The organism is Bradyrhizobium sp. SZCCHNS3016, from assembly GCF_032484535.1.
GTDB lineage: Bacteria > Pseudomonadota > Alphaproteobacteria > Rhizobiales > Xanthobacteraceae > Bradyrhizobium.
Genome location: NZ_JAUETE010000010.1, coordinates 56,766 through 286,631 on the forward strand (window position 1 = coordinate 56,766; position 229,866 = coordinate 286,631).

211 protein-coding genes and 2 pseudogenes (2 of these 213 running past the window's edge) are annotated in these 229,866 nt (G+C 65.6%); 93 read left to right on the forward strand and 120 right to left on the reverse strand.

Translation table 11 applies throughout. The features are described from left to right. The 7 genes from QW881_RS19560 to QW881_RS19590 all read left to right on the forward strand — a co-directional run. On the forward strand, window positions 1-15 hold the 3' end of the coding sequence (locus QW881_RS19560) for a phosphoglycerate kinase (protein WP_315753284.1). It extends 1,176 nt beyond the left edge of the window; only the last 15 of its 1,191 coding nucleotides appear in the window; the start codon falls outside the window, past its left edge; its stop codon occupies window positions 13-15. Between the two features lie 46 nt (window positions 16-61). Then, complete coding sequence (locus tag QW881_RS19565; protein ID WP_315753286.1) at window positions 62-319, forward strand: hypothetical protein; 258 nt, start codon at window positions 62-64, stop codon at window positions 317-319. 196 nt (window positions 320-515) lie between these two features. Then, entirely contained in the window at window positions 516-1,583 is a 1,068-nt protein-coding gene (fba, locus tag QW881_RS19570; protein WP_315753288.1) for a class II fructose-bisphosphate aldolase, read from the forward strand. A gap of 448 nt (window positions 1,584-2,031) precedes the next feature. Next, on the forward strand, window positions 2,032-3,054 hold the full coding sequence (locus QW881_RS19575; protein WP_315753290.1) for a class I fructose-bisphosphate aldolase: 1,023 nt from the start codon (window positions 2,032-2,034) through the stop codon (window positions 3,052-3,054). Continuing rightward, window positions 3,054-3,731, forward strand: a complete 678-nt coding sequence (locus tag QW881_RS19580) for a thiamine phosphate synthase (protein WP_315753292.1) — start codon at window positions 3,054-3,056, stop codon at window positions 3,729-3,731. The genes QW881_RS19575 and QW881_RS19580 overlap by 1 nt, the downstream gene beginning before the upstream one ends. A 9-nt stretch (window positions 3,732-3,740) precedes the next feature. Then, a complete protein-coding gene (locus tag QW881_RS19585) occupies window positions 3,741-4,838 on the forward strand; it encodes a tetratricopeptide repeat protein (protein WP_315753294.1) in 1,098 nt (365 codons plus the stop codon). Between the two features lie 129 nt (window positions 4,839-4,967). Beyond that, complete coding sequence (locus QW881_RS19590) at window positions 4,968-5,759, forward strand: inositol monophosphatase family protein (RefSeq protein WP_315734428.1); 792 nt, start codon at window positions 4,968-4,970, stop codon at window positions 5,757-5,759. Window positions 5,760-5,932: 173 nt separating this feature from the next. Here QW881_RS19590 and QW881_RS19595 read toward each other — a convergent pair whose 3' ends face one another. The 5 genes from QW881_RS19595 to QW881_RS19615 all read right to left on the reverse strand — a co-directional run bounded on the left by QW881_RS19595 (window position 5,933) and on the right by QW881_RS19615 (window position 13,392). Beyond that, entirely contained in the window at window positions 5,933-6,529 is a 597-nt protein-coding gene (locus QW881_RS19595; protein WP_315753296.1) for a hypothetical protein, read from the reverse strand. A gap of 369 nt (window positions 6,530-6,898) precedes the next feature. Further along, window positions 6,899-10,054 carry a multidrug efflux RND transporter permease subunit gene (locus QW881_RS19600; RefSeq protein WP_315753297.1) on the reverse strand — a complete coding sequence of 1,052 codons (3,156 nt, stop codon included), beginning with the start codon at window positions 10,052-10,054 and terminating at the stop codon, window positions 6,899-6,901. Between the two features lie 5 nt (window positions 10,055-10,059). Next, window positions 10,060-11,256 (reverse strand): efflux RND transporter periplasmic adaptor subunit, encoded by a 1,197-nt coding sequence (locus QW881_RS19605; RefSeq protein ID WP_315753299.1) that lies wholly within the window; start codon window positions 11,254-11,256, stop codon window positions 10,060-10,062. Window positions 11,257-11,538: 282 nt separating this feature from the next. Next, complete coding sequence (locus tag QW881_RS19610) at window positions 11,539-12,567, reverse strand: cyclopropane-fatty-acyl-phospholipid synthase family protein (protein ID WP_315753300.1); 1,029 nt, start codon at window positions 12,565-12,567, stop codon at window positions 11,539-11,541. A gap of 12 nt (window positions 12,568-12,579) precedes the next feature. Beyond that, entirely contained in the window at window positions 12,580-13,392 is an 813-nt protein-coding gene (locus QW881_RS19615) for a DUF1295 domain-containing protein (protein WP_315753302.1), read from the reverse strand. A 181-nt stretch (window positions 13,393-13,573) separates the two neighbouring features. Between QW881_RS19615 and QW881_RS19620 the strand changes: the two genes are divergently transcribed. Genes QW881_RS19620 through QW881_RS19630 form a run of 3 tightly spaced genes read left to right on the forward strand, consistent with a single transcriptional unit; the run spans window position 13,574 to window position 16,080 of the window. Further along, window positions 13,574-14,563, forward strand: a complete 990-nt coding sequence (locus QW881_RS19620; RefSeq protein ID WP_315734443.1) for a flagellar motor protein MotA — start codon at window positions 13,574-13,576, stop codon at window positions 14,561-14,563. Window positions 14,564-14,605: 42 nt separating this feature from the next. Further along, window positions 14,606-15,634 carry a peptidoglycan -binding protein gene (locus QW881_RS19625; RefSeq protein ID WP_315753304.1) on the forward strand — a complete coding sequence of 343 codons (1,029 nt, stop codon included), beginning with the start codon at window positions 14,606-14,608 and terminating at the stop codon, window positions 15,632-15,634. Continuing rightward, on the forward strand, window positions 15,631-16,080 hold the full coding sequence (locus tag QW881_RS19630) for a GNAT family N-acetyltransferase (RefSeq protein WP_315753306.1): 450 nt from the start codon (window positions 15,631-15,633) through the stop codon (window positions 16,078-16,080). Before QW881_RS19625 ends, QW881_RS19630 begins: the two co-directional genes overlap by 4 nt. Before the next feature lie 202 nt (window positions 16,081-16,282). On the opposite strand, the gene QW881_RS19635 is transcribed toward QW881_RS19630, so the two are convergent. After that, a complete protein-coding gene (locus QW881_RS19635; RefSeq protein WP_006614616.1) occupies window positions 16,283-16,483 on the reverse strand; it encodes a hypothetical protein in 201 nt (66 codons plus the stop codon). 146 nt (window positions 16,484-16,629) lie between these two features. Further along, entirely contained in the window at window positions 16,630-18,486 is a 1,857-nt protein-coding gene (locus QW881_RS19640; RefSeq protein WP_316158893.1) for an ABC transporter ATP-binding protein/permease, read from the reverse strand. Between the two features lie 223 nt (window positions 18,487-18,709). Between QW881_RS19640 and rpmE the strand changes: the two genes are divergently transcribed. After that, complete coding sequence (rpmE, locus tag QW881_RS19645; RefSeq protein WP_015664357.1) at window positions 18,710-18,937, forward strand: 50S ribosomal protein L31; 228 nt, start codon at window positions 18,710-18,712, stop codon at window positions 18,935-18,937. A gap of 155 nt (window positions 18,938-19,092) precedes the next feature. Here the strand turns inward: rpmE and QW881_RS19650 are convergent, their stop codons facing one another. Further along, window positions 19,093-19,605, reverse strand: coding sequence for a DUF1465 family protein (locus QW881_RS19650; RefSeq protein ID WP_315713893.1), 513 nt, complete (start codon window positions 19,603-19,605; stop codon window positions 19,093-19,095). Between the two features lie 611 nt (window positions 19,606-20,216). Beyond that, window positions 20,217-20,408 (reverse strand): DUF1192 domain-containing protein, encoded by a 192-nt coding sequence (locus QW881_RS19655; protein WP_315713892.1) that lies wholly within the window; start codon window positions 20,406-20,408, stop codon window positions 20,217-20,219. An 87-nt stretch (window positions 20,409-20,495) separates the two neighbouring features. Between QW881_RS19655 and QW881_RS19660 the strand changes: the two genes are divergently transcribed. Together QW881_RS19660 and QW881_RS19665 are read left to right on the forward strand one after the other, a co-directional pair. Then, on the forward strand, window positions 20,496-21,494 hold the full coding sequence (locus QW881_RS19660) for an NAD(P)H-quinone oxidoreductase (RefSeq protein ID WP_315753311.1): 999 nt from the start codon (window positions 20,496-20,498) through the stop codon (window positions 21,492-21,494). 169 nt (window positions 21,495-21,663) lie between these two features. Further along, window positions 21,664-24,543 carry an EAL domain-containing protein gene (locus QW881_RS19665; protein WP_315734456.1) on the forward strand — a complete coding sequence of 960 codons (2,880 nt, stop codon included), beginning with the start codon at window positions 21,664-21,666 and terminating at the stop codon, window positions 24,541-24,543. A 191-nt stretch (window positions 24,544-24,734) separates the two neighbouring features. Here the strand turns inward: QW881_RS19665 and QW881_RS19670 are convergent, their stop codons facing one another. Continuing rightward, the gene (locus QW881_RS19670; protein WP_316158894.1) at window positions 24,735-25,214 is read right to left on the reverse strand and encodes a MarR family winged helix-turn-helix transcriptional regulator; all 480 of its coding nucleotides are present in this window, start codon (window positions 25,212-25,214) and stop codon (window positions 24,735-24,737) included. Between the two features lie 288 nt (window positions 25,215-25,502). Between QW881_RS19670 and QW881_RS19675 the strand changes: the two genes are divergently transcribed. Continuing rightward, on the forward strand, window positions 25,503-27,359 hold the full coding sequence (locus QW881_RS19675) for a feruloyl-CoA synthase (protein ID WP_316158896.1): 1,857 nt from the start codon (window positions 25,503-25,505) through the stop codon (window positions 27,357-27,359). Between the two features lie 148 nt (window positions 27,360-27,507). After that, window positions 27,508-28,080: a PilZ domain-containing protein gene (locus QW881_RS19680; protein ID WP_316158897.1), complete on the forward strand. Its 573-nt coding sequence runs from the start codon at window positions 27,508-27,510 to the stop codon at window positions 28,078-28,080. Here the strand turns inward: QW881_RS19680 and QW881_RS19685 are convergent. The 7 genes and pseudogenes from QW881_RS19685 to QW881_RS19715 all read right to left on the reverse strand — a co-directional run bounded on the left by QW881_RS19685 (window position 27,981) and on the right by QW881_RS19715 (window position 34,576). Continuing rightward, window positions 27,981-28,979: a dipeptide ABC transporter ATP-binding protein gene (locus QW881_RS19685; protein ID WP_315753319.1), complete on the reverse strand. Its 999-nt coding sequence runs from the start codon at window positions 28,977-28,979 to the stop codon at window positions 27,981-27,983. The two genes, QW881_RS19680 and QW881_RS19685, sit on opposite strands and share 100 nt — an antisense overlap. Next, a complete protein-coding gene (locus QW881_RS19690; RefSeq protein WP_315753321.1) occupies window positions 28,979-29,977 on the reverse strand; it encodes an ABC transporter ATP-binding protein in 999 nt (332 codons plus the stop codon). Before QW881_RS19690 ends, QW881_RS19685 begins: the two co-directional genes overlap by 1 nt. Beyond that, the gene (locus QW881_RS19695) at window positions 29,977-30,918 is read right to left on the reverse strand and encodes an ABC transporter permease (RefSeq protein WP_315734470.1); all 942 of its coding nucleotides are present in this window, start codon (window positions 30,916-30,918) and stop codon (window positions 29,977-29,979) included. The genes QW881_RS19690 and QW881_RS19695 overlap by 1 nt, the downstream gene beginning before the upstream one ends. Further along, window positions 30,884-31,843, reverse strand: a complete 960-nt coding sequence (locus tag QW881_RS19700; RefSeq protein WP_315713883.1) for an ABC transporter permease — start codon at window positions 31,841-31,843, stop codon at window positions 30,884-30,886. Before QW881_RS19700 ends, QW881_RS19695 begins: the two co-directional genes overlap by 35 nt. A gap of 43 nt (window positions 31,844-31,886) precedes the next feature. After that, entirely contained in the window at window positions 31,887-33,680 is a 1,794-nt protein-coding gene (locus QW881_RS19705; RefSeq protein ID WP_316158898.1) for a peptide ABC transporter substrate-binding protein, read from the reverse strand. A 269-nt stretch (window positions 33,681-33,949) separates the two neighbouring features. Next, window positions 33,950-34,305 (reverse strand): annotated as a pseudogene (locus QW881_RS19710) (peptide ABC transporter substrate-binding protein); the annotation flags it as partial. A 13-nt stretch (window positions 34,306-34,318) separates the two neighbouring features. Beyond that, on the reverse strand, window positions 34,319-34,576 hold the full coding sequence (locus QW881_RS19715) for a hypothetical protein (protein WP_315734477.1): 258 nt from the start codon (window positions 34,574-34,576) through the stop codon (window positions 34,319-34,321). A gap of 142 nt (window positions 34,577-34,718) precedes the next feature. Between QW881_RS19715 and QW881_RS19720 the strand changes: the two genes are divergently transcribed. Beyond that, window positions 34,719-36,227, forward strand: coding sequence for a diguanylate cyclase (locus QW881_RS19720; protein ID WP_316158900.1), 1,509 nt, complete (start codon window positions 34,719-34,721; stop codon window positions 36,225-36,227). A 46-nt stretch (window positions 36,228-36,273) separates the two neighbouring features. On the opposite strand, the gene QW881_RS19725 is transcribed toward QW881_RS19720, so the two are convergent. Continuing rightward, window positions 36,274-37,155, reverse strand: a complete 882-nt coding sequence (locus QW881_RS19725) for a UTP--glucose-1-phosphate uridylyltransferase (RefSeq protein ID WP_315734482.1) — start codon at window positions 37,153-37,155, stop codon at window positions 36,274-36,276. Between the two features lie 219 nt (window positions 37,156-37,374). On the opposite strand from QW881_RS19725, the gene QW881_RS19730 reads away from it, so the two are divergent. Both QW881_RS19730 and QW881_RS19735 read left to right on the forward strand, forming a co-directional pair. Continuing rightward, complete coding sequence (locus tag QW881_RS19730) at window positions 37,375-38,769, forward strand: lytic murein transglycosylase (RefSeq protein ID WP_316158901.1); 1,395 nt, start codon at window positions 37,375-37,377, stop codon at window positions 38,767-38,769. 139 nt (window positions 38,770-38,908) lie between these two features. Further along, a complete protein-coding gene (locus tag QW881_RS19735) occupies window positions 38,909-40,657 on the forward strand; it encodes a DUF459 domain-containing protein (RefSeq protein ID WP_316158903.1) in 1,749 nt (582 codons plus the stop codon). A 133-nt stretch (window positions 40,658-40,790) separates the two neighbouring features. On the opposite strand, the gene QW881_RS19740 is transcribed toward QW881_RS19735, so the two are convergent. The 3 genes from QW881_RS19740 to QW881_RS19750 all read right to left on the reverse strand — a co-directional run bounded on the left by QW881_RS19740 (window position 40,791) and on the right by QW881_RS19750 (window position 43,240). Then, window positions 40,791-41,162, reverse strand: a complete 372-nt coding sequence (locus QW881_RS19740) for a CsbD family protein (protein WP_315753333.1) — start codon at window positions 41,160-41,162, stop codon at window positions 40,791-40,793. 74 nt (window positions 41,163-41,236) lie between these two features. Beyond that, on the reverse strand, window positions 41,237-41,971 hold the full coding sequence (locus tag QW881_RS19745) for an SDR family oxidoreductase (RefSeq protein ID WP_315753335.1): 735 nt from the start codon (window positions 41,969-41,971) through the stop codon (window positions 41,237-41,239). Between the two features lie 126 nt (window positions 41,972-42,097). Further along, complete coding sequence (locus tag QW881_RS19750) at window positions 42,098-43,240, reverse strand: PQQ-dependent sugar dehydrogenase (RefSeq protein WP_315753337.1); 1,143 nt, start codon at window positions 43,238-43,240, stop codon at window positions 42,098-42,100. Between the two features lie 136 nt (window positions 43,241-43,376). Between QW881_RS19750 and QW881_RS19755 the strand changes: the two genes are divergently transcribed. Further along, complete coding sequence (locus QW881_RS19755; protein ID WP_315753339.1) at window positions 43,377-44,156, forward strand: SDR family NAD(P)-dependent oxidoreductase; 780 nt, start codon at window positions 43,377-43,379, stop codon at window positions 44,154-44,156. A 136-nt stretch (window positions 44,157-44,292) separates the two neighbouring features. Beyond that, window positions 44,293-45,180, forward strand: coding sequence for a TauD/TfdA family dioxygenase (locus QW881_RS19760; protein WP_315753341.1), 888 nt, complete (start codon window positions 44,293-44,295; stop codon window positions 45,178-45,180). Window positions 45,181-45,386: 206 nt separating this feature from the next. On the opposite strand, the gene QW881_RS19765 is transcribed toward QW881_RS19760, so the two are convergent. Then, window positions 45,387-46,037 (reverse strand): YqgE/AlgH family protein, encoded by a 651-nt coding sequence (locus QW881_RS19765; protein ID WP_315713870.1) that lies wholly within the window; start codon window positions 46,035-46,037, stop codon window positions 45,387-45,389. A gap of 136 nt (window positions 46,038-46,173) precedes the next feature. Here QW881_RS19765 and QW881_RS19770 point away from each other — a divergent pair, with 136 nt between their 5' ends. The 3 genes from QW881_RS19770 (at window position 46,174) to QW881_RS19780 (ending at window position 49,336) form a co-directional block, all read left to right on the forward strand. Beyond that, window positions 46,174-47,013 (forward strand): protein-disulfide reductase DsbD domain-containing protein, encoded by an 840-nt coding sequence (locus QW881_RS19770; protein ID WP_315753343.1) that lies wholly within the window; start codon window positions 46,174-46,176, stop codon window positions 47,011-47,013. 111 nt (window positions 47,014-47,124) lie between these two features. Continuing rightward, entirely contained in the window at window positions 47,125-48,501 is a 1,377-nt protein-coding gene (locus tag QW881_RS19775; RefSeq protein ID WP_315753345.1) for a lipopolysaccharide biosynthesis protein, read from the forward strand. 175 nt (window positions 48,502-48,676) lie between these two features. Further along, entirely contained in the window at window positions 48,677-49,336 is a 660-nt protein-coding gene (locus QW881_RS19780; protein WP_315753347.1) for a L,D-transpeptidase, read from the forward strand. A gap of 13 nt (window positions 49,337-49,349) precedes the next feature. Here the strand turns inward: QW881_RS19780 and QW881_RS19785 are convergent, their stop codons facing one another. The 13 genes from QW881_RS19785 to cysG all read right to left on the reverse strand — a co-directional run bounded on the left by QW881_RS19785 (window position 49,350) and on the right by cysG (window position 61,896). After that, window positions 49,350-49,601 (reverse strand): SemiSWEET transporter, encoded by a 252-nt coding sequence (locus tag QW881_RS19785; protein ID WP_315753349.1) that lies wholly within the window; start codon window positions 49,599-49,601, stop codon window positions 49,350-49,352. 110 nt (window positions 49,602-49,711) lie between these two features. Continuing rightward, entirely contained in the window at window positions 49,712-50,503 is a 792-nt protein-coding gene (locus QW881_RS19790) for a 3-hydroxybutyrate dehydrogenase (protein ID WP_315753351.1), read from the reverse strand. Window positions 50,504-50,507: 4 nt separating this feature from the next. Then, window positions 50,508-51,683 (reverse strand): patatin-like phospholipase family protein, encoded by a 1,176-nt coding sequence (locus QW881_RS19795; protein ID WP_315753353.1) that lies wholly within the window; start codon window positions 51,681-51,683, stop codon window positions 50,508-50,510. Between the two features lie 140 nt (window positions 51,684-51,823). After that, entirely contained in the window at window positions 51,824-52,339 is a 516-nt protein-coding gene (locus tag QW881_RS19800; protein WP_315753355.1) for a CAP domain-containing protein, read from the reverse strand. 461 nt (window positions 52,340-52,800) lie between these two features. After that, on the reverse strand, window positions 52,801-53,841 hold the full coding sequence (locus QW881_RS19805; protein ID WP_315753357.1) for a sulfate ABC transporter ATP-binding protein: 1,041 nt from the start codon (window positions 53,839-53,841) through the stop codon (window positions 52,801-52,803). Continuing rightward, window positions 53,831-54,739 (reverse strand): sulfate ABC transporter permease subunit CysW, encoded by a 909-nt coding sequence (cysW, locus tag QW881_RS19810; RefSeq protein ID WP_315753359.1) that lies wholly within the window; start codon window positions 54,737-54,739, stop codon window positions 53,831-53,833. Before cysW ends, QW881_RS19805 begins: the two co-directional genes overlap by 11 nt. Window positions 54,740-54,747: 8 nt before the next feature. Next, a complete protein-coding gene (gene cysT, locus QW881_RS19815; protein ID WP_315753361.1) occupies window positions 54,748-55,584 on the reverse strand; it encodes a sulfate ABC transporter permease subunit CysT in 837 nt (278 codons plus the stop codon). A gap of 208 nt (window positions 55,585-55,792) precedes the next feature. After that, window positions 55,793-56,782 (reverse strand): sulfate ABC transporter substrate-binding protein, encoded by a 990-nt coding sequence (locus QW881_RS19820; RefSeq protein WP_315753363.1) that lies wholly within the window; start codon window positions 56,780-56,782, stop codon window positions 55,793-55,795. A 475-nt stretch (window positions 56,783-57,257) separates the two neighbouring features. Then, window positions 57,258-57,983, reverse strand: a complete 726-nt coding sequence (locus tag QW881_RS19825; protein ID WP_315753365.1) for a phosphoadenylyl-sulfate reductase — start codon at window positions 57,981-57,983, stop codon at window positions 57,258-57,260. After that, window positions 57,980-58,498 (reverse strand): DUF934 domain-containing protein, encoded by a 519-nt coding sequence (locus tag QW881_RS19830; RefSeq protein ID WP_315753367.1) that lies wholly within the window; start codon window positions 58,496-58,498, stop codon window positions 57,980-57,982. Before QW881_RS19830 ends, QW881_RS19825 begins: the two co-directional genes overlap by 4 nt. Then, the gene (locus QW881_RS19835) at window positions 58,485-60,140 is read right to left on the reverse strand and encodes a nitrite/sulfite reductase (RefSeq protein WP_315753369.1); all 1,656 of its coding nucleotides are present in this window, start codon (window positions 60,138-60,140) and stop codon (window positions 58,485-58,487) included. Before QW881_RS19835 ends, QW881_RS19830 begins: the two co-directional genes overlap by 14 nt. Window positions 60,141-60,150: 10 nt before the next feature. Next, on the reverse strand, window positions 60,151-60,465 hold the full coding sequence (locus QW881_RS19840) for a DUF2849 domain-containing protein (RefSeq protein ID WP_315753371.1): 315 nt from the start codon (window positions 60,463-60,465) through the stop codon (window positions 60,151-60,153). Beyond that, a complete protein-coding gene (cysG, locus tag QW881_RS19845) occupies window positions 60,466-61,896 on the reverse strand; it encodes a siroheme synthase CysG (protein WP_315753373.1) in 1,431 nt (476 codons plus the stop codon). A gap of 234 nt (window positions 61,897-62,130) precedes the next feature. On the opposite strand from cysG, the gene cysD reads away from it, so the two are divergent. Both cysD and cysC read left to right on the forward strand, forming a co-directional pair. After that, a complete protein-coding gene (gene cysD / locus QW881_RS19850) occupies window positions 62,131-62,925 on the forward strand; it encodes a sulfate adenylyltransferase subunit CysD (RefSeq protein ID WP_315753951.1) in 795 nt (264 codons plus the stop codon). A gap of 14 nt (window positions 62,926-62,939) precedes the next feature. Then, complete coding sequence (cysC, locus tag QW881_RS19855) at window positions 62,940-64,856, forward strand: adenylyl-sulfate kinase (RefSeq protein WP_315753375.1); 1,917 nt, start codon at window positions 62,940-62,942, stop codon at window positions 64,854-64,856. A 286-nt stretch (window positions 64,857-65,142) separates the two neighbouring features. On the opposite strand, the gene QW881_RS19860 is transcribed toward cysC, so the two are convergent. Then, window positions 65,143-66,129, reverse strand: a complete 987-nt coding sequence (locus QW881_RS19860) for a cytochrome-c peroxidase (RefSeq protein ID WP_315753376.1) — start codon at window positions 66,127-66,129, stop codon at window positions 65,143-65,145. Between the two features lie 456 nt (window positions 66,130-66,585). On the opposite strand from QW881_RS19860, the gene QW881_RS19865 reads away from it, so the two are divergent. Beyond that, window positions 66,586-67,311 carry an MgtC/SapB family protein gene (locus tag QW881_RS19865; protein WP_315753378.1) on the forward strand — a complete coding sequence of 242 codons (726 nt, stop codon included), beginning with the start codon at window positions 66,586-66,588 and terminating at the stop codon, window positions 67,309-67,311. A gap of 100 nt (window positions 67,312-67,411) precedes the next feature. Here the strand turns inward: QW881_RS19865 and QW881_RS32615 are convergent, their stop codons facing one another. The 3 genes from QW881_RS32615 to QW881_RS19875 form a co-directional block, all read right to left on the reverse strand. Further along, window positions 67,412-67,666, reverse strand: a complete 255-nt coding sequence (locus QW881_RS32615; protein WP_409998939.1) for a DUF4926 domain-containing protein — start codon at window positions 67,664-67,666, stop codon at window positions 67,412-67,414. Between the two features lie 67 nt (window positions 67,667-67,733). Further along, window positions 67,734-68,342, reverse strand: coding sequence for a Uma2 family endonuclease (locus QW881_RS19870; RefSeq protein ID WP_315753380.1), 609 nt, complete (start codon window positions 68,340-68,342; stop codon window positions 67,734-67,736). A 416-nt stretch (window positions 68,343-68,758) separates the two neighbouring features. Continuing rightward, the gene (locus QW881_RS19875) at window positions 68,759-69,724 is read right to left on the reverse strand and encodes an IS110 family transposase (RefSeq protein ID WP_316172339.1); all 966 of its coding nucleotides are present in this window, start codon (window positions 69,722-69,724) and stop codon (window positions 68,759-68,761) included. A gap of 969 nt (window positions 69,725-70,693) precedes the next feature. Here QW881_RS19875 and QW881_RS19880 point away from each other — a divergent pair. Beyond that, entirely contained in the window at window positions 70,694-72,856 is a 2,163-nt protein-coding gene (locus QW881_RS19880) for a malate synthase G (protein WP_315753384.1), read from the forward strand. Between the two features lie 65 nt (window positions 72,857-72,921). On the opposite strand, the gene QW881_RS19885 is transcribed toward QW881_RS19880, so the two are convergent. Continuing rightward, entirely contained in the window at window positions 72,922-73,077 is a 156-nt protein-coding gene (locus QW881_RS19885; RefSeq protein ID WP_315753386.1) for a Thivi_2564 family membrane protein, read from the reverse strand. Between the two features lie 174 nt (window positions 73,078-73,251). Here QW881_RS19885 and QW881_RS19890 point away from each other — a divergent pair, with 174 nt between their 5' ends. Continuing rightward, window positions 73,252-75,345, forward strand: a complete 2,094-nt coding sequence (locus QW881_RS19890; protein WP_315753388.1) for a HAMP domain-containing methyl-accepting chemotaxis protein — start codon at window positions 73,252-73,254, stop codon at window positions 75,343-75,345. Window positions 75,346-75,358: 13 nt separating this feature from the next. Here QW881_RS19890 and QW881_RS19895 read toward each other — a convergent pair whose 3' ends face one another. Together QW881_RS19895 and QW881_RS19900 are read right to left on the reverse strand one after the other, a co-directional pair. Continuing rightward, entirely contained in the window at window positions 75,359-76,009 is a 651-nt protein-coding gene (locus QW881_RS19895) for a DUF2865 domain-containing protein (RefSeq protein WP_315753390.1), read from the reverse strand. 15 nt (window positions 76,010-76,024) lie between these two features. Continuing rightward, on the reverse strand, window positions 76,025-76,771 hold the full coding sequence (locus QW881_RS19900) for a L,D-transpeptidase (protein WP_315753392.1): 747 nt from the start codon (window positions 76,769-76,771) through the stop codon (window positions 76,025-76,027). Window positions 76,772-76,983: 212 nt separating this feature from the next. Here QW881_RS19900 and QW881_RS19905 point away from each other — a divergent pair, with 212 nt between their 5' ends. The 3 genes from QW881_RS19905 to QW881_RS19915 all read left to right on the forward strand — a co-directional run bounded on the left by QW881_RS19905 (window position 76,984) and on the right by QW881_RS19915 (window position 79,100). Beyond that, a complete protein-coding gene (locus QW881_RS19905; protein WP_315753394.1) occupies window positions 76,984-78,102 on the forward strand; it encodes an AI-2E family transporter in 1,119 nt (372 codons plus the stop codon). 80 nt (window positions 78,103-78,182) lie between these two features. After that, window positions 78,183-78,554, forward strand: a complete 372-nt coding sequence (locus QW881_RS19910; RefSeq protein ID WP_315753396.1) for a YqjD family protein — start codon at window positions 78,183-78,185, stop codon at window positions 78,552-78,554. A 102-nt stretch (window positions 78,555-78,656) separates the two neighbouring features. Further along, entirely contained in the window at window positions 78,657-79,100 is a 444-nt protein-coding gene (locus QW881_RS19915) for a hypothetical protein (RefSeq protein WP_315753398.1), read from the forward strand. A gap of 73 nt (window positions 79,101-79,173) precedes the next feature. Here the strand turns inward: QW881_RS19915 and QW881_RS19920 are convergent, their stop codons facing one another. Further along, window positions 79,174-79,611: a hypothetical protein gene (locus QW881_RS19920; RefSeq protein WP_315753401.1), complete on the reverse strand. Its 438-nt coding sequence runs from the start codon at window positions 79,609-79,611 to the stop codon at window positions 79,174-79,176. A 375-nt stretch (window positions 79,612-79,986) separates the two neighbouring features. Here QW881_RS19920 and QW881_RS19925 point away from each other — a divergent pair, with 375 nt between their 5' ends. Continuing rightward, window positions 79,987-80,472 (forward strand): energy transducer TonB, encoded by a 486-nt coding sequence (locus QW881_RS19925; RefSeq protein ID WP_315753403.1) that lies wholly within the window; start codon window positions 79,987-79,989, stop codon window positions 80,470-80,472. A gap of 86 nt (window positions 80,473-80,558) precedes the next feature. On the opposite strand, the gene QW881_RS19930 is transcribed toward QW881_RS19925, so the two are convergent. Then, on the reverse strand, window positions 80,559-81,362 hold the full coding sequence (locus QW881_RS19930; protein ID WP_315713838.1) for a response regulator: 804 nt from the start codon (window positions 81,360-81,362) through the stop codon (window positions 80,559-80,561). Window positions 81,363-81,558: 196 nt separating this feature from the next. Between QW881_RS19930 and QW881_RS19935 the strand changes: the two genes are divergently transcribed. Beyond that, on the forward strand, window positions 81,559-81,795 hold the full coding sequence (locus QW881_RS19935) for a NepR family anti-sigma factor (protein ID WP_315734569.1): 237 nt from the start codon (window positions 81,559-81,561) through the stop codon (window positions 81,793-81,795). Beyond that, window positions 81,796-82,344, forward strand: coding sequence for a sigma-70 family RNA polymerase sigma factor (locus QW881_RS19940; protein ID WP_006612137.1), 549 nt, complete (start codon window positions 81,796-81,798; stop codon window positions 82,342-82,344). Between the two features lie 143 nt (window positions 82,345-82,487). Here the strand turns inward: QW881_RS19940 and QW881_RS19945 are convergent, their stop codons facing one another. The 15 genes from QW881_RS19945 to urtA all read right to left on the reverse strand — a co-directional run bounded on the left by QW881_RS19945 (window position 82,488) and on the right by urtA (window position 96,577). After that, window positions 82,488-84,143 carry an HWE histidine kinase domain-containing protein gene (locus QW881_RS19945; protein WP_315753405.1) on the reverse strand — a complete coding sequence of 552 codons (1,656 nt, stop codon included), beginning with the start codon at window positions 84,141-84,143 and terminating at the stop codon, window positions 82,488-82,490. A gap of 297 nt (window positions 84,144-84,440) precedes the next feature. Then, on the reverse strand, window positions 84,441-85,064 hold the full coding sequence (gene ureG / locus QW881_RS19950) for an urease accessory protein UreG (protein ID WP_315753407.1): 624 nt from the start codon (window positions 85,062-85,064) through the stop codon (window positions 84,441-84,443). Window positions 85,065-85,133: 69 nt separating this feature from the next. Next, window positions 85,134-85,862, reverse strand: a complete 729-nt coding sequence (locus QW881_RS19955; protein ID WP_409998945.1) for an urease accessory protein UreF — start codon at window positions 85,860-85,862, stop codon at window positions 85,134-85,136. Beyond that, window positions 85,843-86,448, reverse strand: a complete 606-nt coding sequence (locus QW881_RS19960; RefSeq protein ID WP_315753411.1) for an urease accessory protein UreE — start codon at window positions 86,446-86,448, stop codon at window positions 85,843-85,845. The genes QW881_RS19955 and QW881_RS19960 overlap by 20 nt, the downstream gene beginning before the upstream one ends. 27 nt (window positions 86,449-86,475) lie before the next feature. Then, window positions 86,476-86,775, reverse strand: coding sequence for a putative quinol monooxygenase (locus QW881_RS19965; protein ID WP_315734580.1), 300 nt, complete (start codon window positions 86,773-86,775; stop codon window positions 86,476-86,478). A gap of 47 nt (window positions 86,776-86,822) precedes the next feature. Next, window positions 86,823-88,538, reverse strand: a complete 1,716-nt coding sequence (ureC, locus tag QW881_RS19970; RefSeq protein ID WP_315753413.1) for an urease subunit alpha — start codon at window positions 88,536-88,538, stop codon at window positions 86,823-86,825. A 54-nt stretch (window positions 88,539-88,592) separates the two neighbouring features. After that, window positions 88,593-89,132: an HD domain-containing protein gene (locus tag QW881_RS19975; protein ID WP_315753415.1), complete on the reverse strand. Its 540-nt coding sequence runs from the start codon at window positions 89,130-89,132 to the stop codon at window positions 88,593-88,595. A 3-nt stretch (window positions 89,133-89,135) separates the two neighbouring features. Then, window positions 89,136-89,441: an urease subunit beta gene (locus tag QW881_RS19980; RefSeq protein WP_315753417.1), complete on the reverse strand. Its 306-nt coding sequence runs from the start codon at window positions 89,439-89,441 to the stop codon at window positions 89,136-89,138. A 131-nt stretch (window positions 89,442-89,572) separates the two neighbouring features. Beyond that, window positions 89,573-89,875 carry an urease subunit gamma gene (locus tag QW881_RS19985; protein ID WP_015669637.1) on the reverse strand — a complete coding sequence of 101 codons (303 nt, stop codon included), beginning with the start codon at window positions 89,873-89,875 and terminating at the stop codon, window positions 89,573-89,575. A gap of 48 nt (window positions 89,876-89,923) precedes the next feature. Beyond that, complete coding sequence (locus QW881_RS19990) at window positions 89,924-90,760, reverse strand: urease accessory protein UreD (RefSeq protein WP_315753419.1); 837 nt, start codon at window positions 90,758-90,760, stop codon at window positions 89,924-89,926. Window positions 90,761-90,819: 59 nt separating this feature from the next. Beyond that, window positions 90,820-91,515 (reverse strand): urea ABC transporter ATP-binding subunit UrtE, encoded by a 696-nt coding sequence (gene urtE / locus QW881_RS19995; RefSeq protein WP_315753421.1) that lies wholly within the window; start codon window positions 91,513-91,515, stop codon window positions 90,820-90,822. 118 nt (window positions 91,516-91,633) lie between these two features. Then, window positions 91,634-92,395 carry an urea ABC transporter ATP-binding protein UrtD gene (gene urtD, locus QW881_RS20000; RefSeq protein ID WP_315753423.1) on the reverse strand — a complete coding sequence of 254 codons (762 nt, stop codon included), beginning with the start codon at window positions 92,393-92,395 and terminating at the stop codon, window positions 91,634-91,636. A gap of 4 nt (window positions 92,396-92,399) precedes the next feature. Continuing rightward, window positions 92,400-93,563, reverse strand: a complete 1,164-nt coding sequence (gene urtC / locus QW881_RS20005) for an urea ABC transporter permease subunit UrtC (protein ID WP_315753425.1) — start codon at window positions 93,561-93,563, stop codon at window positions 92,400-92,402. After that, window positions 93,560-95,122, reverse strand: coding sequence for an urea ABC transporter permease subunit UrtB (gene urtB, locus QW881_RS20010; protein ID WP_409998946.1), 1,563 nt, complete (start codon window positions 95,120-95,122; stop codon window positions 93,560-93,562). Before urtB ends, urtC begins: the two co-directional genes overlap by 4 nt. A 132-nt stretch (window positions 95,123-95,254) precedes the next feature. Next, window positions 95,255-96,577 carry an urea ABC transporter substrate-binding protein gene (urtA, locus tag QW881_RS20015; RefSeq protein ID WP_315753429.1) on the reverse strand — a complete coding sequence of 441 codons (1,323 nt, stop codon included), beginning with the start codon at window positions 96,575-96,577 and terminating at the stop codon, window positions 95,255-95,257. A gap of 509 nt (window positions 96,578-97,086) precedes the next feature. Between urtA and QW881_RS20020 the strand changes: the two genes are divergently transcribed. The 3 genes from QW881_RS20020 to QW881_RS20030 all read left to right on the forward strand — a co-directional run bounded on the left by QW881_RS20020 (window position 97,087) and on the right by QW881_RS20030 (window position 99,325). Then, entirely contained in the window at window positions 97,087-98,496 is a 1,410-nt protein-coding gene (locus tag QW881_RS20020) for a DEAD/DEAH box helicase (protein WP_315734604.1), read from the forward strand. Between the two features lie 24 nt (window positions 98,497-98,520). Further along, complete coding sequence (gene infA, locus QW881_RS20025; RefSeq protein WP_315734606.1) at window positions 98,521-98,811, forward strand: translation initiation factor IF-1; 291 nt, start codon at window positions 98,521-98,523, stop codon at window positions 98,809-98,811. 301 nt (window positions 98,812-99,112) lie between these two features. Further along, the gene (locus QW881_RS20030; RefSeq protein ID WP_006612155.1) at window positions 99,113-99,325 is read left to right on the forward strand and encodes a cold-shock protein; all 213 of its coding nucleotides are present in this window, start codon (window positions 99,113-99,115) and stop codon (window positions 99,323-99,325) included. 205 nt (window positions 99,326-99,530) lie between these two features. On the opposite strand, the gene QW881_RS20035 is transcribed toward QW881_RS20030, so the two are convergent. The 4 genes from QW881_RS20035 to QW881_RS20050 all read right to left on the reverse strand — a co-directional run bounded on the left by QW881_RS20035 (window position 99,531) and on the right by QW881_RS20050 (window position 102,507). Then, on the reverse strand, window positions 99,531-100,091 hold the full coding sequence (locus QW881_RS20035) for a TadE/TadG family type IV pilus assembly protein (protein ID WP_315753431.1): 561 nt from the start codon (window positions 100,089-100,091) through the stop codon (window positions 99,531-99,533). An 82-nt stretch (window positions 100,092-100,173) separates the two neighbouring features. After that, window positions 100,174-100,719, reverse strand: a complete 546-nt coding sequence (locus tag QW881_RS20040) for a TadE/TadG family type IV pilus assembly protein (protein WP_315753433.1) — start codon at window positions 100,717-100,719, stop codon at window positions 100,174-100,176. Between the two features lie 324 nt (window positions 100,720-101,043). Next, complete coding sequence (locus tag QW881_RS20045; RefSeq protein WP_315734613.1) at window positions 101,044-101,544, reverse strand: pilus assembly protein N-terminal domain-containing protein; 501 nt, start codon at window positions 101,542-101,544, stop codon at window positions 101,044-101,046. Window positions 101,545-101,679: 135 nt separating this feature from the next. Continuing rightward, on the reverse strand, window positions 101,680-102,507 hold the full coding sequence (locus tag QW881_RS20050) for a sterol desaturase family protein (RefSeq protein WP_315753435.1): 828 nt from the start codon (window positions 102,505-102,507) through the stop codon (window positions 101,680-101,682). 452 nt (window positions 102,508-102,959) lie between these two features. Here QW881_RS20050 and QW881_RS20055 point away from each other — a divergent pair, with 452 nt between their 5' ends. The 10 genes from QW881_RS20055 (at window position 102,960) to QW881_RS20100 (ending at window position 113,203) form a co-directional block, all read left to right on the forward strand. Further along, window positions 102,960-103,124, forward strand: a complete 165-nt coding sequence (locus tag QW881_RS20055) for a Flp family type IVb pilin (RefSeq protein ID WP_231317342.1) — start codon at window positions 102,960-102,962, stop codon at window positions 103,122-103,124. Window positions 103,125-103,450: 326 nt separating this feature from the next. Continuing rightward, entirely contained in the window at window positions 103,451-103,975 is a 525-nt protein-coding gene (locus QW881_RS20060) for a prepilin peptidase (RefSeq protein WP_315753437.1), read from the forward strand. A 126-nt stretch (window positions 103,976-104,101) separates the two neighbouring features. After that, on the forward strand, window positions 104,102-104,902 hold the full coding sequence (gene cpaB, locus QW881_RS20065) for a Flp pilus assembly protein CpaB (RefSeq protein ID WP_315753439.1): 801 nt from the start codon (window positions 104,102-104,104) through the stop codon (window positions 104,900-104,902). A 17-nt stretch (window positions 104,903-104,919) separates the two neighbouring features. Then, entirely contained in the window at window positions 104,920-106,395 is a 1,476-nt protein-coding gene (locus QW881_RS20070) for a type II and III secretion system protein family protein (RefSeq protein ID WP_315753954.1), read from the forward strand. Between the two features lie 22 nt (window positions 106,396-106,417). Then, window positions 106,418-107,158 carry a CpaD family pilus assembly protein gene (locus tag QW881_RS20075; protein WP_315753441.1) on the forward strand — a complete coding sequence of 247 codons (741 nt, stop codon included), beginning with the start codon at window positions 106,418-106,420 and terminating at the stop codon, window positions 107,156-107,158. Next, window positions 107,155-108,423 (forward strand): CpaE family protein, encoded by a 1,269-nt coding sequence (locus QW881_RS20080; protein ID WP_315734624.1) that lies wholly within the window; start codon window positions 107,155-107,157, stop codon window positions 108,421-108,423. The genes QW881_RS20075 and QW881_RS20080 overlap by 4 nt, the downstream gene beginning before the upstream one ends. Before the next feature lie 21 nt (window positions 108,424-108,444). Next, window positions 108,445-109,908 carry a CpaF family protein gene (locus QW881_RS20085; protein WP_315734626.1) on the forward strand — a complete coding sequence of 488 codons (1,464 nt, stop codon included), beginning with the start codon at window positions 108,445-108,447 and terminating at the stop codon, window positions 109,906-109,908. A gap of 11 nt (window positions 109,909-109,919) precedes the next feature. Then, a complete protein-coding gene (locus tag QW881_RS20090) occupies window positions 109,920-110,894 on the forward strand; it encodes a type II secretion system F family protein (protein ID WP_315753443.1) in 975 nt (324 codons plus the stop codon). Window positions 110,895-110,902: 8 nt separating this feature from the next. Beyond that, entirely contained in the window at window positions 110,903-111,877 is a 975-nt protein-coding gene (locus QW881_RS20095; protein WP_315753445.1) for a type II secretion system F family protein, read from the forward strand. An 84-nt stretch (window positions 111,878-111,961) separates the two neighbouring features. Next, the gene (locus QW881_RS20100) at window positions 111,962-113,203 is read left to right on the forward strand and encodes a Zn-dependent hydrolase (protein ID WP_315753447.1); all 1,242 of its coding nucleotides are present in this window, start codon (window positions 111,962-111,964) and stop codon (window positions 113,201-113,203) included. Window positions 113,204-113,212: 9 nt separating this feature from the next. Here the strand turns inward: QW881_RS20100 and QW881_RS20105 are convergent, their stop codons facing one another. Beyond that, entirely contained in the window at window positions 113,213-114,022 is an 810-nt protein-coding gene (locus QW881_RS20105) for a tetratricopeptide repeat protein (protein WP_315753449.1), read from the reverse strand. Window positions 114,023-114,215: 193 nt separating this feature from the next. Here QW881_RS20105 and QW881_RS20110 point away from each other — a divergent pair, with 193 nt between their 5' ends. From QW881_RS20110 to QW881_RS20130, 5 genes are all read left to right on the forward strand, one after another. Beyond that, on the forward strand, window positions 114,216-115,598 hold the full coding sequence (locus QW881_RS20110; RefSeq protein ID WP_315753451.1) for a leucyl aminopeptidase family protein: 1,383 nt from the start codon (window positions 114,216-114,218) through the stop codon (window positions 115,596-115,598). Beyond that, on the forward strand, window positions 115,591-116,436 hold the full coding sequence (locus QW881_RS20115; RefSeq protein ID WP_315753453.1) for a C40 family peptidase: 846 nt from the start codon (window positions 115,591-115,593) through the stop codon (window positions 116,434-116,436). Before QW881_RS20110 ends, QW881_RS20115 begins: the two co-directional genes overlap by 8 nt. Before the next feature lie 1,396 nt (window positions 116,437-117,832). Beyond that, the gene (locus QW881_RS20120; protein WP_315734640.1) at window positions 117,833-119,017 is read left to right on the forward strand and encodes a hypothetical protein; all 1,185 of its coding nucleotides are present in this window, start codon (window positions 117,833-117,835) and stop codon (window positions 119,015-119,017) included. Window positions 119,018-119,055: 38 nt separating this feature from the next. Next, the gene (locus QW881_RS20125; protein ID WP_315753455.1) at window positions 119,056-121,545 is read left to right on the forward strand and encodes a hypothetical protein; all 2,490 of its coding nucleotides are present in this window, start codon (window positions 119,056-119,058) and stop codon (window positions 121,543-121,545) included. Window positions 121,546-121,632: 87 nt separating this feature from the next. Then, complete coding sequence (locus tag QW881_RS20130; RefSeq protein ID WP_315753457.1) at window positions 121,633-122,439, forward strand: DsbA family protein; 807 nt, start codon at window positions 121,633-121,635, stop codon at window positions 122,437-122,439. 460 nt (window positions 122,440-122,899) lie between these two features. On the opposite strand, the gene QW881_RS20135 is transcribed toward QW881_RS20130, so the two are convergent. The 6 genes from QW881_RS20135 to QW881_RS20160 form a co-directional block, all read right to left on the reverse strand. Next, window positions 122,900-124,537, reverse strand: coding sequence for an ABC transporter ATP-binding protein (locus QW881_RS20135; protein ID WP_315753956.1), 1,638 nt, complete (start codon window positions 124,535-124,537; stop codon window positions 122,900-122,902). A 5-nt stretch (window positions 124,538-124,542) separates the two neighbouring features. Then, entirely contained in the window at window positions 124,543-125,721 is a 1,179-nt protein-coding gene (locus tag QW881_RS20140) for an ABC transporter permease (protein WP_315753459.1), read from the reverse strand. After that, window positions 125,721-126,833: a microcin C ABC transporter permease YejB gene (locus tag QW881_RS20145; protein ID WP_315753461.1), complete on the reverse strand. Its 1,113-nt coding sequence runs from the start codon at window positions 126,831-126,833 to the stop codon at window positions 125,721-125,723. The genes QW881_RS20140 and QW881_RS20145 overlap by 1 nt, the downstream gene beginning before the upstream one ends. A gap of 3 nt (window positions 126,834-126,836) precedes the next feature. Next, window positions 126,837-128,714 carry an extracellular solute-binding protein gene (locus QW881_RS20150; protein ID WP_315753463.1) on the reverse strand — a complete coding sequence of 626 codons (1,878 nt, stop codon included), beginning with the start codon at window positions 128,712-128,714 and terminating at the stop codon, window positions 126,837-126,839. Beyond that, window positions 128,711-130,555, reverse strand: a complete 1,845-nt coding sequence (locus QW881_RS20155) for an extracellular solute-binding protein (RefSeq protein ID WP_315753958.1) — start codon at window positions 130,553-130,555, stop codon at window positions 128,711-128,713. The genes QW881_RS20150 and QW881_RS20155 overlap by 4 nt, the downstream gene beginning before the upstream one ends. 372 nt (window positions 130,556-130,927) lie before the next feature. Continuing rightward, window positions 130,928-131,476, reverse strand: a complete 549-nt coding sequence (locus QW881_RS20160; protein ID WP_315753465.1) for a c-type cytochrome — start codon at window positions 131,474-131,476, stop codon at window positions 130,928-130,930. Window positions 131,477-131,731: 255 nt separating this feature from the next. On the opposite strand from QW881_RS20160, the gene QW881_RS20165 reads away from it, so the two are divergent. Both QW881_RS20165 and QW881_RS20170 read left to right on the forward strand, forming a co-directional pair. After that, window positions 131,732-132,472, forward strand: coding sequence for a 3-deoxy-manno-octulosonate cytidylyltransferase (locus QW881_RS20165; RefSeq protein ID WP_315772617.1), 741 nt, complete (start codon window positions 131,732-131,734; stop codon window positions 132,470-132,472). A 21-nt stretch (window positions 132,473-132,493) separates the two neighbouring features. Next, window positions 132,494-133,354, forward strand: a complete 861-nt coding sequence (locus QW881_RS20170; RefSeq protein ID WP_315734654.1) for a prephenate dehydratase — start codon at window positions 132,494-132,496, stop codon at window positions 133,352-133,354. On the opposite strand, the pseudogene QW881_RS20175 reads toward QW881_RS20170, so the two are convergent. Then, window positions 133,335-133,601 (reverse strand): annotated as a pseudogene (locus tag QW881_RS20175) (LysR substrate-binding domain-containing protein); the annotation flags it as partial. The gene QW881_RS20170 and the pseudogene QW881_RS20175 sit on opposite strands and share 20 nt — an antisense overlap. 62 nt (window positions 133,602-133,663) lie before the next feature. Continuing rightward, window positions 133,664-134,683 (reverse strand): LLM class flavin-dependent oxidoreductase, encoded by a 1,020-nt coding sequence (locus QW881_RS20180; RefSeq protein WP_316159132.1) that lies wholly within the window; start codon window positions 134,681-134,683, stop codon window positions 133,664-133,666. A gap of 371 nt (window positions 134,684-135,054) precedes the next feature. On the opposite strand from QW881_RS20180, the gene metF reads away from it, so the two are divergent. The 5 genes from metF to QW881_RS20205 all read left to right on the forward strand — a co-directional run bounded on the left by metF (window position 135,055) and on the right by QW881_RS20205 (window position 143,049). Continuing rightward, window positions 135,055-135,972 (forward strand): methylenetetrahydrofolate reductase [NAD(P)H], encoded by a 918-nt coding sequence (metF, locus tag QW881_RS20185; protein ID WP_315797077.1) that lies wholly within the window; start codon window positions 135,055-135,057, stop codon window positions 135,970-135,972. After that, window positions 135,972-139,838, forward strand: coding sequence for a methionine synthase (metH, locus tag QW881_RS20190; protein ID WP_316159133.1), 3,867 nt, complete (start codon window positions 135,972-135,974; stop codon window positions 139,836-139,838). Before metF ends, metH begins: the two co-directional genes overlap by 1 nt. A gap of 342 nt (window positions 139,839-140,180) precedes the next feature. Next, entirely contained in the window at window positions 140,181-141,314 is a 1,134-nt protein-coding gene (locus QW881_RS20195) for an ABC transporter permease (protein WP_315753475.1), read from the forward strand. Next, entirely contained in the window at window positions 141,311-142,030 is a 720-nt protein-coding gene (locus tag QW881_RS20200) for an ABC transporter ATP-binding protein (RefSeq protein ID WP_316159134.1), read from the forward strand. The genes QW881_RS20195 and QW881_RS20200 overlap by 4 nt, the downstream gene beginning before the upstream one ends. A 53-nt stretch (window positions 142,031-142,083) precedes the next feature. Next, a complete protein-coding gene (locus tag QW881_RS20205; RefSeq protein WP_315753480.1) occupies window positions 142,084-143,049 on the forward strand; it encodes an HlyD family secretion protein in 966 nt (321 codons plus the stop codon). Window positions 143,050-143,285: 236 nt separating this feature from the next. Here the strand turns inward: QW881_RS20205 and QW881_RS20210 are convergent, their stop codons facing one another. The 9 genes from QW881_RS20210 to QW881_RS20250 all read right to left on the reverse strand — a co-directional run bounded on the left by QW881_RS20210 (window position 143,286) and on the right by QW881_RS20250 (window position 155,161). After that, entirely contained in the window at window positions 143,286-143,918 is a 633-nt protein-coding gene (locus tag QW881_RS20210) for a glutathione S-transferase family protein (RefSeq protein ID WP_315753482.1), read from the reverse strand. 60 nt (window positions 143,919-143,978) lie between these two features. Beyond that, on the reverse strand, window positions 143,979-144,572 hold the full coding sequence (locus QW881_RS20215) for a GNAT family N-acetyltransferase (RefSeq protein ID WP_315753484.1): 594 nt from the start codon (window positions 144,570-144,572) through the stop codon (window positions 143,979-143,981). Between the two features lie 12 nt (window positions 144,573-144,584). Beyond that, window positions 144,585-146,087: a glycerol kinase GlpK gene (glpK, locus tag QW881_RS20220; protein ID WP_315753486.1), complete on the reverse strand. Its 1,503-nt coding sequence runs from the start codon at window positions 146,085-146,087 to the stop codon at window positions 144,585-144,587. A gap of 154 nt (window positions 146,088-146,241) precedes the next feature. Then, the gene (locus QW881_RS20225; RefSeq protein ID WP_315753488.1) at window positions 146,242-147,015 is read right to left on the reverse strand and encodes an SDR family oxidoreductase; all 774 of its coding nucleotides are present in this window, start codon (window positions 147,013-147,015) and stop codon (window positions 146,242-146,244) included. A 273-nt stretch (window positions 147,016-147,288) separates the two neighbouring features. Continuing rightward, the gene (gene pimD / locus QW881_RS20230; RefSeq protein WP_315753490.1) at window positions 147,289-148,431 is read right to left on the reverse strand and encodes a pimeloyl-CoA dehydrogenase small subunit; all 1,143 of its coding nucleotides are present in this window, start codon (window positions 148,429-148,431) and stop codon (window positions 147,289-147,291) included. Between the two features lie 144 nt (window positions 148,432-148,575). Continuing rightward, complete coding sequence (pimC, locus tag QW881_RS20235; RefSeq protein WP_315753492.1) at window positions 148,576-149,766, reverse strand: pimeloyl-CoA dehydrogenase large subunit; 1,191 nt, start codon at window positions 149,764-149,766, stop codon at window positions 148,576-148,578. Window positions 149,767-150,016: 250 nt separating this feature from the next. Next, the gene (locus QW881_RS20240; protein ID WP_315753494.1) at window positions 150,017-151,204 is read right to left on the reverse strand and encodes an acetyl-CoA C-acyltransferase; all 1,188 of its coding nucleotides are present in this window, start codon (window positions 151,202-151,204) and stop codon (window positions 150,017-150,019) included. A 20-nt stretch (window positions 151,205-151,224) separates the two neighbouring features. After that, entirely contained in the window at window positions 151,225-152,889 is a 1,665-nt protein-coding gene (gene pimA / locus QW881_RS20245; RefSeq protein WP_315753496.1) for a dicarboxylate--CoA ligase PimA, read from the reverse strand. A 178-nt stretch (window positions 152,890-153,067) separates the two neighbouring features. Continuing rightward, entirely contained in the window at window positions 153,068-155,161 is a 2,094-nt protein-coding gene (locus tag QW881_RS20250) for a 3-hydroxyacyl-CoA dehydrogenase NAD-binding domain-containing protein (RefSeq protein WP_315753498.1), read from the reverse strand. A 213-nt stretch (window positions 155,162-155,374) separates the two neighbouring features. On the opposite strand from QW881_RS20250, the gene QW881_RS20255 reads away from it, so the two are divergent. The 9 genes from QW881_RS20255 to QW881_RS20295 all read left to right on the forward strand — a co-directional run bounded on the left by QW881_RS20255 (window position 155,375) and on the right by QW881_RS20295 (window position 165,300). Continuing rightward, the gene (locus tag QW881_RS20255; protein ID WP_315734694.1) at window positions 155,375-156,259 is read left to right on the forward strand and encodes an IclR family transcriptional regulator; all 885 of its coding nucleotides are present in this window, start codon (window positions 155,375-155,377) and stop codon (window positions 156,257-156,259) included. 66 nt (window positions 156,260-156,325) lie between these two features. Further along, window positions 156,326-157,123, forward strand: a complete 798-nt coding sequence (locus tag QW881_RS20260) for an ABC transporter ATP-binding protein (protein ID WP_315753500.1) — start codon at window positions 156,326-156,328, stop codon at window positions 157,121-157,123. Continuing rightward, on the forward strand, window positions 157,120-157,833 hold the full coding sequence (locus QW881_RS20265) for an ABC transporter ATP-binding protein (RefSeq protein ID WP_315753502.1): 714 nt from the start codon (window positions 157,120-157,122) through the stop codon (window positions 157,831-157,833). Before QW881_RS20260 ends, QW881_RS20265 begins: the two co-directional genes overlap by 4 nt. A gap of 13 nt (window positions 157,834-157,846) precedes the next feature. After that, window positions 157,847-158,725, forward strand: coding sequence for a branched-chain amino acid ABC transporter permease (locus tag QW881_RS20270; protein WP_315753504.1), 879 nt, complete (start codon window positions 157,847-157,849; stop codon window positions 158,723-158,725). Window positions 158,726-158,727: 2 nt separating this feature from the next. Beyond that, window positions 158,728-159,744: a branched-chain amino acid ABC transporter permease gene (locus QW881_RS20275; protein ID WP_315753507.1), complete on the forward strand. Its 1,017-nt coding sequence runs from the start codon at window positions 158,728-158,730 to the stop codon at window positions 159,742-159,744. Between the two features lie 10 nt (window positions 159,745-159,754). Beyond that, the gene (locus tag QW881_RS20280; protein WP_315753510.1) at window positions 159,755-160,978 is read left to right on the forward strand and encodes an ABC transporter substrate-binding protein; all 1,224 of its coding nucleotides are present in this window, start codon (window positions 159,755-159,757) and stop codon (window positions 160,976-160,978) included. 313 nt (window positions 160,979-161,291) lie between these two features. Continuing rightward, a complete protein-coding gene (locus tag QW881_RS20285; protein ID WP_315753512.1) occupies window positions 161,292-162,515 on the forward strand; it encodes an ABC transporter substrate-binding protein in 1,224 nt (407 codons plus the stop codon). Window positions 162,516-162,767: 252 nt separating this feature from the next. Then, on the forward strand, window positions 162,768-163,991 hold the full coding sequence (locus tag QW881_RS20290; protein WP_315753514.1) for an ABC transporter substrate-binding protein: 1,224 nt from the start codon (window positions 162,768-162,770) through the stop codon (window positions 163,989-163,991). A 28-nt stretch (window positions 163,992-164,019) separates the two neighbouring features. Continuing rightward, window positions 164,020-165,300, forward strand: a complete 1,281-nt coding sequence (locus QW881_RS20295) for a glycerate kinase (protein ID WP_315753518.1) — start codon at window positions 164,020-164,022, stop codon at window positions 165,298-165,300. Window positions 165,301-165,318: 18 nt separating this feature from the next. Here QW881_RS20295 and QW881_RS20300 read toward each other — a convergent pair whose 3' ends face one another. After that, window positions 165,319-165,825 (reverse strand): MarR family winged helix-turn-helix transcriptional regulator, encoded by a 507-nt coding sequence (locus QW881_RS20300; protein WP_315753520.1) that lies wholly within the window; start codon window positions 165,823-165,825, stop codon window positions 165,319-165,321. Window positions 165,826-166,022: 197 nt separating this feature from the next. Between QW881_RS20300 and QW881_RS20305 the strand changes: the two genes are divergently transcribed. From QW881_RS20305 to QW881_RS20315, 3 genes are read left to right on the forward strand one after another with little or no spacing between them, the layout of a single operon-like run. Continuing rightward, window positions 166,023-167,063 (forward strand): branched-chain amino acid ABC transporter permease, encoded by a 1,041-nt coding sequence (locus QW881_RS20305; protein ID WP_315753522.1) that lies wholly within the window; start codon window positions 166,023-166,025, stop codon window positions 167,061-167,063. 3 nt (window positions 167,064-167,066) lie between these two features. Further along, window positions 167,067-168,836 carry a branched-chain amino acid ABC transporter ATP-binding protein/permease gene (locus QW881_RS20310; protein ID WP_315753525.1) on the forward strand — a complete coding sequence of 590 codons (1,770 nt, stop codon included), beginning with the start codon at window positions 167,067-167,069 and terminating at the stop codon, window positions 168,834-168,836. After that, window positions 168,833-169,558: an ABC transporter ATP-binding protein gene (locus tag QW881_RS20315; RefSeq protein WP_315753527.1), complete on the forward strand. Its 726-nt coding sequence runs from the start codon at window positions 168,833-168,835 to the stop codon at window positions 169,556-169,558. The genes QW881_RS20310 and QW881_RS20315 overlap by 4 nt, the downstream gene beginning before the upstream one ends. Before the next feature lie 29 nt (window positions 169,559-169,587). Here the strand turns inward: QW881_RS20315 and QW881_RS20320 are convergent, their stop codons facing one another. The 6 genes from QW881_RS20320 to QW881_RS20345 form a co-directional block, all read right to left on the reverse strand. After that, window positions 169,588-170,394, reverse strand: coding sequence for a shikimate dehydrogenase (locus tag QW881_RS20320; protein WP_315753530.1), 807 nt, complete (start codon window positions 170,392-170,394; stop codon window positions 169,588-169,590). 102 nt (window positions 170,395-170,496) lie between these two features. Next, window positions 170,497-171,642: an ABC transporter substrate-binding protein gene (locus QW881_RS20325; protein WP_315734724.1), complete on the reverse strand. Its 1,146-nt coding sequence runs from the start codon at window positions 171,640-171,642 to the stop codon at window positions 170,497-170,499. A 213-nt stretch (window positions 171,643-171,855) separates the two neighbouring features. Then, complete coding sequence (locus QW881_RS20330; RefSeq protein WP_315753531.1) at window positions 171,856-172,275, reverse strand: thioesterase family protein; 420 nt, start codon at window positions 172,273-172,275, stop codon at window positions 171,856-171,858. Between the two features lie 240 nt (window positions 172,276-172,515). Continuing rightward, window positions 172,516-173,280 carry an SDR family NAD(P)-dependent oxidoreductase gene (locus QW881_RS20335; RefSeq protein ID WP_315753533.1) on the reverse strand — a complete coding sequence of 255 codons (765 nt, stop codon included), beginning with the start codon at window positions 173,278-173,280 and terminating at the stop codon, window positions 172,516-172,518. Between the two features lie 25 nt (window positions 173,281-173,305). Then, complete coding sequence (locus QW881_RS20340; protein WP_316159135.1) at window positions 173,306-175,207, reverse strand: feruloyl-CoA synthase; 1,902 nt, start codon at window positions 175,205-175,207, stop codon at window positions 173,306-173,308. Window position 175,208: 1 nt separating this feature from the next. Further along, complete coding sequence (locus QW881_RS20345) at window positions 175,209-176,012, reverse strand: crotonase/enoyl-CoA hydratase family protein (protein ID WP_315753537.1); 804 nt, start codon at window positions 176,010-176,012, stop codon at window positions 175,209-175,211. A 780-nt stretch (window positions 176,013-176,792) separates the two neighbouring features. Between QW881_RS20345 and QW881_RS20350 the strand changes: the two genes are divergently transcribed. Further along, entirely contained in the window at window positions 176,793-177,119 is a 327-nt protein-coding gene (locus QW881_RS20350; RefSeq protein WP_315753539.1) for a hypothetical protein, read from the forward strand. Between the two features lie 438 nt (window positions 177,120-177,557). Here the strand turns inward: QW881_RS20350 and QW881_RS20355 are convergent, their stop codons facing one another. The 4 genes from QW881_RS20355 to QW881_RS20370 all read right to left on the reverse strand — a co-directional run bounded on the left by QW881_RS20355 (window position 177,558) and on the right by QW881_RS20370 (window position 181,131). Continuing rightward, window positions 177,558-178,037 carry a DUF3237 domain-containing protein gene (locus QW881_RS20355; protein WP_315753541.1) on the reverse strand — a complete coding sequence of 160 codons (480 nt, stop codon included), beginning with the start codon at window positions 178,035-178,037 and terminating at the stop codon, window positions 177,558-177,560. After that, window positions 178,037-179,356: a TRAP transporter permease gene (locus tag QW881_RS20360; RefSeq protein ID WP_315734739.1), complete on the reverse strand. Its 1,320-nt coding sequence runs from the start codon at window positions 179,354-179,356 to the stop codon at window positions 178,037-178,039. Before QW881_RS20360 ends, QW881_RS20355 begins: the two co-directional genes overlap by 1 nt. Before the next feature lie 6 nt (window positions 179,357-179,362). Beyond that, a complete protein-coding gene (locus QW881_RS20365) occupies window positions 179,363-179,872 on the reverse strand; it encodes a TRAP transporter small permease (RefSeq protein ID WP_315753543.1) in 510 nt (169 codons plus the stop codon). A gap of 242 nt (window positions 179,873-180,114) precedes the next feature. Then, entirely contained in the window at window positions 180,115-181,131 is a 1,017-nt protein-coding gene (locus QW881_RS20370) for a TRAP transporter substrate-binding protein (RefSeq protein ID WP_315753545.1), read from the reverse strand. A 411-nt stretch (window positions 181,132-181,542) separates the two neighbouring features. On the opposite strand from QW881_RS20370, the gene QW881_RS20375 reads away from it, so the two are divergent. Continuing rightward, a complete protein-coding gene (locus QW881_RS20375; protein WP_315753547.1) occupies window positions 181,543-181,956 on the forward strand; it encodes a PaaI family thioesterase in 414 nt (137 codons plus the stop codon). 148 nt (window positions 181,957-182,104) lie between these two features. Here QW881_RS20375 and QW881_RS20380 read toward each other — a convergent pair whose 3' ends face one another. Beyond that, entirely contained in the window at window positions 182,105-182,989 is an 885-nt protein-coding gene (locus tag QW881_RS20380) for a LysR family transcriptional regulator (protein WP_316159136.1), read from the reverse strand. A gap of 119 nt (window positions 182,990-183,108) precedes the next feature. On the opposite strand from QW881_RS20380, the gene QW881_RS20385 reads away from it, so the two are divergent. Then, window positions 183,109-183,747: a pyridoxamine 5'-phosphate oxidase family protein gene (locus QW881_RS20385; RefSeq protein WP_315753551.1), complete on the forward strand. Its 639-nt coding sequence runs from the start codon at window positions 183,109-183,111 to the stop codon at window positions 183,745-183,747. Between the two features lie 80 nt (window positions 183,748-183,827). Here the strand turns inward: QW881_RS20385 and QW881_RS20390 are convergent, their stop codons facing one another. Beyond that, window positions 183,828-184,556, reverse strand: a complete 729-nt coding sequence (locus QW881_RS20390; RefSeq protein ID WP_315753553.1) for a glutathione S-transferase family protein — start codon at window positions 184,554-184,556, stop codon at window positions 183,828-183,830. A gap of 218 nt (window positions 184,557-184,774) precedes the next feature. Here QW881_RS20390 and QW881_RS20395 point away from each other — a divergent pair, with 218 nt between their 5' ends. Beyond that, complete coding sequence (locus QW881_RS20395; protein WP_315753555.1) at window positions 184,775-185,473, forward strand: YafY family protein; 699 nt, start codon at window positions 184,775-184,777, stop codon at window positions 185,471-185,473. A gap of 4 nt (window positions 185,474-185,477) precedes the next feature. After that, a complete protein-coding gene (locus QW881_RS20400; RefSeq protein WP_409998940.1) occupies window positions 185,478-185,786 on the forward strand; it encodes a YkgJ family cysteine cluster protein in 309 nt (102 codons plus the stop codon). A gap of 24 nt (window positions 185,787-185,810) precedes the next feature. Here QW881_RS20400 and QW881_RS20405 read toward each other — a convergent pair whose 3' ends face one another. From QW881_RS20405 to QW881_RS20420, 4 genes are all read right to left on the reverse strand, one after another. Continuing rightward, window positions 185,811-186,203 carry a hypothetical protein gene (locus QW881_RS20405; protein WP_315753559.1) on the reverse strand — a complete coding sequence of 131 codons (393 nt, stop codon included), beginning with the start codon at window positions 186,201-186,203 and terminating at the stop codon, window positions 185,811-185,813. Between the two features lie 135 nt (window positions 186,204-186,338). Further along, on the reverse strand, window positions 186,339-186,689 hold the full coding sequence (locus QW881_RS20410; protein ID WP_315735691.1) for a DUF3307 domain-containing protein: 351 nt from the start codon (window positions 186,687-186,689) through the stop codon (window positions 186,339-186,341). 306 nt (window positions 186,690-186,995) lie between these two features. After that, window positions 186,996-187,877 carry a DUF6537 domain-containing protein gene (locus QW881_RS20415; protein WP_315753561.1) on the reverse strand — a complete coding sequence of 294 codons (882 nt, stop codon included), beginning with the start codon at window positions 187,875-187,877 and terminating at the stop codon, window positions 186,996-186,998. A 19-nt stretch (window positions 187,878-187,896) separates the two neighbouring features. Next, window positions 187,897-188,565: a cyclic nucleotide-binding domain-containing protein gene (locus QW881_RS20420; RefSeq protein WP_315713745.1), complete on the reverse strand. Its 669-nt coding sequence runs from the start codon at window positions 188,563-188,565 to the stop codon at window positions 187,897-187,899. Window positions 188,566-188,858: 293 nt separating this feature from the next. On the opposite strand from QW881_RS20420, the gene QW881_RS20425 reads away from it, so the two are divergent. The 4 genes from QW881_RS20425 to QW881_RS20440 all read left to right on the forward strand — a co-directional run bounded on the left by QW881_RS20425 (window position 188,859) and on the right by QW881_RS20440 (window position 192,420). After that, on the forward strand, window positions 188,859-189,971 hold the full coding sequence (locus QW881_RS20425; protein ID WP_315753563.1) for a cyclic nucleotide-gated ion channel: 1,113 nt from the start codon (window positions 188,859-188,861) through the stop codon (window positions 189,969-189,971). Further along, window positions 189,968-190,762 (forward strand): enoyl-CoA hydratase/isomerase family protein, encoded by a 795-nt coding sequence (locus QW881_RS20430; RefSeq protein WP_315753565.1) that lies wholly within the window; start codon window positions 189,968-189,970, stop codon window positions 190,760-190,762. Before QW881_RS20425 ends, QW881_RS20430 begins: the two co-directional genes overlap by 4 nt. 157 nt (window positions 190,763-190,919) lie before the next feature. Beyond that, on the forward strand, window positions 190,920-191,654 hold the full coding sequence (locus tag QW881_RS20435; protein ID WP_315753567.1) for a LuxR family transcriptional regulator: 735 nt from the start codon (window positions 190,920-190,922) through the stop codon (window positions 191,652-191,654). A gap of 82 nt (window positions 191,655-191,736) precedes the next feature. Further along, entirely contained in the window at window positions 191,737-192,420 is a 684-nt protein-coding gene (locus QW881_RS20440) for an acyl-homoserine-lactone synthase (RefSeq protein WP_315753569.1), read from the forward strand. A 632-nt stretch (window positions 192,421-193,052) separates the two neighbouring features. On the opposite strand, the gene QW881_RS20445 is transcribed toward QW881_RS20440, so the two are convergent. From QW881_RS20445 to QW881_RS20480, 8 genes are all read right to left on the reverse strand, one after another. Beyond that, on the reverse strand, window positions 193,053-193,700 hold the full coding sequence (locus QW881_RS20445; RefSeq protein ID WP_315753960.1) for a nitroreductase: 648 nt from the start codon (window positions 193,698-193,700) through the stop codon (window positions 193,053-193,055). A 253-nt stretch (window positions 193,701-193,953) separates the two neighbouring features. Further along, the gene (locus tag QW881_RS20450; protein ID WP_315753571.1) at window positions 193,954-195,201 is read right to left on the reverse strand and encodes an acyl-CoA dehydrogenase; all 1,248 of its coding nucleotides are present in this window, start codon (window positions 195,199-195,201) and stop codon (window positions 193,954-193,956) included. Between the two features lie 119 nt (window positions 195,202-195,320). Then, on the reverse strand, window positions 195,321-196,565 hold the full coding sequence (locus QW881_RS20455) for an acyl-CoA dehydrogenase (RefSeq protein ID WP_315753573.1): 1,245 nt from the start codon (window positions 196,563-196,565) through the stop codon (window positions 195,321-195,323). 157 nt (window positions 196,566-196,722) lie between these two features. Next, the gene (locus QW881_RS20460) at window positions 196,723-197,850 is read right to left on the reverse strand and encodes an acyl-CoA dehydrogenase family protein (protein WP_315753575.1); all 1,128 of its coding nucleotides are present in this window, start codon (window positions 197,848-197,850) and stop codon (window positions 196,723-196,725) included. A 135-nt stretch (window positions 197,851-197,985) separates the two neighbouring features. Continuing rightward, window positions 197,986-199,854: an AMP-binding protein gene (locus QW881_RS20465; protein WP_315753577.1), complete on the reverse strand. Its 1,869-nt coding sequence runs from the start codon at window positions 199,852-199,854 to the stop codon at window positions 197,986-197,988. A 41-nt stretch (window positions 199,855-199,895) separates the two neighbouring features. Beyond that, complete coding sequence (locus QW881_RS20470) at window positions 199,896-200,702, reverse strand: enoyl-CoA hydratase/isomerase family protein (RefSeq protein ID WP_315753579.1); 807 nt, start codon at window positions 200,700-200,702, stop codon at window positions 199,896-199,898. Window positions 200,703-200,853: 151 nt separating this feature from the next. Then, a complete protein-coding gene (locus QW881_RS20475; RefSeq protein WP_315753581.1) occupies window positions 200,854-201,612 on the reverse strand; it encodes an SDR family NAD(P)-dependent oxidoreductase in 759 nt (252 codons plus the stop codon). A gap of 84 nt (window positions 201,613-201,696) precedes the next feature. After that, on the reverse strand, window positions 201,697-202,356 hold the full coding sequence (locus tag QW881_RS20480; protein ID WP_315753583.1) for a TetR family transcriptional regulator: 660 nt from the start codon (window positions 202,354-202,356) through the stop codon (window positions 201,697-201,699). 138 nt (window positions 202,357-202,494) lie between these two features. Between QW881_RS20480 and QW881_RS20485 the strand changes: the two genes are divergently transcribed. The 4 genes from QW881_RS20485 to QW881_RS20500 all read left to right on the forward strand — a co-directional run bounded on the left by QW881_RS20485 (window position 202,495) and on the right by QW881_RS20500 (window position 207,171). Continuing rightward, the gene (locus QW881_RS20485) at window positions 202,495-203,667 is read left to right on the forward strand and encodes an acetyl-CoA C-acetyltransferase (protein ID WP_315753585.1); all 1,173 of its coding nucleotides are present in this window, start codon (window positions 202,495-202,497) and stop codon (window positions 203,665-203,667) included. A gap of 169 nt (window positions 203,668-203,836) precedes the next feature. Beyond that, window positions 203,837-205,375, forward strand: a complete 1,539-nt coding sequence (locus tag QW881_RS20490; RefSeq protein ID WP_315753587.1) for an acyl-CoA synthetase — start codon at window positions 203,837-203,839, stop codon at window positions 205,373-205,375. 252 nt (window positions 205,376-205,627) lie between these two features. After that, window positions 205,628-206,698, forward strand: coding sequence for an alpha/beta hydrolase (locus QW881_RS20495; RefSeq protein ID WP_315753962.1), 1,071 nt, complete (start codon window positions 205,628-205,630; stop codon window positions 206,696-206,698). 95 nt (window positions 206,699-206,793) lie between these two features. After that, entirely contained in the window at window positions 206,794-207,171 is a 378-nt protein-coding gene (locus tag QW881_RS20500; RefSeq protein WP_315753589.1) for a hypothetical protein, read from the forward strand. Between the two features lie 72 nt (window positions 207,172-207,243). On the opposite strand, the gene QW881_RS20505 is transcribed toward QW881_RS20500, so the two are convergent. Continuing rightward, on the reverse strand, window positions 207,244-207,966 hold the full coding sequence (locus tag QW881_RS20505; RefSeq protein WP_315753591.1) for a hypothetical protein: 723 nt from the start codon (window positions 207,964-207,966) through the stop codon (window positions 207,244-207,246). A gap of 201 nt (window positions 207,967-208,167) precedes the next feature. Here QW881_RS20505 and mbfA point away from each other — a divergent pair, with 201 nt between their 5' ends. From mbfA to QW881_RS20520, 3 genes are all read left to right on the forward strand, one after another. Next, complete coding sequence (gene mbfA / locus QW881_RS20510; protein WP_315713729.1) at window positions 208,168-209,139, forward strand: iron exporter MbfA; 972 nt, start codon at window positions 208,168-208,170, stop codon at window positions 209,137-209,139. Between the two features lie 78 nt (window positions 209,140-209,217). Next, window positions 209,218-209,748: a cytochrome b gene (locus QW881_RS20515; protein WP_315753593.1), complete on the forward strand. Its 531-nt coding sequence runs from the start codon at window positions 209,218-209,220 to the stop codon at window positions 209,746-209,748. A gap of 83 nt (window positions 209,749-209,831) precedes the next feature. Next, window positions 209,832-211,301: an amidase gene (locus QW881_RS20520; protein WP_315753595.1), complete on the forward strand. Its 1,470-nt coding sequence runs from the start codon at window positions 209,832-209,834 to the stop codon at window positions 211,299-211,301. A 188-nt stretch (window positions 211,302-211,489) separates the two neighbouring features. On the opposite strand, the gene QW881_RS20525 is transcribed toward QW881_RS20520, so the two are convergent. After that, a complete protein-coding gene (locus tag QW881_RS20525; RefSeq protein WP_315753597.1) occupies window positions 211,490-212,578 on the reverse strand; it encodes a Zn-dependent alcohol dehydrogenase in 1,089 nt (362 codons plus the stop codon). Window positions 212,579-212,619: 41 nt separating this feature from the next. Continuing rightward, window positions 212,620-214,404 (reverse strand): acyl-CoA dehydrogenase family protein, encoded by a 1,785-nt coding sequence (locus QW881_RS20530; protein ID WP_315753599.1) that lies wholly within the window; start codon window positions 214,402-214,404, stop codon window positions 212,620-212,622. Window positions 214,405-214,514: 110 nt separating this feature from the next. On the opposite strand from QW881_RS20530, the gene QW881_RS20535 reads away from it, so the two are divergent. Together QW881_RS20535 and QW881_RS20540 are read left to right on the forward strand one after the other, a co-directional pair. Beyond that, entirely contained in the window at window positions 214,515-215,534 is a 1,020-nt protein-coding gene (locus QW881_RS20535) for a glutathione S-transferase family protein (protein WP_315753601.1), read from the forward strand. Window positions 215,535-215,629: 95 nt separating this feature from the next. Continuing rightward, window positions 215,630-216,331: an SDR family NAD(P)-dependent oxidoreductase gene (locus tag QW881_RS20540; RefSeq protein WP_315753603.1), complete on the forward strand. Its 702-nt coding sequence runs from the start codon at window positions 215,630-215,632 to the stop codon at window positions 216,329-216,331. 158 nt (window positions 216,332-216,489) lie between these two features. On the opposite strand, the gene QW881_RS20545 is transcribed toward QW881_RS20540, so the two are convergent. Next, window positions 216,490-217,104: a GNAT family N-acetyltransferase gene (locus QW881_RS20545; RefSeq protein WP_315753605.1), complete on the reverse strand. Its 615-nt coding sequence runs from the start codon at window positions 217,102-217,104 to the stop codon at window positions 216,490-216,492. A 78-nt stretch (window positions 217,105-217,182) separates the two neighbouring features. After that, window positions 217,183-217,386: a DUF1127 domain-containing protein gene (locus QW881_RS20550; protein ID WP_315753607.1), complete on the reverse strand. Its 204-nt coding sequence runs from the start codon at window positions 217,384-217,386 to the stop codon at window positions 217,183-217,185. A 113-nt stretch (window positions 217,387-217,499) separates the two neighbouring features. On the opposite strand from QW881_RS20550, the gene QW881_RS20555 reads away from it, so the two are divergent. From QW881_RS20555 to QW881_RS20565, 3 genes are all read left to right on the forward strand, one after another. Continuing rightward, window positions 217,500-218,420, forward strand: coding sequence for a transcriptional regulator GcvA (locus QW881_RS20555; RefSeq protein WP_315753609.1), 921 nt, complete (start codon window positions 217,500-217,502; stop codon window positions 218,418-218,420). 120 nt (window positions 218,421-218,540) lie between these two features. Continuing rightward, window positions 218,541-219,851, forward strand: a complete 1,311-nt coding sequence (locus QW881_RS20560; protein ID WP_315753611.1) for an MFS transporter — start codon at window positions 218,541-218,543, stop codon at window positions 219,849-219,851. 109 nt (window positions 219,852-219,960) lie between these two features. Next, window positions 219,961-220,443, forward strand: a complete 483-nt coding sequence (locus tag QW881_RS20565) for a CinA family protein (RefSeq protein ID WP_315753613.1) — start codon at window positions 219,961-219,963, stop codon at window positions 220,441-220,443. A gap of 195 nt (window positions 220,444-220,638) precedes the next feature. Here QW881_RS20565 and QW881_RS20570 read toward each other — a convergent pair whose 3' ends face one another. Both QW881_RS20570 and QW881_RS20575 read right to left on the reverse strand, forming a co-directional pair. After that, a complete protein-coding gene (locus QW881_RS20570; RefSeq protein ID WP_315753615.1) occupies window positions 220,639-221,979 on the reverse strand; it encodes an HlyD family type I secretion periplasmic adaptor subunit in 1,341 nt (446 codons plus the stop codon). Next, the gene (locus QW881_RS20575; RefSeq protein WP_315753617.1) at window positions 221,976-223,718 is read right to left on the reverse strand and encodes a type I secretion system permease/ATPase; all 1,743 of its coding nucleotides are present in this window, start codon (window positions 223,716-223,718) and stop codon (window positions 221,976-221,978) included. Before QW881_RS20575 ends, QW881_RS20570 begins: the two co-directional genes overlap by 4 nt. Between QW881_RS20575 and QW881_RS20580 the strand changes: the two genes are divergently transcribed. After that, window positions 223,621-223,845 (forward strand): hypothetical protein, encoded by a 225-nt coding sequence (locus tag QW881_RS20580; RefSeq protein WP_315753995.1) that lies wholly within the window; start codon window positions 223,621-223,623, stop codon window positions 223,843-223,845. The two genes, QW881_RS20575 and QW881_RS20580, sit on opposite strands and share 98 nt — an antisense overlap. 67 nt (window positions 223,846-223,912) lie before the next feature. On the opposite strand, the gene QW881_RS20585 is transcribed toward QW881_RS20580, so the two are convergent. The 7 genes from QW881_RS20585 to QW881_RS20615 all read right to left on the reverse strand — a co-directional run. After that, entirely contained in the window at window positions 223,913-224,182 is a 270-nt protein-coding gene (locus QW881_RS20585; RefSeq protein WP_315713716.1) for a GlsB/YeaQ/YmgE family stress response membrane protein, read from the reverse strand. 123 nt (window positions 224,183-224,305) lie between these two features. After that, window positions 224,306-225,289, reverse strand: coding sequence for an ABC transporter ATP-binding protein (locus QW881_RS20590; RefSeq protein WP_315753619.1), 984 nt, complete (start codon window positions 225,287-225,289; stop codon window positions 224,306-224,308). Between the two features lie 253 nt (window positions 225,290-225,542). Next, window positions 225,543-226,955 (reverse strand): amidase, encoded by a 1,413-nt coding sequence (locus QW881_RS20595; protein ID WP_315753621.1) that lies wholly within the window; start codon window positions 226,953-226,955, stop codon window positions 225,543-225,545. After that, window positions 226,952-227,149, reverse strand: coding sequence for a hypothetical protein (locus tag QW881_RS20600; protein WP_006611297.1), 198 nt, complete (start codon window positions 227,147-227,149; stop codon window positions 226,952-226,954). The genes QW881_RS20595 and QW881_RS20600 overlap by 4 nt, the downstream gene beginning before the upstream one ends. A gap of 28 nt (window positions 227,150-227,177) precedes the next feature. Beyond that, window positions 227,178-228,227: an oligopeptide/dipeptide ABC transporter ATP-binding protein gene (locus QW881_RS20605; RefSeq protein WP_315753623.1), complete on the reverse strand. Its 1,050-nt coding sequence runs from the start codon at window positions 228,225-228,227 to the stop codon at window positions 227,178-227,180. Window positions 228,228-228,232: 5 nt separating this feature from the next. Then, window positions 228,233-229,135: an ABC transporter permease gene (locus QW881_RS20610; RefSeq protein ID WP_315753625.1), complete on the reverse strand. Its 903-nt coding sequence runs from the start codon at window positions 229,133-229,135 to the stop codon at window positions 228,233-228,235. 4 nt (window positions 229,136-229,139) lie between these two features. Beyond that, window positions 229,140-229,866, reverse strand: the 3' portion of a protein-coding gene (locus QW881_RS20615) for an ABC transporter permease (protein ID WP_315753627.1). Its footprint extends 227 nt past the window's final position; 727 of the gene's 954 nt are visible here — the last part of the coding sequence; its start codon lies off the right edge, out of view; it ends in the stop codon at window positions 229,140-229,142.

Consider the following 229,866-nt stretch of genomic DNA (forward strand, 5'->3'; position numbering starts at 1 on the left):
GTGCTGAAGGCCTGATTTCTCGGACCTTGTCGGCCATGGATGTTTCTGTTATGTTCCATCCATGGTCGAGACTCCGACAGACGCTGTCCATTCGATCCTGATCAAGATCCAGGAGAGCATTACTGCGCTCCGGACAGAGGTCGGACAGTTCAGGCTGGATAATCGAGCCGAGCACGAGCGCATGGAAGCCTTGATCCGCAAGCAGCGTCGGGACTCTGCCGGCATGCTGGTGATGATGCGCGCGGCCGCCAGTGACTTCGACGAGCGTGTCACCGAGGTCGAGGAGCGCATCGCTGCTCTTGAAGCCAGGAAGACCTGATCTCCCATCGTTGAGCTACCGGCAACGCGCCAGCCCTACGCGCTAACCCTAGACATATCCTGACCGCCTCCTCCTCCGGGCTGCGTCGCCACTGCCCTTGGAATCCGCCCACCACCGCGTTATGCACGGTGCAGCAGTTTCGGCGCGTGCGCATCCTGCCGCACGGTCCAATCCTTAATCTCAGGGAGTTCCAGCCATGGCTCGTATTACGTTGCGTCAATTGCTCGATCACGCGGCGGAGCACGATTACGGCGTCCCGGCCTTCAACATCAACAACATGGAGCAGGCGCTGGCGATCATGGAGGCGGCCAATGCGGTCGACGCGCCCGTCATCATCCAGGCCTCGCGCGGCGCCCGCTCCTACGCCAACGACGTGATGCTCAAGCACATGATGGACGCGGTCACCGAGATCTATCCGCACATTCCGGTCTGCGTGCATCTCGACCATGGCAACGAGCCCGCGACCTGTATGACCGCGATCCAGGCCGGCTTCACCTCCGTCATGATGGACGGCTCGCTGAAGGCCGACGGCAAGACCCCCGGCGACTGGGACTACAATGTCGGGGTGACCAAGGCGGTCACCAACATGGCGCATCTCGGCGGCATCTCGGTCGAGGGCGAGCTCGGCGTGCTCGGCTCGCTCGAGACCGGCATGGGCGACAAGGAGGATGGCCACGGCGCCGAGGGCAAGCTGTCGCACGATCAGCTGCTGACCAATCCCGACGAGGCGGTGAAGTTCGTGCGTGAGACCAAGGTCGACGCGCTCGCGATCGCGATGGGCACCTCGCATGGCGCCTACAAGTTCACGCGCAAGCCGGACGGCGACATCCTCGCCATGAACGTGATCGAGGAGATCCACCGCAAGCTGCCGAACACGCATCTGGTGATGCACGGCTCATCGTCGGTGCCGCAGGACCTTCAGGAGATCATCAATTCCTTCGGCGGTAAGATGAAGCCGACCTGGGGCGTGCCGGTCAGCGAAATCCAGCGCGGCATCAAGAACGGCGTGCGCAAGATCAACATCGACACCGACAACCGCATGGCGATGACCGGCCAGATCCGCAAGGTGCTCTCGGAGCACCCGGAAGAGTTCGATCCGCGCAAGTACCTGAAGCCGGCGATGGAGGCGATGGCCAAGCTGTGCAAGCAGCGCCTGCAGGAGTTCAACACCGCCGGCCAGGCTTCCAAGATCAAGCGCGTGCTGACGACCGCCGAGATGGCCAAGCGCTACGCCAAGGGCGAGCTCGATCCGAAGGTGGCGTGAGCCGGCGTTTACAGCCCACTCAGCCCGCTGAGCTTGCTAGACCTCGGTGGTCACCGCGACGGCAGTGAGCTCCCCTCCCCCTTGCGGGGAGGGGTCGGGGGTGGGGGTCTCCGAGTGATCCTATCAGTGATGGGCTCGATAGCACGTGTCGGCGATCTTGCAGTTATGAGTTATGAGCGACACAGGGAAGGCCTGACCGCGCGCACCCCCATAGCGATTGACGAGGGACGATTGTAGACGCAACTCACTGAATTCAGCGCGCGTGGACCCCCACCCCCAACCCCTCTCCGCAAGGGGAGTCGGCTGCCTTTGACGCGACAGGTCGTCTGATCAGCAATCTCTCCTTCACCTCTGCGAGAGCCTGCCTTGGCTGCGGCCAATGTTTGCTCGGCATCCGCCCGAGAACCGTCTATTTTGATGGGCAGGGCAGGTGCGTCTGGAGCCAAGCATGAATCTCTCCGCACTGAACAGCACGGCCCTTGCCATGGTCACGCCGGGCAAGGGCATCCTCGCCGCCGATGAATCGACCGGGACGATCAAGAAGCGCTTCGATGCCATCAAGGTGGAATCGACCGAACAGAACCGCCGCGACTATCGCGAGATGCTGTTTCGCAGCGCAGGCATGTCGTTCATCTCCGGCGTCATCCTCTATGACGAAACCATCCGCCAGAACGCCGCCGACGGCACCCCGCTGGTGAAGCTGATCGAGGCGGCCGGCGGCATTCCGGGCATCAAGGTCGATGAGGGAACGCAGCCGCTACCCGGCTGCCCCGGCGAGCGGGTCACGGTCGGCCTCGACAGGCTTGCGGATCGGCTGGCGACGTACTACGCGCTGGGTGCGCGCTTCGCCAAATGGCGGGCCGTGATCGATATCGACAAGGACAATATCCCTTCGATGACAGCGATCCATGTCAACGCGCATGCGCTCGGCCGCTATGCCGCCCTGTGCCAGGCCGCGAACATCGTGCCGATCGTCGAACCGGAGGTGCTGATGGACGGCGATCATGACATCGGTCGCTGCTTCGGCATCACGCGCCGCGTCCTGAACGAGGTGTTTCGTGAATTGCGCATCCAGCGCGTCGCGTTGGAGGGCATGATCCTGAAGCCCAACATGGCGGTGCCCGGCAAGCAGTCGCCGGACCAGGCCGGGGTGCAGGAGGTCGCCGAAAGGACCGTCCAACTGCTGAAGGAATGCGTGCCTGCGGCGGTGCCCGGCATCGCCTTCCTGTCCGGCGGACAATCGGACGAGAGTGCCACCGCGCATCTCGACGCGATGAACCGGCTCGGGCCGCTGCCCTGGAGGCTGACCTTCTCCTATGGCCGCGCGCTGCAGGCGGCGCCGCAACAGGCATGGGCCGGCAAGGCGGCGAACGTCCCCGCCGGCCAGCGGGCCTTCACCCACCGCGCCCGCATGAACGCGCTTGCAAGCCGCGGCCAGTGGACCGCAGCGCTTGAGAAAGAGGCCGCATAGTGTCCGGCAAGACGACTTCCGCGCGGCCCGCACCGCGCCTGTATCTGGCAACGCCGGTCGTGACCGATGCGGCGGCCCTTGCCGCCGGCCTGCCGGCGATCCTCGCCAACGCCGATGTCGCGGCGGTGCTGGTGCGGCTGAAGGAGAGCGATCCGCGCAGCATGATCACGGCGGTCAAGACGCTGGCGCCAGCGATCCAGGGCGCCGGTGCGGCGCTGCTGATCGACGGCCATCCCGACATCGTCGCCCGCGCCGGCGCCGATGGCGCGCATCTGACCGGCCTCGCCGCGCTGGAGGAGGCGCTGCCGGGGCTGAAGCCGGACCGCATCGCCGGCGGCGGCGGCCTGTCGACACGCCATGATTCGATGCGTGCGGGCGAACTCGGCGCCGACTATGTGCTGTTCGGCGAGCGCGATGCGCAGGGACGGCGGCCGTCGCCGGATGCCGTCAACGAGCGCCTCGCCTGGTGGGCGGAGCTGTTCGAGCCGCCCTGCGTCGGCTATGCGATCTCGCTCAAGGAAGCCACCGACTTCGTCGCGGCCGGAGCCGATTTCGTGCTGGTCGACGACCTCGTCTGGAACGACGCCCGCGGTCCCGCCGCGGCGCTTGCAGAGGTCAGCACCGCGATCCGGAGCGCATATGCGGCCGCGCCGGCCCACGCGCCGGGACAGAGCTGAACGGGGCCGATGACGATCCTGCGCCTGACATGTGTTGTTGCTGCGTTCGCCATGGCGATGACGGGCGCGGCCGCGCAGATCTCGCTGACGCCGCCGGCTCTGCAGCCGGCGCCAGCCGAAAAGCCCAAGCCGATCGAACGGCCGGCGGAGAAGGCGGCTGAGAAGCCCAAGCCGCCGGCACCGCCCGCGGCAAAGAAGCCGGCCCCTTCCCCCTCCGGCAAGCCGGCCGCTCCGGCACCGGCCACGACGCCGCAGCCCGCCGCCAATGATCCCAATGTCGACCTGGTCTACGGCGCCTATCAGCGCGGCCAGTACAAGACCGCCTTCGACCTGGCGTCGCCGCGCGCCCAGGCCGGCGATCCCAAGGCCATGGCGATGCTCGGCCAGCTCTACGAAAACGCCATGGGCATCCGCCGCGACTACGACAAGGCGGCGACCTGGTACAAGCGCGCCGCCGAGGCCGGCGACCGCGAGGCGATGTTCGCGCTGGCGATGATGCGGCTGGCCGGGCGCGGCGGCCCGATCGACAAGCCAGAGGCGGTGAAGCTGCTCGCTTCCGCCGCCAAGCTCGGCGAGCCAAAGGCTGCCTACAATCTCGCTTTGCTCTATCTCGACGGCCAGACCCTGCCGCAGGACCTCAAGCGCTCGGCCGAGCTGCTGCGCATGGCGGCCGACGCCGGCAGTCCCGAGGCGCAATATGCGCTGGCGACGTTCTACAAATCGGGCACCGGCGTCCCGCAGGACCCGGAGAAGGCCGCCCGCCTGCTGCAGGCCGCCGCGATTGCCGACAATGTCGACGCCGAGGTCGAATACGCCATCGCGCTGTTCAACGGCACCGGCGTGCCGAAGGACCAGCCCGCGGCCATCGCGCTGCTGCGCCGGGCCGCGCGGCAGAACAGCCCGGTCGCCCAGAACCGGTTGGCATGGGTGCTGCTGTATGGAATCGCCACCCAGATGGACAAGGTCGAGGCCTACAAATGGCACCTGGTGGCCAAGACGGCCGGCAAGGGCGATCCCAAGCTCGACGAGAAATTCGCCGACATGCCCCCTGAGGACCGTGCCAAGGGCGAGCAGGCCGCCAAGCGCTGGCTCGGCACCGTCAAGTGATCGGCCGCTGATCCGGCCTTGACGCGGCGGCCCCGGCAGGGCACCCACAGCCAGCCATTTCACCCGCCTTCGTCCGCTTCCGGGGAAGGCGCGCACCGCAAGGTGCGGTCAGCCCAGCGCATCGAGCTCATGATCCATTCCGCCCTCATCAACGTCATGGTCAAGGCCGCGCGCCGCGCCGGCCGCAACCTCAAGCGCGATCTCGGCGAGATCGAGCACCTGCAGGTGTCGCTGAAGGGGCCAGCGAACTTCGTCTCGCGCGCCGACAAGAAGGCCGAGGAGATGCTGTACGAGGATCTCTCCAAGGCCCGTCCCGGCTACGGCTTCATCGGCGAGGAAGGCGGCAAGCGGGAAGGCAGTGACAAGTCGCACACCTGGATCGTCGACCCGCTCGACGGCACCACCAATTTCCTGCACGGCATCCCGCAATTCGCGATCTCGATCGCGCTCCAGCGCGAGGACACCGTGATCGCCGGTGTGATCTACAATCCCGCCAATGACGAGCTCTACATCGCCGAGCGTGGCAAGGGCGCGTTCCTCAACGACCAGCGGCTGCGCGTCGCCGCACGGCGCCAGCTCCACGAATGCGTCATCGCCTGCGGCCTGCCGCATATCGGCCGCGGCGACCACCAGCTGTTCCTGCGCGAGATGACCTCGCTGCAGGTCAAGGTCGCCGGTCTCCGCCGCTTCGGCGCCGCCTCGCTCGACCTCGCCTTCGTCGCCGCCGGTCGCTTCGACGCCTATTGGGAGCGCGACCTGCAACCCTGGGACATCGCCGCCGGCTTGATCATGGTGCGTGAGGCCGGTGGCACTGTTTCCGGCATCGACGGCAAGGAGGACGCGCTGGCCACCGGGCACGTCGTGTGCGGCAACGAGGTCATTCACCGCGAGCTGGTGAAGGTGCTGAAGGCGGCGGCGTAACGGCCTCGAGCGGCTGCTGCGCGCTTGGGACCAGGCTTTCGCCCCTCGCTCGCTGTCATCATCCGCGACGCGGATGATCCAGGACGCCGGGACCGCTGTGATGAACTCTACGGTCGGTGTCTACAGGATGCCCGCCTTCGCGGGCATGACCATCGTGAACGTCACGGCCAGCCTCAGCGCCGGCCGCTGGTGAACACCTGTGGCGTTGCGCCCGGCAGCGCCGGCGAATTGATGTCGCTGTCGATGCGGTCGGACGACTGGCCGGCGTAGCTGAAGCCGAGCGACAGGCTGACATTGGACGTCGGCTTGAACTCGACGCCGCCATTGATGGCGTAGGCCGGAGTCGAGGTCGAGCGCGAATCGAACGTGGCGAACGGGCCGCCGAGGCCGGGATTGTATTTCAGCGTGTCGAAGCCGCCGTAGACACTGACGCCGCTCTTGAAGGTGTAGCCGTATTGCGCGCCTTCGGTCGTGTACGAGCCGAGCGAGCCGTAGCGATTGACGATGTTCGAGCTCAGGCCGACTCCCGAAAGCGCCGCCCAATTGTTCGTCACGCTGTAGCGCCGCGAGAAGAAGCCGCTGTCGCTGCCGTTCGTCGTGAAGCTCGGAAAGTTGCCGTAGGAGTCGAGGCTGCCGGCATCGCTAAAGCCGACCGGCCAGCCCGGCAGCCAGTATTTCACGGGGCCAGACTGGGCGTGAGCCCCGGGAGCGCCGAGGCAGAGGCCAGCCAGCAGAAACGCGAAAGCCAATTTGCGTGGGAACATCGACATGCCGTTACCGCTTCACGTCGGCGGATCATACACGCGGAGAGTGGCGAACTCCAGACAGAGAGGGGATTTCGAGCGCGGCCGCGAAGCCGGTGCGCTCCCCTCCCCCTTGCGGGGAGGGGTCGGGGGTGGGTGTCCACGAGTCCCGCGAGATGTAATGACCCACCGCCCAATTCATGTGTGCGCAGTCGGTCCGCTACAGATCGTGCGCTTCGCACCGATGTCCGCTGACTGACTTGTGAACGGAGCATGCCACGACGTTCGGCGTTCGGCGCCCCCCACCCCCAACCCCTCCCCGCAAGGGGGAGGGGAGCAGACCGGCCGCGCGGCAGGATGTCGGCACAATCCTCCGGACAGACCATTCATGATCGTCTACGACTTCGCCGGCGCCGGTGGCCCATAGGCCTCACGCTCCGCCACCGGCTCCGTCTTCTCCCGATCGCCTGCGAGCACGCGCTGCACCGAGACGAAGAACACCGGCACCATCAGCAGCGCCAGGATCACCACCGCGATCATGCCGCCCATCACGTTGGTGCCGAGCGCCTGCTGGCTGGCGCCGCCGGCGCCCGTCGCCATCGACATCGGCAGCACGCCGCAGACGAAGGCGAGGCCGGTCATGATGATCGGGCGGAAGCGCAAGGAGCAGGCCTCGATCGTCGCCGCGACCAGCGGCTTGCCGTGGGCGCGCAGGTCCTTGGCGAACTCGATGATCAGGATCGCGTCCTTGGCGGCGAGTCCGATGATGGTGATCAGCGCCACCGTGAAGTACACGTCGTTGGACAGGCCGCGCAGATTGGCGGCGACGACGGCGCCGAGGATGCCGAGCGGCACGGTCAAGAGCACCGCGAGCGGGATCGTCCAGCTTTCGTAGAGCGCGGCCAGGCACAGGAACACCACCAGTGCCGACAGGCCCAGCAGCAGCGGCGCCTGCGAGCCCGACAGCTTCTCCTGCAGCGACTGTCCGGTCCATTCATAGCCGAAGCCGCGCGGCAGCTTGCCGGCGAGCCGCTCCATCTCCTTGAGCGCATCGCCCGAGGTGTAGCCCGGCTTGGCCTCGCCGGAGATGCGGATCGCCGGATAGTAGTTGAAGCCGGCGATCTGGCTCGGTCCCCTGGCCCATTGGATCGTCGCGAACGACGAGAACGGCACCAGCTGTCCCTTGGCGTTCTTGACGCTGTAGTTGAGGATATCGTCTGCGTTCATGCGGCTGATGCGATCGGCCTGCACCACGACGCGCTGCATGCGGCCACGGTTGGGGAAGTCGTTCACGTAAGTAGAGCCGAGATTGGTCGAGATCGTGTTGTTGATGTCCTCGAAGGTGACGCCGAAGGCGCCGGCCTTCTCGCGGTCGATCATCAGATTGACCTGGGGTCCCGGCGGCAGGCCTTCGACATAGACCTTCTGCAGCACGGGGCTGGCATTGGCTTCCGCGATCAGCTGGTCGGCAGCGGCGGTCAGCGCGGCATAGCCCTTCTGGCCGCGGTCCTGCAGGCGGAAGCTGAAGCCCGAGGAGTTGCCGAGATTGTCGATCGGCGGCGGCTGCAGCGCCGTGATCTTGGCGTCGCGCAAGCCGGCGAGATCGCGGTTGATGTCGGCGACCAGCGCCGCGGCGCCGTCACGCTTGCTGCGCTCCGACCAGTCCTTCAGCGAGATGAAGGCCTGGGCGGTGTTGACGCCCTGGCCGGCATAGCTGAAGCCGGTCAGGAAGGTGACGTTCTCGATCCCTTCGCGCTTGGCGAGATACTTCTCGACCGCCTCGACGGCCGCCTGCGTCCGCGCATAGGAGGAGTCCGCCGGTGTCTGCACGTCGGTGGTGATGAAGCCCTGGTCGTCGACCGGCAGGAAGCCGCCCGGCAGCCGGATGAAAGCGAAGGTCAACCCGACCAGGAAGATCGCATAGATCAGCATCAACCGTCCGGTGCGCTTCAGCGCACCGCCGACCACGCCGGCGTAGCGGTTGCGGCTGTTGTCCATGAAGCGGTTGAACCAGCCGAACACGCCCTTCTTCGCATGGCCGTGGCCGGCCGCGACGGGCTTCAGCAGGGTCGCGCACAGCGCCGGGGTCAGCGACAGCGCCAGCAGCGCCGAGAAGCCGATCGCCGCCACCATGGTGACCGAGAACTGCCGGTAGATGATGCCGACCGAGCCGGGGAAGAATGCCATCGGCACGAACACCGCCATCAGCACCAGGGTGATGCCGATGATGGCGCCGGTGATCTGGCCCATCGCCTTGCGCGTCGCCTCCTTCGGCGACAGCCCCTCCTCGGTCATGATGCGTTCGACGTTCTCGACCACGACGATGGCGTCGTCGACGAGGATGCCGACCGCGAGCACCATGCCGAACATCGTCAGCATGTTGATGGAGTAGCCGACCAGCATCAGCGTCGCGCAGGTGCCGAGCAGCGCCACGGGGACGACGATGGTCGGGATGATGGTGTAGCGGATGTTCTGCAGGAACAGGAACATCACCACGAACACCAGCACGACGGCTTCGACCAGGGTCATCAGCACCCGCTTGATCGAGGCTTTGACGACCGGCGTGATGTCGTAGGGGATTTCATAGCTGATGTTGGACGGGAAGAAGCGCGACAGCTCCTTCATCTTGGCCTCGACCGCGCTCGCGGTCGCCAGCGCATTGCCGGTCGGCGACAGCAGCACCGAGAGACCCGCGGTCGGCTTGCCGTTGAGGCGGGTGTTGAACTGATAGCTCAGGCCCCCGATCTCGATGCGGGCGACGTCGCGCAGCCGCACCGTCGAGCCGTCGGCATTGGCGCGCAGGATGATCGATCCGAACTCGTCGGGCGAATCGAGCTGGCCCTTGACCAGCACCAGCGCCGAGGTGCGCTGCGAGGTCGTCGCGGGCTCGGCGCCGATGCTGCCCGAGGCGACCTGCGCGTTCTGCGCGCCGATCGCCTTGGTGACGTCGTCGGCGGTGAGGCCGTAGCCGACCAGCTTGGCCGGATCGAGCCAGACGCGCAGCGAGCGCTCGGTCGAATACAGCGTGGCGCGGCCGACGCCGGGAATGCGCCGGATTTCGCCGAGCACGTTGCGGATCATGAAGTCGCCGAGGCCGACCTCGTCGAGGCTGCCGTCGGTGGACTGCAGGGTGATGATCTGCAGCACCGCGGCGGAGGCTTCCTCGACCAGGATGCCCTGCTGGATGACGGCGCGCGGCAGCCGCGCCTCGACACGCTTGAGGCGGTTCTGTACCTCGACCGAGGCGTCGTTGGTCGACGTGCCCGGCACGAAGTTCGCGGTGATCTCGACCTGGCCTAGCGAATCGCTGGTGGATTCGAAATTGAGAATGCCGGAAGCGCCGTTGAGCTCCTCCTCGATGAGCCGCGTCACGCTGTTGTAGAGGTTCTCCGGCGATGCGCCGGGATAGCTCGTCGAGATCGAGATCGAGGGCGGCGCGATGATCGGATATTGCGCCACCGCCAGCAGCGGAATCGCGATCGCGCCTATCAGGCAGATGAACAGCGCGACGACCCAGGCGAAGATAGGCCGGTCGATGAAGAAGCTCGGCATGCGACTTACCGCGTCGCCGACTTCGATTCGAGCTGCGTCGCGGCGCTGACCTCGGTCCAGACCTGCGGCGCGACCCTGTCGCCGGCGGCGAACTTCTGGAAGCCGTCGACCACGACCTTGTCGCCGGCGCGCAGACCGTCGGTGATCAGCACCAGGCCATCCTGGGTCGGACCGATGCGGACCGGCCTGGCGATCGCGCGGTTGTCGTCGCGGATGACGTAGACCTCGGACCCGCCGGCCGCGTTGCGCTGCACCGCCTGCTGCGGCACGCCGACGGAGTCGCTGTCGATGCCCTGCTCGATGCGGACGCGGACATACATGCCCGGCAGGAGCTCGCGCTTCGGATTGGCGAACTCGCCGCGCAGGGTGACCTGACCGGTGGCGGCATCGACCTTGGCGTCGGAGAACAAGAGCTTGCCCGGGATCGAGTACGGCGTGCCGTCGTCGAGCACGAGACGGACCTTGATCGCGTCGGGCGAGATCTGGTCGAGGTCGCCGGACTCGAACGCCCGGCGCAGGCGGTTGAGCTCGCTCACCGACTGGGTGAAGTCGGCATAGATCGGATCGAGCTGCTGGATCGTGACCAGCGAGGTCTCGTTCTGAACCGCGATGGCGCCCTCGCTGACCTGGGCCGCGCCGACGATGCCGTCGATCGGCGCGCGCACGGTCGCGTAGTCGAGGTTGAGCTGGGCGCGCGCGAGATCGGCCTTGCGGGCCTCGATGTCGGCCGCGGCTTCGCGCTCGCTCGCGACCGCCTTCTCCTGCTCGACCTCGGGCGCAGCGCGCTCCTTGAACAGCAGGGCGATGCGGCGTGCCTGCTGCACCGCGCGCTCATGCACCGCCTCGGCCTTGGCCAGCGCCGCCCGGCTCGACAGGATCTCCACCTCGAACGGTTTCGGATCGATGCGATAGAGCGGATCGCCCGCCTTGACCTCGCTGCCCTGGCGGAACAGCCGCTCGACGATGATGCCCGAGACGCGCGGACGGACGTCGGAGACGCGGGTCGGCGCGATGCGGCCGGGCAGCTCGCGCACGATCGCTCGCGCCTTCTGCTCGACGGTCACGATGCCGACGTCGGGGATGACGATCTGTTCATTGGCGGAGGCCTGAGCCTGGATGGGGTCGTTACAGCCGGCCAGCAGCGGCGCGGCGGCCGCGAGCATCAATGCACTGCTGACCAGCGACGCGCGAAAACGAGACATGGGTGGAGGAGCCCCTCGATGATGATGAAAACCGGTCGACCGGATGGCCCAGTCATGGCGCCATTCTGGCGCTCGCCTTGCCTGCAACATAGAAAAGAGCTGCTGCGACGCAACGCGGAACCCGGGCGGCTTGATGTCACACGAACTACGTGACTGATAGATCAAGATTTTTTTGGACTCACCTAATTGTGAGTGCTTTGTGGCAGCAGGTTCCCAGCAGGTTCCGCACAGTGAAACGCGAATCCCCCTTCGGCGCTGCGGCATCCCGCCGCAGCGAACAAATTAGTTCGCCGGCCGCAGGCGGTAGTGACTGACGCCCCATTCACGGCCTTCGTCGTGCCCGAACAGACCCGCGGTGGCGAGGAAGAACCAGCGCCAGCGGCGCATCCACAGCGCCGTGTCGTCGCCATAGACGGGCTGCAGCACCTGCAGGATGCGGTTGTAGTCGGCATCGAAATTGGCGAGCCAGTCCCGTGCCGTGCGCTGATAATGCGTGCCGCTCCAGCACCATTCCTTCTCGACCGCGAACAGATCCGCGTACTGCCGGATCAAGGTGTGGCTCGGCATGATGCCGCCGGTGAAGAAATGCTGCGCGATCCAGTCCTCGCGATCGTTGCGGTCGAACAGGTAGGATCCGGTGCGGTGGGTGAAGATGTGCATGAACAGGCGGCCGTCCGGCAACAGCCATGACCGGACCCGCGACAGCAGCTCGCGCCAGTTCGTCATGTGCTCGAACATCTCAACCGAGACGATGCGATCGAACCGCGCGTCGGGAGCGAACCCGTTCATGTCGGCGGTGATGACCCGCAAATTGAGCAGGCCGCGCGCGGCCGCCATCTCCTCGATCGCGCGGCGCTGCGAATGGGAGTTCGACACCGCCGTGATCTTCGCATGCGGGAACTGCCGGGCCATGAACAGCGACAGCGAGCCCCAGCCGCAGCCGAGCTCGAGAATGCTCTGGCCGTCCTGCAGATCGGCATTGGCGACGGTCTGGCGCAGCGCCTCCTCCTCCGCCTCCTGCAGGGTGGAGACCGGCTCCTTGTAGAAGCAGCAGGAATATTTGCGGTTCGGCCCGAGCACGCGGGCGAAGAACGCCGCCGGCACCTCGTAGTGCTGGCTGTTCGCCGCGTCGGTGTGCTCGGCGATCGGGCGCGTCGTCAGCACGCGGGCAAACTCTGCATCACCCATTGCATCGGCCCCGCCCAGCCGCGCCGCCGTGCGCGCGCACAATTCGGAGATCGCGGAGCGGATGACGGCATCGGGCAGCGGCACACGCTCGGCGGCGCCGATGATGGTCGAGATGAAGCTCATGCGGTGGCTCCGTTACTTCGTAAAAGGATTTGGCGGCAGGGGAAAGAACGCGCTGGTGCGCGCCTGATAGGCCCGGTAGCGATCGCCGCGCGAGCGCAGCATCTGCTGCTCCAGCGGCGGGATGCCGGTGACGTGGACCAGGATCCAGTACATGAACAACGGCGCGAGCAGGCTGGCGAAGCCCCACGGATGGTCGAACGACAGCGCGACGACCGGATAGGACAGCCAGCACACCCACTCGAAGAAATAGTTGGGATGGCGCGACCAGCGCCACAGGCCGACGTCGCACACCTTGCCCTTGTTGGCGGGATCGGCGCGGAACGCCTTGAGCTGGGCGTCGGCGACGCCCTCGCCGGCGATGCCCGCGAACAGCACGAGGATGCCGAGATAGTCTTGCAGGCGCAACTCGGCGGCCGGCGCGTGGGCCGCGACGAACATCGCGAACACCAGCGGGATCGAGCCCCAGGCCTGCTGCTGCAGGAACAGGAACATGCGCCGCGGTGCGGCCGCGCCCCATTGCCGGGCGAACTCCGCATAGCGCGGGTCGTCGGACATGCCGCGGCTGCGTGCTGCGACATGGCCGCCGAGCCGCAGCGACCAGACCGCCACCAGCACCGCGACCAGCCACTGCCGCGCGTTGGGGGCGGCGCCGCCGGCGGGCCAGATCGCGCCGCCGGCGCCGACCAGCCCGACGGAAAATGTCCAGATCGTGTCGACCCAGCCGGAGTTGCCGCTGCGCTGCTGCACGACCCAGGCGAGCCCCATCAGCACCGACATCGCCGCGGCCATCGCCAGGAGCGCTTGCAGATATTCAACGACGGTCATGACAAAGCCAGGGCGTTCCCGCTAGATATGAGCCACGGGACTAACTACGCCGCGGATGCCCGCCGGTTTCAGCCATAGTTCCGCGCAGGGGACGGGATTGCGCCGATCGCGGCTTTTTTCCCGCTGCTGCTGTGCCATAGTGGATTTCAGGGACCGGTCCCCGCAACGGATGTCATCGACAATGCCTCAAGGCTCCCCTTCCCGCTCCGCGATGGACGTCGAAATGACCAAATTGTCCTCGCCCCGGATCTTCCTGGTGCGGATGCTGGTCTTCCTGGTGCTGTGCGCGCTGGTCGGCGTCGTGCTCTACAAACAGATCATCATGGCGTTCTTCGCCAATCCCGGCCTCAACGCCCTGATCGGGGCGGTGCTGCTGATCGGCGTCATCCTGTCGTTCCGACAGGTGGTCCGGCTCTATCCGGAAGTGTCCTGGGTCAACAATTTCCGCATCGCCGATCCCGGCCTGGCGGTGCCTCGTCACCCGGTCCTGCTGGCGCCGATGGCCGCCATCCTCGGCCGCGAGCGCTCGGGGCGGATGTCGATCTCACAGCAGACCATGCGCCATCTGCTCGACTCGATCGCCACCCGGCTTGACGAGGCCCGCGACATCTCGCGCTACATGACCGGCCTGCTGGTGTTCCTCGGCCTGCTCGGCACGTTCTGGGGCCTGATCGAGACGGTCGGCTCGGTCGGCAAGGTGATCGAGGGCCTCAAGGTCGGTGGCGACGCCGGCGCGCTGTTCGATACGCTGAAGGGCGGCCTTGCCGCGCCGCTGGGCGGCATGGGCATCTCGTTCTCGTCCTCGCTGTTCGGCCTTGCCGGCTCGCTGATCCTCGGCTTCCTCGACCTGCAGTCGAGCCAGGCGCAGAACCGCTTCTATACCGACCTGGAAGACTGGCTGGCGGGCACCGTGCGCGAATATGGCGGGACGGGCGATACCGGGGCCGATCTCTCGGTCGCCATCGAGCGGCTGCGCACCGCCATGGAGGACGGCTCGAACCGCGGCGCCACCGCGGCGATGGCCAACCTCGCCGAGGCGATCCAGGGACTGGTCGGACACATGCGCACCGAGCAGCAGATGATCCGCGAATGGGCCGACGGCCAGGGCGAGCAGAACCGCGAGATCAAGCGGCTGCTGGAGCGGCTCGCGCGGCAGACCGAGAAGAGTTGAGCCGCTCCGCCGGCCGGCCCGAGATGAGCTAGGAGACGCTGAATGGCGCTTGCCCGTACCCGCCGTGGAGATTCCGGCCTCAACTACTGGCCGGGCTTCGTCGATGCGCTGTCGACCCTGGTGCTGTCGATCGTGTTCCTGCTGACCGTGTTCCTGGTGGTGCAGTTCTTCCTGTCGCAGGAGGTCACCGGCAAGGACAAGGCGCTGGAGCAGCTCAACGCCAAGATCGCGCAGCTCAACGAGATGCTGTCCCTGGAGAAGCTCGGCAAGCTCTCGCTGGATGACCAGGTCGCGCAACTGCGCGCCGGGCTCGCAAGCGCCGAAGCAGAGCGCGACCGCGTCAAGGGCCTCTATGACGGGCTCGCCAATGCCGGCAGCAATGCCGCCGGCCGCGCCAACGAGCTCAACCGGGCGCTCGACTCCGAGAAGCAGGTCACGGCGCGGGCGCTGGCCCAGATCGAGGTGCTCAACCAGCAGATCAGCGCACTGCGCCGCCAGCTCGCCGCGCTCGAGGATGCGCTCGATGCCTCGGAGAAGCGCGACAAGGAATCGCAGAGCCGCATCGCCGATCTCGGCTCGCGCCTCAACGTCGCGCTGGCACAGCGGGTGCAGGAACTGACCCGGTACCGCTCGGAGTTCTTCGGCCGGCTGCGCGCCATCCTCGGCAACCGTCCCGACATTCGCGTCGTCGGCGACCGCTTCGTGTTCCAGTCCGAGGTATTCTTCGACACGGGGCAAGCCACCCTGCTGCCCGAGGGCCAGCAGGAGCTGAACTCGGTGGCAACGGCGCTGGTCGATCTCGACAAGCAGATCCCCGCTGAGATCTCCTGGGTGCTGCGGGTCGATGGCCACACCGACGTTCGTCCGATCAACAGCCCGGTGTTCAAGTCGAACTGGGAATTGTCCTCGGCGCGCGCCATCTCGGTGGTGCAGTATCTGATCTCGCTCGGCGTGCCAGCGCAGCGCCTGGTCGCGGCCGGCTTCGCCGAATTCCAGCCGCTCGACCCCGCGAATACCGAGGAGGCCTTCCGCCGCAACCGGCGCATCGAGCTGAAGCTGACGGAGCGGTGACGTCGAGCTCCACCCTGCGCCCCTATCGCGCCGACGACGAGGACGCGGCAATCGCGCTGTGGCAGGAGACGTGGCAGCTCGCCTATCCCGCCATCGATTTTGCCGCGCGCGTTCCATGGTGGCGCGAGCGCTGGCGAAATGAGCTGGTGCCGAAGGCGGACGTGATCGTCGCCGAGACGGAAGGGGCGCTTGCCGGCTTTGTCACGATCGATGCGTCGGGCTATCTCGATCAGCTCGTGGTCTCGCCCCGGCACTGGGGCTCGCCGCTCGCCACGCAGCTGGTCGACGCCGCCAAGCGGCGCTCTCCGGGTGGCATCACGCTACTGGTGAACAAGGACAACGCCCGCGCGATCAGCTTCTACAAGCGCAACGGCTTCCTGGAGGCCGGCGAGGACGTCAATCCGACTTCAGGGCGTCCGGTGCTGCGGATGGCGTGGACGCCTTAGGCACTGCCACCCCGGATCGCGGCCATATCCACCGCTGTCGTCCCGGACAACCAAGCGCAGCGAGGGCAGATCCGGGATCCATACTCCGCAGCAGAGGTTTTGCGACGAGTGGGTGTCCCTGGCATTCGGGCGCCAAACATCGGTCTGTGGTTATGGGCCCCTGCGTTCGCAGGGGCGACACCGAGGGTGCAGCGATCAGCAACTACACGCCGCGAAACAGCACACCGATCGTCAACACCACGAACGCAATCGCCAGCGCATCGAAGGCGTGCGCGGCCGACAGCAGCGGCACCGAAGCGTGCATGTAGTGCGCGAGCATCGCGACGAGGGCGAGCACCAGCGCGATTGCGAAGATCACGAAGGAGGGCGGCGTGAGGGCAAAACTGCCACGACGATAAGGCATGTCCGTTGCTCCTGTTAGGACCAGGCGCGCCTGCTACGAGCGGCGCGCCATCTGTTCCGGCAGGGAACGTACAAGGCGGGAGAAAGGTTGCAGGGTCGGGAACGAGAATTCGAAGGTGTTGCCGGCCGTCCACGGCGTTGCAGGAACTACACGCCCTCGAACTGCAGCCGGGCCAGCCGCGCATAGAGACCGTTGGCCGCAACCAGCGACGTGTGGGTGCCCTGCTCGACGATGCGGCCGCGGTCCATGACCAGGATGCGGTCGCAGGACAGCACCGTGGCGAGGCGATGCGCGATCACCAGGGTGGTGCGGTCCTTCATCAGCCCCTCGAGCGCAGTCTGTACCAGCGTCTCGCTCTCGGCGTCGAGCGCCGAGGTCGCCTCGTCGAGCAGCAGCAGCGGCGCATCGCGCAGGATGGCGCGCGCGATGGCGATGCGCTGGCGCTGGCCGCCCGAGAGCGTGACGCCGCGCTCGCCGAGCGAGGTGTCGAAGCCGTTCGGCAAGCGGCGGATGAATTCGCTGGCATGAGCGAGATCGGCGGCGCGCTCGACCTCGGCGTCGGTCGCCTCGGGCCGGCCGAAGCGGATGTTCTCACGCGCACTGGCGGCGAACACCACGGATTCCTGCGGCACCAGCGCGATGCGCTCGCGCATCTTGCGCGGGTCAGCCGCGCGCACCGGCACACCGTCGAATGAGATCGAGCCGGAGGCGGGATCGTAGAAGCGCAGAAGCAGATGGAACAGCGTGCTCTTGCCGGCGCCGGAGGGGCCGACGATTGCGACCTTCTCACCGGCGCGGATCACAAACGAGACATCGTCGAGAACGCGGACGTCTGGGCGACCCGGATAGGCGAAGCTGACTCGCTCGAAGCCGAGGTCGCCACGCGCCGGCTCCGGCATCGGGCGCGGCTGCGCGGGCGCCGTGATTTCCGGCTGCACGTGCAACAGCTCGAACAGCCGCTCGGCGGCGCCGGACGCCGCCGACACTTCGCCCCAGACCTCCGAGAGCTGGCCGAGCCCGGCGGCGGCGAAGGCCGCGTAGAGCACGAACTGACCGAGCCGGCCGGCGCTGATCGCACCGGTCAGCACGTCGTGCGAGCCGACCCAGAGGATCGCGACCACGCTGGAGAATACGATGAAGATGATGATCGCGGTGAGCACGCCGCGCGCCTGGGTCGAGACCCGCGCCGCCTCATAGGCCTGCTCGACCTCGCCGCCGAAGCGCGCCGCCGCGAGCCTCTCGCTGGTATAGGCCTGCACGGTCCTGATCGAGCCGATCAGCTCGGACGCATAGGCCGAGGCGTCGGCGAGCGTGTCCTGGGCGTTGCGCGACAGCCGCCGGACCCAGCGCCCGAACGCCACCAGCGGCAGCACGATCAGCGGGATCGCCAGCAGCACGAAGCCGGACAGCTTCGGACTCGTGATCACCATCATTGCGGTGGCGCCGATGAACAGCAGCAGATTGCGCAGCGCGATGGACACGGAGGCGCCCGCCGCCGATTTGATCTGGGTGGTGTCGGCGGTGAGCCGCGACACCAGCTCGCCGGAGCGGGCGGAATCGAAGAACGACGGCGACAGCGACATCAGATGCGCGAACACGTCGCGCCGGAGATCGGCGACGATGCGCTCGCCGATCGTCATGACGAGGTAGTAGCGGGCCGCGCTTGCCAGCGCGAGCACCGCCACGACGGCGATCATGACGCTGAAATAGCTGTTGATCAGTTCGATGCCTTTCGGCGTGAAGCCGAAATCGATCATGCGGCGGACCGCGATCGGCACCAGCAGCGTGGTCAGCGCCGCGACCGTGAGCGCGATCAGCGCCAGGAGGGCGCGGCCGCGATAGCGCAGGACATAGGGAGACAGCGCCAGCAGCGGGCGCAGCTTCGAGCGCCGCACAGGGCTTGCCGGCTCGGCCAATGCCTCGACGGCCGCAACGGCATCTCCGACCGGATCCTGCCCTGGGGCAGCGCCCTGCCGCTCGTCAAGCCGTTCCACTACGCTCATGGGCCACCTGAGAATTCTTCCAAATACCGATCTGCCGTCCTGATAGGCCTGCCGGGCCGGGCTTGGCAAATCCGGAAACGTACCAAGGTGTTCATCCGCGACCTTGGCTTGTTTTGGGCAGAACCTTGGGCTATAGAGCCCGCCAATTGTCCCCCTTCAGTGACGACAGGATCAGGCGCGGCCGCGCCGCATCATGTCTTCGCATCGTGCCGTAGGATCAGCCATGAAAGCCGACATTCACCCGAATTATCATACGATTACGGTCGTGATGACCGATGGCACCGAGTACCAGACCCGTTCGACCTGGGGCAAAGAGGGCGACAAGCTCAACCTCGACATCGACCCCAAGTCGCACCCGGCCTGGACCGGCGGCACCCAGCAGCTGATGGATCGCGGCGGCCGCGTCTCCCGCTTCCAGAAAAAGTTCCAGGGCTTCCTCAAGAAGGATTGATGCCTTCTTGCCCCGGTACCGGCCTTCCTGGCCTGCGCCTGACGGACAGCTCACAGCAAAACGCCCCCGGAGACGGGGGCGTTTTGTTTCTGGGCTGGTCGCAACGAGACCTTCGGCTGGGGGAGCGGCCCGGCGGGGCCGCCCGATGCCGGGGCCTACTGCTCGAACGCGGCCTTCAGCCGGTTGAGATGCGGCACCAACGGATTGCCGATCGCGCTCTGGTCCGGCGGCGGGGAATGAATGGTCGAGTCGAGCCGGCGGACTCGCACCTGCAAGCTCATCGAGCGCGAGATCAGGCTCTGCAGCTGCTGTGGCAGCTTCTCCAGCAGATCATCCGGCCCGGGATCTGCGGCGGTCAGCTTGACCTTGGTCTTCTCGCGGTTGGCCTGGCTCAGGGTCATCTCGCCCTCCTTCACCGCGCGGTGCAGGAGCAGCCAGGACGCCAGTTGCATCAGGCGGGTGGTGAGACGCATGCTCTCGGTCGCGTAGGTCAGGCTGACGGCGCGGTCGAGCGCCTTGGCCTCGTTGCGGCCGTCGCCATCGAGATAGGCGGCGGTCTCCTCGACCAGATCCATGCCTTCCCGGAACAGCGCGCCGAATGCAGCAGAATTGGTGAGCCGCTCGTTGAACTGAACCAGAGCGCCATCGCCCAGCAAACGGTCCGACATGGTTAACGCCTCTTAAACGCGACTGTTTACGCAACCCGGCAACGACGCCGGTATGATGAACAAATCATTGCGCGGCCGGTTTCGAGAGTCCAGCAGCAACGCCTTTTATGGTTTCCACGGCGTGGGCCATGCCGTGCCCTCGTACCACTTGCGACTGCAACACGGCCGATCGCGGCCGAGTCGCACGATCAGCTCAACTAGCAACCATGATCACGGCAATAGTTTGCAGTCGTCGAACGAGGATCGTCACGCCTGCCGCGGCGCACAGGATTTTCGCGCGACCTGCTGGCGACCGAAGACCGGCACGGGCGCAATGAGCAGACACGACGTTCGTTCCACGATCGCCGCCTGCGCATGGGGGAGCGCGCCACGGGCGACCGCCCGGTTCGCCCGGCTCGGCGCGGGCGCAAAAAAAGAGCCGCCGTTTCCGGCGGCTTTGAAGTTGATAACAGGGAGGCGTCAAACAGAGTGGACAGGAGCCACTCGGTGTCCAAACGAGGACAGTTCCGGTTGTAAACGCGAAAGCTTAATCAACCGTAAATGGCGAAAATTTTTCAATCTTCGTTAGCCATGTCGGCCACTGGCCGACCGTGTTTCTACGGCCGCGAGGTTCACGACTTGAAGATGCTGGCGGCGGCATCACGCGAGGCGCGCTTTTTCGCCACCGCCTGCTCGATGCGCTCGATCTCGGCGCGGAGCAGCGCCACCCGGCTGGTCAGCTCCTCGACCGACAGCATCGACAGATCCTGCCCGATCTCGTGCGAAACGGCCTTGCGCGGCCGGTCGTCGTCCTCGTTCGCCATCTCACCCTCCTCCCGGTTGCCAGCCATGCCCCGGCTGGCTTAAGCACGCGGCAGCACCCGCTTTCAGCCCTCGCCGAAGGATTTCTCATGGAACAGCTGCCCGCGCAAATGACCGTGGTCGCCATCAGCCAGCCGGGCGGACCCGAGGTGCTCAAGCCGGAAACCCGGCCCGTGCCCAAGCCCGGCCCCGGCGAGATCCTGATCAAGGTGAAGGCCGCCGGCGTTAACCGTCCCGACGTCGCCCAGCGCTCCGGCAGCTATCCGCCGCCGCCCGGCGCCAGCGACCTGCCGGGGCTGGAAGTGGCCGGGGAGGTCGTGGCGCTCGGCGAGGGCGCCGTCCGGCACAAGCTCGGCGACACCGTGATGTCCCTGGTGGCCGGCGGCGGCTATGCGCAATACTGCATCGCACAAGATGCGCAGGCGATGGCGGTCCCCTCCGCGCTCTCAATTCTGGAAGCCGGCGCTCTGCCCGAGACCCTGATGACGGTCTGGCACAACGTGTTCGAGCGCGGCGGCCTCAAGCAGGGCGAGACCCTGCTGGTCCATGGCGGCTCTTCCGGCATCGGCACCATGGCGATCCAGCTCGGCAAGGCGTTCGGCGCCAAGGTGCTGGTCACCGTCGGCTCGCAGGACAAGGCCGACGCCTGCGTGAAGCTCGGCGCCGACCGCGCCATCAACTACAAGACCGAGGATTTCGTCGCCGTGGTCAAGGAGGCGACCGGCGGCAAGGGCGCCAACGTCATTCTCGACATGGTCGGCGGCGACTACATCGAGCGCAACTACGACGCCGCGGCCACCGATGGCCGCATCGTCCAGATCGCCTTCCTGGGTAGCCCGAAGGCGACCGTCAATTTCGTCAAGCTGATGGTCAAGCGCCTGACCCATACCGGATCCACGCTGCGCCCGCGCAGCAACGCCGACAAGGCGGCGATGGTGGCGGCGATCGAGGCCAAGGTGACGCCGTTCCTGCGCGAGGGCCGCATCAAGCCATTGATGGACTCGACCTTTCCCCTCGTGGATGCAGCGAAAGCGCATGCACGCATGGAGACGAGCCAACATATTGGCAAAATTGTGTTGGAAATCTAGGTGCAGTCTAAACAGAGCGTGTTTGGAAACTCTTTGATTCTCCTCGCTTTCGTGCCAATGATCGCGCACATCTGAACCGTGCCTGGAACGGCTCCAATTAGCCCGGCGACGACCTCTTTCGATTTGGCTTGTTTCGCTTTGGATTGGTGTCGAACGCGGAGATTTGACATTGCGTCTGATCAGGTGCCTCGCGTCGTTGGCGGCGCTGGGCCTCGTGATGTGTGGTGCCGCTGCCCCCGCTCAGGCCGTTGACGCCGTCAGCGTTCGCAGCGACGCGCCTGCGATCGACCTCACGGGCATCCTCGATCATCAGCGCAGCGAGAACGACCGCATCCAGGTCTCGACGGCGCCCGGCACCGACGGCATCGTCCGCCGCATCGAGGTGCGGGCCCGCGAGGGCGGCCAGAACTGGATCGTGTTCGCGCTGGCCAACAATACCGACGACCAGCTCGACCGACTGATCGTCGCGCCGCACTACCGCGTGGTCGGCTCCGGCGTGCTCTGGCCCGATCTCGGCCTGTCGCGCATCGCCACCATCACGCCCTCGGTCGGCGACCTGCCGGAGCGGCAGGAGAGCCCGACCGCCGACGTCTTCCGCGTCACCCTCGATCCCGGCTCGGTCGTCACCTTCGTGGCCGAGCTGCGCACGGACAAGCTGCCGCAGCTCTATTTGTGGGAGCCCGAGGCCTACAAGGACAAGGTCAACTCGTTCACGCTGTACCAGGGCATCGTGATCGGCATCTCCGGACTTCTCGCGCTCGTGCTCACGATCCTGTTCGTGGTCAAGGGCAGCATCATGTTTCCGGCGGCCGCGGCGCTGGCCTGGGCGGTGCTGGTCTATATCGGCGTCGACTTCGGCTTCTGGGGTAAGGTCCTGGACATGTCGAACAATGCCGAGCGCGTCTGGCGCGCGGCGGGCGAGGCGATCCTGGCGGCGACCCTGCTGGTGTTCCTGTTCGCCTATCTCAATCTGTCGCGCTGGCACGTCCGCTATTCGCACATCACGCTGGGCTGGCTGTTCTTCCTCGGCTCACTGGTCGCGGTGGCGCTGTTCGATCCCGCGGTCGCCTCGGGCATCGCACGCATGTCGCTGCTGCTGATCGCGGTCCTTGGCTTCGCACTGATCGTCTATCTCTCCAGCCACGGCTTCGACCGCGCGGTGCTGCTGATCCCGACCTGGTTCCTGCTCACGGTGTGGGTCGCCGCCGCCGGCATGACGGTCGCAGGCCAAGTCACCAACGACATCGTCGGCCCGGCCCTGCTCGGTGGCCTCGTGCTGATCGTGATGCTGATCGGCTTCACCGTGATGCAGCACGCCTTCGCCGGCGGCGGCGCCACCACCGGCATCGTCTCCGACGTCGAGCGCCGCGCGCTGGCCCTGGCCGGCTCCGGCGACCTGATCTGGGACTGGGACGTCTCCGCCGACAAGGTGTTCACCAGCCCAGAGACCGAAAGCCTGCTCGGCCTCAAGCGCGGCACGCTCGAAGGCCCGGCCGCGAAATGGCTCGAGGTGCTGCATCCGCTCGATCAGGACCGCTTCCGCGCCGCGCTAGACAGTGTCCTCGACCAGCGCCGCGGTCGCCTGGTGCAGGACTTCCGGCTGCGCACGCCCGACGGCCATTTCATGTGGTTCGCGCTCAAGGCGCGTCCCGTGGTCGGCTCCGACGGCGAGGTCTCGCGCGTGGTCGGCACGCTCACCGACGTGACCGAGTTCAAGAATGCCGAGGAGCGCCTGCTCCACGATTCCGTGCACGACAATCTGACCGGGCTGCCCAACCGCAAGCTGTTCATCGACCGTCTCGCCGCCGTCGCCAATTTCGCCAAGTCGATGCCGGCCATGCGGCCCACCCTGATGGTGATCGATCTCGACCGCTTCAAGCAGGTCAACGATTCCGTCGGCATCGCGGTCGGCGATTCCATCCTGCTGACCCTGGCGCGGCGGCTGTCGCGCATCCTCAAGCCCCAGGATACGTTGGCCCGGCTCGCCGGCGATCAGTTTGGCTTGATCCTGCTGTCCGAGCAGGACCCCGCCCGCATCACCGCGTTCGCCGAGACCATCCGCAAGACCATCCGCGCGCCGATCGCCTTCAACGAGCGCGAGATCTTCCTGACCGCCTCGATCGGCCTTGCTCTGTCCGACCCGCAGACGCAGCTGTCGGAGGACATCATCAAGGATGCCGAGCTTGCGATGTATCACTCCAAGCGCATCGGCGGCGACCGCATCGACGTCTACAAGCCGGCGATGCGGGCGCGCAAGAACGACCGCCTGACGTTGGAGAGCGAGCTGCGCCGCTCGATCGAGCGCCAGGAGATCACGATCCTGTACCAGCCGATCGTGCGGCTGGAGGATCGCTCGATCGCCGGCTTCGAGGCCTTGGCGCGCTGGGATCATCCGAAGCTCGGGCGGATGTCACCGATCGAGTTCATCACCATCGCCGAGGAGATCGGCCTGATCGTCGATCTCGGCACCTTCGTACTCGACCAGACAGCGCGCCAGCTCTCGGTGTGGCAGCGCGCGACTCGGCTGCGCGAGCCGATCTTCGCCAGCGTCAACGTCTCGTCGCGTCAGCTCCTGCGCCACGACCTGATCCACGACATCCGCTCGGTGCTGGCCCGCTCCTCGGTCGCGCGCGGCTCGCTCAAGATCGAGCTGACGGAATCGCTGGTGATGGAGAACCCGGAGCACGCCGCGCAGATGCTGACGCGCATCCGCGAACTCGGCGTCGGCCTGTCGATCGACGATTTCGGCACCGGCCATTCCTCGCTCGCCTATCTGCAGCGCTTCCCGTTCGACACCTTGAAGATCGACCAGTCGTTCGTGCGCACCACCGCGCGCGGCACGCGGCCGGTGATCCTCAAATCGATCATCGCGCTGGCGCACGATCTCGGCATGGACGTGGTGGCGGAAGGCGCGGAGACCGACTCCGATGCCGTCGAGCTCTATCAGCTCGGCTGCGAATACGCCCAGGGCTACGCCTTCGGCGAGCCGATGGACGCCGACGCCGCGATGCGGCTTCTGACGGAAGAGCGGCTGGAAGCGGCGAGCTGAGAGCCCCGTTCTGCGGCTCCTTGACCAAGGCCGGCCATCCCGTTCGCGCCAACGACACCCCAAGGATGCATCTTTTCTTTTTCATGTCTTGAGGTAGACTTACCTCAGTACCGTGTTTCGCGTGCTGGCTGCGTGTTGCCGCTGCGCATTGGTGCGGCAGGAGGCTCGCGACAGTGCGGTCCGCGACAAATCTAATCGCTCTCGAACTGCGACAACGCCGCCAGCGCGCGGCGATAGTTCTCGGCACCGAGCCGGCGCGCCACCCTCTTCTCGTGCGCGGCGATCAGTGCATTGGCCTTCTTCAGGATCAGGCGGCCACGCGGCGTCAGGCCGAGCGCATGGGCCCTGCGGTCGTGCTCGGAGCGTTCGCGCACGATCAGCCCGGCCTGCTGCAGGTCGTCGAGCAGCGCGACCATGCGCGCGCGCTCGACGCCCAGCGCGCCCGCGATCGCGATCTGCGTGGCGCCGGGATTGGCCGCGATCGTCTCCAGGATCGAATAGAGGATGACGTCGAGGTCGACGGCCGCGAGCCCGGCGTTGACGTCGCGGAAGATCCAGTGCTGCAGGCGGCGGACGAAATAGCCGAGATGGCTCTCGAGCTCACCGAGACCGATCCCGGAAACCTGGCTGGCTGCGTCTCGCTGCGCTCCGGCGCTCGCGCTCTTGGGCATGCTGGCTCGCTGACATGAAGCATCCCTGCCTAGACCGAGGCCGTCGCAAGGGCAAGCCGCCGCGATTGGTCACATCCACAATAATTGCAAAATACAACCATTCTGTTAGTCTCGCGGCCAACGACTACAACATGGGAGGGAGACGCATGCCGTCATTCATGGCGACGGCTGCCTGCATTGCGACCGCAATGCGGCGGCACATTGCACCCGATCGCAGCGCCTGTTGCGCAGCGTGTTCCTCCCGCACTGCAGCTTCAGCGATCACCTCCCGCCGCCCGGAGACACGCCATGGCTGATGCAGAACGCCGCGCCTCCGAGCCTGCGATGTTCGCCGAGCCGTCGATCGAGGCCGTCAGGCGTGACGACGGCGCGATCATCCTGCGCTCGCGCATGCCGTTGCAGCCGGCCGCGCGCTGCACCGGCGAATGGCTGGAGCATTGGGGCCGCCATTTCCCGGATCGCACGTTCCTCGCCGAACGCCGTGGCGACAACTGGACCTGGCTGACCTACGGCGAAACATTGATGCAGGTCCGCGCCGCCGCGGCCTGGATGCTCGCGCAGGGCCTCGGTCCGGAGCGTCCGCTCGCGATCCTCTCCGACAACAGCATCGCCCATGCCGTGCTGGCGCTCGCAGCGCAGCATGTCGGCATCCCCGTCTGCGCGATCTCGCCGGCCTATTCGCTGATGTCGACGGATCACGAGAAGCTGCGCGCGATGATCCGTCTGCTCGATCCGGGCGCCATCTTCGTCGCGCAGCGCGAGCCGTTCGCGCGCGCTCTCGCGGCCGTCGACGGCCTGCATCGGGCAACGATCATTGCCGGCGACGGCGATGGAACGAGCGCGGTGCCGCTGCAGACCCTCCTCGCGACGAAGCCCGGCGCCGAGGTCGACCGCGCCTTCGCCGCGGTCACGCCGGACACGGTGGCCAAGCTGCTGTTCACCTCCGGCTCGACCGGGCAGCCGAAAGCGGTGATCAACACGCACCGGATGCTGACCATGAGCCAGCAGGCCAAGGCGCAGTTGTGGACCTTCCTGCGCGAGGTCGAGGGCGGCCCCGTCATCGTCGACTGGCTGCCATGGAGTCACACCTTCGGCGCCAACCACAATTTCAACCTGGTGCTGAGCCACGGCGGGTCGATCTACATCGACGGCGGCAAGCCGGCGCCCGGCCTGTTCGAGACCTCGCTCGCCAATCTACGCAGCCTGGTGCCGACGATCTATTTCAACGTGCCGCGCGGCTTCGACATGCTGGTCGCGGCACTCAGGGCCGATGACGATCTGCGCCGCAGATTTTTCTCCGGCGTCAGGTGCATCCTCTATGCGGCCGCGGCCCTGCCGCAAAATCTGTGGGATGCGCTCAACGAGATGAGCCGGGCCACGATCGGCCGTCCTGCACCGCTGGTGTCGGCGTGGGGCGCCACCGAGACATCGCCGCTCGCGACCGACTGCCACTTCTTCGCCGAGCGCGCCGGCAACATCGGCGTGCCGATCCCCGGCACCGAACTCAAGCTGGTGCCGACCGGCGAGAAGCTCGAGGTCCGCGTGCGCGGGCCGAACGTGATGCCGGGCTATTGGAAGGCGCCCGAGCTCACGGCCGCGGCTTTCGACGAGGAGGGCTTTTACAAGATCGGCGACGCCGTGAAGCTCGCAGATCCCGAGCATCCGGAGCGCGGCCTGTTCTTCGACGGCCGCATCACCGAGGATTTCAAGCTCAGCTCCGGGACATGGGTGAACGTCGGCGCGCTGCGCATTGCCGGCATCGCGGCGTTGGCGCCGTTGGCGCAGGATATCGTGATCGCAGGCCACGGCACCGACGAGGTGCACTTTCTCATCGTGCCCAACATCGCAGCGTGCCGCGGCGCCGCTGGGCTGACCGAGACGGCCGCGGCCAGCGACGTTCTGGCGCATCCATCGGTGCGCACTGCCATCGCGCGAGGATTGGCCAAGCTTCGCACTGAGGCGGTCGGCTCGTCGCGCTATGCGACCCGTGCGCTATTGATGGCGGAGCCGCCCTTGCTCGATGCCGGCGAGATCACTGACAAGGGCTATGTCAACCAGCGCGCGGTGCTCACCCGCCGCGCTGATCTGGTCGCACGACTGAAGGATGAAACCGCGACCGAGCTGATCAGGCCTGACATGTCCTGACCCAGAACTACGCAACTACTCAACACTCACAAAATGGCGTCCGTACAACTACGGAAACGCCCCCGCGCGTACGGCAACTAGTTGCCATCCGCACTTAACCGGGCATCAACTGCGAATCCTTAAAATGGCTCGCATCTAGATTCCTCACATGTCCGGACCGCCCCATGGCTCAGTTGAGGTCTCTCGCGAGGCCAGCGAGGCCGGCCGGCGCTCGACCGACATCCGCGACGGCTCGACTGTTGTCGCCGACAAGGTGCAGCGACTGCGCACCGAACTGGTGCGGGTGATCCGGACCTCGACTGCCGACGTCGATCGCCGGCTGTCGACGCGGCTCAACATCAACCGCCAGGGCACGCTGCAGGTGAATGGCGAAGCGATCCCTGTCACCGTGCGCAACCTCTCGCTCGGCGGGGCGCTGCTCGAAGCCGTTCCGGTTCGTCTGACGATGAACACGTCGGTGACGCTTGCCATCACCGGCATGGTGTCCGATCTGCCGGGGACCGTGACCCGCGTCGGCGACCGCACCGTGTTGGTCCAGTTCGCACTGAACCCGGAGCAATCGGTGCGGCTGACGGCGCTGGTCTCGGACCGTCAGGCGGCGCAACGCGCCGACCCCCGCCCTCAACGGAAATGGCAGGCGACGAGATGCCCCTCGGCGCTTGCCTTCAATGGCGGCACTTCCTTGCTGCAGACGTCCTTGGCGATCGGGCAGCGGGTGTGAAAGTGACAGCCCGATGGTGGATTGATCGGGCTCGGCACCTCGCCCTTGAGCCGGACGCGCTTGCGCTTGACGCTCGGATCCGGGATCGGCACAGCCGACAGCAGCGCCTCGGTGTAGGGATGCTTCGGCGTCGAATAGAGCTGGCGCGACGGCGCGGTCTCGACGATGCGGCCAAGATACATCACCGCGACGCGGCGGCTGATGTGCTCGACGACCGAGAGGTCGTGGGCGACGAACAGATAGGCGATGCCGAACTTCTGCTGCAGATCCTCGAGCAGGTTGATGACCTGGGCCTGGATCGACACGTCGAGCGCCGATACCGGCTCGTCGCAGATGATCAGCTTGGGCTCGACCGCGATGGCCCGCGCAATGCCGATGCGCTGGCGCTGGCCGCCGGAGAATTCATGCGGATAGCGGGTCATGTGGTCGGCTTGCAGGCCGACGGTCTCCAGGAGATGAACGATGCGCGCCTCATATTGCTGGCGTGAGGTCGCCAGCCCATGGATCGTCAGCGCCTCGCCGATGATGGCGCCGATGGTCATGCGCGGGTTGAGCGAGGCATAGGGATCCTGGAAGATGATCTGGATGTCGCGGCGCAACGCGCGCAGCCTGTCGCCGGACAGCGCGATGACGTCCTTGCCCTCGAAGCTCAGCTCGCCCGAGCTCGGCTCGATCAGCCTGAGGACGCAGCGCCCGGTGGTCGACTTGCCGCAGCCGGACTCGCCGACGAGGCCGAAGGTCTCGCTCGGCTCGATGTGGAAGTTGACGCCGTCGACAGCCCGCACGCTGCCGATCTGGCGCTTCAGAAGCCCGCCCCGGATCGGAAACGCCTTGGTCAGGTTGCGCACGCTGAGCAGCGGCGCGGGGGCGGCGGGCGTGGCAATCGCAGCTTCGGTCATCACAGCAACGTCTCTTCGGCGCGGATGCACGCCACCTTGTGGCCGGGCTCGATCTCGCGCAGCTCCGGCTGCGCGCGCTTGCAATCGGGAATGGCGAAGCGGCAGCGGGAAGCGAAGCGGCAGCCCTCCGGCGGATTGACCAGCTTCGGCACGCTGCCGGGGATGCTCTCCAGCCGGCTCTTCCTGACCGCCGCGAGATCGATACGCGGGATCGAGCGGATCAGGCCCTGGGTATAGGGATGGCGCGGATTGGCGAACAGGCGATCGACCGGCGCCTCCTCGGCCACCCTGCCTGCATACATCACCACGACGCGCTGGGCGACCTCGGCCACCACGCCCATCGCGTGGGTGATCAGCATGATCGACATGCCGAGCCGCTCCTTCATATCGAGCAGCAGATCGAGGATCTGCGCCTGGATCGTGACGTCGAGCGCGGTGGTCGGCTCGTCGGCGATCAGGAGCTTGGGATTGCACGACAGCGCCATCGCAATCATCACGCGCTGGCGCATGCCGCCAGAGAAATGATGCGGATAGTCGTTCACGCGGGCTTTCGGATTGGGGATCTGCACCAGCGCCAGCATCTCGGCCGCCCGATCCATCGCCGCCTTCTTCGACAGGCCCTGGTGCAGCCGGATCACCTCGGCGATCTGGTCGCCGACTGTGTAGACCGGGTTGAGCGAGGTCATCGGCTCCTGGAACACGATCGCGATCTCGCTGGCGCGGATCTTGTTCATCTCGGACGAGCCGAGCGGCACCAGGTCACGGCCCCGCCACAGGATCTGGCCGCCAGCGATGCGGCCGGGCGGCATCGCGATCAGCTTCAGCACCGACATGGCCGTCACGGTCTTGCCGGAGCCGGACTCGCCGACCACGCACAGGGTCTCGCCGCTGCCGATCGAGATGTCGACGCCGTCGACGGCCTGGACCTCGCCCTCGTCGCTGTTGAAATAGGTCTTCAGCCCCTTGATCTCGAGGAGCGGAGCTACGCGGGCATCCATCACATCACCTTCCGCGGATCGAGCGCATCGCGCAGGCCATCGCCGATGAAGTTGATCGCGATCACGGTAAGGAAGATCGCGCCGCCGGCGAACAGCGCCCAATGCGGCGCGATGTCGAGATAGTCCTTGGCGTCGAACAGCAGCCGGCCCCAGGTCGGAATGTCCGGCGGGAAGCCGAGACCGAGGAACGACAGCGTCGATTCCGCGATGATCGCGGCCGCGACGTCGATGGTGCCGGCGACGATCACCGGCCCCAGCGCGTTCGGCAGGATGTGGCGGACGACGAGACGGGCGTTGGAGGCTCCGAGCGCGCGCGCGGCCTCGACGAATTCCTTCTCGCGCAGCGACAGGAACTGGGCGCGGACCAGACGCGCCACATGCATCCAGCGAAAGCCGCCGATCACGAGCACGATGAGCACGAAGACGCCGCCTTCCGGGCCGAGCCAACCCTTCAGGAAGTCGCGGAACAAATAGATGATCAGGAGCAGCAGCGGCAGTTGCGGCAGCGACAGAAACAGATCGGTCAGCCACATCAGCGCGGCATCCACCGGTCCCTTGGCCGAGCCGGCGATCGCACCGACGAGAATGCCGACGAACAGCGCCACGCCCATCGCGGCAAAGCCGACCGCGAGCGAGATGCGGCCGCCATAGATCATGCGCGCCAGCAGATCCTGGCCGAGATCGTCCGTGCCGAACGGATGCTCCCAGGACGGCGGCGCGAGGCGTGCCGTGAAGTCGATCTCGTTGATCGGAATCCGCCACAGCCACGGGCCGAGCAGGATCGAGAGCGCGAGCAGCAGCAGCACGACGATGCTCGCGGCCGCGAGGCGGTGACGGAGGAAGCGGCGGAGCGCGTCGCGGCCCGGCGAGAAACGCCGTTTGGGCGATGCGGCGACCGGCGCCGTCTCAACGGAAGGAGATGCGTGGGTCAAGCCAGCCATACAGAATGTCTGCGATGAGGTTGAAGAGGACGACGAGGCAGGCGAACACGAAGGTCACCGCCATGATGACCGGCGTATCGTTGGCGAGGATCGCGCTGATCAGGAGCGAGCCGATGCCGGGAATGCGGAAGATCTGCTCAGTCACGATGGCGCCGCCGAACACGGTCGGCATCTGCAGCGCCACCAGAGTCACCACCGGGATCAGCGCGTTGCGCACGACGTGCTTGACGATCACCTTGCGCTCGTCGAGGCCCTTGGAACGCGCGGTCGTGACGTAGTCGAGCTTGATGACGTCGAGCACGGCCGAACGAACATAGCGGGTGTAGGACGCCGCCTGATAGAGGCCGAGCACCATGACCGGCATGATCGCCTGCTTGATGCTCTCCCACCACCATTGCCAGCCGGTCGCCTGCAGGTCGGCGCGATAGACGAACGGCAGCCAGCCGAGATTGACGCTGAAGATCAGGATCAGCAGCAGGCCGGTGAAGAAGGTGGGCAGCGAGAAGCCGATGAAGGCGAAGGTGTTGGCGATCTGGTCGAAGATCGAATAGGGCCGCCGCGCCGCGAGCACGCCCACCGGCAGCGCCACCGCCAGCGCCAGGATCTGCGCGGTGCCGACCACGTAGAGCGTGGTCGGTATCCGCTGCAGGATCAGCGTGTCGACATTGACGCGGCTGGCGAAGGAGAAGCCCCAGTCGCCCTGGAACATGGCGACCAGCCAGTGGACATAGCGCAACAGCACGGGATCGTTCATCCCGAACTTGATGCGCAGCGCCTCGCGCACCTCGGGCGGCACGTTCGGATTGCTCGCGAGCTCGCCGAACGGATCGCCCGGTGCCAGCGCGAGCAGCACGAACAGAATGAGACTGATGCCGAGCAGGCTCGGCACAGCGACGATGAGGCGCCTGAGAAGATAGTTTCCCATCGCTCCACCCCTACGATGTCTGGCTGGTCATGCTGGCCGCGCGTCAGCTCGCCCGATACCAAGTGGCGATGAACGCCAGATCGTTGTCCCAGCCGCTCTTGTACAGCACCATGCCGTTCTTCACGCCGATCGCATTGAGCCGGTTGATCTCCGGCAGGACGTAGTTGTCGCGCACGACGAGGTCGTTGAGCTTGATGAAGTGCGCGGCGCGCTTGACCGGATCGAGCTCGCTCTGGGCCAGCTTGTAGGTCTCGTCATACTCCTTGTTCTGCCAGCGGCAGATGTTGCGGCCCTGCCACTTGTTCTCCTTGGTCGCGGCCTCGGTGGACACGAACTGGTTCATGAAGAACTGCGGATCCGCCTGCGGCATCGTGGTCTGATACATCTGCATGTCGCAGTAGAAATGCGAGTAGGTGTCGGGGTTCGCGACGTCCGAGGAGAAGAACACCGACGCGACCACCGACTTCAGCTCAACCTCGATGCCGGCCTTCTGGAACGCCTGCTTGATGATCGCCTGGTTCTTCTGGCGCGGGCCGTTGATCGAGGTCTGGAACACGAATTTGAGCGGCTTGCCGTCCTTCTCGCGGATGCCGGAGGCGCCCTTCTTCCAGCCGGCCGCATCGAGGATCTGGCTGGCCTTTTCGATCGAGAACTCGAAAGTATTGTTCTTGGAGCGGAAGCGCTCGGGGTTGTTGAGGAAGTTCGGCGTCGCGACGCCGGCGCGTCCATAGATGAACTTCTGCACCGACGCACGGTCGATCAGCAGATTGATCGCCTTGCGCACCTCGGGATCGGAGAACAGCGGGTGCTTGGTCTTCAGGCTGGCGCGCTCGCCGTCGACCTCGACATTGGGATCGGTGACGTTGAGGCCGATATATTCGATGTTGCCGGTCAGCGTCAGCTCGGTCTTGCCCTGGCCGCCCGCCTCGAGCTTGGTCAGGATCTCGTCCTCGACCTGCAGATTGTAGGCGTAGTCGTATTCACCGGTCTGCAGCACCGCGCGCGCAGCAGAGACGGCATCGCCGCCGCCCTTGATCTCGACCGTGTCGAAATAGGGCTGCGTCGGCACGTGATAGTCCGGGAAGCGCTTGCCGGCGACGGTGTCGCCCGGCTTGAAGTCCACGAACATGTAGGGACCGGTACCGACCGGCTTCAGGTTCGCCGGCGCCTCGCGCGACTTCGCGCCGATATAATCCGCAAAGTGATGCTTGGGGATGATGCAGCCGAACGAGGCGACGAAGGCATCGGCCCAGAATGGCGTCGGCTGCGGAAAGATCAGCTTCACGGTCAGATCGTCGATCTTCTCGATCGACTTGACGTTCTTGTAGCTGCCGATCGAGACCGCCGAGGTCTCGGGGTTGTTGGCGTATTCCCAGTTGAAGACGACGTCGTCGGCCGTGAACGGCTTGCCGTCGTGCCATTTCACGCCGGGCTTCAGCTTCCACGTGACAGAGAGGCCGTCGGCGGCAAGACCGCCATTCTCCTTGCTCGGAATTTCGGCTGCGAGGATCGGAACAAGGTTGCCCTCCTTGTCCCATCCGGCCAGCGGTTCGTAGAACAGGCGGCTGGCCTCCTGGTCCTTGGTGCCGATGGCGAAATGCGGATTGAGCAGCGTCGGCGCCTGCCAGAGCAGCAGCTTGAGCGGTCCGCCACCACCGGCCTTGGTCGGCTTGTAGGCGATGGCTTGGGCGGCCACGGCGACGCCGGAATGGGCGAGCATCGCGCCGGCCATCGGCGCGGTCAGCCCCACGGCAATCATCCGCTGCACAAATTCGCGCCGTGACAGGCGCCCTGCTTTGACATCAGCGATCTGGCTACGGAGGTCACGCTCGTTCATTCAATCGACTCCAAGGTGGTGCTGAATGCCAAAAAACGCGTCCCCGTCTTGCATCGATCGGGAACTGCATAAAATTGGATCAGCCTTCGAAGCGACTGTCAAAGCAGAATCCGGGCCAATTCCGCAATAAAGAACGGATCGATTGTCGCACTTCGCAGATGCGGAAAGATTGACTGCGAGTCACATCCCGGAAAATGGAACTACGTCGCTAGCGACGGTCGCCACACACCGGAATGTTCTGCTTCGGCATGAACGCTCTCGATGTGCGCTCAGCTCTCGCGACACCAGTTCGGCAACTGCCAGAGGTCGTTGTCCCATTCCGAGGAATGGCTCTACAAACCTTTGCGGATGCCGCTGCCGCCCGTACCCGGCGACGCCATCGTGATCATCAGCATTTCCATGTCGCAGTAGACGTGCGTGTAGGTGTCGGAATTGGCGACGTCGCTGGAGAAGAACACCGAGCCCGTCACCGACTTCGGCTCAAGCTCGATGCCCGCCTTCTGGCGGGCCTGCTTGACGATAGCCTGGTTCTTCTGCCGCGGGCGTTGGTGGAGGTCTGGACTACGAGCTTGAACGGCTTGCCGCCCTTCTCGCGAATGCCGCTCGCGCCCTCCTTCCAGCCGGCGCACGGATGCAGCTCAGCGCTCCGGCTTCAGCTTGCGGAAGCGGACGCCCTTGCCATCCGGCAGCCGGGTCGCGACATAGCCTGCCGCCAGGCAGGCCTCGCGCTGCGGCATTTTCTCCTGCGGGCTCCGCAGGCTGTCCCACCACGAGGCGCGCTGCGCGGCGCGCGGCAGGCTGTCGCCGATCAACTCCTCGATCTCGTCGAGGCTGAGCACCAGCTCGGGGCGGGTCTGCCGCTTGAGATAGTCTCGAAGCGCATCATAGTCCGGCAAGTCTCGACTCCATCGTACCAGCGCGTGTGCGGCCGCCTTGACGACAGGCGCGGCGAACGCAACGACTCGTTAACCTAACATGCGTTACTTCGGCTTTATCCGTCAGTCTACGGACGGGACTCCACGGGGACGGGACGATCCGATGCGCTGGAAACGCCGAACGGGCCGGGCGTCGCAGCCTTGGCGGGTCTCGGCGCGCACGCTGATCACCTGCTCCATCTCGACCATCATCGGCTTCTCCGCCATCTGCGCCAGCGTCATGATCGACCTGCGCCGGAGCGAGGAGGTCCGCGCCCGGCAGGCGCTGGAGAACATGGCCGCCAGCATCGGCGCCGACATCAGCCGCAACGTCGAGCTCTACGATCTCTCGCTGCGGGCGGTGGCCAGCAACATGTTGCTGCCCGAAATCAACGAGGTCAGCAAGCCGGTCCGCCAACTGATCCTGTTCGACCGTTCGTCCACCGCGAAGAATTTCGGCACCATCCAGGTGTTCGATGCCCGCGGACGGCTGTCGCTCGAGTCGTCGACGCTCGACCCGCTGCCGGAGGACCGCAGCGACGCCGATTTCTTCCAGGTACATCGCGACCGGCCCGACACCGGACTCTATGTCGGGCGGCCCGCCCAGCATCATGGCCAATATTCCATCGTTCTCAGCCGCCGCATCTCGACGCCGGACGGACGCTTCGCCGGCGTCGTCGCCGGCTCGATCCGCCTCGGCTATTTCCGCGACCTGTTCGCACGGCTCACGCTTGGGGCGGGCGACAACATCACGGTGCTCCGGCGCGACGGCACCGTCGTCGTCGGCGCGCCGTTCGATCCCGCCGCGATCGGCCGCAATCTGGCGCGGGCGCCGGCCGTGACCCGCGCGCTCACCGAGCCGTCCGGCTGGTCGAGCAGCTATGGCGCACCGGACGATCTGCCGCGGCTCCTGGTCTGGCGCAACGGCAATGAGCCGCTGGTCGTGATCGCCAGCAAGTCGTGGGACAGCGTCTACGCATACTGGCGCAATGAGGCTGGAGAGATCGGGGCGATGATGCTGGCGCTGATCGTGTTCGTCCTGGCCGCGACGCAGGTCGCCGCGCGCGAGATCCAGCTCCGGGTGAAGATCGAATCCAGGCTGGAGCAGCTCGCGACCACGGATCCGCTGACGGGCCTGAAGAATCGGCGCAAGTTCGACGAGACGATCGAGCTCGAATGGTGGCGGGCGCAGCGCACCGGCGCGCCGCTGGGGTTGCTGATGATCGATGCCGATCACTTCAAGAGCTACAACGACACCCATGGGCACCAAGCCGGCGATCAGGTGCTGGTCGGCATTGCCGTGTGCATCTCCGATTCGGTGCGGCGCGCCGGCGACTGCGCCGCGCGTTATGGCGGCGAGGAGTTCGCGGTGCTGCTGCCGGGGACCTCGGAAGCGGATGCGCTGCGCGTCGCGGAGACGATCCGCAGCAAGGTCAAGCTGTGGGCGGGAGAAGCGTGCACCACCTCGATCAGCATCGGCGCCGCCAGCGTCACGCCGTCGCGCGACACCGATTGGACCGGCCTGCTGAACGCCGCCGACCGCGCCCTCTACATGGCCAAGGCCGCCGGCCGTAACCGCTGCGCCAGCGCAGCGGTGCGTCACCCGTCACCCGCGGCCTCGCTGGCGGCGTGATGCCGCCAACCGCCTCGAAGGCGCGGCATTTCTCGCCGGCTTGGCCTCAGCCCTTGCCTTCGAGATAGCGCTTCATGTCCTCGCGCAGGCCATCGCGCAGATCGGCCCGCGCCATGCCGAAGGCGATGTTGGCGCGCAGGAAGCCGGACTTCGAGCCGCAATCATGCCGCTCGCCGTCGAAATCCACGCCATAGAATTTCTGTGTCTTCGACAATCCGATCATCGCATCGGTAAGCTGGATCTCGCCGCCGGCGCCGCGCTCCTGCGTCGCCAGGATCTGGAAGATCTCCGGCTGCAGGATGTAGCGCCCGGTGATCGAGAAGTTCGACGGCGCGGTGCCCTTGGCCGGCTTCTCGACCATGCCGTCGACCTCGAAGATCTTGCCGTCGCGCTTGCCGACGCCGCAGATGCCGTATTGATGGGTCTGGTCGGCGGGCACTTCCTGCACCGCCAGCACGTTGCTCTTCTCCGGCAGCTTGCTCGCCGCCGCGATCATCTGCGCCAGGCACCCCGGCGAGTTCAGCACCAGCTCGTCCGGCAGCACCACCGCGAACGGCTCGTCACCGACGATGTCGCGCGCGCACCACACGGCATGGCCGAGGCCGAGCGGCGCCTGCTGACGGGTGAAGCTGACCGCGCCGGCCTCCGGCTGGTCGCGCGCCAGGATCTCGATCTCGGTCTTCTTGCCGCGCGCCGCGAGCGTCGCGTCGAGCTCGTACATGCGGTCGAAATGATCCTCGATCGCGGTCTTGTTGCGCCCGGTCACGAATACGAAATGCTCGATGCCCGCCTCCTTGGCTTCGTCGAAAACGTATTGGATGAGCGGCCTGTCGACGATCGTCAGCATTTCCTTCGGCATCGCTTTGGTGGCGGGAAGGACGCGGGTGCCGAGACCGGCGACCGGAAAAACGGCTTTGCGGATCTTCATGGGGATGACTAGACCTTGTGGCGATATGAATGCGAAATCGATCGCATTTTAGGTAGCTCGTTTGCAGCCGAGAACAAAGGCGGATGTTGGGTCCAGTGTTCCGCTCGACACGGACCGAACGGCTAAATTTCGCTGCGGAAATCGTTAACCTTGTTAATCTCCCGTTAAGCAGGACCGGGCCTCGTGGAGGCCGATCTTCCATGCGATCTGGATCGAGACATGATGCGACGGAACGTGATGCTGACAGCTCTGAAGGCCGGTGCTGGCGCGGCGATTCTGGTCACGGCGTTGACGGTGGTGTCTGGTTCCGCTGTCGCGCAATCCGGCGGCGGGCCGCTGAACTTTCTCGATGGCCTGTTCACGGGCCCCCTGACCAATGGCAACCCCGCCCCCAACCAGCCCCCCGCCACCGGCGGGCCGCAGCCGTGGAGCGGCGAGGACGGCGCCTCCGGCCATCCGCTGATGACGGCGGCCGCGATCCGCGAAGCCGCCGGCAATTTCGACAATTGCGTCGCCGGCATGTGGCCAGATGCCGCACGGCGCAACATCACGCAGGACAATTTCCAACGCTTCACCGCCGGCCTGTCGCCGGACCTGCGCATCATGGACCTGCTCGACGCGCAGCCCGAATTCACCAAGTCGATCTGGGACTATCTCGACATCCTGGTGAACGACAGCCGGCTGGCGAAGGGCCGCGAGGTGCTGGCGACGTACAAGCCGCAGTTCGATGCGGCCGAGCGCGCCTATGGCGTCGACCGTTACATTATCGCTTCGATCTGGGGCATCGAGTCCAACTACTCGACCCAGATCGGCGACCGCAGCGTGCTTCAGTCGACCGCGACGCTCGCCTGCATCGGCCGCCGCCAAGCCTATTTCAAGGATGAGTTCCTCTCCGCCCTGGAGATCCTCAATCGCGGCGATTTGCGCCCCGAGCAGATGCGCGGCTCGTGGGCAGGCGCCTTCGGCCCGACCCAGTTCATGCCGACCGCGTTCAAGCGCTTCGCCGTCGATGCCGACGGCGATGGCCGCCGCGACGTCGTCGACAATCCGGCCGACCTGATCGCCTCGACCGCCAACAATCTGAAGAAGGACGGCTGGCAGAGCGGCCAGAGCTGGGGCTACGAGGTCGTGGTGCCCCAGGGCTTCAACTACATGCTCGCTGACCGCGCCAAGAGCATGAGCTTCGGCCAGTGGGAACAGCTCGGCCTGCGGCGAGCCAACGGTCAGCCGTTCCCGGCCAGCGCCGAAAAGGCCTATCTGCTGGCGCCGGCCGGCGCCCAGGGCCCCGGCTTCCTGATGCTGCAGAACTTCCGCGTCATCATGAAATACAACCCGGCGGAAGCCTATGCGCTGGCGATCGGCCACTTCGCCGACCGTCTGCGGGGCGGACCGCCGTTCGTTCAGGCCTGGCCGCGCGAGGAGCGGACGCTGTCGCGCGGCGAGCGGCTCGAGCTGCAGCAATTGCTCGCCGAGCGCGGATTTTACCGCGGAACGCCGGACGGCCAGTTCGGTGGCCAGACGCGCGAGGCGCTGCGGAACTTCCAGGCCTCGATCGGGGCACCGGCGGACGGATTTGCCACCTCGGACGTGCTCGAACGGCTGCGGGCGCGCTGATCACAGCCCAATCTGCCCTGCCGGTAACCGTGTGGGGCGATTACCGGTGCCATCAACACCATCCGGTGAATGCCCGTTTGCGGCCTGATTCGCGTCCTATTATATGAATCGTCACGATCTCGCCGCGCGACGGGTGCGAATGTCAAAGCTGAAGTCCATCCTCAAGCTGTTGAACGAGCCCGGCCCGCTGGTCGTGCTGGCGGTCGTCATCGCCATGCTCGTCGGCATCGCTGGCCCCGCCTCGGCCCAGTTCTTCAACTTCAACCCGTTCGCCTCGCCCCGCCCGGCGCCGCGCGGCGGTGGAGGTGGCGGAGGTTGGTTCGGCGGCGACTTCTTTGCTCCGTTCCCGCAGCAACAGCCGAAGAGGGTGATCCAGGACTATTCCAAGGCGCCGCCGCCGGAGAAGCGTGACGGCGCGCCGGACCGCTATGTGCTGGTGCTCGGCGACGCCATGGCCGACTGGCTCGCCTATGGCCTGGAAGAGGCCTATTCCGAGCAGCCCGACATGGGCGTGACCCGCAAGATCAGGACCACTTCGGGCCTCATCAAGTACCAGCCCAAGGGCGAGCCGGCCGACTGGGCCGCCGCCGCCAAGGGCATCCTGGCGACCGAGCGCGCCGACGCCATCGTCATCATGCTCGGCCTCAACGACCGCATCTCGCTGCGCGAGCCCGCGATGGAGAAGACCGAGAAGCCCGACGACAAGAAGGGCGACAAGGCCAAGAAGGATGCCAAGGCCAAGCCTGGTGAGACAAAGCCCGGTGAGGCCAAGCCGGGCGAAGCCAAGCCGGATGGCAAGGCCGACACGGCGGCCAAGCCCGACGACAAGGCTGCCGATACCGATCTGCCGCAGGACGAGGCCGACAACGACACGCCTGCGGTCGCGGCACCGGAGAAGGCCGCCCGCTCGCCGGGCGGCCTCTATGAGTTCCGGGACGAGCGCTGGGTCGAGCTCTACACGAAGAAGATCGAGGAGATGATCGCGATCGCCAAGAGCAAGGGCGTGCCCGTGCTCTGGGTCGGCCTGCCCGCGGTTCGCGGTCCCAAGGGCACGGCGGACACGTTGTTCCTCGACTCGCTGTATCGCGATGCGGCCGGCAAGGCCGGCATCACCTATGTCGACGTCTGGGACGGCTTTGTCGACGAGGCCGGCCGCTTCCTGCAGAAGGGGCCGGACTTCGAAGGCCAGATCCGGCAGCTGCGCTCCTATGACGGCGTCTATTTCACCAAGCCGGGCGCACGCAAGCTCGCCCACTATGCCGAGCGTGAGATCAACCGGCTGCTCGCGGCCCGTTCCGCGCCGCTCGAATTGCCGAACGAGCCGGCGACGCCGGACGCCAATGCCGTGCCCGGCCAGCCGGCGCCGCGGCCGGTCGCCGGCCCGATCCTGCCGCTGGTGGCGTCATCCGTCGGCACCGACCAGTTGCTGGGCGGCCCCGGCTCCCGACCTGCGGCGGTCGATGCGCTGGCGGCCAGGACCCTGGTCAAGGGCGAGGCGTTGAGCCCGCCCGCCGGCCGCGCCGACGATTTCGCCTGGCCCCGCCGCGAGGTTGGGCGCGAGCAGGCCAAGGAGCCGCCGAAGGAGCTCACCCGGCCCGAGGCACCGATGGCCGCGACCTCGCCGGCGGAAGCAACTCCGGCCGCGCAGGGACCGGTGCCGCCGCAGCCGAGGCAGAAGCGGCTGACGACGCCGGCGGCGCCCGCCCAGCAGCCGCCAGCCCAAACGCAGCAGCCGAATCAGGGCGTCCGCGACTTCTTTGGCTTCGGCGCGCCTCAGCAGCAACAGCAACCGGCGCGGCCGCCCGCCGCGCGCAATCCGAACGCGCCGCCGCGGCCGCCAGGATTGGTCGGCCGCTCGGCAGCAGCGCTGGAGACCCAGGGCCGCTGATCGTGACCGCATTTCGGTGCTGAGGGCGATCGACGCGGATCATTCCGGAAGAAGATGACCATGACAAATCGGCCCGCATTCGAGAACGAATGCAGGCCGATGTTCATCTGATCGTCAGCGTGTCTTTGCGGGCTCAGTAGCGCCAGCGCTGCGGCCGCTGCGACCGGCTCGGCGAGCGCATCAGCATCGCCAGCAGGAAGCCGATGCCGCCGGCAACCAAGAGTGCACCTATCGGATTGTCCTGAACCCGCTTGGTCAGGGCCTGCGTGCCGTCACGGAGCGTCTCGGAGCCGCTGCCGAACGTATCCTTGGCGAAATCCATTGCCGCATCGCCGGCCTCGCGCGCCGCGTCCTTGGCCTGGCCATACATGTTCTGCACGACGCCCGAGGCCTCGCGTGCACGCCCCGACGCCTGCGTGCTCTTGTCGCCCAACATCTCGCCGACGCCGCCTTCGATCTTGCCTGCGACATCCTTGGCCGTACCGGTCAGCCGATCCTGATCCATTGCCGCTCTCCTTCTCTGCATTGTGCGGGATTGCTGGCCTGCTAACCGGCCAGCACGGCGCAGGTTCCGGACGACTACAAAATCAGGCCGCCGTCGACGACGACGGTCTGGCCGATGATGTAGGACGACAGCGGCGACGCCAGGAACAGCGCGGCTCCGGCCATGTCCTGCGGCGTGCCCAACCGCCGCAGCGGGATGCGCTGCAGCGCGCTCTCGAGGCGCTTCGGATTGGCGGTCGTCACCTTGGTCATCTTGGTGTCGACGAGACCGGGCGCGATCCCGTTGACGCGGATGCCGTCCTCCGCCCACGCCTCCGCCAGGGTTCGCGTCAATCCCATCGCACCGGTCTTCGAGGCGTTGTAGGCCGGGTTGCCCATGGTGGAATGATAGGCCGCGGTCGACGAGACGATGATGAGCGCGCCCTTGGCATCGCGCAGCCGGCCGTGAAATTTCGTCGCACGGGCCATCAGGCTGATGAGGTTGACCTCGACCACCTTGCGGAAGCCGTCCATGACAAACTCGCCGCGCCGGTAGAGCACCGCGCCTTGCGCCAGCACGAGCACGTCGAGACGATCGAGTTGCGGTGCGAAGCTCTCGATCGCGCCGGGATCGCTCACATCGAGCTGATGGTAGTTCAACCCCACGAGATCGGAGCCCTCGTCTGAGGCATAATCGGCAGCACCCGGCCGCGTGCCGCTGATATCGACGCGCGCGCCCTGCGCGCGAAACGCCTGCGCAATGCCGTTGCCGATGCCGCTCGAGCCGCCGATCACCAGCACCGAGCGTCCCGTGAAATCGAGCGCATTCATCTCCCCTCCTCCCTCTGTTGTTGTTTGTCGGAGTGTGTGGGGATCGGCGCGGACGCTGTCAACGGCCTCGCGGCTGATGCGACACCTGCATCAGCACTGTTCGCATCATCGGATGCCGCTGCGCAGCTACTTCATCGGCGTCAGCCGCAGGAGACGGCCGGGCGAGCTGTCCTCGATCACCCAGACGGCGCCGTCCGGCGCCACGGCGACATCGCGGATGCGCTCGCCCATGTCCCAGCGCTCGGCCTCGTCCGGCTGACCATCGGGCCGGAAGGCGACGCGGACCAGCGCGTGAACCCGCAAGCCCCCGATCAGCGCCGATCCCTTCCATTGCGGAAACAACGGACCGTCATAGAAGACCAGGCCGGCCGGCGCGATCACGGGATCCCAATAGAGCGGCGGCGACGTGAGGTCCGGCCGCGTCGCATGACGCGGGATCGGCGTGCCGTCGTAATTGTCGCCGTTCGACACCAGCGGCCAGCCGTAGTTCTTGCCGGGCTCGATCAGGTTCAGCTCGTCGCCGCCGCGCGGTCCCATCTCGTGCAGCCAGAGCCTGCCATTGGGCGCGAAGGCGAGCCCGTAGGGATTGCGGTGGCCGGTGGTCCATGTCTGCGCCGGCACGCCCTTGTCCTCCGCCATGGGATTGTCCGACGGCGTCGCGCCGTCGAGATTGAGCCTGAGCACCTTGCCGCGCGCCTGCCGCGGATCCTGGGCGTTGTTCGGCTGCATGCGGTCGCCGACGGTCAGGAACAGATGCGCTCCCGAGGGATCGAACACGACGATGCCGCCGGGCTGCCCGCCGCCGCCGGCCGGCGTCTGGCGCCAGATCACAGTGCGGTCGGTCAGCGTGGCGCTATCGTTCGCAAACGACAGCACGGCGCGGGTCAGTACGAGCCGGCTGCCCTCTGCGCTCGGCTCGGTGTAGGTGAGATAGATCTGCGACGTCGTCGCGAAGCTCGGCGACACCGCGATGTCCAAGAGACCGTTCTGTCCGCGCGCAGCGACCGCGGGCACGTTGCCGATCTGGATCTTCTTCCCACCTTGCGTGACCAGAAAGATCCGACCCGGCTTCTCCGTGACCAGCATCCGCCCATCGGGCAGGAAGGCGATGGCCCAGGGCGTATCGAACTCGGCAACGCTCCGCGCGTCGAACGGCCGCAACGCGCTGGCCTTGCGGCCGCCGGCATTGATGCCGTCGGCATGCGCTGCCGTGGTTGCGATCAGTCCCACCACCAACGCCAAGCGCATGAAGATCTTGGAGAGCGCCATGATCACTCCGGTTTGTTGATCGCTGTCGTAGGCAACGCAAATTCGGCCACGCCGGATGAGTGCCTACCGAATGCGTCCGATCAGTGATAATCCCGACGGCGCGCATGCGATGCGCATTTTTCCGTGAGCCGCAAATATGCACCAGCACAGGCAACTCAGCCGCTCGGTCAAGGGATTGACCGTCCTGATCACCGGCGCGGCGTCGGGGATGGGGCGCGCGACCGCGCGCGTGTTCGCCGATGAAGGCGCCAGCGTCGCAGTCACCGATATCGATGAGGACGGGGCCGGCGCCGTGGCGGCGGATATCCTGGCCTGCGGCGGAACAGCGCGTGCATGGCGGCTCGACCTCGCCGACCGCGACGTCATCAGCGCCGTCGTCGGCGAAGCCGCGGCGCATTTCGGCGGGCTCGACATCCTCGTCAACAATGCCGGCATCTCGGTCCGTGTCGCGATCGACGACGAGGCTTACGACGAGGCCTGGGCGAGAGGGCTTGCGATCATGCTGACGGCGCAGCAGCGCGTCATCCGCGCCGCGCTGCCGCATCTGCGCCGCTCATCCAGCCCGCGCATCGTCAACATCGCCTCGACCGAGGCGCTCGGCGCAACGGCGCTGCACAGCGCCTATTCGGCTGCAAAGGCCGGGGTGACCGGATTGACGCGCTCGCTCGCGGTTGAGCTCGGCCGCGATCGCATCACCGTCAACTGCATCTGTCCGGGCCCGATCACCACGGCGATGACCGCGCGCATTCCCGACGAGCAGAAGGCGGTCTATGCGCGGCGCCGCACCGCGCTTGGCCGCTATGGCGATCCCGAAGAAGTCGCGCACATGACCTTGAGCCTGTGCCTGCCGGCCGCCTCGTTCGTCACCGGAGCGGTGATCCCGGTGGACGGCGGGCTGATGGCCCGCAATGCATGACGTCTGACGCGCCGGCATGACAGCCGTGCGGGCGGCGCTCCGTGCCTTGCGTTGACTTCGCGCATCGCCGGCGTAGCCTCGTCGCTCAGAAGAAGCGGACAGGAGTCCGCCGTCATGAGGACGCGAGGAGGACACCATGGCGATCGCCATCCGGCAGCTGCATCCGCATTTCGTCGGCGAAGTGTCCGGTGTCGATCTGCGCAAGCCTCTCGCTCGGGACGAGGTCGCGCAATTGCAGGCCGCGATCGACCACTACGCCGTTCTCGTATTTCACGATCAGGACGTCACCGACGAGCAGCAGCTCGCCTTTGCGCTCAGTTTCGGCGACCGCGAGCAGGCGCGCGGCGGCACGGTCACCAAGAAGGAGGATTACCGCCTCACCACCGGCCTCAACGACGTCTCCAATCTCGGCAAGGATGGCAAGCCGCTGCCATCAGACCATCGCACGCATCTGTTCAATCTCGGCAACTGCCTGTGGCACTCCGACAGCTCGTTCCGGCCGATCCCGGCGAAGTACTCGATCCTGTCGGCGCGAATCGTGAACCCGAAGGGCGGCAACACCGAATTCGCCGACATGCGCGCCGCCTATGACGCGCTCGACCAGGACACCAAGGACGAGATCGAGGATCTCGTCTGCGAACATTCGCTGATGTATTCGCGCGGCTCGCTCGGCTTCCTCGACTACACCGACGAGGAGAAGGAGATGTTCAAGCCGGTCAGGCAGCGGCTGGTCCGCACCCATCCCGCGCACGGCCGCAAGTCGCTGTATCTGTCGTCGCATGCCGGCGCCGTGCTCGGCATGAGCATGCCGGAAGGGCGACTGCTGTTGCGCGACCTCACCGAGCATGCCACACAGCCCGAGTTCGTCTACGTCCACAAATGGACGCTGCACGATCTGATCATGTGGGACAACAGGCAGACCATGCACCGCGTGCGCCGCTACGATCAGTCGCAACCGCGCGACATGCGCCGCGCCACCGTGGCCGGCACCGAGCCGACGGTGGCGCAGCAGGCGGCGGAGTAGTTCTGACTTCAGCAGAGATGCGCGGCATCATCCCTCCCCATGTCGTCATTGCGAGCAGCGAAGCGCAGAGGCAATCCAGACTGCATCCGCGGTGGACATTCCGGATTGCTACGCTGCGCTCGCAATGACGGTGTAGAGGCAGAGCGCCCCATCGAGAGTCTTCTCTGATCCCAGCGAGCGCGGGGGCTCCAACCGGACGATAAGGCCTATGCGTGCCCGGCGGCGTTGGACAGCATGCCGGGATCGATGCCGATCTTGCGCAGCGCAAGATCGTATTTGGCGTCGACATTGTCGCCGAAGATCAACTCCGGATCGGCGTCGCAATGCAGCCAGCCATTGTCCTGGATCTCTTCCTCCAGCTGGCCGGCGCGCCAGCCGGCATAGCCGAGGGCGAGGATGGCGTGCTTCGGACCGTCGCCCTTGGCGATCGCCTTGAGGATGTCGATCGTCGTCGTCAGGCAGACGCCGTCGTTGATCTTCAAGGTCGCGTTGGCGATGAAGTAGTCGCTCGAATGCAGCACGAAGCCGCGTCCGGTATCGACCGGGCCGCCGCTCAGCACCTTCATCGTCTCGGCGCTGTCGGGCAGGCTGATCTGATCGCTCTTCTCGATGATATTCAGTTGCATCAACAGCTGAGGGAAGTCGATGCTGCCCGCCGGCCGGTTCACCATGATACCCATGGCGCCCTCGGCCGAGTGCGCGCAGAGATAGATCACCGAGCGCTCGAAACGGGAATCGCCCATCACGGGCATGGCAACCAGCAGCTGGCCGTCGAGGTAACCACCGTGAGAGGTGTGATCCCCGATCCCTGTCACTTTGCGGCGAATGTCGCCCAGCCTTTTTGCCTCAGGATTCATCCGCAAGGACTCTCATGATCATTGATATCCTGATATTGGGATGCGCATCTGTCAATCAAGGTTCAGGTCCTCGCGAGGAAATCTGCTCACAAGCATTTCAATGGTTTGCGCCCGAACCGCACTCTAAAGACGTCTCATGTCCGCCTTGGTTCCTCACCACTCTGCCACACTGCTCGTCGCGACCGTCGTATCATCCTGCCTTGCGTTCGGTGCGCAGGCGCAGGATTCCTCGCCCTGGCAGCGCGACAGCCACTCCGCGGTGCGCCTGCTCGCGGGCTCGCGCAGCGGTCCGGTCATGCTGGGCGGCATCGCCCTTGCGCTGCAGCCGGGATGGAAGACCTATTGGCGAACGCCCGGCGATTCAGGCGTGCCGCCGCGGTTCGACTTTTCCAAGTCGGAGAACGTCGAAGCGGTGACGGTTCTGTGGCCCGCGCCGACAAAGTTCGACGACGGCGCCGGCGGACACTCGCTCGGCTATCATGATCAGGTCGTGCTGCCGCTGCGCATCGTCGCCAAGAACGCCGACAAGCCGATGACCCTGCGCGCCGACATCAGCTACGCGGTCTGCGAGAAGATCTGCATTCCCGTCGAAGCGAAGGCCGAGCTCGCCTTCACCAGCGTCGCCAGCACCGAGGATACGGCGCTCTCGGCGGCCCTCGACACTGTGCCGAAGCCGGCCACAGTCGGCGATGCCAATCCCTTGACGATCCGCGACGTCAAGCGCGACGGTCAGAAGGACGTCATCGTCGACGTGGCCGTCGCCGATCCGCGCAGTGTCCAGCTCTATGTCGAGGGGCCGACGCCGGACTGGGCGCTGCCGATTCCGACCGTGCGCGACAGCGGCATGCCGGGTATCAAGCGCTTCGCTTTCGAGCTCGACGGCGTCCCGCCCGGCGTGAAGCCGGACGGCGCGGCCCTGAAATTCACGCTGGTCGGCCCCGACAGGGCCTACGAGTTCAACTTCAATCTGCCCTGACGGCGGCTGCGCCGGGCGAGCGAGGCGGGGCCGGTCCAACTCAATCTTAACGTTGCGTTGATAGGGAGGACCATCGCCGCCATCCGCGCGGCCGTGGAGCCGGACCCCGCCGTGGCCGTGATGGATGCCCGCAACGCCCCCGCATCGACCGGCCTCGCAGGCCGGCTGAAGGCGCGCCTGACCGCGCTCGGCGGCAGCGGCGAGGCGTCGCTGACGCGCCGCCTGGCCGGCACCATCTTCCTGATCCGCGTGCTCAGCGCGGGCCTCGCCTATCTCAGCCAGATCCTGCTCGCGCGCTGGATGGGCGGCTCGGACTACGGCACCTACGTCTATGTCTGGACCTGGGTGCTGCTGCTCGGCAGCATGCTGGATGTCGGCATCGCCTCCTCAGCGCAGAAGATCATTCCGGACTACCGCACCGCGGGCCAGCAGGCGCTGCTGCGCGGCTTCCTCTCCGGCGGACGCTGGCTGACGCTGGCGACGTCCACTGCAGCGGCGCTGCTGCTTGCAGGCCTGATCGCGCTGCTGTCGCCGTGGATCGACGCCGGCGAGCGCATGCCGCTCTATCTCGGCTGCCTGACCCTTCCCGCCTTCGTCGTCGCCAACACCCAGGACGGCATCGCCCGCTCGCACGACTGGATGACGCTCGGGCTGATGCCGCAATTCATCATCCGCCAGACGCTGATCATCGGCTTCACGGCGGGCGCCTTCGTGCTCGGCCTCGATCTCGGCGCGACCGCGGCGATGGCCGCGAGCGCGGCCGCAGTGTGGCTCGCGATGCTCGGCCAGATGCTGGTGCTGAACCATAGGCTCGGCCGCCACATCGAGCCGGGCCCCAGACAATATGATCTCCGCGGCTGGCTCGCGATCTCGCTGCCGATCCTCTTGGTCGAGAGCTTCTATCTGCTGTTGTCCTACACCGACGTGCTGGTGCTGCAGCAATTCCGCTCCTCGGAGGAGGTCGGGATCTATTTCGCTGTGGTGAAGACGCTCGCGCTGGTGTCGTTCATCCACTACGCGATGTCGGCGACGACGGCGCATCGCTTCGCCGAGTACCACGCGCTCGGCGACAAAGCGCGGCTGTCGGCCTATGTCGCGCATGCGATCAAGTGGACATTCTGGCCGTCGCTCGCGGCGACCCTGGTGCTGCTCGCGCTCGGCAAGCCGCTGCTGTTTCTGTTCGGCGCGCAGTTCACCGCCGGCTACGACATCATGTTCATCGCCGCGATCGGCCTCGTCGTGCGGTCGGCGATCGGTCCGGTGGAGCGACTGTTGAACATGCTGGGCCAACAGCGCGCCTGCGCCATGGCCTATGCGGCGGCCTTCGTCATGAACCTCGTGCTGTGCATCCTGCTGGTTCCGCAGTTCGGCGGCTACGGCGCCGCGGCCGCGACCTCGCTGTCGCTGGCCTTCGAGACCGTGCTGCTGTTCCGCATCGTCAAGCAGCGGCTCGGGCTGCACGTCCTCGCCTTCGGCAAGGCATCTTGAGGGAACCAAGTTGACGCATCTGTTGCGTCATCTTGGCCTCGCCTTGGCGGAACTGCGGGCGCGGTGCCGCCACACCTCGTCTCGCGCGGCGATCACGCAAGTGTTGGGTGCAACGCCTTGATATTGGCGCGATCCTCCGGGCACATGATTTGAATGCGCGCTGGGGGAGAATGAGATGTCGAGACTGGGGGTCGCACTCTCGCTGGCCGGAACCCTGATGCTGGCCGGCTGCATGGAAGCGACGCTGTCGCCATCGACCGATGCGGCGTTGACGCCGCGCGACCGCCAGTTGCTTGCGCACGCCCCCTATGCCGAGGCGCAGATCCCGCAACAGTTCCAGCGCCACATCGTCGAATACACCCGGCAGGAACAGCCGGGCACGATCGTCGTCGATACCGATGCGCGGTTCCTGTACTACGTGCTGCCCGACCGCAAGGCGATCCGCTACGGCGTCGCCGTTGGCGAGGAGGCGATGGCCTTCTCCGGCGTCGCCACGGTCGGCAAGCTCGCCGAATGGCCGGACTGGATTCCAACCGCCGACATCCAGGCGCGCCTCGGGCCGTATCCGAAGCGCGTCGCCGGCGGCCCGGCCAATCCGCTCGGCGCCCGCGCGATCTATCTCTACGAGGGCAACAAGGACACCCTGTACCGCATCCACGGCACCAACCAGCCCGAATATATCGGCCAGGCGATCTCATCCGGCTGCATCCGCATGACCAACACCGACGTCGCCGACCTCTACAATCACGTCCAGCTCGGATCGACCGTGGTCGTGCTGCCGCCGGGCCAGAGCGTCGCGTCCACCACCGCGAGCGTGTTCGCGCGCCGCAGCTGATCGGCTGAGTCCCCTAGCCGTAGCGCAGCTTCAGGCCGAGGATCGCGGCCACCAAGCCCAGCGTGATCGCGTTGGCGACGACCAGCGGCAGGTCGCTGATCAGCGCGCCGTAGAGCAGCCACATCGAGTTGCCGGTGGTCTGCAGCACGAACATGCCCATCGAGATGTCGTGGGTCGAGCGCGACCGCCAGGCCTTGATGACCTGCGGCAGGAACGAGCTCGTGGTGCAGACGGCGGCGCCGAGGCCGATGATGGTGGTCAGCAAGATGAAAGTCCGTGCGCTGGTCGTGGAACGCACGCTTGTAGAATGGACCGCGCCGAAGCGAAACCCGCCTCGGCGCGAAACTGGTGCCTTGTTCAGCGCTCCTGCGATCGTTACGCCGCCGTCCAGCCGCCGTCGATCGAGAGGTTGGAGCCGGTGATCTGCGCCGCATCGTCGCCACAGAGGAACAGCGCCAGCGCCGCGACCTGCTCGGAGGTCACGAACTCCTTGGTCGGCTGCGCCGCCAGCAGCACATCGTTGATGACCTGCTCCTTGGTGAGGTTGCGCGCCTTCATGGTATCCGGAATCTGCTTCTCCACCAGCGGCGTCCAGACATAGCCCGGCGAGATGCAGTTGCAGGTGATCTTGAAGGTCGCGAGCTCGAGCGCCACGGTCTTGGTGAGGCCGGCGATGCCGTGCTTGGCCGAGACATAGGCCGACTTGAACGGAGATGCGACCAGCGAGTGTGCCGAGGCGGTGTTGATGATGCGGCCCCAGCCGCGCTTCTTCATGCCGGGCACCGCGGCGCGGATGCCGTAGAACGCGGACGACAGATTGATCGCGATGATCTGCTCCCACTTCTCCGGCGGAAAATCCTCGACCGGCGAGACGAACTGGATGCCGGCATTGTTGACGAGGATGTCGACCGAGCCGAACGTGGTCTCGCCGAGCGCGATCATGCCGGCGATCTCGGCCGGCTTGCTCATGTCGGCCGGCGAGTGCACGGCCTTGATCTTGAAGTCGCTCTCGATCGCCGCACGCTCCTTCTCGATGTCATCTGGCGCGCCGAAGCCGTTGAGAACGACGTTGGCGCCGGCGGACGCGAAGGCGCGGGCATAAGCGAGCCCGATGCCACTGGTCGAGCCGGTCACGACTGCGGTCTTGCCCTTCAGATTCGTCGTCATTGCTTCACTCCTTCTTGGCGGCAGCGAGACTGCCGTCCTGCGTGAGATCGTAGGTGACCATGGTCTCGCCGGACTGCGGCCGCTCCAGCCAGTCCTTGTGGCGCATCGACTGGTGGACGTCGCGCACGCCCGCCTCCCAATGCTCGACCATCGCAACATGGGAGAAGTCGTAGTCCTTCGACGAGGTCTCGTAGCTCTTGCTGCGGTAGATCAGGTGCACCACCGTGACGGTGTTCTCCTGTGCTGCCTTGCACAGGATCTCGAGCGACGGATCGTTGCGCAGCTCGTCCGGTAGCCTGGCATAGAGCTCGCGCAGCGCTTTGCGCGTGTTGTGGATCATGCGGTTCTTGTCGGTGTTCATCCGCGTCCGGCTGGAATAGCGGATGTCCTTCTCGCGCTCGGCAGCCTCCAGCAGCGTCCTCGGCAGATCGCCACGTGCAGAGAACAGATCGACCTGGAAGATCAGGAGATCACGATCGGTCTCGGTGTCGAGAACGTAGTCCAGCGGCGTATTGGAGGCGATGCCGCCGTCCCAATAATGCTCGCCGTCGATCTCGACCGGCGGGAAGCCGGGCGGCAGCGCGCCCGAGGCCATGATGTGCTCGGGTCCGATCCGCTTGCCCTGCTTCTTGAATTCGACATTGTCGAAATAGGTGAAATTGCCGGTGGTGACGCCGACGGCGCCGACGGAGAGGCGTGTCTTCAGATCGTTGATGCGGTCGAAATCGACGAGTCGCTCCAGGGTCCGCTTGAGCGGCGCGGTGTCGTAATAGCTGACCGATTGCGGGGTGCCGGACGGCCACAGCGGCGCCGGCGGAAAGCGCGGCGTGAAGAAGCCGGGCACGCCGAAGGCAGCGATCAGCCCGGCACTGACCTCATTGAAGGCCGAGCGGTGACGATCGCCATTGAGCAGCGGCTTCCACGGCACCGGCGACGACACCATCTCCCAGAATTCCTTGAGACGGCCGATGCGTTTGTCCCGGTCGTTGCCGGCGATGATCGCGGCGTTGATGGCGCCGATCGAGATACCGGCGACCCATTCCGGCTCGAAATCGAAATGACACAGCGCCTGATAGGCGCCGGCCTGATAGGAGCCGAGCGCGCCGCCGCCCTGCAGGACGAGGACACGTTGCGATTCGCTGGGGGTTGCAGGCAGCGGGGGAAATGGATGTTGCGTCATTACTGCGGTCATTAGCAAAGCAAGGCGCCACCGTGGCGTCACTTCGCGGTGACGTCAATCCACGCCAAGGGCTAGGTCGGTCCTGACTCGCGCGCGACGGCGCGCACGCGGCCTGCGCAAGGCGGCGGCAGCCCTGCCTGTCAGGAGGGCTTCTTGCCGTCCGGCGCGGCCAGGATCATGGTCCAGAACACTTTGTACTTGGTATTCGGAGCATAGCTCGCTGCGATGCCTATTTTTGTGACACCATTTTTCAGCATGTTGGCGCGATGCGGCGGCGAGTCGCGCCAGCCCGAGAAGGCCTCCGCCAGCGTGTGGTAGCCCGCCGAGACGTTCTCGACCGCGACCGCCGCATCATATCCCGCGCCGGTCAAGCGCTTCGCCAGCGGCGCGCGCACGTCATGATCGAGCTTGTTCTTGTCGGCCATCGCCTGCGACTGCGACTCCGCGAGCCGCATCAGCTCGGGATCGACCTCGACCATGCCGAGCCCGTTGTTCTGGCGGTATTGCGAGATCATCGTCGCGGCAGCGACAGCATCGAGCTTCGCGCCCGCGACCGCCATGTCGGCATACATGGTCGGCGCCTGCACCACCGGCGTCTCAGCCGCGCAGCCGGCGAGCAGGAATGCAACGGAGAGAGCGAGTGCCAGATGCTTCAATGAACCAGTCCCTATGCCGACGAGAGAGGCGGGTTGTTGCACATCAACCGTGGCTGAAAGGTGAATCGGAGGTAAGTTCCATCGGTACAATTGCGGCCAATCCGGTCGGCAACGGTTCGTCAACCATAACGTCCACGCGGTCAAGCGCCGTGGCGGCGCGGACCGTCCGTGCGATCACGCCAAGAACGGCGCTGAAAATTCGGTGTCGTCCCCGCCCCCGCGCCGGGACCCATACTCCGCGGCAGTCATGGCGAAACGCGATGCCGCTTCCAGCGTGCCTCAAACAGGTTCACGGCGGCTGGATCCCGGATCGGCGCCCAGCAGCGCTGACGCGTTGCCGGGCTTGTCCGGGACACCGGTCTTGTGATCGGCAGTCTGGGACTTCGACTACAGGTGATCGGAGCTCGAGTTGGACATACATCGTCCGACGCCCCGGCCGCGCCTGCGCGCGACACGCGCCCCTACCCGCCCGCAAAGATCCGATAATGCCGCGGCTTCAGTCCGACCCGCTCGCCGATCCTGAGCTCGCGGTCACGCGGGGCGTCGATCTCGATCGTCGCGACGCCCTCCGCCAGCGCGATTTCGGCGCGCTGCACCGGGCCGAAGCTGCGGACATGAGTGATGTCGCCGTCCAGCGTTCCGCTGCCGGCCGGACCGATCACCATGTCGTGGCGGCGCACGAACAAGGTGGAGGCCCCGGCCGCCGCGCCCTCGGCCGCGAGATCGAGCGGGCGTCCCTTGAGGTGCACCGCGCCGCCGGTGATCTCGACCGGCAGCATGATCGACTCGCCGATGAAGCCGTGGACGAACGCCGTCGCCGGCGCGTCGTAGACGTCGCTCGGCGAGCCGACCTGCTCGATCCGGCCCTTGTCCATCACCACCACGCGGTGCGCCACCTCGAGCGCCTCCTCCTGGTCGTGGGTGACGAAGATCGAGGTGACGTTGATGGAGTGATGCAAGGTGCGCAGCCATTGCCGCAGCTCCTTGCGCACCTTGGCGTCGAGCGCGCCGAACGGCTCGTCGAGCAAGAGGATGCGCGGCTCGATGGCGAGCGCACGCGCCAGCGCGATGCGCTGGCGCTGGCCGCCGGAGAGCTGGCTCGGATAGCGATCGGCGAGCCAGTCGAGCTGCACGAGATCCAGCAGCTCCTTCACGCGCGCGCGGATCTCCGCCTCGCTCTTGCGGACGCGGCGCGGCTGCACGCGCAGGCCAAAGGCGACGTTCTCGAACACGTTCATGTGCCGGAACAGCGCGTAGTGCTGGAACACGAAGCCGACATGGCGCTCGCGCGCGCCGCGATCGAGCGCGCTCTCGCCGTCGAACAGGATCTCGCCGGCATCAGGCCAATCCAGCCCGGCGATGATCCGCAGCAAGGTCGTCTTGCCCGACCCGGACGGGCCCAGCAGCGCCAGCAATTCGCCGTCGGCGACCTTGAGATCGACGCCGTCGAGCGCCTTGAACGTGCCGAACGTCTTGACGACACCCCTGACTTCAATGGTCATGCTGACCTCCCTCATCGAGTTGCCGTTCGAGGACGGTTTTAACGACCAGCGTGATCAGCGCGAGCATCGCCAATAGCGAGGCGATCGCGAACGAGGCGACCATCTGGTATTCGTTGTAGAGGATCTCGACCAGCAGCGGCATCGTATTGGTCTCGCCGCGGATATGGCCGGACACCACCGAGACGGCGCCGAACTCGCCCATCGCGCGCGCGTTGCAGAGCAGCACGCCATACAGCACGCCCCATTTGATGTTCGGCAAGGTGACGCGGAAGAACGTCTGCAGGCCGGACGCGCCGAGCGAAATCGCCGCCTCCTCCTCTTGCGTGCCCTGCTCCTGCATCAGCGGGATCAGCGCGCGCGCGACGAACGGAAAGGTCACGAACACGGTGGCCAGCGCGATGCCGGGAAATGCGAACAGGATCTGCAGGCCATGGCTCTGCATCCACGGACCGAAGAACCCCTGCGCGCCGAACAGCAGCACGAACACGAGGCCCGATATCACCGGGCTCACCGAAAACGGCAGATCGATCAGGGTGATCAGGAACGTCTTGCCCGGAAAATCGAACTTGGCGATCGCCCAGGCGGCGCACAGGCCGAACACGAGATTGGTCCCGACCGAGACCAGCGCCACCAGCAGCGTCAGGCGGATCGCATCCCACGCCTCACCGTCGGCAAGCGCGGCGAAATAGGCCGCGATGCCCTTGCCGAACGCTTCCACGAACACGACGATCAGCGGCAGCACCACGAACACCGACAGGAACGCCAATGCCAACGTCGTGATGACGATGCGGACCAGGCGCGGCTCGGTGCGCGGATCGGGGCGGCCGGCCTGCGCCAGGCGCGGGCTGGTCGCGGACGATGCCACGGACGGCGCCTGCAGGGTCATCTCCACGCTCATGTCGGGTCCTAGTTCAAGGGCGCCCGGCTCTGCGCCCAGCGCTGCAACCGGTTCACGGCAAAGATGATCAGGAACGCCACGACGAGCATGACCACCGCGATCGCGGTGGCATCGGCGTAGCGGAATTCGGACAGCCGGATCACGATCAGCAGCGGCGCGATCTCGGAGACGTTCGGCAGATTGCCGGCAATGAAGATCACCGATCCGTACTCGCCGACCGCGCGCGCAAAGGCGAGTGCGAAGCCTGTGAGCAGCGCCGGCGTCAGGCTCGGCAGGATCACACGGGTCACGATCTGCCAGCGCCCGGCGCCGAGGCTCGCCGCCGCCTCCTCGATCTCCGGATCGAGATCGATCAGCACCGGCTGCACCGTGCGGACGACGAAGGGGATGCCGATGAAGATCATCGCGACGAAGATGCCGAGCGGCGTGAACGCCACCTTGATCCCCATCGCGGCGAGCGGCGCGCCGAGCCAGCCCTTCTGGGTGAACAGCGCAGTCAGTGCGACGCCGGCCACTGCCGTCGGCAGCGCGAACGGAACGTCGACGATCGCGTCGAACAGTCGGCGCCCCGGAAAGCGGTAGCGCACCAGCGCCCACACGACGACGGTGCCCATCACGAGATTCACGCAGGCTGCGGCGAAGGCGAGGCCGAACGAGATCTTGAGTGCGCTCAACGTGCGCCGGCTGGTGACGATGTCCCAGAACTGGTCGAGGCTGAGATCGGTTGAGCGGACGAACAGCCCCGCAAGCGGAATCAGGACGATCAGAGACAGCCAGGTCAGCGTCAGTCCCATGGTGAGACCAAAGCCCGGCAAGGTGCTGCGACGTGGTGCAAGTACGTTCAAAAAAAGGCCTGGTCCGTTGATGATCGGTGTCGATGGGCTTGAATCGATTGTGGTGTCCGCCCGCCGCCCCCAGCCTCGTCTCGGCAAATCGAGACCGGGGACAGCGTCTCATGCGCAATGTCGCAGATCGCCGCAACGCCAGCTTGTTGCCTTACTGTCTCGAAGCCGTATCAGACCGGCTGCCACCAACTCGTTCCTTCCGATTCGATCAATTCTTGTAGATTTGATCGAAGATACCGCCTTCCGCAAAATGCTCCTTTTGGGCCTTGGTCCAGCCGCCGAACACCTCGTCGATGGTGAACAGCTCGACCTTGGCGAAGGCCGCCTCGTACTTCTTGGCGACCTCGGGATCCCGCGGACGGTAGGAGTTGCGTGCGGCAATTTCCTGACCTTCCTTTGTATACCAGTATTTCAGGTAGGATTCAGCCACACTCCGCGTGCCCTTCCTGTCGACCACCGAATCGACCACCGCAACTGGTGGTTCGGCCAGGATCGACAGCTGCGGGGCGACGATCTCGAACTTGTCCTTGCCAAACTCGCGCAGCGCCAGATAGGCCTCGTTCTCCCAGGCGAGCAGAACGTCGCCGACACCGCGCTCCACGAAGGTCACGGTGGCGCCGCGGGCGCCGGTATCGAGCACAGGGACGTGCTGGTAGAGGTCGCCGACGAACTGCTTGGCCTTGTCGACCGAGCCGAACTTCTTCAGCGCATAGCCCCAGGCGGCGAGATAGTTCCAGCGCGCGCCGCCGGACGTCTTCGGATTGGGCGTGATCACCTCGACGCCCTTCTTGAGCAGATCGTCCCAATCCTTGATGCCCTTGGGATTGCCCTTCCGGACCAGGAAGACAATGGTCGACGTATAGGGCGAGGCATTCTGCGGCAGCCGCTTCTGCCACTCCTTGTCGAGCAGACCCTTGCCCGCGATCGCGTCGATGTCATAGGCGAGCGCCAGCGTCACGACATCGGCCTGCAGCCCATCGATCACGCTGCGGGCCTGCGCACCGGAGCCGCCATGCGACTGCTTGACCTCGACGCTCTTGCCGGTCTCCTTCTGGTAGGCGGCTGAAAACGCCTTGTTGAACTCGACATAGAGTTCGCGGGTCGGGTCGTAGGACACGTTGAGCAGGTTTACGTCGGCAGCAACGGCCGACCCCGTCCATGCCAGGCCCGCGACTACAGCCAGAACACGCCACATCATCCAAGCTCTCCATTCCCAGGCCCGCAATGCTGCAGGCGCGCATTGCAGATCGCCGGATGTACGGCGCAGAGTCAACGAAACCGGATTCTTTTGTTTCCGGCGGGACATCGGCATTTTGCTACGGAGCGGGGCGCTACGGAATAGCTGTTCTTCTCGGCGACACATTGTCGTCGTGAGGGCGCGAAGCACAGCGAATGGGCGTGATCCAACTCGCATGACACCCGATCGCGCTTGACTTTGTTCATCGCTTGTTCTCGCCACGGAATGCACCCCCTGAGTGGGAGCGTGTGTCGGTGTTGAAGACGCACGGCTGGAGTGCCGTCGGCAGAGGTGGTCCGAGCCTCATCCTTCGAGACACCCGTCTCGGGGCGGGCTCCTCAGGATGAGGGGTGGAAGCAGTCCGCGAGGCCAAGGACGTCGTTCGATATCCGCGCTGTCCTTCTCCACGAACACGATGTTCATGGCCGCATGCAGCCTACACCGACGACGTCGCCACCGTGTGGATGCCGCACTCTGTCTTGCCGCGGCCGCGCCAGCGGCCGGCGCGCTCGTCCTCGGCTGAATCCGAGCGGCTGGTGCAGGGCATGCAGCCGATCGAGCGGAAGCCGGAGGCGACCAGCGGATGCTGCGGCAGGTTGGCCGAGCGGTAGATCTCGGCGATGTCCTCTCGCGTCACGTTCGCAAACGGATTGAACTTCACGCGCGCGCCGTCCTGCTCGACGACCGGGATGGCCGCACGTAGTCCGCCCTGGAAACGCTTGCGGCCATTGATCCAGGCCGCGAACGGCGCCAGCGCGCGTGCCAGCGGCTCGACCTTGCGGATGCGGCAGCAGGCGTCGGGATCAGAGAACCACAACTCGTTGTCGGCATCCTCGCGCGCCAGCGCCGCGGCGTCGGGCTTGATCGAGCGTACGTCCCGCAGGCCGAGAATCTCGATGAGCTGGTCGCGATAGGCCAGCGTCTCCGCGAACATGTGCCCGGTGTCGAGGAAGATCACCGGGATCGCCGGATCAACGTCGGCCGTCACCTTCAGCAGCGCCGCCGACTCCGTTCCGAACGACGACACCACCGTCAGCCGCTCGCGACCGATCGCCTCGAGAGCAGCGGCAATGACCTCATGCGGCGCGGCCGTGCGCAGCGCGGCGTCGAGCGCCGCGACAGGGATCTCCGCAACCGAAGGCGATGCGGCCAGCGTGCTCACAGCCCGGCACTCTCCGAATGACGCAGTTGCAGGCGCTGATGCAGCGCCGAGATACGGCCGTCGCCGGTCGGCTGGTAGAACACCGAATAGCGTTTCACGGTCTCGGTGAAGGCCTCGGCATCCGCCTGCTTCTTGACCTCGAAGGCGTCGAAGCCGGCGCGCAGCATGAACACGAACTGGTCACGCAGCACCTGCCCGGTCGCGCGCAGCTCGCCGCGATAGCCGTAGCGCTCACGCAACAGACGCGCCTGGGTGTAGGCGCGACCGTCGCGGAAGCTCGGAAAAACCAGCGCGATCAGCGCGAGCCGATCGAGATAGGGCACGAGATCGTCGACGTCGCGATTGTTCGGCCAGATCACGCCGAGCTTGCCGCCGCTGCGGCTGACCAGCGCGTCCGGGCCGGCGAGAAAGCGCGTCTCCGAGACGAGGATCGCGCCCTGCGCCGGCAGCTCGGCATCGTCGGTGAGGCGGACGAACGCGTCCGCGATGATGTGTCCGCCCTTAACGAGTGGCATAAACCCGCTCCCTGAATGGTTCGACCCCGAGCCGCTTCACCGTATCGACGAACAGCTCCTCAGGGCTCGCGCGCAGCGCAAGATAGGCTTCGACGATGTCCTCGACGACGTCGGCGACCTCGGCATAGGGCACCGCCGGTCCGATCAGGGTGCCGAGCACGGCGCCCTCATCGGCGCGGCCGCCGATCGTGATCTGGTAGAATTCCTCGTTGTTCTTCTCGACGCCGAGGATGCCGATGTGACCGACATGGTGATGGCCGCAGGCATTGATGCAGCCGGAGATGTTGATGTGCAGCCGGCCGATCAGGTTCGCCGTGTCGTGATTGGCGAAGCGGCGCGTGATCTCCTGCGCGATCGGGATCGAGCGCGCGTTCGCCAGCGAGCAGTAGTCCAGTCCCGGGCACGCAATGATGTCGGAAACGAGATTGACGTTGGGGATGGCGAGGCCGATCGCCTCGAGCGCCTTCCACACCGCGGGCAGATCACGCTTGCGCACATGCGGCAGCGCCAGATTCTGCTCATGCCCGACACGGATTTCGCCGAACGAGTATTTGTCGGCGATGTCGGCCAGCGCATCCATCTGGTCGGCGGTCGCATCGCCCGGCGGCTTGCCGACCGGCTTCAGCGACACGGTCACGATGGCATAGCCCTGCACCTTGTGCGGGAAGACCGCGTTCTTGCGCCAGGCCTCGAACTTCGGATCGTGCGCGGCCTGCTTCAGCTCCTCCGGCATGTGCGGCAGCGTCTCGTAGGCCGGATAGAAGAAGCGCGAGCGGATGTCCTCGATGATCCCCTGATCGAGCTTGAGCACGCCGTCGCGGATCTGCTGCCACTCCTCCTCGACCTCGGACGCGAACTTCTCGATACCGAGCTCGTGCACCAGGATCTTGATGCGCGCCTTGTAGATGTTGTCGCGGCGGCCGTACTGGTTGTAGACGCGCAGGATGGCCTCGACATAGCTGAGGATGTCGTGGCCATGGACGAACGGCTTGATGGTCTTGGCGATGAACGGCGAGCGTCCCAGGCCGCCGCCGACCAGCACCTCGAACCCGGTCTCGCCCTGCGCGTTCTTGAGCAGACGCAGGCCGATGTCGTGGATCTTGATCGCGGCGCGGTCATGCTCGGACGCCGTGATCGCGATCTTGAACTTGCGCGGCAGGAACGAGAATTCCGGATGCAGGGTCGTGAACTGGCGCAAGAGCTCGGCCCAGATGCGCGGGTCCTCGATCTCGCCCGGCGCCACGCCGGCCCACTGGTCCGAGGTGACGTTGCGCATGTTGTTGCCGGAGGTCTGCATCGACTGGATGCCGACCTCGGCGAGGTCGGCCATCGCATCGGGCAGCTCGGCGAGCTTGATCCAGTTGAACTGGATGTTCTGCCGGGTCGTGAAGTGGCCGTAGCCGCGGTCGTAGCGGCGCGCCACATGCGCCAGCCGGCGCAACTGGTTCGACGCCAGCGTGCCGTAGGGAATGGCGATGCGGTACATGTAGGCGTGGAGCTGCAGATAGACGCCGTTCTGCAGCCGCAGCATCTTGAACTCGTCCTCGGAGAGCTCGCCCGACAGGCGCCGCTTCACCTGGTCGCGGAATTCGGCGACGCGCTCGTTGACCAGGGTCCGATCGATTTCGTCATAAGCGTACATGAGAGAGCCTTCAGGCTTGAGCCGGGAGCGCGATGGTGGCGCCCGTGAGCCGGATGTGTTCGCGCATATTGCCGGGCTTGACCGCGCCGTCGGCAGCGACCTCGACCGGCGCGATATAGGGGCCGATGGCGCCGAGATCATCGGCCACCGCTTCCGACAGCAGCGCGCGCGCCTCATCGGCGGTGCGCACGATCGCAGCATCGCTCAGCTCATCTGACCAGCTCTTGGTGCCGGTGCGGTAGATCACCGCGCCGTCCCAGGTCCGGTTCGCGGTGATGATCGAGGGACCGGTGATCTTGATCTTCTGTTGCAGCGGAGAGGTCATTCAGACGGGTTCCAGGAGTTTTGCGATCACGCCACTGAGGTTCTGCTGACGCCACGGCGCCGAATGCGCCACGACATCACCGATGATGAGGATGGCCGGGCCGCCATCGATTTGGCCGACGAGATCCGGCAACTGATCGAGCGTGCCGACCGCAGCCTGCGCATCGGAGCGCGTCACCTTCGCGAACACGCCGACCGGCGTCTGCGGCGAGCGGCCGGCGGCGAGGAGCCCGGTGCGCACGGCGGGTGCGGCCGTCATGCCCATGTAGACGACGACGGTCATCTTGGTGTCCGTCAGCGCCGACCAGTCCACCGCCTCGGCATCGCGCTCCTTGTGCGCGGTGAGGAAGGTGATGCGCAGCGCCTTGCTGCGGAAGGTCAGCGGCACCTCGAACTGCGCGGCAGCACCGATACCGGCGGTGATGCCGGGCACGATCGTGTAGGACACGCCGGCCTTGCGCAGCGCGTCGACCTCCTCGCCGCCGCGGCCGAACACGAAGGCATCGCCGCCCTTCAGACGCACCGCGCGCTTGCCGTCGCGCGCCGCCTCGATCAAGAGCTTGTTGACGGCGTCCTGGCCGATGCCGGGCTTGCCGACGCGGCGGCCGACCGGCACGCGCGCGGCATCGCGGCGAATGCGGTCGAGAATTTCGGGCGTGACCAGCTCGTCGTAGTAGACGACGTCGGCATCCTGCAGCGCGCGCAGCGCCTTGATCGTCAGCAGGTCCGGATCACCGGGGCCGGCACCGACCAGGGTCACATGGCCTTCGCTGCGGCCCGCATGATCCGCGCCCGCGAACGCGGTCGGATCGGCGATGCCATTCAGCGCCGCCGCGGCCTCGTGCTTGCGCCCCGCGAGCACCAGCGCGCCGATCGGGCCGTCGACGATGCGCTCCCAGAAGCGGCGGCGCAGCGGCATCTCGGTGATCAGCGGATTGATGGTCCTGCGGAAGTCGCCGATGAAGCTCGCGAGCTCGCCGATCCGCGCCGGCAGCAGCGCCTCGATGCGCTCGCGCACACGGCGTGCCACCACCGGCGATGAGCCGCCGGTCCCGATCGCCACCACGACGTCGCCGCGATCGACGATCGCCGGAAAGATGAAGCTGGAATGCGCGAGGTCATCCATCACGTTGACGGGCAGGCCGACGCTGCGCGCCCGCACCGACATCGCAACGCCGATGTCGCCGGCGCCCGCGCATAGCACGGCGATGACGCCAGTGAGATCGGCGCTCAGCGGGTCGCCTTCGGCGCGCTCGATCTGGCCGTGCTCATCGCGCAGACCCGCGAGATCGAAGTCGCCGTCGGTGGCGAACCAGCGGATGCGCGCGCCCGCGGACAGCAACACGCGAAGCTTGGCGCGCACGAGCTCGCCCGCGCCGATCAGCAGCACGGGGCCGGTCTTCAGATCGAGAAACACCGGCAGATATTGCATTGCGTTCTTCGGTTTCGGCACTTCGGGGTTGACTGGAATTATTTTCTATATAAGTGTCACGCCGCACACGTAAAGAGAAAATTATTCCTTGGCCTCGCCATAGAATTTTCTCCCAAGCAGGCGATGACTGATAGCATGCACATTCTCACCAACGACGTTTCCAGAGATCGGGTGCCCTCTTCCGAGATCGAGCAAGCATCTTCCATGCCGCGTGTCCTCAGTGCCGCGCCGACCATGGATCATCTCGACCAGCTCGAGGCGCAGAGCATTTACATTCTCCGCGAGGCCTTTGCACGGCTGAAGAAGCTCGCCTTGCTGTGGTCGCTGGGAAAAGATTCCAACGTCATGATCTGGCTCGCGCGCAAGGCCTTCTTCGGCCGTGTGCCGTTTCCGGCCATGCATGTCGACACGGCCAAGAAGTTTCCGGAGATGTACGTCTTCCGCGACACCTACGCGAAGGAATGGGGCCTCGATCTCAAGGTCGAGCCGTGCCCGCCGATCGACGCGGTGGATCCGACCCTGCCCCCCGCGGCGCGCTCGGCTGCGCGCAAGACCGAAGGCCTGAAGATGGCGCTCGCCAAGCACGGCTTCGACGGCCTGATCGCCGGCATCCGCCGCGACGAGGAAGCGACGCGCGCCAAGGAGCGCGTGTTCTCGCCGCGCGGCGCCGAAGGCCATTGGGACGTCCGCGACCAGCCGCCGGAGTTCTGGGATCACTTCAACGCCTCGCCGCCACAGGGCGCTCACTTGCGCATCCATCCGATCCTGCATTGGACCGAGGCCGACATCTGGGCCTACACGGCGCGCGAGAACATCCCGATCATCCCGCTCTATCTGTCCAGGAACGGCCAGCGCTACCGCTCGCTCGGCGATCAGGACATCACCTTCCCAGTGGCATCCAACGCCTCCAACATCCCCGAGATTCTCGCCGAGCTCGAAAGCACCAAGGTGCCGGAGCGCGCCGGCCGCGCGCTCGACCACGAGACCGAGGACGCCTTCGAGCGGCTTCGCGTCGCCGGCTATCTGTGAGCGGGGACGAGGCCATGAACATGCGAGTCCCGTCAGCCGCCCCCGCCACGCCGAACGGCACCACCCGTCCGCAGGTCCGCATCGTGATCGTCGGCCATGTCGATCACGGCAAGTCGACGCTGGTCGGCCGCCTGCTGCATGAGACCGGCAGCCTGCCCGAGGGCAAGCTCGAAATGCTGCAGGCGGTCTCGGCCCGGCGCGGCATGCCGTTCGAATGGTCGTTCCTGCTCGATGCGCTGCAGACCGAGCGCGACCAGGGCATCACCATCGACACCACGCAGATCCGCTTCCGCACCAATGCGCGCGAGGTCGTGCTGATCGACGCGCCCGGCCACGCCGAATTCCTGCGCAACATGATCACCGGCGCCTCGCAGGCCGACGGGGCGGTGCTGATCATCGACGCGCTGGAAGGCGTGCGCGACCAGACCCGGCGCCACGGCTATCTGCTGCATCTGCTCGGCGTGAAGCAGGTGGCGGTCGTCGTCAACAAGATGGACCGCGTCGATTTCAGCGAGGAGCGCTTCGACACGATCAAGGCCGAGATCTCCGCGCATCTCGAGGGCCTCGGTGTCGAGCCGGTCGCGATCATTCCGATCTCGGCGCGCGACGGCGACGGCGTCGCCCAGCTGACCTCGCGGATCGGCTGGTATGGCGGCCCGACCGTGGTCGAGGCGCTCGATGGCCTGGAGCCGGCAAAGCCGCTGTCGAGCCTGCCGCTGCGTCTGCCGGTGCAGGCGATCTACAAATTCGACGACCGTCGCATCGTCGCCGGCCGCATCGAGGCCGGCGAGCTCAAGACCGGCGACGAGATCGTGATCATGCCGGCCGGCAAGATCGCCAAGATCAAGACCGTCGAGGGCTGGCCGCAGACGCCGGTGACGGCGCCGCAGGGCGCCGGCCGCTCGGTCGGCATCACGCTCGACCGCGAGCTGTTCATCGAGCGCGGCGACGTCATCGCCCATGTCGGCCGCGAGCCGCAGGCGGCTCGACGCCTGCACGCGCGCATCTTCTGGCTGCACGACCAGCCGCTCGCCAAGGGGGACAGCATCCTGGTGCGGCTCGGCACCCGCGAGGCGCGCGGCAGCGTGGTCGCGATCGAGAAGGCGGTCGATCCGGGCTCGCTGTCCAACGAGCAGAATGCCGCGATCGCGCGCAACCATGTCGGCGAGATCGAGATCGCGCTGACACAGCCGGTCGCCATCGATCCCTACGCCGAGAACGCCCGCACCGGCCGCCTCGTCATCGAGGTCCAGGGCCGCATCGCCGGCGGCGGTCTGGTGCTCACGGTCGATGCCGGCAAGCGCGCCGCGCCGGTCGACATCATGCCGGTGGAATCGGCGCTGCAGCCGCAGGAGCGCGCCGATCGCTATCGCCACAAGGGCGCCGTCGTGTGGATGACCGGCCTGCCCGGCGCCGGCAAGTCGACGCTCGCCCGCGCCCTGGAGCGGCGGCTGTTCAGCCGCGGCGGCGCCCCGGTGCTGCTCGACGGCGACACCGTCCGCGCCGGCCTCAACAAGGATCTCGGCTTCACGCCGGAGGATCGCGCCGAGAACATCCGCCGCCTCGCCGAGGTCGCGACCCATCTCGCCCGCAACGGCCACATCGCGATCGTCGCGGCGGTGTCGCCCGCGCGCGAGGACCGCGCGGCCGCCCGTCGCGTCGCCGGCGACCTGTTCCGTGAGGTCTACGTCGCGACGGCCGCCGAGATCTGCGAGAGCCGCGACCCGAAGGGCCACTACGCCAAGGCCCGCGCCGGCAATCTGCAGAACTTCACCGGCATCGGCACCGACTACGAGCCGCCGCTCGATGCGGAGCTGGTGATCGACACCGCGACGCGCGGGATTGCGGACGCCACCGACGAGCTCGAGGCGCTGCTGTCGCGGACGGGTGTGCTGTTCGACGATATCGCCGATCTCGGTGCCAACATCTGATTGCGTCGTCACTGCATGATCATGGACCGCGCACGTGCGGTCCATGACAGGGTTGGCAGATAGTCAAGCCTCTCACGTTTGCCTGTCAGGCTCGTGATACGCACTGTCATTCCGGGGCAAGGCCGCAGGCCTTGAACCCGGAATCTCGACATTGTCTTGCGTCTATTCTTAACAAGCTCGAGATTCCGGGTTCGATCGTCAATGCGAAGCCGCTTCGCGCCTTCGCATTGCCAATCGCCCGGAATGACGGTGAAGACGCGACCGCCAGCTTTTTGTCAGTGCCACGCTACAGCGCGCCGACATAGGCGGTGAGATCGTCGAGCTCGGCCTCGGTCGGCAGCCGCGTCTCCATCTTCTTGGCATAGAACTCCCACATCCGCTTGACGGCGTCGCGCAGCGACGCGGTGCGGCCGTCGTGGAAATATGGCGCGGTCGACGCGGCCGCGTGCAGGGTCGGCACCTTGAACTTGCCGCCGGTGCCGATGTCGTCTTTGCTCTTCTTGTCGAAGCTCGGCAATTGGTGGCACGTGCCGCAGCCGCCATCGCCGATATAGAGCTCATAGCCGCGCTTCACGGCCACGCTCGCATCCTCCCTCGGCGTGCCGTCCTCCTTGACCTGCCAGTTGGCGGGATAGTTGAGCGTGCGCACATAGGCGACCAGCGCCGCCAGCGTCTCCTTCGCTGGCTCCGGGCCCTTCATGCGGTTGACGATGATGCCGCGGATGCTGTCTTCCAAGGTCGGCGCCTGGCCGGCCCAGCCGAACACCGCGCGCTCGCCGACGCCCCACAGGGTCGGCGTATTCCGGCCATTGGGGTCCCCGTCGGCGACCACGTCGAGGCCGACATAGGTCTTGTTGTTGGTATGCCCGGTCGAGAAGTGGCAGGTGGCGCAGGAGGCCTTGCCGCCGCCAGAGAGGCTGGCGTCGTTGAACAGCTCCAGCCCTTTGGCGGCGAGCTCCGCTTCGGAGAGCTGCGCAGGTGCCGCCGCTGCCGCACCGACCGTGGTGGGCAGGGCCGCCGGCTCCTCGGTCGCAGCAGGTGTTGAGGAAGCCTTCGGCTTCCTGGTCGCCGCAGCCTGGCGGATTCTCGGCCTGTGCTCAGGCGCAGCCGGGTGCGCGGATTTCGGCTTCAGCGCCGAAGCGAGCATTTGCAGCAAGGTCGGCTTTTCCGGAGCCGCCGCAAGGTACGGTGCCGTCGACTTGTCGGCTGCGAGGGCGGGCAGAGCGAGCAGGCCGAGGCACAGGACGATCGACCGCAGCCCAGTGAACGACATAATGCGCCTCCCCCACCCCACTAGATGCAAGTAGTTATCGATAGCTTTTACGTCCGAAGTGGGACTGTGCGGGGGCAATGAATCGGCGCGGGCGGGATTGAGCGACAGCATCGTGCCGGCCTGACCACGTCTCATGGTAAGCAGGTCGCGCTATCTTGCGCGAGAGGGACATCGACCCCGGCTTGATCGACATCGTCGACCGCACACGCCTCACGCGAGGTGCCGCCCGCAGCCTGGCTCAAATTCGGCCTCGTGACGTCACGCGCGACATCGGCGAGCAGAGCGACAGCCGCAGCCAAGCGTGGTCACCTTCTACCCGAAGAACTACGGAGGAGTGCGCCGGTTCGCTCTTGGACGCCAAGCCTGCCCATGGGGCCGCCGTACGATCTGCAAGCAGAAATTAGCACTTGATCCGCACAGTTCACGACACGCGCAGCAACGCTGTCGAGGCGCAGGATGGAGCATCTGGCGGCCTATTGGTCGAGGGCAGAACTGGAGACGAACGGGATTCTGCTGCTGCACCTGATGGGTGCGGCGGCCGTCGGCCTGCTGCTGGGCTACGAGCGCACCTATCACGGACGCGCGGCCGGCATGCGGACCTACGCGCTGGTTTGCGTCGCATCGACCTTGTTGACGGCAATCAACGGCTTTCCCGGCAGCTGGTATGGCGGCATGGCGGTGTCACCGACCGTGTCCGATCCGACGCGCGTGATCCAGGGCCTGATGACCGGCATCGGCTTCCTCGGCGCCGGCGTCATCATCAAGGATGGCTTCACCATCCGCGGCGTGTCGACGGCCGCCTCGATCTGGATGACGTCGGCGATCGGCATCATCATCGGCATCGGCTTCTACGGCACCGCGCTTTGCGCGACGGCACTGTCCCTGGCCGCGATGACCCTGCTCGGCAAGGTCGAACAATGGCTGCCGCATCAGACCACGCTGTCGCTGTCGGTCGTCTATCGCCATGGCCTGCAACCGAGCGAGGCCGAACTGCGCGAATGCATGCGGGCCTATGGCTTCGACGTGCTGGACTGGTGCTACGAATACAGCGAAGCCAAGCGGCAATTCCATTTCGAGCTGGTGCTGCAGGCCGCCGGCCGGTTCGAGACCGCCCAGATGGCCCGCGACCTCTCGGGCGCCGAAGACGTTGTCGAATTCCGCTTGGCGCCGTCAAGAGCGTGAGAGCGGCGTAGGACAGGATCAGGCGTAGCCCGGATGAGCGCAGCGACATCCGGGCCAGGACCGGTGTATCGCAAGAGCTCACGCGGGCACCTTTCACGGATCATCCCTCATATGGGATCACCAACTCAATGTCGTTGGGCACGACGTCATAAAGGCCGACATGCTCTCCGTCAGCAAAGAACTCGACCAGATATGCCGGCGGCTCGGAGCGATGATCGATCACGATGGTTCCCCGCGCACCGATTGGGAGTGATATGGTCGGCACCGACCTGCGAAGACAGACGACGTCGTACTCCCTGAACGACCGTTTCCTCCGCCCGAGGAAGGCAAGGCAAGCACGGAAAGCGTGCAGCACGTGTAGCTCCGGATCAGCAACAACGACGTCAGAGATAGGGCCCGCCTATCGCAGGAGCTCACACGAGCTAGATCCGCGGCACCGGCGTTCGTTCGTAGAGATCGGCCACGCGGCATGACAGCCCGAATTCATGCAGCAACAGCTCTGCCTCGCCGCCCTGAAGCAGGATCGACGTCCACGCGCCGTCGACCTTGAGATCGAGCGCGACCTCCATTCGGTCCTGCGCAATGACGAGCACGGCCAGACAATCGGGATGCCCGCGATACAGCTCGCGCTTGACCTCGATCCAACGCCGGTCGGTGCCGGGGACGATCACCTCGTCGGTGTCGGAAACGATCTCGGCCAGCAGATAGGCCTTGTCGACGAAACGCTGTCCGGCGTCGTAATCGGCATCGATCACGCCCACATCCGGCTCCGGCCTGAAATCGCCGGTGCCGAGATCGAGACCCGGCCGCTGTGCAGCCAACCACGCAGGCGCATGCCGCGCCAGCGCGTCGTTCAGCAAGCGTTCGAGGTTGCTGGCGATCTGGTTGTGCGCAATGGTCGGCGGCGTCATCATCATGGCGACACCTCCGACCAGTTCCCAGCGCTCGTGATCCGGCCGCCGCGCCTGGAAGCTGCGGAATTCCGAGGTCGACATCCGGCCCGAACCGCGATCATGAACCGCTATCTGCATCAAGGAGATCCTATGGTTCTATGGATGGTAACATACTCGCCCTGCTGAGAGGAGTCGGGAGCCGTCAAGCCAGAATGCGAGAAGCAGCATCTGCCCCCTATCCCCCCAAGCTTCTCCGGTCGCCTCAAACCCGCCGCTCCGAAAACCCGAATTCTCTCGCCCCATCAACCTGATTTGGACTGTCCAGTCCTCAGCCAAAAATATTCTTATTTCTTTTTTTCGGAAATCATGCTAGGCCTATGTTCGTCCCGTCCCACACGAGCAACTGTGCTGTGTAGGCCGGCGAACGGCCGGCCTCAAGGCTGGCGCGAGACGCGCCCCCGCCTTCGGCGGCTGAAGGCCTTGACCCCGTCCGCTCGCCCTCCTGTTGGCTTGGCATGCACTCGGTCGTGGACCGAGCGCAGTGTGGCGCTCGATCAGTTCATCGCAACGCGCAGCTGCTTGGGATTCCATTTTTCGCCGCGGGCGATCATCGTGTTGAGGATGATGATCAGCTTGCGCATACAGGCGATGAGGGCAACTTTCGGCTCTTTGCCCTTGGCGATGAGGCGTTCATAGTAGGTCGTGAGCACCGGATTATGCTGCGTCGCTGCCCCGAGGCAGGGAAGGAACAGGCCGTTTCTCACCCAGCGCCGACCTCCCTTGATGTGGCGCTCGCCTCGGCGCTTGCCGCTGTCGTCGTCGTAAGGGGCAACACCGATCAGGGCAGCGGCGATCCTGTCACTCACCTTGCCGAGTTCCGGCGCTCCTGCGATGAGGAGCGCGGAGGTCGTGACGGCAAGCCCCGGCACACTTTCAATGATCTCGGCGCGCTCGGCAAATTCCGGCGTCGCCTTGACCCTGGCGAAGATCGCAGCCTCGAGCTTCACAATCTGAGCCGCGAGCGTCTTCAACACCTGGGAATGGGCCTTCTGCGCCAATCCCGGCACAACATGCTCGGTCTGGTTCTGCAAACGGGTTTTCAGATCCATCAGATTCTTGCGCGCTTTCACCAGCCCCGCCAGTTCCTCGCGTGCAGCATCGTAGGTCTGGCTCGGTGCCTCGTCGAACGTCTCGGCGAACCAGGCGATCATCTCTGCGTCGATCGTGTCGTTCTTCGCCAGTCGACCCGCCGACAAGGCGAAGCTGCGAACCCGTTTGGGATCAACGATCCGCACCTCTATCCCGGCCTCGCGCAGCGCCTTGGCCCATTCGCGCTCATAGCCGCCGCTGGCCTCCATGACGGCCTTGGTCACCTTGTGCTTGCGAAGCAAGGCCACCAGCTGGCGATGCCCAAGCGAACTGCTCGGGAATGCCTGCCGTACTCCGAGTTTCCGAATGCAGCCGTCCACCTTGTCCTTGGCCACATCGATACCAGCGACATCATTTGCGATCTGTGTCATCATCCACTCCCTTCCTTGCCTTGTATGGGCTCGAAGCCCTTGCAACTGTTCGGGTTGAGGAAGATCACCGGAGCTGTCCCTCGCTCTGATACAGGCTCTGCCGCGTTTGGGGCGTTACGGGCTCAGATCCAGCGACGGGCGGTTTTGCGAGAACCGCCCGTTCGCGCATTCTGGCAGATCTGGCGTACACAAGGGGCGTTTCGCGACCGTCACGGACGTCGGGTGCGGGATGCGGTGGGCGTCTTGGGCTGCGGCGTGAGCGATCATGTCGACGGACAGTCCGAGGCGCACGGCCAAGTCGTGGGGTCCTGGCATCCCGATGCTGATGCCACGCGCGTGACAGCGCCAACGCGCTGCGCGGGCAACGGTGACCAGAAAGCCCGGCGCACCGGGGAGACCACGGAGCAACCGTAGAGCCATCGCGCAGGGAAGGCCGGATGTCCGGCTCGTACCTGTGGTTCCTGCCGCCTGCATTTTTTTCTGCAGGCGGGCCATGGGTGCAGCCTGCACCCGGCCTTCCCTGCGCCTCTCGTTTTTGAGAGGCGATCAATTGGCAAAGCTCGGACGCTATCAGGCGCCGCGAGAACGTTGGGGATTGTCCGCAAATGCACGATCTGAGATGGGCAACGAGATGCAACCTCGGGCGTCATTGCGAGCGAAGCGGCGATGCGAAGCAATCCAGACTACCTCCGCGGAGGCCGCCTGGATTGCTTCGCTCCTCGCAATGACGGCGGAGTTTGGGGCACGCGCCGTGGGTCCGAAGGCGATGGGCGGGGTGCGGGAAACGGCTCGGCCCCGACCGGCTTCGGAACCACCTCCACCCCACCCACGACCAACTGCGATACCCCTCCCCCCTTTCGTGGCCCCCGCTTTGGCGCTAAATGCACTGCACACGCCGCCTTCGAGGCGGCCATTTCAGCACGCCAAGACACGCGCAACGTCGCCCTTATTCGAGAGAAACGTCTCATCATGACCCGTATCGACGCCCATGGACTGAAGATCGCCCCCGTTTTGTTCGACTTCATCGCCAAGGAGGCCACGCCGAAGACCGGGATCGATCCGGACGCGTTCTGGGCCGGCCTCAGCGCGATCCTGCGCGATCTCGCCCCGAAGAACCGCGAGCTGCTCGCCTTCCGCAATGCCCTGCAGGACAAGATCGACGCCTGGCACCTCGCTAACAAGGGCAAGGCTTTCGACCTCGGCGCCTACACCGCATTCCTGAAGGAGATCGGCTACCTGCTGCCCGAGCCGGCCACGCACAAAGTCGAGACCGCCAATATCGACGAAGAGATCGGCAAGATCTGCGGGCCGCAGCTGGTGGTGCCGCTCACCAACGCCCGCTACGCGCTGAACGCGGCGAACGCGCGCTGGGGCTCGCTCTATGACGCGTTCTACGGTACCGACGCCATCCCGCACGATCCGAGCGAAGCGGGCAAGGGCTACAACAAGGCCCGCGGCGACAAGGTGATCGCCAAGGCCAAGGCGTTCCTCGACGCCGCCGTACCGCTCGCCACCGGCAGCCACACCGACGTGACCGCCTACAGCGTGATCGCCGGCCAGCTCTCCGCCAAGCTGAAGAGCGGCAACGCCACCGCGCTCAAGAACGCCGACCAGTTCGCCGGCTACCAGGGCTCGGCCGACGCCCCCTCCGTGATCCTGCTCGCCAACAACGGCCTCCACGTCGAGGTCGTGATCGACCGCAGCCATGTCATCGGCAAGGACGATCCGGCAGGCGTCTCCGACATGATCCTGGAGGCCGCGGTCTCGACCATCCTCGACATGGAGGACTCGGTCGCCGCAGTCGACGCCGAGGACAAGGTGCTCGTCTATCGCAACACGCTGGGCCTGATGAACGGCACGCTGTCGGCCGATTTCGAGAAGGGCGGCAAGACGCTCACCCGCGCGCTGAACAGCGACCGCAGCTACACCACGCCGTCCGGCGGGACGCTCACCTTGCACGGCCGCAGCCTGCTGCTGATCCGCAATTGCGGGCACCACATGTTCACCGACGCCGTGCTCGACGCCAAGGGTGAGGAGGTTCCGGAGGGCATTCTCGATGCCGCCGTCACCGGCCTCCTGGCGATCCACGACCTCAAGAGCAACTCCAAGGTCAAGAACAGCCGCACCGGCTCGATCTACATCGTCAAGCCCAAGATGCACGGCCCGGACGAGGTGGCGCTCACGGTCGAGCTGTTTTCGCGCGTCGAGAAGCTGCTCGGCCTGCCGGAAAACAGCATGAAGGTCGGCATCATGGACGAGGAGCGCCGCACCACGGTCAACCTCAAGGCCTGCATCCAGCAGGCATCGAAGCGCATCGTCTTCATCAACACCGGCTTCCTCGACCGCACCGGCGACGAGATCCACACCTCGATGGAAGCGGGTCCGATGATCCGCAAGAACGAGATGAAGGCACAGCCCTGGATCAAGGCCTATGAGGACTGGAACGTCGATATGGGCCTGATCGACGGTCTTCCCGGCCATGCCCAGATCGGCAAGGGGATGTGGGCGGCGCCGGACAAGATGGCCGACATGTTGGCGCAGAAGATCGGCCACCCGCAGGCGGGTGCCACCACCGCCTGGGTGCCGTCGCCGACGGCTGCGACGCTGCATGCCCTGCACTATCACCAGGTCAATGTGCACGCCCGCCAGGCCGAACTCGCCAAAGGCGGCCCCCGCGCCAAGCTCGGCGACATCCTCACCATCCCGGTGTCGAACTCGAACTGGGCTCCGGACGACGTACGCCAGGAGATCGACAACAACTGCCAGGGCATTCTCGGCTATGTCGTGCGCTGGATCGACCAGGGCGTCGGCTGCTCCAAGGTGCCTGACATCCACGATGTCGGCCTGATGGAGGACCGCGCCACCTTGCGCATCTCCAGCCAGCATCTCGCCAACTGGCTGCACCATGGCGTCGTCACCAGGGAGCAGGTGATGGACTCGCTGAAGCGCATGGCCGTCGTGGTCGACAAGCAGAATGCCGGCGATGCGCTCTATCAGCCGATGGCGCCGTCGTTCGATGGCGTGGCATTCAAGGCAGCCTGCGACCTCGTCTTCGAGGGTCGCACGCAGCCGAACGGGTACACCGAATACATTCTCACCGCGCGGCGGCGCGAGGCGAAGGCAAAGGCCTGATGACGAAAAGCCCCGGCCATCCGCCGGGGCTTTTTTTGATTAGCATGAGGTAACATGATGCCGGATCATATCACCGCGATGAATCGGAGCAGCGAGATCACACCGAGCACGATGACGATCACGCGGCAGATCTGCTTGGCCCGGCCGTCGATCGGCAGGAGGTTGATCAAATAGAGGATGAGGATGACGACGAGGAAGGTGACGAGAATACTGATGAGCATGGGAGTCCCCTGGGAGATGAAGGATGCGCTGGCGCTGTCAATCTAACCCGCTCCGCGACTTGAAGTTCCCGAGTCGGAACTTTGGCCACTCCGTTTTCTCCGTAGTTCCACGGACCCACCTCGCATTCAGTTCTTTACCGGTTTGCGGTCGAATGCCGGGAACCGGAGATCAAAATGCTGAATCGCTTGACCATTTCTTCACTGCTGAAGACGGTCATCGCCACCGCCGCCCTCGCCGTCATCGCCCTCTTTTCGCTGAACGCCTGGAATTCCTGGAGCAGGCTGCAATCTGCCCAGCGGATCGCACGCGTTGCCGAAGTCTCGGGCGTCTTGTTCAAGGCCATGAACAGCATGCGCAGCGATCGTTCGACCACGATCCGCGTCCTGAATGCCGATCGGGCCATGGACGGCGACACCGAGAAATTCCTGCGCTCCGCCCGTGGCATCTACGTCCCTGCGCTGGACCGCAGTCTCGATCTGCTGCAAGGCATCGACTTCCAACAGAACCAGAGCCTGGTTGCCGACCTCGACCGGCTCAACAAGACGCTGACCGCGGAGCACAGCGAGTTCTGGACCGAGATCGTCAAGCCGAAGGCGGCCCGCCGCGCCGGCCTGCCCAAGGAGTATGGCGAGACGTTCGACGCGCTACTGGTCCTGCTCGACAAGATCACGGTCAATATCGCCGCCAGCGTCAATCATCAGAGTGCGACCGTCGATCAGCTATTGATGATCAAGCAGATGGCCTGGCTGATGCGCAACACGGCTGGTGAAGCATCGCTCGTCGTCAGCAATGCGCTGACGGCCGGCAAGGTGTCGCCCGAAGCGGTGCTGGCCTACACCAAGCAGGTCGGCGGCGTCGATGCCGCATGGAAGGCGGTCCAGCTCGCCACCTCCGGCATGAGCTTGCCGCCGGCGCTCTCCGCAGCGATGTCGGGCACGGAGCAGGCCTATTTCACGCCGGAGTATGCCGGCCTGCGCGAACGTCTGCTGGCAGCGGTGCAAAAGGGCGAGAAGCCCGAGCTGACGCCATATCAGTGGAGTCCATTCTCCGTGAACAAGATGACGAGCGCGGTCGCCCTGGCCGAGGCGGCGCTCGACGCAGCCAAGGACCATTCCAGCGCGCAGCAGAGCGCTGCGACGGAGTCGCTGATGCTCCAACTGACGCTGCTGCTCCTGGCCGTCGCACTGGGCGGCGCGGCGATCGCCGCCGTGAGCGGCCGAGTGATCCGGCCGCTGCACCGGATGCGCGATGCCATGCTCGCGGTGGCGGGCGGCGATCTCGGCGTCGACACCGGCTACACCCAGCGGCAGGACGAGATCGGCGCGCTTGCCAACGCGCTCGAGACCTTCAAGCAGCAGGCCAAGGACAAGCTCGCGATCGAGGCCCAGGAGCGTGAGCGCAACGCCGCGACAGTTGCGCGCCAGCGCGCGATCGAGTCCTACGTCGCGGAGTTCGAAAGTCTGGTGCGCGGGTCGCTGGAGCAGCTCGGCCAGGCCTCCACCGACATGCAGGCCACGTCGGCCGGTCTCACCAACGTGTCGCGGCAAACCAACACCCGCGCCGAGGTCGCCGCGAGGGCTTCGAACGACGCCTCGATCAGCGTGCAGACGGTCGCCTCTGCGGCGGAGGAGCTGAATGCGTCGATCGCGGACATCTCCAAGCAGGCTTCCCATGCCGCCGGGATCGCCAGCCGGGCGGTGGAGCAGGCCCGCATGACCGACGGCACGGTACAGGGGCTGGCGCAATCGGCGAACCGGATCGGCGAGGTTGTCGGGCTCATCAACAGCATCGCCTCGCAGACCAATCTGCTGGCGCTGAACGCGACCATCGAGGCGGCGCGCGCCGGCGAGGCCGGCAAGGGCTTCGCCGTCGTCGCCTCCGAGGTGAAGACGCTCGCGAGCCAGACTGCGAAGGCGACCGACGAGATTTCCGAGCAGATCGCCGACATTCAGCGCGTCGCCAATGACGCGATCGACGCCATCAAGCGGATCGGCGGCATCATCGGCGAGGTCAACGAGGTGGCGACCGCGATCGCCGCTGCCGTGCAGGAGCAAGGCGCGGCGACGCAGGAGATCTCGCGCAGCACTCAGTTCGCTGCAGACGGCACCAAGAACGTCTCCGAGAACATCACCGGCGTGAAGTCGGACGCGGACGCAGCTGCGGCCGCAGCCGACAACGTGCGCAATGCCTCAGAGACGCTGGAGAGCCAGAGCAGAAATCTTGGTCATCAGGTCACGGACTTCCTCGGCAAGATCCGCGCGGCCTGACGGTCTCGCAGGATCAGTCGAACGCCATCACCGGCGCGCGCTCATACTTCGCGCGCAGCGCCGCGGGCGCCGGCGAGAAGTTCAGCTCGGCGCGCTTGCCGCTGCCGGTCCGGTTGGCGACCTTGAGGCCGTCGTCGCTGGCAACGACGTCACCCTTGCGCAGGGTCGGATCGTTGTCGATCGACACCTTGGCGAGGCCGAAATGGTCCTTGCCGTTGCAGGTGCAGCCGTCGACGATTTCGGTGCGATACTTGAATGCGTTGGGCAGCGCCGAATACGGCTTGCCGCCATCCGTCTCGGCGCCGTCGATCGAGCTGCCATAGGCGATCTCGGTCTTGGCCGCCGGGCAGAAGCTGTTGCAGGCGGCCTCCTTGCTCTGGTCACCGGTGGCGCCGAGCGGGAAATAGCGGCCATCACAGGTGCGCACGCACCACGCGGTGCTGCCGCCACCGGAATAGACCGGCTGGCTGCGCGGCGCTGGACGCTGCACCGGCGGCGCCTCGTCGGCGAACGGCATCCGGGGCGCTTGGCGCTGCGGCGCGTTGAAGCCGCCGAACAGCGCGGAGATAAAATCCTGCGCGCCCGCCGTGGTCGGCGCTGCCAACGCGCCCGCGGTTGCCATGGTTGCCACTGCGATGGCAGCGAGGGCACGTCGGCCGTTCATGACCCAACTCCCCGCTTAATTGACGGCCGCAACCGGCAGCGACCTCGCCTGCCGCCCCGACGGCAGCGACGTCACGCGCGGCGCACGGCCGGCATTGGTGCGCGCCTGCAGCGAGGCGGCTTTCGGCAGCACGACGACCTTCGTCCCCACCTGCACGCGGCTGAACAGGTCGGAGACGTCCTCATTGGTCAGGCGGATGCAGCCCGACGACACGAATTTGCCGATTGTCGTGGGATCGTTGGTGCCGTGGATGCGATACTCACTGGAACCGAGATACATGGCCCGCGCGCCAAGCGGATTGCCCGGGCCGCCGGCCATGAAACGCGGCAGATAGGGCTGGCGCGCGACCATCTGCGCCGGCGGATGCCAGTCCGGCCACTCCGCCTTGCGTGTCACGGTCTGCACGCCGGCCCAGGTGAAGCCTTCGCGCCCGACGCCGACGCCGTAGCGCAATGCACGGCCGCCGCCGAGCACGTAGTACAGATAGGTGTTGCTCGTATCGATGATGATCGTCCCCGGCGCTTCCCGCGTATCGAGGTTGACGATCGTGCGGCGCAGACGGTCCGGCAGCCGGCTGTCCTCATCCTGCACCGCAGATGCCGTCGCCTCGTCCGGCGGAAATGCCTGCTGCTCGACCGGCGCATATCCGAGAATCTGGGCGTGAGATGCAGTCGCACCTGCGAGCAAGAGGACCGCGACGCCGGCGATCAGCGAAGCCGTCCGCCGCAAATTGCGGCGATGGCCGGAAGCGAGCTGTGTCATGGAATGCCCCTGTCATGCGAGCATCGCGGTGCGATGCGTGATTACCTTCCAAACGCCGAACGTCTCGTCGTAGTTCCGGCTTCGGTGTGGTCGCCCTGCGTCAGTCAAGCATGTGAGCTCTCACGTTTGCGCGACGGAACCGGATGGGCCCCCGGCTGTTGGATGGCAAGCCACGCGAGCTGTGCGCGAACGACTCGATCGGGAGATTCATGGTGCGTGTACTTCCCACCGAGCGGCTGCTCGCCAGCGGGAACGACGATTCAGCCCTGAATGAAAGTCGCCAAGAATTACCTCCCGTGATCAGACGGGTTGACCTCGTCGCCATCGCTCTCATCATCCTCACGGCCGTCTGCGTGACGGGTGTCCTCTATGTCGCCCGAGGATTTTTTCTCCCGATCGTGATGGCCTTCGTGGTCGGCACCATGCTGTCGCCGGCCGCCAACTTTCTCGAACGCTTCCACGTGCCGCGCGGTGTGGGCGCCGTGCTGATCGTGCTCGCGGTTGCGGCGGGGCTCGCCTTCATCATCGGCCTGATCTCGGCGCCGGTGCTGGACTGGACCAATCGCCTTCCCGAGCTTGCCGCCACGCTCAAGTCGAAGCTGCACGTCTTCGATCGGCCGCTGGCGCTGTGGCACGAAATGCAGGCGGCCGTCGGCGGCGGAAGCGCACCGGCCTCGGCTAGCCTCGAGCTGCCCAAATTCGATTGGGTTCAGCCGACGATCGAATTCCTGTCGCCGACCTTCACCGAATTCCTACTGTTCTTCGCCACGCTCGTGCTGTTCATCGCAAGCTGGCGCGATCTACGGCGGGCGCTGATCATGACCTTTGGTGATCACGAGGTCCGGCTGCGGACGCTCCGCATCCTCAACGAGCTCGAGCTGCACCTCGGCAACTACCTCCTGACGGTGACGCTCATCAACACCGGTGTCGGCATTGCAGCCGGCCTCGCCTGCGCCATCGCCGGCATGCCCAATCCCGCCGGCCTTGGGGCGCTTGCGGCGACGCTGAACTTCATCCCCATCATCGGGCCCCTCGCGATGTTCGCGGTGCTCGTCCTGGTCGGCGCAATCGCATTCCCGACCTTGAGCGCCGGCATGGTCGCGCCCGCCATCTTCGCCGTGATCACCTTCCTGGAAGGCCACTTCGTCACGCCGACCATCATCGGCAGGCGCCTTGCGCTCAACGCACTCGCGGTGTTCATCGCGCTGGCATTCTGGACCTGGCTGTGGGGCCCGATGGGAGCCTTCCTCGCCTCGCCGCTCCTGATCGTCGCCCTCATCGTGAAGGAGCACCTGCTGCCGGACGATTCGCCGCAACTGCCGGCAGACTAATTCGGTTTCCACCGTCGGAACTTCGGCCGAGACCCCGCGTTTGTCGAGCAGACGCAATCACCTTGCTCCGGGAGCTTGCCATGCCACCGACTGACGGTGAGACCGCCCTGAAGGATCTCGTCGACAAAGCGAACTACGAACGCCTGCAGAAGGATGTCCACGCCGTGAAAAACGATATCGCAGCCCTCACCGAACAGATCACCGATGCGCTCAATGCCTTCGCGGGGCAGGCCAGCAAGCAGGCCCGCAGCGGCTATCGCCAGGCACGCGACAACGTGGACCAGACGTTCGACGACATGTCCGAGCGGGGCACCGCGATGTTTGGTGCAGCCCAGAATGCCGCAAACTCACTCGAGGAGCGCCTCGAGGACGTGATCTCCCATCGCCCACTTGCCACCGTGGGTCTTGCGCTCGGACTTGGATTCCTCATCGGCGCCGCTTGGAGACGCTAAGCGGCGGCCCTGAAATCCAGAGGCTTGTCTTGTTTCGGCGCCGCGTCTTCGGCGCCGATTTGAGTTTGTTGCGCAGATGAATGAGACGCCGAGGGTAATGACATGCTGCAGCGCCTGATTGCGGACTTCCAGGAATCGACCGGGCATGCCGTTCGGCTCACGTCGCTCGCGATCGCTGCAGCGGTCGGACTGTTCGTCACCACGAGCTTTCTATGCGCGGCTGCTTTCGTCGCCGTGCTGAATCGATACGGGCTCGTGGCCGCGTGCCTCACCGGTGCCGCCATCTTCTTCGTAGTGACGTTGATCGCCGCAGTCAGCTACATGGCGCGCAAGCGCGCGATCGCGAGCCGTGCTGCGCGGACCGCGGAAACGGCGCGGTCGGCAGTCCAATCTGCTTTTGCAGATCCGATTTTGCTGGCCAGCGGCCTGCAGATCGTCCGCATGATTGGCATCAAACGGCTGATTCCCATTCTGGCTGTCGGCGGTCTGGCGCTCGGATTCATGGTCAGCCGCCAAGCGGCGGAGGAGCAAACGCCTGCGGAGTGAGGGCTGCCCTGACCGTCATTGCCCGGCGTTGATCGACTGCTTACGCCTCGGACCGGGTGCGGCGCTGCTGTAGCTAAGTCACGCACCGTCCCGGTTGCAGGCGCTTGGCGATCTCCGTCAGCACCGACACCGACGGCTCGCACGCCACCGGGTGCTTGGCGGCCTTCTCGTTGCCGGTGGTGATGAGCTGCGATTTCTGCGGCGACGGCGAGGAGCTCACGCTTACACCCGTGGGGTTGACGGGGAGCCGCACCAGGAAGGAGGTCTCCGCGAAGGCAGCCAGCTTGATCGACACAGTCTGTGACGGCGCCGCAGTACCGCTTTGGTTGGCGCGGTCAGATTTGGCGGCCCGGTTCACGTCATTCGCTGTTGCGACGATCGTCTCGCGAGTGGGGTTCTGAACCGCCAGGCTGGCGCCAAGATCATGGCCGGAAGCCAGTTGCATTGCGCCTACGAGCATGGCGGACGCCGCAAGCGAACCCAAAACGACAACTTTCTTGGTCTGCGACATGTCTCTGCTCCCCTCGCCGCAAGGCGATCGGCATACCAACGTAAGTCGCAGGAACCGGGTTCTCGGTCGGGCAAATCACTTAACCGTGTGTAAACTGCGGCGACATTCTTCAGTTCTATCGCGTCAAAAAATTCGGTCTCACACGGAACGACTTTTCGGGTCACGCGTCATCTCGGCAGCCGGTTATTCCCCCTGCCCCATTGACCGGCGACGCGGGGCACTGCCGTGGTGATGCCGGCGGTGCCCCGCATTCTTTTCTGATCCAGCACTACCGGTCAGATCTCCGCCCACCCGTCGCGGCGCTCTATCCCCATTTCGTCTGAGGTATATGTTGGAGCGGCGCGGCTGACTTCATGGTCCGCGCGTGGGGACGAAATGCTGGGCACGTTGGATAGCGTCGGCGTATGGCGGGGGATTGGATTGGCTCTGGCTCTCGTAGGCCTCTTTCCTGCGATTGGAGCTGCCGAAAGCGCCAGAGATAATTGGATCAAGAGCCTGGTCGCGCAATTGAAGATTCAGCGCCGCTACCCGTTGCAGGCCTCGGGCGAGGGCGGAACAGCCAAGGTCCTGTTTCACATCGACCGCGAGGGTCATCTCATCTCGGCCGTGCTGGCGGAAACGACCGGCGATCCGGCGCTCGACCGGGAAGCGCTCGCCATGGTCGAGCGAGCCCAGCCATTTGCTCCACCGCCGCCGGAGCTGGCGGACGGTGATCTGACCTTTCTCGTGCCAATCGTCTTCGCGCCGCGGCGGACGTCTGAAATCTTCCAGCTCGACGAGAACAGGTTGAAGTCCCGAGAGACCAAGCCGAACGACGCGGTGCTAAAAGCACGGCTCGACGGCGTCTGCCGCGGCTGCTGATCTCGCCCTTTGTTGCTGGGGCTACATACGAAGCCGGCGCGCTCCATAAGGAACGCGCCGGGACGACATCGTGCACCGTGACCTGATCAGGCCGCCGGCTTCGGCATCCGGTTGCGCGAGTTGCGCTGGAAGAAAAGAGCCTGGCTGGCGACTGCCGACACCATGGCCGGCTGGAACGGCTTGGAGATCAGGAACGCCGGCTCGGGCCGCTCACCGGTGAGGAAGCGCTCCGGATAGGCGGTGATGAAGACCACCGGAACCTCGAAGGTGCGCAGCAGCTCGTTCACGGCATCCAGGCCGGACGAACCATCGGCGAGCTGAATATCAGCCAGGATCAGACCGGGCTTCTTGTTCTTGGCGAGAGCCACCGCGTCGGCATGGGTTCGCGCCACGCCGATGACGTTGTGGCCGAGATTCTTGACCAGGCTCTCGAGGTCCATCGCGATGAAAGTCTCGTCCTCGATGATCAGCACATCGGTAGCGATTTCGGCGGCGAGCTCCCGTCCGGCGGCATCCGCCAGCCGGCGGGTTTCGGCAACGTCGATATCGAGGATGAAGGCCACTTCTTCCTCGGGGAAGCCTTCGAGCGAGAGCAGCAGGAACGCCTGGCGTGGCAAGGGCGTGATGTTGGAGAGCCGCCGCTCCGGCGGCATCGGCAGGGTCGCCACTTCGGCGTCGTCGTTGAGGGCCACCGAGTTCCAGATCTGCGTGAACAGCCGGAACAGCGCAGCCCGCGGTCCATAACGCTCGTCCAGCAGAGCCGGATCCTGAATCAGGGCCTCAAGCATCGCTCCGACATAGGCATCTCCGGAACCCTGGCTGCCGGTGAGGGCCCTCGCATACCGGCGCAACAGCGGCAAATGTTCAGCAACAAGCTGTGATCGGCTCATCCCCACTCCATTCGGTCATCTGGGCTTCCCGCCCGGGTTCCATCATGGGCTGATTACGCCCGAACCGACGAAAAGTTCCCCAAACCCGTGGAACTTTTGTCGCCCCGTCGCATTAGTTCCCGACAGACCCTCTCGGTGGCGAGAATAATTCTTGAAGCTTCAGGGACTTAACTCTCGGGGAAACGTGGAAAAGGTCATGAAAGATGTAAAGTCTCAAGCCAGCAAGAATGCGGCACCGCGCAAGCCCGGCGGACTGAACGCGGAAATTCAATCCAGGATCGGTCATCAACTCCGCGCGATGTACGACGACGTCGTCCGTCAGGGAGTACCGGACCGCTTCGCGGAGTTGGTGCGGAAGCTTGATGCGCCGGCAGCACAGTCCCACGTGGAAAACGGCGGGGGATCCAACGACCAAACCGACGGGAGGGAGTGAATGCCTCTCACTGATTCCTTGCGGGACGATATCCTCGCGGCCGTCCCCAGCCTTCGCGCATTTGCGATTTCCTTAAGTGGTAACAGCGATCGCGCCGACGACCTGGTGCAGGAAACCCTGCTCCGGGCGCTGGCCAACATCGACTCGTTCCAACCGGGATCGAATCTGCCTGCCTGGCTGTTCACGATCCTGCGCAACCTGTTCCGCTCCGACTACCGCAAACGCCGGCGCGAAGTGGAAGATGCCGAAGGCAACTACGCCAAGACGCTCAAGACGCATCCCTCGCAGGGCGCGCATCTTGAGTTCGAGGAGTTCCGTGCGGCACTCGAGAAGCTGCCTCAGGACCAGCGCGAGGCACTGATCCTGGTCGGTGCATCGGGCTTCTCCTACGAGGATGCGGCAGCGATCTGCGGCTGCGCGGTGGGCACCATCAAGAGCCGCGTGAACCGCGCGCGCTCGAAGTTGGCAGCGCTGCTCTACGTCGAAGGCGCCGAGGATTTCGGCCCGGACGAGACCGTGCGGGCGGTGATCGGCGGCAGCGGCGGCTGATCAGCCAAGCCGTCGCAAACAAGCCAGCAAAGAGGCGGCTCCCAAAAGAGCCGCCTCTTCTTGTTGTTGAACTTGTTATTGTTGAACACTTGCGCCGGGGTATCGTGCGCCTTGCTATCCTGTTCACTGACGAGCCCGGCGAGCTATCGCGGCGGATGCACCGGCGCGGAGAACTGCTCGGTGCGATCGCGCTCGGTCATGTCGATGACGGTCTCCATCGGAGCGGTCAGCTCATAGACATAGCTCGCCTCGGTGAAGAAGCGTTTTGACGTGCCACCGAGTGCTTCCGGCGCAACGCGATCGAGTAGGATCAGTCCGAAATCGCTGTCCGGCCGCCGCGTCGCTTCACTGGTATTCAATTCCTCCCAACGGAAGTGGAAGACGGCATTCGGCTCTTCGCCCGTCACCTCCCATCTGGCGGTGATGTGCGGGTGCTTTCCCACCAGCGAGAGGCCCTCGTCCGAGTGCGAGGCGAGTTCGAAGAACAGCAGCGACAGGCTCTGCGCGGCACGCGCGCTCACGGTGATGTCGGGTCCGTTGACCGCAATCCTCTCGGCATGCGGGATGGCGCGAGCTTCGAACAGCCCGCGCAGCTGCACGCCTTGCCACTGGCTCTCGCTGAGCAGCGTGACCACGTTCGACATCGCATGGATCCGCCCGATCAGCAGCTCGCGCGCGACGTCCATGTCGCTGCCATGACGCAGCGTTCGCGTCACGATGGACTGGATCACCGCCAGGATGTTCTTGACCCGGTGGTTCAGCTCGTCGATGACCGCCGTCAGTCGGCGCTCGAAGCCGATCCGCACCTGGATTTCGCGGCTCAGGCGCAGATTGTTGTAGGCGACGTAGCCGAACAGGCCGCAGATGATGCCGGTGAGCGCCATCCCGATGACGCCGACGATCGCCGCGGTCTGTTGCGCACGCCGGACCGCATTGCTCTTGGCGTAATAGACCAAGGACCAGTCGTGATTGCCGAAGGCCACGGTGCGGGTCGACGACGGAGCAGGATCGTCCGGCCGGCGGGTCCGGCTCGTCACCGCCCCCTGATCATTGGCAACCAGCTCGTCCGAGGCGTTGCGCGGGTCCTTCAACGCCACCGAGAACAACGACAGATCGTCATTGGTAAGCAGCAGCGGCCCGATCTCGTACGAAAACGTCACGAAGCCCGCCGGTGCAGTGGCGCCTTGCGGGACGACCGGGGCTGCCAGCACGATCCCGATCGGACCATCGCTCCGCACCAGCGGGGTGGGATCGGACGCAACCGGCTTGCCCTCAGCCATGGCCCGCGCGAGCATCGGTCCGACGATCGGCTGCCGGTCGAGGGCAATACCGGGAAGCTTGGAGGTCTCGGCATTGCGGGGCTCGAGATCCATCAGAACGTCCAACGGACGATCGACGTTCGGCCCGAGCGGCATGTCGTCGAAATTGCGAATGGTCGGATTCGGGAAGCCGGCCTGGCGCAGCTCGGCTTGCGCGATGGGGAGCTCATCCGGCCGCAGCCGTGCGATCCACGACGCCACCACGAAGTCGGTCTTGAACGCGTAGATCGACGATCGCAGCGGCTCCAGCATATTGGCCTTGATCACGGAGGGAGCGCGGAAAAGCCCGGAGGCCACCCGGGCCAGCAGCTCACGTTCGGTCAGCCGGTCCTGCACCAGGCTGGCATGGACGTCGATGGCGCGGGCCAGCGCAATGCGATCGAGCGCCAGCTCCTGGTCATGTACGCGGTAGGCAGCCAAGCCGGATAGCGCCGTCCCGAGCAGCGCGATCAAACCGATGATGACACCCAGCCGGAGCACTCGTTTACTCTGAGGTAAAGGGTTGGTGGCGAAGGAGACGAGTCATCCAATAACCGGGCCTGCAACTCAAGGACGCACCTCGGGGCGACGGGAGCGATCGGAGCGATCAGCGGAAAGCGATCCCAGGATACCGGCCGTTCATCGGCCGCCGAGACGCCTTGGAGCAAGGCGCACCCCGGGCCGAGGCAACACCCAGGGGCTCAAGTTGTTCCGGCCGGTTGAGGCTTTTTTGCGTCTGCCATTGCAGCAGATACCTCGCGCAACGAAGAACGGTGCGACGCAGATCAGTCCCCGCGCTCACGCCGACGGCTTGAGACCACCCTTGGCTTCGATGAAGCCGATGATCCGGTCAAGCCCCTGGCTCTTCTTCAGGTTGGTCATGACGAAGGGCCGTGCGCCGCGCATGCGCTTGGCATCCGTCTCCATCTTCTCCAGAGAAGCGCCCACATGGGGTGCCAAGTCAATCTTGTTGATCACCAGCAGGTCGGAGCGGGTGATACCCGGTCCGCCCTTCGACGGGATCTTGTCGCCCGCCGCGACGTCGATGACATAGATCGTGATGTCGGCCAGTTCCGGCGAGAACGTTGCCGCGAGGTTGTCGCCGCCGGACTCGATCAACACCAAGTCGAGCCCAGGAAACTTCGCGCGCATGTCGGCCACGGCGGCGAGGTTCATGGACGCGTCCTCGCGGATCGCGGTGTGCGGACAGCCGCCGGTCTCCACGCCGGCAATACGATCCGGGGTCAGCGATCCCGAGCGAACGAGAAACTCCGCGTCCCACTTGGTGTAGATGTCGTTGGTGATCGCGGCGATGTCGTAGTTCTCCCGCATCGATTTACACAGGAGATCCATCAGCGCAGTCTTGCCGGACCCGACCGGGCCACCGACGCCGACGCGGAGCGGACCGTGAGACGATGCCATGTCATCTACCCTTCTATCGTTCGCGCGACCGCGCGGGGCCGTGATCGGAGCAACCCTTGCCCCGCTTCATCACGACCGAAACAGCCTTGTATATTGCGTCTCGTGATGAAGACTTGCGAGATCGGCGCGGAATGTTGCGCCGCCGATGTCGTCGAGCGAGGCGAGCAGAGCTCGGTCCGCGGTCGCGGCGACGACAGGTTCCAATGCGGCGAGCACGCGCTGGCTGTCGGTCTGCCCCAACGGTACGAGACGGCTGCCGGCGGAAATCCAGTTCGACGTCAGGGCGTGCAGAAAGCCGTGCAGCAGGGGTCCCAGAGGAACGCCGTGAAGCGCGCCGACCAGCCCCACGGCGACCGGATAGACGATGGTCTCACATCGCGCCACCGCCTCGTCGAGGCCTGCGCAGTTCCAGGCGGACCGCGCGATCTCGATGAAGGCCCGGCCCTGCGCCGTGGTTTCGAGCTGACGCTCGCGCGACGGTACGAACGCGGCCGCAAGCTCGACCACCTCGCGGAGGCTGGCCATATCGTCGAGCTCGACCGCGCGATACGCGTGCGCGAGGAAAGCCGCGTCGCAGAAGCCGGAGCCGTTGGTCAGCATCGTCGCGAGCCAGCCGCGCAGCTCCGCCGCATCGCCGATGTCGCCCGCCTCCACGGCCCATTCGATGCCGCTCGAATAGGAGAAGCCGCCGATCGGAAACGCCGGCGACAGCCACGTCAGCAGCCGATACAGCGCGGCCGAATCCGCGGCGCTGATCGAGGCCGGCCGAAGCTCCGGCTCATTTGTGCTCGTGAGCATGGGAATGACCGTGATCGTGATGGTCATGGCCGCAGTGCTCGTCATGCACGTGATGATCATGCGCGTGGCCGTGATGCGCATGATCGTGCCCGGCATGATCGTGATGATGATCGTGGCCGTGGTGATCATGATCATCGTGGCCGTGCGCATGGCTGGGCTCGGCGTAGGCGCCGCCTTCCGGATCGAACGGCGCCTCGATCTCGATGACACGCGCGCCGAGACCCTTGACCATGGCCTCGATCACGTGGTCGCGGCGGATGCGCAGGCTCTTGGCCAGGATCTGCGTCGGCAGGTGCCGGTTGCCGAGGTGCCAGGCGAGCCGCACCAGATGGTGCGGATCGCTGGCGCGGATCTCCAGCAGCGGCTCGGCCGCCGCCACGACCTCGATCAGCCGGCCGTCCTCCAGCATCAGGGCATCGCCACCGCGCAATGCGGTGGCGTGCTCGAGGTCGAGCAGGAACTCCAGCCCGCGCGTTCCGGTCATCACCAGCCGCCGCCGGTGCCGGTCGTCGAAATCGAGCAGGACGGAATCGGCGGCAGCCTCTTTCCAACGATGCTGGCCGAGCACGCGTGTCGCGCGGATCATGCTGAAACTCTCATTCTCTTATTCCGCTCAGCGGACATCGACTTTCTCGGGCGTGATGATCTCGATCTTCGGCGGGGCCGACATGCATTTGACCGCGACGCGCCCGAACGTCTTCATGTGCTCGGTCGCGCGGTGCGGCACCAAGGCCTCAGCGTTCTCCCACTGCTCGACGAAGACCATTTTGCTGGGGTCAGTGACGCTCTCATGCAAATCATAGGCGATATTGCCGGGTTCTTTGCGGGTCCCTGCGATGCAGGCGGTGGCGGCGGCGATGAATTCCGCACGGGTTTCGGGCTTGATGGTCAAGGTGGCAACGACATAGATCACGAACTCGTCCTCCCGGTACTTTTCTGGTTCTGGTACCGGGCGGAAGCTTAGTACATGAAGTAGCGCTGCGCCATGGGCAGCACCTCGGCCGGCTCGCAGGTCAGGAGCTCGCCGTCGGCGCGCACCTCATAGGTCTCCGGATCGACCTCGATGTCAGGCGTCGCATCATTGTGGATCATGCTCTTCTTGGAGATGCGGCCGCGAGTGTTCTGCACCGCGTAGAGCTTCTTCGATAGGCCAAGCTTGCGGGCGAGCCCGCCGGTGATGGCCGCCTTCGAGGTGAAGATCACGGACGATGCCGTCAGCGACTTGCCGAAGGCGCCGAACATCGGCTGGTAGTGCACCGGCTGCGGCGTCGGGATCGAGGCGTTGGGATCGCCCATCGGCGCCGCGACGATGGCGCCGCCCTTGATGACACAGTCCGGCTTGACACCGAAGAAGGCGGGCGACCACAGCACGAGGTCGGCGAGCTTGCCCTTTTCGACCGAGCCGATCAGCTTCGACACACCATGCGCGATCGCCGGGTTGATCGTGTATTTGGCGATGTAGCGCTTGACGCGGAAATTGTCGTTGTCCTTGCCCTTGTCCTGTGGCAGCGCGCCGCGCTGCTTCTTCATCTTGTCGGCGGTCTGCCAGGTCCGGATGATGACCTCGCCGAGCCGGCCCATCGCCTGCGAATCCGACGACATCATCGAGAGCGCACCGAGATCGTGCAGGATGTCCTCAGCCGCAATGGTCTCTTTCCGAATGCGGCTTTCGGCAAAGGCGAGATCCTCGGCAATCGACGGATCGAGATGATGGCACACCATCAGCATGTCCAGATGCTCGTCGATGGTGTTGCGCGTGAACGGACGCGTCGGATTGGTCGAGGACGGCAGCACGTTCTTCAGCCCGGCGACCTTGATGATATCAGGCGCATGCCCGCCGCCGGCGCCTTCGGTGTGGAAGGCGTGGATGGTGCGGCCCTTGAAGGCCTTGATGGTGTCCTCGACGAAGCCGGATTCGTTGAGCGTGTCCGAGTGCAGCATCACCTGCACGTCGTAATCGTCGGCGACCGAGAGACAATTGTCGATCGCCGCCGGCGTCGTGCCCCAGTCCTCGTGCAGCTTCAGCGCGCAGGCGCCGGCCTTGATCATTTCGACCAGCGCGGCCGGGCGCGAGGCGTTGCCCTTGCCGGAGATGCCGAGGTTCACCGGGAAGGCGTCGAACGACTGCATCATCCGCCCGATGTGCCACGGGCCGGGCGTGCAGGTGGTCGCGAAGGTGCCGTGCGACGGGCCGGTGCCGCCGCCGAGCAGCGAGGTGACGCCACTCATCAGCGCGTGCTCGATCTGCTGCGGGCAGATGAAATGGATGTGGCTATCGAAGCCGCCGGCGGTGAGGATCTTGCCCTCGCCTGCGATCACGTCGGTGCCCGGGCCGACCACGATGGTCACGCCGGGCTGGATGTCCGGATTGCCGGCCTTGCCGATCGCTGAGATCATGCCTTCCTTGATCGCGACGTCGGCCTTCACGACTCCCCAGTGATCCACGATCAGCGCATTGGTGATGACGGTGTCGGCGGCGCCCTGCTTGTTGGTCGCCTGCGACTGGCCCATGCCGTCACGGATGACCTTGCCGCCGCCGAACTTCACCTCCTCGCCATAGACAGTGAAGTCCTTCTCGACCTCGATGATCAGGTCGGTGTCGGCGAGCCGGACCTTGTCGCCGGTGGTCGGGCCGAACATGTCGGCGTAGACGGAACGCTTGATCTTGACGGACATCGATGGCCCCCACTCAGCTCTGCTTGTCTTGATTTCGAGATGCTGGCGAACCGCTCACAGCGTCCCCCGCGCGTTGGCAACCGTCTCGTCGAACAGCGCATCGAGCCGCGCGTTCACGCCGCGGCAGCCGGCGACGACCTGCTCGGCCCAGCCGAGATACTCCAGCAGCTCCAGCTGCTGCTCGAGGTCCGGCTCGAAGAAGATGCGCGCGCGGATATTGCTGATCTTGTCGGCGATCTTGATCTGCTTGGCACCAGCCGATTTGCCGGGAGCCGCGATGACCTGGACCGCGCGCCGCTCGCTCTTCGGCAGGGTCATGTCGTCGGTGACCTCCTCCACCAGCCCGGCGACGCGCGGGCCGAAGCGCTGCGTCAGCTCGTCGTGGGTGGTGTCGGTGTCCTCGATGGTGTCGTGCAGCCAGCCGGCCGCGACGAGCTCGGCGTCCTCGCCGTCGCAGGTTGCCGACAGGATGTTTGCGACCTCGGCGAGATGATTGATGTAAGGCTCCTCGTCGCGGCCCTTGCGCTGCTGGCCGGCATGACGGCGCGCCGCCAGTTCGGCGGCTTCGGAGACGAGGCGTAATCCGGTCAGCATCGTCTACAGCTTGCCCATGACGTCGCCGCGGAAGCCGTAGACGGTGCGCTTGCCGGCGAGCGCGACCAGGTGCACGTCGCGGGTCTGGCCTGGCTCGAAACGCACCGCCGTGCCGGCCGCGATGTCGAGGCGCATGCCGCGCGCTTTTTTCCGGTCGAACTTCAGCGCCGGATTGGTCTCGAAGAAGTGGTAGTGCGAGCCGACCTGGATCGGGCGGTCGCCGGTGTTGGCGACCGAGAGCGTCACCGTCTTGCGGCCGGCATTCAGCTCGATCTCGCCGTCCTGGATGAAGAGTTCGCCGGGGATCATGAGTTACCTCGCAGGTTTCCACTGCGTCATGGCCGGGCTTGACCCGGCCTTCCACGTTTTTCCATTCAGATCGAACAGCGTGGATGCCCGGGTCAAGCCCGGGCATGACGACCGAAAGAGTTGGGCTCGCTTCACCGGATCGGCTCGTGCACCGTGACGAGCTTGGTACCGTCCGGAAACGTCGCCTCGACCTGGATGTCATGGATCATCTCGGGGATGCCGGGCATCACCTGGTCGCGGGTCAGGACCTGGGCGCCGGCCTGCATCAGCTCGGCCACGGTGCGGCCGTCACGCGCGCCTTCCAGGATGAAATCGGAGATGATCGCGACCGCCTCGGGATGGTTCAGCTTGACGCCGCGCTCGAGTCTGCGGCGGGCCACGATGGCCGCCATCGAGATCAAGAGCTTGTCCTTTTCGCGGGGAGACAGGTTCATGCGGACTCTCTGGTGATCGTCTTCTAATGATCGTCAGTTGGTAAACGTCTAGTTGAGCCACAGCCGCGGCAGCGGTTTATTCGAAGCACAGCCGAGCACCGCCATCATGTCGGCGCGCAGGCTCGCGGCATCTTGGGCACAGAAGCGCGCCATTGCAAATCCATTCCAGGCCGACAGCCCAGCCTCTCCACGGAAGGCCGGCAGGCTCTCCCTGATACGCTCGACCAGCGCGGCGTCCCCGGGCACGATCAGCGCGGTCCCGATCGCCGCGCCGCCCTTGGCGATGGCGGGCTGCGCAAGCTTTGCGCCGATGTCGCCGTCGAGGCGGATCGTTTCGGCGAACACGAGCTTGCCGCCGCGCCGCACCCGCCAGCGATCGACGAACTCGCCCTCCCGCATCGTCTCCCCCATGGCTGTGCGCCCGAACACGACGATCTCGCAGAGCAGGAGGGAGGCGGTATCGGCAAGGTCGATGTCGATGCGGCGATGGATACGGGCGCGGTCGAACAGGATGGTCTCCTGCGGCAGCCAGGAGATGTGCGCGTTCGCCGCGGCCGTCAGCGCAATGTCGAGCTCGGCCGGCTTTCCGGCCGCGCGGTAGACCTTTTCCGCTGCGGCGCTCGAGAGCGTGACGCGGCTGCCCTCGCCGGCCGCGACCTCGATCGCAAAGCGGTCGCCGCCGGCGATTCCGCCCGCGGTGTTGACGAACATCGCCGAGAGGCCGTCGTCCTCGGGCGAGGGAAAGCGCACCCGCAGCGAGCCGGATTCATGCAGATGATGTCGCCGCGTCATGCCGTCCTGCAGCCGCACGTCGAAGCGCACCGCGCCGCGGGCGCGGTTGGCCTCGAAGATGTCGGCAGCGGCGTTGGCGGGATCGGCCCGCATCGATCCCCTCCCCCTGGGACCAGACGCGGGCGAGTCCGCGTCGAGAAGCTGCGTGGTGATCAGAGCGCCATCTGGCGGCTGATCTCGGCCGGATCGAGGTTGGCGCGGGTGCAGGTATATTTTACCGCGCCGCGATCCATGACCGCGAAGTTGTCGCCGAGTTCGCAGGCAAAGTCGAGATACTGCTCGACCAGCACGATCGCGATGTTGCCGAGATTGCGCAGATACGAAATCGCCCGGCCGATGTCCTTGATGATCGAGGGCTGGATGCCCTCGGTCGGCTCGTCCAGCAGCAGGACCTTTGGCCGCATCACCATGGCGCGGCCGATCGCGAGCTGCTGCTGCTGGCCGCCGGAGAGATCGCCGCCGCGACGACCGAGCATCGATTCGAGCACCGGAAACAGCGAGAACACGTCATCGGGGATGCTGCGGTCGGCGCGCTTCAGGGGGCCGAAGCCGGTCTTGAGGTTCTCCTCGACCGTCAGCAGCGGGAAGATCTCGCGGCCCTGCGGCACGAATCCGATGCCCTTGCGCGCCCGCTCATAGGGCTTGAGATGGGTGATGTCGGCGCCGTCGAAGGTGATGGTGCCGGAGGCCAGCGGATACTGCCCGACCAGCGCCCGCAGCAGCGAGGTCTTGCCGACGCCGTTGCGGCCGAGCACGCAGGTGACCTTGCCGGGCTCCGCCGCGATCGAGACGCCGCGCAGCGCCTGGGCGGCGCCGTAATAGAGGTTGATGTTGTCGACGGTGAGCATCAGCGACCTCCGGTCGCTGATGGGCGAATGGCGAATGGCGAATAGCGAATAGATTGAATTCTCTGCGTCATCGTCCCTTGCCCTATTCGCTACTCGCCATTCGCTATTCGCCGGCCGACTAACGGCCCAGATAGACCTCGATCACACGGTCGTTCGACGACACCTGATCGATGGTGCCCTCGGCCAGCACCGTGCCCTCGTGCAGGCAGGTGACCTTGACGCCGAGCTCGCGCACGAAGGTCATGTCGTGCTCGACGACCATGACTGTGTGATCCTTGTTGATTTCCTTCAGCAGCTCGGCGGTCTGATGCGTCTCGACATCGGTCATGCCGGCGACCGGCTCGTCGACCAGCAGGAGCTTCGGGTCCTGCGCCAGCAGCATGCCGATCTCCAGCCACTGCTTCTGGCCATGCGACAAGCTGCCGGCGAGCTTGCGCCTGAGGTCCTTGAGCCGCACGGTTTCGAGCACCTTGTCGATCTGCTCGGCTTCGCTTCTCGATCCGCGCCAGAACAGCGTGCCCTTGACGCTGTGGTCGACGTTGAGGGCGAGCAGCAAATTGTCCTCGACCGACTGGCTCTCGAACACGGTCGGCTTCTGGAACTTGCGGCCGATCCCGAGCTCGGCGATGCGGGTCTCGTCGAGGCGGGTGAGATCCGTCTTGCCGTCGAACAGCACCGTACCCTCGTCGGGCTTGGTCTTGCCGGTGATGATGTCCATCATCGTGGTCTTGCCGGCGCCGTTCGGGCCGATGATGGCGCGCATCTCGCCGGGCTCGAGCGTCAGCGAGAGATTGTTGATGGCGTGGAAGCCGTCGAAGGAGACGTGCACGCCGTCGAGATAGAGCAGCGACGACGTCGCGCGGGTATCCATCACGTTCATGCGCTCACTCTGCCATCTTGGGTTCGGTGACGCCGTCCTCGCGGGCGGCGCTCTCGGCGTTGGGCGTCTTGGTGCTGAGTTGATCCCACCACGTATTGAACGTGCCGATGATGCCCTTGGGCAGCAGCAGGGTGACGAGCACGAACAATGCGCCGAGCATGAACAGCCAGTACGGCGCCAGCACGCCCGAGGTGAAGAACGTCTTGGCGTAGTTCACGACGACGGCGCCGAGCGCAGCGCCGACGAGCGTGCCTCGGCCGCCGACCGCGACCCAGATCACGGCCTCGATCGAATTGCCGGGCGCGAACTCGGATGGATTGATGATGCCGACCTGAGGAACGTAGAGCGCCCCTGCGACGCCGGCCATGCACGCCGACAGCGTGAACACGAACAGCTTGTAGGACTCGACGCGATAACCGAGGAAACGCGTCCGCGACTCGGCGTCGCGGATCGCGATCAGCACCTTGCCGAGCTTCGACGACGCCACGGCCCGGCAGATCAGGAACGCCAGAATGAGCGCGAGACAGCTCAGTGCGAACAAGGCGGCGCGGGTGCCTTCCGCCTGGACGTTGAAGCCGAGGATGTCCTTGAAGTCGGTCAGGCCGTTGTTGCCGCCGAAGCCGAAATCATTGCGGAAGAAGGCGAGCAGCAGCGCGTAGGTCATCGCCTGGGTGATGATCGACAGATACACGCCGGTGACGCGCGAGCGGAAGGCGAGCCAGCCGAAGCAGAAGGCGAGCAGGCCGGGCACGACGAGTACCATCAGCGCGGCGAACCAGAACATGTCGAAGCCGTGCCAGTACCAGGGCAGCTTGGAATAGTTCAGGAACACCATGAAGTCCGGCAGGATCGGATTGCCATAGACGCCCCGGGTGCCGATCTGGCGCATCAGATACATGCCCATCGCGTAGCCACCGAGCGCGAAGAACGCGCCGTGACCGAGCGAGAGGATGCCGCAATAGCCCCAGATCAGGTCGATGGAGAGCGCCAGGATCGCGTAGCAGACATATTTGCCCCACAGCGCGACCAGATAGGTCGGCACCTGCAGCGCCGAGCCCGCCGGCAGCAGCAGGTTGGACAGCGGGATCAGCATGCCGCAGGCCGCAACGACCACCACGAAGATGGTCGCGGCGCGGTCCAGCGACCTCGTCAGCATATGCGGCATCATGCTTCCACCGCCCGGCCCTTGAGCGCGAACAGGCCGCGCGGGCGCTTCTGAATGAAGAGGATGATCAGGACCAGGATCGCGATTTTGCCGAGCACCGCGCCCGCCACCGGCTCCAGGAACTTGTTGGCGATGCCGAGCGTGAAGGCGCCAACGAGGGTGCCCCAGAGATTACCGACGCCGCCGAATACGACGACCATGAAGGAGTCGATGATGTAGCTCTGGCCGAGGTTGGGGCTGACATTGTCGATCTGCGACAGCGCCACGCCGGCGATGCCGGCGATGCCCGACCCCAGCCCGAAGGTCAGCGCATCGACGCGCGAGGTGGCAATGCCCATCGACGCCGCCATGCGCCGGTTCTGCGTCACCGCGCGCATTTCCAGACCGAGCGCGGTGTAGCGCAGCATCGCGAGCAGGATCGCGAACACGGCCATCGTGAAGCAGAGGATCCAGAGCCGGTTATAGGTGATGGTGATCTGGCCGAGCTCGAACGCACCGCTCATCCAGGAGGGATTGCCGACCTCGCGGTTGGTCGGGCCAAACGCGGAGCGCACCGCCTGCTGCAGGATGAGCGAGAGGCCCCAGGTCGCGAGCAGCGTCTCGAGCGGCCGCCCGTAGAGGAAGCGGATGATGGTGCGCTCGATCAGCACGCCGATGGCTCCGGCCACCAGGAAGGCGAGCGGGACCGCGATCAGCAGCGAATAGTCGAACAGCGCCGGATAGCGCGTGCGGATGACCTCCTGCACCACGAAGGTGGTGTAGGCGCCGAGCATCACCATCTCGCCATGGGCCATGTTGATCACGCCCATGACGCCGAAGGTGATGGCAAGCCCGATGGCGGCCAGCAGCAGCACCGAGCCGAGCGACAGGCCGTACCAGGCATTCTGCACGCCGGACCAGATCGCGAGCGAGCTCTGGATCGAAGCGATGGCACCTGCCGCGGCCTTGGCGACGCTTGCGGGCTGATCGCCACTGCTGATCTCGGTGAGCAGCGCCAGCGCTTCCTGGTCGCCGCGCGCCTTCACGGTGACGACCGCTTCGAGCTTCTCGACCTCGCTGGCGTCGGACTTGAACAGGAGGATGGCGGCGCGGGCGTCGGTGAGGGCCTGCTTGACCGAACGATTGGTTTCCTTGGCGAGCGCCGTTTCCACCGTCGGCAGCGTCGCCTCGTCATGCGATTTGAACACCGACTTGGCGGCCGACAGGCGCGTGTTCACGTCCGGCGACAGCAGGGTCAGGCCGCCCAACGCGGCGTCGACGCTGCGGCGCAGGCGGTTGTTGAGGCTGACCGCCGCGGCGTTGTCGGGCAGCTTGTCGACGGCGGCGCCGGTGGCGGCATCGATGATCTTGCCGTCGGTCTGCTTGACATAGACCTTCTTGGTGTCGGCATCGAACATCAGCCGCTCATCCTGCAGCGCGCTGATGATCGGATAGGCCAGCGGATTGCCCGACACGGCGATCTCGCCCACCGCATCATCGGTGTCGGAGAAATCGTCATTGGCGAACTTGGCGACGGACTCTTCGAAGCTGGCCGCGAATGCAGGCGCGGCCACGGCAATCAGGACAATAGAAAGAAGAATGCGACGAAGAATCGCGCGAACAATTGCAGGCACTGGACAACCCCGGCAGGAGGAAGTGAGAAGGCGGCGCTATCCACCGCCTTCTCCAGTCGTGACTTGGACGTCAGATCGATCTCAGGTGCCCGAGCCCAGGCACTTGTTGGTCTTGACGTTGAAGTTGCCGCACTTCTTGCCGACCCAGTCGCCGATCAGGTCCTTGGAGCCCTCAAGCTCCTTCGACCAGGCGTCGCCCGGGACGAGGTCCTTGGTCTTGTAGACGACGCTGAACTGGCCATCGCCCTTGATCTCGCCGATGAACACCGGCTTGGTGATGTGGTGGTTCGGCAGCATCTTCGACACGCCGCCAGTCAGGTTCGGCGCCTCGGTGCCCGGGAGAGCGTCGATGACCTTGTCCGGATCGGTCGACTTCACCTTCTCGACCGCCTTCACCCACATGTTGAAGCCGATCACATGCGCTTCCATCGGGTCGTTGGTCACGCGCTTCGGATTCTTGGTGTAGGCCTGCCAATCCTTGATGAACTTCTCGTTGGCCGGGGTCTTGATCGACTCAAAGTAGTTCCAGGCGGCGAGATGGCCGATCAGCGGTTTGGTGTCGATGCCGGCGAGCTCTTCCTCACCCACCGAGAACGCGACCACCGGAATGTCCTTGGCCTTGATGCCCTGGTTGCCGAGCTCCTTGTAGAACGGAACGTTGGCGTCGCCGTTGATGGTCGAGACCACGGCGGTCTTCTTGCCGGCCGAGCCGAACTTCTTGATGTCGGCGACGATGGTCTGCCAGTCGGAGTGACCGAACGGCGTGTAGTTGATCATGATGTCGTCCTGAGCCACGCCCTTGGACTTCAGGTAGGCTTCGAGGATCTTGTTGGTGGTGCGCGGATAGACGTAGTCGGTGCCCGCCAGCACCCAGCGCTTCACCTTCTCTTCCTTCATCAGGTAGTCGACGGCCGGAATCGCCTGCTGGTTCGGCGCCGCACCGGTGTAGAACACGTTGCGCTCGCTCTCCTCGCCCTCGTACTGGACCGGGTAGAACAGGATGCTGTTGAGTTCCTTGAACACCGGCAGCACCGACTTGCGCGACACCGAGGTCCAGCAGCCGAACACGACCGCGACCTTGTTCTTGGTGATCAGCTCGCGCGCCTTCTCGGCGAACAGCGGCCAGTTCGAAGCGGGGTCGACGACGACGGCCTCAAGCTTCTTGCCGAGCACGCCGCCCTTCTTGTTCTGTTCGTCGATCAGAAACAGGATCGTATCCTTCAGCGTGGTTTCGCTGATGGCCATGGTGCCGGACAGAGAATGCAGAACACCAATCTTGATGGTGTCGTCGGCGGCCATGGCCGGGCCGAAGCCGGCGACGCCGAGCGCCAGGCCGGCAGCAGCAGCCAGCCAGCGACGGCGGCTGAATGGCGCCGTTAATTCCTGAGTGAGTCGAGTAAGCATGAGGTAATATCTCCCTGACGCAGACGTGCTTCACAGCCGAGGCGGCCGGCGGTCTGCGGCGGAAGAATCGCAAGAAGCATGCCATGCCATTCACATCTCGTAAGCCATTGATCTCAATCTGGAACTCGGGCCAATCGCGACGGAAGGTCGCAATCTCGTGCCGCCGGTTTAGGCAGGCACGGTGATTATTCGGCTGGCATCGAGCTCACGATTTATGCACTTTGTTTTGAATGGCTAAAATTAAAGCAGCAGAGTACCGGCTCAATCGCCGATCCGTTGCGCACCGGCCTTGAAAGTGCCGCTAGTCTGTTCCATATATCTGATAGATCGAGGCGAATCGGCCGGATCTCTGCAAGCCGCGTGTTCTTTAGCTCGTTCAGAGCTTCTGGCTTCGCATTCTCACCCATCCAATCTCGACGCTCCAAACACGCGGGTGTCTCTTCAACCACCCACCCGCGTCCGGCTGGCTGCCGACACGGGCCTCATCCTCTTATGGAAAGCCCAATCTTTTGACATCCTTTCAGGATTTTAACCTCGCCGACGCGCTGACGCGCGCGCTGAAGGAAGAGAACTACACCACCCCCACCCCGATCCAGGCACAGACCATCCCGCTCGCCCTCGAAGGCCGCGACGTGATCGGCATCGCCCAGACGGGAACCGGCAAGACCGCCTCGTTCGCCCTGCCGATCCTGCACCGCCTGCTGCAGAACCGGATCAAGCCGCAGCCGAAGACGGCGCGCGTGCTCGTTCTGAGCCCGACCCGCGAACTGTCCGGCCAGATCCTCGACAGCTTCAACACCTATGGCCGCCACATCCGCCTGACCTCGGCGCTCGCGATCGGCGGCGTGCCGATGGGACGCCAGGTCCGCGCGCTCATGCCGGGCCTCGAGGTGCTGGTCGCCACGCCTGGCCGGCTGCTCGACCTCGTCCAGGGCAACGCCGTGAAGCTGAACCAGGTCGAGTTCCTGGTGCTCGACGAAGCCGACCGCATGCTCGACATGGGCTTCATCAACGACATCCGGAAGATCGTCGCCAAGCTGCCGATCAAGCGGCAGACGCTGTTCTTCTCGGCCACCATGCCGAAGGACATCGCCGAGCTTGCGGACGCCATGCTGCGCGACCCCGCGCGGGTCGCGGTGACCCCCGTTTCCTCGACGGTCGAGCGCATTGCCCAGCGCGTGATCCACGTCGACCACTCGGCCAAGCCGAACCTTCTGGCTCAGTTGCTCAAGCAGGAGCCGGTCAACCGCGCGCTGGTGTTCACCCGTACCAAGCACGGCGCCGACAAGGTCGTGAAGAGCCTGGAAAAGGCCGGCATCCCCGCCCAGGCGATTCACGGCAACAAGTCACAGAACCACCGCGAGCGCACCCTCGCAGCGTTCCGCACCGGCGAGATCCGAACCCTGGTCGCAACCGACATCGCGGCCCGCGGCATCGACGTCGACGGCGTTAGCCATGTCGTGAATTTCGACCTGCCCAACGTGCCGGAGACCTACGTCCACCGCATCGGCCGCACGGCACGCGCCGGCGCTGAAGGCATCGCGATTTCGCTCGTCGCCGGAGCGGACGAGCTGTCCTACCTTCGCGACATCGAACGGCTGATCAAGATCTCGCTGCCGCGCGACGATCGCCGCACGCCGGGCCTCCGCGAGGCCGCGGCACCGGCCAAACCGCCTCAGCGTGGCGGCCGTCCTGGCATGCAGAATGCGCGGACCAACGAGGGTGGCACCGCCGCAAAAGGCCCTCGCCGTCGCCGTCGTTCCAATGCTAAGATGGCGCCTCTGCCAGGCAATCGTCAGGAGCCCCAGCGGCCGTCGCAAGGCGGCGGCAAGGCCGGGTCGATTCAAGGCGTTGCTTTCCTGCATCGCGAGGGCAGACCCAAAAACCACGCTCACAACCGCAACCAACGGCCAAACTAGACGTCTATCGATCTGGAGAGAGACATGGCTAAGGAAGAGCTGATCCAGTTCGAAGGGCTGGTCACCGAAATCCTTCCCGACGCGCGCTACCGGGTACAACTCGATGCGGGGCACGAAATCGTCGCCTACACCGCCGGCAAGATGAAAAAGAATCGCATCAAGACGCTCGCGGGAGACCGCGTGACCGTCGAGATGTCGCCCTATGATCTGGAAAAGGGCCGGCTGATCTTCCGCCACAAGGACGAGCGCCCCAGCTCGACCGGCGGACCTCCGCGTGGCGCAGCGCAGCGCGGCGGCCAGTTCCGGCGGCGCTAGAGCCTTGGGCGGAGCAATGGTTCCGCCCAACCCAGCGAATTGATCAACTCTTGCGCAATCAGCGACAATTCAGCGCGTCGGCCTCGAGCCGGCGCGTCAAAAAATCATGCGCCCTCGCGCAGCTCAGGATTGTTTTGCGCGGGCATTTCCAATAATATATCCCGCAATCGATTTTCGGCCGGACGAGATTAGCTATTACCGGTACAGCCGGTTCAGACGCTGACGACCCTTCCAAAAATTCGATCTAACCAGCCCAGGAATCTGGGTTACGCATTTGATATCTGAGAAGGGAACTACCCCCGTGAGCATGGGAACCGTGAAGTGGTTTAACGCAACCAAGGGCTATGGCTTCATTCAGCCGGATGACGGCGGCAACGACGTGTTCGTGCACATCAGCGCCGTCGAGCGCGCTGGTCTCGGCACGCTGCGCGAAGGCCAGAAGATCTCCTACGAGATCGTGGCGGACCGCCGTTCGGGCAAGTCGTCGGCCGATAATCTCCGCGCCGCCAATTGAGCGACGCCAGGGTAATCGCCTGCGCGATTGCCCGCCTGGACAACGAAAGGCCGCCTTGCGCGGCCTTTTTTATTGCCTGCTTTTTGCTGCCTGAATGCCCATCGCCGCGCTCTGCTCGCCCGAAAGACCGCATGTCGCGCCGGTTCGTAGGCGCGTGCGACCGCGGCCCCGGGGGCGGGCGGGCTCCGTTGCGGCAGCCCTCACCTCAGCAGTAGGTCGCCGGGCTATACATCACACAGGTCGACTGCCGCGGGCGGGTGTAGGCGACGTCGCTGAGATTGACGCCCGTCTTGCCCATGACGTAGCCGATCGTCGGAACGTACTGGTAGTTCACCTCGCTGAAGATCAGATAGGTGCCGGACACCAGCAATTCAGCCGGCACGCCGACCGTCATGCCGACGGTTCGCGGTGTCGACCCCTTGCTCCACTTCACCGTCGCCTGCTTGGTGGTGGGATCGACATAGAGCTCGGTGATCGTCGCATTCACCGGCGTGGTGGAATAGGGGTACATGATGCCGGTCGAGGCGGCGAAGAAGTTCGACATGTCGCTATCGCCGACCGAGGTCGATTGCGATGTCAGATCCGACAGGGTTCGCGCCATCAAGGTGACCTTGCGGTCGACGGCGATCGCCGAGCAGAATTCGACCGTGCCGAAGAACATCACCAGCATCAGCGGCACGATGAATGCGAATTCGGTGGCCGCGACACCGCGTCGATCGGCGGCAAAGGCGTCGATGCGACGCCACAGGCGCAGGCTCGAAGACATACCCGGCATTCTTCCCAACGGCATGATGAATTCCTGGTGTCCCTCTGAAGGAGTTCGCGAGAGCCTTGTCGTGAGAGCCGTGTTATGAATACGGCTCGTTCTTGAATGCGGCCGTGCCCACCAGCAGCCGCTTGCTGCCGCTCAGGTTGGCGATGTTGTAGCCGAGCCCCGTCACGAAGATCGGCCATTGATAGAACAGCCTGACGACGACGATGTCTCCGGCGGCGCCCGGGCTGTAGGTCATGTTGTTGACGAAGTTGCCGCTGTTGTCGATCTGGTTGCTGATCGAGACGCTCCCGAACGAGGAGTAGCTCTTCACGTCGATATAGATCTTGTTGCAGTCGAACAGCGCGGGAACCTGGGTGCAGACGTAGCTCGCGAACTGCGACTGCGTATAGGCGCCCTGTTGCGCCTGTCCGGTCAGGATCATGCGCGCCGAGTCCTGCGTGATCGTCTCGAGCACCTGCCCGGCAAAGAACATCAGCGCCGTTTCGATGATCGCGAACAGCAGCGCAAAGAAGACCGGGGCGACCAGCGCGAATTCGAGCGCGGCCGATGCCCGCCGGTTGCGCCGGAAGCGGCGCAGCATCCGGCGCATCGAAGCGGTCGAGGAGACGGGGGCTTGCATGGGTTCATCCGGACTGGAAAGGCACATCAATCTGAGCGAAAGGAATAGCGGAAACTCCTTGGGAAAGGGTTTCCCACGACGCGGACAGTATGGCCTGCCGCATCAACGTCCCGCTAACCGTGCTTGGTGGTTCGCACGCAGCCAGCCCTTCGAGACAGCGCGTCACCGCCCGATCCGATCATCGAAACCAAACGAGAAACCAAACGAATCGGGCGACCCAGCCGCAGCACCAGCGGCAAGGCTCGCCGCATCGTCGGCGCGGACACGCGTGGAGAGGCGGTCAGGCGCTGCCATCGACCCGGGCAGGCGTGGCAAGGCCAGCGCTCAGTTGGTCTTCGAGGCCGCCGCCGCGTTGCCGCTCGCCGTGCTGGACATCGTTCCAGCCTGGTCGAGCACCGATTTGAAGTAGTTGTCGCCGTCGCCCAAAGTCACCCGGCGCTGGCAGATCGGCATGCAGCTATAGGTCTCACGGTCGACGCCGCGATACACCGTCACGAGCTGGTCGGTGGGCCCGGCGACCTGGATCTGGCGATCGATCAGCACCTGTCCGCCACGATCCATCGCAATGAAGTTGGTGGCACCGTAGCTCTTGCCGGTAACGACGATGATGCCGCCGCTCTGCAGCGTCACATCGGCGATCATCGGATTGCCGACGACGAGGGTCGCGACCCGGTCGGGCAGCTTGACCAGCTTGGCCTGGTCGACATTCACGGCGATGGCGGGATCAGGCTCCGCCAAGGCGGCAGCCGGCCACAGCAGCACCGCGGCGACAGCTGCCCGCAATGCGAAGGAAACACTAGGACGACGCGACACACAGAACGACATACTCAAACCCCGGGACATTGACGAGCCGTCTCAAGCGATACGCAGCGGTGACGGCGCCCGACGCGGCAAATCTGCGCTCAATTGGTGAATGATCTGCAAACGTCGCCATTTGGTCTGGGGCGGTTGCAAAACGCGTCATCGCCGGAACGGAAACGCGAGCTGGCCGCCGAACTCACCGGGCATCGTCGCCTCGTCCTTGCCGTAGGCCATGGGCAACTGCCCCGCCGGCATCCGGAACGTGCCGAACAGGATGTCCCAGATCGGGAACGTGCCGGCGAAGTTGGTATTGCCGCCCTGCTCCATCGACGTGTGGTGCCAGCGGTGGAAGACGGGCGTGGCGAGGACATATTTCAGCGGGCCCAGCGTCCAGTTGAGATTGGCGTGCACGAAGGCCGAATGGAACGTGGTGAATGGTCCGACCCAGATCATGACATTGGGCGAGATGCCGGCCATCAAGAGGATGACGTCGACCGCGATCGTGCCGAGGAACAAGTTGATCGGATGGAAGCGGGCAGCCGAAATCCACTCCAGATCCTCCGACGAGTGGTGAACCGCGTGGTATTTCCAGAACTCGCCGCCATGGAACAGACGATGCGTCCAGTACAGCATGAAGTCGGAGAGCACGAGGAAGAGCACCCCCTGCAGCCATTCGGGAAGCTGCGCCAGCGGGCCGTGCCCGTTCTCATAGAAGGCGATCAACTCGTCGGCGTCGCGGATCTTGAAGAGAACGCTGGCGCCGAGCACGAGAAAGCCGATGCGGAGCACCCGGGCGAACACCGGCACGAAGAACCAGTAGACCACGTCGGTGACGAGCTCGCGCTTCTGCCACCACGGCTTGCCGGGATTGCAGGCCCAGAAGTGACTGAGCACCGAGAACACCACCGCCAGCACCAAGGTGATCGGCAACACCTTCTCGATGGTCTGGCCGAGCATCAGCGCGACTTCCCATGGCAGACCGGACATCACATTCCTCATCTCATGAATTGTTCCGAGGGGTACTCCTTGGCGCTTAAGGAGCCGTGAACCTCGGCGCCGGCAAAACCGCTCTGCCTATCGGCCCAGCGCGATCGACATCGAGCCACATGCTCCGCCAGCCAGGTCGACACGGCCATATCCATATGGTGCGGAATGCGGAGCAGGCCCCGCGATGGACTGGTCGGGCATGACGGCCGAAACCCTGCGCTCATCTTTTCAACGAGACCGACCACGGCGTGACCATGCATCATTTCGAATGATCGCGCCGCGCTTCATCCTATGTTTACTCTGCACAATAACAGCCATTTGTCGCCGTGTTTCGGCGACCGAATTAACTACGCCGAAATTCCTGCCCCCTAGGGTGGCCGCATGGTCACGGTGCTGAGAACGCCGCAACGACCAGAGTTTGTTCGACCAGCCACGTGTACATGGAGTTACCTATGAAGAATCTTCTTGCTCGCTTCGTGAAGGATGAATCCGGCGCGACCGCGATCGAATACGGTCTGATCGCCGCCGGCATCTCGCTCGCGATCATTGCCGCGGTGAACGGTCTCGGCTCCAGCCTGAGCTCCAAGTTCGGCGCGATCAACACCTCGCTGAAGTAAGCGGTCGTCACGGCCGAGCAAAGAAGGCCCCGGACATCCGGGGCCTTTATCATTTCCACATTCAGCTTCGCGGCGTTCAGTGATGCGTAACCACGTTTTGTCCGCAGCCGCGTCCCGGCCCCCGCCCAGCGGGGCCGACGTCGCCTTGCGTTGGATCTGCGGCGGCCTCGGCCTGTCCATCCTCGCTCTCGCGGCCCGCATCGTCAGCGTCTGGTGAGATCGACAGCCAACCGGCCATTCCGGCTGTTTCCCGATCGTTTATTTCTTGCAGCTAGACTCTGGCGCAGCGGCGCACCCATGCGCCGCGTCGATGCCATTGAGAGCCCATGACCCTCGATCTCGCGCGCCTTCTGCTGTTTCCGGCCCTGATGGCCTTTGCCGCGGCGAGCGACTTGTTCACGATGACCATTTCGAACCGGGTCTCCCTGGCGCTCGTCGCCGGCTTTCTGGTTCTGGCGCCGCTGAGCGGCATGAGCATGGCTGACATGCTCATGCACCTCGGCGCCGGCGCGACCCTGCTGGTGATTGCTTTCACCTGCTTTGCATTCGGCTGGATCGGCGGCGGTGACGCCAAGGTCGCATCCGCCGCCGCCCTGTGGTTCGGCTTCGCCCACCTGATGAACTACCTGTTGTACGCCTCGATCTTCGGCGGCGTGCTCACTCTCGCCATCATGCAGTTCCGGCAATGGCCGTTGCCCTACATGCTGGCTGGACAACCCTGGCTTGCACGCCTGCACGCCAAGGAGAGCGGCGTGCCCTACGGCATCGCGCTCGCCCTGGGCGCTCTGATGGTCTATCCGGAGACCGATTGGGTGAAGGCGATCGACGCTGCGCGTCTTGCATTGCTCTGAAAGCACCGTGTCAACGCGGTGTTAAGGCGATTTAGATACGCCTCATTAACCATGCTTTGACGAATAACTGCTCAACTCCCATCACGGCGGCGGAAACGTCGCGGCGTCATGTGGAAAGTGAAGCGTATGAATACCGCACGCATTGTGGTTCTGACCATCGCTGTAGGCGCTGGCGGCGTGGCCGCATATCTCGCGAGCGGGTCCGACGACCGGCCGGCTCAAGTTGCCGCGCCCGCGCCGCAGATGCCCACCGTCGACGTTCTCGTCGCCAAGGGCGACATCGCCCTCGGCCATTCGCTCAAGCCCGAAGATCTGCAGTGGCAGAGCTGGCCGGCGGCCACGGCCAGCTCCAGCTTCATCCGGCGCAGCGAGCGGCCCGAAGGACAGACGCAGATCACCGGCACGATCGCGCGGGCGCCGTTCATTGCCGGCGAGCCCATCCGCGAACAGAAGCTCGTCAAGGCCGACGGCTCGGGCTTCATGGCCGCGATCCTGCCCGCCGGCATGCGCGCCGTTTCCACCGAGATTTCTCCGGAGACCGGCGCCGGCGGCTTCATCCTGCCGAACGACCGCGTCGACGTGATCCTGTCCAAGCGCGAGCGCAATCCGGATCAGCCCAACGCGGGCGACGTCGTCAGCTCCGATATCATCCTGTCGAACATCCGCGTGCTGGCGATCGATCAGGCTCCGAAGGAAAAGGACGGCCAGACCACGGTGGTCGGCAAGACCGTCACGCTGGAGCTGAAGCCGGAACAGGCCGAGACGCTCGCGCGTGCCCGTCAAACCGGAACGCTGTCCCTGGCGCTCCGCAGCATCGCCGACGTCAACGTGGCCGAGCACCGCACGGACGAGACCAGCCGCAAGCGCAGCGACAGCGTTGCCGTCGTCCGCTTCGGCATTCCCAGCACGATGACGACGCAGAAGTGAGCAAGAGGACCGCCAAGATGACCTGCAGCGAAAATCAGCGGAAGATGCGGAGCCTGTTGGTCCGCGCGCTGTCGTTTTCGGCCGCCGCTGCGCTGACCCTCAATCCGGCGATCGCGCCGGTGATCGCGGCAGACTACCGCCCGGCGACCGCAGCCGCCGCGGACGGCCAGATCAATGCACGCTTCCTTGCGCTCGGCATCGGCAAGTCCGTCGTCATCGATCTGCCGCGCGACATCAAGGACGTTCTCGTCGCCGATCCGAAGATCGCGAATGCCGTCGTGCGCTCCGCCCAGCGCGCCTACATCATTGGTGCGGCGATCGGCCAGACCAATATCGTCTTCTTCGACGCGCAGGGCCAGCAGATCGCGGCCTACGACATCGCGGTCAAGCGCGACCTGAACGGCGCGCGGGCGGCGCTGAAGCAGTTGCTGCCGAATGCCGATATCCAGATCGAAGGCCTCGCCGACAGCATCGTGCTGACCGGCTCGGCGTCAAGCCAGATCGAAGCCCAGCAGGCCGGCGAACTCGCCGCCCGGCTCGCCGGCGGCGCCGACAAGGTCGTCAACTCGATCACCGTGCGCGGCCGCGACCAGGTCATGCTGAAGGTGACGGTCGCCGAGGTGCAGCGCTCGATCGTCAAGCAGCTCGGCATCGATCTCTCCGGCCAGCTCAACTATGGAACGGCCGTCGTCAAATTCGCCAACTCCAATCCGTTCACGGCCTATGGCAGCAATCTGGTCTCGAACAATGCCGTGAGCGCAGCGTTCGGAGCGGCCCCGACGGTGCAGGCGACGCTGCGCGCGATGGAGAACGCGGGCGTGATCCGTACCCTCGCGGAACCCAATCTGACCGCCATCTCGGGCGAGTCCGCGACCTTCATCGCCGGCGGCGAGTTTCCGGTTCCTGCCGGTTACTCCTGCGATCCGACGACCCATGTCTGTACGACGCAGATCAGCTTCAAGAAGTTCGGCATCTCGCTCAACTTCACGCCCGTCGTGCTCAGCGAGGGCCGGATCTCGATGCGGGTGATGACCGAGGTCTCGGAGCTCTCAAACGAGAACTCGATCACGCTGTCGCAAGCCGTCAGCTCGACGACGGTCAACTCGTTGACGGTTCCTTCGATCAAGACCCGGCGCGCCGAGACCACGCTGGAAGTTCCCTCCGGCGGCGCCATGGCGATGGCCGGCCTGATCCAGCAGCAGACCAAGCAGGCGATCAGCGGCATGCCGGGCCTGATGCAGCTGCCGGTCCTCGGCGCACTGTTCCGCAGCCGCGACTACGTCAACAACCAGACCGAATTGATGGTTCTGGTGACGCCGTTCGTCGTCCGCGCCGTGGCACAGAAGGATCTCTCCCGCCCAGACGACGGCTTTGCGGCCGCGTCCGACCCCCAGGCCGATCTCCTGGGCAGCATCAACCGCATCTACGGCGTACCCGGCCGGGCCGAACCCGGACGCAACTATCGCGGCACCTATGGCTTCATCACGGACTGAGCCGGGACAAGGACCTGCAACGATGACCATCACATCCAGCCCCGCTCGATACCGCCGCCTGCCCCTTGCCGCAGCGCTCGCCGGAGCCGCAGCCCTGCTCGGCGCCTGCAACTACACCAGAGACGCTGCCACCACGGCGAGCATCCCGGACGACTACCGGCTGCGCCACCCGATTGCGATCCAGGAGGCCCCGGACTCCCTCGTGGTCTTCGTCGGCCAGGGCCGTGGTGGCCTGACCGCCGAACAGCGCGCCGACGTGATGGGGCTGGCCCAGAGCTGGATTCGCCAAGGCACGGGCGCGATCAGCGCCGACGTGCCGAGCGGCACCCCCAATGCACGGGCGGCCGCCGACTCGATGCGGGAGATCCACTCCCTGCTTGCCGCCGCCGGCGTTCCGCCGCACGGCATCACCGTACGCAATTATCAGCCGAAGGACCCGCGCCAGATGGCCGCGATCCGGCTGAGCTACCCTAAAATGTCGGCCACGGTCGGGCCCTGCGGCGTCTGGCCGGACGACCTCGGGCCGTCGATCAAGAACAAGAACTGGTTCGACAACAAGCCTGACTGGAACTACGGCTGCGCCTACCAGCGCAACATGGCGGCAATGGTCGCAAACCCGTCTGATCTCGTGCAGCCGCGATCCGAAACGCCGTCCTATACCACCCGGCGCACGGCGTTGTTCGACAAATATCGCAAGGGACAATCAACCGCGATCACGTATCCAGAGGCCGACAAGGCCAAACTCAGCGACACAGGCAAATGATCAGCTACGCCCGACAGACCCAAGAGGAGCAGCCTGACGTCGTGCCGCCGCCGGCCGACGATCACATCGCGCCCGCGCCGCGCGTGTCGGTGCAGGCGTTCTGTGAGACGGTGGAAACCGCCGCGACGGTTCAGGCCGCCGGTGAGGACCGGCGCCTCGGCAAGGCGCATCTGAAGGTTCAGATGGGCGGCATGGCGGCGGCGATCGAGGCCTACCGGTCGGCCCCGACCCCGAACGTCATCATCCTGGAGACGGATGCGCGCACCGACATCCTGGCAGGCCTGGATCAGCTCGCCACGGTTTGCGACCCGGGCACGCGCGTCGTCGTGATCGGCCGCGTCAACGACGTCACGCTGTATCGCGAGCTGGTGCGGCGCGGCGTCAGCGACTATGTGCTGTCGCCGGTGACGCCGATCGACGTCGTCCGCTCGATCTGCAACCTGTTCTCGGCGCCGGAGGCCAAGGCCGTCGGGCGCATCATTGCCGTCGTCGGCGCCAAGGGTGGCGTCGGAGCTTCGACCCTCGCCCATAACATCGCCTGGGCGATCGCACGCAACCTGTCGATGGATTCCGTCGTGGCCGACCTTGATTTGGCGTTCGGCACCGCCGGCCTCGACTACAACCAGGATCCCGCGCAGGGCATCGCGGACGCGGTGTTCTCGCCGGACCGGATCGACATCGCCTTCATGGACCGGCTGTTGTCGAAATGCACCGATCATCTGAGCCTGCTGGCCGCGCCCGCGACGCTCGACCGGGTCTACGATTTCGGCGCCGAGGCATTCGATGCGGTCTTCGACACGCTGCGGGCCTCGATGCCCTGCATCGTGCTCGACGTTCCGCATCAATGGGCAGGCTGGACCAAGCGGGCGCTGATCTCCGCGGACGACATCCTGATCGTGGCGGCGCCGGATCTCGCCTCGCTGCGCAACACCAAGAACATGTTCGATCTCCTCAAGGCCGCCCGGCCGAACGATCGCATGCCGCTCTACTGCTTGAACCAGGTCGGCGTTCCCAAGCGACCCGAGATCAATGCGAGCGAGTTCGCCAAGGCGATCGAAAGCCCGCCGATCGCGACGATCCCGTTCGAGCCGCAGATCTTCGGCGCCGCCGCCAACAACGGCCAGATGATTGCGGAAATGTCTCCCAGCCATCGGACGACGGAGATGTTTCTCCAGATTGCGCAGCGGCTCACCGGCCGCAGCGAGACCAAGAAGCCGAAAGGCTCCTTCCTGTCGCCTCTGCTGGACAAGCTGAGGGCGAAGTAGGCACGCGTGGAGTTCTAAGTCGTGTTTGGTAAGCGTAGCGGATTGGACAACGATACCAGGACCCTCAGGCCGGCCGCGCCAGCGCCCGAGCCGGCGCCGGCTGCACCACGCGCGGCGTCTCCGGCCGTGCCGTCGCCACCTCTGGCTCCGACCCGGCAGGCTCCGCCGCCGCCGCCACCGGTTGTCGAGGCCCGGCGCTCTGACAGTTACTATCAGGTCAAGGCGACGATCTTCGGGGCGCTGATCGAAGCGATCGATCTCGCTCAGCTGGCCAAGCTCGACGGCGAATCCGCGCGCGAGGAAATCCGCGACATCGTCAACGAGATCATCGCGATCAAGAATATCGTGATGTCGATCGCCGAGCAGGAAGAGCTGCTCGACGATATCTGCAACGACGTGCTCGGCTATGGCCCACTGGAGCCGCTGCTGTCGCGCGACGACATCGCCGACATCATGGTCAACGGCGCCGGTACGGTCTTTATCGAAGTCAACGGCAAGATCCAGCGCACGGGCATCCGGTTCCGCGACAACCAGCAACTCCTGAACATCTGCCAGCGCATCGTGAGCCAGGTCGGCCGCCGCGTCGACGAATCCTCGCCGATCTGCGACGCGCGTCTCGCCGACGGCTCGCGCGTCAACGCCATCGTTCCGCCGCTTGCGATCGATGGCCCCGCGCTCACCATTCGAAAGTTCAAGAAGGACAAGCTGACCCTCGATCAGCTGGTCAAGTTCGGCGCAATCTCGCCGGAGGGCGCAGAAATCCTGCAGATCATCGGCCGCGTCCGCTGCAACGTGCTGATCTCCGGCGGTACCGGTTCGGGCAAGACCACGCTGTTGAACTGCCTGACCAACTATATCGATCACGACGAGCGCGTCATCACCTGCGAGGACGCCGCCGAGCTCCAGCTGCAGCAGCCGCACGTGGTGCGCCTCGAAACCCGGCCGCCCAACATCGAAGGCGAAGGCCAGGTGACGATGCGAGAGCTGGTGAGAAACTGCCTGCGTATGCGACCCGAACGCATCATCGTCGGCGAGGTCCGCGGACCCGAGGCCTTCGACCTGCTGCAGGCCATGAACACCGGTCACGACGGATCGATGGGCACGCTGCACGCCAACAACCCGCGCGAAGCCTTGTCCCGCTGCGAATCCATGATCACGATGGGCGGCTTCTCGCTGCCGTCGCGGACCATCCGTGAGATGATCTGCGCCTCGATCGACGTCATCGTCCAGGCGGCGCGCCTGCGCGACGGCTCCCGCCGCATCACGCACATCACCGAGGTGATGGGCATGGAAGGCGACACCATCATCACCCAGGACATCTTCCTCTACGACATGATCGGCGAGGACGCGAACGGCAAGATCATCGGGCGCCACCGCTCGACCGGAATCGGCCGGCCGCGGTTCTGGGAGCGTGCGCGCTACTACGGCGAAGAGAAGCGGCTTGCGGCTGCACTCGACGCCGCCGAAGTCGCGAGCAAGGACTGAGGAGAGACCCCATGAAGCTTCAGGCTCTCGCCCTCGCCTTCCTCGCCGCCACCGCGATCGGCGGCATCGCCTGGGTGTTCCTTTATCCCCTGCTGTCGGGTGAGCGGAAGGCCGAGCAGCGGCGCAGCACCGTCGCCAAGTCCGAGCCGGTGGTCCGACAGGCCGAACGCAGCCAACGCTCGCGCCGCGAGCAGGTCGAGTCGTCGCTGAAGGATCTCGAGGCGAAGGCCCAGAAGCAGAGCAAAGTCCCGCTGAACATGCGGATTTCGCAGGCAGGACTCGACTGGACCGTGCAGAAATTCTGGATCATTTCCGGCGTCCTCGGCTTCGTCGTCTGCGCGGTCGCCTTCTTCGCCGGTGGCGGCCCGCTCGGCGCGCTCGGGCTCGGCTTCGCCGCCGGTCTCGGTCTGCCGCGTTGGATCCTCGGCTACCTCAAGAAGCGGCGCGAGAAGAAATTCCTGGCGGCATTGCCGGACGCCGTCGACGTGATCGTGCGCGGCATCAAGGCGGGCCTGCCGCTGTTCGAATCCATCAAGGTCGTCGCCGCCGACGCGCCAGAGCCTTTGCGCAGCGAGTTCCTCGGGATCATCGAGACCCAGGCGATCGGCATGCCGCTCGGCGAGGCTTGTGCGCGGCTCTATGAACGGATGCCGCTTCCCGAAGCCAACTTCTTCGGCATCGTCATCGCGATCCAGCAGAAGTCGGGCGGTAATCTCTCCGAGGCACTCGGCAACCTCTCGAAGGTGCTGCGCGACCGCAAGAAGATGAGCGAGAAGATCCAGGCGATGTCGATGGAGGCCAAGGCGTCCGCGGGCATCATCGGATCGCTGCCGCCGATCGTGATGCTGCTGGTCTATCTGAGCACGCCCGACTACATCTCGTTGCTCTGGACCCATCCGACCGGCCAGCTGATGCTGGTCGGCTGCGTGATCTGGATGTCGATGGGCATCCTGGTCATGAAGAAGATGATCAATTTCGATTTCTGAGGTGGACCATGGTCGACATTCTGGTCTCCAAGCTGCACGACCCGCACTTCATGACGATGTTCTTCGCCGCCATCGCGGCGACGGCCACTGTCTATACGCTGATCATGCCGCTGTTCGCAGGCGAGAACCTGAACAAGCGCATGAAGGCGGTCGCCAGCGAACGCGAGCGGATCAAGCAGCGCGAGCGCGAGCGGTTGAACGCCGGCGAGAAGGTCTCGCTGCGGCAGACGCCGAAGCAGCTCATCTCTCGTGTCGTGGAGGATTTCAACCTCACCAAATGGCTCGCCCAGGAAGCGGCCCGCGAGAAGCTCATCATGGCGGGCTACCGCGGCCAGGCGCCCTACATCACCTTCCTGTTCGCGCGCCTGGTGACGCCGCTGGTGCTGTTCGTCGGTTCCGTGCTGTACGTCTTCGTGATCGCGCATCTGCAGAAATCGATGCCGGTCAAGATCGGCATCTGCGTCGGCATGGCCTATCTCGGCCTGCAGGCTCCGATGCTGTTCCTCAGCAACGCGATTTCCAAGCGGCAGCTGTCGATCAAGCGCGCGTTTCCCGACGCGCTCGACCTGCTGCTGATCTGCATCGAGTCCGGCATGTCGATCGAGGCCGCCTTCCGCCGCGTGGCGATCGAGATCTCGAGCCAGTCGATCGCGTTGTCGGAGGAGTTCACGCTGACCACCGCCGAGCTCTCCTACCTGCAGGACCGCAAGGTCGCCTATGAGAACCTCGCCCGCCGCACCGGCCTGGAGGGCGTGAAGTCGGTCTGTCTCGCGCTCCAGCAATCGGAGCGATACGGCACGCCGCTTGGGCAGTCGCTGCGCGTGATGGCGCAGGAAAATCGCGACATGCGCATGAACGAGGCCGAGAAGAAGGCCGCGGCGCTGCCGCCGAAGCTGACGGTGCCGATGATCCTGTTCTTCCTGCCGGTGCTGTTCGTGGTCATTCTGGGACCGACCGGCATCAAGGTCGCGGCCATGCAGTAGACGTAGACCGCTCGCGAGAAATTTCGCTTGCGGTCGCGGCTCTACCCTGGAAGCTAGGCGGAGCATGATCGAGGTCTCCGCCTGATGTCCGACAAGCTCCACCGCGCCGATGGCGCCCGCGTTCTGGCCGATCTGAACGCGCTGCGTGCCTTCGGCACCTACAAGACCGGCGTGCACCGGCCGACGTTCTCTGAAGCCCATCGTCAGTCGCTGGCGTGGCTCGCCGAGCGCCTGCCCGACGCGCAGCTGACGCCTGATATCGACGGCATCGGCAATGTGCTCGGCACCAGCGCCAAGCCGGGACGCAAGCTTCTGGCCGGATCGCATCTCGAGAGCCAGAACAAGGCCGGCTGGCTGGACGGTCCGCTCGGCGTCGTCTACGCACTGGAGGCGGCGCGCGTGCTCAATCCCGATCCGTCCATCGACGGTGCGGTGGAGGTCGCCTCCTGGTGCGACGAGGAGGGTCACTTCGGCAGCATGCTCGGCAGCCGCTCGTATGTCGGCGACGTCAGCGAGGCCGACATCGATGCTGCCCGCGACCGCAGCAGCCCGCGCACGATGCGCGAGGCGCTGGCCGAGATGGGTCTCGCCGGGCGGCAGCGCCTGCACGCCGAGCGCGGCCGGCACATCGGCTATCTCGAAGCCCATATCGAGCAGGGCGACACGCTCGAGGCGAGCGAGCTCAAGATCGGCGTCGTCACCTCGATCGTCGGCATCTGGCAATACCGCATCACCTTCACCGGCGAGCAGAACCATGCCGGCACGACGCGGATGGCGGTGCGCAAGGATGCCGGGCTCGCGCTCGCCAAATTCTGCGTCGCCATCGACGCACGCTTTCCAGCCGCCTGCGGCCCGCGCACGGTCTGGACCACGGGACGGATCACGCTTGATCCGGGGGCACCGAGCATCATCCCCGGGTGCGCGGAGATGCTGTTCCAGATCCGCGATGACAATGCCGCGGTGGTCGAGCGGCTCGAAGAGCTGCTGCGTGAGATGGCCGCGCAGAGCTCCGTGGCAGGTCCCTGTCAGGTCCGGGTCGAGCGCATCCGCACCGGTGCACCGGCCATGATGGACGGCACGTTCCAGGATGCGATCGAGGCCGCCTGCCGCGTTCTCGCCGGCGGCAAGTCGTTGCGGATGCCGAGCGGCGCCGGGCACGACGCGCAGGTGTTGGCCACCATCATGCCGGCCGGCATGCTGTTCGTGCCGTCGATCGGCGGCATCAGCCATCACTGGACCGAGAATACCGCCGACTCCGACATCGTCACCGGCGCCGAAGTGTTCGTCGACACATGCCGCCGCCTGCTCACAGGCGCGACACGATAGGGCACGCCGTCAGTCCGGCTGGTTGAGCGCGGCCATCGGCGCCGCGTTGCGCGCCTTGCCTTTGCCCTGGCTCTGCCCCTGAATCATCTGCTTGAGATAGGCGACGTTGGCGGCGGCCTCGTCCGGCGGCAGGTCGGCCCGTGCGATCTGCTCAGCCTCCGCGAAGCGTCCCTGCAGGCCGACGACGAGCGCGAGGTTCTGGCGCACCCGCGCGTCCGCCCGCTGCGAGCCGTAGGCCTGGCGCAGCACCTCCTCGGCCTTCGGCAGCTCCCGCGTCAGCATGTAGGACAGGCCGAGATTGGACAGCACCGAGGGCTCGCCCGGCACGATCTTCAGCGCGCTGTCGTAATAGCGCCGCGCCTCGTCGTGGCGGCCCATCTGGTCCAAGACGGTGCCCTGCACCGACAGCAGCTTCCAATCGGGATTGTCGGGCGAGTGCGCGCGCGACAGCACGTCGAACGCCAGCTTGAAATTGCCGTTGTCGGCGAGCGCCCGTCCGTAGGCCGCGAGCACGGTCTTGTTGCCGGCGTTGGCGAGCGTGGCCTGCTCGAGCACGGCGACCGCCTGCTCGCGCTGGCCGTTGTTGCGCAGCGCCTGGCCATAGGCGAGCGCGATGGCCGCATCCTTCGGGTTGGCGCGATAGCGCTCGCCATAGACCTCGACCGCGCGCTGCGGGGTCGCGGGCGGCGGCGGCTCGGCCCGGCTGCGCAGCGAGCCCGTGACGTCGGACATGGTCTGGCAGCCGCCGAGGCCCGCAGCGACAAGCGCGGCGAGGGCAACGGACGCGAGGAGCCGGGGAATGGGAGGCGCTTGACGCATGTCACTTGGACTCGGACGGGCGAATTGAACGCGCCAGCAATAAACTGTTAACGCTAACAGCCGGTTAATGGCGTGTTCCAGGCGCAGCCGTCACATTTGCGTCGGCTTGCAGGCGATGCGGCCGGCGCGATTGCAGCGGCCTTCAAACTCTGCGAAGTCTGGCTGCCGCGCGCCAGTTAGGGAACCATTAGGCATGCCGTCGATGTTCGAGACCGCCTCCACAACGTCCGCCATCCCGATCACCTTCGTAACGAAGGCGAGCTGGCCGGGGATCAAGGACGGCTTGTCCACTGAAGCGCGCAACTTCGCCGAGGCCAACGTCTACACCGCCAAGCCCGGCAGCTATCTGGCGCTGCCCGCCGCGGACGGCCGCATCGCGCAGGTCCTGTTCGGCATCGAGGACGACGACGCCAAGCACCGTGACCTGTTCCGGCCGGGCGCCCTGCCCGGCCTGCTGCCCGCCGGTACCTACCGCTTCGCCAATGCGCCGCATGATGCACGGCTCGCCGCGCTCGCCTTCGCGCTCGGCAGCTACCGCTTCGGCCGCTACCGCAAGACCGAGACGCCGGAGGTTCGCCTCGTTCCGCCGGATGGCGTCGACGCCGCCGAGCTGAACCGACTTGCCGACGCGGCGACATTGGCGCGCGACCTCGTCAACACGCCGTCCAACGACATGGGGCCCGAGGAGCTCGAGGCCGCTGCAAAGCAGCTCGCCGACCGCTTCGGCGCCCGCTTCACCAGCATCGTCGGCGACGATCTGCTGCGCCAGAACCATCCGCTGATCCACGCCGTTGGCCGCGCCTCGACCCGCGCGCCGCGCCTGATCGAGCTCGTCTGGGGCGATCCATCGCATCCCAAGGTGACCCTGGTCGGCAAGGGCGTCTGCTTCGACACCGGCGGGCTCGACCTGAAGCCGTCGAGCAGCATGCTCCTGATGAAGAAGGACATGGGCGGCGCCGCCAACGTGCTGGCGCTGGCGCGGATGGTGATGGATGCCAAGCTCAAGCTGCATCTGCGCGTGCTGATTCCAGCGGTCGAGAACGCGGTCGCCGGCAACGCCTTCCGTCCGCTCGACGTGTTTCCCTCGCGCAAGGGCATCACGGTCGAGATCGGCAATACCGATGCCGAGGGCCGGCTGGTCCTCGCCGATGCGCTGGCGCTGGCCGATGAGGACAAGCCGGACCTGCTGATCGACATGGGCACGCTGACCGGCGCCGCGCGCGTCGCGCTCGGTCCCGATTTGCCGCCGTTCTACACCCAGGACGAGGCGCTCGCCGCCGACGTCGCGCGCTGCGCGGCCGCCGAGAACGATCCGCTGTGGCGGATGCCGCTATGGGCGCCCTATGACAGCTGGCTCGACTCCAAGGTCGCGACCATCAACAACGCGCCCTCGGGCGGCTTCGCCGGCTCGATCACCTGCGCGCTGTTCCTGCAGCGCTTCGTCGAGCACGCGAAGAGCTGGCTGCATCTCGACATCTTCGCCTGGACGCCGTCCGCCAAGCCGGGCCGGCCCGAGGGCGGCGAATGCCAAGCGGCGCGTGCGCTCTACAAGCTCCTGAGCGAGCGCTATGGCTGATCCGCGCCTCACGCCTGCGCGCGGCGACATCGCTGCGAAGCATCTCGAAGGCCAGGTGACGGCCGCGCGCTTCGTCGAGGGCGAGATGTTGGTGGTCGTCGATTCCATCGCGCCGCTACGTCAGCAGCCGTTCTCCGGCGCCGAGCTGGCGACGCAAGCGTTGAGGGGCGAGCGCATCACGATCTATGATCGCAACGGCGAGGGCTGGGCCTGGGGCCAGCTCGCGGCCGACGGCTATGTCGGCTGGCTGCCGGAGTCTGCGCTGGCGGCGCCCGCTGCGGCGCCGACGCACAAGATCAGCGCGCTGCGCAGCTTCGCGTTCCCCGGTCCGTCGATCAAGCTGCCGCCGGTCGAGACGCTGCTCATGGGATCGACCATCGCCGTGACGCGCGAGGAGGCCAGCTTCGTGGTGACGGCGGAGGGCTGGTTCGTCCCGCAACAGCACGTCACGTCGCTGGATGCGATCGAGCACGACTATGTTGCCGTCGCGGAGCGCTTCGTCGGTACGCCCTATCTGTGGGGCGGCAAGAGCAGCCTCGGCATCGACTGCTCCGGCCTGGTGCAGGTCGCGCTGAATGCTGCAGGTATGGAGTGCCCGCGCGACAGCGACATGCAGCTCGCAGCGCTCGGGCGCGTGCTCGATGACCAAGAACGTGCGCAGCTTCGTCGCGGCGATCTCATCTTCTGGAAGGGGCACGTCGCGATCGTGCGCGATGCCGACACGATCGTCCACGCCAACGCCTTTCATATGGCTACGCGGATCGAGCCGACGCGCGGCGCAATCGCGCGCATCCAGGCCGGCGGCAGCGACGTGCTCGCGATCAAGCGGCTCGATTGAAATCGTAGGGTGGGCAAAGGTGCGATCGGCGACGCGCCAGCGTCGCGGATCGTGACGTGCCTACCGTCATAGATACGAGCGCGTGGTTCGAACGGTGGGCACGGCGCCACGCAACAGATGCGCTTGGCGCAGCCAGCTCGCCATGCGCCTTTGCCCACTCTACGAACGACAAATATCGCGACTCGTTCGCTGCCCGTGGCGCACGCGCGCACATGAGCACAGAGAGAGACAATCTCTCTCCTCCGTCATTGCGAGCGTAGCGAAGCGACCCTGGATCTCTCAGCGGCGGCAGTCTGGATTGCTTCGCCGCGCTCGCAATGACGACGTGCCATGATCAGGCAGCGAGCATCGGAGTATGCAGCGGCTCTCATCAGGCCGTGCATCAAGCCGTCATCAAGCTTCACATCTCAAACAGCATGAGGACGAGCGTCGGCATTCTCGCGGCCTCATGGGCCCGAGCTTTGCGCAATCATCCGCCCTCGAAAACATGAGAGGGCGCAGGGAAGGCCGGGTGCCGACCGCACCCATGGTTGCGTGCAACAAGCACGCGGTAGTCACCACAGGTACGGGCCGAACATCCGGCCTTCCCTGCGCGATGTTTTGCGACTTACTTCGTGATCTCCCCAGGGACCGGCTTTCTTGCCCCTGTCGGCCGCAGGCCTCATCGGCTCCCGCGACCTTGACGCCAGCATCGGGGCGCCAGGACCACACGACTTCGCCGTCCGCATGACACCGTTCGTCGGTGCGCTAATGCACACTGCAACATCATCGCGGCCATCGCATCCCGCACCCGACGTCCGTGACGACGCGTACGTCCCTCTCGTGGGGCAGGACGGGGCGGAGTATGCACGATTTCCGAAAAAGAGAAAGATGAATATTTTTCGCGAGAGGACTGGACAGGCGTTCGCGGACCGCGCCCGTCGGCCAAATCACCCGCAATCGCGCGGGTTCTCGCCGCAGCCCAAGAGAACTGAGATTCTGACTGCCGGCGTTTTTGGCAATTCGCCCGATCTCGAGAGTATAGCGACAGATTCGTGCCCGGCAGACGATTGCCGTTTTTGTGAAGGGTTTCGGATGCCGGCCGCATGATTGACGGCGCGGCATATTCGGACGGCCGGCGTCCGAAAGCCTCCAAGGGAGGAAACCGCGCATGGGTGGGCAGGACTGGTGCGGAGGCGCATTCCACCGTGGCCGGTCGATGAGCGGCGGGCACGACGAACAGCTTTGCAGAATGGCGGTTGTGCGGTCACGAGGTGTCGATCCTGATGGCGCTGGTTGGCGCAGTCGGTTGATGGCGCGGCTGCCGTCGCCTCTGTTGATCTAGCGCAAGGCTGGAATTGAGAAGAACGGCCACGTTGAGAAGAACGGCCACGTTGATGCGACAGAGGGGCGGATCATGGGGCGCGCAGGACGCTGGCGGGTTCAAGGAGCGGCCATCGTCGCCGCGATGATTCTGCTGGCGTCGCCGGCGCGGGCCGGCTGCAGTCCAGAAGACATCGCGGATGCCTTTATCGGGACGCTGTCCGCCGCATATGTGTGCAAGTCGGTCTATGAGAATGACGCAAGCCGCTACGCAGCGATTGCACTGACCGCAGCACTCAGCGGCGTCGCCTTGTCAGGGTCGGACACGGGGAAAGGGCAAGCCCTGGTCAATCAATTCTGCGCAGAGGCGCAGGGCAACGCCGACCAAGTCGTCAGCAAGCTGAACACGATCTTTGGCAACGCGATCGCAGAAAATGTTCTCGGCGATCTTTCCAAGGAGCTCGCAGCCGTTGGCGCGGCCGCAGACGTCGTGAAATGCGCCTGCAAGAGCGAGCAGAGCACCGTTGGATTGGGTTCCGAAGTCGGCTCATGTCTTCAGGAGGCGCTGTGCTGGGGGCAGGAAAAGCTTGGCATGCAGTCCTGCGGCGATTGCGAGGTCCTTCCGCCTGTTCAAGCCACATGCGCCGCGATCAACGCGACGTGCGAAAAAGTACATTACATGGAGTGGTGGAGGTACCCGGAATGTCAAGGCATCGGCGGTCCCGGCTCGATCTTCAGCCCTTCCAGCAAAGGCGTCTATCAGGATCAATACGATCGATATGGCGTGGGCATGGTGGAAACCGGCGACGGGACGCTGGTGGTCACGGATCCCGGCGCCTATGCCTGCCACACAGGGAGCAGTTACTGCACCTGTCCGAAACCGATGGTGCCGCACTGGCAACAGGTCCCCAACCCCGGATCCGGCGATAGCAAGTACGTGTTCTCGTGCGATTGCCCGAAGGACACCCATCCCGGCGCGTTGAAGTCGGACGGGCTCTCCGAGTGCCTGTGCGACGACACCAACCAGGTGGCGGTTTTCGGCTTTGCGCCCTACGGCATGTGTCCGCCCGCGGCCTGCCCGGCCGGACAGACAAGACTCGGCGGCGACAAGAACAGCCCCTGTGTCACGCCCTGCTCCGACAAGAGCCAGGGAATGGCCTTTGACGGAAGCTGCTGCAATCCCGCGCAGATGACCAATTGTGGAGAATGTTGCCCGCCGGACACCGTGCCCAACGTCAAGACCGGCTCCTGCGAGCCGCGGCCCAAGCAGCCGAAATGAGGCGGACCGACATGATTGAGCTTGGCCGACAGACGTCCTTGACAGCCGCCGTCCGTGCGATGCGGCGCCTCGCTTGGCTGCTGATCCTACCTCTCGCACTCGGGGGGCCCGCGTCGGCGCAAACGCCGCCCGGCGTTTACACCCCCGGCGATGCTGCAGTCACCGGATTCTCCGGGGCTATTCGCCCGTTCGAGATCGAGCCCGGTCAGGATCCCGACGTTCGGACCATCATCGATCCTGGAGGGCCGTCGCTGCGCATCGTCGATCTAAGACGCATGGGCGGTCCGCCCCAGGCGCAATTGGTCGGTGCGCCGAAGCCGTTCACCGTCAGCGCGAAGTCGATCGGGCAGGTGTTTGGCGTCGCTCTGGACGACAATTCCCCCGCCAACATTTACGTCGCGGCGACATCCGCCTATGGTCTCTCGATCGTCGCGCCGGGACCTGAAGGTCGACCGCAACATGTCAGGCTCGGGACTAACGGCGCGACCTTCATGCCGGCACAATGGGGTCCGGGCGGCGGCCCGGGATCGATCTGGAAGATCAATGGCGCCACCGGCGCGGTGACGCTGTTCGCGAATGTCACCACGGGCGACAAGGCCAATTCGGGCGCGGCGCTCGGGGGATTGGCCTATGATCCGGCGACCAAGTCTCTGTTCGTCGCCGACCGTGAGACCGGGCTGATCCATCGCTTCGGCCCGAACGGCGTCGACCTCGGTGTCTATGATCACGGCGTCGCCGGCAACGCAGCCGCGGGACTTCCGACGACGCCGGCGCCGGCCGGGCCAGGCGTCGATATTACGAATCCTCAATTCGACAGCGCGCAGCCCGAGAGCTGGGGCTACGCGGCACCGGATCGGCGAGTGTTCGGCCTCGCCATTCGCGACCGCCGGCTCTACTACGCGGTCGCCGAGGGCTTGCGGGTGTGGTCGGTCGGGCTCAACGCGAACGGCTCGTTCGGTGCGGACGCCAGAATCGAAGTCGTCGCGCCGTCCGCCGCCGGTCCCACCGAGATCTCCAGGATTACGTTCGACGATGAGGGACGGATGTTTTTGGCCGAGCGGCCGGCGCCGACCGGGGCGCAGGATTTCGAGGCCTTGTCAGCGCCGTCGATCGGCCGCGTGCTGCGCTATACGCTGATCGGTGTCACTGAGATCAAGCAGCCGATCTGGCAGCCCTTGCCGGACGAATATGCGGTGGGATTCCCCGAACGTTTCCGCAATGGCAATGGCGGCGTCGCGATCGGCTACAGCTACGACATGGGCGGGACCATGAATCCGGCCTCCTGCGGCGGCTTCGTCTGGACCACCGGCGAACAATTGCGCCACGCCACCGATCCCAAGCTCGTGGCTCAACTCGGCCAGAACGACGCGCTTGCGATCGACGGACTGCAGGGGAATCCGATCTGGCGCATCCGCCGCGGCGATGAGCCACCGCTGCTCAGTTACTTCATCGACTATGCCGACGCGCCGCCCGATCTATCAGCTCGCGGGCACATGGGAGATATCGCCATCTTGCGCGCGTGTACAAGGGAAGCCGCACGGATACGGCTGGCGCCGCGTCCAGCCGGCGCGCCGCCTCCCGCCGGCATGCCGAGGCCGCCGGGTCTGCTGACCTGCAAGACCCATGTCTGCGGTCCGGACGGATCGGTTTGTCCGCCCAATCAGATCTGGATCATCAAGACCAAGAGTTGCGCGTCGAGCTGCGCCCCGCCCAATGTTCTGGTCAATGGCCAATGCTGCTCGCCCAAAGACCTGCAGCCGGGGGGCATCTGTTCGAACAACAATCCGTCGACTGATATCGCCAAGCCGATGTGCGGCGTCAACCAGACGGCGATCGGCCCGAACAATGAATGCTGCGAGAACAGCCAGATCTATTCCGGCCCGATTGGCCAACAACTTTGCTGCGGGACGACCGTGGTGAACGGCGTGTGCGATCCGTTGAAGCCGAAAATTCCGGACTGGAAATGCCCCAGCTGCTGTGCGCCCGGCTATGTGAAGATCGCCGGCAAGTGCTGTCTCAAGAGCCAGGCGACGTCGAAGGGACAGTGCTGCCCGGCCGGCCAGATTGCGAGCCCCGACGGCACGCTATGCATACCGCTGCACTGGCTGCCGAGACTTTCACAGTGTTGCGCCTCGGGCTTCGTGCCGACTGCGAATAGCAAATGCTGCTTGCCCGCGAATCTGACGACGAGCGGCGAGTGCTGCGCGGCCCCGGTCGACCCAAAGGATCGAAGCCAGTGCTCCAAGAAGATCGAGAAGAAGTCCACCACGGTCGTCCCCGTGATTCCGAAGCTGCCGACGACGTGCCAACCTGGTGAGCGGCGCAATGCCGACGGCGTGTGCGTGGCACGCAAGCCGGGGGTGACGCGGGACCGGCGGGCGCCGGATGTCGGTCGCCCGATCGTCTGCCCCCCCGGTTGGATTCCGGGGCCGCTTGGCGCGCGCTGCCGGCCGGCCGGCCGATTTGCGCCGCGCATGCCGGGGTTCAGACCGGTCCCCCCGCCCGGCATGATGATGCCGCGACGATGAAGGAAGCAGCGATGCACGAGGACACGAATTCGCAAATCATTACTGCACGCCAACTGCGGAAGTCGGCAGCCATATGGAGGATGACCGATGACCAACTTGATCCGTAGCGTTGCCACGGCGGCTGCCGTCTTCACGCTGTCTTTGCTTTGCGTGCAGCCCGGCCGAGCGGAGAGTTCGCGCAGCGACATCGAGGCGATCGTCAAGGACTATATAGCGACCCATCCCGAAGAAATCGAGCAGGTCGTGAAGGACTACCTCGCCAAGCACCCCGAGGCCGTGCAACAGGCCATCTCCGACCTGATCAAGAAGCGGCAAGCCGCGACGCCGGCGGCAGCGCCCGGTTCCGACAAGACTGCACTGGTCAAGCAAAATGCGCCGGCCTTGTTCGCGTCAGCGCACCAGGTCACGCTCGGCAACCCGCTGGGTGATGTCACCCTGGTCGAGTTCTTCGATTACAGCTGCGGCTACTGCAAGCGTGCGCTCGGCGATATACTCGAATTGTTGAAGAGCGACCCCAAGCTCAAGATCGTGCTCAAGGAATTTCCGATCCTCGGCCCCGGTTCGCTGGAGGCGGCGCGCGTCGCGGTAGCGGTACGCATGCAAGACCCGACGGGCACGAAATACCTCGACTTTCATCAGCGGCTTCTCCAAAGCAGCGGACCCGCCGACAAGGCGCGCGCGTTGGCCATCGCGCAGACGATCGGTCTCAACGTTGCTCAGCTTGAAAAGGACATGGACAGCGTGGAGGTGCGCCAAAGCCTCGATGAGAGCGGCAATCTTGCGCAGAAGTTGGGATTGAACGGGACGCCGAGCTATGTCATCGGCGGCAATGTCATCGTCGGCGCGGTCGGACTTGCCACGCTGAAGGCCAAAATTCAGCAGGCTCGCCAGTAGTACGCTCCGATAGCGAAGATATGCATCGACGCCCGAGGTCTCGATTTGTGCAGCGCGCGAGTCCGCTGCTGTGAAGGGCTTCGGATGCCGGCCGCATGATTGACGGCGCGGCACATTCGGGCGGCCGGCGTCCGAAAGCCTCCAAAGGAGGAAACCGCGCATGGTGGGCTGGACTGGTGCGGCAGGAGCCTCGGATAGAGCCGGTGCACGGTCTCTCCGCTCTTGAGCGGGACGTGCTAGTAGGGGCCAAGGTTGCCTGCCGGCGACGGACCCATATCGACCCAGGCGCGATTCCAATCGAGATCAGCCCATTGTTCTTCGGTGACGCGATAGCCGTCACGCAGCCAATCCTTATGCGTGGTTCCAGAAATCCATTCTGGACGTCCTGGAGCATCAGTCACGGCACGCTCTCCGGATTCGCGCCATTAGTTGCAGCAGAGTGGCTGCCGACAAGCGACATCTAGCTCGTCACCGTCCCATTCCCCGCCGTCTCGTTCCTGAACGCCGCTGCGAACAGCGCGAGGGTGTAGTCGGTCTTCGGCGCCTTGAACAGCTCGACCGCCGGCCCCTCCTCCACGACCCTGCCGTTGCGCATCACGATCAGATGGGAGGCGAGGGCGGCGACCACGCGCAGATCGTGCGAGATGAACATGTAGGTCAGCTCGCGTTTGCGCTGCAGATCGCGCAGGAGATCGACCATCTGCGACTGGAACAGCATGTCGAGCGCCGAGGTCGGCTCGTCCAGCACGACGAAGCTCGGCTCGAGCACGACCGCGCGGGCCACCGAGATGCGCTGGCGCTGGCCGCCGGAGAATTCGTGCGGATAGCGGAAGCGCGTCTCCGGATCGAGCCCGACCTCCTTGAGCGCCTTGACGACCTTGGCCTCGCGCTCCTCATCCGTCAGTTTCGGCTGATGCACGCTCAGTCCCTCGGCGATGATGTCGCCGACCGACATGCGCGGGCTCAAGGCGCCGAACGGATCCTGAAACACGATCTGCATGTCGCGGCGGAACGGGCGGACCTCCTTGAAGGACAGCCCCTGCAGCTCCTTCCCGAGGAAGACGATGAGGCCGTCGGAGGAAATCAGCCGCAGCAGCGCCAGCCCGAGCGTGGTCTTGCCCGAGCCGGATTCGCCGACGACGCCGAGCGTCTCGCCCTTGCGCACGGCAAGGCTGACGCCGTCCACGGCCTTGATGTGACCGACGGTCGAGCGAAAAAAGCCGCGCTTGATCGGAAACCAGACCTTGAGATCCTTGGCCTGCATGACCACCGGCGAATCGGGTCGCGGCGGCGCCGGGTCCGGCTTCGGCTCGGCGGCGAGCAGCGCCTTGGTGTAGGGATGAGCCGGCGCGGTGAACACCTGCTCGACCGGGCCCTGCTCGACGATCTTGCCGCCGTTCATGACGCAGACCCGATCGGCGATGCGGCGGACGATGCCGAGATCGTGGGTGATGAACAGAAGGCTCATGCCGAGGCGTGCCCGGATATCGGCGAGCAGCGCCAGGATCTGCGCCTGCACGGTGACGTCGAGCGCGGTGGTCGGCTCGTCGGCGATCAGCAGAGCCGGCTCGTTGGCGAGCGCCATCGCGATCATCACGCGCTGGCGCTGGCCGCCGGAGAGCTGATGCGGATAGCTGCCGAGCCGCGTCTCCGGCTCGGGAATGCCGACCTGGGTCAAGAGCTCGAGCGTGCGCGTCCGCGCCGCACTGTTCGAGATCGGCCGATGCAGTTGCAGGATCTCGCCGATCTGCCGCTCGATCGTGTGCAGCGGATTGAGCGAGGTCATCGGCTCCTGGAAGATGATGGAGATGTCGCTGCCGCGGATCTCGCGCATCTCGCGTTCGGACAACGGCAGGAGATCGCGGCCCTTGAAGTGGATGCTGCCCGACGGATGCGAGGCGACCGGATAGGGCAGCAGCTTCAGCACCGACAGCGCGCTGACCGACTTGCCGGAGCCGGACTCGCCGACCAGGGCGACGCACTCGCCGCGCTTGATCTCGAACGAGACATGGTCGACGGCGGTCGACAGGCGGCCCTGCTGATGAAAGGCCACCGAGAGATCGCTGACCGAGAGCAGCGGCTGGCTGATCGCATCCATGTCGGTCACCTGAACGTCTTGCGCGGATCGAACGCGTCGCGCACGGCCTCGCCGATGAAGATCAGCAGCGACAGCATGATCGCGACGGAGAAGAAGCCGGTGAGACCGAGCCACGGCGCCTGCACGTTGGACTTGGCCTGCGACAGCATCTCGCCCAGCGACGGCGATCCCGGCGGCAGGCCGAAGCCGAGGAAGTCGAGCGCGGTCAAGGTCATCACCGAGCTCGACACGATGAAGGGCAGGAACGTCATGGTTGCGACCATCGCGTTCGGCAGGAGATGGCGGACCATGATGACGGCATTGGAGACGCCGAGCGCGCGCGCCGCCTGGATGTACTCGAAATTGCGGCCGCGCAGGAATTCAGCCCGCACCAGGCCGACCAGCGAGACCCATGAGAACAGCAGCATGATCCCGAGCAGCGTGAAGAAGCCGGGCACCAGCACCGCGGACAGGATCAGGAGCAGATAGAGATAGGGAATGGCGTTCCAGATCTCGATGAAGCGCTGGAACAGAAGATCGACCCAGCCGCCGAAATAGCCCTGCACGCCGCCGGCGGCGATGCCGATGATCGAGGAGAAGAACGTCAGCGACAGGCCGAACAACACCGAGATGCGGAAGCCGTAGATCAGCCGTGCGACGACGTCGCGGCCCTGGTCGTCGGTGCCGAGCCAGTTGTATTCGAGATCCCGGCAGCTCTTCAGCCCCTTCTTCTCGACCACGGGTTTGCACTGTGCCTCCGTCAGCATCCAGGTCGGCGGCGATGGCGCCGGCGTCGGCAGATCGAGATTGTGCGTGGCGTAGGAGTAGCGGACCAGCGGCCAGATCACCGTGCCGCCCTTGTCCGCAATCAGCTTCTGCAAATACGGATCGCGATAGTCCGCGGCGGTCTCGAAGTCGCCGCCGAATGCCGTTTCCGGATAGGTGACGAACGCCGGGAAGTAAAGGTGGCCGTCGAACTTGATCAGGAACGGCCGGTCGTTGGCGATCAGCTCGGCGAACAGCGAGACGACGAACAGAAACAGGAACAGCCACAGCGACCAGTAGCCGCGGCGGTTGGCCTTGAAGTTCTGCCAGCGGCGCTGATTCAGCGGCGACGGCCGGAAACGATGCCGCGTCGGCGGCACAGCCTCGCCGAGCGGAGCCTGCACCGTGGTCTCGACCGGAGGGGGGGCTGTGATCGTCATCAGACCTCCCGCGCCTCGAAGTCGATCCGCGGATCGATCCACATGTAGGTCAGGTCCGAGACTAGGTTGATCGCGAGGCCGAGCAGCGAAAAGATGAAGAGATTGCCGAACACGACGGGATAATCACGATTGAGAATGCTCTCGAACGAGAGCAGGCCGAGCCCATCCAGCGAGAAGATGGTCTCGATCAGCAGCGAGCCGGAAAAGAACGCGTGGATGAAGGTGCCCGGAAAGCCGGCGATCACGATCAGCATGGCGTTACGGAAGACGTGGCCGTACAGCACCTGATTCTCGCTGCAGCCCTTGGCGCGCGCGGTCATGACATATTGCTTGCGGATCTCGTCGAGGAACGAGTTCTTGGTCAGCAAGGTCATCGTCGCGAAGGCGCCGAGCGCCATCGACACCAGCGGCAAAGTGAGATGCCAGAAATAGTCGATGATCTTCCAGTACCACGGGAAGTCCGACCAGCCATCCGAGGTCAGCCCGCGCAGCGGGAAGATGTTGAGGAACGAGCCGCCGGCGAGCAGGATGATGAGCAGGATCGCGAACAGGAAGCCCGGAATGGCGTAGCCCACGATGATCACCGCCGAGGTCCAGACGTCGAAGCGCGAGCCATCCTGCACCGCCTTGCGGATCCCCAGGGGAATCGAGATCAAATAGGTCAGCAAGGTCATCCAGAGGCCGAGCGACATCGACACCGGCAGCTTCTCCTTGATGAGCTGCAGCACTGACGTGTCGCGGAAATAGCTCTTGCCGAAATCGAAGCGCGCGAAGTTCCAGACCATCAGCGCGAACCGCTCCGGCGCCGGCTTGTCGAAGCCGAACTGCTTTTCGAGCTGCTTGATGAAGGCGGGATCGAGCCCCTGGGCGCCGCGATATTTCGAGTTCAGCTCGCCGCCCGATCCGACCTGTCCCGGCGGACGCGCGCCGAAATCCGAACCGCTGCCGCCTGAAATCCGCGAGGTGCCGCCGGTGTCGGCGCCGGTCAATTGCGCGATGACGCGCTCCACCGGACCGCCCGGCGCAAACTGCACCACGACGAAGGAGATGAAGAGGATCCCGAGCAGGGTCGGGAGCATCAGCAAGATGCGACGGGCAATATAGGCGGCCATGAACTACTTCGCCTGCTCCAGCTTTGCGGCCTTGGCGGCATCGTACCACCAGATGTCGGGGGCGCCGACGCCCGAGGCGTATTTCGGCGGCTTCGGCGGGTGGTCGAACTGATCCCAATAGGCGATCGGATGGGTCTGCCGATACCATTGCGGTATCCAGTAGTGGCCGGCGCGGAACACGCGGTCGAGCGCCCGGCAGGCCAAGGTCAGCTCGCTGCGGCTCTCCGCGGCGATCGCCTTGGCGACCAGCGCGTCGATCGCGGGATTGCTGATCCCTGCGAGATTGTAGGAGCCCTTGGTCTTTGCCGTGTCCGAGGTGAAGTAAGCCCTGAGGCCGTCGCCGGGGGTCGGCGACATCGACATGCGTTGAATGGCGATGTCGAAGTCGAAGTCCTCGACCCGCGCGCGATATTGCACGGCGTCGACGACGCGCAACTCGGCGTCGATGCCGAGCGTCTGCAGGTTCTTGATCAGGGTGCCGTGGTGCGGCTTGAACGAGACCTCGTCGATCAGGAACTCGATCGCGAACACCTCGCCGGACGGCAGCAGTCGCTTGCCGTCCTTGACCGGCAGGCCGGCCTGCTGCAAGAGCTGCATGGCCTTGCGCAGCAGCGCGCGATCCTGGCCGGAGCCGTCCGAGACCGGCGGCACGAACGGCTCGCCGAACACATCGTCAGGCACCTGGCCGCGGAACGGCTCGAGCAGCTTCAGCTCTTCCGCCGACGGCGGTCCGACCGCGACCATGTCGGAATTCTGGAACGGCGACACGGTGCGCGCATAGGCGCCGTACATGATGGTCTTGTTGGTCCATTCGAAATCGAACGCGTAGGTCAACGCCTGGCGGACGCGCGGATCCCGAAACTTGTCGCGGCGGGTGTTGATGAACCAGCCCTGCCCGCCCGACGGCGTCTCGTCCGGCAGCAGTTCGCGCTTGACGCGGCCGTCCTTGATCGCCGGGAAGTCGTAGCGCGTCGCCCAGATGCGCGCGGTGAACTCCTCGCGGAACAGATAGCTCTTGGCGGTGAAGCCCTCGAAGGCGACGTCGCGGTCGCGATAGAACTCGTAGCGCACGATGTCGAAATTGTAGAGGCCGCGGCTGACCGGCAGGTCGGCGGCCCACCAGTCCTTGACGCGCTCGAACTCGACATAGCGGTTGATCTCGTATTTGCCGACCTTGTACGGCCCCGAGCCGAGCGGCACATCCAGCGGCCCCTCGTCGAACGCGCGATTGGCGTACCAGGCCTTCGAGAAGATCGGCAGGGTCACGACATAGAGCGGCACATCGCGGGCGCGCTTCTCGACGAAGCTCACCACGACCGTCGCATCGTCGAGCGCCTCGGCCTTCACGAAGTCGCGCAACTGCACGACGATCAGCGGATGGCCCTTCTCCTTCAAGGTATTCAGCGAGAAGGCGACGTCGTGGGCCGTGATCTTGGACCCGTCGTGAAAGCGCGCCTCGGGACGCAGCGTGAAGCGATAGGTCAGCTTGTCCGGCGAGATCGCGACCGACTTCGCGACCAGGCCATAGACCGCATCCGGCTCGTCGCTGGCGCGCACCATCAGCGACGCGAACGTCATGTCCATGCCCTGCGCGCCCTCACCTTTCAGGACGTAGGCATTGAACGAGTTGAAGGTCTGATAGGACTGGTTGTAGGCGCGCACCGACGGGATCAGCGAGAACATCCCGCCCTTCGGCGCATCCGGATTGACGTAGTCGAAATGGTGGAAATCGGCCGGGTATTTCAGGTCGCCGAACGCCGATGTGCCGTGCGAGTCTGCGCCGAACTCCGCGGCCATGGCCGGCTTCAGGAGAGGGACGCTGAGCGCGCCGAGCCCAAGCCCGAGCACGCCACGGCGCGACAGATGCGGGGGCGTGCTCAAGAGCGCTTCACCTTGGCAGCCTTGTCGGCGTCGTACCACCACAGATTCGGCCAGCCGGACCGCGCATATTTCGGGAACGGCGTGAAATGGCTGAAGCGGTCCCAGCGCGCGCTACGCGCAAATGGATAGGTGAACTGGGGAACGACGTAGAAATTCCACAGCAGCACCCGGTCGAGCGCATGCGTTGCCGCTTCGAGAGAGGCGCGATCCTTGGCGTATATGATCTTCTCGATCAGCGCGTCGACAGCGGGGTTCTTGATGCCAATCGTGTTCTTCGAGCCGGACTCGTCGGCGGCCTTGGAGCCCCAGAAATCGCGCTGCTCGTTGCCGGGCGACAGCGACTGCCCCCAGACATCGATGATCATGTCGTAGTCGAAGGTGCGCACCCGGTTCTCATACTGGACGTTGTCGACCTGGCGTACCGTCACCGCGACGCCGAGGCGCTCCAGCGACGGCTTGTAGAACAGCACGATGCGCTCGGACGACGGGTCCTGGACCAGCAGCTCGACCGTGACCGGCTTGCCGGCGGGATCGACGAGCTTGCGGTCCTTGATCTCGAAGCCTGCGTCCTTCAGCAGCTTGGTGGCCTCGCGCAGATTGGCGCGAACGTTCTCGGAATTGCCGCCCACCGGGGCCTGGTAGACCGTGGTGAACACGTCCGGCGGCACCTTGTCGCGCAGGCCCTCGAGGATCTGCAGCTCCTGGCCCTGCGGCAGCCCGGAGCAGGCCAGATCCGTGCCTTCGAAGTAGCTGTTGATGCGCTTGTACTGGCCGTAGAACAGCTGCTTGTTCATCTCCTCGAAATCGAAGGCGTAGTTGAAGGCGCGCCGCAGCCGCGCATCCTGGAATTGCGGACGCCGCAGGTTGAAGGCGAAGCCCTGCATCCGGCCGGAATCGCTGATCGGGAATTCGTCCTTGACCACGCGCTTGTCGTTGATGGCTGGGAAGTCGTAGGCCGTGGCCCACTGCTTGGCCGAGTTCTCGTTGATCCAGTCGGCCTGGTCGGCCTTGAAGGCTTCGAGGGCGACGATGTTGTCGCGGAAGTATTCGAACTGCAGCTCGTCGAAATTGTTCTGGCCGATCTGGACCGGCAGGTTGGCGCCCCAATAGTCCTTGACGCGCTCCATCTTGATCGAGCGCCCGGGCACGAACTCCTTGATGCGATACGGGCTCGACCCGAGCGGCGGCTCCAGGGTGGTCGCGGTGACGTCGCGCTTGCGGCCCTGCGCGTCGGTGCCTTCCCACCAGTGCTTCGGCAGCACCAGCAGCTCGCCGACGATGTGCGGCAGCTCGCGATTGCCCGGACCATCGAAGGTGAACTTGACCTCGAGATCGCCGGTCTTCTCGGCCTTCACCACATGACGATAGTAGGATGAGTAGTGCGGGCTGTTCTTCTTCAGGACCTCGAGCGAGAAGATGACGTCCTCGGGCGTCACCGGCTTGCCGTCGTTCCAGCGCGCTTCCTTGCGCAGGCGGTAGATGACCCAGGAGTAGTCGTCCGGATAGGCCGCCGACTCGGCGAGCAGGCCGTATTCGGTCGACACCTCGTCCTGCGACCGCGTCATCAAGGTCTCGTAGACCAGCCCCGCCGCGGACGCGATGTTGCCCTTCACATACATCACGACGATGTTGAAATTGTCGAACGTCCCGAGCGAGATCATCCGCGCGACGCCGCCTTTCGGCGCATCCGGATTCACGTAGTCGAAGCGCTTGAAGTCCGCCGGATACTTGATCTCGCCGAACAGCGACAGGCCGTGGCGCCAGACCAGCTGCTCGCCGGCCTGCGCCTTTGCGGCATCGAGAGGGGCAAGGCTGGCCGCCGTGCCGAGCGCCGGGGTCATCGCAGCGAGCACGCTGCTCTGCAGGAGCTGTCGTCGGGTAATCGTCAAATGAGACTTCCTCTGAATAAGACCGCTTGAAGCAGGTGGTAGCCGTGGCCGCTGCTGCTCCCAGATCCAACGTCTGATCGTAACCCAATTCGCAAGGGCAGGTTTCGCCGGCCTCAGCGAGGTGCTCCGGCCCGCGAACCCGTTCCATTCAGGGGACCAATATACGGCAAGGTTTCGACCAATAACCTTGCTTTTTCCTCATGATACCGGGTTGTGAACGAGGTGGATGCGACCAAAGGTCCCAAATGCGGCGAAATTCGCCCCGCAAAGCAAAACGGCCGGGCTTGGGGCCCGGCCGTCGGAAACTGGTGGGTCAGCAGCCGATCACTTGGCTGCGGTGGGCAGCGGCACCGGGCTGTCGGCCAGCGAGTTCAGATAGGCCAGCACGTCGGCCCGCTCCGAGTCCTTCTGGATACCGGCGAAGCCCATCGCGGTGCCCGGGATGTAGCCCTTCGGATTGGCGATGAACTTGTTGAGGTCGTCGATCGTCCAGGTGCCGCCCTTGGCCTTCATCGCCGCCGAGAAGTTGAAGCCGCGGCCTTCGCCGATCTTGTCGCCTACGATGCCGTAGAGGTTGGGGCCGACGCCGTTCTTCTCGCCCTTCGCGAAGGTGTGGCAGGCCGCGCACTTCTTGGAGGCGGCAGCGCCCTTCTCGACCGAGGCGGTCTGCAGCAGCTTCTCGATCGGCTCGGCCGCAGCCGGCGCCGCGCCACCCTTGGCGGCGCCCTCGGCCTCCTTCACGGCGATCTCAAAACCCGGCTTCTCCGGCATTTTCGGCGCGAAGATCGCGCCAGCGGAGAAGCTCGTGACCAGCACGACCAGACAGGCAGCCAGCACGGCGCCGATGATTTTGTTCAGTTCGAAGGAGTCCATTTTGGAATCAGGCTCCGAGGGCGGATTTCATTGTTCTGTCGGAGGCCGCGAGGCCGCGACCGCGAATCGCCCCAGGACTCGAGATAAGGACTCGTCAAGGCATCGAGCGGAATCGAGCCGTCGCGCCTCCCCCTGCGGCAGAAGTGAGATATCGGTTTGCCCGTGCTCTGGCAACCCGTATAAGCGGGCCGCTTCTGCTGTCCCCATCCAGTCCGGCCCGCGCTGTTGCGACCGGCTCCGACCTGCCGTTCCCGGATGACCAAATCCCGAATTCTCGTGCTGATCCCCGCCCGCATGGCGTCGACCCGCCTGCCCGGCAAGCCGCTGCTCGACATCGCCGGCCAGCCGATGATCGTGCAGGTGCTCCGCCGCGCGCAGGAGGCCGCGATCGGCCGGGTGGCCGTGGCAACCGACACGCCCGAGATTGCTGCGGCCGTCACGGCCGCGGGTGGCGAGGTGGTCATGACCAGGCCGGATCATCCCTCCGGGTCCGACCGCATCTACGAGGCCATGTGCAAGCTCGACCCGGCCCGCGAGGCCGAGATCGTGGTCAACCTGCAGGGCGACTTCCCGACCATCGACCCGCAGAACATCAGCGACGTGCTGCCCCCGCTCGAGGATCCCGCGGTCGACATCGCGACCCTTGCCGCGCAGATTCATACCGAGGAGGAGAGCCTCAATCCGAACGTCGTCAAGGCGGTCGGGTCGCCTCTCGGCGGGCGGCGCATGCGCGCGCTGTACTTCACCCGGGCCACGGCGCCGCATGGCGACGGACCAAGGTACCATCACATCGGCCTCTATGCCTACCGCCGGGCGGCGCTGGAGCGCTTCGTCAGCCTGCCGCCATCCCCGCTGGAGCAGCAGGAGAAGCTGGAACAGCTGCGGGCGCTGGAAGCCGGCATGCGCATCGACGTGATGGTCGTCGACGCCGTGCCCCGCGGCGTCGACACCCCGGCCGATCTCGAAACCGCACGCCGGCTGCTGTCCAAGTCTTAAGCTGCTGCTACAAGGCCCCACATGAGCAAGATCTTGAAAATCGCATTCCAGGGCGAGCCGGGAGCCAATTCCCACATCGCCATCTCCGAGGCCTATCCGACCGCCGAGGCCATGCCCTGCGCGACCTTCGAGGACGCGCTCAGCGCGATCTCCTCCGGCGAGGCCGATCTCGGCATGATTCCGATCGAGAACTCGGTCGCCGGCCGCGTCGCCGACATCCACCATCTGCTGCCGGCCTCGGGCCTCTACATCATCGGCGAGTGGTTCCTGCCGGTCCGCCACCAGTTGATGGCGCTGAAGGGCACCAAGCTCGCCGACATCAAGACCGTCGAAAGCCACGTCCACGCGCTCGGCCAGTGCCGCCGCATCATCCGCCAGCTCGGCGTCCGACCGATCGTGGCCGGCGACACCGCGGGCAGCGCGCGCGACGTCTCCCAGCGCGGCGACAGGAGCGTCGCGGCGATCGCCTCGCGGCTGGCGGCCGAGATCTACGGCCTCGACATCCTCGCCGAGGACATCGAGGACGAAGCCCACAACACGACGCGTTTCGTGGTGCTGGCGCGCCAGGAGCAGTGGGCCGAGCAGAATTCCGGGCCGCTGGTCACGAGCTTCGTGTTCCGCGTGCGCAACCTGCCGGCTGCGCTCTACAAGGCGCTCGGCGGCTTCGCCACCAACGGCGTCAACATGACCAAGCTCGAAAGCTACATGGTCGACGGCAACTTCTTCGCCACGCAATTCTATGCCGATGTCGACGGCCACCCGAACGACAAGGGCCTCGCTTTCGCGCTGGAGGAGCTGAAGTTCTTCTCCCGCGAGCTGCGCATCGTCGGCGTCTATCCGGCGCACCCGTTCCGCGCGACATTCAGCGAGCGGATGGAGTGATCGGACCGTCATCTCGCGGCTCCAGATAGGCCGCCAGCTCGGCCGGCGTTCCCATCGGGAACGCCTGCTTCAGATGGTCGAGAAAGGCGGAGACGCGCGCGCTCAACAGCCGCCGCGACGGATACAGCGCCCACAGCGCAACCGCTGGCGCGTCGAGATCCGCCCACTGCACGAGCCGGCCTGCGGCAAGGTCGTGGCTGGCGAGCGAGAGCGGCAGGCATGCGGTGCCGACACCGGCACGGACCGCAAACAAGCTCGAGATTCCGGATTCAAGGCCTGCGGCCTTGCTCCGGAATGACGTGGTTATGACTAAGCCGCCGCCTTCCGCTCCAGGCCGAAGGCGTCGGCGAGCAGGCTGTAGGAGCGCTTGCGGGCGTCGTGGTCGAAGGTCGCGGTGATCACCATCAGCTCGTCGGCCTGGCTCGCCGCGATCATCGGATCGAGCTTGGCCCGCACCGTCGCCGGGCTGCCCACGAACAGCCGCGAGCGGTTGCGCGCGATCGAGGCGCGATCGGCGTCTGTATACATGGTGGCCGCCGCCTCCTCGGGGCTCGGCAGCGGCAGGAACTGGCCGCGGTCGCGCCGCAGGCGGTTGAGGTCCATCGACGACGCCAGCCGCTCGGCCTCGGCGTCGGTCTCGGCCGTCACCACCGCGACCGCCAGGATCGCATGCGGCTGCGAGCGCCAGCGCGACGGCGTGAAATGCGCGCGGTAGGTTCGCATCGCATCGACGGCATCGTGGCTGGCGAAATGATGCGCGAAGCCAAACCCCATGCCGAGCTGCGCCGACAGCTCGCTCGAATAGTCGCTGGAGCCGAGCAGCCAGATCGGCGGCAGCGGCGCATCGTCGGGCATGGCGACGACGTTGTTGTAGGGATGGCCGGCGGGAAATTCGCGGGTCTCCCACAGCATCAGCTCATGCAGCCGCTCCAGGAAGTCGTCGCCCTCGCGGTGGTCGAGCCGGCTCCGCAGCGCATAGGCCGTGGTGCCGTCGGTGCCGGGCGCGCGTCCCAGACCGAGATCGATCCGGCCGGGAAACAGCGCCTCCAGCATCTTGAAGCGCTCGGCGACCACCAGCGGCGCGTGGTTGGGCAGCATCACGCCGCCGGAGCCGACGCGGATGTGCTGCGTCACCGCCGCGATCTGCCCGATCATGATGTCGGGCGACGGGCTCGCCACCGACGGCAGGCTGTGATGCTCGGCCAGCCAATAGCGGACATAACCGAGCTGATCGACATGGCGGGCCAGATCGATGCTGTTGCGCAACGCCGCCGACGGCCTGGTGGCCGTGGTGGTGACGGAGAGGTCGAGGACGGAAAGCGGGATCATTGGCTCAACCTAATGCCTGCGCGTCGCGCCACAATGGGCTGACCGCGACCGTGACCTGCCGCGAATGCAGAGATCGACCGCAACGAAGTTGGGACATGCCGCCTGTATACAGGATGATATCTGGCATCTCCCACTGGATATTTCAGCGAGAGCCGTCCGGGACACACAGACACCCTTTGATATAACTCGCATTTCTTCGCCCACACTCAAGCCAGGTTCAGCGACAAAAACGGCAATATTAGCAGGCAGGTGGGCTAAATCCCATTTACGGTGGGCTGTCTATTGCGACGCACTTCCCTTATCTTGGCACATCACGAGGGGGACGCCCCTCTTGAGTTGAAATTTACGCCCCATTCGGAACCTGCGTTGCCATGACCGATCTCGCCACCGCCATCGCCGACGGCCACACCGCGATTCCCAGGCCGAAGATCTCGTTCGAGTTCTTTCCGCCGAAGACCGAGGAGATGGACCGGACGCTGTGGGCCTCGATCGAGCGCCTCGCCCCGCTGGAGCCGAGCTTCGTCTCGGTGACCTACGGTGCGGGCGGCTCGACGCGCGAGCGCACCCACGCCACCATCGCGCGCATCCTGAAAGAGACCGCGCTGCTGCCGGCGGCCCATCTCACCTGTGTCGGCGCCTCGCGCCGGGAGATCGACGAGGTCGTCGACCGCTATCATGAGGTCGGCGTCCGCCACATCGTAGCACTTCGCGGCGATCCGCCCGGCGGCATCGGCACGCCCTACTCCACCCGTGCCGACGGCTACCAGACCTCGCCCGAGCTGATCGCCGGCATCAAGAAGCGCCACCCCGACATCGAGATCTCGGTCTCCGCTTATCCGGAGAAGCACCCCGAGAGCCGAGACTTCGACGCCGACATCGACATGCTCCAGGCCAAGGTCGACGCCGGCGCCACCCGCGCCATCACCCAGGTGTTCTTCGACAACGACCTCTACTTCCGCTACCTCGACCGTGTCCGCGCCCGCGGCATCGACATCCCGATCGTGCCAGGGATCATGCCGATGCACAATTTCAAGCAGGCGCGCGGCTTCGTCACCCGCGCCGGCACCACGGTGCCGCACTGGCTCGCGGAGAAGTTCGACGGTCTCGACGACGATCCCGAGACCCGCAAGCTGGTCGCGGCGACCGTCGCCGCGGGCCAGGTGCAGAAGCTCGCCAAGCATGGCGTCGACACCTTCCATTTCTACACCATGAACCGCGCCGACCTCGTGTTCGCGATCAGCCATCTGCTCGGCATCCGTCCGAAGTCCGCCAACAAGGCTGCTGCCTGATGCTCGCCCCCGTATCCCCAGCGCGTACCGCCTTCCTTGCCGCTGCAGCTAAGCGCATCCTGATTCTCGACGGCGCCATGGGCACGATGATCCAGGCGCTGCAGCTCGACGAGGCCGCGTTCCGCAGCGAGCGGTTCAAGGACTTCCATCGCGACCTCCGCGGCAACAACGATCTCTTGATCCTCACCCAGCCCGAAGCGATCGAGGACATCCACGCGCAATATCTGCGCGCCGGGGCCGACATCGTCGCCACCAACACCTTCTCGGCGACATCGATCGCGCAGGCCGACTACGACCTGTCCGACATCATCTACGAGCTCAACCGCGAGGGCGCCCGGCTCGCCCGCAATGCGGCCACGCGTGTTGCGGCTGAGGACGGCAAACAGCGCTTCGTCGCCGGCGCGATGGGCCCGACCAACCGCACCGCCTCGATCTCGCCTGACGTGTCCAACCCCGGCTACCGCGCCGTGACCTTCGACGATCTCCGGCTCGCCTATGGCGAGCAGGCGCGCGGGCTCTTGGACGGCGGCGCCGACATCCTGCTGCTCGAGACCATCTTCGACACGCTCAACGCCAAGGCGGCGCTGTACGCCATCGCCGAGCTCTGCGAGGAGCGCGGCGTCGACGTGCCCGTCATGATCTCGGGCACCATCACCGACAAGTCCGGCCGCCTGCTCTCGGGCCAGATGCCGGAGGCGTTCTGGAATTCGGTCCGCCACGCGAAACCGCTGACCATCGGCTTCAACTGCGCGCTCGGCGCCGAGGATCTGCGCGCCCATGTCGCCGACATCGGCCGCGTCGCGGATACCTTGGTCTGCGCCTATCCCAATGCCGGCCTGCCCAACGAGTTCGGCCAGTATGACGAGACGCCGGCCTACATGGCGCGGCTGATCGGCGAGTTCGCGAGCGCCGGCCTCGTCAACATCGTCGGCGGCTGCTGCGGCACCACGCCGGACCATATCGCCGCGATCGCCGCCGCGGTCGCCCCGCACAAGCCGCGCGCCGTACCGGAGATCGCGCCGCGGCTGCGGCTGTCGGGCCTCGAGCCGTTCGAACTCACGCCCGCCATTCCGTTCGTCAATGTCGGCGAGCGCACCAACGTCACGGGCTCGGCGAAATTCCGTAAACTGATCACCGCCGGCGATTACACCGCGGCGCTGCAGGTCGCGCGCGACCAAGTCGAGAACGGCGCCCAGGTCATCGACGTCAACATGGACGAGGGCCTGCTGGATTCGGAAGCCGCGATGCGGACCTTCCTCAACCTCGTCGCTGCCGAGCCGGACATCGCCCGCGTTCCCGTGATGGTCGATTCCTCGAAATTCCACGTCATCGAGGCCGGCCTGAAATGCGTGCAGGGCAAGCCGGTGGTGAACTCGATCTCGCTCAAGGAAGGCGAGGAGAAGTTCATCCACGAAGCGAAGATCGCGCGCCGGCATGGTGCCGCTGTCGTCGTGATGGCGTTCGACGAGACCGGCCAGGCCGACACCTACAAGCGCAAGACCGAGATCTGCGCCCGCGCCTACAAGATCCTGGTCGAGCAGATCGGCTTCCCGCCCGAGGACATCATCTTCGACCCGAACATCTTCGCGATCGCGACCGGCATCGAGGAGCACGACAATTACGGCGTCGACTTCATCGAAGCGACACGTTGGATCCGGCAGAACCTGCCGCATGCCCACGTTTCCGGCGGCGTCTCGAATCTGTCGTTCTCGTTCCGCGGCAATGAGCCGGTGCGCGAGGCGATGCACTCGGTATTCCTGTATCACGCCATCAAGGCCGGCATGGACATGGGCATCGTCAATGCCGGCCAGATGATCGTCTATGACGACATCGATCCCGAGCTGCGCCAGGTGTGCGAGGACGTCGTGCTGAACCGCGACCCCGGCGCGTCCGAGCGGCTGCTGGCGCTGGCCGAGAAATTCCGTGGCCAGGGCAAGCAGACCAAGGAGGCCGATCTCGCCTGGCGCGAATGGCCGGTTGGCAAGCGCCTGAGCCACGCGCTGGTGCATGGGATCACCGAGTTCATCGAGCAGGACACCGAGGAAGCCCGCGCCGCCTCGACGCGCCCGCTCGACGTCATCGAAGGCCCGCTGATGGCCGGCATGAACGTGGTCGGCGACCTCTTCGGCGACGGCAAGATGTTCCTGCCGCAGGTCGTGAAGTCCGCGCGCGTGATGAAGCAGGCGGTCGCCTATCTGATGCCGTTCATGGAGGCCGAGAAGGCCGCCAACAAGGGCCGCGCCAACGAGCGCTCCAACGCCGGCAAGATCGTGCTCGCGACCGTCAAGGGCGACGTGCACGACATCGGCAAGAACATCGTCGGCATCGTGCTCCAGTGCAACAATTTCGAGGTCATCGACCTCGGCGTCATGGTGCCCGCGGCCAAGATCATCGAGACGGCGAAGGCCGAGAACGCCGACATCGTCGGGCTCTCCGGCCTGATCACGCCGTCGCTCGACGAGATGGCCTATCTCGCTGCCGAGATGGAGCGCCAGGGCCTGAACGTGCCGCTCCTGATCGGCGGCGCCACGACGAGCCGTGTCCATACTGCGGTCAAGATCGATCCGAACTACCAGAATGGCCCGGTCGTTCACGTCAACGACGCCAGCCGCGCCGTCGGCGTCGCCTCCTCGCTGCTGTCGCCGGAGCGCAAGGATACCTACGCCACGGAGGTTCGCAGCGAGTATCAGAAGATCGCCGCTGCGCATCTGCGCGGCCAGGCCGACAAGAAGCGGCTGAAGCTCGCGGACGCCCGCGCCAACGCGCCGAAGATCGACTTCGCCAAGGCGAAGCCGGTGAAGCCGACCTTCCTCGGCGTCAAGACCTTCGCCGATTACGACCTCGCCGAGCTGGTGCCCTATATCGACTGGACGCCGTTCTTCCAGACCTGGGAGCTCGCGGGCCGCTTCCCGGCGATCCTCGACGACGCCAAGGTCGGCGAAGCCGCACGGGCGCTCTATGACGACGCGCTGAAGATGCTGAAGCGCATCGTCGCCGAGAAGTGGTTCACGGCGCGCGCCGCGATCGGCTTCTGGCCGGCGAATGCGGTCGGCGACGACATCGTGCTCTATGCCGACGACAGCCGCACCACGGCGGTCGCGACCCTGCACACCCTGCGCCAGCAGCTCGAGAAGCGCGAGGGTCGCTTCAACGCCGCACTCTCCGACTTCATCGCGCCTGTGGGTTCCGGCGTGCCGGACTATGTCGGCGGCTTCGTCGTCACCACCGGTCTCGGCGAGGACGCGGTGGCCGACCGCTTCAAGAACGCCAATGACGACTACTCCTCGATCCTGGTGAAGGCGCTGGCCGACCGCCTCGCCGAGGCTTTCGCCGAGCGGCTGCATGCCCGCGTCCGCCGCGAGTTCTGGGCCTACGCTCCGGACGAGGCGCTCTCACCAGACGATCTGATCCTGGAGAAGTATCACGGCATCCGTCCCGCGCCCGGCTATCCGGCGCAGCCCGACCACACCGAGAAGGCGACCTTGTTCGAACTGCTCGACGCCGAGAAGAATGCCGGCGTGCGGCTGACCGAAAGCTTTGCGATGTGGCCGGGCTCGTCGGTGTCGGGCCTCTATTTCGCCTCGCCGGAGAGCTTCTATTTCGGCGTCGGCAAGATCGAGCGCGACCAGGTCGAGGACTACGCCGCGCGCAAGGGCATGACGGTGGCCGAGGTCGAGCGCTGGCTGGCGCCGATCCTGAACTACATTCCGGCAAGGAGTGGACAGCAGGCGGACGCGGCAGCGCGCGCCGTCGCTTCGCCCGCTCCGGCCAACGACGCCGCACCCGCCGAGCTCGCGAGCCATCCGGTGGGCTGCACCTGTGCCGTTCATCTCGCCTGGCGCAAGAAGGCGGTCGGCGCGAAGTAGCCGGCGCGCAGTCTCCCACCCCAAACTGTCGTCCCGGCCTCGCGCCGGGACCCATACCGCGTGATGCATCTGTCGGCCGCCGTGATCGATACCGAGCGCAGCGACACCTCCCTGTGGTTATGGATCCCGGCGTTCGCCGGGACGACACCAGTTATGGCGGACCGCCGTCGCCTCCCATATGCGTTCGCAGGGGCAGCACCGCATGTAACCCGTCCCCGTGTCCCCCGCGCCACGGCCGCCGCGAATGACAAAGCGCCACAGCCGGCGCCATGCGATGCAGCGTGGACTTATCCCCGGTAACCGGCTGAAATGCCGCCGGGGCCTCCGGGTGGTTTTTCGTTCATGTCGTTGCAGTTCAGGCTTGCGTCCCGAAACCTGTTCCATGACAGGCTTCGATTCATTGCCACCATCATCGGCATCATCTTCTCGATCGTGCTGGTGACCGTGCAGATGGGCCTCTATGTCGGCTTCCGCCGCATGGTCACCACCATGATCGACCATTCCCCGGCCGAGCTGTGGATCATGCCAGTCGGCACCAAATGCTTCGAGGATCCCTCGCTGCTTGACGAGCGGCAGCGGTTCCGGGCGCTGGCGGTCCCCGGAGTGGCGGAGGCGACGCCGCTGGTGATCGGCTATGCACAATGGCGGCTGCCGCAGGGCACCACGACGCCGGTCTTCGTGGTCGGCTCGGAACTGCGCGGGCTCGGCCTGCATCCCTGGAACGTGGTGGACGGACGGCTCGACGACCTCTCGGTGCCCGGCGCCGTCGCGATCGACCAGACCTATTTCGAGCGGCTCGGCATCGGCGGCGCCGGCCAGGCTGCGGAGCTCCGCGACCAGAAGGTGCAGGTGATGGCTGTCACCAAAGGCATCCGCTCGTTCACGACAACGCCTTACGTGTTCACCGACGTCGACCGCGCCCGCGCCTATACCGGCATCGCCTCGAACAAGGCGTCCTATCTGGTGGTCAAGCTGGCGGCCGAGGCCGACCTCTGGACCGTGCAGCGGGCGCTGCGCGACAGCCTGTCCAATGTCGAGGTGCTGACCGCAGCCGAGTTCGCGAGCCGCAGCCGCTCGTTCTGGCTGTTCGGCACCGGCGCGGGTGCCGCGCTGTTCGCCGGCGCCCTGCTCGGCCTCATCGTCGGCACCGTGATCGTGGCGCAGACGCTCTATTCCAGCACCAAGGATCACATCAACGAGTTCGCGACCCTGCGCGCGATCGGCTCGTCCAGCCGCTACATCTACACCGTCATCATCTGGCAGGCGCTGCTCAGCGCCATCGTCGGCTTCGCCGGCGCTGCGGCGATCGGCAAGATCGTGGCGGCGGCGACCGCGGAATCGGCGCTGCCGGTCATCATGACACCGACGCTGACGGTCGCGCTGTTCGTGCTGACGGTGACGATGTGCGTCGGCTCGGCGATCGCGGCGATCCTCAAGGTGATGCGCATCGACCCGACCCTGGTATTCTCGCGATGACCGACACCGTGCTCGAGGCCACCGATCTCGTGCATCACCTCGGCCAGGGGGCCGGCAGGGTGCAGGCACTGAAGGGCGTAAGCCTGTCGCTGAAGGGCGGCGAGCTGGCGCTGCTGATGGGCCCCTCGGGCAGCGGCAAGACGACGCTGCTGTCGATCCTGGGTTGCCTGATGACGCCGGATGGCGGTGCCGTGCAGGTTGCCAACCAGCCGGTCGCGGGGCTCGATCCCGAGGCGCTGGCGGAGCTGCGCCGCGAGCGCATCGGCTTCATCTTCCAATCCTATCATCTGTTTCCGACGCTGAACGCCGAGGACAATGTGCGGCTCGCGCTCGATGTGCGCGGCGAACGCGCGGGGTCTGCGAAGAAGGCGGCGCGCGAGGTGCTCGACAGGGTCGGCCTCGGTCCGAAGAGGCGGTCGTTCCCGCGCGAGCTCTCGGGCGGCGAGCAGCAGCGCGTCGCGATCGCCCGCGCCATCGTCGGCAAGACGCAGGTCATTCTCGCCGACGAGCCGACCGGCGCGCTCGATACGGCCAATGGCCATGCGATCATGACCCTGCTCGCGGACATCGCCAAGGATCCCTCACGCGCGGTGCTGGTGGTCACGCACGATCCGCGCATCCTGCCGTTCGCCAATCGCGTCATTCACATCGAGGACGGCCGCATCGTCCGCGAGGAGAGCGGCGGCGAGTCCATGAAGAAAGTCTCGCACGCATGATATCGGGAATTCCAGAACGCGCTCACCTGCTCGGGCTCGTCGCAGCGGCCGCATTGGCTATCACCGTCACGCCGACCTCGATTCCACCGACAGCGCGCGCCGCCAATGCTCAGGAGGAACGCTGGCTGGCCGTCGCGCCTGGCCGGGTCGAGCCGACATCCGGCCTGATCAAGCTCGGCGCGCCCGTGGTCGGGCCGATCCAGGAGGTGCTGGTCAAGCCGAACGAGACCGTGTTCATCGGCCAGGCCCTGGTGCGGCTCGGCGACGCCGAGGCCCGCGCGCAGCTCGCCAGCGCCGAGGCGCAGGTCGCGATGCGCAAGCGCGTGCGCAACAAGGAGTCGACGCCGTCTGGCGCGGGTCCCCGGCGCCGCGCCGAAGACGGCCTCGCCGATGCGCAGGCGGCGGTGTTCGACGCGCGTGCTGCGCTCGACAAGGCCGTGGCCGAGCGGCGCGCCGGGCACGGCGCCGATGCCGATGTCGACACCGCACGCACGCAACTGACAGCCGCGCAGGCGAAGCTGGAGCAGCAGGCCGACGAGCTGCGCAAGGTCACCGCTGATGCGCCACTGCCGATCAGCGCCGAGGGCCAGCTCAACGTCGCCCGCAGCGAACTGCAGGGCGCCCGCGCCACGTTGGAAAAGCTCACCATCCGCGCGCCGCTCGACGGCACGGTGCTGCAGGTCAATGCGCGCACCGGCGAGATCGCCTCGCCGCAGGCGACCCAGCCGATGGTGCTGCTCGGCGATACGTCCTCGCTGCGCGTGCGCGCCGAGCTCGACCAGCGCGACCTCGACAAGATCAAGGTCGGCCAGCAGGCCGTGGTCCGCTCCGACGCCTTCCGCGGCCGCGACGTCGCCGGCAAGGTCGCCGCCATCGCCCCCCTGGTCGAGAGCAGCCGCGCTGCTGCGCTCAGCCAGCGCAACATGACCGATGTCGATGTCGTCGAGGTGCTGGTCGATCTGGCCGAGCCGGGCCCGTTCGCGGTGGGCATGAAGGTGGACGTGTATTTCAGGCCGTGAGGGGCGCGCCGTTCGGCCCACGCCTCGCGCGCTGCTGCCCACCCGCCCCTGGAGGGGGAGGGTCGCTCGCACGCGCAGCGGGCGAGCGGTGTGGGGTGAAGCCACGAGCACTGCTGCTGATGGAGAGATCACCCCACCCCGCCTCACGTTTCGCTTCGCTCATCGTGAGGCGCCCCCCCTCCAGGGGAGGGTCGGCACCGAGCAAGCGGCACGGTCTGACGTCTCGATGGACTCCATCAATCCCCGCTCGGCGGGGCCAGCGGCTGGACGATCTCCTGGAATGGCGGCAGCGCCTCGCACCTTGCGGCGTGGGCCGCCAGCGCCGGATAGCGCGTGGCGTCGAACAGATGCGGATGCGCCTCGCATGTGAAGCGCAGCACGCAAGCGACGGCAATGTCGGCATGGCCGATTCGCTCGCCATACCAGTAGTCTGTCGTGATTGCGGCGCGCTCCGCCTCGAGCATCGCCAGCACGCCCGAGATCTGCGTCTCGCAACGCGCGACCCACAGGGCGAGGCGGTCCTTGCGCAGCACGCGCTCATAGATCAGGCTGACGGCCTTGTCGCCCAAGCCAGTCGCGAGCGCGATCGTATGCAGCTGCCTGCGGCGCAGCGCGCCGCTCCGCGCCAGCATCGCGCGCTCGGGCCCGACGGTCTCGTCGAGATGATCGAGGATCGCGACCGAATCGATCAGCGCCTCGCCGTCGTCGAGCACCAGCACGGGTACGCGCAGCAGCGGGTTGTACGGCGCGATCTTGTCGGCGTCGCCGAAGGTCGACCACGGCTTGTGCTCGAACGGCAGGCCGTAGAGCCTGAGCGCGATCGCGGTGCGACGGACGAAAGGCGAGTCGTATTGGCCGATCAGGAACATCGGTTATCCTCCTGTGCGGCGCATTGAAGCGCCGTTCGGCGCCGTTGTCAGCTCCCATGTTCAGGCGAGCAGCGGCACATGCGCTGCGACATCGCGCGGCAGGGTGCCGTCGAGGCGCGGGTCGGGGGCGATCTCGATCTGGCGGCGATAGGGCCGGAAGCCGGAGCGCTGGTAGAAGGCGAGCGCGCGCGGATGATCGAAGCTGCAGGTGTGGACCCAGAGCCGGGTCAGCGGCTGCGCCCAGGCGCGGCGTAGCGCGTGGTTCATCAGCAGGCGGCCGGCGCTGGTGCCGATCAGCTTCGACGTGACGCCGAACAGCACCAGCTCGCAATCGTTCTTGGTGCGGAAGTCGAGCTCCAGCAGGCCCTCGTCGCCGCCATCATGGACGAGCGTGGATATCTCGACCCCCGGTGAGCGAATAGCCACAGCGAGCTCGGCGTCGCTCATCCGCAGCCGTTGCGACCATAGCCATTCCCGGCCGACGCGGCTGTAGAGGTCCCGGTACCAGTCGAGATCCGGCTGCGCGACGCGGCGGATGCTCCAGTCGCCGGCTGGATCGGGCGGGAGAGCCGGAGCCGCCAGCATCTCCAGCGAGGTCACAACGGCAGCGATCTTGCCGGCCGGAACGTCGAAAAAGCCGTCGGGAGAAGTCACCACCGTTGCGCCCTACTCGCCCTCGTCGCTCGCCAGCACGCCCTTCACGGCGCGCGCCCAGCCGGCGAGCTTGCGCTGCCGGGTCGCCGCGCTCATCGCCGGCCGGAAGCGGTGCTCGAGCCGCCAATTGTCGGCGAACTTCTCCGGCTCCGGATAGACGCCCGCATTCAGGCCGGCGAGATAGGCGGCGCCGAGCGCGGTCGTCTCCTGGATCATGGGACGGTCGACCGGCGCGTCGAGCAAATCTGCAAGGCGCTGCATGGTCCAGTCGGAGGCGGTCATGCCGCCGTCGACGCGCAACACGATGGTAGCGGCGGAGGCATCCGGCCAGTCGGCGCGCATCGCCGCCCACAGGTCGTAGGTCTGGTAGCAGACGCTTTCCAGCGTCGCATGCGCGAGTTCGGCCGGCCCGGTGTTGCGGGTGAGGCCGAACAGCGCGCCGCGCACGCGCGGATTCCAATACGGTGCGCCGAGGCCGACGAAGGCCGGCACCAGGTAGACCGACTGCATCGAGTCGGACTTGTCGGCGAGCGGGCCGGTTTCCGCGGCATGCTTGATGATGCCGAGCCCGTCGCGCAGCCATTGCACGGCCGAGCCGGCGACGAAGATCGAGCCTTCGAGCGCATAGGTCCTGACGCCGTCGAGCTGATAGGCGATGGTCGTCAGCAGCTTGTTGTTCGATTTCACCGGCGTGGCGCCGGTGTTGAGCAGCGCGAAGCAGCCGGTGCCGTAGGTCGACTTCATCATGCCCGGCGTGAAGCAGGCTTGTCCAATGGTCGCGGCCTGCTGGTCGCCGGCGATGCCCGCGACCTTGATCGGACCGCCGAACAGATCGGGCGTGGTGGTGCCGAAATCGGCCGAGGAATCCTTCACCTCGGGCAGCATCGAGCGCGGCACGCGCAGCAGCTTCAGCAGCGTCTCGTCCCACTGCCCGGTGTGGATGTTGAACAGCAGCGTGCGCGAGGCGTTGGTGGCGTCGGTGGCGTGCACCTTGCCGCCGGTCAGGCGCCACAGCAGGTAGCAGTCGACGGTGCCGAACATCAGCTCGCCGCGCTCGGCGCGCTCGCGCGCGCCCGGCACGTGGTCGAGAATCCAGGCGACCTTGGTGCCGGAGAAATAGGGATCGATGATCAGGCCGGTTTTGGCGCTGACATCCGGTTCATGGCCGTCCGCCTTGAGCCGCGCGCAGATGTCGGCGGTGCGGCGATCCTGCCAGACGATGGCGCGGTGCACCGCCTGGCCGGTGGCGCGGTCCCACACCACGGTGGTCTCGCGCTGGTTGGTGATGCCGATCGCGGCGATGTCCTTTGCGGCCAGGCCCGCCTTCGTCAGCGCGTCGCGGCAGGTCATCACGGTCGAGGTCCAGATGTCCTCCGGCTCGTGCTCGACCCAGCCCGACGCCGGGAAATGCTGCGGGAATTCCTGCTGCGCCACGGCGGCGATCGAGATGTCGGAGCGGAACACCATCGCGCGCGAGGACGTGGTGCCCTGATCGATGGCCAGCACGAAGGACATGGGGTTTCTTCCCGGGAGGTTGACGACGTTGGGCCGACAAGCAAGCGGATCAGGCGGGCGAGGTCAAGGTGGAGCAGCACGTGCCCTGTCCCCCCTCCCCATCCAGGGGAGGGTGAGGAAATCGATCGCTGCTGCTCGGTTAGGTAGGAGCCCGCTACACCGCAGCCGTGGTCACACCGCCATCCACGACGATGGTCTGGCCGGTCATGAAGGTCGACGCATCCGAAGCGAGGTAGGCGACCGCGCCGGCGATCTCGTGCGGCTCGCCGATGCGGCGGAGCGGCGTGGTGGCGCAGCGCTGCTTCAGACGGGCCTCGTCCTCCCACAGCGCGCGGGCGAAGTCGGTCTTGACCAGGCCGGGCGCGACGCAATTGATGCGGACGCCCTGCGGACCCCACTCACCGGCGAGGCTGCGGCACAGCGAAAAATCGGCGGCCTTGGAGATGCCGTAGGCGCCGATCACGGTCGAGCCGCGCAGGCCGCCGATCGAGGAGACGATGATGACCGAGCCCTTGCCGCGCGCGGCCATCGGCGGGATCGCCTTGGCGCAGAGCCAGAGGTTGCTCTTCACGTTGGAGGCCATGATCTTGTCGAAGGCCTCGTCTGATATGTCGAGCAGCGGACCGTAATACGGGTTCACCGCCGCGTTGCAGACGAGGATGTCGACCTGGCCGTAGCGCGTCACGGCGCCGTCGATCAGCGCGTCGACTTCGGCGCGACGCGAGATGTTACAGGGAATGACGTGCGCATCGCCGCCATTGGCGCGGATGTCGCTCGCGACCTCCTCGCAGGCGTCAAGCTTGCGGCTGGAGATCACCACCTTGGCGCCGAGCTGCGCCAGCAGCTCGGCCGAGGCGCGGCCGATGCCGCGGCTGGAGCCGGTGACGACGGCGACCTGTCCGGAGAGGTCGAAGGGATTGGGGGTCATATCTGCTTCCTCCGCGTCATTGCGAGGAGCGAAGCGACGAAGCAATCCAGAGTCGCGCGTGACGCCCTGGATGCTTCGCTCCGCTCGCAATGACGGCTCGACGATCAAATTGCTCCGGAGCCAGTCGACGCCGGCAACGTAGCTCTCTCAAATCCGTCATGCGCGGGCTTGACCCGCCTGCGGGGCCGAAGCCCCTTCGGCGCGGCGAAGGCCCGCGCATCCATCTCAGAGAGCGATGGGTTGCCGGGTCAAGCCCGGCAACGACGCATTCGCTTAGATCAACCCGCCGGCCTCGCTGACGCGGCGCATGTGGTAGTCGGTGTCGCCGAACGTCGTTTCGATCATCGACAGCCGCTTGAAGTAGTGGCCGATCTTGGCCTCCATGGTCATGCCGATGCCGCCATGGAGCTGGATCGACTGCTGGCCGACGAACTTGGCCGATTTGCCGATCTGGACCTTGGCTGCGGCAATCGATGTGGCGCGCTCCTTGGCGTCGTCGAACTCGGCGGCCATGGTGGCGAACATCGACATCGAGCGGGCCTGCTCCAGCGCGACGAACATGTCGGAGGCGCGGTGCTGCAGCGACTGGAACGAGCCGATCGCGACACCGAACTGCTTGCGCGTCTTGATGTACTCGACCGTGGTCTTGAGCGACTCGTCCATCAGGCCGACCGCCTCGGCGCACAGCGCGATGCGGGCTTCGTCGACGACGCGCTCGATCAGCGGCAGGGCGTTCGCGGGATCGCCGATCACGCTGTCAGCGCCGATCTCGACGCCGGTGAAGGTGATGTCGGCCGCGTGCAGGCCGTCCTGGGTCGGATAGCCCTTGCGGGTGACACCCTTGGCGTCGGCCGGCACGATGAACACGCCGATGCCGGACTTGTCGCGCTGGCCGCCCGAGGTGCGCGCGGTCACGATCAGGGTGTCGGCGTTCTCACCGTTGAGCACGACGAACTTTTCGCCGTCGATGACATAGCCGTCGCCCTTCTTCTTCGCCGAGGCGGCGACATCGAACAGGTCGTAGCGCGACTGCTTCTCGAGCTGGGCGAAGGCGAACGTCTTGCTGCCGTCGATGATGCCGGGAAGATGCGCCGCCTTCTGCGCTGCCGAGGCGCCATGACGCAGGAAGCCGCCAGCGAGCACCACGGTCGCCAGATACGGCTCGAGCACCAGCGCGCGGCCCATCGCCTCCATCACGATCATGGTCTCGACACCGCCGGCGCCGAAGCCGCCGTCGTCCTCGGAGAACGGCAGACCGAGCAGGCCCTGCTCGGCGAGCTTGGACCACATCGCCTGGCTCCAGCCGCCCTTCTCCTTCATGTAAAGCTTGCGCTTGTCGAAATCATAGGCATCCGCCAGCAGGCCGTCGATGCTGTCCTTGAGGAGGCGTTGCTCCTCGGTGAGATCAAAATCCATTGGTTGACTCTCCAGTATCCCCATTCTCCGTCATGCCCGCGCTTGTCGCGGGCATCCACGTCGTGCAGTTGTGCGGGCGGCGTGGATGGCCGGGTCAAGCCCGGCCATGACAGCGTGCGTCGTCGAGGCGCTGCGGCTCACATGTCAGAGCCCCAGCACCGCCTTGGCGATGATGTTGCGCTGGATCTCGTTGGAGCCGCCGTAGATCGAGACCTTGCGGTTGTTGAAGTAGCTCGGCGCGATCTGGGCGGTCCAATCCATGGTCTCGTTGCTGTCGTCGTCGCCGTGCACGTCATACGGCGCGGCGAACGGACCGATCACCTCCATCAGCAGCTCGGTCGTGGTCTGCTGGATCTCCGAGCCCTTGATCTTCAGCACCGAGGACGCCGGATTGGGCTTGCCCTTGCCGTGCTTGCCCTCGTCGGCGACGACGCGCAGCTGCGTCAGTTCCAGCGCCTTCAGCTCGACCTCGCAGGCCGTGAGCTTCTCGCGGAACGACGGATCCTCCAGCACCGGACGGCCGCCGGATTCGATCTTGCCGGCGAGCTCCTTGATGCGGCGGATGCGTTCCTTGGAGACGCCGACGCGGGCAATCCCCGTGCGCTCGTTGCCGAGCAGGAACTTGGCGTAGTCCCAGCCCTTGTTCTCCTCGCCGATCAGGTTCTCGATGGGCACTTCGACGTCGTCGAAGAACACCTCGTTGACCTCGTGGCCGCCGTCGATGGTCTGGATCGGACGCACCGTCACGCCCTTCGACTTCATGCTGAAGACGATGAAGGAGATGCCCATCTGCTTCTTCGCCGCCGGATCGGTGCGGCACAGGCAGAAGATCATGTCGGCGTGCTGCGCAAGCGTGGTCCAGGTCTTCTGGCCGTTGATGATCCACTTGTTGCCGCGGCGCTCCGCCTTGGTCTTCAGCGAGGCGAGGTCGGAGCCCGAGCCCGGCTCGGAGAAGCCCTGGCACCACCAGTCGTCGACATTGGCGATGCGCGGCAGATACTTCCTCTTCTGCTCCTCGTTGCCGAAGGTGTAGATGACGGGGCCGACCATGCTGACGCCGAAGGCGAGCGGCTGCGGCGCCGGATAGGCCTGCAGCTCCTCGTTGAAGATGTAGTGCTGCACGGAGGTCCAGCCGGTGCCGCCATATTCCTCCGGCCAGTGCGAGACACCCCAGCCCTTCTTGTTGAGGATGCGCCACCAGGTCACCATCTCGTCCTTCGACAGATGGCGGCCTTCGATCATCTTCCGCCGCGTCTCCGGCGGCACATTGTCCCTGAAGAACTGCCGCACTTCCTCGCGGAACGCCTGCTCTTCCTTCGTGAATGCAAGATCCATCGGATCCTCCCTTTAGGTATTCAAATCGACCTGCGGTCAGTTCGTCTTGCTCCGCTGTCGTCCCTGCGAACGCAGGGATCCATAGCCACCGGCGGACGTTGGAGGCAAAGGCGTCTGCCAGAATGCCTCAAGCGATATCACGCGGTATGGGTCCCGGGTCTGCACTTGCGAGCGCTCGCGCGCTCGCAAGCTTGCCGGGGCGACAGCTGTGGGAAATCCCGCGCGAGATTGGCGCGGGACGACAATCAAGTTACTGCAGCACCTCGAACAGGCCGGCGGCGCCCATGCCGCCGCCGACGCACATCGTCACCACCGCGTATTTGGCCTTGCGGCGGCGGCCTTCGATCAGCGCATGGCCCGTCAGGCGTGCGCCCGACATGCCATAGGGGTGGCCGACCGCGATGGCGCCGCCGTTGACGTTGATCTTGTCGGGGTCGATGCCGAGCTTGTCGCGGCAATACAGCACCTGCACCGCAAACGCCTCGTTGAGCTCCCACAGGCCGATGTCGTCGACGGTGAGGCCGTGGCGCTTGAGCAGCCGCGGCACCGCGAACACCGGGCCGATGCCCATCTCGTCGGGCTCGCAGCCATGCGCAACGAAGCCGCGGAAGATGCCCAGCGGCTGAAGGCCGCGCTTGGCCGCGTTGGCGTCGCTCATGATCACGCAGGCCGAAGCGCCGTCCGAGAGCTGGCTGGCATTGCCGGCGGTGATCGAGAAGCCGTCGCCGCGCACGGCCTTGAGGCCGGCGAGACCTTCGGCGGTCGTCTCCGGACGCGGACCTTCGTCCTGCGAGAAGGTCACGTCCTTGAACGAGATGTTGCCGGTGGCCTTGTCGGTGACCGCCATCTTGGTGGTGATCGGCGCCAGCTCGTCGTTGAACTTGCCGCCCTGCTGCGCGGCTGCGGTGCGGCGCTGGCTCTCCAGCGCATATTCGTCCTGCCGCTCGCGCGAGATGCCGTAGCGCTTGGCGACGATCTCGGCGGTGTCGATCATCGGCATGTAGACGTCGCCCTTGATCTCGAGCAGCGCCGGGTCGGTGGCCTGGAACGTGTTCATCTTGTCGTTCTGGACCAGCGAGATCGACTCGCCGCCGCCACCGACCGCGATCTCGACGCCGTCGAAGATCACCGAGCGCGCCGCGAGCGCGATCGCCTGCAGGCCGGAGGCGCATTGGCGGTCGATCGTGGTGCCGCCGACCGACACCGGCAGGCCGGCGCGCAGCAGCGCCTTGCGCGCGATGTTGCCGCCGGTCGAGCCCTGCTGCAGGGCCGCGCCCATCACGACATCCTCGACCTCGGCCGGATCGACCTTGGCGCGCTTGACCGCCTCGCCGATGGCGTGGCCGAGCAAGGTGGCGCCGCCAGTGGCGTTGAGCGCGCCGCGATAGGCCTTGCCGATTGGCGTGCGGGCGGTGGAAACGATGACGGCATCGGTCATGGGCGGACCTCCTGTTGTTGTTACTGATGTTTGCTGTGAGACGTGGGTGATTGCTGCTGGCGCAGTTCGTGACGCGACAGCTTGCCGACCGGCGTGCGCGGCAGCTCGTCGACGAACTCGACCGCCGCCGGCAACTCGTGCTTGCCGAGCTTGCCGGTGAGGAAGGCGCGGAGATCCTCGACCGGGAACGGTGCTGCGCCGTCGCGCAGCTTGATGAAGGCCTTGGCGGCCTCGCCGCGATAGGCGTCGGGAATGCCGATCACGATGACCTCCTGCACCGCCGGATGGGTGTAGATCGCCTGCTCGATCATCTGCGGATAGACGTTGAAGCCGCCGGAGATGATCATGTCCTTCTTGCGGTCGACCAGGAAGTAGAAACCGTCGGCGTCGACATAGCCGATGTCGCCGGTCAGGAAATGATCGCCGACGAACGACTGCGCCGTTTCCTCCGGCCGGTTCCAATAGCCCTTGGTGACGTTTGGCCCCTTGATCCGGATCTCGCCGACCTCGTTCACGCCAAGCACCTTTGAGGGATCCTCGAGCGACACGACGTCCATCTCGATGCCGGGCAGCGTGATCCCGATCGAGCCCGGCTTGTCCGGGCCGCCCTTGGGGTGGGCGGTGCCGGGCGAGCAGGTCTCGGTCATGCCCCAGCCGCTCTTCAGCTTCATGCCGACGCGGCGCTCGAGGATGCGCGCGACCTCGACCGGAAGCGGCGCGCCGCCGGAGCCGACGCTGGTCAGCGACGACAGATCGCGCGTGTCGAGGTCGGGCAGGTTGGCGATCGCGATCCACATCGTCGGCACGCCCGGGAAATAGGTCGCGCGCTTGACCTCGATGTCGCGCATCACGGCTTCGAGATCGAAGCGCTGGTGCAGCGAGATCAGGCTGCCGAGGCGTAGCGAGGTCAGCAGCACCACCGTCAGCGCATAGATGTGGAACAGCGGCAAGACGCAGATCACCCGGTCGGAACCATTGCCGTTCGCACGCGTCGCGCGCCCCCAGATTGCGGCGATCGACACCGCCGAGGTGAGATTGCCATGCGTCAGCATCGCGCCCTTGGGCAGGCCGGTGGTGCCGCCGGTATATTGCAGCAGGGCGATGTCGTCGGGCGAGATGGCCGGCCATTTCGCGGGCACCACCGCGCCATCGACGAAGGCGCGGTGCGTGACGACCGCAGGGTTGTCCGGCAGCGGCGTTTGCGGCGTGCCGACCTTGCCCCAATGGTCGTCCTCGCAGACGATCAGGCGATCGAGCAGGCCCTTCTCCAGGAACTTCAACGCCGTCGGCAGCAGCGCGCTGAGGTTCGACGTCACCAGGATGCGCGCGCCGGAATCGCTGAGCTTGTGCGACAGCGCGATCTCGCCATCGAGCGGCGACAGGTGCACCACGCGGGCGCCGGCCTTGAGCGCGCCGAAGAAGTTGATCGGATGATCCGGCGTATTGCCGAGGAACAGCGCGATCGACGCGCCCTTGCCAAAACCGGCGCGCAGGAACGCCGCGGCGGCCTGGTTGGCAAGCGCTTCGAGCTGCTTGAACGTGATCGGCCGATCGCGGAATTCGAGCGCATCGCGATCGCCGAACTCGCTCACCGCCTGCGCCAACAGGTCCGGCAAGGTGCCGCGCGCGATCGGCGCGTCCCAGCGGACGCCTTCGGGATAGAACTGTTCGCCGGGGTGGGTCATGAGGACTCTGTATTTCTTGCCGTAAGGCGGCCCTGCTCTTTCCGTTCCCTCCCCCCTTGTGGGGGAGGACCTGGGAGGGGGGAGGCTCCGGGCGAGACTGCCGTTGTGGACCCCCACCCCCGACCCCTCCCCACAAGGGGGAGGGGGGCGCAGTTGAGCGCGGAGCTAGAGCGAAGCCTCAAGCGGCCTTCCCCTGCGCCAGCGACGCAAAAGTCTTGCCTTCGTCGGCGAGCTTCTTGAGCAGCGGCGCCGGCTCCAGCGACGGATCGTTGGTCTCCTTGGCGTAGTAGGCCAGCCGCTCGGCGATGTGCTTCAGACCGACGCTGTCGGCCCAGTACATCGGACCGCCGCGATAGATCGGCCAGCCATAGCCATAGAGCCAGACGACATCGATATCCGACGGCCGCGCGGCGATGCCCTCGGCGAGGATCTTCGCGCCCTCGTTGATCATCGGATACATCATGCGCTCGAGGATCTCCTCGTCGCTGACCGCGCGCCGCTTGAGGCCGAGCTTGGCGAGCGTCTCGTCGATCAGCTTCTCGACATCGGGATCCGGCAGCGGCGCACGCGAGCCGGCCTCGTATTTGTAATAGCCCTTGCCGGTCTTCTGGCCGAAGCGGCCGGCCTCGCACAGCGCGTCCGCGATCTCGCTCTTGATGCCGCGGTCCTTGCGCGAGCGCCAGCCGATGTCGAGGCCGGCGAGATCGCCCATCGCGAACGGGCCCATCGGCATGCCGAACTTGGTGACGACGGCGTCGACCTGCTGCGGCAGCGCACCTTCGAACAACAGCTTCTCCGCCTGCTTGCCGCGCTGCGCCAGCATGCGGTTGCCGACGAAGCCGTCGCAGACACCGACCACCGCCGGCACCTTGGCGATCTTGCGCGCGATCGATACTGCCGTGACGAGCGCGTCCGGCGCGGTCTTCTCCGCACGCACGATCTCGCACAGCTTCATCACGTTAGCCGGCGAGAAGAAATGCATGCCGAGCACGTCCTGGGGCCGGCTGGTCTCTGCGGCGATGGCGTCGATGTTCAGATAGGACGTGTTCGAGGCGAGCACGGCGCCGGGCTTGGCGTATTGATCGAGCTTGCCGAACACTTCCTTCTTCACGGCCATGGTCTCGAACACCGCCTCGATCACGAGATCGGCATCCTTGACGTTCTCGAGTCCGACCTTGCCATCGATCAGCGCCATGCGCTTGGCCGGCGCATCGGCCGGGATGCCGCCGCGCGCCGCGGTGGCCTCCCAGTTCTTCTGCATGATGCCCATGCCGCGCTTGAGCTGCTCTTCGGCGGTCTCGATCAGCGTGACCGGGATGCCGGCATTGGCGAACGACATCGCGATGCCGCCGCCCATGGTGCCGGCCCCGATGATGGCGACGCGCTCGACCTTGCGGCCCTTGGTCCCCTCGGGCACGCCGGCGATCTTGGCCGCCTCGCGCTCGGCGAAGAAGGCGTAGCGCTGCGCCTTGGACTGATCGCTGGTGAGGAGCTTGAGGAAGCCTTCGCGCTCCTTCTTCAGGCCCTCGTCGAACGGCAGGTCGATCGCGTAGCCGACCGCGTCGGCGGCCGCGAACGGCGCCTCGAGGCCGCGCGACTTCTTGGTGATCGCCGCCACCGCACTGGTGAAGATCGAACGATCGGCCTTGGCGGCCGCCAGCTTGGAATCGTCGTCACGCAACTTGCGCAGCGGACGGTTCTCCGCCACCACCTTGCGCGCGAAGGCCTCGCCGCCCGATGCCGGCCCCTCGACGATCTCCTCGATCAGGCCCGCCTTGTGCGCCTCCGCCGCGCCGATCGGATCGCCGCCGACGATCATCTTGACCGCGAGTTCGGGGCCTACGGCGCGCGGCAGGCGCTGGGTGCCGCCCGCGCCCGGCAGCAGGCCGAGCTTCACCTCGGGCAGGCCGAGCTTCGCCTCCTTGGTGGCGACACGATAATGACAGGCGAGCGCCACTTCGAGACCACCGCCCAGGGCCGTTCCATGAATGGCGGCAATCACCGGCTTGGGGCTGTTCTCGATCGTGCTCAAGACGTCGTTGAGCGCCGGCGGCTTCGGCGGCTTGCCGAATTCGGTGATATCGGCGCCGGCGATGAACGTGCGCCCGCCGCAGGTGAGCACGATCGCCTTGATCGCGGGATCGGCGATCGCCGCCTTGACGTTGTCCAGGATGCCGCCGCGCACTGCGGCACTCAGCGCATTGACGGGCGGGCTGTCGATGGTGACGATGCCGATGATGTCATGACGATCAAGCTTTGCCACTTCGCTCACGCGTAAGCTCCTTGGGATGTCGTTTCTTTGCGGCCGGTTAACGTGCCGGCCAATTCTTGGCTTTTCATTTGCGCAGAGTATCAGCCTTGCTTGCGTCTACCCGCTGCTGAACGTCAATTCCGCAGTGCGAAATCTAATTCCACATCTTGACATCCAGGGTTATTTTGAAGCACGAGCGTTGTCAACGAGGCTCATCAATCAACAGCCGATGACATGAAACGCCCAGGGAAGAAACCCGCGACCGATCGGAGCTTCGTCGTCGCGCTGGCGCGCGGCCTGGACGTGCTGCGGGCATTCCGGCCGAATGACGGCCTGCTGGGCAATCAGGAAATTGCCGCGCGCACCAACCTGCCGAAGGCCACGGTCTCGCGCCTGACTTACACGCTCACCAAGCTCGGCTATCTCACCCCGGTGCCGCGCTTCGAGAAATACCAGTTGGCGCCATCGGCGCTGGCGCTGGGCTATGCCGCCCTCGCCAACCTCGGCATCCGCCATCTTTCCGAGCCGTTCCGCGAGCAGCTGATGCGCGAGACCGGCGGCGCGGTCGCGATCGGCGGCCGCGACCGGCTCAGCATGATCTATTTCGGCCAGAGCCGTCACGGCGTCGTCAACGTTCAACTCGACGTCGGCTCGCGCATTCCGATTGCAACTACAGCGATGGGCCGCGCCTACATCTGGGCGCTGCCGGACGAGGATCGCGCCGCGTTGATGCGGGAGATGCGCGAGCATTATGGCAGCCGTTGGCCGAAAATCCGCGACGGCATCGAACGCGCCGGCGAGACCGTCGCGAAATATGGCTTCACCATCTCGGCCGGCGAATGGCAGGACGACGTTCATGCGGTCGGCGTCGCGTTGCGGCTGAACGACGGAACCGGTCCCTACGCCGTGAATTGCGGAGCACCGGCATTCCGCTTCACGGAAGAGCGTTTGCGGACCGACATTGGACCTCGTCTCGTCGCGATGGTAAGGAACATCGAAGCGGCGCTCGGCGGCCTCGCGCTGTCAACTAATCAAACAAGCAGCCCATCAAACAAAGAACTCAATAAGAAGCCGAAGCCAGGAGGAAAAGTTGCCCGTGTTGCCGAGGGTATCAGATAGCCTGCATCATCGCGGTCGGCTGGCGCCGCGTCCTGACCTGAACGAATTCGGGAGGGGCGAGACGAGATGACGCAGGCACAACTCGCCCAGACCAACGATCCGCTGCTCGCCGTCCGCGACGTCAGCGTCGTGTTCGGCGGCATCGTGGCGCTGAACGGCGTCTCGTTCGACATGCGCCAGGGCCAGATCCTCGGCCTCATCGGCCCGAACGGCGCCGGCAAGACCACCCTGTTCAACTGCCTCAGCCGCCTCTATCAGCCGAGCTCCGGCGACATCCTGATGGAAGGCCGCAGCATCCTGAAGCGGCCGCCGCACCGCATCGCCGAGATCGGCATCGGCCGCACCTTCCAGAACGTCGCGCTGTTTCCCAATCTCTCCGTGCTCGACAACGTCCGCGTCGGCACCCACGCGCGCACCTCCAGCGACATCATCTCGGATTCGCTGCGTCTGGCCTGGGTCCGGCGCAGCGAGAATTCCGTCAACACCAAGGTTCACGAGATTCTCGCCTATCTCGACCTCGATGAGGTCGCGCACAAGACCGTGTCCGGGCTGCCGTTCGGCACCCAGAAGCGCGTCGAGCTGGCGCGCGCGCTCGCCGCCGACCCGAAGATCCTGCTGCTCGACGAGCCTGCCGGCGGCCTCAATCACGAGGAGGTCCATGTGCTGGGCGATCTGATCCGGCGCATCCGCGACGACCGCAAGGTGACCGTGCTGCTGGTCGAGCATCACATGGGACTGGTGATGTCGATCGCCGACCACGTCGTGGCGCTGAATTTCGGCCGCAAGCTCGCCGAGGGCACGCCCGCGCAGGTGCAGGCCGATCCCGACGTCATCAAGGCCTATCTCGGGAGCAAGGATCAATGACGCCGCTGCTCAACGTCAAGGACCTGCGCGCCTATTACGGCCAGGTCCAGGCCCTGCACGGCCTCTCCTTCTCCCTCAACGAAGGCTCGCTGACGACCCTGCTCGGCGCCAACGGCGCGGGCAAGACCACCACCCTGCGCGCCATCTGCAACATGGTGCGCTCGACCGGCGCGATCGAGTTCGAGGGCAAGCCGCTCAACAACAAATCGACCGAGAGCATCGTGCGCTTCGGCATTGCCCATGTGCCGCAGGGCCGCGGCACCTTCACCAACATGACGGTGGAGGAAAACCTGCAGCTCGGCGCCATCACGCGCAGCGACAAGGCCGGCATCGTTGCCGACATCGAGCGGATGTATTCCTACTTCCCGAAGCTGAAGGAGCGCCACACCCAGCAGGCCGGTACCCTGTCCGGCGGCGAGCAGCAGATGCTGGCGGTGGCGCGGGCGTTGATGCTGCGTCCCAGGTTGATGCTGCTCGACGAGCCGTCGTTCGGCCTCGCGCCGCTGGTGGTCCGCGACCTCTTCGGCATCCTCGGCAAGATCAACCGCGAGGAAAAGGTATCGATCCTCGTCGTCGAGCAGAACGCGCAGCTCGCGCTGGAGCTCGCCGACCAGGCCTATGTGATCGAGACCGGCCGCATCGTCATGTCGGGTGTCGCCTCGGACATCGCGAACGACGAGAACGTCCGCAAATCCTATCTGGGCTACTAACGGAGGCGGGACAATGGAGCTGTTCACCAACCAGGTCCTGGCCGGCATTGCGACGGGTGCGATCTACGCCTGCATGGCGCTCGCGGTCGTGATGATCTACCAGGCGATCGACCATCTCAACTTCGCGCAAGGCGAGATGGCGATGTTTTCGACCTTCATCTCCTGGCAGCTGATGCAATGGGGCCTGCCCTACTGGGTTGCCTTCGTGGTGACGCTGGCCTTCTCCTTTGCCGGCGGCATCGCCATCGAGCGCGTGCTGTTCAAGCCGCTCACCAAGGCGCCGATCCTGACCCAGGTCGCGGGCTTCATCGCGCTGTACTCGATCATCAACTCCTTTGCCGGACTGACCTGGGACTTCACCATCAAGCAGTATCCGACACCGTTCGGATCGTCGCCGTTCCTGGGCAGCCAGCTGATCTCGACGCATCAGGCCGGCATGATCGGCATCACCTTGCTGCTGCTGATCGGCCTGTACTTCTTCTTCCAGTACACCAGGGTCGGGCTTGCGATGCGCGCGGCGGCGGCGGTGCCCGAGTCGGCGCGACTGGTCGGCATCAACACGTCCTGGATGATCGCGCTCGGCTGGGGCATGGCGGCGGCGATCGGCTCGATCGCCGGCATGCTGATCGCGCCGGTGGTCTTCCTCGAGCCCAACATGATGGGCGGCGTCCTGATCTACGGGTTCGCCGCGGCCGTGCTCGGCGGCCTCACCAGCCCGTTCGGCGCGGTGCTCGGCGGCTTCCTGGTCGGCATCTTCGAGAATCTCGCCGGAACCTACATCCCGCATGTCGGCAACGAGATGAAGCTGCCGATCGCGCTGGCCCTCATCATCTCCGTCCTGGTCATCAAGCCCGCCGGCCTGTTCGGCCGCAGCATCGTGAAGCGAGTCTGATCATGAGCGCAATCGAGGACATCACATCCCAGGCGCCCGCGGTCGAGGCCGTTCCGAAGCGGGCCATGACCTTGAGCTCCGGTACGACCTTCGTGATCGTGCTGCTGCTCCTGGTGGTGCCGCTGTTCGTCAAGAACTTCATCATCTTCCAGATGACGATGCTGCTGATCTACGGGCTCGCCGTGCTGGCGCTGAACATCCTGACCGGCGGCTCCGGCCAGTTCTCGCTCGGCAACAGCGCGTTCTATGCCGTCGGCGCCTATACGTCGGCGATCCTGATGGAGCAGTACAATGTCAACTACGCGCTGACCCTGCCGGTCGCCGGCGTCATCTGCTTCGGCTTCGGCTTCCTGTTCGGCCAGCCGGCGCTGCGGCTGTCAGGTGTCTATCTCGCGCTCGCCACATTCGCGCTCGCCACGGCGATGCCGCAGATCCTCAAGCTCGGCTTCTTCGAGCAATGGACCGGCGGCGTGCAGGGCCTGGTGGTGACCAAGCCGGATGCGCCGTTCGGCCTGCCTATGTCCCAGGACATGTGGCTGTACTACTTCACCCTGGCGATCACGATCGCGATCTACGTGTTCTCGGTCAACCTGCTGCGCTCGCGTTCCGGCCGCGCCTTCATGGCGATCCGCGACAACGAGATCGCGGCCTCCGCCATGGGCATCGACGTCGCGACCTACAAGACGCTGGCATTCGGCGTCAGCGCCGGCATCACCGGCGTCGCCGGCGGTCTCGGCGCCATCGCGGTGCAGTTCGTGGCGCCCGACAGCTACACCATTACGCTCGCGATTTCGCTGTTCCTCGGCATGGTCGTCGGCGGCGTCGGCTGGCTGCCCGGCTCGTTCGTCGGCGCCGCCTTCATCATCTTCGTCCCCAATATCGCCGAAAGCATTTCGAAGGGCCTGTCCGGCGCGGTGTTCGGCGTGCTGCTGTTCCTCGTCATCTTCCTCGTGCCGCACGGCTCGCGGCAGGTGGCGATGGTAGCGCAGCAGCTGCTCGGCAAACTCAGAAAGAACTAAGGAGGAACTCTTGCAGCTCATTCAACAACTACGAATCGCCGCGCTCGCGACGGCGGTCATCGCCCTCACCTCCGGCGGAGCATTCGCCCAGAAGAAATACGACACCGGCGCCTCCGACACCGAGATCAAGATCGGCAACATCATGCCTTATAGCGGGCCGGCGTCCGCCTACGGCGTGATCGGAAAGACCGAGGAGGCGTATTTCAAGAAGATCAACGCCGAGGGCGGCATCAACGGCCGCAAGATCAACTTCGTCAGCTATGACGACGCGTACTCGCCGCCCAAGGCGGTCGAGCAGGTGCGCAAGCTGGTCGAGAGCGATGAGGTCCTGTTCGTCTTCAACCCGCTCGGCACGCCCTCGAACTCGGCGATCCAGAAATATCTCAACGGCAAGAAGATCCCGCAACTGTTCGTCGCCACCGGCGCCACCAAGTGGAACGACCCGAAGAACTTCCCCTGGACCATGGGCTGGCAGCCGAGCTACCAGAGCGAGGGCCGCATCTATGCGAAGTACCTGCTCAAGGACAAGCCCGGCGCCAAGATCGGGGTGCTGTTCCAGAACGACGATTTCGGCAAGGACTATCTCAAGGGCCTCAAGGACGGCCTGGGCGACAAGGCCGCGTCCATGATCGTCATGGAAGAGAGCTACGAGACCTCAGAGCCCTCGATCGACGGCCACATCGTCAAGCTCAAGGCCTCGGGCGCCGACGTGTTCTTTAGCGTCACGACGCCCAAATTCGCTGCACAGGCGATCAAGAAGCTCGCCGAGATCGACTGGCATCCGACCCATCTCGTCGTCAACGTGTCGGCCTCCGTCGGCAGCGTGATCAAGCCGGCCGGCTTCGAGAACTCGCAAGGGATTCTTTCGGCTGCCTATGCCAAGGATGCTGCGGATCCGCAGTGGAACGATGATCCCGGCATGAGGAAGTTCTTCGACTTTCTCGCGCAGCATTATCCCGACGCCAACAAGCTCGACAGCTCGACGGTCTATGGCTACGGCGCCGCGCAGACGCTGGTGAAGGTGCTGCAGATGTGCGGTGACGACCTGACCCGCGCCAATGTGATGAAGCAGGCCGCGAGCCTGAAGGACTTCGCGCCCGACACGCTGCTGCCGGGCGTCAAGATCAACACCTCGGCCACCGACTTCGCGCCGATCGAGCAATTGCAGATGATGCGGTTCAAAGGCGAGAAGTGGGAGCTGTTCGGCGAGGCGATCAGCGGCGCCATCGAGTAATCGCGCATCGCCGCAGAAAGCGGTGCCGATCTCCACTGGCCCTCCGCGCTATCGGCGCGGAGGGCTTTTTCATTTCTGGATCGGCATCGAGCCATTTATCTCAGGCTGTTCTTGCAGAGCACTCACCCGCCGAGATTGCGCCGATCTCTCGCAGTTGCACATGATATGGACCGCCCAGGCACCGCGAAAACACGGTCCGTGCCGTGATGTCGCAACCACCCCGGTGCAGCTCTGCTATAGTTCCGGGCATAACAAGAGCCTCCATCAAGGCGGCCGCGACACGTCAACCAAACCAACACGGGAGAAACGCACCATGATGATCACGCGAAGGGCCGCCCTCGCCTCGGCCGCCGCCATCGTCCTCGCCTCGAGCTCCGCAATCGCCGCCGACAAGAAGTACGACACCGGCGCCTCCGACACCGAGATCAAGATCGGCAACATCATGCCCTATAGCGGGCCGGCCTCTGCCTACGGCATCATCGGCAAGACGGAAGCGGCCTACTTCAAGAAGATCAACGCCGAGGGCGGCATCAACGGTCGCAAGATCAACTTCATCTCTTATGACGACGCCTATTCGCCGCCAAAGACGGTCGAACAGGCACGCAAGCTGGTCGAGAGCGATGAGGTGCTGTTCATCTTCAATTCGCTGGGCACGCCGCCGAACTCGGCAATCCACAAATACATGAACTCGAAGAAGGTCCCGCAACTGTTCGTCGCCACCGGCGCCACCAAGTGGAACGACCCGAAGGATTTCCCCTGGACCATGGGCTGGCAGCCCAACTACCAGAGCGAATCCCGAATCTACGCAAAATATCTGCTGAAGGAAAAGCCGGACGCCAAGATCGCTGTGCTGTATCAGAACGATGATTACGGCAAGGACTATCTGAAAGGGCTGAAGGACGGGCTTGGCGCCAAGGCCGCCTCAATGATCGTGATGGAGGAGAGCTACGAGACCGCCGAACCCTCGATCGACAATCACATTGTCAAACTCAAGTCCACCGGCGCCGACGTATTCGTGAACATCACCACGCCGAAATTTGCGGCACAGGCAATCAAGAAGGTCAAGGAGATCGACTGGAAGACGCTGCATATCCTCAACAACGTCTCCGCCTCCGTCGGCAGCGTCCTGAAGCCGGCTGGCTATGAGAATTCGCAGGACATCATCTCGGCGGCCTATCTGAAGGACGTCTCCGATCCGCAATGGAAGGACGATACCGGGATGAAGCAATTCCTCGACTTCATGTCCAAGGATTTTCCCGATGGCGACAAGCTCGACGGCGGAACGGTCGTCGGCTACAGCGTCGCGCAGACGCTGGTCCAAGTGCTGAAGCAGTGCGGCGACAACCTCACCCGCGAGAACGTCATGAAGCAGGCCGCATCCCTGCGCAACTTCCGCACCGAGATGCTGCTGCCTGGCATCACGATCAACACCTCGGCGACCGACTTCGCACCCGTCAGCCAGCTGCAACTGATGCGCTTCAAGGGCGAGAAGTGGGAGCTGTTCGGCGACGTGATCTCCGCCGACGTCGGCGGCTAACGACGGAACGCAGTTGAAACCGCCTCCTGCGGCCTCCCGCCGCAGGCGGCGCTCTCTCCAAGCATCTTTGCTGTCTTTGCCAATAATTTCTTAAGCTAGGAGTTGAAAGAGAGGCGGTCATGCAGCGGCGGCGGTTACGCCGAGCGCGCGGCTGCGCTATGGGGACTCGTCCGGAGTGAAACGAGTCGCCCATGCCATGGGCGGATCCAACAACAAGGCCAAGCTCGAAGGCCGAGAAGGAGTCCCACCGTCATGACCAGCCCCCTCACCCGCCGCACGGTTTCCGGCTTGCTCGGCCTCGTCCTTGTCGGCGCTGCCGCCGGCAACGCGTCCGCCGACAAGAAGTACGACACCGGCGCGAGCGACACCGAGATCAGGATCGGCAATATCGTGCCCTATAGCGGCCCGGCGTCGGCCTATGGCTCGGTCGGCAAGGCGATGACGGCCGTGTTCAAGAAGGTCAACGACGACGGCGGCATCAACGGCCGCAAGATCAACTTCATCTCCTACGACGACGCCTATTCGCCGCCGAAGACGGTGGAGCAGGCGCGCAAGCTGGTCGAGAGCGACGAGGTGCTGTTCCTGTTCGGCGTGCTCGGAACCGCGCCCAATACAGCGATCCAGAAATATCTCAACTCCAAGAAGGTGCCGCAGCTGTTCGTCGCGACCGGCGCCACCAAGTGGAACGAGCCCAAGACATTCCCATGGACCATGGGCTGGCTGCCGAGCTACCAGTCCGAGGCGCGCATCTACGCGAAGTATCTCACCGCGCAGCAGCCCGCCGGCAAGATCGCCGTGCTCTACCAGAACGACGACATGGGCAAGGACTACCTGAAGGGCCTCAAGGACGGCCTCGGTGATGCGTCGCGCCTGGTGCTCGAAGAGAGCTACGAGATCGCCGAGCCCACGGTTGAATCGCACATCGTCAAGATGAAGTCGGCCAACCCCGACATCGTCGTGCTGTTTACCACGCCGAAGTCCGGAGCCCAGGCGATCAAGAAGCTCGGCGAGATGAACTGGAAGCCGCTGACCATCATCTCAAACGTCAGTGCCTCCACCGCGGCCGTGATGCGCCCGGCCGGCGTCGAGAACTCGCAAGGGGTGATCTCGGCGGCCTATGCCAAGGACGCGTCCGATCCGCAATGGGCCAACGACCCGGGCCTCGGCGCGTTCAGGGAGCTGCTCGCCAAATATCTGCCGGAAATCAACCCCGTGGATTCGTCGGCGCTGACCGGCTACAACATCGCCACCACGATGGTCGAGGTGCTGAAGCGATGCGGCGACGAATTGACTCGCGCAAATGTCATGAAGCAGGCGGCGAGCCTGAAGCAGTTTGCGCAGGGCGGGCTGCTGCCCGGCATCACGCTGACCACGGGTCCCGACGATTTCCAGCCGATCGAGCAGCTGCAGCTGATGCAGTTCAAGGGCGAGCGCTGGCAGCTGTTCGGCGACGTGATGAGCGGCGAGCTCAAATAGGCTCTGCACGTCAGACGGGCGGCGCCGCATGACCGGCCGCCGTCCGCTGTTGCGCGCCGTTTTCGATGCCGCGGTCGCCGCGGCGCATCCCGACGTCGTGCTTCCGGCGCATCTGCCGGCGGCACCCCGGGGACGGATCATCTGCCTCGCCGCAGGCAAGGGCGCCGCGGCCATGGCGGTGGCCGCCGAGCGGCATTACCTGGACACGCTCGGGTTCGATCCGGCGAAGCTGACCGGCATTGCAACCACGCGGCACGGACACGGCGTACCGACCCGCCGCGTCCGGGTGATCGAAGCCGGCCATCCGATGCCGGACGAGGCCGGGCTGAAAGCGGCAGACGACACATTGCAGCTGGCGGCGACGGCCGAAGCCGACGACCTGATGCTGGTGCTGATCTCCGGCGGCGGCTCCGCCAACTGGATTGCGCCGGCCCATGGCGTGAGCTTCGCGCAGAAGCAGCAGCTGACCCGCGCACTGCTGCGCTCGGGCGCCCCGATCGGCGAAATGAACACGGTCCGCAAGCATCTGTCGCGCATCAAGGGCGGACGCCTGGCGCGGGCCGGGCAGAAGGCCGAGATCGTGACGCTGGCGATCTCCGACGTGCCGCATGACGATCCCTCGGCCATCGCATCGGGGCCGACGGTGCCGGATCCGACCACGCTGGCCGATGCCCGCGCGATCGTTGCGAAGTACAAGCTCGAGGTCGACCCGGCGATCGCCCGGGCGCTCGATGATGACGCCAACGAGAGCTGCAAGCCCGGCGATCCAGCCTTTGCCCGCGCCTCGTTCGAGCTGATCGCGCGCCCCGCCAGCTCGCTCGCGGCGGCCGTGGCCAGCGTCAAGGCCGCGGGCTACGACGTGCTCGATCTCGGCGCCGACCTCGAGGGTGAGGCGCGCGAGGTCGCGGCCGATCACGCCAAGCTGGCGCGGGAGGCCCGCGCGCTCGGCCGCCGCATGGCGATCATCTCCGGTGGCGAGCTCACCGTAACGGTGCGCGGCCAGGGCCGCGGCGGCCCGAACCAGGAATATGCGCTCGCGCTCGCCGACCTGCTCAAGGACATGGAGGGCGTCGCGGCGCTCGCCGGCGACACCGACGGCGCCGATGGCGGCGGCGGCAGCGCCTCCGATCCGGCCGGCGCGCTTGTCGATGCCGAGGTCATCGCCGCGATGCGGGCGCAGGGGCTGGATCCGCAGGCCTATCTCGCCAACAACGACGCCACCGCATTTTTCGCCGCGACCGGTGGCCTGCTGCAGACGGGACCGACGCTCACGAACGTCAACGACGTCAGGGTCATCCTGGTCGATTGAGGGGCGCGACTGCGTCCTTCAGAACTCCTCCGCGATCTTGGTCAGCATCGCCAGCAGCGCCTCGCGCCCATCCGGGCCGAGCAGCTCGTTGAGCCGCGCCTCGTGCTTCGACACCACCAGCTTCTTGGCGCGTGCCAGCACGGCGCGGCCCTTCTCGGTCAGCATCAGGATGTGCGAGCGCCGGTCGTTGGCCGAACGCACCCGCGCACACAGGTCGCGGCTCTCGAGGCTGTCCAGCAAGGACACGAAGTTGGGCCGCAGGATGCCCAGGGTGTTGGCGATCTCGGTCTGGTTCCGGCCCGGATTGGCGTCGAGCAGCAGCAGCACCGAGAACTGGGCCGGCGTCAGTTGCAGCGGCGCGACGCAGCGCAGGAAGTCCTCGAACACCTTCAACTGCGCCCGCTTCAGCACATAGCCAAGCAGATCCGACAGCTCGCCGAGCTGGACCGCTTGCGTCTCCTCGGCGGCTACGGCAGCTTCCTTCCGGCCTTCCCTCTTGCCGACGGGCTTGGCGCTATCGGCCATCACGATCCGCCGAATTCATCACAGTGGCTTCCATCCCCGGTCCCGAATGCCGCAGCCGGAACAGCGGCCTTGAGATTATAATCGATAATTGTTATCCACTATATCAAACACGGGCAGCCGAATTCAACTGCCCAAGACCGGTGGATGGCGCAGGGCGCCGGCCGCGCCCGGTCACCACAGAGGGGGAGCGTCCTGTCTTGAACACAACGATCTTGCTGTTCCTGTTGCAGGACGGCATTACCAATGGCGCGATCTACGCGCTGCTCGGGCTGGCGCTCGTGCTGGTGTTTGCCGTCACCCGGGTGATCCTGATCCCGCAGGGCGAATTCGTCACCTACGGCGCCCTCACCTATGCCTCGCTCGCGGCCGGCCGCACGCCGGGGACCGCGAAGCTTGCCGTCGTGATCGGCCTGGTGGCCTTTGCCTTCGACCTCTATGCGATGCGCAAGACGCTGCACATGCCGAAGATCCTTCGCACCTTCGGCCTCAACGTCGCCTTCCCGGTGGTCGTCATGCTCGCCACGATGTGGGCCGCCGATCAGCACATGCCGGCCGGCGTCAGCCTCGTACTGTCGCTGCTGATCGTCGCCAGCATCGGCCTGTCGTTGTATCGGATCGTGTTCCAGCCGCTCGCGCACACCTCGGTGCTGGTGCTGCTGATCGCCTCGGTCGGCGTTCACCTCGCACTGCAGGGCCTCGGCCTGCTGTTCTTCGGCGCCGAGGGCCAACGTGGCCCGACCCTGCTCAATGCCACGGCGACGCTCGGCTCGCTGCGCTTCACCGGCCAGGGCATGGCGGTCTACGGCATCACCGTCGCCTTCATCGTCGGCCTCTGGCTGTTCTTCGGCCTGACCCTTTACGGCAAGGCGCTGCGCGCCACCGCCGTGAACCGGCTCGGCGCCCGCCTCGTCGGCATCCGCACCACGCTCTCCGGCCAGATCGCGTTCCTCCTGGCCTCCACGATCGGCGCGCTCTCCGGCATCCTGATCGTCCCGATCACGACGCTCTATTACGACACCGGCTTCCTGATCGGCCTGAAGGGGTTCATCGCCGCGATCATCGGCGGACTGATCAGCTATCCCCTGACCGCGGTCGCCGCACTCGTCGTCGGCATCGTCGAGGCGTTCTCTTCGTTCTACGCCTCGAACTTCAAGGAAGTGATCGTCTTCACGCTGCTGATCCCGGTCCTGCTGCTGCGTTCGCTCGCCGCGCCCGCGGTCGAAGAAGAGAAGGATTGAGTCGTGCGCGAGCGTTGGCCTCTCATCGTCTTTGCCGTCATTGTCGCGGCGATCCCGTTCATCCCGGGCATGCCGCCGTTCTGGATCGTGCTGCTCGACAATATCGGCCTCTCCGCGCTGGTCGCGATGGGGCTGGTGCTGCTGACCGGCGTCGGCGGTCTGACCTCGTTCGGCCAGGCCGCCTTTGTCGGCTTCGGCGCCTACACGACTGCGGTGCTGTCGGCCAATTACGGCGTATCGCCGTGGCTGACCCTGCCGCTGTCGCTGCTGGTGTCCGGCCTCGCCGCCGTTCTGCTCGGCCTCGTCACCGTCAGGCTGTCCGGCCACTATCTGCCGCTCGGCACGCTCGCCTGGGGCCTCGGCCTGTTCTATCTGTTCAGCAAGCTCGCGTTCCTGGGCCGCAATGACGGCATTTCCGGCATCCCGCCGCTGTCGATCGGCAGCCTCAAGATGCTCGATCCCGGCACGATCTATTTCGCGATCTGGGCTGCCGTGCTGATCTCCGCGCTGCTGACGATGAACCTGCTGGACTCCCGCACCGGCCGCGCCATCCGCGCGCTGCGCCGGGGTCACATCGCAGCGGAAGCGTTCGGCGTCTACGCGCCTCGCGCCAAGCTCCTGGTGTTCATCTACGCGGCCGTCCTGGCCGGCCTCTCGGGCTGGCTCTATGCGCACTTCACCCGCGCGGTGAACCCGACGCCGTTCGGCGCCCAGGCCGGCATCGAATATCTGTTCGTCGCCGTCGTCGGCGGCGCCGGCTATGTCTGGGGCGGCGTGCTCGGCGCGGCGATCGTCGTGATCCTGAAGGAGGTGCTGCAGAGCTACCTCCCGCTGCTGCTGCATGGCGAGGGCCAGCTCGAAACCATCGTGTTCGGCATCCTCCTCGTCACGCTTCTCCAGCTCGCCCCGACCGGCCTGTGGCCGTGGCTGACGGCGCGGCTGCCGTTCAAGCCTGTTGCCAAGCAGCCGGACACGTCGGTCAAACTGCCGGCGCGGGAGCGATCTGCGACGACTCCAAACGTACTGCTGCAGGTCGACAACGCGCGCAAACAGTTCGGCGGCGTGGTCGCGGTCAACAACGTCTCGTTCGACGTCCAGGCCCGCGAGATCGTCGCGCTGATCGGCCCGAACGGCGCCGGCAAGAGCACGACCTTCAACCTGATCACCGGCGTGCTGCCGCCGACCTCCGGCAACATCGCGGTGCTCGGCAAGGCCGTCGGCAACGCCCCGCCGCAGGACGTCGTCAAGCTCGGCATTTCCCGCACCTTCCAGCACGTCAAGCTGGTGCCGGACATGACGGTGCTGGAGAACGTCGCGATCGGCGCGCATCTGCGCGGCCACTCCGGCGCGCTCTCCAGCATGTTCCGGCTCGACCGCGGCGACGAAGCCAAGCTGCTCGCCGAGGCTGCGCGCCAGATCGAACGCGTCGGGCTCGGCGACCAGATGCACCAGCTCGCCGGCTCGTTGTCGCTGGGCCAGCAGCGCATCGTCGAGATCGCTCGCGCGCTGTGCGTCGATCCGATGCTGCTCTTGCTCGACGAACCGGCCGCCGGCCTGCGCCACATGGAGAAGCAGCGCCTCGGCGCGCTGCTGCGCGACCTCCGCGCCGGCGGCATGTCGGTGCTGCTGGTCGAACACGACATGGGATTTGTCATGGACCTCGCCGACCGCATCGTGGTGCTCGATTTCGGCACCAAGATCGCCGAGGGCACACCAGCCGCGATCAAGACCAATCCCGAGGTCATCAAGGCGTATCTCGGAGCCACCGCATGAGCACGCTGCTGGAAGTCACCGACGCCCATGTCTCCTACGGCAAGGTCGAGGCGGTCCGCTCGGTCTCGCTCACCGTGGCCGAGAACGAGATCGTCACCATCATCGGCGCCAACGGCGCCGGCAAGACCACGCTTCTCAGTGCCATCATGGGCGTGTTTCCGCTGAAGGGCCGCGTCGCGTTCCTCGGCGAGGACATGGCCCGGCTGGAGATCGAGGATCGCGTCGCGCGCGGTCTCTGTCTGGTGCCGGAGCATCGCGAGCTGTTCGCCACCATGAACGTCGAAGATAATCTGCAGCTCGGCGCTTTCAGAATGTCGAAGGCGCACGCCGCACGCGGCTTCGAGCACGTCTACACGCTGTTTCCGAAGCTGAAGGAGCGGCGCAAGCAGCTCGCCGGCACGCTCTCCGGCGGCGAGCAGCAGATGCTGGCGATGGGCCGTGCCTTGATGGGCGCGCCGAAGATGTTGATGCTGGACGAGCCGAGCCTCGGTCTGGCGCCGATCATCGTCGCCGGCATCTTCGAGATCGTCGCCAAGCTGCGCCAGGAAGGCGTCTCGGTGCTGCTGGTCGAGCAGAACGCCAAGGCCGCGCTGCAGGTCGCCGACCGCGCCTATGTGATGGAGCTCGGCGAGTTCGTGCTCAACGGCAAGGCCAGCGAGATCGCCACCGACGAGCGGGTGGCGGCGAGCTATCTCGGCTTTGCCGAGACGGCCGCGAGCTGAGCCTGATGTCGATGGGGTGAGGCGCTGCTTCAGGAGGGCGCCTCCTTCGACAGCAGGAAATCGACCATCACGCGCTCCAGCGCCCGGTACATGTCGGTGCCGGTCGCCGTCAGGCAGCCGCGCTGGCGCGCAGCGGCGATGAAGGGCGAGACCTCGGGCCGGGTGATGACACAGCCGCAATAGGCTGACGAGTTGATCGTCGCGATATCGACGGGCAAGGGATCGCCGGGCTGCATGCCCGCGGGCGTCGCATTCGCGACCATGTCGAAGCCACCGGCATCGGTGCTGCCGACGAGCGCGCGGCCCCTACCCCGCTCGTTGAGGCGCGCGATCAGGGCATCGCGACGGCCGGAGTCGCTGTCGTGGATGGCGAGCTCGCGCACGCCGGAATCGATCAGTGCGAGCGCAATCGCCGAGCCGGCGCCACCCGCGCCGATTTGCAGGGCACGCGCACCATTGGGATCAAATCCCCCAGCTTTCGCCGCGCCGACAAAGCCGAGCCCATCGACCATGTCGCCATGCCAGTCGCCGTCGGGACCCCGGCGCATCAGGTTGACGGCGCCGATGAAACGCGCGCGCTCGGTTGCGGTTGCACAGGCGCGATAGCAGGCGAATTTGTGCGGAATGGTCGCGACGATGCCGTCGAGATTCTTCACGCGGGTCATCGTCGCCAGAAAGTCGGCGAGATCAGCCGGCGCGACTTGCACCGCGACCAAGATCGCATCGCTGCCGCGATCGGCAAAGGCCTGGCTGACGCCCGCCGGGGCGCGCACCTGAGCGATGGGATCGCCGATGATGATGTGGAGCCGGGTGGCTCCAGTGGGCGCAGGGATCATGGCGGGCTTTCCGGCAAAAACTCTAAAATTCATGGTCCTGATGGCCGAAAGGCCGGCTCACCGAGCCGGCCTTTCCTGATCGAAGCTATGGTCCCCGCAAGCTCACTTCGCCGGGACGTATTTTCCGTCCTTCACGGTCAGGATGATGCGGGCGCGGTCGTCGAGGCCGGAGCGGTCCTTTTCGGTGAAGTTGTAGACGCCCTGCGAGGCCGCCAGGTCCTTCTCGGTCAGCAGCGCCTGGCGGATGGCCTCGCGGAACTCCGGCGTGCCGGGCTTGGCGGTCTTCAGCGCCACCGGAATCACGCGCTTGAGGATCTCGAACGCGTCGAACGAGTGGCCGGCGAACTGGCTGCGGCTGTTCGGGCCATATTTGCCCTCATAGGCCTTGTTGAGCTCCATGCCCGGCTTCTTGGTGAGCGCGCTGTCGTCCTGCGTCTCCGGCGACATCACCGGACCGGACGCCATGATCACACCCTCCGCCGCCTTGCCGGCGATGCGGATGAAGTCCATGCTGGCGGCGCCATGGGTCTGATAGATCAGGCCGGTGTAGCCACGCTCGCGCAGCTCGGTCTGCGGCAGCGCCGCCGCGGTGCCGGAGGCGCCGACCAGGATGGCGTCCGGATTGGCGGCAACCAGCTTCAGCACCTGGCCGGTGACCGAAGTATCGGGACGCGCGAACCGCTCCTCATCGGCAATCGTGATGCCCATCGGCACCGCCTGGTTCTTCAGATCGTTGAACCAGAGATCGCCGTAGGAGTCGGAATAGCCGATGTAGCCGACGGTCTTGATGTTGTGCGCCTTCATGTGCTCGTACAGCACCTTGCCCATGATCGGCACCGGCTGCGGCATCACCACCGACCATTTGGTGCGCTCGGGCGTGACCGGGAACGGCGCCAGGCCGAAATGCGGAATGCCGGCTTCATTGGCGACGTTGGAGACCGCGATGGTCGGCGGCGTCAGCGCCGAGCCCATGATGATGTCGGCTTTCGACTCCGTCACGAAGCGTCGCGCATTCGTCGTCGCCGTGGTCGGATCGCCGCCGTCGTCGAGCACGATCACCTTGAGCGGCACGCCGCCGATCTCCTTCGGCACGAACTCGAGCGCATTGCGCTCGGGGATGCCGAGCGCCGCGCCCGGCCCCGTCGTGGTCGTGGTGATGCCGATAGTGATCTCGCTGGTCTGCGCCAGCGCCGGCGCTGATGCAAGCATCGCAATGACGCCAGCCGCCGCCAGATAGGCCTTCCTCATAAAATCCTCCCTCAATCTTTTCGGTTCAGCTCGTGATCCGCCGATCATGTTTGCAGTCCCGCCCCGACAGGGGCGTCTTCCATCTCGGCCGGCCGATGCGTGTCCAAACGTGATCATAGCATTGAACACGAGAAGATCACCTCTCACCAGTCGACCAAAGCACGACGACGATTCATCCTTAAGACGGCCGCATGTCGCACCCAATGCAGCGCGTCAGCCCTCGAGAAACTTGGCCCGCATCTCCTCTGGAAAAGGCGCCGATTTCAGCTTGTCCGGGTCAACCGGATCGCGCCCGACCAGCACCCGGGTCTCGAACCCCTCGAGCGCCAGCGCCTCGCCCTTGAACACCTTGTGGGTGACGTCGAACGAGGAGCGCTTGATGCTCTCGATTCGGCTCTCGATCGTGATCCAGTCGCCATAGGTGGAGGGGATGTAGAACTTGGCGCGGGTGTCGACCATGGGGATCCCGACCAGGCCGTAGCGGCGGACGATGTCCTGCTTGGAAAACCCGGCCGCCTCGAACATGACAGAGGTCGCATCGTCGAACATCGCGAAATAGCGCGGGTAGTAGACGATGTTGGCGGGATCGCAGTCGCCCCACTGGATCTGCACGTCGCGGCGGTGAACGAACATCGATTAAGCCTCGCTACGCCAACAACAACGGTCGGTAGGGTGGGCAAAGGCGCGACGCGCCGTGCCCACCATTTTCCGGGCCGGTGGGCACGCTGCGCTTTGCCCACCCTACGGCTCTCTCCATCATTGCGAGCGAAGCGAAGCAATCCAGGGCCGGGTCGGGACTCTGGATTGCTTCCGCCTTCGCCCGATGGGCTTCGGCGGACACGTCGTCGCTACGCTGCTCGCAATGACGGAAAATCACTTCGGCGCCATGCGCAGCGAGCCGTCGAGGCGGACGACCTCGCCGTTCAGATAGGCGTTCTCGACCATGTGCAGCGCAAGTGCTGCGAACTCATCGGCGTGACCGAGGCGGCGGGGGAACGGGATCGCGGCGGCGAGCGAGTCCTGCGCCTCCTGCGGCAGGTTGGCGAGCAGCGGCGTCAGGAACAGGCCGGGCGCAATGGTCAGCACGCGGATGCCGAACTGTGCGAGCTCGCGCGCGATCGGCAGGGTCATGCCGACAATGCCGCCCTTCGAGGCCGAATAGGCGGACTGTCCGATCTGGCCGTCATAGGCCGCGACCGAGGCGGTGTTGATGACGACACCACGCTCGCCGGTCGCCTGCGGCTCCAGCTTGGTCATACCGTTGGTGACCAGACGCAGCATGTTGAACGAGCCGATCAGGTTGACCTTGATGACCTTCTCGAAATCGGCCAGGGGCATCGGACCGTCGCGGCCGACGACGCGCTTGGCGACGCCGATGCCGGCGCAGTTCACCAGCACGCGCGGCTGCTGGCCGAGCGCCTCGACCGCCTTGGCGACGGCGGCTTCCGCGCCGGCGGCATCGGAAACGTCGCAGACCACGGCCACGCCCTTGATCTCGGCGGCGACCTCCTCGGCCAGCTTGGCATTGAGATCGAACACGGCGACCTTGGCGCCCTGCGACGCGAGCTTGCGGGCGGTCGCGGCCCCGAGGCCGGAAGCGCCGCCGGTAACGATGGCAGCCTGATCCTTCAACAACATGTCGTTTCTCCCTTGGATGCGTCGATCAGCCGGCGATGATGATGTCGTCGTCCGGCGTCGCGGCGTAGATGCGTTCGATCAGGTCCTTGCGGTGCTCCAGCACGGCGCGCTGGTTGATCGATCCCTTGTCGGTGACCTCGCCCTTGTCGATCGACAGCGGCACGCCGAGCAGGACGGCGCGCGTGATGCGCGTCGACGAGCCGGTCGCGGTCTGCAGGAATTTTGCGAAGCGCTCACGGAAGGCCTCGATGATCAGCGGATCGGCCGCCGTGGCGGCGAGATCGTCGAACGGCAAGGTCGCGTTGATCAGCCGGCAGCCGTCAGGATCGAGCACGACGATCGCAGCGATCTCGTCGCGGTTGATGCCAGCGATGATCACGTCGCGCGCCAGCGGCGCGCAGGCCGCGACGAAGCGCGCCCGCAACGGGCCGACCGAGACCCAGGTGCCGGACGCCAGCTTGAAGTCCTCGGCGACACGGCCGTCGAAGTCGAAGCCGGCATTGAAGTCGTTGGGATCGACGGGCTTCAGCGCATCGCCCATCTTGTAATAGCCTTCGTCATCGAAGGCCGCGGCCGAGACCTCAGGCAGGCGCCAATAGCCCGGCGTCACGTTCGGCCCCTTGGCCCGCACCTCCATCTTGCCATTGTTGGGCACGAGCTTCGCCTCGTTGCCCGACACCGGCAGGCCGACATGGCCGGAGCGGCTGGTGCGCGGATTGACCGACATGAAGAACGGTGCGGTCTCGGTCGAGCCGAGGCCCGTCAGCATCGGCACACGAGTGCCGGTCTCGGCCACCGAGAGCTCGTCGAGCTCGTTCCAGACATGCGGCGCCAGCGCGGCGCCGGAGAAGAACATCGCATGCAGCCGCTGGAAGAAGGACTTCCGCAACGCCGCGTCCTCGCGGAAATAGGGCAGCAGCGACTCGTAGCCCTTGGGGACGTTGAAATAGACCGTCGGCGAGATCTCGCGCAGGTTTCGCACGGTCTCCTCGATCCCGCCCGGCACCGGCTTGCCCTGGTCGAGATACATCGAGCCGCCATTGAACAGCGTCAGCCCGATGTTGTGGTTGCCGCCGAAGGTGTGATTCCACGGCAGCCAGTCGATGATGACGGGCGGCTCGTCCTTCAGGAACGCGAGCGTCTCGCGGATCATCACCTGGTTGGCGCAGATCATGCGCTGGGTGTTGATCACGGCCTTCGGGTTGCCGGTCGAGCCCGAGGTCAGCAGGAACTTCGCGATCGTGTCGGGGCCGATCTTGTCGTGGGCGGCGTCGAGGCCGGGGAACAGCGGCGATGCGATCAGATCGGCGAGCATCGTGATCTTGCGGCCCGGCACCGAGCCGAACGACGCCACGATCTCGGTGCCCTCGGGCACGTTGGCGACGAGCGCGTCGGCGAACTTGTCGGCGTCGTCGACGAAGACGAGGCCCGGCGTCAACAGCTTCATCAGATAAGCGAGCTTGCCATAGTCGCGCGACACCAGCGAATAGGCTGGCGACACCGGACAGAACGGCACGCCGGCATAGAGCGCGCCGAACGCGACCAGCGCATGATCGATCGAATTGCCCGACAGAATCATCACCGGCCGGTCCGGCGACAGCCCGCGCGCGAGCAGCCCCGACGCGATGTGCCGGCTCGCCGCCAACAGCGCGGCATAGGTCAGTTCACGCCAGCCCTCGGGCCCGACGCGCTCGGCCATGAACACGCGCTCCGGCGTGGTCTTGGCGAAGTGATGCAGCCGATCCGTGATCCGCGGTGGATAGTCGCCGAGCGGCTGCTTCGGCCGGAGATAGATGGTGCCGTCGTCGCGGCGGTCCACCGTGACGGCCGGATCGTTGAACGAGATCGCGCGCAACGGATGAACACTGGCGGTGCGCGCCGTGTTGTCCGTTCCTCCCTGTGTGCTTGTTATTGTTTGTGCGGTCATGTCACGTCGGCTTCACTTTTGCGGTCTTGTGATCAAGGAAGGCGCGGATGCGATTTTTGGCCTCCTTGTCGCTCTGCGCGACGGTGGCCATCAGCGATTCCATCAGCAGGCCGGTCTGCGGATTGGCCTCCGCGATCATCGGCAGCGCCTGCAGCACCGCGAAATTCGTCAGCGGCGCGTTGTTCGCGATCTTCGCCGCCAGCTCCGTCGCCTTGGTCATCGAGGCGCCCGCCTCAACGAGATATTGCGCGAAGCCGTAGGACGAGCCTTCGGTCGCCGAATAGACCCGTCCGGTCAGCATCATGTCCATCATGCGGGCGACGCCGATCAGGCGCGGCAGCCGCACCGAGCCGCCGCCGCCGACGAAGATGCCGCGCTGGCCTTCGGGCAGCGCGAAGTAAGCTGACGGCTCGGCGACACGGATATGCGCGGCGCAGGCGAGCTCGAGGCCGCCGCCGATGACGGCGCCCTTCAGCGCGGCGATCACCGGCACGCGGCAGTACTGGATGCGGTCGAACACGCGATGCCACATCTGCGAATGCACCAGGCCCTCGGTCGCGTCGCGCTCGCGCAATTCGGAGAGATCGAGGCCGGAGGAGAAATTGTCGCCGATGCCGTGGATCACGACGCAGCGGACGTCTTCAGGCAGGCTGGTGAAGCAATCGCCGATGGCGAGGATGATGCCGTCATTCAGCGCATTGCGCTTGGCCGGGCGGTTGAGCCCGATCGTCAGGACGGCGCCCTGCTGCTCGATCTGCAGCAGAGACGGATCGCCCGCTGGCGTGGCGGTGTCGGCGTTTCCCATCGCTTGATTGTGTCCTGTTCAGAATAGTTATGTTTTATAACGATCTTCGCGGGAGTCAACAAGCGGCGCCCGACATCATGTTGTGCGATGCAAAAGAACAAGCCGCCGAGGGGCTCGGTCACGCGCAGCATCGTAAGACCCGCCTGCGCGCAAAGGCAAATGACATGATCCGGCGTTCCCGCGGCGAAATCACGCCCGGGGCTTGCCGATATGGATCGCCCTCTCATGCGGAGGGCGCAGGGAAGGCCAGGCGTCGGCTGACGCCTGCGGCCCGCCTGCGAGAAAAAATGCAGGCGGCAGGTACCACAGGTGCAGCCGAGAACGCCCGGCCTTCCCTGCGCGATGGTCTTCACGCTTATACGCAGTCTCCCTGGTGCACCGGCTTGTTGGCCACCATGATCCGCGCGGCGCGTTAGCGCCGTCGCGAACGTAACACCGGCAACGGGGTGTCAGGACGCTGCGACTTCACGTCCGCGACACATCGTTCGTCCGCGCGCCCGTAGACACGCTGCGACATGATCGCGGCCACCGCTCCCCGCCCCGCGTGTCGTGACGATCGCGCGCTACGCCCCTCGGCTTGGGACGGGATGCCGGTAAAGAACCATAGTTTCCGATAAATCGCAAGTTATTTATTTTTATCAGAATATGCTGGAAGGATGCCGCTTAGGCCGAAGCCCCCCCCGGGGCGACTTCCGAGATGAACGGCCAACAACATTGCATTCAGGGTGGCTTCAAAGCCCGCGATGTAGAACGTCCCTACACTTCCCAATGGAGGGGACCATGGTTTCGCTGAAGACATCTCTCGCAGGCGGCGTCGCCGCGCTCGCTGTGACCGCAACCCTGTTCGCCGCGCCGGCGCCCGCTCAGGCCCATGACGGACGCAATGCGGCGTTGATCGGCGGCCTGGTGGCGGGAGCCCTCATCGGCGGCGCGCTGGCGTCGGAAGCGCAAGCGTATGAGGCGGCGCCGGTCTACCGCACCCACTACCGCGACGCCACGTATGACGGCTACGGCTACGAGCGCTACCGTTACGTGCCGGCTCACCGCTATCGCGATTGCGACCACGGCGGCTACGGCCGGGTTTCGGATTGGAACGACGAGGATTAGTCGTACGTCTGCCCGGGATACGGGCGTCCCGATTTTCTTGCTCGACGCCATGGCTTCCGGACGGCGACACCACTAGCTGCGCTGTCGTCCCGGGTCGGCGGCTCGACCGCGCTGCGCGCCGCCGAGGCTTACCCGGGACGACAATGGTGTGTGAGGCGAGAGCCCGCGGCCACAGATTCCGGTGTCGTCCCTGCGAACGCAGGGACCCATAACCACCGGCTTCGATGGGACGATGACTGGCAGTCATGCCTCACCGATCGATTCCGCGGTATGGGTCCCTGCGTTCGCAGGGACGACAGCGGAGGTTGCAACAACAGCTGGCGCCGCACCGTCATTGCGAGCGACGCGAAGCAATCCAGACTGCCTGCGAGGAGATACTCTGGATTGCTTCGTCGCTCTGCTCCTCACTATGACGAAGCGTGACGCAAGCCGCCCGGCCTACAGCACCACGTGCACGTCGATGACGACGCGATCTGCATGGCGGGCGGCGGAGCCGACGAGGACGTGCTCCATCAGCCAGCGATACTTCTCGTGGCCGGTCTCGAAGCGCGGGTGGGTGCGGAAGTAGATCAGCCTGGGGTCCACGGGCTCGCCGCGCTTGAGCTTCTTCAGGAGGTCGACCGGCCCGAAGCGGATGCCGCGGTTCTCGACGTAGATGGTGGCGCCGTCATCGGTCTCGAAGGCGTACTTCGCTTCGAGGTCGATCAGTTCGTTGGGGCGGATGATCTGGAAGTCGGCGCCGAAGTTGCAGATCTTGCCGCTGATGCCTTCGCCCCCGAGGCCCGGCCCCTTCACCTCGCCGCCATGGATCGGAATGATCCGGCGCACGCCGATGCCGGTCTCGCCGGCGGAGGTCACCTCGCCGATCATGACGGTGAGGGTGAAGACGTAGCGGGTGTCGAGGATGGGCGTCGTCATCAGCGGTTCATCATCTGTTGCGGCAGCCAGGTGGCGAGCAGCGGGAAGGCGATCAGGATCACCAGCCGGATCAGGTCGGTGGCCACGAACGGCAGCACGCCCTTGAAGATCGTGGAGAAGGATACGTCCTTCACCACGCTCTTGATGACGAAGACGTTCATGCCGACCGGCGGATGGATCAGGCCAAGCTCGACGGTCATCACGATGATGACGCCGAACCAGATCGGATCGAAGCCGAGATGGGAGATGACGGGAAAGATGATCGGCACGGTCAGGATGATCATCGCCATCGCGTCCATCAGGCAGCCGAGCACCAGATACATCACCATGATCAGCGCCAGCACCCCATAGGGCCCGAGGCCGAGACCGGTGAGGAACTCCGTCACCTTCTGCGGCGTCTGCGTCACCGTGAGGAAGTAGCCGAAGATCAAGGCGCCGATCAGCACGGTGAACACCGCGGCCGCGGTGCGCGTCGCCTGCAGCAGCGAGGCCAGGATCTTGTCCTTGTTCAGCCGTCCCGTGAACACGCCAATCAGGAACGCGCCGGTGGCGCCGACGCCGCCGGCCTCGGTCGGCGTGAAGCGCGGCAGGAACGGAAGACCATAAAGACCGCCGATCACGAACAGGAACAGCAGCATCGGCGCCCAGATGCCCTTGAGGCCCTTGATGCGCTCGCTCCAGGGCAGCGCCTCGCCCTTGGGCAGGAAATCCGGCCGGACGCGGCCGATCACCGTGATGGTGATCATGTACATGGTCATGGCGAGCAGGCCGGGGATGATGCCGGCGATGAACAGCTTGCCGATGTCCTGCTCGGTGATGATGCCGTAGACGGCGAGCACGGTGGAGGGCGGCAGCATGGCGCCGAGCGTGCCGCCGGCGGCGATGACGCCGGTGGCGAAGGATTGCGGATAGCCGAAGCGGCGCATCTCCGGATAGGCCACGGCCGAGAACGTCGCGGCGGTCGCCACCGACGAGCCGCAGATCGCGGCGAAGCCGCCGCAGGCCGCGACCGTGGCGATGCCGAGCCCGCCGCGCAGATGGCCGACGAAGCCGTTGGCGGCACGGAACAGCTCGCGGCTCATGCCGGAGTTGGACACGAACGTCCCCATCAGCAGGAACATCGGGATCACGCCGAACGTGTAGTCCGTGACCGTGCGCATCGAGGTCTGGCCGACCAGCTTCAACGCCGCCGTGCCGTTGACGAGATAGGCGAAGCCCGACACGCCGACGAGCCCCATCGCCATGCCCACCGGCACGCGCAGCAGCATCAGCGCAAACAGCGCAACGAAGCCGATGACGGCAACCGCATCCGTGCTCATGCGGCGCTACTCCGTGGGCTTGACTTGAGGGTCATGAATCTCCTCGGGATGGAAGATCAGACGATAGGTCCGGATGGCGATCAGGAGCACCGCCGAGACGTCGCCGATCCAGGCGATGGCGAAGAACGGCCAGGTCGGCATGTGCAGATCGAAGGTGAGGACGTTGTCCTCATAGGTGCCGCGCACCTTGTCGAACAGGGTCCAGGTCTGCACCGTGACGACGAACAGCAGCACCAGCGTTGCGAAGATGTCGATCCAGCGCTGGTAGCGCGGGCCGACATTGCCCCAGATCAGATCCACGGTGATGTGGGTGCCGCGGTACGATGTCGCGGCAATGCCCCAGAAGATCAGGATGCCGAGCAGCATCCGCCCGATGTCGAAGGAATCGGGGATCGAATAGTTCAGCGTGTTGCGGAGCAGCACCGACAAGAAGATGTCGAGCGCGACGATGCCGACGAAGAACGCGGCGATCCACTCGATCCCGTCGATGATCCGGTCCATGAAGGCGCGCTGCATGGCGTCCCCGTTTGATCTTAGTCGTAGACCTGAAGATTGAGCGCGAGCTGTTGCTCAGCAGGCGGTGGGCCCCCTCGCCCCGCTCTTGTCCGCCGTAGCTCGAAGAGCGAAGGCGGATGCGGGGAGAGGGTTGGGGTGAGGCAAGCGGGGCAAGGTGGATCGGAGCACGCGTCGAGGGCGCGCCTGTTGCCGCATCCATCGGAATGAGGCGGGAGGCGCGGCATCTGCGATGATCGCGACCGCTACTGCGCCAGCGCCTTGTACTTGGCGAGCGAGGCCTTCAGCTCGGTCATGGCGGCCTCGGCGTCGACGCCGGTCTTCTTGACGCCATCGGCCCAGGTCTTGAACAGCGGCTCGGAGGCCTTCTTCCACGAAGCGGTCTGCTCCGGCGTCAGCTTGTAGACCTCCTGGCCGGACTCGGCCTTGATCTTGTCGACGCCCGCGTCCTCGAACTTGCCCCAGGGCTCGCCGACCCGGCCGGCAGCTTCGGTGTTGCAATTGTCGTCGATCGCCTTCTTCTGCGTCGCCGACATCTGGTTGTACTTGTCCTTGTTCATGACGAAGACGAAGGTCGTCACGTAGAACGGCGCATCCATGTGGTACTTCGTGACCTTGTCGACGCCGAACAGCACCAGCGAGCCCGCCGGAAAGGTGACGCCATCAGCAACGCCGCGCTCGATGATGTCGCGCACTTCCGGCGCCGACGACTGCACGTTGGTGCCGCCGAGCAGGGTGACGAAATTGGCGATCGTCGCATCGGCCGGGCGGATCTTCATGCCCTTGACGTCCTCAGGCACGACGACCTTCTTGGTGCGGGTGTGGAAAGCCGACGGCGTGTGGACGAAGGCGAGGCAGTACTTGACGTCCTTCATCTCCTTCTCGGCATATTTGCGATACCACGCGTCCAAACCTTCCGAGCCACCCTTGGCGTCAGAGATCAGGAACGGCAACTCGCCGGCGCCGATGATCGGGAAACGGCCGGGCTGATAGCCGGGGTTCACATAAGTGACATCAGCGATGCCGTCGCGCGCCATGTCGTAATGATCGAAGGCCTTGCCGAGCTGCTGGGCCGGGAACACCTTGCCCTTGATGGTGCCGCCCGAGGCCTTTTCCACCGACGCGGCCCAATCCTCCAGCGCCTTCTGCAGCGGATGGCTCGCCGGCACCCAGTGCGAGATCTTCAATTCGAATGTCTTGTCCTGCGCGAGCGCGGGGGTCACACCGGCGGCCAGAGCCAACGCCAGAAGCGTCTTCCTCATCGGGATCGTCTCCTCCATCAGGGGGCCTTCAAGGGCCCTTTGCTTCATTGTTATAGCATATAAGCATCATTGCAAGCGCGGCGGCAGGTTGGCCACCAGTGCACGCGCCAAGCGGAGCCTATCGCGCCTGCCAGCGCAAGTCTGGCAGACGAAAGTTGCAGGCACATGGCCATTTCATTAACACGTTAAGGATCTCGCCTGCACCCGAAATTGCACGGCGGGAGCATCGCACCACGAAATTGCCGCAGGGCCGCACCGGACGCCCTGCGACATGGCGCGCGGCCCATCCCGTGCATCCGATGCGCAACGTGTCAAACGCCCGCGCAAAAGACGTTTGAAACTTTGTAGGCGGTGCAAAATCCGCGCTGATGTCGTTGACTGCGGACATCGCCAGCAACGATCGAGACACGCATGAGCAGCATCCCCGCCGGATTCGAACCGCATTTCCGCAAGAGCCCGTTCACCGATCCTTGGGAGCCGCTCTACGCCAAGAAAACCGACAAGGCCGTCATCCTCGGCCTGCGGCTTGCCACGCCGCACACCAATTCGCGCGGGCTGATCCATGGCGGGCTGATCGCATCGCTGGCCGACAATGCGATGGGCTATAGCTGCGCCCAGGCGCTTGGCTGGGAGGCGTCGCTGGTGACGATCAACCTCGCGGTGGACTACATCGGCAGCGCCGGGACCGGAGAGTGGCTCAGCGTCGAGAGCGACGTCATCAAGAGCGGACGCACCGTCTGCTTCGTGCAGAGCCTGGTGCTGGCCGATGACGCCGTGATCGCGCGTGCGAACGCGACCTTTCGCGTGGTGCCGAAGAAGGAGTGACCGAAACCGCCGGTCTTTCGCATCAAGATGAGTGTCGCACCAAGGTCGGCGCAATCCCATCCACTCGTCATTCCGGGGCAATCGGCAACGCGCATCTGCGCGTTGTCGATTGAACCCGGAATGACGGGGTGTGGCGTTGTAGTCGCTTTCAGCCGAAGCGCCAGTCGCAGGTCGTGGTCACTAGGTCGATGAAGGCGCGCACTTTGGCGGAGAGGAGGCGGGAGCTCGGGAACACGATGTGGATCGGGAGCGGCGGCGGCTCGTATTTCGCCAGCACCCGCTTGAGGCGGCCGCCGCGCAGCATGTCCGCTGCCTGATAGGCCATCACCCGTGTCACGCCGCCGCCCGCCTCGGCATATTGGATCGCGGCGTCGGCATTGTTGGTGACAAGCCGCGGGCCGACCGCAATCCGCAGCTCCCTGCCCTCCTTGACGAAGCGCCATTCGTCGGACGGGCCGAACTGGATGGTCTGGTGCTTCGTCAGCGCCTCGGGCGTCCGGGGCTCACCATGGACCTTGAAGTAGGCGGGAGCGCCGACCACGATCCGGCGCATGCTGCCGACCTGGCGGGCCACGAGCGAAGAATCGCCGAGATGGCCGATACGAACGGCACAATCGACGCCGTCCTCCACCAGATTGATCTGACGGTCCTCGAGGCGCAGCTCGGCCGCGACCTCGGCATAGCGGCTCAGATACGCGGCCATGACGGGAGCGACATGGAGCCGGCCGAAGCCGACGGGCGCCGAGACCACCAACCGCCCCACCGGCTGCAGGCGCTCGCTCTCCGCGGCGCGCTCCGCCTCTGCCAGATCGGCCAGAATGCGGCCAGCGCGCTCGAGATAGCGTCGTCCGGAATCGGTCAGCGTCACCGAGCGCGTCGTCCGCTGCAGCAGGCGGACGCCAAGATGCGATTCGAGCGCGGCGACCAAACGGGTGACCGCCGATGGCGACAGCTTGAGCCGGCGCGCCGCCGGCGCGAAGCCATTCAGCTCGGCGACGGTGACGAAAGCCTGCATGGCGTCGATGCGGTCCATGGGATTATTGCAGCATCTGCAACGATCCAATGTCAACTGGCCAGATTATTTCCCGGGGGATTCGGACCATATTGGCGTGATGGCGGCCGTCACTGCCGCAGCGACAAGGAGTCATTGCGATGACCCAGACGACCATCCAGGCCCCCGGCGACGTCATGTTCTCACCCGCCGTCAAGGCGATCCAGGCGCGCAAGGGGTCGCGCGAAAGCTACGCGCATGTGGAGCAGAGCCGCGGCTTTCGCCACGCGGTGGACGCCGATCTCGCCGGCCGCCTCGCCGAGGCCACGAGCTTCTATCTCGCGACCGCCTCGGCCGACGGCCAGCCCTACATCCAGCATCGCGGCGGACCGAAGGGCTTTCTCAAGGTGCTGGACAGCCACACGCTGGCCTTCGCCGACTTCAGCGGCAACCGGCAATATATCACCCAGGGCAATCTGTCGGAGAACCCGCACGCCTACATCTTCATCATGGACTACGCGCATCGCCGCCGGGTGAAGATCTGGGGGACGGCGCGGGTGGTGGAGGATGATGCCGCGCTGACGGCCTCGCTGATGCCGGGAGACTACAAGGCGCGGCCCGAGCACATCATCCTGTTCACGATCAGCGCGTGGGACACCAACTGCCCGCAGCACATCCCGCAGAAATTCGACGCGACCGACGTCGCCGAAGCGCTGGCCTTTCGCGATGCTCGCATCGCGGAGCTCGAGGCCGAGCTCGCGAAGTTGAAGGGCGCGGGTGCGTCCGCCGTCTCGTTCTGATGAACGCAAGACAATAGCGAGATTCCGGGTCCAAGGCCTGCGGCCTTGGCCCGGAATGACGGTGCTCTTGACGGACCAGTTCAGGCGGCCTCCGCCGCCCTGCCCCATTCGAACTCGGGGTAATACTGCGCCATCATCCGGTCGGCATAGGCGACGAGGTTGGCAAAGCCTTCGGTGCGCCGGCGCAGCTCGGATTCGAAGAACGGGGTGAGAATGCCGGCGATGACGGCGAACGCCGTCGCATCGGTGCCGCACGGACGGTCGCCCATCAGATAGGGCCGGTCGCCGAGCTGCACCGACAGCGCGCGCAGCGAGCGCGCTGCGAGATCGACGTCCTCATCCGGCGCATGGCGGCCGAGCCCGGAGATCAGATAGTTCTCGGCGACGCGAAACTGCGCGTCCTCGCGCAGCTTCTCGCGCTTGTCGGCCGGCACGCCGTCGAAGAAGTGCGCCGGCCCCTTGGCGAAGTTGACCGGATCGACCCAGCGCGCTCCGACCAGCGCGAAATACAGGTGATGCTCGATCATGCGCTCGAACCCCCAGGCCTGCGCCCGCGCGCGCACGTCGAGCCCATGATCGAAGTCGAAGCCATATTTGCGCTCGACATGGGCGCGGATGAAGGTCGAATCGGCGATCAGCTCGCCGCCGTCGTCGATGAAGGGCAGTTGCCCCTTCGGCGAGGCCGGCGGCATCGCCCGCTGCTTCCGAAAAGCGAGGCCCGCCATCTTCAATTGCACCTCCGTCTTGGTGACGAAGGGGCTGATCTCCGGCAGGCCGAAGCCCGCGCCCAAACCGAACAATGTGATCATGACAGCACTCCCGACTTCCTGAGCAGACGCCGGACGCTACGAACATGCTGCTGCCACCATGGTGTCAGCAGCGGCAGTAGCGTGGTGGCAAGGCCAAGGCCATAAAACATCATCATCGACATCACCCCTTCAATCTCGTTGTTGACCCGGTATAAAGGCGGGCTGCTGCCAGCATCCTGTCAGCATCGGCGGGGGTGCTCGCCCATGCAGGACACACCATGAGACGCGCCGACCGGCTGTTCCAGATCATCCAGGTGCTGAGACGCACGCGCCGCCCCTTGACGGCGGACGCGATCGCGGCCGAGCTCGAGACCTCGAAGCGCACGATCTATCGCGACATCGCCACGCTGATCGGCCAGCGCGTGCCGATTCGCGGCGAGGCCGGCATGGGCTACATCCTGGAGAAAGGTTTCGATCTGCCCCCCCTGATGCTGACGCCGGACGAGATCGAGGCGGCGGTGCTCGGGGCGCAATGGGTCGCGGTCAATGCCGACCCGGTGCTGGCGCGCGCGGCGGAGGACCTGATGGCCAAGATTGCCGACACCGTGCCGGAGCGGCTGCGGCCGTTCGTGCTGGAGCCGGCGAGTCGCGCCCCGCGGCCGTGGATGCGCGAGCCGGACCGCATCGACATGGCGCGCACACGCTCGCAGATCCACGAGGGCCGCAAGATCAGGCTGCGCTATCGCGACGAGCAGGGCCGCGACAGCGAGCGCGTGATCTGGCCGATCGCGATCGGCTATCACGACGCGGTCCGCATCCTCGCCGCCTGGTGCGAGCTGCGCCACGACTTCCGCAGCTTCAGGACCGACCGTGTCGTCGAGGCGGACTATCTCGACGACAAATATCCGGAAAGGCGCGAGGCGCTGCGCGCCAAATGGCGGCGCAGCCTGGTGTGGGAGGTTCCCAAGGATGTCTGAATCAATGCCCGATGACCTTGACGTCAGCCCCTGTCAGAGCTGCGGCGCGTGCTGCGCCTATTCGTCGAACTGGCCGCGCTTCACCATCGAGGAAGATGCCGCGCTCGACCTCATCCCGGCGGAGCTGGTCAACGAGCGGCTGTCGGGCATGCGCTGCGACGGCGACCGCTGCTGCGCGCTCGAGGGCGAAATCGCGCGTTCCGTCGCGTGCCGGATCTACGCGATCCGCCCCGAGGTGTGCCGGACCTGCATGCCCGGTGACGCCGAATGCGCGATGGCCCGACGCAAGTTCGGGCTGCAGGTGCTCGCCTGAGCCAAAGGCAAGGAAGACGGGGAGTCAGGCCATGACCGGCTCGGGGCTGTCGTCGAGATCGTCCTCGAACGGCTTCATCACCGAGAGCGGCTTGGTCGACAGCGAGATCGGCTTGCGGCTCGAGGTCGTGCTGGCCGGACCCGCCCGGCCCCCGCGGGATTGCGCATACAGCGCCGATCCGACCCGGCCGCCGAACTGCGACAGGTCCTGCTCGCTGCAGGTGGATGCAATCGCAAGCGCCAGCGGGTGAAGATGCGTGCGCCTGTAGCAGAACAGCGCCAGCATGGCCCTCACATCGGCGGACACGCTCTCGACCAGCGCGGGCAGCCCGTTGGCGTCGGCACGGTAGAGCTCGCCGAGAAGCTCGTCGCCGACCGGGCACGAATCGCTGTCGAACGCATCGCGACTTTGAAGCATCGGTTTGATTGCCATGCCGCAACGATGCAGCGCGAATCGCTAACGGTCGGTTAACCAAACCGAACGGTCGTCCCACCCCCGGCTTGACACGGGGGCTGCCGCGGTCGGTGCGCCGAGACGCGCCGTGGCCGGGGCTCAGCCGTTCGCGGCCATGAAGATCGAGAGCCCGAAGCCGGTGAGGTGATGCAGCGCCTGATCGACGCCGATCAGGGTCCAGAACCAGGGGTGCTCGGTGTTCATGCCGAACCGCGACGAGCAGATGCCCTTCAGGCGATCGATGGTGATGTGAATGGCGAAGTCGATCACGGCGACGAACCAGAATCTCGGCGCGACGATCAGGATCAGGACCATGGCGACGGCGAGATGGATCAGGCAGTGCACCAACAGCGGCAGCGCCCAGCCCTTCCGCTGGTCCTTGCCATAGGCCATCCAGGCGTTCTGCAGCACGAAGTCGCCAATGATGTGCTTGAAGGTCAGCAGCAGCATCCAGCCGACCAGCGCACCAACCGGAACCTGCGACGACAAAGAGGGAAAAGACAAAGCTGACGCTCTCGCTACGACTAACCCTTGGAACCCAACCTTGGACGCACGGGGAACTGGAGGCGTTCAGCGCAATCTGATGAGAATACCCGGCCAATTCGACGCGTATGCGACGCTTATGACATCTCCGGTAGCGAATTGCACGCGAAAGGGAACCTCAAATCGCACTCTGCTACCCTTCGCGGCGATCCCGCCGGGGGTAAGGTTACCCGCGCCGCGGCGCATCCGGCGACAACCGTCGCTGCGGCAGCTTCATTCCGCAGCGTTGGTCTTCGGCACTGACAGCGCCCTCGCCCGGATCTGCGCGATGGTCCGCTTCAGCGCCCCCTGTCCCGGCTCCGCTAGTGCAACGGCGCGCGCCTCCGCGATGGCGGAGGCGAGATCCGGGATCGGCAGAACACCGTCGAAGGTCGGCTTGGCCAGGCCATCGATGATGGCATGCCAATCGGCAAGGCCCTGCCGGTAGGCGTCGCCCTGGCCCTGGATCATGGTCGCCGTCGCGATCACGGCGGGCGCCGCCGCCGGCTGCTTGTCCAGCGCGCGCGCGATCATGTGCAGCCACCGCTCGGCCCAGACGCGCTCCTCGGCATAGCGCACCGACTGCAGCCGCCAGCGCCGCAGGCCGGCCATCAGCTTGAGGCGGCGAACGGCGAGCCGCGATCGGGCCGAAAAGCGGACCTTGACCCGGCGCCGGCCCAGCCAGCCGATCTGCTCGAAGGCCGCCAGCAACGATTCCGCCACGGCCTGCGGCAGCGCACCGATCAGCTCGTCGAGGCGAAACCTCCTGACGTCATCGCTCTCGCGTCCCCCCTGCCGCCGCCCCATGTCGAGGCTGATCAATCTGAGCTGGGCGATCCGGATCGGATCCTCGTAGGCCATGCGGACGGCCAGCAGCTGCGCGATCTCGGACAGCATGCCGGCATCGACGTTCGATCTCCGCACGAACCGCTTGATGCGATCGACATAGAGCTGCGCATAGCTCGCGCCCTGATACTCCATCAGCAGATGAATGCCCTCGCTCACCGCCGGGACGGCGGCGTCGGGCAGGCCCTGCGGCAGAAAAGGCGGCTCGCCATCGTCGTCGCCGATGAAGTCGGCGAACAGATATCGCAGCGAGGACCGGACGCTTTCCACTGGGCTTCAGGCTCCCGGATCACGCCGGCTTGGCGACGGGCGCCGGCGCGGTGGTCTGTTGCGCCAGCCGCCGCTCGAGCGTTTCGATGTTCTGGAACAGCCGGGCGCTGGCGAGGCGCAGGAAGTAGAAGGCGAAGGCGGGGTTCTGGACGTAGAGCTGCTCGACCTGGTCGTAGGACACCGACAGGATCAGCCCGCCCTCGACGCATTCCAGCGTCTGCGTGCGCGTATTGGACGGCGAGATCATGCCGAACTCGCCCACGATCGCGCCGACCGGCAGCTCGATACCGGATTCGACCAGGCGGAAGCGGCCGCTGACGATGTAGTACATGCTGTCGGCCTTCTCGTCCTTGTAGAACAGCACCTCGCCGGGACCGCATTTGCGCTCGGTCATGAACGGCTTCAGCCATTCCATGGAGAGGTCGCTGTTGACCGACTGCTTCACGTCGCGGACCAGTTGCAGCATCTGGTGGAGCCGGTAGCTGTTGAGCGGCAGCAGCACCCCGTGCAGGATCAGGACCGGATAGTTGTGCATCGGCACCGCAGTCGCGATCAGGACGATGTTGGTGAGGATGGCGAAAACCCGCAGCGGAATCATCGTCCGCATCGACAGCGTGGCGACCACGAAGATCGAGGCGAAGAGGCTGCCGGCGGCGCCCGCATGTTCGACCAGGTGTGAGGTATCCATCGGGATCAACCAGACTCTTGGGACGCAGGAGGGCGGACGCTCGGTTCCGGCCTCCTTTTGCCTAATTTAGCGTGTCCATGCCGACCTCTGATATACGGCGAACAGACGACGTTTGAACCGGTATTTGAGCCGGCACGGAAAAATTCCCCGCTCGAAGTAGAACGGCTGGACCTGCCGGATGACGCTGCCCAACCGACCGACCCGCATCGTTGACGGGATTTCCCCGATCGGGGCACCTTGACGCCGCCGCGATCTCCTGCGGCTCTGAGACCAGCGACTGACGCCCGCCGCCCATGACCAAACCGCAGCACCCTGCCCTGGCGGCATTCGTCACCGCGTTGGCCGGACGCAACATGACCAGAGCGGCCCATGTGGCCGTGGCGCTCGGCATGAGCGCCATGGTGCTGTTGACGATGGACCCGGCCTACGAGGCTGGGCGGCGCTGGATCATCGCCCTGCTGTGGGGATGCCTTGTCTTTTTCGTCGTCGAATGGGCCGTTCGGGTTCAGCAGGCGGCGCGGGCGCATCGCGCCGCCGCTTACCTCATGTCGGGCCGGGGACTGCTGGACACGCTCTCCACCCTTGCCGTGCCGGTCGCGCTGGTCTCGGGCATGGAGGTACGCACCGCGTGGCTGCTGGCGGTCATCTGGGTGCTCAAGGTGATCCCCGGCGTCCCGGGCCTACGCCAACTCCGCCGGGTGCTCGTGGTCGAAGCACGCCCGCTGCTGTCGGTGCTGGTGCTGTTCCTGCTGGTGCTGTTTCTCGGATCGGTCGCCGAATACGCGCTCGAGCACGACGAGCAGCCGGCCACCTTCGGCACCATCCCGTCCGCGCTATGGTGGGCCGTCGCGACCCTCACCACCACGGGCTATGGCGACGTGGTGCCGATCACGCCGCTCGGGCGGGTGGTCGCCGCCACGGTGATGATCTCCGGCCTCGGCGTGTTCGGCCTGTGGACCGGCATCCTGGCCACCGCCTTCGCCGCGGAAACCCGGCGCGACAACTTTCTGAAGACCTGGGAATCGGTCAGCAGGGTACCGTTCTTCGCCAGCCTCGGGCCCTCCACGATCGCCGACGTCGCGCAGATGCTGCGCACCATCGACCTGCCGCCGCGCGCCACCGTGATCCGCAAGGGCGAACCGGGCGACTGCATGTATTTCATCGCCTCCGGCGAGGTCGAGGTCGACCTTCCCGGCAAGAAGGTCCGGCTCGGCGAGGGCGCGTTCTTCGGCGAGATGGCGCTGCTCGGGAACAACCTGCGCTCGGCCGACATCAGCACGACCGGGCTGTCGAAGCTGCTGGTCCTCGACCTCGTCGATTTCCGCGTGCTGATGGCACGCCACCCCGATCTGGCGCAGAGCATCGATGCCGAGGCCAAGCGCCGAACCATGGAGAACAGGACATGACGACCGGACGGACCACCCAGGTCGATGACGCGCCGAGCAAGCCGCTCCTGACCATCGACGGCGCCCGCGCCACCATTCGGCTCAACCGTCCGCGCCATCTCAACCGGCTGCAGCCGGAGGATCTCGGCGCGCTGCTGGCGCTGTTCGACCAGGTCGAGGCCGACCCGGCCTTGCGCGTGTTGGTGTTGACCGGCACCGGACGCGCCTTCAGCGCCGGCTTCGACCTTGGCGCCATCGGCGCAACGCCGGCGGATACGGCCGAGGCTTCCAGCCCGGCATTCGAGGAGGTCGTCGACCGGCTGGAGGACCTCGCCCTGCCGACGATCTGCCGGCTGAACGGCGGGGTCTATGGCGGCTCGACCGATCTGGCGCTGGCCTGCGATTTCCGGATCGGGGTCGACACGAGCGAGATGTTCATGCCGGCGGCGCGGCTTGGGCTGCACTACTACCCCAACGGCATCAAGCGCTACGTGTCCCGCCTCGGCATCGACAATGCGAAGCGTCTGTTCCTGACGGCGGAGAAGATCAACGCGGCTGAGATGCTGCGCATCGGCTATCTCACCGGCTTGGTGGCGGCCGATGCGCTCGATGCGGAGGTCGACCGGCTGGCGGCCATTCTGGCCGGCAACGCTCCGTCGGCCATGCGCGGCATGAAGCGCGCCATCAACGAATTTGCCCGCGGAGCCCTCGACGATGCGGCCGCTCGCCGCAGGCATCAGGACAGCATGAGTGGAGCCGAGATCCGCGAAGGCATGAAATCGTTTGCAGAGAAGAGGATGCCAAGATTCTGAGCGCAGCTGCGCTCCGAACTGATAAATTTTGCATGCAAACGTCTGTATCCAGCCGGTGTTCTTACACACGCTCAACGAACTATCGACCTAAACCTCCAATTTGCGGTTGACAGCTTTTTGTCCGTGGCTAGCTTGAACCGCGGGCGGAGACTTTCACATGCAAGTGATGGACGCGTATTGGGGACGACGAGCTCTGGAGTACGTCGATGCGATCGAGGCGTCGAAGACCAGCGCAAGCGTGCTCTCCCAGTTCGAGAAGATGATCAGCGACCTGGGCTTTCACGCCTACATCATGGCCGGCGTGCCGACCTCGGGCCAATCGCTGCAGCAGACCATTCTCGCCAACGGCTGGCCGCGGGAATGGTTCGACATGTATGCGCGCGAGCAATTCCACCGCTGCGATCCGATTCCGCGGCATTGCATCTCGACATTGAATCCATTCGCGTGGACGGAGGCGCCCTACGACCGCGAGGACGAGCCCGGCGCGCATGAGGTGATGATGCGCGCGAAGGACTTCCGGTTGAACGAAGGCTTCTGCGTTCCCATCCACTACGACGATGCCGTGGGCGCCGTCAGCCTTGCAGGCGAAAATCCGAATCTCGCCCCCGACGCGCGGGGCGCGCTGCACCTGATCAGCATCTTCACGCACAGCAGGCTGCGCGCATTGGCGCGCTCCGCCGCGAGCAACCAGAGCCGACGCCTGTCGCGGATCGAGGCCGAGGTGCTGAGCTGGGCGGCGCGCGGCAAGACCGCGTGGGAGACGGCGCGCATCCTCGGCGTCTCCGAACGCAACGTCCGTTGGCATCTGGAGGAGGCGCAGCGCAAGCTTTCGACCAAGAACAAGACGGCGACGGTTGCGACCGCTCTTGTCAACGGCGAGATCTCGATCTGATCTGGCGTTTCTCCCACTGGATCAATTCGAGCGCATCGGCAATCTGCAAACCCCAATTTGATTCAGACGACCGGGGGTTTCGATGCCTGAGATTCATGTCGTTCGAAAAGATAATCGCGCTCTGTACGAGAAATATTTCGATCCGTATTACCGGCTGCGCCACGAGATCTACGTCAAGCAGCGCAAGTGGATGGCGCTCGATCGTCCCGACGGGCGCGAGATCGATCAGTTCGACACCGAGGATTCGGTCTACCTGTTCTGCATCGACAACGGCCAGTTGATCGGCTCGATGCGCGCGGTGCCAACGCTGATGCCGACGCTGATGAGCGACATCTTCCCGTATCTGAATCTGCGCGGCACGATCCAGCGCCCGGACGTCTACGAGCTGTCGCGCATCTTCGTGATCCCCGAGCGCCGCGGCGAGCATGCGGGCCCGCGGATCGACATGCTGCTGCTGACTGCGATCATGGAGTACGGCATCTCGATCGGGTTGACAGGCTTTTCGATCGTGCTCGAAACCTGGTGGCTGCCGCGGTTCGAGAAGTGCGGCTGGAAGGCGCGGCCGCTCGGCGTACCTCACATGATGGATGGGATGTCGGTAATGGCCGTGCTCGTCGACTGCGATGAAACGACGTGGAAGTCACTCTGCAAGCAGATCGGCCTGACGCGGCCGACGCTGACGTGGCAAGGACTCGAAGACGTCAGCCGCCAGGCCCTGCCGGATATCTTTCTTCATCTTCCACGAGCCGCTCAGCCAGCGCAATGAGCTGTTCCCGGTGCCGCTTCAGCCTTAGCTTATGGAAAGCCTTCAAGAGGCGGTGACCAAGGAGCGTCGCCTCATCCACCTCGAGGACGTAAAGGTTGGAGGGCGTATTCATGGAATCCATCGCTGACACTTCAGGTTTTGAGCCGTGACTGAACCTTCAATCGAGAAGATCATCGAGCTACTACAATTTTGCATCGTTGACGCTCGGGCAATGCAACTCAAAATGTTGGAGAGGATTTTGTCAATATCATTGCTTGAAGCCCACGAGCTCAGGGAAAAATGCGCGCCCAAATCGGGCAACAGCAACCACTAGCGCTCCTGCACCGACCCTCGCCACCCCTCCGGTCCCTGCAGCAGTGAGCCTCGATTGGCAGATCGCGGACAAACTGTTGATTTCAGAGCGGCTTTCGATGTGAAGGTCGGGCAGGAGAGCGTGAGCATCGTTGCCGAAACGCGCTCGCCAAACGTGGACGACAGCTCGGCAAAATCATGGCACCGCCGCCCGAGCTGCTCCCTGTTCAGCAAACTCGGTTTACAAAAAGGGACTCGTGGGTCGTCTTGCCCCGTCCGGAGTCCCGCAAAACGGAACTCCACCGGCAACAAATACGCGCGCACGACTTACGGACGCGAAGTTATTCGTCGTGAAAACGGACCGTCTCGGCAACCGCGGCGCGGCTGGTGCGGTAGGAGTTCGCCTTGTGACCGAGATCGGGATAACCGAACGAGATGCCGCAGACCACCTTGCGGTCGTCACCTAATCCGAAATGCTGCCGCACCACGTCGGAATGAAATGCCAGCGCCGCCTGCGGCACGGTGGCGATGCCGAGCGCCTGCGCCGCCAGCATGAAGCTCGTGACGTAGCCACCGCAGTCGATCGCGCCGTAGGTGCCGAGCGCCTCGTCGCTGTGGATGATCGCCACATGCGGCGCGCCGAAGAAGTTGTAGTTCTGCAGCGCCTGCCGGGCATAGCCGGCCTTGTCGCCGCGCGGGATGTCGAGCGCGTTGTAGAGCTGGAAACCACTCTCGCGCCGCCGATCCAGATAGACGCCGGTGTATTCGCGCGGAAACGGGAAGTCGCCTGACGCCGGCTTGCCGCTGGAGGCCGCCGCATACATCACCTTCCGGAAAGCCTCAGTCGCCGGGCCCGACGTAATCTCGACCAGCCAGGGCTGGCTGTTGCACCAGGACGCGGTTTTCTGCGCCGCCGCCAGGATGCGCTCGATGGTGGCGCGCGGCACGGGCTCCGCGCGGAAGCTGCGGCAGGAGAAGCGCGCGGCCATCAGCTCTTCGAGAATGGTGATGGGATCTTGGTCTGACTTTGGCGCCGCTGATGACATGACAACCTTCCGTACAGTTCGATCGGAGGCGCTCGCGTTGTGCTCGCCCTCCACACCCCGTCATTCCGGGGCGGTCGCCGCGGCGGCCGCCCCCGGAATCTCGACATTGTTCAGAATAAACCCAAGCCGACATCGAGATTCCGGGTTCAAGGCCTGCGGCCTTGCCCCGGAATGACAGTCGTCGTGATGCCGTGGATTAGCTCCGCCCCTTGGTCGGCACCTTGTTGAACGGCACGTCCTTGTCGACACGGATATCGCCGGGCAGGCCGAGCACGCGCTCGGCGATGATGTTGCGCAGGATCTCGTCGGTGCCGCCGGCGATGCGCATCGAGGGCGAAGTCAGCAGCATCTGCTGAAACTGGCCCTGCGTCACCGCCTCGTCCGCGCCGGTCAGCACGCCGGCGCCGCCTTCGAGATCCATGGCATAGGTGGCGATGTCCTGCAGCATGACGCCGGCGACCAGCTTGCCGATGGAATTCTCAGGTCCCGGCCGCTCGCCCTTGGACAGCGCCGAGATCGCGCGATAGCTCGTGTATTTCAGCCCGCTGGCCTTGACCGCCCACGACGCCAGTTTCGAGCGCGTGGCGCGATCGTCGATCGCGAGTCCGCTCTCGGTCATCAGATTGGCGCAGAACTCGAACATCTCCGGGAAGCCGGTGGCGAGCCGCGCGCCGATCGACATGCGCTCGTTCATCAAGGTGGTCAGCGACACGTTCCAGCCGTCGCCGACCGCGCCGAGCCGCTGGCTGTCCGGGATCACCACGTCGGTGAAATAGACCTCGTTGAACTCCTGCATGCCGTTGGCCTGCTTGATCGGGCGGACCTCGACGCCTGGGCTCTTCATGTCCAGGAAGAACATCGTCAGGCCCTTGTGCTTGGGCACATTGGGATCGGTGCGCGTGATCAGCAGGCCATAGTCGGAATAGTGCGCGCCCGAGGTCCAGATCTTCTGACCATTGATGAGCCAGTCGTCGCCGCGCTTCTCGGCGCGGGTGCGCAGACCCGCGACGTCGGAGCCGCCCGCCGGCTCGGAGAACAGCTGGCACCAGATCTCCTCGCCGGAAGCGAGCTTGGGCAGATAGCGCCGCTTGTGCTCTTCGCTGCCATAGGCCATCACGGTCGGGCCGCACATGCCCTCGCCGATCTGGAACGGCTGCGTCAGCTTGCCGTAGACGCCCTCCTCCTGCTGCCAGATCACGCGCTCGATCGGGGTCGCGCCACGGCCGCCATACTCCTTCGGCCAGTGCAGGCATGCCCAGCCGGCAGCGGACTTCTTCTTCTGCCAGGCCTTGCCGACCTCGACGATGTCGGCGTGCTTGAGCCGGATGCGGCCGAGCGAGGAGCTCGCCAGTTCCTCCTCCAGCTCCTTCGGCGCGTTGGCGGCGACCCAGGCGCGCGCGGTCTCGCGAAAAGCAGCTTCCTGCGGGGTGTCGTCGAAGTTCATGGTCGCTCTCTTTCCGGTTCGTCATTCCGGGGCGCGCGCAGCGCGAACCCGGAATCTCGATCTGATGACTTCTAGATTCCGGGCTCGCCGCGTTCCGCGGCGCCCCGGAATGACAGCAACTATGCGCGTCCCTTGGTCGGCACCTGATTGAACGGCACGTCCTTGTCGACACGTATGTCACCCGGCAACCCGAGCACGCGCTCGGCGATGATGTTGCGCATGATCTCGTCGGTGCCGCCTTCGACGCGGGTGCCGGGCGCGCGCAGCAGCATCGCCTGGAATTTTCCGGCGAGCTCAGCCTCCGGGCCGCTCAGCACGCCGGCGGCGCCCTGCAGGTCCAGCGCGTAAGCCGCGACGTCCTGGATCATTGGTCCGGCGACGAGTTTGCCGATCGAGTTCTCAGGTCCCGGCCGCTCGCCCTTCGATAGCGCCGAGATGGCACGGATGCTGGTGTATTTCAGCCCGCTCGCCTTCACCGCCCAGTTCGCCAGCTTTGAGCGAACGTTGCGGTCCTCGATCGCGGGCCGATCATCGAGCATGACGTTCGAGCAGAAGTCGAACAGCTCCGGGAAACCGGTGGAGACACCGGCGCCGATCGACATGCGCTCGTTCATCAGCGTTGTCAGCGCGACGTTCCAGCCGTCATTGACGGCGCCGAGTCGCTGCGAGTCCGGGATCACGACGTCGGTGAAATAGACCTCATTGAAATCGGAGTGACCGCTGGCCTGCTTGATCGGCCTGATCTCGACGCCCGGACTCTTCATGTCCAGGAAGAACATGGTGAGCCCCTTGTGTTTCGGCACCGTGGGATCGGTGCGCGTCAGCAGGATGCCGTAGTCGGAGTAATGCGCGCCGGAGGTCCAGATCTTCTGGCCGTTGATCACCCAGTCGTCGCCACGCTTCTCGGCTCGGGTGCGCAAACCAGCGACGTCGGAGCCGCCAGCCGGCTCGGAGAACAGCTGGCACCAGACCTTCTCCCCCGACGCGAGCGGCGGCAGATATTCACGCTTATGCTGCTCGGAGGCGTAGGCCATCATGGTCGGGCCGCACATGCCGTGGCCGATGATGAACATGCCGGAGAGCTTGCCGAACGGCCCTTCCTCCTGCTGCCAGATCACGCGCTCGATCGGCGAGGCGCCGCGGCCGCCATAGTCTTTCGGCCAATGCAGGCAGGCCCAGCCGGCCTCCGCCTTCTTCTTCTGCCAAGCCTTGGCGACGTCGAGGATGTTGGCGTCCTTCAGCGCGACGCGGCCGAGCGAGGTCGCGCGCAGCTCGTCCTCATACTGCTTGGGCGCATTGGCGGCGATCCACGCGCGCGCCTCGGCGCGAAACGCGGCCTCCTGCGGGGTGTCATCGAAATTCATGGCGAATCCCTTTCAAATCGTCATTCCGGACGACCCGCAACGCGGGTCGATCCGGAATCCAGAGGTTGGTGATCTCGAGATTCCGGGTTCGCTCGCTCCGCGCAAAATGGCATGGCCATTTTGTCGCGCGCGAGCGCCCCGGAATGACGGGCTTGGGTCACGCCGCATTGCGCTTGCGCATGCGGTCGATCAGCTGGTCCTCCCAATAGGACAGACTGCCGAGACCGAGCGCGAGCGCGTTGGCGCGGCGGTAGTACATGTGACAGTCGAACTCCCAGGTGAAGCCCATGCCGCCATGGACCTGGATGTTGTTCTTGGCACAGTGCTGATAGGCCTGCGTCGCGCTGATGCGCGCCGAGGCCGCGGCCTCCGGCAATTCCGGCGCATTGGTCGAGAGCGCCCAGGCGCCATAATAGGAGTTGGAGCGCGCCAAGGTCGCGGACACATACATGTCCGCGAGCATGTGCTTGACCGCCTGGAACGAGCCGATCGGCCGGCCGAAGGCGATGCGGTCGAGCGCGTAGTCGCGGCCCATCTCCAGCGCGCGATCGGAGCCGCCGACCTGCTCGAAGGCGATCAGCACCGCGGCGCGATCGAGCACCTGGGTGATGATGCTCCAGCCCTCGCCGGCGGCGCCGAGCGGCTCCGCCTTGCAGTTCTTGAAGGTGAGCTCGGCCTGGCCGCGCGTCGGATCGAGATTGGTCAGCGCCTTGGCTTCGACGCCGCCCGCCTTGGTGTCGACCAGGAACAGCGAGATGTCGCTGTCGCGGCCGGTCGAGCCGGTACGCGCGGCAACGATGATGAGATCGGCGATGGCGCCGTCGGCGACCGGCTTCTTGGTGCCGTTGAGCACGCCGTTGGCGGCTTCACACTTGATCGCTTTGGGCGACGGATTGCCGGTGCCCTCGAACAGCGCCAGCGTGCCGATTGCCTCGCCGCTCGCTATTTTCGGCAGCCAGGTCTGCTTCTGCGCATCGCTGCCAGCCAGCATCAGCGCCTCGGCGGCGAGATAGACCGTGGACGAGAACGGCACCGGCGCCAGCGCGCGGCCGACCTCCTCGGCGATCACGCAGAGCTCGAGATGGCCGGCGCCCGCGCCGCCATATTCTTCCGGAATGGCCACGCCGAGGAAGCCCATCTCGGCAAAGCCCTTCCACAGCGCGCGGTCATACGGCTCCTTGCCGTCGAGCACGACACGCACCGCCTTGGACGGACACTTCTCGGCGAGGAATTTCCGCGCCTGGTCCCGCAGCTGCTTCTGGTCGTCGGAGAAATCGAAGTTCATGGCCTCACCTGCTTCCTGATCGTCATTCCGGGGCGGTGCGCAGCATCGAACCCGGAATCTCGATCTGATTTATCTCTGGATTCCGGGTTCACTCGCTTCGCGAGTGCCCCGGAATGACGGTTTCAAAATGCGTCATCACAGCACGATCACGTCGCTGTCTGGCTCGGCCGCATAGAGCCGCTCGACCAGCGCGGCGCGACGCTCGAGGCCGGCGCGCTGGTTGATGTAGCCCTTGTCGGTCAGCTCATGGCCGTCGATCGAGGGCGGCTCGACCATCAGCATGGCGCGGGCGATGCGCCGGCTGGTCGCGCCCTCGCACTCGCGGTTATGAGCTTCGATACCGCGGCGGACGCAGTCGATGACGGCCGGATGCTTCACCACGTCCTCGAACGTCGCGTTGGGATCGCCGACCAACTGGCGGCAGGCGTGCAGATTGGGCCAGGCCAGGAGACCGACATATTCGCGGTCCTGCCCCGTCACCAGCGCATCGTGGATCGCCGGCGTTGCGGCTGCGATCGCATCGGTGCGCAGCGAGCCGACATGGACGAAGGTGCCGGTCGTGAGCTTGAAATCCTCGACCACGCGGCCGGCGAAGATGATGCCTTGCGTCGGATCATTGGGATCGACGAACACGCCGGCATCGCCGATGCAGTAGAACCCTTCCTCATCGAACGCCTTCTTCGTCAACTCGGGCTGACCGAAATAGCCGGGCATGACGTTGATGCCGCGCAGGCGCAGCTCGTACTTGTCGCCGGTCGGCACCATCTTCAGCTCGACGCCGGGGAACGGCAGGCCGATGAGGCCGACCCGCTCGGTGTTCCAATAGGTGCCGGTCGAGGTCGGCGCCGTCTCAGTCGAGCCCCAGCCGGTGTAGAACACGATGCGCTCGCCCGTGGTCTTCACCGCCAGCGCCTGCATCCGCTCATAGAGATCGTCAGGCAGCCGCGCGCCGCCATAGGCCATGATGCCCAGATCCTTGAAGAAGGAGCGGCACAGCGCGTCGTCCTTTTCCATCGCCGCCGCGAGCGCCGCATAGCCGGCGGGGACGTTGGCGTAATAGGTCGGCGAGACCTCGCGCAGGTTCCGGATGGTTTCGTCGAACATGCCGGGCATCGGCCGGCCGTCATCGATGTAAAGCGTGCCGCCCTCGATCAAGAGCGGATTGAACAGCGCGTTGCCGCCCATGGTGTGATTCCACGGCATCCAGTCGAGCACGGTGGAGATCGGCGCCTCCGGTCCGCGCGGGCGCGTCTGCATCATCATCGCCGCATTGGCGCACATCATGCGCTGGGTGTTGATGACCGCCTTGGGCATGCCGGTCGAGCCGGAGGTGAACAAGAGCTTGCCGACGGTATCCGGCGTGATCTGCGCGATCGAGGCATCGACCTCGCCGGTGACCGGCGTCGCGGCGAGATCGGCGAAGCTGACGCTGGGGATGCCCTCGCACGGACGCACGACATGAATGACGGTGACGCCGTCGAGATCGAGCGCCTTCAGCGCCTTCTCGAAGGTCGGGCCGTCCTGCACCATGACAACGCCCGGCTTCACCAGCCCGAACAGATATTTGAGCTTGAGATGATCATGGCTCATCAGTGAATAGGCCGGCGACACCGGAGCGGCCGGCGAACGGGCTTGCATCGCGGCCATGGTGATGAGCGCATGCTCGATCGAATTGCCGGAGAGGATCGCGACCGGGCGGCCGTCGAGTTTCAGATTGAGCAGACCCTGCGTCAGCCCATCGACGGTGCGCTTGGCCTCGGCATAGGACAGCTTGCGCCACCGACGATCGGGGCCGCTGCGTTGCGCGAGCCAGGTCCGCGTCGGCGCCTCCTTGGCCCAGCGGGCGAGCGGCGCCGCCAAATGCGGCTCATAGGCCTGCAGCGGAATGCGCGACTTGATGACGATGACGCCGTCACCGCGCCTGATGACATCGATGTCGCGCGCCAGCCAATTGACATTGCGGAATGCCGGCTTCTCCAGCACCTTCGCTGCCGTCCCGTCCATTTTGCGTCTCCCGAAATATCGTCCTTTGCGGATCTTGATATCTAGCGGTTGGTATAGACCGGCTTTCGCTTCTCGAGGAAGGCTTGAATGCCTTCCTTGAAATCCTCCGAGCGGCTGCACAGCACCTGGTTGCGGTCCTCCATGGCGATGACGGCTTCGATCGACGAGGCGTCGACGCTCATGTTGAGACATTCCTTCGAGAGTCGAAGTCCGACCGGCGAGGCCATCATCATTGCGTCGATGAACGGCGCGGCCGCGCTATCGAGCATGTCGTCCTCGACGATCTCCGACACCAGTCCGACCATCAGCGCGCGCTCGGCTCCGATAAAGCGGCCGGTGAGGATCAGCTCGGATGCGACGGAGACGCCGACGAGGCGCGGCAGGAAGTAGCTGGTGCCGATGTCGCAGCCCCCTAAGCCAAGCTTGATGAAGGCACAGTTCATCCGCGCCGAGCGGCTGGCGATGCGGATATCGGCCGCGAGCGCCAGCGCAAAGCCGCCGCCGGCGGCCGCGCCCTGCACCAGCGCGATGATCGGCTGCGGACAACGCCGCATCAGCATCACGATATCGGCGATGCGCCGCTGCGAATCCAAGGACTCGGTGACGCCAGGGGGCTCATTGACACCGCCGCGCCGCTGCATCGCGGCTTTCAGATCGAGCCCGGCGCAGAAGTTCTTGCCGGCGCCCTTCAGCACGACGACCCGCGTGGTACGATTGCGCTGCAGGCTTTCGAAATAAGCATTGAGCGCGTCGATCAGCGCCGGATCGAGCGCGTTGAGGCTGTCCGGACGATTGAGCGTCACCCGGTCGACGCCATTGTCGTGCTCGATCAGCAGCGGTTGGGACATCGCGCGCTCCACCCTTAGTATCATCCCGGCGAACGCCGGGATCCATAGCCACCGGCTTGTGTTGTACCTACGGCGTCTGTCAGATTGCCTGTTTCAAACGCCGCGGAGTATGGGTCCCGGCGCAAGGCCGGGACGACAGCGGAGCTTGCCGCTAGCGCGGCGCCATGCGGATGGCACCGTCGAGGCGAATGGTCTCGCCGTTCAGCATCGGGTTCTCGACGATGTGGACGGCGAGGTTACCGTATTCCGAGGCGTCGCCAAGACGGGCCGGATGCGGCACCTGGGCGCCGAGGCTCTTGCGCGCCTCCTCGTTCAGGCCCATCAGCAGCGGCGTCAGGAACAGGCCGGGCGCGATGGTGTTGACGCGGATCTTCTGGCTGGCGAGATCGCGCGCCGCCGGCAAGGTCAGACCGACGACACCGCCCTTCGAGGCCGAATACGCGATCTGTCCGATCTGGCCTTCATAGGCCGCGACGCTGGCCGTGTTGATGATGACGCCACGCTCCTCGCCGACCGGCTCGGCGGTGACGAGGCGCTCAGCAAACAGCCGCAGCACGTTGAAGGTGCCGATCAGGTTGACGTTGATGATGCGGGCGAACTTCGCGAGCGGATAGACGCCGTCCTTGCCGACGATGCGCTGCGAGCCGCCGATGCCGGCGCAGTTGACCAGCACGCGGGCGACGCCATGCGCCGCCTCGGCCTTGGCGAGGCCGGCCTTGACCTGCTCCTCGTCGGTGACGTCGGCATGAATGGCGACGCCCTTCAACTCGGCGGCAACCTTCTCCGCATTCTCCTTGCTCTGGTCGAGCACGGCGATCTTGGCGCCCTTGGCAGCCATGGCGCGCGCCGTGGCGGCGCCCAGGCCCGAGCCACCGCCGGTGATGAGAACGGCAACGTTGTTCAACTGCATAATACGCTTCCTCCTTGGACGTCTTTTTGTTTGCGAATAGCGAATGGTGAGTAGCGAATAGGGCGAATCTCTATTCGCTACTCCCTATTCGCCATTCGCCCTCTTCAATATTCCGCCGCAGATCAGCGCCTCCATGTGGGCGATGTACTGACGGCAGACATCATCGGTGACCGGGCCGACGCCGATCGCGCGCGACATCGCGTGGCGGCCGAAGAACAGATGATCGCAGGCGCCGATCAGGCTGGTATAGAACAGCACCGGATCAACGGCGCGGAACTCGCCCTTGGCGACGCCCTCCTCGATCAGTCGGCGATGGAAATCCAACAGCGGCGCGACGAAGAACTTCGACACTTCATCCGCGGCTTCGGCGCTGCTCTCGTGCAGCAGATAGTGGATCAGCCGGTTCATGTAGGGAAACCGGTGATAGGCGCGGATGATGCCGCTGATGTGCAGCTTGAGCTTGGCCGTCGGCGCAAGCGGCTGCGCCAGCAGATAATCGAGATTGGCGACCTCGGTCGCAGCATCGCGGGCGAGCAGCGCCAGCAGCAGCCCGTCCTTGTTGCCGAAATGATATTTGACCAGGGCGGCGTTGGCGCCGGACTTCTGGGCGATGTCGCTGAGCGAAATTTCGATCGAGGACCTCTGAATCATCAGCTCGCTCGCTGCGTCCAGCAGCTTCTCCGCGGTGGCATTCCGTCCCGCGGGAAGCTTTTCCGGCACGCTGTTCTGAAGCTGAGGTCCCAAGACGCATCTCGCAATTGATTGCGGCAGATAAGCCGAAGCCGGAGTTGATCTCAAGAGTTAATTGATCGATTGACTAACCGACATTGGAGCATTTAAATCGCGCGCAATCACGAACACCAAGTCTAGGGAGGACACGTCATGGCGGAAGCCTACATCGTCGCAGCCGCACGCACGGCCGGCGGCCGCAAGGGTGGCCGTCTGGCCGGCTGGCATCCGGCCGATCTCGCCGCGAAGGTGCTGGATACGCTGGTCGAGCGCTCCGGCGCCGCGCCGGACCAGGTCGAGGACGTGATCATGGGCTGCGTGATGCAGACCGGCGAGCAGTCCACCAACATCGCGCGCAATGCGGTGCTGGCGTCGAAGCTGCCGGAGAGCGTGCCCGGCACCTCGATCGACCGGCAGTGCGGCTCGTCGCAGCAGGCGCTGCATTTCGCCGCGCAGGCAGTGATGTCGGGCGCGATGGATGTCGTGATCGCCGCCGGCGTGGAATCCATGACACGGGTGCCGATGGGCCTGTCATCGACCCTGCCGGCGAAGAACGGCTTCGGGCACTACAAGAGCCCTGGCATCGAGAGCCGCTATCCGAACATCCAGTTCAGCCAGTTCACCGGCGCGGAAATGATGGCGGAGAAGTACGGTCTCTCCAAGGATGAGCTCGACGAATACGCCTATAACAGCCATCAGCGCGCGATTGCCGCCACGCAAGCAGGCCACTTCAAGGACGAGATCATCCCGCTCGAGATCACCCGTGCCGACGGCTCGACCGACACCCACCACATCGACGAGGGCATCCGCTTCGACGTCAGCCTCGACGGCATCAGAAACGTCAAGCTGATCGCCGAGAACGGCAAGCTGACGGCGGCCACGGCCAGCCAGATCTGCGACGGCGCGTCCGGCGTCATGGTCGTCAACGAGCGCGGCCTGAAGTCGCTCGGCGTCAAGCCGCTGGCCCGCGTCCATCACATGACCATGATGGGCGGCGATCCCGTCATCATGCTGGAGGCGCCGTTGCCGGCGACACAGCGCGCGCTGCAGAAGGCCGGCATGTCGATCGACGACATCGATCTTTACGAGGTCAACGAGGCCTTCGCCTCGGTGCCGACCGCGTGGCTGAAGACCACCGGCGCCGATCCGAACCGCCTCAACGTCAATGGCGGCGCGATCGCGCTCGGCCATCCGCTCGGCGGCTCCGGCACCAAGCTGATGACGACGCTGCTGCATGCGCTGAAAGCCCGCAACAAGCGCTATGGGTTGCAGACGATGTGCGAAGGCGGCGGCATGGCGAACGTGACGATCGTGGAGCGGCTGTAGTCCTCGCTACAGCAATGGTGTCGTCCCGGCCTTGCGCCGGGACCCATACTCCCACGTGTTCGTGGTCGAGCTGAGCTGGACCTCCAGCTCGCTTCCCAATTTCATTCGGTGGTTATGGGTCCCCGCTTTCGCGAGGACGACAGCCATCCTGATCAAGCGGTGTGCCCTCATGACCCACCCCTCCATCCACGCCCGCAGCCATCCGGACAAGATCGCCTATCAGATGGCCGGCAGCGGCAAGGCCATCACCTATCGCGAGCTCGACGAGCTCTCGAATCAGGGCGCGCAGCTGTTTCGTGCGCTGGGCCTGAAAGCCGGCGACCATATCGCCTTCCTGATGGAGAACCGGCTGGCATTCATGGAGATCGCCTGGGCCGCGCAGCGCTCCGGTCTCTACTATACCGCGATCAGCCGCTATCTTACCAAGGACGAGATCGCCTACATCATCAAGGATTGCGGCGCCAAGGTCTTCATCACCTCGCCGAAATGCGCCGAGCAGGTCCGCGATCTCGTGAGCGGCACGGACGGCCCGCTGTTCTTCATGGTCGATGAGCCCGAGCCCGGCTTCCGCTCCTGGGATAAGGAGGCTGGTGCCCAGCCGACGACGCCGATTGCCGACCAGGTCGCCGGCTATGACATGCTGTACTCGTCGGGCACGACGGGACGGCCGAAGGGCATCAAGAAGGACTTCGAAGGCAATCCGATCGATCAGCCGAACCAGTTCCTGCGCGTGCTCTGCGCCGACATGTGCGGCATGAACGCCGACAGCATCTATCTGTCGCCGGCACCGCTCTATCACGCTGCGCCGCTGCGCTTCAACATGATGGTATCCGTGCTCGGCGGCACCTCGATCATCATGGAGCATTTCGACGCCGAGGAGTTCCTGAAGCTCGTCGAGACATACAAGGTCACGCAGTCGCAGCTTGTGCCGACCATGTTCGTGCGCATGCTCAAGCTGCCGGAGGACGTCCGCAAGCGCTACGACGTCTCGACCTTGAAGGGTGCGATCCACGCCGCAGCGCCCTGCCCGGTCGACGTCAAGGCCAGGATGATCGAATGGTGGGGTCCGATCCTGATTGAATATTATGCCGGCTCCGAAGGCAACGGCGTCACCGTCTGCACCTCGAAACAGTGGCTGGAGCACCGCGGCAGCGTCGGCCGTGCCGTCGTCGGCAAGATCAAGATCCTCGGCGAGGACGACCAGGAGCTGCCCATCGGGGAGATCGGCTCGGTCTACTTTGCCGACGCACCTGTGTTCTCCTATCACAACGATCCGGAGAAGACGAAGCGCGCTTATAACGACAAGGGCTGGTCGACCCTCGGCGATGTCGGCTATCTCGATGCCGACGGCTTCCTCTATCTCACCGACCGCAAGTCCTACATGATCATCTCCGGCGGCGTGAACATCTACCCGCAGGAGACCGAGGACGTCCTCATCACCCACCCGGAGGTGGCCGACGTCGCGGTGTTCGGCGTTCCCAACGAGGAGATGGGCGAGGAGGTCAAGGCGGTGGTGCAGCCGCACGACATGGCGCGGGCCGGCAAGGCGCTCGAAGAGCAATTGATCCTGTTCTGCCGCAAGCACCTGTCACCGATCAAATGCCCGCGCTCGATCGACTTCGAGCCGGAACTGCCGCGCACGCCGACCGGCAAGCTGGTCAAGCGCCACCTGCGCGAGCGCTACTGGCCGAAGAAGGGCGCGGCGTAGCTCCAATAACGGTAGCTGTCGTCCCGGCCTTGCGCCGGGACCCATAGCCACCGCAGCCGATGATGCGAAGGGTATAAGCTCCAGCTTGGCGCCACATGAGCGCCTGTGGTTATGGATCCCGGCTCGCGCTCGCTTCGCTCGCTTGGCCGGGACGACGCGAGGAGAGTGCACGCCATGTCCCAGTCCCTCCCCCCGCTTCCCCTCCCACCCACGATCCGCTCGCGCTTCGTCGACGGCATCAACGGCCTGCGCATGCACGTGCTGGAAGCCGGCTTCGAAACGCCCGGCCGCCCCTGTGTGCTGCTGCTACACGGCTTTCCCGAGCTGGCCTATAGCTGGCGCAAGGTGATGCCGGCGCTGGCCGCCGCCGGATATCACGTGCTGGCGCCAGACCAGCGCGGCTATGGCCGCACCACGGGGTGGAGCGCCGACTATGACGGTGATCTCGCGCCGTTTCGATTCACCAATCTGGTGCGGGATGCGCTCGGCGTGGTCTATGCATTCGGCCATCGCCATGTCGCGTCTGTCATCGGCCACGACTTCGGCAGCCCCGTCGCGGCGTGGTGCGCGGTGATCCGCCCCGATGTCTTTCGATCGGTCGTGATGATGAGCGCACCGTTCCCGGGGCCACCGGCAGCACCGTTCGACATCGCCGGTCATCCCCTCGCGCCGCAGGAGGATCCCGTGCATCGCGAACTGGCCGCGCTGCCGCGGCCGCGCAAGCACTATCAATGGTACTACGCGACGCGGCAGGCCAATACGGACATGCATCGGGCGCCGCAGGGACTGCATGACTTCCTGCGCGCCTATTACCATCACAAGAGCGCGGACTGGGCGGGCAACGCCCCTTACCCTCTGCAGGCCTGGAGCGCGACCGAGCTCGCGAAGCTGCCGACCTACTACGTGATGGACCTCGGCAAGACCATGGCCGGGACCGTCGCCGAGGAGATGCCAGATGCGGCGGCGATCGCGGCGAGTCGCTGGCTGCCGGACCATGAGCTCGCCGTCTACACCGCCGAATATGAACGAAACGGCTTCCAGGGCGGACTGCAGTGGTACCGCTGCGGCACGTCCGGCCTGTTCGACGCTGAATTGCAGACGTGGTCGGATCTCACCATCGACGTTCCGTCTGCATTCATCTCCGGCCTGCAAGACTGGGGCATCTACCAACGGCCCGGCGTGTTTGAGGCGATGCAATCCCGAGTGTGCACCAACATGATGCTGTGCGAGCTGATCGATCGCGCCGGTCATTGGGTGCAGCAGGAGCAACATGAACGAGTCAATGAGCTCCTGTTAACGTTCCTGAACAGACTGACAGCCTGATTTCGGACGCCGTTTCGAACTATCAGGCGAATCGAGGAACGAACATTCGGGGTTGACGTTTCTGCATCCGGGCGATGCGCATCAGGAGATGATTTATGGATAAGAAGATCGCAGGCTTGTTGGGCGCGGTCGCCGCTGTCGGCGCGCTCGGCACGGCGCAGGCGTCGGCGGCGCCCGCCCCGACCAATGTCCTGAAGGCCAATTCCTACGCCGACCTGCTCGAGCCGATTCCGAACGCCGCCAAGGTGCTTCAAGCACTCGACGAGCAGGGACCGCCGACGGCCGAGCCGAAGGTTCAGCTCGCGCAATGGTACCATCACCACCATCATCATCACCATCACCACCATGGCTACTGGCGCGGCTATGGCTATGGCTACGGCTATGGTCCGCGCGTCTACGTGGTGCCGCCGCGGCGCTGGTATCACCACCATCACCATCATCATCACCATCACTGGTACTACGATCGCTACTGATCGCATCGCGATGATGGTTTGACGGGGCGCCGGCCGCGAGGTCGGCGCCTCTTTCATGTCAGCAGGGCGTCCTCACGATTTGCGCGCCTTCTCCTTCGCGGCGCGATGCAGGTGGCGGTAGGTGCCGTCGAACACCGTATCGGTGCTCGACACCCATTCGGTGTCCTTGGCGAGGACCGGCCGGCTGGCATGGATCCGGCGTGACTGCAGCTCGCGTTCCGCCGCCTCGTCGGGGCTCATCGGCTCGACGGTGAAGTTCGCCTCCTCGGGAATCACGATCACCTGCGCGAACGGCTCGCCGGGGCGGAAGATGTGGGTCCGGCCCTCGGCAGGCGCCTTGAACACGCAGAAGAACAGCATCGGCCAGAAACTGCGCACCAGCGCCGGCACGGCGATCGGGCAGGTATCTGTGCGGTCGGTATAGAATCGCGGATGCGGCTCGGTCCGGATCGCAAAGCCGTTGGGCACCTTGAGATCGAGCAGGATCTGGTAGGTGTAGAAGGCATCGCCGAAATTGCGGAATGGCGGCCATTGCAGGCTCGGGCTCGGCGGCTCGCCCCAGTCGCCGGACAGCTCCAGCTTGCCGTCGCGCGTGGTGACCTGCAGCTCGAAGTCGTAGGGATAAAACAGCTCGATGCCATATTGCGCACCTTCCGAGAATGGTACGCAATGCCAGACCTGCTCATGCGAGCCATTCGCGCGTGGCTGGCGTTCGCCCGCCCAGCCCGGGATGTCCATCCGGGTGCGGCGCGGCGCCAACCCTGGATCGTTGAGCCGATATTTGACGCTGTCCATTGGAACTCCTTAGGTGGCTGAGCGGAACGCGACGACGGACTATCCTCGCAGTTCCATGACTGGAGCTTGAATGCGACGTCACGAAAGGGTTTGGCGACCAATCAGCGGCCGGAGTTTGACCGCAGTGCAGCAAATCCATATAGACTTTAGAAACGTTCTAAACACTCGAATGTTGAGAGCGAAAGATCCGGGGACCTTGGAATGAAGAACTTCGCCGACCTCACCGAGCGCGAGATCCTGGCAATCGCGATCTCGGCCGAAGAGGAAGACGGCCGCATCTATATGAGCTTCGCGGAGGATCTGGCGGAACGCTATCCGGATTCGGCCAAGCTGTTCGAGCAGATGGCCGAGGAGGAGAAGGGCCACCGCCACATGCTGCTCGAGCTCTATGAGGAGCGCTTCGGCAAGAACCTGCCGCCGATCCGGCGCGAGAACGTCAAGGGCTTCATGCAGCGCCGGCCGATCTGGCTGACCAAGAACCTGTCGCTCGACGCCATCCGCCGCGAGGTCGGCACGATGGAGTTCGAGGCCGAGCGCTTCTACGCCAAGGCCGCCGAGCAGGCCAAGGACGTCGGCGTGCGCCGGCTGCTCGGCGATCTCGCCGAGGCCGAGAAGGGCCACGAGAAGGTCGCGGCGAAACTGACCGACAAGATCCTCAGCCCGGACGTCCGGCACAAGGAGGACGAGACGCGGCGGCGCGTGTTCGTGCTGCAATATGTCCAGCCCGGTCTCGCCGGCCTGATGGACGGCTCGGTCTCGACGCTGGCGCCGCTGTTCGCCGCCGCCTTCGCCACACATCAGAACTTCCAGACCTTCCTGGTCGGTCTCGCCGCCTCGATCGGTGCCGGCATCAGCATGGGCTTTGCCGAGGCGCTGTCCGATGACGGCTCGCTGACGGGCCGCGGCTCGCCGTGGCTGCGCGGCGCCGTGTGCGGCGCGATGACGACGCTCGGCGGATTGGGGCACACGATGCCCTATCTCGTCCCGGACTCCTGGACCAACGCGTTCTGGATTGCGACCGCGATCGCCAGTCTCGTCGTGTTCTTCGAGCTGTGGGCGATCGCCTACATCCGCGCGCGCTACATGGACACGCCGTTCCTGCAGGCGGTGTTCCAGATCGTGCTCGGCGGCATCATCGTGCTCGGCGTCGGAATTCTCATAGGAGCGGCCTAGCATCCGCACCCCGGCGTCTTGCGAAACGTCCAGCCGCGAGGCTGATGGCGCCAGACCGATCACAACGGAAAACTCGTCATGACGCCACGCTTGCATTACGGCACGCCCGCGAAGATTCTGCACTGGCTGGCGGTGGCGCTGCTCGCCATCCAGTATCCGATCGGCTGGCTGATGCCGGACCTGCACGCGAACACCCCCCCCGGCGCGCCGATGATCCTGCACATCTCGTTCGGTCTCACCATCCTCGCGCTGATCCTGGTGCGCTTCTTCTGGCGGCTCACCCACCCCGTCGCACCGGAACGGTCACTGCCGCCCTGGCAGCGGCTGAGTTCGGAGGTCGTGCACTGGATGCTCTATGTGATGGTGCTGGCGAGCACCATCACCGGCTGGCTGTTCGCCTCCTTCCGCGGCTGGAGCGTGTCGTTCTTCTTCCTGCTTCCGGTGCCCATGCTGGCCGCGCGCAACCCTGCCGGTAACCGCGCCATCGACGGGCTGCACCAGGCCTCCGAATGGCTGCTGCTGATCCTGATCGTCGTTCACGTCGCCGCCGCGATCGCGCACGTCTCCATCTATCGCGACCGCGTCATGCAGCGGATGCTGCCGGGCTAGAGGATAGTCCGCAATTTTGGTCAAGCGATCGCCATCCGCATCGGATAAGACTCCCGGCAAACATCGCACCGGGAGGATCGACCTTGGCCGCACCGCAATGGACGTTCGCAACCGCCGTCGACACGGCGAAGGCATTGGCAGATCGTCAGACCTCGTCGGTGGAGCTGACCAAGCTCGCCATCGACCGCATCGAACGTCATGACTCCGAGATCAACGCCGTCTGCGTGCGCGATTTCGAGCGCGCGCTCGCTGCCGCTGACGTCGCCGACGCGGCGCTGGCACGCGGCGAACGGCGGCCCCTGCTCGGCCTTCCGCTCACGGTGAAGGAATCGTACAACGTCGCCGGCCTGCCGACGACCTGGGGTTTTCCGCAGCATAGGGATTTCATCGCGGCCGAGGATGCGCTGACGGTGAAGCGCGTGAAGGATGCCGGCGGCATCGTGCTCGGCAAGACCAACGTGCCGCTCGGGCTCGGCGACTGGCAGAGCTACAACGACATCTACGGCACCACCAACAATCCCTACGATCTCGGCCGCACGCCAGGCGGTTCGTCCGGCGGATCGGCCGCGGCACTGGCGGCCGGCTACGGCTCGCTGTCGCTCGGCTCCGATATTGGCGGCTCGCTCCGGGTCCCCGCGTTTCATTGCGGCGTCACCGCGCACAAGCCGACCTACGGCCTCGCGGCCTCGCGCGGCCACACGCCACCGCCGTTTCAGCCGCTGCCGGGCGAGGCGGACCTCGCCGTCGTCGGCCCGATGGCCCGCTCGGCCGCTGATCTGTCGCTGCTGCTCGATGTGATCGCAGGCCCCGACCCGCTCGAAGCCGGCAAGGCGTTTCGCCTCGACCTGCCGCCGCCGCGCCACGGTCGCCTGCAGGATTTCCGCGTGCTGGTGGTCGCGAGCGATCCGCTGCTGCCGACCAACAGCGCCGTGCGCGGCGCGATCGAGCGGCTGGCGGCCGACCTCGCACGGGCCGGCGTCAGCGTCACGACGGAGAGCCCGCTGCTGCCGGACTTCGCCGCATCGAGCCGGCTCTACATGCGCATGCTGCTCGGCTTCATCGGCGCCACCATGCCGGCGGAGGTCCACGCCGGCGCCAGCCACGCGGCCGCGCAATTGCCGAAGGAGGCTGCGAGCCTCGCGGCCGAGCGGCTGCGCGGCATCGCGCTCAGCCATCGCGACTGGGTGCAGGCCGGCGGGGCGCGGGCGCGGCTGCGCGCGCAATGGCGAACGCTGTTCGAGCACTTCGATGCCGTGATTTGCCCGATCATGCCGACGCCGGCCTATCCGCACGACCATTCGCCCGACCAGGAGCAGCGCCGCATCAGCATCGACGGCGTCGAGCACTGCTACACCGATCAGCTCGCCTGGCCGGGCATCGCCACCTTGCCCGGACTGCCCGCCACCGCGATTCCGCTTGGGCTTGCCGACGGCCTGCCGGTCGGGGTGCAGATCGTCGGCCCGTTCTTCGAGGACCGCACGCCGCTCAAGCTCGCCGAGCTGATCGAGCGCGAGTTCGGCGGCTTCGTTCCGCCGCCGCTGTTTGCGGACTAGTTCGCGATCGGGCTTCTTCAACAACGCCTCGCCAAATTCCGCCGTCGTCCTACATCGTCATGGCCGGGCTTGACCCGGCCATCCATCTTCCAGAGAGGATGGATGCCCGGGTCAAGCCCGGGCATGACGGGTAACTAATAGGCAGACCCGCCGAACCTCATCACCTGCCTCACACCCGACCACCCACCTCACGCATCGAAGATGATCACGCTGCGCAGCGTCTTGCCGGCTTTCATGTTGGCAAAGCCCTCGTTGATCTCGGACAGCTTCAGCTTGGCGGAGATCCAGTCCTCCAGGTGCAGCTTGCCGCGCAGGTAGAACTCGATGAGGCGGGGCATGTCGACGCGGAAGTGGTTGGAGCCCATCGACGAGCCCTGGATGCGGCGCTCGCGCAGGAAGTCGAAGCCGTGCAGCTCGATCTTCTGGCCGAACGGGATCATGCCGACGATGGTCGCGGTGCCGCCGGGCGCCAGCATCGCGAAGGCCTGCTCGGCGGTCTCCTTGCGCCCGAGCACCTCGAAGGCGTGATGCACGCCGCCCTTGGTGAGCTCGCGCACCTGCGCCACGACGTCGCCCTCAGTGGGATTGATGATGTCGGTCGCGCCCAGTTTCGTCGCAAGCTGCAGCTTGGCCGGATTGGTGTCGATGGCGATGATGCGGCCCGCGCCCGCGATCTCGGCGCCGTTGATCGCAGCCATGCCGACGCCGCCGCAGCCGATCACGGCCACCGTCTCGCCGGCCTGCACCCGCGCCGTGTTGACGACGGCGCCATAGCCGGTGATGACGCCGCAGCCGATCAGCGCCGCGAGGTCGAGCGGCATGTCCGGGCGGATCTTCACGATCGCATTCTCGTGCACCAGCATCTGCTCGGCAAAGGACGAGAGGTTGAGGAACTGGTGCAGCTTCTCGCTTCGGCCCCATGACAGCCGGTTGGAGGCGCCGGGCGGCATCTTCACCGTCGTATCGGTGCACAACACCGGGCGGCCCGTCGTGCAGTTGTCGCAGGTGCCGCAGAACACGGACAAGCACGTGACGACGTGATCGCCCGGCTTCACGTAGGTCACGTCGGCGCCGACCTGCTCGACGATCCCAGCCGATTCATGGCCGAGCACGGCGGGCAGCGGATGCGGATACAGGCCTTCGATGAAATGCAGGTCGGAATGGCAGAGACCGGCCACCGCCGTGCGGATGAGCACTTCCCGCGGCCCCGGCTTGGGCACACTGATGTCCTCGATCACCAGCGGCTTGTTGACCTCCATCAGCACGGCGGCTTTCATTGGCGTTCTCCCGATCTTGTTTGTTGTTGGTCGCGGCAAGCCTACGCCGCTGATAGCAGTTCGCCAACCTCCTCCATGTCAGCGGTACGTTCGCCGAGCAGCAGTGTCGCGATCGCATCATCCACCCTATTTTCCGCAAGCCGGAACGGATCGGACGGCGTCAGCCGGTGCGCGACGATGAGCTTCGCCAGCAACAGCCTGCGCGCGTCGCCGCGCATCGCGTGGATGCGCGCGCTTTCCCAGGTCGTCGAGACGGCGCTCGCCACGTGATACAGCAGGCTGGTGGCGCGGCGCGCTTCGGACTCATTGTCGGCGCGTCCCGCGACCTCGCGCGCAAAGCCCACGGCACGACCCACGAGTCGATGCAACTGATCCCGCCAGGCCTGCGGCACGGCGGCGCTGTCGTCGAGCCGCGCATGCAGGTCGGCTGCCAGCGCGGCCTCCGCACCGTGCCGGCCCACGGCGCGCTTCAGCGCATCGAGCGCGACGATGTTGCCGGTGCCCTCCCAGATCGAGCCGAGATGGGCGTCGCGCAGCAGCCGCGCGGTGACGAACTCCTCGACATAGCCGATCCCGCCGCGCATCTCCAACGCATCGCCGCAGACCTTGCGCGCGTCGCGCGTGGCACGGAATTTCAATGTCGGCGTCAGGATGCGCAGCAGCGCCGCGGCCTCCTGGCTGCCGGCCTCGGCACGGTCGAGCGCGTCGGCGGTGAGGAAGCTCAGCGACAGCGCCTGCTCGGTCGCGAGCAGGATCTTCAGCAGTTGCCGCCGCCCGAGCGGCAGGTCGACGATGCGTTTTCCGAACACCACGCGGTTGCGCGCCACCGTGATCGCATCGTGCCAGGCCCGCCGCATCAGCGCCGTCGACTTGACGCCGTTGGAGAGACGCGACGAGTTGACCATCTCGGCCATCTGCACGAAGCCGCGATCGAGCCGCCCGACCGCATAGGCGATCGCGCCCTCCAGCTTGATCTCGCCCGAGGCCATCGAGCGGGTGCCGAGCTTGTCCTTGAGGCGCACGATCCGATAGTGGTTCTGGCTGCCGTCATCGAGGAAGCGCGGCATCAAGAACAGGCCGACGCCGCGCGTTCCCGCTTCGGCACCTTGCGGCCGCGCCAGCAGCATCACCACTTTCGCATCGGCATTGGAGCAGAACCATTTCTCGCCATGCAGGCGCCAATGGTCGCCCTCCGGGACGGCGACCGTCGTCAAAGTGCCGACATCGGAGCCGCCCTCCTTCTCGGTCATGAACTGGCCACCCTGGGTCAGCTTTCTCATGTCGGTCTGCGTCAGGCCATCGAGGTACTTGGCCTTGAGCCCGTCGCTGCCGAAGCTCGCCAGCAGCTTGGCGCAGCCATCGGTGACATTGATCGGACAGCCCAGACCGAACTCCGCCTGGTTGAACAGGAAGGTGAAGGCGTGCTTTGCCGCGACGGGATATTTGCTCGGCCAGCCGAGAATGCCCTTGCGGATCGACATCGCATGAATGCCGAACTCGCCAAAGGCGGCGCGCTCCAGCTCGCGATACGCGGGATGATACTCGATCCATTGCACGTCGCGGCCGAAGCGGTCGCGCTGGTGCAGCACGGGGCCATGACGGTTAGCCAGGCGGGCGCATTCGTCGAGATAGGAGCCGGCGAGCTCGCCGAGACGGTCGAGATGCGGCACGAGGTGCCGAAACAGCGCCTCGGGCAGATGGATGCGCAGGAGATCGGTGAGCGCCGGATCGGCGCGATAGAAGTTCAGCCCCGTGGTATCGGGCGCCAGCAACTCCGGCCTCGCGCCGCCGGTCATCACGTCATCGCGTTTCAGGAACTGATGCATGATCGTTAAGCCCTCGTTCGTTTCCGCAAGTCTCTGATGGACTCTTCGACAGGTTGCGCCTGATGGGATACACAACAAGCAGCGGCGTGCGCCGAACCGGGAGCAGATCCATGACCAATCAGCCGACGGAGGTTTATCGCATCTTCGGGGCGGAGATGTCGCCCTATTCGGTCAAGGTGCGATCGTATCTGCGTTACAAGGGCATTCCGCATCAATGGATATTGCGCAATGCGGAAAGCGAGGCGGAGTTCGCGCGGCACGCCAAGCTGCCGATCATTCCGCTGGTGGTCGCCCCCGACGAGGTGCCGATGCAGGATTCGACGCCGATCATCGACGCGCTGGAGCTCGACTTTCCGCAACCCACGATTCATCCCGGCGACGCGCTGACGAGCTTCATCTCGGCCTTGATCGAGGAGTTCGGCGACGAGTGGGGCAACAAGTGGATGTTCCATTATCGCTGGGCCCGCGATATCGACCAACGCGCCTCGGCCGGACGCATCGCCCGCATCCGCGCCCCCAGGGCGGACGAGGCCGAGTGCGGCAAAGTGGCGGATAAAGTCCGCGCCCGCATGGTCGAGCGGCTCTGGTATGTCGGCTCGAACGAGATCAACGCGCCGCAGATCGAGCAGGGCTTTGCCGAGATGCTCGACCTGCTCGAACGGCATCTCTCGGTCAGGCCGTATCTGTTCGGCCACCGTCCGGCCTACGGCGATTTCGGACTGTGGGGCCAGCTCTACGAGCTGTGGACCGATCCGACCGCCGGCGCCCTGATCGAAGGCCGCGCGCCGCATGTGCTGGCCTGGATCCACCGCATGCTATGGCCGCGCGCCGAAGGCGAGTTCGAGCTGTGGCCGGAACTGTCACTGACCTTGATGCCGATCCTGACCCGCCAGGTCGGCGCGCTGTTCATGCCGTGGACGCTCGCCAACGAGCAGGCACTGGCGGAACAGCGCGACGTCTTCAGCGTGCAGCTGGGTGACTTCACGTGGACGCAGAAGCCGCAGAAATATCATGCGCGCTCGTTGGCCATGCTCCGCGGCAAATACGCGTTCCTGCACGATCGCAGCCGACTCGACGTCGTGCTGGAGGAGATTGGTTGCCTCGCCGGATTGCAGCCGCGCCCCACCTGAGGGCGCGCGGCAAAAATGTGGGGACGAGCCGTAGGAAGTCGGCCGCCGGTGCATTAGCTTGATTGCTGCGGACGCTTTGGCCCAAGGACCTGCCCATGGACATCCCAGCCTACAAGATCGCCCTCATCGTCGGTGCCGGCGAAGGGCTCTCGGCCTCGCTGGCGCGGCTGTTCGCGCGCGAGAAGATCCGCGTGGCGCTGGCCGCGCGCAAGATCGAGAAGCTCGGCGCGCTCTGCAACGAGACCGGCGGCCGCGCCTACCCCTGCGATGCGACCAATCCGGAGGAGGTCGAGCGGCTGTTCGGCATCGTCGAGCGCGAGATCGGCGCGCCTGATCTCGTGGTCTACAATGCCAGCGCGCGGGCGCGCGGAGCGCTCACCGATCTCGTGCCGGCCGACGTGCAGGAGTCGATTGCCGTCAGTGCCTTCGGCGGCTTCCTGGTGGCGCAGCAGGCGGCGCAGCGCATGCTGCCGAACAAGCACGGCGCGATCCTGTTCACCGGCGCCTCCGCCAGCGTGAAGGGCTACGCCCAGTCGGCGCCGTTCGCGATGGGCAAGTTCGCGCTGCGTGGCCTCGCCCAGAGCATGGCGCGCGAACTGTCGCCGCAGGGCATCCACGTCGCGCATTTCGTCATCGACGGCGGGATCAGGAGTGCGGCAAGGCAGGAGCCCGCCGAGCGCCCGGACTCGATGCTCGACCCGGACGCCATCGCTGCCAGCTATTGGAGCGTGCTGCAGCAGCCGCGCAGCGCCTGGAGCTGGGAGATCGAGCTCAGGCCGTGGGTGGAGATGTTTTGAGGCGCGGCGTAGTCATTCGATTGCCGATGCTCGCCTCAGAATGACTGTCTTCGCCCGGCTTGACCGGGCGATCCAGTACGCGCAACTCGCGGAGAGGAACGTGGACAGACCGCAGCGTATGGGATACCCCGCCTGCGCGTGGCATGACAGACGTCATATCATGAATGTGCTATGATGCGCGGCTCACGGTCCACTACTCTCAGGCCGCCGCTTGGCGATTCCGTAGACCGGTGCCTCAGCTCCTTCTCGAACCGCACCAAGGTCCAGTCATCGGGATACTGGCGAAGATCGAAGCCGGACTTCCTGGCGAGCGCAATCATCACGTCGTTGGTACGCAGCGCGTCACCCGACAGCGTGACGCCGCCGAGCGCAACCGCACGGCGCTCGAGATTCGCGATCAGCGCCGGGCCGATGCCGTGGCCCTGCCAGCGGTCCTGCACCGACAGGCCGAACTCGACGCGGCCGGTATCGCGGTCGAGCGCGTAGCGCGCCTCGGCCACAATGCTCTCGACGCCGTCGTGATCCATCACGCCGATCAGGCTGTAACGGTCGTTGCGGCCGAGCGCGACGAAATCGTCGAGCACAGCCGGAGGCAGTTCGCTCAGCGCGCCGAGGAAACGCTTGTGACGCGAGCGCGGGCTCAAGGAGCGCACATAGGTCTGCAGCGCCTCGGCATCAGCCGATGTCACGAAGCGCAGCCGCACCTCCTCGCCACGCCGGGTGAGAATGGCGTTGGACGCGACGGCGAAATCGGCAACGGCGGACGTCGGCATGACGGACTCCGGCGGAGATCAAATTGCCGGCGCCCTCCTTTGCGGAGCGGCGCCGGCGCGGCGGGACGAGTGAGGGGCTCAACCCCGCCAGAACGGCTTGTCGATCTCGGCGGCGATATCGCTACGGGACAGGCCGAGGTCGTGCAGGTCGCGCTCCGACCATTGCGCCAGCTCGTGCCGTGTGCGGTAGCGGAAGCGCCAGGCGGCGAGCAGCTCGGCCACCCCCGACCAGAAGCCGGGAGTATGATGTTTCGTCATTGACGAGGAGACGTAGAAAGACATGAAAGCCTCCTGTATTGCACTGAGCCTGCACTATCGGAGGCTTGCCTTTCATCTACAAACGACATTTACTACCGCTTCGGATGATATAACGTCATGCAAACGGGAGACCCTGAGTGACCCGGCTGCCGTCGCTGAATGGATTGCGGGCGTTCGAGGCCGCGGCGCGGCATCTGAGCTTCACCCGCGCGGCCTCCGAGCTGAACGTGACGCAGACCGCGATCAGCCATCAGATCAAGCGCCTGGAGGATGAGCTCGGGCTGCGCCTTTTCGTCCGCCAGAACCGTAGCTTGGCGCTGACGCCGCAGGCCCGCGACTATCTCCCGCTGGTGCGGGCGGCGTTCGACGATCTCCGGCTGGCGACCGAGCGGCTGGTGCGCAAGGACAACGCCAAGGTGCTGACGGTCTCCACCATCGCCTCGCTGGCCGCCAAATGGCTGCTGCCGCGGCTGACGGCCTTTCAGGAGGCCCATCCCGGCATCGACGTGCGGATCACGACCTCGACCGGCCTGGTCGATTTTCGCAAGGACGACGTCGACGCCGCGATCCGCTATGGCCGTGGCCATTGGCCGGGCGTGCGGGCGGAGTGGCTGATGGCCGACGAGCTGTTTCCGGTGTGCAGTCCGGCGCTGCTGCAGGGCGACAAGCCACTACGCTGTCCGGAGGACCTCGCACATCACACGCTGCTGCAGGTCAGCGGCGGCTATGACGACGACTGGCGGCTATGGCTGACCGCGGCGGGTCTGCCGGTGGAGATGTCGAGGCAGGGTCGGCTGAGCTTCGACCTGTCGCTGATGACCGTTCAGGCCGCGATCGACGGGCTCGGCGTCGCGATCGGGCGTACGGCCTACGTCCAGGACGACATCGCCAAGGGCCGGCTGGTGGTGCCGTTCAAGATGACGCTGCCGAGCGATGCCGGGTTCTATCTGGTGACGCCGGAGGGCCGGACCGATCCGCCGAAGCTGAAGGCGTTCCGGCAATGGCTGAAGGGTGCAATGCAGCAGAAGTCGGCCACCGCCAATTCTGTTCAGGCCTAGGGCGCCTTGAGCGCAAGGCTATTGGCCGCCAGGGCTGGGCGTGGCAGATTGTCGCACCTTTCCCCTCGGCCGGCGTAGAAATCCTCCGCACGAGCCTCTCGACGGTAGGAGTTTCCCCGCGTGCCCTCAACGTCAATCCCGCAGCCGGCTACGATCCATTCGCGCATCGGCGCGATCCTGCGCGCCACCAGCGGCAATTTCCTCGAGCAGTTCGACTTCTTCCTGTTCGGCTTCTACGCGCCGATCATCGCCAAGGCGTTCTTCCCATCAGAGAACGAGACTGCATCTCTGCTCAATGCGTATGGCGTGTTCTGGCTCGGCGCCCTGATGCGACCGGTCGGCGCCATCGTGCTCGGCGCCTATGTCGACAAGATCGGCCGGCGCCAGGGCCTGATCGTGACGCTCGGCATCATGGCGGTCGGCACCGTTGTCATCGCGTTCTGCCCGACCTATGCGACGATCGGCATCGCGGCCCCGATCATCGTGCTGCTCGGGCGGCTGTTGCAGGGCTTCTCGGCCGGCGTCGAACTCGGCGGCGTGTCGGTCTATCTGTCCGAGATCTCCACGCCCGGCAATCGCGGCCTCTACACCTCGTTCCAGTCGTCCAGCCAGCAGGTCGCGATCTTCGTCGCGTCGGTCATCGGCTATGTGCTCAACCAGGCCATGCCGGCGGACATGGTGGCGGCCTGGGGCTGGCGCATCCCGTTCTTCATCGGCTGCCTGATCATTCCGCTGATCTTCTTCCTGCGCCGCACGCTGGAGGAGACGCCGGCCTTCCTCGCGATGAAGAAGCACCCGACCGCGCGCGAAGTATTCGCCTCGGCGCTGGAGAACTGGCGCATCGTGATCCTCGGCATGATGATCGCGGTGCTGACCACGACGACGTTCTACTTCATCACCGTCTACGGTCCCGGCTTCGGCAAGCAGCTGAAGCTGTCGGCGTCGGATTCACTGCTCGTCACTTTGCTGGTCGCCGTGACCAACTTCTTATGGAATCCGGTCGGCGGCGCGGTGTCGGATCGGATCGGACGCAAGCCGGTGCTGGTGACCATCGCGGCTCTGGCGTTGCTGACCGCCTATCCCGCCTTGCACTGGCTCGCGGCGGCGCCGAGCTTCGGCAAGCTGCTCGCGGTCGAAATGCTGTTCTCGTTCTATTTCGGCGTCTACAGCGGCACCATGCTGGGCTGCCTGGTCGAGATCGTGCCTGCGCATGTCCGCACCACCTGCTTCTCGATCGCCTTTGCGCTGGCGGCCGGCCTGTTCGGCACCGCGACGCCGGCGGTCTCGACCTGGCTCATCAACAAGACCGGCGACAAGGCCTCGCCCGGCTACTGGCTGATGTGCGCCGCCGTGCTCGGTATCACCGCAGCGATGACCGTCTATCGCGGCGGCCGCCAGGCCGTCGCGGCGCGCGAGCCGGTCATTGCGTGATCGCTGCGAGGGGCAGCGCCCTTCCTTGGCGCGCGCTTTCGGCGCATGATGATGGGGATGAACAGCAGCCGGCGGCAGCGGGTGTCGACGCTGCCGAAGGATGACCGCCATGCAGCACCTCATCGCTGTCGCCGAGAAGGTCGCGGCGCGGCTGATCGCCAACAAGCAGACCATTGCCGTTGCGGAGTCCTCCGCCGGCGGCCTGATCGCGGCGGCGCTGCTCGCGGTGCCCGGCGCCTCCGCCTATTTCCTCGGCGGCGCCGTGGTCTATACGCGCGACGCCCGCCGCGTGCTGATGGACATTCCGGACGAGGCGATGAAGGGCATCCGCTCGGCGTCGGAGCCTTATGCGGAGCTGCTGGCGCGGCAGATCAGGACACGCTTTGCGACCGATTGGGGCTTGTCGGAGACCGGCGCGGCCGGCCCGACCGGTAACCGCTATGGCGACGCGGCTGGCCATGCCTGTTTCGCGGTGGCCGGCCCCGCGACCGCTGTGGTCACCCTGGAGAGCGGCCGCAGCGACCGCTTTGCCAACATGCAGCTGTTCGCGCAGAGCGCGCTGGAGCTGCTCTTGCAGAAGCTCGACGAGTAGCCCCGGTGTCGTCCCGGGCAAGCCCGGGCGCCGACCCGGGACCCATACCGCGTGATCTCGCTTGAGGCAGGCCACACGTTGAGCCTTCGGGCAAGCCAATGTCCGCCGGTGGTTATGGATCCCCGCGTTCGCGGGGATGACACTGAGTTTGGGGCAGCGCCAATGGTCTCGAAACAGCGGCGTGATCGCCTTGCCTCACTTCTCCCGGAACGCACGCATCAGCTGGTCGTGCAGCGGCTTCATCAGGTAGGAGATCACGGTGCGGTCGCCGGTCTGGACGAAGGCTTCGACCGGCATGCCCGGAATCAGCTTGACGTCGCCGAGCCGGGCGATCTCCTCCGGCGGCATCGAGACGCGGATGGTGTAATAGCTCTGGCCGGTGCGCTGGTCGGTGGTGACGTCGGGCGAGACGCGGCTGACGACGCCGTTCAATTCGGGCGTGGTGCGCTGGTTAAAGGCGGAGAGCCGCAGCAGCGTCTTCTGGCCGACCTGCAGCTTGTCGATGTCCTGCGGATTGACCTTGGCCTCGACCTGGAGGTCGTCGCTCTGCGGCACGATCAGCATGATGGTGTCGCCGGCGGTGATAACGCCGCCGACGGTGTGGACGCTCGACTGCAGCACCATGCCGTCCTGCGGCGCGCGGATGTCGACGCGGCGAAGCTGGTCCTCGGCGGTGACCTTGCGCTCGACGAACTCGCCGATCTTGTCGGTGGTCTCGCGCAGATCCTTGGACACCTCGCTGACCATGTCCTTGTCGACCTGGATGATCTGCAGCTCGGTCTCGCTGATCTTGCCCTTGGCCTGGGCGCGCGCGGCGATGAATTGCGCGCGCTCGCCGTTGAGGCGGGCGGCGTCGCGCTCCAAGGTGGTCAGGCGCGACAGCTGCACCAGATGCTGCTCATAGAGCTGGCGCACGCCGTCGAGCTCCTTCTGGACCAGCGCGATCTCCTGGTCCTTGGCGCTGACCTGCGCCGAGAGGCCCTCGATCTCCTCGTTCAGCTGAGTGACGCGCTCGCGCAGCTGCGCCTTCTGGCCGATGCGGCCGTTGACGCGGACCTCGAACAGCTTGGTCTCGCTCGCCGTCAGGCTCTTGACCTCGGGATCGCTCATGCGCTGCAGCAACTGCGGCGGAAACAGGATCTTGGCCCAGCCACGCTGCTCCGCCTCGAGCCTGGCGGCGCGCGCCTGCAACGCATCGAGATTCTTGGTGACGATGGCGAGACTCGCCTTGGTCACGGTGTCGTCGAGCCGCACCACGATGTCGCCGGACTTGACGACGTCGCCGTCACGCGCCCGGAGCTCGCCGACCACGCCGCCGGTCGGATGCTGCACCTTCTTGACATTGGATTCGACCACGATCTGGCCCGGCGCGATCAACGCGCCGGAGATCTGCTGCGTCGCGGCCCAGCCGCCGAGCCCGCCGGCGACTGCAACGACGACGCCCATGCCGACCAGCAGGTGGCGCCGGATCGACTCGCGCACGCTCTCCGGCTTGCGCGCCCTCGGAAGAGGACCAGCGACGACCTGACTGCTCATGACTTCGTCACTCCGGCCTCCGAGACGATCTTGATCGGTGCCGGCGGGCGCGGCTGAAGCACCTGCGCCAGCACCGTCTCCTTCGGACCGAAGGCCTGCGCGCGGCCGTCCTTCATCACCAGGACCTGATCGACCGCCTCGATGCCGATCGGCCGGTGTGCGACGATGACCACGATCGCGCCGCGCGCCCGCGCCGAGCGCACCGCGCGCGACAACGCCTCGTCGCCTTCGGTGTCGAGATTGGAGTTGGGCTCGTCGAGCACGATCAGGAACGGGTTGCCATAGAGCGCGCGCGCCAACGCCACGCGCTGCGCCTGCCCCGCCGACAGCGCGGCGCCCTGCTCGCCGATCTCTGTATCGTAGCCGTCGCGCATCTTGATGATCATGTCGTGCACGCCGGCCTCCTTGGCGGCGGCGATGATGCCGTCGGCGGCGGCTTTCGGATCGAAGCGGCAGATGTTCTGCGCCACGGTGCCGCCGAACAGCTCGACATCCTGCGGCAGATAGCCGATGTGTCGGCCGAGCTCGTCCGTCGACCATTGGTCGAGCGCCGCGCCGTCGAGCCGGACATGGCCGCGCACCGGACGCCAGACGCCGACCAGCGCGCGGACCAGCGACGACTTGCCCGACGCGCTCGGGCCGATGATGCCAAGGCCATTGCCGGCGGACAGCGCGAAGCTCACGTCCTGCACGATCGCCTTCTGGTCCCCCGGCGCGACGATCGAGATGGCCTCGACCGAGAGCTTTCCGACCGGCGGCTGCAGCAGGGTCGGCGCCGGTCGCTGCGGCATCGTCTGCAACAGATGGCTGAGACGGCGCCAGCTCTGGCGCGCGGCAACGAAGCTCTTCCAATGCGCGATCGCGAGATCGACCGGCGCCAGCGCCCGCGCGCTCAGGATCGAGCCGGCGATGATGATGCCCGCGGTCGCCTCCTGATGGATCACGAGATAGGCGCCGACCGCGAGCACCGCGGACTGCAGCATCATGCGCAGCACCTTGGCGATGGCGCCGAGGCCGCCGGCGACGTCGCTGGCGCGCTGGTTGCCGGCGAGATACTTCTCGTTGGTCTCGCTCCAGCGAGACAGCATGCGCCCGGTCATGCCCATCGCGACCAGCACCTCCGCGTTGCGCCGGCTTGCGGTGGCGAGATCATTGCGGCGGGCGGCGAGCCCCATCGCCTCCTTGGCGGGAGTGCGGGTGAGGAATTCGGTGATCAGCGTCAGGGTGACGAGGATGATGGCGCCGGCCAGCGCGGTGACGCCGAGCATCACGTGAAAGGCGAAGCAGATTGCCAGATACAGCGGCAGCCACGGCAGATCGAAGAACGCGCCCGGCCCCTGGCTGCCGAGAAAGCTCCTGATGTTGTCGAGGTCGCGCAACGGCTGCAGCCCTTCGTTGCGACCGCCGGCCGCCAGCGGCAACCGCACCACGGTGTCGAACACCCGCGCGTTCAGGCTCTCATCCAGGGCGGTGCCGATGCGGCCGAGAATACGGCTACGGATCATGTCGAGCGCGCCCTGGGCGGCGTAAAGCCCGGCGGCGATGATGATCAGGCCGATCAGGGTCGGCACGGACCGGCTGGGCAGCACCCGGTCGTAGACCTCGAGCATGAAGATCGAGCCGGTGAGGTAGAGCAGGTTGATGATGCAGCTCATCGCCCCAACGCCGATGAAGGCGCTGCGGCAACCGCGCAAGGCATCGCTGAGCTCGGATTGCCTCACGTGCGGTGCGGCCGCCATCACCACCATCTCTTCAATTGATCAAATGAGCTGCATGACCGCCGATCAAAAGCACAAACTGGCGGCAAACAAGGCGAAATATACTGATTCCTGCGGTGAGCGTCCAACGATGCTCACTTTAGCGTAAATTAGCTATGTGCTTGGGTATGTCGCGTGGCGCAGTGCAAACGTTCAGCCGCGCCGGATCGCAAGCCCTAGAGCCGCCCGCCGGTCCGCACGAGCCGCACCACCAGCAGAAGAATGATGGCGCCGAGCGCGGAATAGACGATTTCCGACACGAGGCCGGTCCCGATCCGGACGCCAAGCCGCGGGAAGATCAGGCTCGCGACCAAAGCGCCGAGCACGCCGATCACGATGTCGCCGACCAGCCCGAAGCCGGTGCCGCGCACGATCTTGCCCGCGAGCCAGCCTGCAACCAGGCCAACGAACAGAATGACCAGGATACCTTCGTTCGATACGTGCATGGCGTGTCCTCATCCGGCGCGGACGATCGGTCCACGCGTGACGGCACCTTAACGAGGCCGCTGCGACGCTTCGACACGCGATGCGCGGTTTCGGCCGGTGAGTAGCTCGTTTCGGGCGAACCGTTACGTCGCCGCCACACTTGCCGGCGCCTCGGCCAGGATACAGCGCGCCAGCCGCTGCGGCCCGAGCGCAATGTTCGGCGGCATTGCCTCCGAGCAGCGCGGCTGCGCCAAGCTGCAGCGCGGTGCGAATGAGCAGCTCCGCGGCGCCCGGTCGAGCGAGGGTGGCGTGCCGGGAATGGTCTGCAGCCGCTCGCCGCGCCTGGCACCGTGGATCGTCGAAGCCAGCAGGCCGCGCGCATAGGGGTGCACGGGTTGGCGCACGATCTCGCGCAAGCTGCCTTGCTCCACGATCTCTCCGGCATACATCACGGCGAGGCGGTCGCAGATCTCGATCGCGACGCCGATGTCGTGGGTGACGAAGATGACGGACATGCCGAACTCGCGCTGCAGTTCGCGCAGCAGCAGCAGGATCTGGATCTGCACGGTGGCGTCGAGCGCCGTGGTCGGCTCGTCGGCGAGCAACACTTTCGGCCGGCACGCCAGCGCCAGCGCGATCATCGCCCGCTGGCGCATGCCGCCGGACATCTCGTGCGGATAGGACTCCAGGCGACGCTTCGCCGAGGGAATCCTGACGACGTCGAGCATCTCCAGCGCCCGCGCCTGCGCTTCTGCAAAACTCTTGCCCTCGTGCCGCATGACGGTCTCGGCGATCTGCCGGCCGATGGTATAGACCGGATCGAGTGCAAGCCCCGGCTCCTGGAAGATCATCGACACGGAGCGGCCGCGAAACTGCGACAGCTCCTCGTCGTTCATCGCCAGCACGTCGCGGCCCAGCACCTTGACACTGCCAGAGATCTGCGTCCGCTTGTTCGGCAACAGCCGCATCAGCGCCCGCATGGTCACGCTCTTGCCCGAACCGGACTCGCCGAGCAGGCCGAGCACCTCGCCGTCGCCGAGCGACAGGCTGACGTCGTTCACCGCATGCACGGTGCGCTCGCCGGTGAAGCGGATGGTGAGATTGTCGATCTCGACGAGGTTGGTCATGGGGAGGCTATCTCACCTTGTCGTCAGGAATGCCGTGGCCAATTGCGAAGTGAGCTGCCACCCTCCCCTGGAGGGGAGGGTCGGCTCGCACGAAGCGCAGCGGAATGCGAGACGGGGTGGGGTGACAGCCCCTCCATGGACTCGCTTCCAAGGGGAGAGACCGTCACCCCATCCCGATTGCGCATGCCATGCGCAATCGACCCTCCCCCTCCAGGGGAGGGTGAAACCATCGAGCGGGAAACACAGGTCTCCCTCATGGCAGCGTCGGCACCCTGGCGTGGAAATCAGTCGCGCGCTGGAAGGCGGCGCCGATGGTCAGGATCGTAGCCTCATCGAACGAGCGGCCGATCAGTTGCATGCCGACCGGAAGACCCGTCGACGTGAAGCCGGTCGGGATCGCCAGCGATGGCAGGCCGAGATAGTTCACCGGGCGGGTGAAGCGGGTGATGCGCTGGATCACGGCCTCCGCACCCGGCGCGCCGCCAACGTCGCTCTCGACGATCGAAGGTGTCACCAGCGGCGACACCGGTGCGACCACCGCATCGACGCCTGACGTCGCTGCGACATGCGCCGCCAGGGCCGCACCGCGCCAGCGCAGCGCCTCGAGATAGGTCACACCGGAGACCGCCAGCGCGTTCTGCAGCCGCATCAGCACCTGCGGGCCATAGTCCTGCGGACGCTCGATCATCCAGCGCTTGTGGAAGGCGGCCGCCTCGACCGCGAGCACAAGCTGGCAGGCTGCGGTGAGCTGGCGCTGGTCCGGCAGCTCGACCTGAACCACATCGGCGCCCTCGGTCTTCAGGACCGCGATCGTCGCATCGAGACAGCGCGCCACCTCAGGATCGAGGTCGTCGACATAGAACGCCTTGGGCACGCCGATCCTGAGACCCTTGATCGAGGCCTGGGTGGCCGCGACATAGTCCGGCACGGGCGCGGCGCTGGCGGTCGGATCCTCGGGATCAGGACCAGCCATCAGCCCAAGGAGCAGCGCGCAATCCTCGGCGGTCTGAGCGAGAGGTCCGACCGTGTCGAGCGACTGCGACAGCGGCATCGCGCCGGCGCGGCTGACGCGGCCCCAGGTCACCTTCAGGCCGGTCACGCCGCAGAAATTCGCGGGCATGCGGATCGAGCCGCCGGTGTCGGAGCCGAGCGCCGCAAAGGTGAGACGCGCGCCGACCGCCGAGCCGGAGCCGGACGACGAGCCGCCGGTGACGTAGCCGAGCTTCCAGGGATTGTGCACCGGACCGTAATGCGCGTTGTGTCCGGTCGGGCCATAGGCGAACTCGGCCATCTGCAAGGTGCCGAGCCGGATCGATCCGGCATCCTTCAGCCGCTGCAGCGCGGTCGACGTCGTCGTCGCCACGAAGTCGCGCCGGATCAGCGAGCCGCAGGTCGAGACATGACCGGCCTCGTAGTACATGTCCTTGTGGGCGAGCGGCACCCCGTGCAGCGAGCCCTTGGGGCCGTGCTTGGCGAGCGCCGCGTCGGCTTCGCTTGCCGCCTTCAGTGCCGGCTCGGACTCGATCGCCATGAAGGCGTTCAGCTTCGGCTGCCACTGCGCGATGCGGTGCAGGCAGGCGCGCGTCACCTCGACCGAAGAGAGCTTCCTGTCCGCGATCGCCTTCGCGACGTCGGTCAGGGTCATCAAGGCAGGTTCGGTGCTCATCGGCCCACCTTCAGCGTCTGCGCCACGACGTAGCTCGCAGGCTCCAGGTCGAACGGCAGGGTGCCGGCGACCGCGGCGAAGTTGTCGAAGGCCGGTCCGATCGAGTCGGCGATGCGGGTCGCAACCTCCTTGTCGACGGGCAGCCCGGAGGCCTCCGCGATGGCACTGACTTGCTGGGGCGTGGGTCTGGTCATTCCGCTTCTCGCTGCTGGTGTCTGCCCTTCAGGCGGCCGGCGCACGGCTGTGTCCCGAACCTGATATCGCCATGTGGCAGGCGGCCTGATGGCCCATTGTATCCAGCTCCGTCAATCTTGGCGCGACATTCGAGCAGAGCACCTCCGCGAACGGACAGCGGGTATGAAACCGGCAGCCGGCCGGCGGATCGATCGGGTTCGGCGGATCGCCCGAGAGCGGCGGCGTCTCGGTGCGCCGGTCCGGATCGGATGACGGCATCGCCGCCAGCAGCGCCCGCGTATAGGGGTGCGCCGGCCTGGCCCAGACCTGCTCGACCGGGCCGAGCTCGACGACCTCGCCGAGATACATCACCAATACGCGATCGGAGATGTAATTGATGACGTTGAGGTCGTGGCTGATGAACAGATAGGTCAGGCCGAACTCGCGCTTCAGGTCCATCAGTAGGTTCAGCACCTGCGCCTCGACCGACTTGTCGAGCGCCGACACCGCCTCGTCGAGGATCACCAGGCGCGGCGACAGCGCGAGCGCGCGGGCGATGTTGACGCGCTGGCGCTGACCACCGGAGATCTCGTGCGGATAACGGTTGGCGAAGGTTTCGGGCCTCAGGCCGACCTTGCCGAGCAGTTCGCGGGCGAGCGCGCGTGCCGCGATGTCGGTCATGCCGTGCACCTTCGGCCCGAACGCGATCGACTCCTCGATCGTCAGCCGCGGATTGAGCGAGGCATAGGAATCCTGGAACACCATCTGCATGCCGCGACGCAGCTCGCGCAGTGACATCTCATGCCCGACCTGGCGGCCGTCGAAGATGATCTGGCCGGCATCCCGCTCCATCAGGTGCATCAAAAGCCGCGCCGTCGTCGACTTGCCGCAGCCGGATTCGCCGACGATGCCGACGGTCTCGCCCTTGCCAATGACAAACGAGACATCGTCGACCGCGCGCACCGTCTTGCGTGCGCCGAACAGGCCGCCGCGCACCGGGAAATGCTTGGTGAGACCATCGACCCGCAGCAGCGGCTGCGCCTTGCCGCCGAGGTCCTCGATCGGCTCCAGGCCGGTGACTGCCGTTGCTTCACTCATGATCATCAGCTCCGGATGTCCATGGCGCTGCGCAGGCCGTCGCTGAGCAGGTTGAAGCAGATGGAGACAGCAAAAATCATCGCGCCCGGCAGCGCCGCCACCCACGGATTGACGTAGATCGCGGTGCGGAGCGTGTTCAGCATCAGGCCCCATTCCGGCTCCGGCGGCTTGGTGCCAAGACCAAGGAACGAGAGGCCCGCAGCGAGGATCATCGATACCGAGATCAGGCCGGTGGCGTAGACGAAGATCGGCCCGAGCACGTTGCCGAGCATGTGCGCGCGCATGATCGTGAACGATGAGGCACCGGAGGCCCGCGCCGCCTCGACGAAATCGCGGTTGCGCACACCCGTGGTGACGCTCTCGGCGACGCGGGTGATCTGCGGCACGAACACGATGGTCAAGGAGACGATGGAGTTGGTGATGCCGGCGCCGAGCGCGCCGGAGATCGCGATCGCCAGCAGCACCGAGGGGAAGGCGTAGAACACGTCGATCGTGCGCATGATCGCGGTGTTGACCCAGCCGCCGACATAGCCGGCGACGAGGCCCAGCAGGGTGCCGATGCCGAAGGCGAGGATCACCGGCGAGATGCCGATCAGCAGCGACAGCCGGCCGCCATAGATCAGCCGCGCCAGCATGTCGCGTCCGAGCTCGTCAGTGCCGAGCGGATAGCTCGGCGTGCCGATGTGGCGCAGTCGGCGGATCATCGAGCCCTGATAGGGGTCGGCCAAATGCAGATAGGGCGCGAGCAGCGCCGACAGAAAGATCAGCAGCAGGATCGCGACGCAGGCCATGCTGACCTTGTCCCTGACGATGCGGCGGCCAACGGTCGCCCAATAGCCGCGTGCGTTCGCGACCGGTGCGGCCTGCAGCGAGGCGTCGTTGATGGCGCTGGGGGTACTGACGCTCACCGCACTAGCCTCGCTTGATGCGCGGATCGATCGCGGCCTGCGCGATGTCGACCACGAGGTTGAGGATGACGAAGAACATCGCGAGCACCAGGATCGTGCCCTGCAAGAGCGGCAGATCGCGCTGGAAGATCGCCGAGTTCAACAACAGCCCAGAGCCGGGCCAGGAGAACACGGTCTCGATCAGGATCGAGCCGCCGAGCATGTAGCCGAGCTGCAGCCCCATGATCGCCAGCGCCGTCGGTGCGGCATTCTTCAGCACATGGCGGAACACATGGGTCTCGCGCAGCCCCTTGGCGCGCAGCGCCTCGACGAAATCCTGGCTCAGGATGTCGCCCGTCAGCGCGCGCACGGTGCGGGTGATGATGCCCATTGGAATCACCGACGTGGTGATCGCCGGCAATATGAGGAAGCGGATATGCGCCCAGTCCCATGACCACGCGCCCGAGCCGGACGGACCCGCGCCCACCGCGGGCAGCCAGTTCAGCTCGACCGAGAAGATGATCACCAGGACCATGCCGAGCCAGTAATGCGGCACCGAGACGCCGGCGATCGCGATCGAGGTCGCGACCTTGTCGATCCAGCTATCGCGGAAATAACCGGCGACGAGGCCGAAGAACAGGCCGAGCGAGAAGCCGATGATGGCGGCCGCGATCGCGAGCGTCACGGTGTTGGACACCGCGCGCAGCACTTCCGCGAGCACGGGACGACCGGTCGCGATCGAGCTGCCGAGA

Bases quoted from the DNA above. Each gene is read 5' to 3' on its own strand.
- QW881_RS20440 (WP_315753569.1), top strand. From the start codon at position 191,737: ATGCCTGAGATTCATGTCGTTCGAAAAGATAATCGCGCTCTGTACGAG.
- QW881_RS20455 (WP_315753573.1), bottom strand. From the start codon at position 196,565: ATGAATTTCGATGACACCCCGCAGGAGGCCGCGTTTCGCGCCGAGGCG.
- QW881_RS19750 (WP_315753337.1), bottom strand. From the start codon at position 43,240: ATGGCGCTCTCCAAGATCTTCATGCGCTTGGCGTTGGTGGTGGGACTG.
- QW881_RS20490 (WP_315753587.1), top strand. From the start codon at position 203,837: ATGACCCACCCCTCCATCCACGCCCGCAGCCATCCGGACAAGATCGCC.
- QW881_RS19685 (WP_315753319.1), bottom strand. From the start codon at position 28,979: ATGACCGAAGCTGCGATTGCCACGCCCGCCGCCCCCGCGCCGCTGCTC.
- QW881_RS20160 (WP_315753465.1), bottom strand. From the start codon at position 131,476: ATGGACTCCTTCGAACTGAACAAAATCATCGGCGCCGTGCTGGCTGCC.
- QW881_RS19600 (WP_315753297.1), bottom strand. From the start codon at position 10,054: ATGCCGAGCTTCTTCATCGACCGGCCTATCTTCGCCTGGGTCGTCGCG.
- QW881_RS19760 (WP_315753341.1), top strand. From the start codon at position 44,293: ATGGCGATCGCCATCCGGCAGCTGCATCCGCATTTCGTCGGCGAAGTG.
- QW881_RS20070 (WP_315753954.1), top strand. From the start codon at position 104,920: ATGACCTGCAGCGAAAATCAGCGGAAGATGCGGAGCCTGTTGGTCCGC.
- QW881_RS19640 (WP_316158893.1), bottom strand. From the start codon at position 18,486: ATGAGCGTAGTGGAACGGCTTGACGAGCGGCAGGGCGCTGCCCCAGGG.
- QW881_RS20485 (WP_315753585.1), top strand. From the start codon at position 202,495: ATGGCGGAAGCCTACATCGTCGCAGCCGCACGCACGGCCGGCGGCCGC.
- QW881_RS20340 (WP_316159135.1), bottom strand. From the start codon at position 175,207: ATGACCGCACAAACAATAACAAGCACACAGGGAGGAACGGACAACACG.
- fba (WP_315753288.1), top strand. From the start codon at position 516: ATGGCTCGTATTACGTTGCGTCAATTGCTCGATCACGCGGCGGAGCAC.
- QW881_RS20535 (WP_315753601.1), top strand. From the start codon at position 214,515: ATGACCAATCAGCCGACGGAGGTTTATCGCATCTTCGGGGCGGAGATG.
- QW881_RS20375 (WP_315753547.1), top strand. From the start codon at position 181,543: ATGAGCAGCATCCCCGCCGGATTCGAACCGCATTTCCGCAAGAGCCCG.
- QW881_RS20385 (WP_315753551.1), top strand. From the start codon at position 183,109: ATGACCCAGACGACCATCCAGGCCCCCGGCGACGTCATGTTCTCACCC.
- QW881_RS19860 (WP_315753376.1), bottom strand. From the start codon at position 66,129: ATGTCGTTCACTGGGCTGCGGTCGATCGTCCTGTGCCTCGGCCTGCTC.
- QW881_RS19655 (WP_315713892.1), bottom strand. From the start codon at position 20,408: ATGGCGAACGAGGACGACGACCGGCCGCGCAAGGCCGTTTCGCACGAG.
- QW881_RS20540 (WP_315753603.1), top strand. From the start codon at position 215,630: ATGGACATCCCAGCCTACAAGATCGCCCTCATCGTCGGTGCCGGCGAA.
- QW881_RS20210 (WP_315753482.1), bottom strand. From the start codon at position 143,918: ATGTTCCTGATCGGCCAATACGACTCGCCTTTCGTCCGTCGCACCGCG.
- QW881_RS19980 (WP_315753417.1), bottom strand. From the start codon at position 89,441: ATGATCCCCGGCGAACTCTTCATCCAGGACGGCGAGATCGAGCTGAAT.
- QW881_RS20500 (WP_315753589.1), top strand. From the start codon at position 206,794: ATGGATAAGAAGATCGCAGGCTTGTTGGGCGCGGTCGCCGCTGTCGGC.
- QW881_RS19900 (WP_315753392.1), bottom strand. From the start codon at position 76,771: ATGACACAGCTCGCTTCCGGCCATCGCCGCAATTTGCGGCGGACGGCT.
- QW881_RS20265 (WP_315753502.1), top strand. From the start codon at position 157,120: ATGACGCCGCTGCTCAACGTCAAGGACCTGCGCGCCTATTACGGCCAG.
- QW881_RS20115 (WP_315753453.1), top strand. From the start codon at position 115,591: ATGGCTGATCCGCGCCTCACGCCTGCGCGCGGCGACATCGCTGCGAAG.
- QW881_RS19590 (WP_315734428.1), top strand. From the start codon at position 4,968: ATGATCCATTCCGCCCTCATCAACGTCATGGTCAAGGCCGCGCGCCGC.
- QW881_RS20105 (WP_315753449.1), bottom strand. From the start codon at position 114,022: ATGCGTCAAGCGCCTCCCATTCCCCGGCTCCTCGCGTCCGTTGCCCTC.
- QW881_RS20275 (WP_315753507.1), top strand. From the start codon at position 158,728: ATGAGCGCAATCGAGGACATCACATCCCAGGCGCCCGCGGTCGAGGCC.
- QW881_RS19840 (WP_315753371.1), bottom strand. From the start codon at position 60,465: ATGACCTCTCCGCTGCAACAGAAGATCAAGATCACCGGTCCCTCGATC.
- QW881_RS20285 (WP_315753512.1), top strand. From the start codon at position 161,292: ATGATGATCACGCGAAGGGCCGCCCTCGCCTCGGCCGCCGCCATCGTC.
- mbfA (WP_315713729.1), top strand. From the start codon at position 208,168: ATGAAGAACTTCGCCGACCTCACCGAGCGCGAGATCCTGGCAATCGCG.
- cysD (WP_315753951.1), top strand. From the start codon at position 62,131: ATGGATCATCTCGACCAGCTCGAGGCGCAGAGCATTTACATTCTCCGC.
- QW881_RS20170 (WP_315734654.1), top strand. From the start codon at position 132,494: ATGAGCAAGATCTTGAAAATCGCATTCCAGGGCGAGCCGGGAGCCAAT.
- QW881_RS19660 (WP_315753311.1), top strand. From the start codon at position 20,496: ATGGAACAGCTGCCCGCGCAAATGACCGTGGTCGCCATCAGCCAGCCG.
- QW881_RS20330 (WP_315753531.1), bottom strand. From the start codon at position 172,275: ATGTTCGTTCACCGCCGCGACGTGCAGATCCAGTGGGGCGACTGCGAT.
- QW881_RS20445 (WP_315753960.1), bottom strand. From the start codon at position 193,700: ATGGCCGCGCGCTTCTCCTGCCGCAGCTTCCGCGCGGAGCCCGTGCCG.
- QW881_RS19790 (WP_315753351.1), bottom strand. From the start codon at position 50,503: ATGACGACGAATCTGAAGGGCAAGACCGCAGTCGTGACCGGCTCGACC.
- QW881_RS19920 (WP_315753401.1), bottom strand. From the start codon at position 79,611: ATGTCGCAGACCAAGAAAGTTGTCGTTTTGGGTTCGCTTGCGGCGTCC.
- QW881_RS20335 (WP_315753533.1), bottom strand. From the start codon at position 173,280: ATGTTGTTGAAGGATCAGGCTGCCATCGTTACCGGCGGCGCTTCCGGC.
- cysW (WP_315753359.1), bottom strand. From the start codon at position 54,739: ATGAGCGTGGAGATGACCCTGCAGGCGCCGTCCGTGGCATCGTCCGCG.
- QW881_RS20320 (WP_315753530.1), bottom strand. From the start codon at position 170,394: ATGATCCCTGCGCCCACTGGAGCCACCCGGCTCCACATCATCATCGGC.
- QW881_RS19795 (WP_315753353.1), bottom strand. From the start codon at position 51,683: ATGACGCAACATCCATTTCCCCCGCTGCCTGCAACCCCCAGCGAATCG.
- QW881_RS19620 (WP_315734443.1), top strand. From the start codon at position 13,574: ATGCCTCAAGGCTCCCCTTCCCGCTCCGCGATGGACGTCGAAATGACC.
- QW881_RS20465 (WP_315753577.1), bottom strand. From the start codon at position 199,854: ATGGACGGGACGGCAGCGAAGGTGCTGGAGAAGCCGGCATTCCGCAAT.
- QW881_RS20055 (WP_231317342.1), top strand. From the start codon at position 102,960: ATGAAGAATCTTCTTGCTCGCTTCGTGAAGGATGAATCCGGCGCGACC.
- QW881_RS20095 (WP_315753445.1), top strand. From the start codon at position 110,903: ATGGTCGACATTCTGGTCTCCAAGCTGCACGACCCGCACTTCATGACG.
- cpaB (WP_315753439.1), top strand. From the start codon at position 104,102: ATGAATACCGCACGCATTGTGGTTCTGACCATCGCTGTAGGCGCTGGC.
- QW881_RS20410 (WP_315735691.1), bottom strand. From the start codon at position 186,689: ATGCTGCTGCTGACCTTCAAGCACATCATTGGCGACTTCGTGCTGCAG.
- QW881_RS20195 (WP_315753475.1), top strand. From the start codon at position 140,181: ATGTCGTTGCAGTTCAGGCTTGCGTCCCGAAACCTGTTCCATGACAGG.
- QW881_RS20325 (WP_315734724.1), bottom strand. From the start codon at position 171,642: ATGAGGAAGGCCTATCTGGCGGCGGCTGGCGTCATTGCGATGCTTGCA.
- QW881_RS19610 (WP_315753300.1), bottom strand. From the start codon at position 12,567: ATGAGCTTCATCTCGACCATCATCGGCGCCGCCGAGCGTGTGCCGCTG.
- QW881_RS19770 (WP_315753343.1), top strand. From the start codon at position 46,174: ATGTCCGCCTTGGTTCCTCACCACTCTGCCACACTGCTCGTCGCGACC.
- ureG (WP_315753407.1), bottom strand. From the start codon at position 85,064: ATGGCATCGTCTCACGGTCCGCTCCGCGTCGGCGTCGGTGGCCCGGTC.
- QW881_RS20435 (WP_315753567.1), top strand. From the start codon at position 190,920: ATGCAAGTGATGGACGCGTATTGGGGACGACGAGCTCTGGAGTACGTC.
- QW881_RS20295 (WP_315753518.1), top strand. From the start codon at position 164,020: ATGACCGGCCGCCGTCCGCTGTTGCGCGCCGTTTTCGATGCCGCGGTC.
- QW881_RS20590 (WP_315753619.1), bottom strand. From the start codon at position 225,289: ATGACCAACCTCGTCGAGATCGACAATCTCACCATCCGCTTCACCGGC.
- QW881_RS20530 (WP_315753599.1), bottom strand. From the start codon at position 214,404: ATGCATCAGTTCCTGAAACGCGATGACGTGATGACCGGCGGCGCGAGG.
- QW881_RS20355 (WP_315753541.1), bottom strand. From the start codon at position 178,037: ATGACGACGCCCATCCTCGACACCCGCTACGTCTTCACCCTCACCGTC.
- QW881_RS20315 (WP_315753527.1), top strand. From the start codon at position 168,833: ATGAGCACGCTGCTGGAAGTCACCGACGCCCATGTCTCCTACGGCAAG.
- QW881_RS19720 (WP_316158900.1), top strand. From the start codon at position 34,719: ATGCGCTGGAAACGCCGAACGGGCCGGGCGTCGCAGCCTTGGCGGGTC.
- QW881_RS20370 (WP_315753545.1), bottom strand. From the start codon at position 181,131: ATGAGGAAGACGCTTCTGGCGTTGGCTCTGGCCGCCGGTGTGACCCCC.
- QW881_RS19910 (WP_315753396.1), top strand. From the start codon at position 78,183: ATGCCACCGACTGACGGTGAGACCGCCCTGAAGGATCTCGTCGACAAA.
- QW881_RS20550 (WP_315753607.1), bottom strand. From the start codon at position 217,386: ATGTCTTTCTACGTCTCCTCGTCAATGACGAAACATCATACTCCCGGC.
- QW881_RS20260 (WP_315753500.1), top strand. From the start codon at position 156,326: ATGACGCAGGCACAACTCGCCCAGACCAACGATCCGCTGCTCGCCGTC.
- rpmE (WP_015664357.1), top strand. From the start codon at position 18,710: ATGAAAGCCGACATTCACCCGAATTATCATACGATTACGGTCGTGATG.
- QW881_RS20180 (WP_316159132.1), bottom strand. From the start codon at position 134,683: ATGATCCCGCTTTCCGTCCTCGACCTCTCCGTCACCACCACGGCCACC.
- QW881_RS20570 (WP_315753615.1), bottom strand. From the start codon at position 221,979: ATGAGCAGTCAGGTCGTCGCTGGTCCTCTTCCGAGGGCGCGCAAGCCG.
- QW881_RS20165 (WP_315772617.1), top strand. From the start codon at position 131,732: ATGACCAAATCCCGAATTCTCGTGCTGATCCCCGCCCGCATGGCGTCG.
- QW881_RS20545 (WP_315753605.1), bottom strand. From the start codon at position 217,104: ATGCCGACGTCCGCCGTTGCCGATTTCGCCGTCGCGTCCAACGCCATT.
- QW881_RS19985 (WP_015669637.1), bottom strand. From the start codon at position 89,875: ATGAACCTGTCTCCCCGCGAAAAGGACAAGCTCTTGATCTCGATGGCG.
- QW881_RS20395 (WP_315753555.1), top strand. From the start codon at position 184,775: ATGAGACGCGCCGACCGGCTGTTCCAGATCATCCAGGTGCTGAGACGC.
- QW881_RS20240 (WP_315753494.1), bottom strand. From the start codon at position 151,204: ATGACCGATGCCGTCATCGTTTCCACCGCCCGCACGCCAATCGGCAAG.
- QW881_RS20060 (WP_315753437.1), top strand. From the start codon at position 103,451: ATGACCCTCGATCTCGCGCGCCTTCTGCTGTTTCCGGCCCTGATGGCC.
- QW881_RS20495 (WP_315753962.1), top strand. From the start codon at position 205,628: ATGCACGTGCTGGAAGCCGGCTTCGAAACGCCCGGCCGCCCCTGTGTG.
- QW881_RS19885 (WP_315753386.1), bottom strand. From the start codon at position 73,077: ATGCTCATCAGTATTCTCGTCACCTTCCTCGTCGTCATCCTCATCCTC.
- metF (WP_315797077.1), top strand. From the start codon at position 135,055: ATGACCGATCTCGCCACCGCCATCGCCGACGGCCACACCGCGATTCCC.
- QW881_RS20605 (WP_315753623.1), bottom strand. From the start codon at position 228,227: ATGAGTGAAGCAACGGCAGTCACCGGCCTGGAGCCGATCGAGGACCTC.
- QW881_RS19725 (WP_315734482.1), bottom strand. From the start codon at position 37,155: ATGAAGATCCGCAAAGCCGTTTTTCCGGTCGCCGGTCTCGGCACCCGC.
- QW881_RS19585 (WP_315753294.1), top strand. From the start codon at position 3,741: ATGACGATCCTGCGCCTGACATGTGTTGTTGCTGCGTTCGCCATGGCG.
- QW881_RS19730 (WP_316158901.1), top strand. From the start codon at position 37,375: ATGATGCGACGGAACGTGATGCTGACAGCTCTGAAGGCCGGTGCTGGC.
- QW881_RS20130 (WP_315753457.1), top strand. From the start codon at position 121,633: ATGACCAACTTGATCCGTAGCGTTGCCACGGCGGCTGCCGTCTTCACG.
- QW881_RS19870 (WP_315753380.1), bottom strand. From the start codon at position 68,342: ATGCAGATAGCGGTTCATGATCGCGGTTCGGGCCGGATGTCGACCTCG.
- QW881_RS19865 (WP_315753378.1), top strand. From the start codon at position 66,586: ATGGAGCATCTGGCGGCCTATTGGTCGAGGGCAGAACTGGAGACGAAC.
- QW881_RS19740 (WP_315753333.1), bottom strand. From the start codon at position 41,162: ATGGATCAGGATCGGCTGACCGGTACGGCCAAGGATGTCGCAGGCAAG.
- QW881_RS20140 (WP_315753459.1), bottom strand. From the start codon at position 125,721: ATGACGATCACAGCCCCCCCTCCGGTCGAGACCACGGTGCAGGCTCCG.
- QW881_RS20090 (WP_315753443.1), top strand. From the start codon at position 109,920: ATGAAGCTTCAGGCTCTCGCCCTCGCCTTCCTCGCCGCCACCGCGATC.
- QW881_RS19830 (WP_315753367.1), bottom strand. From the start codon at position 58,498: ATGCCACTCGTTAAGGGCGGACACATCATCGCGGACGCGTTCGTCCGC.
- pimD (WP_315753490.1), bottom strand. From the start codon at position 148,431: ATGGATTTTGATCTCACCGAGGAGCAACGCCTCCTCAAGGACAGCATC.
- QW881_RS19695 (WP_315734470.1), bottom strand. From the start codon at position 30,918: ATGGCTGGCTTGACCCACGCATCTCCTTCCGTTGAGACGGCGCCGGTC.
- QW881_RS20585 (WP_315713716.1), bottom strand. From the start codon at position 224,182: ATGCACGTATCGAACGAAGGTATCCTGGTCATTCTGTTCGTTGGCCTG.
- QW881_RS19835 (WP_315753369.1), bottom strand. From the start codon at position 60,140: ATGTACGCTTATGACGAAATCGATCGGACCCTGGTCAACGAGCGCGTC.
- QW881_RS20420 (WP_315713745.1), bottom strand. From the start codon at position 188,565: ATGGATACCTCACACCTGGTCGAACATGCGGGCGCCGCCGGCAGCCTC.
- QW881_RS20290 (WP_315753514.1), top strand. From the start codon at position 162,768: ATGACCAGCCCCCTCACCCGCCGCACGGTTTCCGGCTTGCTCGGCCTC.
- QW881_RS20600 (WP_006611297.1), bottom strand. From the start codon at position 227,149: ATGACCAGACCCACGCCCCAGCAAGTCAGTGCCATCGCGGAGGCCTCC.
- QW881_RS19595 (WP_315753296.1), bottom strand. From the start codon at position 6,529: ATGTCGATGTTCCCACGCAAATTGGCTTTCGCGTTTCTGCTGGCTGGC.
- QW881_RS19705 (WP_316158898.1), bottom strand. From the start codon at position 33,680: ATGAACGAGCGTGACCTCCGTAGCCAGATCGCTGATGTCAAAGCAGGG.
- QW881_RS20575 (WP_315753617.1), bottom strand. From the start codon at position 223,718: ATGGCGGCCGCACCGCACGTGAGGCAATCCGAGCTCAGCGATGCCTTG.
- QW881_RS19650 (WP_315713893.1), bottom strand. From the start codon at position 19,605: ATGTCGGACCGTTTGCTGGGCGATGGCGCTCTGGTTCAGTTCAACGAG.
- QW881_RS20345 (WP_315753537.1), bottom strand. From the start codon at position 176,012: ATGGGAAACGCCGACACCGCCACGCCAGCGGGCGATCCGTCTCTGCTG.
- QW881_RS19880 (WP_315753384.1), top strand. From the start codon at position 70,694: ATGACCCGTATCGACGCCCATGGACTGAAGATCGCCCCCGTTTTGTTC.
- QW881_RS20430 (WP_315753565.1), top strand. From the start codon at position 189,968: ATGACGACCGGACGGACCACCCAGGTCGATGACGCGCCGAGCAAGCCG.
- QW881_RS20350 (WP_315753539.1), top strand. From the start codon at position 176,793: ATGGTTTCGCTGAAGACATCTCTCGCAGGCGGCGTCGCCGCGCTCGCT.
- QW881_RS19670 (WP_316158894.1), bottom strand. From the start codon at position 25,214: ATGCCCAAGAGCGCGAGCGCCGGAGCGCAGCGAGACGCAGCCAGCCAG.
- QW881_RS19755 (WP_315753339.1), top strand. From the start codon at position 43,377: ATGCACCAGCACAGGCAACTCAGCCGCTCGGTCAAGGGATTGACCGTC.
- QW881_RS19735 (WP_316158903.1), top strand. From the start codon at position 38,909: ATGTCAAAGCTGAAGTCCATCCTCAAGCTGTTGAACGAGCCCGGCCCG.
- QW881_RS19940 (WP_006612137.1), top strand. From the start codon at position 81,796: ATGCCTCTCACTGATTCCTTGCGGGACGATATCCTCGCGGCCGTCCCC.
- QW881_RS19690 (WP_315753321.1), bottom strand. From the start codon at position 29,977: ATGGATGCCCGCGTAGCTCCGCTCCTCGAGATCAAGGGGCTGAAGACC.
- QW881_RS20365 (WP_315753543.1), bottom strand. From the start codon at position 179,872: ATGCAGCGCGCCTTCATGGACCGGATCATCGACGGGATCGAGTGGATC.
- QW881_RS20525 (WP_315753597.1), bottom strand. From the start codon at position 212,578: ATGAAAGCCGCCGTGCTGATGGAGGTCAACAAGCCGCTGGTGATCGAG.
- QW881_RS19960 (WP_315753411.1), bottom strand. From the start codon at position 86,448: ATGATCCGCGCGACACGCGTGCTCGGCCAGCATCGTTGGAAAGAGGCT.
- QW881_RS19605 (WP_315753299.1), bottom strand. From the start codon at position 11,256: ATGTCTCGTTTTCGCGCGTCGCTGGTCAGCAGTGCATTGATGCTCGCG.
- QW881_RS19805 (WP_315753357.1), bottom strand. From the start codon at position 53,841: ATGACCATTGAAGTCAGGGGTGTCGTCAAGACGTTCGGCACGTTCAAG.
- QW881_RS20475 (WP_315753581.1), bottom strand. From the start codon at position 201,612: ATGCAGTTGAACAACGTTGCCGTTCTCATCACCGGCGGTGGCTCGGGC.
- QW881_RS20045 (WP_315734613.1), bottom strand. From the start codon at position 101,544: ATGTCGTTCTGTGTGTCGCGTCGTCCTAGTGTTTCCTTCGCATTGCGG.
- pimC (WP_315753492.1), bottom strand. From the start codon at position 149,766: ATGGATCTTGCATTCACGAAGGAAGAGCAGGCGTTCCGCGAGGAAGTG.
- QW881_RS19615 (WP_315753302.1), bottom strand. From the start codon at position 13,392: ATGACCGTCGTTGAATATCTGCAAGCGCTCCTGGCGATGGCCGCGGCG.
- QW881_RS20460 (WP_315753575.1), bottom strand. From the start codon at position 197,850: ATGAACTTCGATTTCTCCGACGACCAGAAGCAGCTGCGGGACCAGGCG.
- QW881_RS20255 (WP_315734694.1), top strand. From the start codon at position 155,375: ATGAAACGCCCAGGGAAGAAACCCGCGACCGATCGGAGCTTCGTCGTC.
- QW881_RS19915 (WP_315753398.1), top strand. From the start codon at position 78,657: ATGCTGCAGCGCCTGATTGCGGACTTCCAGGAATCGACCGGGCATGCC.
- QW881_RS19780 (WP_315753347.1), top strand. From the start codon at position 48,677: ATGTCGAGACTGGGGGTCGCACTCTCGCTGGCCGGAACCCTGATGCTG.
- QW881_RS20515 (WP_315753593.1), top strand. From the start codon at position 209,218: ATGACGCCACGCTTGCATTACGGCACGCCCGCGAAGATTCTGCACTGG.
- QW881_RS20390 (WP_315753553.1), bottom strand. From the start codon at position 184,556: ATGATCACATTGTTCGGTTTGGGCGCGGGCTTCGGCCTGCCGGAGATC.
- QW881_RS19955 (WP_409998945.1), bottom strand. From the start codon at position 85,862: ATGCTCACGAGCACAAATGAGCCGGAGCTTCGGCCGGCCTCGATCAGC.
- QW881_RS20425 (WP_315753563.1), top strand. From the start codon at position 188,859: ATGACCAAACCGCAGCACCCTGCCCTGGCGGCATTCGTCACCGCGTTG.
- QW881_RS20505 (WP_315753591.1), bottom strand. From the start codon at position 207,966: ATGGACAGCGTCAAATATCGGCTCAACGATCCAGGGTTGGCGCCGCGC.
- QW881_RS20110 (WP_315753451.1), top strand. From the start codon at position 114,216: ATGCCGTCGATGTTCGAGACCGCCTCCACAACGTCCGCCATCCCGATC.
- urtA (WP_315753429.1), bottom strand. From the start codon at position 96,577: ATGCTTACTCGACTCACTCAGGAATTAACGGCGCCATTCAGCCGCCGT.
- cysG (WP_315753373.1), bottom strand. From the start codon at position 61,896: ATGCAATATCTGCCGGTGTTTCTCGATCTGAAGACCGGCCCCGTGCTG.
- glpK (WP_315753486.1), bottom strand. From the start codon at position 146,087: ATGTCCTTCGTGCTGGCCATCGATCAGGGCACCACGTCCTCGCGCGCG.
- QW881_RS20040 (WP_315753433.1), bottom strand. From the start codon at position 100,719: ATGCAAGCCCCCGTCTCCTCGACCGCTTCGATGCGCCGGATGCTGCGC.
- QW881_RS19875 (WP_316172339.1), bottom strand. From the start codon at position 69,724: ATGACACAGATCGCAAATGATGTCGCTGGTATCGATGTGGCCAAGGAC.
- urtD (WP_315753423.1), bottom strand. From the start codon at position 92,395: ATGAACGTGATGGATACCCGCGCGACGTCGTCGCTGCTCTATCTCGAC.
- QW881_RS20565 (WP_315753613.1), top strand. From the start codon at position 219,961: ATGCAGCACCTCATCGCTGTCGCCGAGAAGGTCGCGGCGCGGCTGATC.
- QW881_RS20380 (WP_316159136.1), bottom strand. From the start codon at position 182,989: ATGGACCGCATCGACGCCATGCAGGCTTTCGTCACCGTCGCCGAGCTG.
- infA (WP_315734606.1), top strand. From the start codon at position 98,521: ATGGCTAAGGAAGAGCTGATCCAGTTCGAAGGGCTGGTCACCGAAATC.
- QW881_RS20400 (WP_409998940.1), top strand. From the start codon at position 185,478: ATGCCCGATGACCTTGACGTCAGCCCCTGTCAGAGCTGCGGCGCGTGC.
- QW881_RS19675 (WP_316158896.1), top strand. From the start codon at position 25,503: ATGGCTGATGCAGAACGCCGCGCCTCCGAGCCTGCGATGTTCGCCGAG.
- QW881_RS20075 (WP_315753441.1), top strand. From the start codon at position 106,418: ATGACCATCACATCCAGCCCCGCTCGATACCGCCGCCTGCCCCTTGCC.
- QW881_RS20595 (WP_315753621.1), bottom strand. From the start codon at position 226,955: ATGAGCACCGAACCTGCCTTGATGACCCTGACCGACGTCGCGAAGGCG.
- QW881_RS19700 (WP_315713883.1), bottom strand. From the start codon at position 31,843: ATGGGAAACTATCTTCTCAGGCGCCTCATCGTCGCTGTGCCGAGCCTG.
- QW881_RS20405 (WP_315753559.1), bottom strand. From the start codon at position 186,203: ATGCTTCAAAGTCGCGATGCGTTCGACAGCGATTCGTGCCCGGTCGGC.
- QW881_RS20100 (WP_315753447.1), top strand. From the start codon at position 111,962: ATGTCCGACAAGCTCCACCGCGCCGATGGCGCCCGCGTTCTGGCCGAT.
- QW881_RS20300 (WP_315753520.1), bottom strand. From the start codon at position 165,825: ATGGCCGATAGCGCCAAGCCCGTCGGCAAGAGGGAAGGCCGGAAGGAA.
- QW881_RS20120 (WP_315734640.1), top strand. From the start codon at position 117,833: ATGGGGCGCGCAGGACGCTGGCGGGTTCAAGGAGCGGCCATCGTCGCC.
- QW881_RS19575 (WP_315753290.1), top strand. From the start codon at position 2,032: ATGAATCTCTCCGCACTGAACAGCACGGCCCTTGCCATGGTCACGCCG.
- QW881_RS19975 (WP_315753415.1), bottom strand. From the start codon at position 89,132: ATGCTGACCGGATTACGCCTCGTCTCCGAAGCCGCCGAACTGGCGGCG.
- QW881_RS19935 (WP_315734569.1), top strand. From the start codon at position 81,559: ATGAAAGATGTAAAGTCTCAAGCCAGCAAGAATGCGGCACCGCGCAAG.
- QW881_RS20080 (WP_315734624.1), top strand. From the start codon at position 107,155: ATGATCAGCTACGCCCGACAGACCCAAGAGGAGCAGCCTGACGTCGTG.
- QW881_RS20035 (WP_315753431.1), bottom strand. From the start codon at position 100,091: ATGTCTTCGAGCCTGCGCCTGTGGCGTCGCATCGACGCCTTTGCCGCC.
- QW881_RS20200 (WP_316159134.1), top strand. From the start codon at position 141,311: ATGACCGACACCGTGCTCGAGGCCACCGATCTCGTGCATCACCTCGGC.
- QW881_RS20470 (WP_315753579.1), bottom strand. From the start codon at position 200,702: ATGTCCCAACCGCTGCTGATCGAGCACGACAATGGCGTCGACCGGGTG.
- QW881_RS20580 (WP_315753995.1), top strand. From the start codon at position 223,621: ATGATGCAGCTCATCGCCCCAACGCCGATGAAGGCGCTGCGGCAACCG.
- urtE (WP_315753421.1), bottom strand. From the start codon at position 91,515: ATGCTCACCGTCGACAACATCAACCTCTATTACGGCGCCGCCCAGGCG.
- QW881_RS19820 (WP_315753363.1), bottom strand. From the start codon at position 56,782: ATGATGTGGCGTGTTCTGGCTGTAGTCGCGGGCCTGGCATGGACGGGG.
- QW881_RS19990 (WP_315753419.1), bottom strand. From the start codon at position 90,760: ATGCGGGCCGATCCCGCCAACGCCGCTGCCGACATCTTCGAGGCCAAC.
- QW881_RS20225 (WP_315753488.1), bottom strand. From the start codon at position 147,015: ATGACCCCCAATCCCTTCGACCTCTCCGGACAGGTCGCCGTCGTCACC.
- QW881_RS20050 (WP_315753435.1), bottom strand. From the start codon at position 102,507: ATGTCCGGTCTGCCATGGGAAGTCGCGCTGATGCTCGGCCAGACCATC.
- pimA (WP_315753496.1), bottom strand. From the start codon at position 152,889: ATGACCCACCCCGGCGAACAGTTCTATCCCGAAGGCGTCCGCTGGGAC.
- QW881_RS19565 (WP_315753286.1), top strand. From the start codon at position 62: ATGGTCGAGACTCCGACAGACGCTGTCCATTCGATCCTGATCAAGATC.
- QW881_RS20155 (WP_315753958.1), bottom strand. From the start codon at position 130,555: ATGACCCCGGCGCTCGGCACGGCGGCCAGCCTTGCCCCTCTCGATGCC.
- urtC (WP_315753425.1), bottom strand. From the start codon at position 93,563: ATGATGCCGCATATGCTGACGAGGTCGCTGGACCGCGCCGCGACCATC.
- QW881_RS20270 (WP_315753504.1), top strand. From the start codon at position 157,847: ATGGAGCTGTTCACCAACCAGGTCCTGGCCGGCATTGCGACGGGTGCG.
- QW881_RS20360 (WP_315734739.1), bottom strand. From the start codon at position 179,356: ATGAGCACGGATGCGGTTGCCGTCATCGGCTTCGTTGCGCTGTTTGCG.
- QW881_RS19925 (WP_315753403.1), top strand. From the start codon at position 79,987: ATGCTGGGCACGTTGGATAGCGTCGGCGTATGGCGGGGGATTGGATTG.
- QW881_RS19930 (WP_315713838.1), bottom strand. From the start codon at position 81,362: ATGAGCCGATCACAGCTTGTTGCTGAACATTTGCCGCTGTTGCGCCGG.
- QW881_RS19745 (WP_315753335.1), bottom strand. From the start codon at position 41,971: ATGAATGCGCTCGATTTCACGGGACGCTCGGTGCTGGTGATCGGCGGC.
- ureC (WP_315753413.1), bottom strand. From the start codon at position 88,538: ATGTCCGTCAAGATCAAGCGTTCCGTCTACGCCGACATGTTCGGCCCG.
- QW881_RS19765 (WP_315713870.1), bottom strand. From the start codon at position 46,037: ATGAATCCTGAGGCAAAAAGGCTGGGCGACATTCGCCGCAAAGTGACA.
- QW881_RS19890 (WP_315753388.1), top strand. From the start codon at position 73,252: ATGCTGAATCGCTTGACCATTTCTTCACTGCTGAAGACGGTCATCGCC.
- QW881_RS20145 (WP_315753461.1), bottom strand. From the start codon at position 126,833: ATGGCCGCCTATATTGCCCGTCGCATCTTGCTGATGCTCCCGACCCTG.
- cysC (WP_315753375.1), top strand. From the start codon at position 62,940: ATGAACATGCGAGTCCCGTCAGCCGCCCCCGCCACGCCGAACGGCACC.
- QW881_RS20450 (WP_315753571.1), bottom strand. From the start codon at position 195,201: ATGAACTTCGACGACACCCCGCAGGAAGCTGCTTTTCGCGAGACCGCG.
- QW881_RS19635 (WP_006614616.1), bottom strand. From the start codon at position 16,483: ATGCCTTATCGTCGTGGCAGTTTTGCCCTCACGCCGCCCTCCTTCGTG.
- metH (WP_316159133.1), top strand. From the start codon at position 135,972: ATGCTCGCCCCCGTATCCCCAGCGCGTACCGCCTTCCTTGCCGCTGCA.
- QW881_RS19895 (WP_315753390.1), bottom strand. From the start codon at position 76,009: ATGAACGGCCGACGTGCCCTCGCTGCCATCGCAGTGGCAACCATGGCA.
- QW881_RS19680 (WP_316158897.1), top strand. From the start codon at position 27,508: ATGTCCGGACCGCCCCATGGCTCAGTTGAGGTCTCTCGCGAGGCCAGC.
- QW881_RS20135 (WP_315753956.1), bottom strand. From the start codon at position 124,537: ATGGATGCGATCAGCCAGCCGCTGCTCTCGGTCAGCGATCTCTCGGTG.
- QW881_RS19625 (WP_315753304.1), top strand. From the start codon at position 14,606: ATGGCGCTTGCCCGTACCCGCCGTGGAGATTCCGGCCTCAACTACTGG.